Origin of the sequence: Pseudomonas sp. PDM32, from assembly GCF_019219225.1 — a bacterium.
Lineage (GTDB): Bacteria > Pseudomonadota > Gammaproteobacteria > Pseudomonadales > Pseudomonadaceae > Aquipseudomonas > Aquipseudomonas laurylsulfatiphila.
In genome coordinates this window covers 57672-288357 of sequence record NZ_JAHUWE010000006.1, presented here as the reverse complement: position 1 = coordinate 288357, position 230686 = coordinate 57672, and the positions used below count along the sequence as shown (strand labels likewise).

214 protein-coding genes, 4 tRNA genes and 2 pseudogenes (2 of these 220 only partly in view) are annotated in these 230686 nt (G+C 59.2%); 61 read left to right on the top strand and 159 right to left on the bottom strand.

Translation table 11 applies throughout. The features are described from left to right. The 3 genes in view from kdpB to kdpF are tightly spaced (at most 11 nt apart) and all read right to left on the bottom strand, a layout consistent with a single transcriptional unit that may run on beyond the window. A protein-coding gene (gene kdpB, locus KW846_RS13905) for a potassium-transporting ATPase subunit KdpB (protein WP_218482832.1) crosses the window boundary here: on the bottom strand, positions 1-607 show its start. The gene continues 1451 nt to the left of window position 1, outside the view; 607 of the gene's 2058 nt are visible here — the first part of the coding sequence; it begins with the start codon at positions 605-607; the stop codon falls past the left edge of the window. Between the two features lie 11 nt (positions 608-618). Further along, positions 619-2313, bottom strand: coding sequence for a potassium-transporting ATPase subunit KdpA (gene kdpA, locus KW846_RS13900; protein WP_218482831.1), 1695 nt, complete (start codon positions 2311-2313; stop codon positions 619-621). A gap of 8 nt (positions 2314-2321) precedes the next feature. After that, on the bottom strand, positions 2322-2411 hold the full coding sequence (kdpF, locus tag KW846_RS13895) for a K(+)-transporting ATPase subunit F (protein WP_007899818.1): 90 nt from the start codon (positions 2409-2411) through the stop codon (positions 2322-2324). A 343-nt stretch (positions 2412-2754) separates the two neighbouring features. On the opposite strand from kdpF, the gene rfbB reads away from it, so the two are divergent. The 6 genes from rfbB (at position 2755) to KW846_RS13865 (ending at position 8284) form a co-directional block, all read left to right on the top strand. Next, positions 2755-3837: a dTDP-glucose 4,6-dehydratase gene (gene rfbB / locus KW846_RS13890; protein ID WP_218482829.1), complete on the top strand. Its 1083-nt coding sequence runs from the start codon at positions 2755-2757 to the stop codon at positions 3835-3837. After that, positions 3834-4709 (top strand): glucose-1-phosphate thymidylyltransferase RfbA, encoded by an 876-nt coding sequence (rfbA, locus tag KW846_RS13885; protein WP_102700312.1) that lies wholly within the window; start codon positions 3834-3836, stop codon positions 4707-4709. The genes rfbB and rfbA overlap by 4 nt, the downstream gene beginning before the upstream one ends. Positions 4710-4755: 46 nt before the next feature. Then, on the top strand, positions 4756-5625 hold the full coding sequence (rfbD, locus tag KW846_RS13880; RefSeq protein WP_218482827.1) for a dTDP-4-dehydrorhamnose reductase: 870 nt from the start codon (positions 4756-4758) through the stop codon (positions 5623-5625). A 260-nt stretch (positions 5626-5885) separates the two neighbouring features. Next, a complete protein-coding gene (gene eat, locus KW846_RS13875) occupies positions 5886-7250 on the top strand; it encodes an ethanolamine permease (protein WP_218482825.1) in 1365 nt (454 codons plus the stop codon). A gap of 141 nt (positions 7251-7391) precedes the next feature. Beyond that, positions 7392-7559, top strand: a complete 168-nt coding sequence (locus KW846_RS13870) for a DUF2897 family protein (protein ID WP_079246726.1) — start codon at positions 7392-7394, stop codon at positions 7557-7559. A 167-nt stretch (positions 7560-7726) separates the two neighbouring features. Continuing rightward, positions 7727-8284: a TetR/AcrR family transcriptional regulator gene (locus KW846_RS13865; RefSeq protein ID WP_218482823.1), complete on the top strand. Its 558-nt coding sequence runs from the start codon at positions 7727-7729 to the stop codon at positions 8282-8284. Here the strand turns inward: KW846_RS13865 and fabF (KW846_RS13860) are convergent. From fabF (KW846_RS13860) to KW846_RS13850, 3 genes and pseudogenes are all read right to left on the bottom strand, one after another. Continuing rightward, complete coding sequence (gene fabF / locus KW846_RS13860) at positions 8281-9555, bottom strand: beta-ketoacyl-ACP synthase II (protein WP_218482821.1); 1275 nt, start codon at positions 9553-9555, stop codon at positions 8281-8283. The two genes, KW846_RS13865 and fabF (KW846_RS13860), sit on opposite strands and share 4 nt — an antisense overlap. Before the next feature lie 31 nt (positions 9556-9586). Next, a complete protein-coding gene (locus KW846_RS13855) occupies positions 9587-10381 on the bottom strand; it encodes an SDR family oxidoreductase (RefSeq protein ID WP_218482820.1) in 795 nt (264 codons plus the stop codon). 176 nt (positions 10382-10557) lie between these two features. After that, positions 10558-11401: pseudogene (locus KW846_RS13850) on the bottom strand (IS5 family transposase). A 305-nt stretch (positions 11402-11706) separates the two neighbouring features. Between KW846_RS13850 and KW846_RS13845 the strand changes: the two are divergent. Beyond that, a complete protein-coding gene (locus tag KW846_RS13845; protein ID WP_218482818.1) occupies positions 11707-12981 on the top strand; it encodes a Wzz/FepE/Etk N-terminal domain-containing protein in 1275 nt (424 codons plus the stop codon). Between the two features lie 91 nt (positions 12982-13072). Here the strand turns inward: KW846_RS13845 and KW846_RS13840 are convergent, their stop codons facing one another. The 23 genes from KW846_RS13840 to mtnA all read right to left on the bottom strand — a co-directional run bounded on the left by KW846_RS13840 (position 13073) and on the right by mtnA (position 41377). Further along, the gene (locus KW846_RS13840; protein WP_218482816.1) at positions 13073-13408 is read right to left on the bottom strand and encodes a helix-hairpin-helix domain-containing protein; all 336 of its coding nucleotides are present in this window, start codon (positions 13406-13408) and stop codon (positions 13073-13075) included. A 111-nt stretch (positions 13409-13519) separates the two neighbouring features. Beyond that, positions 13520-15514 carry a nucleoside-diphosphate sugar epimerase/dehydratase gene (locus KW846_RS13835; protein WP_218482814.1) on the bottom strand — a complete coding sequence of 665 codons (1995 nt, stop codon included), beginning with the start codon at positions 15512-15514 and terminating at the stop codon, positions 13520-13522. A gap of 111 nt (positions 15515-15625) precedes the next feature. Then, the gene (locus KW846_RS13830; RefSeq protein WP_218482812.1) at positions 15626-16669 is read right to left on the bottom strand and encodes a glycosyltransferase family 4 protein; all 1044 of its coding nucleotides are present in this window, start codon (positions 16667-16669) and stop codon (positions 15626-15628) included. 26 nt (positions 16670-16695) lie between these two features. Continuing rightward, positions 16696-17628, bottom strand: coding sequence for an NAD-dependent epimerase/dehydratase family protein (locus tag KW846_RS13825; protein ID WP_218482810.1), 933 nt, complete (start codon positions 17626-17628; stop codon positions 16696-16698). Continuing rightward, complete coding sequence (locus tag KW846_RS13820; protein ID WP_218482808.1) at positions 17625-18827, bottom strand: glycosyltransferase family 4 protein; 1203 nt, start codon at positions 18825-18827, stop codon at positions 17625-17627. The genes KW846_RS13825 and KW846_RS13820 overlap by 4 nt, the downstream gene beginning before the upstream one ends. 18 nt (positions 18828-18845) lie before the next feature. Next, positions 18846-19976 carry a non-hydrolyzing UDP-N-acetylglucosamine 2-epimerase gene (gene wecB / locus KW846_RS13815; RefSeq protein WP_218482806.1) on the bottom strand — a complete coding sequence of 377 codons (1131 nt, stop codon included), beginning with the start codon at positions 19974-19976 and terminating at the stop codon, positions 18846-18848. A 416-nt stretch (positions 19977-20392) separates the two neighbouring features. Further along, positions 20393-21511, bottom strand: coding sequence for an NAD-dependent epimerase/dehydratase family protein (locus tag KW846_RS13810; RefSeq protein WP_218482804.1), 1119 nt, complete (start codon positions 21509-21511; stop codon positions 20393-20395). A gap of 3 nt (positions 21512-21514) precedes the next feature. Then, a complete protein-coding gene (locus tag KW846_RS13805) occupies positions 21515-22552 on the bottom strand; it encodes a polysaccharide biosynthesis protein (protein ID WP_057713776.1) in 1038 nt (345 codons plus the stop codon). Between the two features lie 13 nt (positions 22553-22565). After that, on the bottom strand, positions 22566-23768 hold the full coding sequence (locus tag KW846_RS13800; RefSeq protein WP_218482802.1) for a glycosyltransferase family 4 protein: 1203 nt from the start codon (positions 23766-23768) through the stop codon (positions 22566-22568). Beyond that, positions 23768-24940 carry an EpsG family protein gene (locus KW846_RS13795; RefSeq protein ID WP_218482800.1) on the bottom strand — a complete coding sequence of 391 codons (1173 nt, stop codon included), beginning with the start codon at positions 24938-24940 and terminating at the stop codon, positions 23768-23770. The genes KW846_RS13800 and KW846_RS13795 overlap by 1 nt, the downstream gene beginning before the upstream one ends. Further along, positions 24927-26186 (bottom strand): oligosaccharide flippase family protein, encoded by a 1260-nt coding sequence (locus KW846_RS13790; RefSeq protein WP_218482798.1) that lies wholly within the window; start codon positions 26184-26186, stop codon positions 24927-24929. The genes KW846_RS13795 and KW846_RS13790 overlap by 14 nt, the downstream gene beginning before the upstream one ends. Positions 26187-26632: 446 nt before the next feature. Then, complete coding sequence (locus tag KW846_RS13785; protein ID WP_218482796.1) at positions 26633-27682, bottom strand: LPS O-antigen chain length determinant protein WzzB; 1050 nt, start codon at positions 27680-27682, stop codon at positions 26633-26635. A gap of 126 nt (positions 27683-27808) precedes the next feature. Next, complete coding sequence (locus KW846_RS13780; protein WP_371321750.1) at positions 27809-27973, bottom strand: lipopolysaccharide assembly protein LapA domain-containing protein; 165 nt, start codon at positions 27971-27973, stop codon at positions 27809-27811. Positions 27974-28050: 77 nt separating this feature from the next. Beyond that, on the bottom strand, positions 28051-28344 hold the full coding sequence (gene ihfB, locus KW846_RS13775; RefSeq protein WP_218482795.1) for an integration host factor subunit beta: 294 nt from the start codon (positions 28342-28344) through the stop codon (positions 28051-28053). Between the two features lie 151 nt (positions 28345-28495). Continuing rightward, positions 28496-28777: a hypothetical protein gene (locus tag KW846_RS13770; RefSeq protein ID WP_218482793.1), complete on the bottom strand. Its 282-nt coding sequence runs from the start codon at positions 28775-28777 to the stop codon at positions 28496-28498. 210 nt (positions 28778-28987) lie between these two features. After that, positions 28988-30679, bottom strand: coding sequence for a 30S ribosomal protein S1 (gene rpsA, locus KW846_RS13765; protein ID WP_007973639.1), 1692 nt, complete (start codon positions 30677-30679; stop codon positions 28988-28990). A gap of 120 nt (positions 30680-30799) precedes the next feature. After that, positions 30800-31489: a (d)CMP kinase gene (gene cmk / locus KW846_RS13760; RefSeq protein WP_007973641.1), complete on the bottom strand. Its 690-nt coding sequence runs from the start codon at positions 31487-31489 to the stop codon at positions 30800-30802. Next, a complete protein-coding gene (locus KW846_RS13755; protein WP_256356734.1) occupies positions 31486-33693 on the bottom strand; it encodes a bifunctional prephenate dehydrogenase/3-phosphoshikimate 1-carboxyvinyltransferase in 2208 nt (735 codons plus the stop codon). The genes cmk and KW846_RS13755 overlap by 4 nt, the downstream gene beginning before the upstream one ends. A gap of 28 nt (positions 33694-33721) precedes the next feature. Next, positions 33722-34834, bottom strand: a complete 1113-nt coding sequence (hisC, locus tag KW846_RS13750) for a histidinol-phosphate transaminase (RefSeq protein ID WP_007973644.1) — start codon at positions 34832-34834, stop codon at positions 33722-33724. 12 nt (positions 34835-34846) lie between these two features. Then, entirely contained in the window at positions 34847-35941 is a 1095-nt protein-coding gene (gene pheA / locus KW846_RS13745) for a prephenate dehydratase (protein WP_007939916.1), read from the bottom strand. Continuing rightward, positions 35941-37026: a 3-phosphoserine/phosphohydroxythreonine transaminase gene (gene serC / locus KW846_RS13740; RefSeq protein WP_007973646.1), complete on the bottom strand. Its 1086-nt coding sequence runs from the start codon at positions 37024-37026 to the stop codon at positions 35941-35943. The genes pheA and serC overlap by 1 nt, the downstream gene beginning before the upstream one ends. Positions 37027-37229: 203 nt before the next feature. Continuing rightward, complete coding sequence (gene gyrA, locus KW846_RS13735) at positions 37230-39884, bottom strand: DNA gyrase subunit A (RefSeq protein ID WP_007973648.1); 2655 nt, start codon at positions 39882-39884, stop codon at positions 37230-37232. A gap of 416 nt (positions 39885-40300) precedes the next feature. Then, on the bottom strand, positions 40301-41377 hold the full coding sequence (gene mtnA, locus KW846_RS13730; RefSeq protein WP_218482789.1) for an S-methyl-5-thioribose-1-phosphate isomerase: 1077 nt from the start codon (positions 41375-41377) through the stop codon (positions 40301-40303). A 108-nt stretch (positions 41378-41485) separates the two neighbouring features. Between mtnA and KW846_RS13725 the strand changes: the two genes are divergently transcribed. From KW846_RS13725 to KW846_RS13705, 5 genes are all read left to right on the top strand, one after another. After that, a complete protein-coding gene (locus KW846_RS13725; RefSeq protein ID WP_218482787.1) occupies positions 41486-42820 on the top strand; it encodes a TRZ/ATZ family hydrolase in 1335 nt (444 codons plus the stop codon). Positions 42821-42877: 57 nt separating this feature from the next. Then, on the top strand, positions 42878-43576 hold the full coding sequence (gene ubiG / locus KW846_RS13720) for a bifunctional 2-polyprenyl-6-hydroxyphenol methylase/3-demethylubiquinol 3-O-methyltransferase UbiG (RefSeq protein ID WP_007985381.1): 699 nt from the start codon (positions 42878-42880) through the stop codon (positions 43574-43576). Between the two features lie 4 nt (positions 43577-43580). Continuing rightward, a complete protein-coding gene (mupP, locus tag KW846_RS13715) occupies positions 43581-44252 on the top strand; it encodes an N-acetylmuramic acid 6-phosphate phosphatase MupP (RefSeq protein ID WP_116580021.1) in 672 nt (223 codons plus the stop codon). Positions 44253-44437: 185 nt separating this feature from the next. Continuing rightward, complete coding sequence (locus KW846_RS13710; protein ID WP_007999919.1) at positions 44438-45178, top strand: YciK family oxidoreductase; 741 nt, start codon at positions 44438-44440, stop codon at positions 45176-45178. 365 nt (positions 45179-45543) lie between these two features. Further along, positions 45544-46470, top strand: coding sequence for a GGDEF domain-containing protein (locus tag KW846_RS13705; RefSeq protein WP_218482786.1), 927 nt, complete (start codon positions 45544-45546; stop codon positions 46468-46470). Between the two features lie 133 nt (positions 46471-46603). Here KW846_RS13705 and KW846_RS13700 read toward each other — a convergent pair whose 3' ends face one another. The 7 genes from KW846_RS13700 to KW846_RS13670 all read right to left on the bottom strand — a co-directional run bounded on the left by KW846_RS13700 (position 46604) and on the right by KW846_RS13670 (position 54477). After that, positions 46604-47365 (bottom strand): TenA family transcriptional regulator, encoded by a 762-nt coding sequence (locus KW846_RS13700; protein WP_256356713.1) that lies wholly within the window; start codon positions 47363-47365, stop codon positions 46604-46606. Positions 47366-47441: 76 nt separating this feature from the next. Beyond that, on the bottom strand, positions 47442-49901 hold the full coding sequence (locus tag KW846_RS13695) for an EAL domain-containing protein (RefSeq protein ID WP_116580018.1): 2460 nt from the start codon (positions 49899-49901) through the stop codon (positions 47442-47444). A gap of 168 nt (positions 49902-50069) precedes the next feature. Then, on the bottom strand, positions 50070-51887 hold the full coding sequence (locus tag KW846_RS13690) for an ABC transporter ATP-binding protein (protein ID WP_218479641.1): 1818 nt from the start codon (positions 51885-51887) through the stop codon (positions 50070-50072). Further along, complete coding sequence (locus KW846_RS13685) at positions 51880-52515, bottom strand: DsbA family protein (protein WP_218482784.1); 636 nt, start codon at positions 52513-52515, stop codon at positions 51880-51882. Before KW846_RS13685 ends, KW846_RS13690 begins: the two co-directional genes overlap by 8 nt. 3 nt (positions 52516-52518) lie before the next feature. Beyond that, positions 52519-53460, bottom strand: coding sequence for a rhodanese-related sulfurtransferase (locus KW846_RS13680; protein ID WP_007973664.1), 942 nt, complete (start codon positions 53458-53460; stop codon positions 52519-52521). 180 nt (positions 53461-53640) lie between these two features. Continuing rightward, the gene (locus tag KW846_RS13675) at positions 53641-53940 is read right to left on the bottom strand and encodes a BolA family transcriptional regulator (RefSeq protein WP_007973667.1); all 300 of its coding nucleotides are present in this window, start codon (positions 53938-53940) and stop codon (positions 53641-53643) included. A gap of 12 nt (positions 53941-53952) precedes the next feature. Beyond that, complete coding sequence (locus KW846_RS13670) at positions 53953-54477, bottom strand: DUF2059 domain-containing protein (protein ID WP_007973670.1); 525 nt, start codon at positions 54475-54477, stop codon at positions 53953-53955. Between the two features lie 191 nt (positions 54478-54668). Here KW846_RS13670 and KW846_RS13665 point away from each other — a divergent pair, with 191 nt between their 5' ends. Further along, a complete protein-coding gene (locus KW846_RS13665; protein ID WP_218482782.1) occupies positions 54669-56063 on the top strand; it encodes a class II fumarate hydratase in 1395 nt (464 codons plus the stop codon). 98 nt (positions 56064-56161) lie between these two features. Here the strand turns inward: KW846_RS13665 and KW846_RS13660 are convergent, their stop codons facing one another. The 3 genes from KW846_RS13660 to pap form a co-directional block, all read right to left on the bottom strand. Continuing rightward, a complete protein-coding gene (locus tag KW846_RS13660) occupies positions 56162-57115 on the bottom strand; it encodes a DMT family transporter (RefSeq protein ID WP_218482779.1) in 954 nt (317 codons plus the stop codon). Between the two features lie 243 nt (positions 57116-57358). Next, positions 57359-58543 carry a thiolase family protein gene (locus tag KW846_RS13655; protein ID WP_218482777.1) on the bottom strand — a complete coding sequence of 395 codons (1185 nt, stop codon included), beginning with the start codon at positions 58541-58543 and terminating at the stop codon, positions 57359-57361. 102 nt (positions 58544-58645) lie between these two features. Further along, entirely contained in the window at positions 58646-60169 is a 1524-nt protein-coding gene (gene pap, locus KW846_RS13650) for a polyphosphate:AMP phosphotransferase (RefSeq protein WP_218482775.1), read from the bottom strand. A 275-nt stretch (positions 60170-60444) separates the two neighbouring features. Here pap and mnmC point away from each other — a divergent pair, with 275 nt between their 5' ends. The 5 genes from mnmC (at position 60445) to KW846_RS13625 (ending at position 67913) form a co-directional block, all read left to right on the top strand. Continuing rightward, positions 60445-62424, top strand: coding sequence for a bifunctional tRNA (5-methylaminomethyl-2-thiouridine)(34)-methyltransferase MnmD/FAD-dependent 5-carboxymethylaminomethyl-2-thiouridine(34) oxidoreductase MnmC (mnmC, locus tag KW846_RS13645; RefSeq protein WP_218482774.1), 1980 nt, complete (start codon positions 60445-60447; stop codon positions 62422-62424). A 170-nt stretch (positions 62425-62594) separates the two neighbouring features. Continuing rightward, the gene (locus KW846_RS13640; protein ID WP_218482773.1) at positions 62595-64367 is read left to right on the top strand and encodes an N-acetylglutaminylglutamine amidotransferase; all 1773 of its coding nucleotides are present in this window, start codon (positions 62595-62597) and stop codon (positions 64365-64367) included. 3 nt (positions 64368-64370) lie between these two features. After that, positions 64371-66119, top strand: coding sequence for an N-acetylglutaminylglutamine synthetase (ngg, locus tag KW846_RS13635; protein WP_218482771.1), 1749 nt, complete (start codon positions 64371-64373; stop codon positions 66117-66119). A gap of 174 nt (positions 66120-66293) precedes the next feature. Then, positions 66294-67484 carry an osmoprotectant NAGGN system M42 family peptidase gene (locus tag KW846_RS13630; RefSeq protein ID WP_150726222.1) on the top strand — a complete coding sequence of 397 codons (1191 nt, stop codon included), beginning with the start codon at positions 66294-66296 and terminating at the stop codon, positions 67482-67484. Positions 67485-67685: 201 nt separating this feature from the next. Continuing rightward, positions 67686-67913: a YheU family protein gene (locus KW846_RS13625; protein ID WP_003199186.1), complete on the top strand. Its 228-nt coding sequence runs from the start codon at positions 67686-67688 to the stop codon at positions 67911-67913. Positions 67914-67917: 4 nt separating this feature from the next. Here KW846_RS13625 and csrA read toward each other — a convergent pair whose 3' ends face one another. The 3 genes from csrA to KW846_RS13610 all read right to left on the bottom strand — a co-directional run bounded on the left by csrA (position 67918) and on the right by KW846_RS13610 (position 69470). Further along, positions 67918-68103, bottom strand: coding sequence for a carbon storage regulator CsrA (gene csrA / locus KW846_RS13620; protein WP_007973685.1), 186 nt, complete (start codon positions 68101-68103; stop codon positions 67918-67920). Positions 68104-68257: 154 nt separating this feature from the next. Beyond that, positions 68258-68590 (bottom strand): YnfA family protein, encoded by a 333-nt coding sequence (locus KW846_RS13615; RefSeq protein WP_007973686.1) that lies wholly within the window; start codon positions 68588-68590, stop codon positions 68258-68260. 64 nt (positions 68591-68654) lie between these two features. Continuing rightward, the gene (locus tag KW846_RS13610) at positions 68655-69470 is read right to left on the bottom strand and encodes an SDR family oxidoreductase (protein ID WP_218482769.1); all 816 of its coding nucleotides are present in this window, start codon (positions 69468-69470) and stop codon (positions 68655-68657) included. Between the two features lie 277 nt (positions 69471-69747). On the opposite strand from KW846_RS13610, the gene KW846_RS13605 reads away from it, so the two are divergent. Next, the gene (locus tag KW846_RS13605) at positions 69748-69906 is read left to right on the top strand and encodes a DUF3309 family protein (RefSeq protein WP_172435350.1); all 159 of its coding nucleotides are present in this window, start codon (positions 69748-69750) and stop codon (positions 69904-69906) included. Positions 69907-69964: 58 nt separating this feature from the next. Here KW846_RS13605 and KW846_RS13600 read toward each other — a convergent pair whose 3' ends face one another. The 10 genes from KW846_RS13600 to KW846_RS13555 all read right to left on the bottom strand — a co-directional run bounded on the left by KW846_RS13600 (position 69965) and on the right by KW846_RS13555 (position 79740). Continuing rightward, entirely contained in the window at positions 69965-72058 is a 2094-nt protein-coding gene (locus tag KW846_RS13600) for an LTA synthase family protein (protein WP_218482767.1), read from the bottom strand. 337 nt (positions 72059-72395) lie between these two features. Beyond that, positions 72396-73001 (bottom strand): START domain-containing protein, encoded by a 606-nt coding sequence (locus KW846_RS13595; RefSeq protein WP_218482765.1) that lies wholly within the window; start codon positions 72999-73001, stop codon positions 72396-72398. Between the two features lie 42 nt (positions 73002-73043). Further along, positions 73044-73298 (bottom strand): YkgJ family cysteine cluster protein, encoded by a 255-nt coding sequence (locus tag KW846_RS13590; protein ID WP_218482763.1) that lies wholly within the window; start codon positions 73296-73298, stop codon positions 73044-73046. Between the two features lie 166 nt (positions 73299-73464). Further along, on the bottom strand, positions 73465-73947 hold the full coding sequence (locus tag KW846_RS13585) for a translation initiation factor 2 (RefSeq protein WP_218482762.1): 483 nt from the start codon (positions 73945-73947) through the stop codon (positions 73465-73467). A gap of 80 nt (positions 73948-74027) precedes the next feature. Beyond that, positions 74028-75467: a PLP-dependent aminotransferase family protein gene (locus KW846_RS13580; RefSeq protein ID WP_007973699.1), complete on the bottom strand. Its 1440-nt coding sequence runs from the start codon at positions 75465-75467 to the stop codon at positions 74028-74030. 395 nt (positions 75468-75862) lie between these two features. Beyond that, on the bottom strand, positions 75863-76669 hold the full coding sequence (locus tag KW846_RS13575; RefSeq protein ID WP_218482760.1) for an OmpA family protein: 807 nt from the start codon (positions 76667-76669) through the stop codon (positions 75863-75865). Then, entirely contained in the window at positions 76666-77022 is a 357-nt protein-coding gene (locus KW846_RS13570; protein ID WP_165824753.1) for a DUF4398 domain-containing protein, read from the bottom strand. Before KW846_RS13570 ends, KW846_RS13575 begins: the two co-directional genes overlap by 4 nt. 9 nt (positions 77023-77031) lie before the next feature. Beyond that, positions 77032-77868: an ABC transporter substrate-binding protein gene (locus KW846_RS13565; protein ID WP_218482758.1), complete on the bottom strand. Its 837-nt coding sequence runs from the start codon at positions 77866-77868 to the stop codon at positions 77032-77034. Positions 77869-78060: 192 nt separating this feature from the next. Next, positions 78061-78990, bottom strand: coding sequence for an electron transfer flavoprotein subunit alpha/FixB family protein (locus KW846_RS13560; protein ID WP_102674458.1), 930 nt, complete (start codon positions 78988-78990; stop codon positions 78061-78063). Further along, entirely contained in the window at positions 78991-79740 is a 750-nt protein-coding gene (locus tag KW846_RS13555; protein ID WP_015093946.1) for an electron transfer flavoprotein subunit beta/FixA family protein, read from the bottom strand. It lies immediately after the preceding gene. A gap of 548 nt (positions 79741-80288) precedes the next feature. On the opposite strand from KW846_RS13555, the gene KW846_RS13550 reads away from it, so the two are divergent. Beyond that, entirely contained in the window at positions 80289-81953 is a 1665-nt protein-coding gene (locus KW846_RS13550; RefSeq protein ID WP_218482755.1) for an electron transfer flavoprotein-ubiquinone oxidoreductase, read from the top strand. Positions 81954-82136: 183 nt separating this feature from the next. Here the strand turns inward: KW846_RS13550 and KW846_RS13545 are convergent, their stop codons facing one another. From KW846_RS13545 to KW846_RS13520, 6 genes are all read right to left on the bottom strand, one after another. Beyond that, positions 82137-82940 (bottom strand): IclR family transcriptional regulator, encoded by an 804-nt coding sequence (locus KW846_RS13545; protein ID WP_218482753.1) that lies wholly within the window; start codon positions 82938-82940, stop codon positions 82137-82139. A 60-nt stretch (positions 82941-83000) separates the two neighbouring features. Next, a complete protein-coding gene (locus tag KW846_RS13540) occupies positions 83001-84311 on the bottom strand; it encodes an MFS transporter (RefSeq protein ID WP_104448996.1) in 1311 nt (436 codons plus the stop codon). Positions 84312-84502: 191 nt separating this feature from the next. Beyond that, entirely contained in the window at positions 84503-85651 is a 1149-nt protein-coding gene (gene dgoD / locus KW846_RS13535; protein WP_007977010.1) for a galactonate dehydratase, read from the bottom strand. A 44-nt stretch (positions 85652-85695) separates the two neighbouring features. Continuing rightward, the gene (locus KW846_RS13530; protein WP_218482751.1) at positions 85696-86316 is read right to left on the bottom strand and encodes a 2-dehydro-3-deoxy-6-phosphogalactonate aldolase; all 621 of its coding nucleotides are present in this window, start codon (positions 86314-86316) and stop codon (positions 85696-85698) included. Between the two features lie 18 nt (positions 86317-86334). Beyond that, the gene (locus KW846_RS13525; RefSeq protein ID WP_218482748.1) at positions 86335-87327 is read right to left on the bottom strand and encodes a 2-dehydro-3-deoxygalactonokinase; all 993 of its coding nucleotides are present in this window, start codon (positions 87325-87327) and stop codon (positions 86335-86337) included. Between the two features lie 194 nt (positions 87328-87521). Continuing rightward, entirely contained in the window at positions 87522-88004 is a 483-nt protein-coding gene (locus KW846_RS13520; RefSeq protein ID WP_085724875.1) for a GNAT family N-acetyltransferase, read from the bottom strand. Positions 88005-88340: 336 nt separating this feature from the next. On the opposite strand from KW846_RS13520, the gene KW846_RS13515 reads away from it, so the two are divergent. Continuing rightward, positions 88341-89546, top strand: coding sequence for an MFS transporter (locus KW846_RS13515; protein ID WP_218482746.1), 1206 nt, complete (start codon positions 88341-88343; stop codon positions 89544-89546). An 81-nt stretch (positions 89547-89627) separates the two neighbouring features. Further along, entirely contained in the window at positions 89628-89951 is a 324-nt protein-coding gene (locus KW846_RS13510; RefSeq protein ID WP_218482744.1) for a hypothetical protein, read from the top strand. A 131-nt stretch (positions 89952-90082) separates the two neighbouring features. Here KW846_RS13510 and araH read toward each other — a convergent pair whose 3' ends face one another. The 22 genes from araH to KW846_RS13400 all read right to left on the bottom strand — a co-directional run bounded on the left by araH (position 90083) and on the right by KW846_RS13400 (position 110276). Continuing rightward, positions 90083-91051: an L-arabinose ABC transporter permease AraH gene (araH, locus tag KW846_RS13505; RefSeq protein WP_033048066.1), complete on the bottom strand. Its 969-nt coding sequence runs from the start codon at positions 91049-91051 to the stop codon at positions 90083-90085. A 12-nt stretch (positions 91052-91063) separates the two neighbouring features. Next, entirely contained in the window at positions 91064-92602 is a 1539-nt protein-coding gene (gene araG / locus KW846_RS13500; RefSeq protein WP_218482742.1) for an L-arabinose ABC transporter ATP-binding protein AraG, read from the bottom strand. Positions 92603-92666: 64 nt separating this feature from the next. Further along, positions 92667-93671 carry a substrate-binding domain-containing protein gene (locus tag KW846_RS13495; protein ID WP_218482740.1) on the bottom strand — a complete coding sequence of 335 codons (1005 nt, stop codon included), beginning with the start codon at positions 93669-93671 and terminating at the stop codon, positions 92667-92669. Positions 93672-93809: 138 nt separating this feature from the next. Beyond that, complete coding sequence (locus KW846_RS13490; RefSeq protein WP_218482738.1) at positions 93810-94628, bottom strand: SDR family oxidoreductase; 819 nt, start codon at positions 94626-94628, stop codon at positions 93810-93812. Between the two features lie 274 nt (positions 94629-94902). Then, positions 94903-95778 (bottom strand): SMP-30/gluconolactonase/LRE family protein, encoded by an 876-nt coding sequence (locus KW846_RS13485; protein ID WP_218482737.1) that lies wholly within the window; start codon positions 95776-95778, stop codon positions 94903-94905. A gap of 124 nt (positions 95779-95902) precedes the next feature. Further along, complete coding sequence (locus tag KW846_RS13480; RefSeq protein WP_218482735.1) at positions 95903-96619, bottom strand: FadR/GntR family transcriptional regulator; 717 nt, start codon at positions 96617-96619, stop codon at positions 95903-95905. A 190-nt stretch (positions 96620-96809) separates the two neighbouring features. After that, positions 96810-97370: a DUF1285 domain-containing protein gene (locus tag KW846_RS13475; RefSeq protein WP_218482733.1), complete on the bottom strand. Its 561-nt coding sequence runs from the start codon at positions 97368-97370 to the stop codon at positions 96810-96812. 16 nt (positions 97371-97386) lie between these two features. Then, positions 97387-97995, bottom strand: a complete 609-nt coding sequence (locus KW846_RS13470) for a DUF4823 domain-containing protein (RefSeq protein WP_218482731.1) — start codon at positions 97993-97995, stop codon at positions 97387-97389. A gap of 263 nt (positions 97996-98258) precedes the next feature. Beyond that, the gene (locus KW846_RS13465; RefSeq protein ID WP_102700892.1) at positions 98259-99227 is read right to left on the bottom strand and encodes a GTP 3',8-cyclase MoaA; all 969 of its coding nucleotides are present in this window, start codon (positions 99225-99227) and stop codon (positions 98259-98261) included. 137 nt (positions 99228-99364) lie between these two features. Further along, the gene (locus tag KW846_RS13460) at positions 99365-100003 is read right to left on the bottom strand and encodes a TetR/AcrR family transcriptional regulator (RefSeq protein ID WP_007977040.1); all 639 of its coding nucleotides are present in this window, start codon (positions 100001-100003) and stop codon (positions 99365-99367) included. Positions 100004-100390: 387 nt separating this feature from the next. Continuing rightward, entirely contained in the window at positions 100391-101179 is a 789-nt protein-coding gene (locus KW846_RS13455; protein ID WP_218482729.1) for a TatD family hydrolase, read from the bottom strand. A 68-nt stretch (positions 101180-101247) separates the two neighbouring features. Next, positions 101248-102234, bottom strand: a complete 987-nt coding sequence (locus KW846_RS13450; protein WP_007977044.1) for a DNA polymerase III subunit delta' — start codon at positions 102232-102234, stop codon at positions 101248-101250. After that, positions 102227-102859 (bottom strand): dTMP kinase, encoded by a 633-nt coding sequence (gene tmk, locus KW846_RS13445; protein ID WP_104449007.1) that lies wholly within the window; start codon positions 102857-102859, stop codon positions 102227-102229. The genes KW846_RS13450 and tmk overlap by 8 nt, the downstream gene beginning before the upstream one ends. Before the next feature lie 19 nt (positions 102860-102878). Beyond that, positions 102879-104111 (bottom strand): endolytic transglycosylase MltG, encoded by a 1233-nt coding sequence (gene mltG / locus KW846_RS13440; protein ID WP_218482727.1) that lies wholly within the window; start codon positions 104109-104111, stop codon positions 102879-102881. Between the two features lie 3 nt (positions 104112-104114). After that, positions 104115-104930, bottom strand: coding sequence for an aminodeoxychorismate lyase (gene pabC, locus KW846_RS13435; protein WP_218482724.1), 816 nt, complete (start codon positions 104928-104930; stop codon positions 104115-104117). Next, entirely contained in the window at positions 104930-106174 is a 1245-nt protein-coding gene (gene fabF, locus KW846_RS13430) for a beta-ketoacyl-ACP synthase II (RefSeq protein WP_102700896.1), read from the bottom strand. Before fabF (KW846_RS13430) ends, pabC begins: the two co-directional genes overlap by 1 nt. A gap of 109 nt (positions 106175-106283) precedes the next feature. Further along, positions 106284-106520 carry an acyl carrier protein gene (gene acpP / locus KW846_RS13425; protein ID WP_003175607.1) on the bottom strand — a complete coding sequence of 79 codons (237 nt, stop codon included), beginning with the start codon at positions 106518-106520 and terminating at the stop codon, positions 106284-106286. Between the two features lie 196 nt (positions 106521-106716). Further along, positions 106717-107457: a 3-oxoacyl-ACP reductase FabG gene (gene fabG / locus KW846_RS13420; RefSeq protein ID WP_007977052.1), complete on the bottom strand. Its 741-nt coding sequence runs from the start codon at positions 107455-107457 to the stop codon at positions 106717-106719. 16 nt (positions 107458-107473) lie between these two features. Continuing rightward, the gene (gene fabD / locus KW846_RS13415; RefSeq protein WP_218482722.1) at positions 107474-108412 is read right to left on the bottom strand and encodes an ACP S-malonyltransferase; all 939 of its coding nucleotides are present in this window, start codon (positions 108410-108412) and stop codon (positions 107474-107476) included. Positions 108413-108537: 125 nt separating this feature from the next. Further along, positions 108538-109548 carry a phosphate acyltransferase PlsX gene (gene plsX / locus KW846_RS13410; RefSeq protein WP_102700898.1) on the bottom strand — a complete coding sequence of 337 codons (1011 nt, stop codon included), beginning with the start codon at positions 109546-109548 and terminating at the stop codon, positions 108538-108540. Positions 109549-109552: 4 nt separating this feature from the next. Next, entirely contained in the window at positions 109553-109735 is a 183-nt protein-coding gene (gene rpmF / locus KW846_RS13405; protein ID WP_003179396.1) for a 50S ribosomal protein L32, read from the bottom strand. A gap of 13 nt (positions 109736-109748) precedes the next feature. Continuing rightward, positions 109749-110276, bottom strand: a complete 528-nt coding sequence (locus KW846_RS13400; RefSeq protein ID WP_007942001.1) for a YceD family protein — start codon at positions 110274-110276, stop codon at positions 109749-109751. A gap of 105 nt (positions 110277-110381) precedes the next feature. Here KW846_RS13400 and KW846_RS13395 point away from each other — a divergent pair, with 105 nt between their 5' ends. After that, the gene (locus KW846_RS13395) at positions 110382-110960 is read left to right on the top strand and encodes a nucleoside triphosphate pyrophosphatase (protein WP_218482719.1); all 579 of its coding nucleotides are present in this window, start codon (positions 110382-110384) and stop codon (positions 110958-110960) included. A 90-nt stretch (positions 110961-111050) separates the two neighbouring features. Here the strand turns inward: KW846_RS13395 and KW846_RS13390 are convergent, their stop codons facing one another. Genes KW846_RS13390 through rluC form a run of 3 tightly spaced genes read right to left on the bottom strand, consistent with a single transcriptional unit; the run spans position 111051 to position 113676 of the window. Further along, positions 111051-112040: a S49 family peptidase gene (locus KW846_RS13390; RefSeq protein WP_218482717.1), complete on the bottom strand. Its 990-nt coding sequence runs from the start codon at positions 112038-112040 to the stop codon at positions 111051-111053. A 24-nt stretch (positions 112041-112064) separates the two neighbouring features. Further along, on the bottom strand, positions 112065-112727 hold the full coding sequence (locus tag KW846_RS13385) for an HAD-IA family hydrolase (RefSeq protein ID WP_218482715.1): 663 nt from the start codon (positions 112725-112727) through the stop codon (positions 112065-112067). Beyond that, positions 112714-113676, bottom strand: coding sequence for a 23S rRNA pseudouridine(955/2504/2580) synthase RluC (gene rluC, locus KW846_RS13380; RefSeq protein WP_007977058.1), 963 nt, complete (start codon positions 113674-113676; stop codon positions 112714-112716). The genes KW846_RS13385 and rluC overlap by 14 nt, the downstream gene beginning before the upstream one ends. 702 nt (positions 113677-114378) lie before the next feature. Between rluC and rne the strand changes: the two genes are divergently transcribed. Further along, positions 114379-117615: a ribonuclease E gene (gene rne / locus KW846_RS13375; protein ID WP_218482713.1), complete on the top strand. Its 3237-nt coding sequence runs from the start codon at positions 114379-114381 to the stop codon at positions 117613-117615. A 175-nt stretch (positions 117616-117790) separates the two neighbouring features. On the opposite strand, the gene KW846_RS13370 is transcribed toward rne, so the two are convergent. The 12 genes from KW846_RS13370 to KW846_RS13315 form a co-directional block, all read right to left on the bottom strand. Beyond that, complete coding sequence (locus KW846_RS13370; protein ID WP_218482711.1) at positions 117791-118387, bottom strand: NTP transferase domain-containing protein; 597 nt, start codon at positions 118385-118387, stop codon at positions 117791-117793. After that, complete coding sequence (locus tag KW846_RS13365) at positions 118384-119367, bottom strand: XdhC family protein (protein WP_218482709.1); 984 nt, start codon at positions 119365-119367, stop codon at positions 118384-118386. The genes KW846_RS13370 and KW846_RS13365 overlap by 4 nt, the downstream gene beginning before the upstream one ends. After that, positions 119367-121697: a xanthine dehydrogenase family protein molybdopterin-binding subunit gene (locus KW846_RS13360; protein WP_218482707.1), complete on the bottom strand. Its 2331-nt coding sequence runs from the start codon at positions 121695-121697 to the stop codon at positions 119367-119369. Before KW846_RS13360 ends, KW846_RS13365 begins: the two co-directional genes overlap by 1 nt. Further along, entirely contained in the window at positions 121694-122164 is a 471-nt protein-coding gene (locus KW846_RS13355) for a (2Fe-2S)-binding protein (RefSeq protein WP_015096391.1), read from the bottom strand. Before KW846_RS13355 ends, KW846_RS13360 begins: the two co-directional genes overlap by 4 nt. 241 nt (positions 122165-122405) lie before the next feature. Next, positions 122406-123425 carry a UDP-N-acetylmuramate dehydrogenase gene (gene murB / locus KW846_RS13350; protein WP_218482705.1) on the bottom strand — a complete coding sequence of 340 codons (1020 nt, stop codon included), beginning with the start codon at positions 123423-123425 and terminating at the stop codon, positions 122406-122408. After that, a complete protein-coding gene (locus KW846_RS13345) occupies positions 123422-123886 on the bottom strand; it encodes a low molecular weight protein-tyrosine-phosphatase (RefSeq protein WP_102673880.1) in 465 nt (154 codons plus the stop codon). The genes murB and KW846_RS13345 overlap by 4 nt, the downstream gene beginning before the upstream one ends. Beyond that, entirely contained in the window at positions 123886-124650 is a 765-nt protein-coding gene (kdsB, locus tag KW846_RS13340; RefSeq protein WP_218482703.1) for a 3-deoxy-manno-octulosonate cytidylyltransferase, read from the bottom strand. Before kdsB ends, KW846_RS13345 begins: the two co-directional genes overlap by 1 nt. Next, a complete protein-coding gene (locus KW846_RS13335; RefSeq protein WP_003179363.1) occupies positions 124647-124832 on the bottom strand; it encodes a Trm112 family protein in 186 nt (61 codons plus the stop codon). Before KW846_RS13335 ends, kdsB begins: the two co-directional genes overlap by 4 nt. 24 nt (positions 124833-124856) lie before the next feature. Further along, on the bottom strand, positions 124857-125867 hold the full coding sequence (gene lpxK, locus KW846_RS13330; RefSeq protein ID WP_218482701.1) for a tetraacyldisaccharide 4'-kinase: 1011 nt from the start codon (positions 125865-125867) through the stop codon (positions 124857-124859). Continuing rightward, positions 125867-126295 (bottom strand): biopolymer transporter ExbD, encoded by a 429-nt coding sequence (locus tag KW846_RS13325; RefSeq protein WP_218482699.1) that lies wholly within the window; start codon positions 126293-126295, stop codon positions 125867-125869. Before KW846_RS13325 ends, lpxK begins: the two co-directional genes overlap by 1 nt. Then, complete coding sequence (locus KW846_RS13320; RefSeq protein WP_177413780.1) at positions 126292-126927, bottom strand: MotA/TolQ/ExbB proton channel family protein; 636 nt, start codon at positions 126925-126927, stop codon at positions 126292-126294. The genes KW846_RS13325 and KW846_RS13320 overlap by 4 nt, the downstream gene beginning before the upstream one ends. A gap of 98 nt (positions 126928-127025) precedes the next feature. Beyond that, the gene (locus KW846_RS13315) at positions 127026-129260 is read right to left on the bottom strand and encodes a DNA internalization-related competence protein ComEC/Rec2 (RefSeq protein WP_218482697.1); all 2235 of its coding nucleotides are present in this window, start codon (positions 129258-129260) and stop codon (positions 127026-127028) included. 135 nt (positions 129261-129395) lie between these two features. Here KW846_RS13315 and KW846_RS13310 point away from each other — a divergent pair, with 135 nt between their 5' ends. Then, on the top strand, positions 129396-129911 hold the full coding sequence (locus tag KW846_RS13310) for a DUF2062 domain-containing protein (protein WP_218482695.1): 516 nt from the start codon (positions 129396-129398) through the stop codon (positions 129909-129911). A 147-nt stretch (positions 129912-130058) separates the two neighbouring features. Here KW846_RS13310 and KW846_RS13305 read toward each other — a convergent pair whose 3' ends face one another. The 4 genes from KW846_RS13305 to KW846_RS13290 all read right to left on the bottom strand — a co-directional run bounded on the left by KW846_RS13305 (position 130059) and on the right by KW846_RS13290 (position 133226). Continuing rightward, the gene (locus tag KW846_RS13305) at positions 130059-130838 is read right to left on the bottom strand and encodes an ABC transporter permease (RefSeq protein WP_007972352.1); all 780 of its coding nucleotides are present in this window, start codon (positions 130836-130838) and stop codon (positions 130059-130061) included. Continuing rightward, entirely contained in the window at positions 130835-131767 is a 933-nt protein-coding gene (locus tag KW846_RS13300; protein WP_104449026.1) for an ABC transporter ATP-binding protein, read from the bottom strand. Before KW846_RS13300 ends, KW846_RS13305 begins: the two co-directional genes overlap by 4 nt. 132 nt (positions 131768-131899) lie before the next feature. Beyond that, positions 131900-132523 carry a glutathione S-transferase family protein gene (locus KW846_RS13295; RefSeq protein WP_218482693.1) on the bottom strand — a complete coding sequence of 208 codons (624 nt, stop codon included), beginning with the start codon at positions 132521-132523 and terminating at the stop codon, positions 131900-131902. A gap of 43 nt (positions 132524-132566) precedes the next feature. After that, positions 132567-133226: a transglutaminase family protein gene (locus KW846_RS13290; protein WP_007972358.1), complete on the bottom strand. Its 660-nt coding sequence runs from the start codon at positions 133224-133226 to the stop codon at positions 132567-132569. 225 nt (positions 133227-133451) lie between these two features. Here KW846_RS13290 and KW846_RS13285 point away from each other — a divergent pair, with 225 nt between their 5' ends. After that, on the top strand, positions 133452-135899 hold the full coding sequence (locus KW846_RS13285; protein WP_218482690.1) for an acyl-CoA dehydrogenase: 2448 nt from the start codon (positions 133452-133454) through the stop codon (positions 135897-135899). A 74-nt stretch (positions 135900-135973) separates the two neighbouring features. Continuing rightward, positions 135974-136381, top strand: a complete 408-nt coding sequence (locus KW846_RS13280) for a PA2817 family protein (protein ID WP_007972361.1) — start codon at positions 135974-135976, stop codon at positions 136379-136381. A gap of 71 nt (positions 136382-136452) precedes the next feature. On the opposite strand, the gene KW846_RS13275 is transcribed toward KW846_RS13280, so the two are convergent. Beyond that, a complete protein-coding gene (locus tag KW846_RS13275) occupies positions 136453-137451 on the bottom strand; it encodes a LysR family transcriptional regulator (protein WP_007972362.1) in 999 nt (332 codons plus the stop codon). 89 nt (positions 137452-137540) lie between these two features. Here KW846_RS13275 and KW846_RS13270 point away from each other — a divergent pair, with 89 nt between their 5' ends. The 4 genes from KW846_RS13270 to KW846_RS13255 all read left to right on the top strand — a co-directional run bounded on the left by KW846_RS13270 (position 137541) and on the right by KW846_RS13255 (position 141161). Then, a complete protein-coding gene (locus KW846_RS13270) occupies positions 137541-138167 on the top strand; it encodes an alanyl-tRNA editing protein (RefSeq protein WP_218482688.1) in 627 nt (208 codons plus the stop codon). Between the two features lie 649 nt (positions 138168-138816). Further along, complete coding sequence (locus tag KW846_RS13265; RefSeq protein WP_218482686.1) at positions 138817-140040, top strand: type II and III secretion system protein family protein; 1224 nt, start codon at positions 138817-138819, stop codon at positions 140038-140040. Positions 140041-140159: 119 nt separating this feature from the next. Next, a complete protein-coding gene (locus tag KW846_RS13260; protein WP_218482684.1) occupies positions 140160-140873 on the top strand; it encodes a tetratricopeptide repeat protein in 714 nt (237 codons plus the stop codon). Between the two features lie 18 nt (positions 140874-140891). After that, positions 140892-141161 (top strand): DUF3613 domain-containing protein, encoded by a 270-nt coding sequence (locus KW846_RS13255; protein ID WP_218482683.1) that lies wholly within the window; start codon positions 140892-140894, stop codon positions 141159-141161. A gap of 199 nt (positions 141162-141360) precedes the next feature. Here KW846_RS13255 and KW846_RS13250 read toward each other — a convergent pair whose 3' ends face one another. The 11 genes from KW846_RS13250 to KW846_RS13200 all read right to left on the bottom strand — a co-directional run bounded on the left by KW846_RS13250 (position 141361) and on the right by KW846_RS13200 (position 151480). Next, complete coding sequence (locus KW846_RS13250; protein WP_218482682.1) at positions 141361-142326, bottom strand: type II secretion system F family protein; 966 nt, start codon at positions 142324-142326, stop codon at positions 141361-141363. Between the two features lie 29 nt (positions 142327-142355). Next, positions 142356-143342: a type II secretion system F family protein gene (locus KW846_RS13245; protein WP_218482680.1), complete on the bottom strand. Its 987-nt coding sequence runs from the start codon at positions 143340-143342 to the stop codon at positions 142356-142358. Further along, on the bottom strand, positions 143339-144781 hold the full coding sequence (locus KW846_RS13240; protein WP_218482678.1) for a CpaF family protein: 1443 nt from the start codon (positions 144779-144781) through the stop codon (positions 143339-143341). The genes KW846_RS13245 and KW846_RS13240 overlap by 4 nt, the downstream gene beginning before the upstream one ends. 3 nt (positions 144782-144784) lie before the next feature. After that, positions 144785-146005, bottom strand: a complete 1221-nt coding sequence (locus KW846_RS13235; protein WP_218482676.1) for an AAA family ATPase — start codon at positions 146003-146005, stop codon at positions 144785-144787. Next, positions 145999-146493, bottom strand: a complete 495-nt coding sequence (locus KW846_RS13230) for a TadE/TadG family type IV pilus assembly protein (RefSeq protein ID WP_218482674.1) — start codon at positions 146491-146493, stop codon at positions 145999-146001. The genes KW846_RS13235 and KW846_RS13230 overlap by 7 nt, the downstream gene beginning before the upstream one ends. Then, entirely contained in the window at positions 146493-146978 is a 486-nt protein-coding gene (locus KW846_RS13225; RefSeq protein ID WP_218482672.1) for a TadE/TadG family type IV pilus assembly protein, read from the bottom strand. Before KW846_RS13225 ends, KW846_RS13230 begins: the two co-directional genes overlap by 1 nt. Positions 146979-146986: 8 nt before the next feature. Next, positions 146987-148318, bottom strand: a complete 1332-nt coding sequence (locus KW846_RS13220; protein WP_218482670.1) for a TadE/TadG family type IV pilus assembly protein — start codon at positions 148316-148318, stop codon at positions 146987-146989. Between the two features lie 75 nt (positions 148319-148393). Further along, complete coding sequence (cpaB, locus tag KW846_RS13215; protein WP_218482668.1) at positions 148394-149218, bottom strand: Flp pilus assembly protein CpaB; 825 nt, start codon at positions 149216-149218, stop codon at positions 148394-148396. A gap of 15 nt (positions 149219-149233) precedes the next feature. Then, positions 149234-150562 (bottom strand): AAA family ATPase, encoded by a 1329-nt coding sequence (locus KW846_RS13210; RefSeq protein ID WP_218482666.1) that lies wholly within the window; start codon positions 150560-150562, stop codon positions 149234-149236. 2 nt (positions 150563-150564) lie between these two features. Next, positions 150565-151089: a prepilin peptidase gene (locus KW846_RS13205; protein WP_218482664.1), complete on the bottom strand. Its 525-nt coding sequence runs from the start codon at positions 151087-151089 to the stop codon at positions 150565-150567. A gap of 196 nt (positions 151090-151285) precedes the next feature. Then, positions 151286-151480: a Flp family type IVb pilin gene (locus tag KW846_RS13200; RefSeq protein WP_218482662.1), complete on the bottom strand. Its 195-nt coding sequence runs from the start codon at positions 151478-151480 to the stop codon at positions 151286-151288. A 406-nt stretch (positions 151481-151886) separates the two neighbouring features. On the opposite strand from KW846_RS13200, the gene KW846_RS13195 reads away from it, so the two are divergent. Beyond that, positions 151887-152756 carry a DNA-binding response regulator gene (locus KW846_RS13195; RefSeq protein WP_218482660.1) on the top strand — a complete coding sequence of 290 codons (870 nt, stop codon included), beginning with the start codon at positions 151887-151889 and terminating at the stop codon, positions 152754-152756. Positions 152757-152814: 58 nt separating this feature from the next. On the opposite strand, the gene KW846_RS13190 is transcribed toward KW846_RS13195, so the two are convergent. The 4 genes from KW846_RS13190 to KW846_RS13175 all read right to left on the bottom strand — a co-directional run bounded on the left by KW846_RS13190 (position 152815) and on the right by KW846_RS13175 (position 153227). Then, positions 152815-152890, bottom strand: a tRNA-Gly gene (locus KW846_RS13190). 3 nt (positions 152891-152893) lie between these two features. After that, positions 152894-152969: transfer RNA gene (locus KW846_RS13185), tRNA-Glu, on the bottom strand. A 104-nt stretch (positions 152970-153073) separates the two neighbouring features. Beyond that, positions 153074-153149: transfer RNA gene (locus tag KW846_RS13180), tRNA-Gly, on the bottom strand. Between the two features lie 2 nt (positions 153150-153151). Beyond that, positions 153152-153227 (bottom strand) — tRNA-Glu (locus KW846_RS13175). A 383-nt stretch (positions 153228-153610) separates the two neighbouring features. On the opposite strand from KW846_RS13175, the gene KW846_RS13170 reads away from it, so the two are divergent. Beyond that, positions 153611-154369, top strand: a complete 759-nt coding sequence (locus KW846_RS13170) for a hypothetical protein (protein ID WP_218482658.1) — start codon at positions 153611-153613, stop codon at positions 154367-154369. A gap of 154 nt (positions 154370-154523) precedes the next feature. Here KW846_RS13170 and KW846_RS30450 read toward each other — a convergent pair whose 3' ends face one another. From KW846_RS30450 to KW846_RS13155, 4 genes and pseudogenes are all read right to left on the bottom strand, one after another. Next, positions 154524-155387 (bottom strand): methyl-accepting chemotaxis protein, encoded by an 864-nt coding sequence (locus KW846_RS30450; protein ID WP_371321749.1) that lies wholly within the window; start codon positions 155385-155387, stop codon positions 154524-154526. Then, positions 155385-155582: pseudogene (locus tag KW846_RS30445) on the bottom strand (HAMP domain-containing protein); the annotation flags it as partial. The pseudogene KW846_RS30445 and the gene KW846_RS30450, both read right to left, overlap by 3 nt. A gap of 1014 nt (positions 155583-156596) precedes the next feature. Then, positions 156597-157976 (bottom strand): PLP-dependent aminotransferase family protein, encoded by a 1380-nt coding sequence (locus KW846_RS13160; protein WP_218482654.1) that lies wholly within the window; start codon positions 157974-157976, stop codon positions 156597-156599. Between the two features lie 256 nt (positions 157977-158232). Next, complete coding sequence (locus tag KW846_RS13155) at positions 158233-158994, bottom strand: SDR family oxidoreductase (protein ID WP_218482652.1); 762 nt, start codon at positions 158992-158994, stop codon at positions 158233-158235. Positions 158995-159230: 236 nt separating this feature from the next. Here KW846_RS13155 and KW846_RS13150 point away from each other — a divergent pair, with 236 nt between their 5' ends. Continuing rightward, complete coding sequence (locus KW846_RS13150; RefSeq protein WP_218482649.1) at positions 159231-160235, top strand: NADP-dependent oxidoreductase; 1005 nt, start codon at positions 159231-159233, stop codon at positions 160233-160235. Positions 160236-160321: 86 nt separating this feature from the next. Here KW846_RS13150 and pyrF read toward each other — a convergent pair whose 3' ends face one another. Further along, positions 160322-161020: an orotidine-5'-phosphate decarboxylase gene (gene pyrF, locus KW846_RS13145; protein ID WP_218482647.1), complete on the bottom strand. Its 699-nt coding sequence runs from the start codon at positions 161018-161020 to the stop codon at positions 160322-160324. Between the two features lie 296 nt (positions 161021-161316). Here pyrF and KW846_RS13140 point away from each other — a divergent pair, with 296 nt between their 5' ends. Continuing rightward, positions 161317-162075, top strand: a complete 759-nt coding sequence (locus KW846_RS13140; protein WP_218482645.1) for a response regulator — start codon at positions 161317-161319, stop codon at positions 162073-162075. Further along, positions 162075-163124 carry a HAMP domain-containing sensor histidine kinase gene (locus KW846_RS13135; protein WP_218482643.1) on the top strand — a complete coding sequence of 350 codons (1050 nt, stop codon included), beginning with the start codon at positions 162075-162077 and terminating at the stop codon, positions 163122-163124. The genes KW846_RS13140 and KW846_RS13135 overlap by 1 nt, the downstream gene beginning before the upstream one ends. 129 nt (positions 163125-163253) lie before the next feature. Here KW846_RS13135 and KW846_RS13130 read toward each other — a convergent pair whose 3' ends face one another. The 10 genes from KW846_RS13130 to KW846_RS13085 form a co-directional block, all read right to left on the bottom strand. Next, on the bottom strand, positions 163254-164309 hold the full coding sequence (locus tag KW846_RS13130; RefSeq protein WP_218482641.1) for an AI-2E family transporter: 1056 nt from the start codon (positions 164307-164309) through the stop codon (positions 163254-163256). Positions 164310-164378: 69 nt separating this feature from the next. Next, positions 164379-165185, bottom strand: a complete 807-nt coding sequence (locus KW846_RS13125) for a DUF4892 domain-containing protein (RefSeq protein ID WP_218482638.1) — start codon at positions 165183-165185, stop codon at positions 164379-164381. Between the two features lie 8 nt (positions 165186-165193). Beyond that, positions 165194-165853: a glutathione S-transferase family protein gene (locus tag KW846_RS13120; protein ID WP_218482636.1), complete on the bottom strand. Its 660-nt coding sequence runs from the start codon at positions 165851-165853 to the stop codon at positions 165194-165196. A gap of 50 nt (positions 165854-165903) precedes the next feature. Then, positions 165904-166758: an alpha/beta hydrolase gene (locus tag KW846_RS13115; RefSeq protein ID WP_102699772.1), complete on the bottom strand. Its 855-nt coding sequence runs from the start codon at positions 166756-166758 to the stop codon at positions 165904-165906. Next, positions 166755-167561, bottom strand: coding sequence for an alpha/beta fold hydrolase (locus KW846_RS13110; RefSeq protein WP_218482635.1), 807 nt, complete (start codon positions 167559-167561; stop codon positions 166755-166757). Before KW846_RS13110 ends, KW846_RS13115 begins: the two co-directional genes overlap by 4 nt. Positions 167562-167687: 126 nt before the next feature. Further along, positions 167688-168131 carry a hotdog fold thioesterase gene (locus KW846_RS13105; protein WP_218482633.1) on the bottom strand — a complete coding sequence of 148 codons (444 nt, stop codon included), beginning with the start codon at positions 168129-168131 and terminating at the stop codon, positions 167688-167690. A 32-nt stretch (positions 168132-168163) separates the two neighbouring features. Next, a complete protein-coding gene (locus tag KW846_RS13100) occupies positions 168164-169831 on the bottom strand; it encodes an AMP-binding protein (protein ID WP_218482632.1) in 1668 nt (555 codons plus the stop codon). Positions 169832-169974: 143 nt separating this feature from the next. Further along, positions 169975-170430: a phosphohistidine phosphatase SixA gene (gene sixA, locus KW846_RS13095; RefSeq protein ID WP_102699776.1), complete on the bottom strand. Its 456-nt coding sequence runs from the start codon at positions 170428-170430 to the stop codon at positions 169975-169977. Continuing rightward, positions 170427-170774 carry a DUF4389 domain-containing protein gene (locus tag KW846_RS13090; protein ID WP_007974561.1) on the bottom strand — a complete coding sequence of 116 codons (348 nt, stop codon included), beginning with the start codon at positions 170772-170774 and terminating at the stop codon, positions 170427-170429. The genes sixA and KW846_RS13090 overlap by 4 nt, the downstream gene beginning before the upstream one ends. 31 nt (positions 170775-170805) lie before the next feature. Beyond that, positions 170806-171831, bottom strand: a complete 1026-nt coding sequence (locus tag KW846_RS13085) for an NAD(P)H-dependent glycerol-3-phosphate dehydrogenase (protein WP_218482630.1) — start codon at positions 171829-171831, stop codon at positions 170806-170808. A gap of 195 nt (positions 171832-172026) precedes the next feature. Between KW846_RS13085 and KW846_RS13080 the strand changes: the two genes are divergently transcribed. From KW846_RS13080 to KW846_RS13055, 6 genes are all read left to right on the top strand, one after another. Next, positions 172027-174150, top strand: a complete 2124-nt coding sequence (locus KW846_RS13080; RefSeq protein WP_218482629.1) for a TonB-dependent receptor domain-containing protein — start codon at positions 172027-172029, stop codon at positions 174148-174150. A 1-nt stretch (position 174151) separates the two neighbouring features. Then, on the top strand, positions 174152-175084 hold the full coding sequence (locus KW846_RS13075) for an ABC transporter substrate-binding protein (RefSeq protein ID WP_218479551.1): 933 nt from the start codon (positions 174152-174154) through the stop codon (positions 175082-175084). Continuing rightward, positions 175081-176982: an ATP-binding protein gene (locus KW846_RS13070; protein ID WP_218482627.1), complete on the top strand. Its 1902-nt coding sequence runs from the start codon at positions 175081-175083 to the stop codon at positions 176980-176982. Before KW846_RS13075 ends, KW846_RS13070 begins: the two co-directional genes overlap by 4 nt. 247 nt (positions 176983-177229) lie before the next feature. Beyond that, complete coding sequence (fabA, locus tag KW846_RS13065; protein ID WP_003227150.1) at positions 177230-177745, top strand: 3-hydroxyacyl-[acyl-carrier-protein] dehydratase FabA; 516 nt, start codon at positions 177230-177232, stop codon at positions 177743-177745. Between the two features lie 11 nt (positions 177746-177756). Beyond that, entirely contained in the window at positions 177757-178977 is a 1221-nt protein-coding gene (gene fabB / locus KW846_RS13060; RefSeq protein WP_015096439.1) for a beta-ketoacyl-ACP synthase I, read from the top strand. A gap of 330 nt (positions 178978-179307) precedes the next feature. Then, positions 179308-179496: a hypothetical protein gene (locus KW846_RS13055; RefSeq protein WP_007974549.1), complete on the top strand. Its 189-nt coding sequence runs from the start codon at positions 179308-179310 to the stop codon at positions 179494-179496. Positions 179497-179553: 57 nt separating this feature from the next. Here the strand turns inward: KW846_RS13055 and KW846_RS13050 are convergent, their stop codons facing one another. The 8 genes from KW846_RS13050 to KW846_RS13015 form a co-directional block, all read right to left on the bottom strand. Continuing rightward, entirely contained in the window at positions 179554-180501 is a 948-nt protein-coding gene (locus tag KW846_RS13050; protein WP_218482626.1) for a hypothetical protein, read from the bottom strand. Positions 180502-180688: 187 nt separating this feature from the next. Continuing rightward, complete coding sequence (locus KW846_RS13045) at positions 180689-181207, bottom strand: DUF2058 domain-containing protein (protein ID WP_256356723.1); 519 nt, start codon at positions 181205-181207, stop codon at positions 180689-180691. Further along, complete coding sequence (gene mazG / locus KW846_RS13040; RefSeq protein ID WP_256356712.1) at positions 181104-182093, bottom strand: nucleoside triphosphate pyrophosphohydrolase; 990 nt, start codon at positions 182091-182093, stop codon at positions 181104-181106. The genes KW846_RS13045 and mazG overlap by 104 nt, the downstream gene beginning before the upstream one ends. Before the next feature lie 81 nt (positions 182094-182174). Beyond that, complete coding sequence (gene relA / locus KW846_RS13035) at positions 182175-184418, bottom strand: GTP diphosphokinase (RefSeq protein WP_007974540.1); 2244 nt, start codon at positions 184416-184418, stop codon at positions 182175-182177. Positions 184419-184540: 122 nt separating this feature from the next. After that, a complete protein-coding gene (rlmD, locus tag KW846_RS13030; protein WP_218482624.1) occupies positions 184541-185893 on the bottom strand; it encodes a 23S rRNA (uracil(1939)-C(5))-methyltransferase RlmD in 1353 nt (450 codons plus the stop codon). Further along, the gene (cysM, locus tag KW846_RS13025) at positions 185893-186795 is read right to left on the bottom strand and encodes a cysteine synthase CysM (protein ID WP_015096444.1); all 903 of its coding nucleotides are present in this window, start codon (positions 186793-186795) and stop codon (positions 185893-185895) included. The genes rlmD and cysM overlap by 1 nt, the downstream gene beginning before the upstream one ends. Before the next feature lie 225 nt (positions 186796-187020). Next, positions 187021-188442, bottom strand: a complete 1422-nt coding sequence (locus KW846_RS13020; protein WP_218482623.1) for a sensor histidine kinase — start codon at positions 188440-188442, stop codon at positions 187021-187023. Then, the gene (locus KW846_RS13015) at positions 188432-189151 is read right to left on the bottom strand and encodes a response regulator transcription factor (RefSeq protein ID WP_218482622.1); all 720 of its coding nucleotides are present in this window, start codon (positions 189149-189151) and stop codon (positions 188432-188434) included. The genes KW846_RS13020 and KW846_RS13015 overlap by 11 nt, the downstream gene beginning before the upstream one ends. A 215-nt stretch (positions 189152-189366) precedes the next feature. Between KW846_RS13015 and KW846_RS13010 the strand changes: the two genes are divergently transcribed. The 4 genes from KW846_RS13010 to KW846_RS12995 all read left to right on the top strand — a co-directional run bounded on the left by KW846_RS13010 (position 189367) and on the right by KW846_RS12995 (position 194129). Continuing rightward, a complete protein-coding gene (locus tag KW846_RS13010) occupies positions 189367-192120 on the top strand; it encodes a response regulator (protein WP_218479533.1) in 2754 nt (917 codons plus the stop codon). A gap of 100 nt (positions 192121-192220) precedes the next feature. Further along, a complete protein-coding gene (locus tag KW846_RS13005; RefSeq protein WP_218482621.1) occupies positions 192221-193213 on the top strand; it encodes a 2-hydroxyacid dehydrogenase in 993 nt (330 codons plus the stop codon). Between the two features lie 77 nt (positions 193214-193290). Further along, entirely contained in the window at positions 193291-193725 is a 435-nt protein-coding gene (locus tag KW846_RS13000; RefSeq protein WP_015096451.1) for a hypothetical protein, read from the top strand. Beyond that, complete coding sequence (locus KW846_RS12995; protein ID WP_095963697.1) at positions 193725-194129, top strand: META domain-containing protein; 405 nt, start codon at positions 193725-193727, stop codon at positions 194127-194129. Before KW846_RS13000 ends, KW846_RS12995 begins: the two co-directional genes overlap by 1 nt. Positions 194130-194342: 213 nt before the next feature. Here KW846_RS12995 and KW846_RS12990 read toward each other — a convergent pair whose 3' ends face one another. Continuing rightward, a complete protein-coding gene (locus tag KW846_RS12990) occupies positions 194343-194810 on the bottom strand; it encodes a TlpA disulfide reductase family protein (RefSeq protein ID WP_218482619.1) in 468 nt (155 codons plus the stop codon). 114 nt (positions 194811-194924) lie between these two features. On the opposite strand from KW846_RS12990, the gene arsC reads away from it, so the two are divergent. The 3 genes from arsC to KW846_RS12975 are packed head-to-tail and all read left to right on the top strand — an operon-like array spanning position 194925 to position 196298. Then, positions 194925-195278, top strand: a complete 354-nt coding sequence (arsC, locus tag KW846_RS12985; RefSeq protein WP_218482617.1) for an arsenate reductase (glutaredoxin) — start codon at positions 194925-194927, stop codon at positions 195276-195278. After that, entirely contained in the window at positions 195275-195871 is a 597-nt protein-coding gene (wrbA, locus tag KW846_RS12980; protein ID WP_015096455.1) for an NAD(P)H:quinone oxidoreductase, read from the top strand. The genes arsC and wrbA overlap by 4 nt, the downstream gene beginning before the upstream one ends. Position 195872: 1 nt before the next feature. Continuing rightward, complete coding sequence (locus KW846_RS12975) at positions 195873-196298, top strand: DUF2069 domain-containing protein (protein ID WP_218482615.1); 426 nt, start codon at positions 195873-195875, stop codon at positions 196296-196298. A 96-nt stretch (positions 196299-196394) separates the two neighbouring features. Here KW846_RS12975 and KW846_RS12970 read toward each other — a convergent pair whose 3' ends face one another. Both KW846_RS12970 and ttcA read right to left on the bottom strand, forming a co-directional pair. Beyond that, positions 196395-197069, bottom strand: coding sequence for a DNA-3-methyladenine glycosylase I (locus tag KW846_RS12970; protein WP_218482613.1), 675 nt, complete (start codon positions 197067-197069; stop codon positions 196395-196397). A gap of 193 nt (positions 197070-197262) precedes the next feature. Beyond that, positions 197263-198087 (bottom strand): tRNA 2-thiocytidine(32) synthetase TtcA, encoded by an 825-nt coding sequence (gene ttcA / locus KW846_RS12965; protein WP_015096458.1) that lies wholly within the window; start codon positions 198085-198087, stop codon positions 197263-197265. A 344-nt stretch (positions 198088-198431) separates the two neighbouring features. Between ttcA and KW846_RS12960 the strand changes: the two genes are divergently transcribed. Both KW846_RS12960 and KW846_RS12955 read left to right on the top strand, forming a co-directional pair. Next, positions 198432-199034 carry a Yip1 family protein gene (locus KW846_RS12960; protein WP_015096459.1) on the top strand — a complete coding sequence of 201 codons (603 nt, stop codon included), beginning with the start codon at positions 198432-198434 and terminating at the stop codon, positions 199032-199034. Positions 199035-199191: 157 nt separating this feature from the next. Then, a complete protein-coding gene (locus tag KW846_RS12955; protein ID WP_007980095.1) occupies positions 199192-199686 on the top strand; it encodes a SprT family zinc-dependent metalloprotease in 495 nt (164 codons plus the stop codon). A 120-nt stretch (positions 199687-199806) separates the two neighbouring features. Here KW846_RS12955 and KW846_RS12950 read toward each other — a convergent pair whose 3' ends face one another. Next, positions 199807-200988, bottom strand: coding sequence for a CaiB/BaiF CoA-transferase family protein (locus KW846_RS12950; protein WP_218482611.1), 1182 nt, complete (start codon positions 200986-200988; stop codon positions 199807-199809). 144 nt (positions 200989-201132) lie between these two features. Next, positions 201133-202467, bottom strand: coding sequence for a dicarboxylate/amino acid:cation symporter (locus tag KW846_RS12945; RefSeq protein ID WP_007980098.1), 1335 nt, complete (start codon positions 202465-202467; stop codon positions 201133-201135). A 338-nt stretch (positions 202468-202805) separates the two neighbouring features. On the opposite strand from KW846_RS12945, the gene KW846_RS12940 reads away from it, so the two are divergent. Next, on the top strand, positions 202806-203804 hold the full coding sequence (locus tag KW846_RS12940; protein ID WP_218482609.1) for an AraC family transcriptional regulator: 999 nt from the start codon (positions 202806-202808) through the stop codon (positions 203802-203804). Positions 203805-203951: 147 nt separating this feature from the next. Here KW846_RS12940 and KW846_RS12935 read toward each other — a convergent pair whose 3' ends face one another. The 3 genes from KW846_RS12935 to KW846_RS12925 form a co-directional block, all read right to left on the bottom strand. After that, positions 203952-205298, bottom strand: a complete 1347-nt coding sequence (locus KW846_RS12935) for an ATP-binding protein (protein WP_218482607.1) — start codon at positions 205296-205298, stop codon at positions 203952-203954. Then, complete coding sequence (locus KW846_RS12930; RefSeq protein ID WP_007980106.1) at positions 205295-205972, bottom strand: response regulator transcription factor; 678 nt, start codon at positions 205970-205972, stop codon at positions 205295-205297. The genes KW846_RS12935 and KW846_RS12930 overlap by 4 nt, the downstream gene beginning before the upstream one ends. 120 nt (positions 205973-206092) lie before the next feature. Further along, entirely contained in the window at positions 206093-206695 is a 603-nt protein-coding gene (locus KW846_RS12925; protein WP_218482605.1) for a porin family protein, read from the bottom strand. Between the two features lie 146 nt (positions 206696-206841). Here KW846_RS12925 and KW846_RS12920 point away from each other — a divergent pair, with 146 nt between their 5' ends. Together KW846_RS12920 and KW846_RS12915 are read left to right on the top strand one after the other, a co-directional pair. Further along, the gene (locus KW846_RS12920; protein ID WP_218482603.1) at positions 206842-207633 is read left to right on the top strand and encodes a dienelactone hydrolase family protein; all 792 of its coding nucleotides are present in this window, start codon (positions 206842-206844) and stop codon (positions 207631-207633) included. Positions 207634-207844: 211 nt separating this feature from the next. Then, positions 207845-208564: a 4'-phosphopantetheinyl transferase gene (locus tag KW846_RS12915; RefSeq protein WP_218482601.1), complete on the top strand. Its 720-nt coding sequence runs from the start codon at positions 207845-207847 to the stop codon at positions 208562-208564. Between the two features lie 124 nt (positions 208565-208688). Here the strand turns inward: KW846_RS12915 and KW846_RS12910 are convergent, their stop codons facing one another. Together KW846_RS12910 and KW846_RS12905 are read right to left on the bottom strand one after the other, a co-directional pair. Beyond that, a complete protein-coding gene (locus KW846_RS12910; protein ID WP_218482600.1) occupies positions 208689-210299 on the bottom strand; it encodes an ATP-binding protein in 1611 nt (536 codons plus the stop codon). After that, the gene (locus KW846_RS12905) at positions 210296-211018 is read right to left on the bottom strand and encodes a response regulator (protein WP_218482598.1); all 723 of its coding nucleotides are present in this window, start codon (positions 211016-211018) and stop codon (positions 210296-210298) included. Before KW846_RS12905 ends, KW846_RS12910 begins: the two co-directional genes overlap by 4 nt. 740 nt (positions 211019-211758) lie before the next feature. On the opposite strand from KW846_RS12905, the gene KW846_RS12900 reads away from it, so the two are divergent. Beyond that, a complete protein-coding gene (locus KW846_RS12900) occupies positions 211759-214650 on the top strand; it encodes a ribonucleoside-diphosphate reductase subunit alpha (RefSeq protein WP_015096468.1) in 2892 nt (963 codons plus the stop codon). A 248-nt stretch (positions 214651-214898) separates the two neighbouring features. On the opposite strand, the gene flgE is transcribed toward KW846_RS12900, so the two are convergent. From flgE to KW846_RS12870, 6 genes are all read right to left on the bottom strand, one after another. Beyond that, positions 214899-216230, bottom strand: coding sequence for a flagellar hook protein FlgE (flgE, locus tag KW846_RS12895; RefSeq protein WP_218482596.1), 1332 nt, complete (start codon positions 216228-216230; stop codon positions 214899-214901). A gap of 31 nt (positions 216231-216261) precedes the next feature. Further along, complete coding sequence (gene flgD / locus KW846_RS12890) at positions 216262-216984, bottom strand: flagellar hook assembly protein FlgD (RefSeq protein ID WP_218482593.1); 723 nt, start codon at positions 216982-216984, stop codon at positions 216262-216264. Positions 216985-216999: 15 nt separating this feature from the next. Further along, positions 217000-217443, bottom strand: a complete 444-nt coding sequence (flgC, locus tag KW846_RS12885) for a flagellar basal body rod protein FlgC (protein WP_007980123.1) — start codon at positions 217441-217443, stop codon at positions 217000-217002. A gap of 3 nt (positions 217444-217446) precedes the next feature. After that, positions 217447-217854 (bottom strand): flagellar basal body rod protein FlgB, encoded by a 408-nt coding sequence (gene flgB, locus KW846_RS12880; RefSeq protein ID WP_008051530.1) that lies wholly within the window; start codon positions 217852-217854, stop codon positions 217447-217449. A 378-nt stretch (positions 217855-218232) separates the two neighbouring features. Beyond that, complete coding sequence (gene cheR, locus KW846_RS12875; protein ID WP_102699808.1) at positions 218233-219060, bottom strand: protein-glutamate O-methyltransferase CheR; 828 nt, start codon at positions 219058-219060, stop codon at positions 218233-218235. A 45-nt stretch (positions 219061-219105) separates the two neighbouring features. Next, a complete protein-coding gene (locus tag KW846_RS12870; protein ID WP_015096472.1) occupies positions 219106-220038 on the bottom strand; it encodes a chemotaxis protein CheV in 933 nt (310 codons plus the stop codon). Positions 220039-220121: 83 nt separating this feature from the next. Here KW846_RS12870 and flgA point away from each other — a divergent pair, with 83 nt between their 5' ends. The 4 genes from flgA (at position 220122) to KW846_RS12850 (ending at position 222732) form a co-directional block, all read left to right on the top strand. Then, positions 220122-220880, top strand: coding sequence for a flagellar basal body P-ring formation chaperone FlgA (flgA, locus tag KW846_RS12865; RefSeq protein WP_218482591.1), 759 nt, complete (start codon positions 220122-220124; stop codon positions 220878-220880). 169 nt (positions 220881-221049) lie between these two features. After that, positions 221050-221376: a flagellar biosynthesis anti-sigma factor FlgM gene (gene flgM, locus KW846_RS12860; protein WP_218482590.1), complete on the top strand. Its 327-nt coding sequence runs from the start codon at positions 221050-221052 to the stop codon at positions 221374-221376. A gap of 48 nt (positions 221377-221424) precedes the next feature. Further along, positions 221425-221892 carry a flagella synthesis protein FlgN gene (locus tag KW846_RS12855; protein WP_218482588.1) on the top strand — a complete coding sequence of 156 codons (468 nt, stop codon included), beginning with the start codon at positions 221425-221427 and terminating at the stop codon, positions 221890-221892. Positions 221893-221985: 93 nt separating this feature from the next. After that, positions 221986-222732, top strand: a complete 747-nt coding sequence (locus KW846_RS12850; RefSeq protein ID WP_218482586.1) for a flagellar brake protein — start codon at positions 221986-221988, stop codon at positions 222730-222732. Positions 222733-222795: 63 nt separating this feature from the next. Here KW846_RS12850 and KW846_RS12845 read toward each other — a convergent pair whose 3' ends face one another. The 4 genes from KW846_RS12845 to KW846_RS12830 form a co-directional block, all read right to left on the bottom strand. Further along, the gene (locus tag KW846_RS12845; protein ID WP_218482583.1) at positions 222796-224196 is read right to left on the bottom strand and encodes an MFS transporter; all 1401 of its coding nucleotides are present in this window, start codon (positions 224194-224196) and stop codon (positions 222796-222798) included. 70 nt (positions 224197-224266) lie between these two features. Next, positions 224267-225511 carry a glutamine synthetase family protein gene (locus KW846_RS12840; RefSeq protein ID WP_218482971.1) on the bottom strand — a complete coding sequence of 415 codons (1245 nt, stop codon included), beginning with the start codon at positions 225509-225511 and terminating at the stop codon, positions 224267-224269. A gap of 201 nt (positions 225512-225712) precedes the next feature. Then, the gene (locus tag KW846_RS12835) at positions 225713-226405 is read right to left on the bottom strand and encodes a sensor histidine kinase KdpD (protein ID WP_007991984.1); all 693 of its coding nucleotides are present in this window, start codon (positions 226403-226405) and stop codon (positions 225713-225715) included. After that, the gene (locus KW846_RS12830) at positions 226402-228006 is read right to left on the bottom strand and encodes a tetratricopeptide repeat-containing response regulator (protein WP_218482581.1); all 1605 of its coding nucleotides are present in this window, start codon (positions 228004-228006) and stop codon (positions 226402-226404) included. Before KW846_RS12830 ends, KW846_RS12835 begins: the two co-directional genes overlap by 4 nt. A gap of 614 nt (positions 228007-228620) precedes the next feature. Here KW846_RS12830 and KW846_RS30030 point away from each other — a divergent pair. Together KW846_RS30030 and KW846_RS12825 are read left to right on the top strand one after the other, a co-directional pair. Continuing rightward, positions 228621-228749 carry a hypothetical protein gene (locus KW846_RS30030; protein ID WP_256356710.1) on the top strand — a complete coding sequence of 43 codons (129 nt, stop codon included), beginning with the start codon at positions 228621-228623 and terminating at the stop codon, positions 228747-228749. Beyond that, the gene (locus KW846_RS12825; RefSeq protein WP_218482579.1) at positions 228746-229459 is read left to right on the top strand and encodes a response regulator transcription factor; all 714 of its coding nucleotides are present in this window, start codon (positions 228746-228748) and stop codon (positions 229457-229459) included. The genes KW846_RS30030 and KW846_RS12825 overlap by 4 nt, the downstream gene beginning before the upstream one ends. Before the next feature lie 285 nt (positions 229460-229744). Here KW846_RS12825 and KW846_RS12820 read toward each other — a convergent pair whose 3' ends face one another. Next, a protein-coding gene (locus KW846_RS12820) for a DUF5801 repeats-in-toxin domain-containing protein (protein WP_256356717.1) crosses the window boundary here: on the bottom strand, positions 229745-230686 show its 3' portion. The gene runs 5496 nt beyond the window's last position; the window shows 942 of its 6438 coding nt (coding positions 5497-6438); its start codon lies off the right edge, out of view; it ends in the stop codon at positions 229745-229747.

The window sequence follows — 230686 nt, the reverse complement described above, 5'->3', positions numbered from 1 at the left end:
ATTCGCCAGGGTTGGCGGTGATCTTTACCAACAGCCAGTCGGACACCAGCCGTGTATTGCCGGTGACGGCCGAGCGGTCGCCGCCGGACTCACGAATCACCGGGGCCGATTCACCGGTAATCGCCGCTTCGTTGACCGCTGCGATGCCTTCGAGCACTTCGCCGTCACCGGGGATCATCTCCCCGGCTTCGACACGCACCACATCGCCCTTGCGCAGACTGGTGGCCGGCACGACCTGAAAGGTGCCATTGCTGGTTTTGCGCCGGGCGCTGAGGCCTTCGCTACCGGCCTTGAGGCTGTCGGCACGGGCCTTGCCACGACCTTCGGCCAAGGCTTCGGCGAAGTTGGCGAACAACACGGTGAACCACAGCCACACGGCAATTTGCGCGGCGACGAAGGTCGGTACGGCCGTATCGGGAATGAAGCACAGCACGGTGGTCAGGACCGCGGTCAGTTCGACCACCAGCATCACCGGCGCACGCTGCAATTGCCGTGGGTCGAGCTTGACGAAGGCTTGTACCAGCGCCGGGCGCCACAGGGCCGAGATCGCGGTTTTCGGTTGTTCCGGCGCCTTGACGGCGACGGTTTTGGATACGGGCATATTCATCTTCAACTTCCTCAGAAGGCCATGCTCAGATGTTCAGCAATCGGGCCCAGCGCCAAGGTCGGCAGGAATGTCAGGCCGCCCACCAGCAAAATGGTCACGGTCAGCAAGGTCACGAACAGCGGGCCATGGGTCGGGAAGCTGTTCTGGCCGATCGGTGCGGTTTTCTTCATCGCCAGGCTGCCGGCCAGGGCCAGAACCGGGAGGATGTAACCGAAGCGACCGATCAACATACCCAGGCCCAGCATCAGGTTGTGAAACAGCGTGTTGGCACCGAAGCCACCGAACGCCGAACCGTTGTTGGCACTGGCCGAGGTGTAGGCGTAGAGCAACTGACTGAAACCGTGGGCGCCGGGATTGCTCACCGAGGCCACCGGGCCTGGCAGGCTGGCGGCAATCGCGCCGAGCACCAATACGCCAATCGGCATGACCATCAGGGTCAGCACCAGCAATTGCACTTCCCTGGCTTGCAGCTTCTTGCCGAGGTACTCCGGCGTACGACCGATCATCAGGCCAGCGAGGAACACCGCGATCAGCACGTTGAGCAACATGCCGTAGAGCCCGGCACCAACGCCGCCGAAGATCACCTCGCCGACCATCATGTTGACCAGCGCGACCATCCCGCTCAGCGGGTTGAGGCTGTCGTGCATGCCGTTGACCGAACCGTTGGACGCGGCCGTGGTGGTCACCGACCAGAGCACCGTGGCGGTAGTGCCGAAACGCGCTTCCTTGCCTTCCAGCGGCGCAGTCTGCTCGACGGCGACGTTGTTCAGGATGGGGTTCGGCTGGTATTCAGCCCATAGTGAGGTCGCGCCGCCGATCAGGAACAGCGCCAGCATGCAGGCAATGATTGCGCGACTCTGACGCAGGTCCTTTACGTAGTGGCCGAAGGTGAACACCAGTGCCACCGGGATCAGGATGATCGAGGCCACTTCGAACAGGTTGCTCCAGGCCGTCGGGTTCTCGAACGGATGCGCCGAGTTGACGCCGAAGAAGCCGCCACCGTTGGTACCCAATTGCTTGATCGCAATCTGGCTGGCAGCCGGGCCCAGTGGAATGACCTGGTCGACGCCTTGCACCGTCACCGCATTCACGTACTGCGCGAAGGTTTGCGGCACGCCCTGCCAGACCAGATACAGCGCCAGCAACAGGCACAGCGGCAACAGGCCGTAGAGGGTGGCGCGGGTCATGTCGACCCAGAAGTTGCCCAGCGATGCAGTGGATTTGCGCCCGATGCCGCGGCACAGCGCAACCAGTACGGCCAGGCCGGTGGCGGCGCTGACGAAGTTCTGCACGGTGAGGCCGGCCATCTGGCTCAGGTAGCTCAGGGACGCTTCGCCGCTGTAAGCCTGCCAGTTGGTGTTGGTCATGAAACTGACGGCGGTGTTGAACGCCAGCGTCCACTCCTGGCCCGGCAGGTTTTGCGGGTTCAGCGGCAAATGGTCCTGGAACAACAGGATCGCGAACAGCAGCACGAAACCCGCAAGGTTGAAGGCGAGCAAGGCCAGCGCGTACTTCTGCCAGCTCTGTTCGGCGTGCGGATCGACGCCGGCCAGGCGATAGCAACCGCGTTCGACGGGGCCCAGGACCGGCGAAAGCCAGGTGCGCTGCCCCTCCATGACCTTGTAGTAGAAGCGCCCGAGAAACGGCGCCGGGACCAATACCAGGGCGAAAAACCCGAGGATCAGCCAATAGTCATAACTGTGCATAGCCGCTCCTAGTTCCGGTCCGCGCGCAACAGCGCAACCAACAGATAAATGAACAGCCCCACTGCCAACAGCAGTGACACCCCGTCCAGAACGCTCATGGAAGTTCTCCGTGTTACGGCGTATTGCCGCGTGTGGAGTCATTGTCGGAAAAGAGGCTGTAAAGGAACGAGACCGAGGGTGCGGGCCGGGCATAAAGAATGCGTAAAGAGTGGGTTTACGCTGGGGTTACGGGGTGCGCGATGGCGTTCCGGTACGCAAAAAACCGCGAGGGTCGTACCTGGAACTCCAAATTGTGCGCAAGAGTAGTGAGTGACGGCGGCAACTCATGGATAATCGAACCTGATCGGCGCGACGCAACCAAATGGGTCAAGAGCTCTTGCACCTCCCCGCTCGCGCCTGCAAGCTACCGCCATTCGCATTACTGAAAAAGGCTGGCCCAACGTGCGTATCCTCATTACCGGCGGAGCCGGCTTCATCGGCTCGGCCCTTGTTCGCGAGCTGATCCAACACACCGGGCATGAAGTGCTCAACCTGGACAAACTGACGTATGCCGGCAATCTCGAATCACTGACCAGCATCGCCAACGACACGCGCTACGAGTTCGTTCAGGCCGATATTGTCGACCAGGCCACCGTCAGTGCTGTGCTGGCCCGCTTCCAGCCTCACGCGATCATGCACCTGGCAGCGGAGTCCCACGTCGATCGTTCCATCGACGGGCCATCGGAATTCATCCAGACGAACATCGTCGGCACCTACAGCCTGCTCGAAGCTGCCCGTGCCTATTGGCAAGCCCTCCCGGAGCCCGAGAAAAGCGCATTCCGCTTTCATCACATCTCCACTGACGAGGTTTACGGCGACCTGCACGGTGTCGACGACCTGTTTACGGAAACGACGCCCTACGCCCCCAGCTCGCCCTACTCCGCCAGCAAGGCTGCGTCCGACCATCTGGTCCGCGCCTGGCAGCGAACCTATGGCTTGCCGGTGCTGCTGACCAATTGCTCGAACAATTACGGGCCTTTCCACTTCCCCGAGAAACTGATTCCGCTGGTCATCCTCAATGCCCTGGCCGGCAAGCCGCTGCCGGTGTATGGCAATGGCCTGCAAGTGCGCGACTGGCTGTTCGTCGAAGATCACGCCCGGGCACTGCTCAAGGTGGTAACCACCGGCACCGTCGGCGAGACCTACAACATCGGCGGGCACAACGAACAAAAGAACATCGACGTGGTGCGCGGCATCTGCGCCCTGCTCGAAGAACTGGCACCGCATAAACCGGAAGGCGTTGAGCATTACGCCGACCTGATCACGTTCGTCCAGGACCGCCCTGGTCATGACTTACGTTACGCAATCGACGCCGGCAAGATTGAACGCGAACTGGGCTGGGTGCCCGAAGAGACCTTCGAAACCGGCCTGCGCAAAACCGTTCAATGGTACCTGGACAACCTGGAGTGGTGCCGCCGTGTCCAGGACGGCAGCTATCAAGGTGAACGCCTTGGCGCCATCAATCCCAAGGAGCTGCTCGCATGATGAAAGGCATCGTTTTGGCGGGTGGCTCGGGCACGCGCCTGCACCCGATTACGCTCGGCGTGTCGAAGCAGCTGTTGCCGGTCTACGACAAGCCCATGATCTACTATCCGATCTCGGTGCTGATGCTGGCCGGCATCAAGGATATCCTGCTGATCTCCACCCCGCAGGATCTGCCGCAGTATCGCAATCTGCTGGGTGACGGCAGCCAGTTCGGGGTGAACTTCAGCTTTGCCGAGCAGCCTTCACCGGACGGTCTGGCCCAGGCTTTCCTGATTGGCGAGGAGTTCATCGGCGATGACCCTGTGTGCCTGATCCTGGGCGACAACATCTTCCACGGTCAGCACTTTGGCGAACAGTTGCAGAACGCGGCACAACGCTGCTCCGGCGCCACCGTGTTCGGTTACTGGGTCAAGGACCCCGAGCGCTTCGGTGTCATCGACTTCGACAGCGACGGCCGTGCGCTGTCGATCGAGGAAAAACCGAAAAAGCCGAAATCCAGCTATGCCGTTACCGGCCTGTATTTCTACGACAATGACGTGATCGAGATCGCCAAGGCGGTGAAACCTTCGCCTCGCGGCGAGCTGGAAATCACCGACGTCAACAACGCCTATCTGCAACGCGGCGACCTGCAGGTCGAGCGTTTTGGCCGAGGTTTCGCCTGGCTCGACACCGGCACCCACGACAGCTTGCTCGAAGCCTCTCAATACGTGCAGACCATCGAACACCGCCAAGGCCTCAAAGTCGCCTGTCTCGAAGAAATAGCCTATGAAAATGGCTGGATCGACCGCGAACAGCTGCTGGAGCGCGCCCGGTACTTCGGCAAGACGGGTTATGGCCAGTACCTGGCCAAACTGGCAGGGGATGAGCAATGAACCTGTGTGAGCCCGATTTGCCTCGTGAGGAGACTGGGCTGCAGCCATGAAAGTACTCATCAATGGCCGCAACGGCCAGGTCTCGCATGAGCTGCAACGGCGGCTGGGGGCTGTCGGCGAACTGATCGTATTGGGTCGCGATCAGCTCGATCTCGCGCAACCCGATCAGATTCGCCGCCAGGTGCAAAACGTCAGGCCCGACCTGATCATCAACGCGGCGGCCCATACCGCGGTTGACCTGGCAGAAAGCGAGCCGCAAGCAGCCTTTGCCATCAACGCAATCGCTCCCGGCATCCTCGCCGAAGAGGCGCTGGCTCTGGACATTCCGTTGATACATTACTCCACGGACTATGTTTTCGACGGGTTGAAAGCCGGCCCCTACAACGAGGACGACACACCCAATCCGCTCGGGGTATACGGCAAGAGCAAGCTGGCCGGTGAACAGGCCATCAAGGACGTGCAAGGTAAACACCTGATCCTGCGTACCAGTTGGGTCTATTCAACCCATGGCCGCAACTTTCTGCTGACGATGCAGCGCTTGCTGCAAGAGAAACCGGAGTTGCGTGTAGTCGCCGATCAAATCGGAGCCCCTACCTGGGCCGGCACAATCGCCAACAGCACCCTTGCCCTGATTGAACACTGGCAGGCGAACGAAGTGGCCAACTGGGGCACTTATCACCTGAGCGCACAAGGTGAGACTTCCTGGTTCGGCTTCGCCCAGGCAATCGGTGAAGCATTGCGACAGCAGGGCAAACCCTGCGCCGCCCTGTTACCTATCCCGTCCAGCGACTATCCGACGCCTGCCGCCCGGCCGCTCAACTCGCGCCTGGACTGCAGTCGCTTGCAACGGGATTGGGGCGTCAGCCAACCTGACTGGCAGACGGCGCTGCGCGAGTGCCTTACCGAACAAACCTGAACATCAACGGCAGCCCGCACCTGCTTTGAAACACAACGTATCCGCATCGCAGCGGCGTCGTGTAGCAGACAGGCGGGCTTGCTCGCGAAAGCGGCATTTGCAGCAACGACGCCCCCGACTGATGCACAAAGTTCGCACAACCAGTCGCGAACATCCCCGATACGACGCCTTTCAGCCCATTACGACGCACACTCGCGAAATGGCACGCCCACTGCACTGGCCTCCCCCCGAGCGTTCCAAACCACTCAGGGAGCAAGTGCATGAACACACAACTCAAACCCACGCTGGGCACGTTGCATCTGTGGGGCATCGCGGTCGGGCTGGTGATTTCCGGGGAGTATTTCGGCTGGAGTTATGGCTGGGGCGTGGCCGGAACCTTGGGCTTTCTGGTGACCTCGTTCATGGTCGCCACCCTGTACACCTGTTTCATCTTCAGTTTCACCGAGCTGACCACCGCCATTCCTCACGCAGGAGGTCCCTTTGCCTACAGTCGTCGCGCGTTCGGGGAAAAAGGCGGATTGATCGCCGGCCTGGCGACATTGATCGAATTCGTCTTCGCCCCGCCGGCGATTGCGCTGGCCATCGGCGCCTATCTCAATGTCCAGTTTCCAGCCCTGGACCCGAAACACGCGGCAGTCGGTGCCTACATCCTGTTCATGGGTCTCAACATTCTCGGCGTGAAACTGGCGGCGACCTTCGAGCTGGTGGTCTGCGTGTTGGCGGTCGCTGAACTGCTGGTGTTCATGGGCGTGGTCGCGCCGGCGTTCAGTTTCAGCAACTTCGCCCTCAATGGCTGGGCCGGCACCGACGTGTTCGGCGCTCCGGCGATTGCCGGGATGTTCGCGGCGATCCCCTTTGCCATCTGGTTCTTCCTGGCCATCGAAGGCGCCGCCATGGCCGCCGAAGAAGCCAAGGACCCGAAACGCACCATTCCCAAAGCCTACATCAGCGGTATCTTGACCCTGGTGCTGCTGGCGATGGGCGTGATGTTCTTCGCCGGTGGCGTCGGCGACTGGCGCACCCTCTCAAACATCAACGACCCGCTGCCCCAGGCGATGAAAACCGTGGTCGGCGAAAGCTCGGGCTGGCTGCACATGCTGGTGTGGATCGGCCTGTTCGGCCTGGTGGCGAGTTTTCACGGGATCATCCTTGGCTACTCGCGCCAGTTCTTCGCCCTCGCCCGCGCTGGCTACCTGCCGGCGTCCCTGGCCAGATTGTCGCGCTTCCAGACGCCGCACCGGGCGATCATCGCCGGCGGCGTGATCGGCATCGCGGCGATCTACAGCGACGGTCTGATCAACCTCGGCGGAATGACGCTGACGGCGGCGATGATCACCATGGCGGTGTTCGGCGCCATCGTCATGTACATCATGAGCATGCTCAGCCTGTTCAAGCTGCGCAAAACCGAGCCGAACCTGGAACGTACCTTCCGCGCCCCGTGCTACCCGCTGGTGCCGTTCATTGCGCTGATGCTGGCAGTGGTGTGCCTGGTGGCGATGGCCTGGTTCAACACCTTGATCGGCCTGATCTTCCTGGGCTTCATGGCCGCAGGTTTCGTGTACTTCACGCTCACCGCGCAATTGCGCGCCGACGCACCGGCGGATGCGATGCTGACCGGACATTGAATGCGTTCGGGTGAAGCTTGAACAACAGGCATAGAATGGGGGTGATAGCGATGGAACTGCGATGAAACCCCGTCACTCAAAGAGCTATACGCGATTGGTTGGCGAATCCTCGTCGACCCGCCTGCTTTCAAGGAGAGTCCTATGCCCTGGTATGCCTGGTTGATTCTGGTCGTTGCCATCGGCTCGATCGTTGGTGGTCTGATGATGCTGCGCGACACCGCCAACAAAGTCGAACTGACCGAAGAGCAACGTAAGCGCGTCGCCGAACGCAATGCGGAAATGGACGCCAAGGAAGCGCAGGACCGCTGAATGAAAACCCCGCCTTGAACGGCGGGGTTTGTTTTTGCGTGGCTAGCCCTGAAATCATGCCGCTTTGTACCCATATCGAAGCATCTGCATGCTTTTTAGACGTAGAAGTACAGTCACCATGCAATTTTCATTGGTTAATATGGGCCGCATTGATGCGGAGATATCAGATGCGTTACTCGCAGGACCATAAAGCCCATACCCACCAACGCATAATCAAGGAAGCTTCAGCACGATTTCGACGCGACGGTATCGGCGCGACCGGGCTGCAACCCCTGATGAAAGCACTGGGCCTGACTCACGGCGGCTTTTACTCGCACTTCAAGTCCAAAGACGAACTGGTGGAAAAAGCCTTGCAAGAGGCTGGTGCACAAGTCGACGAACTGTGCGCGCAAATCTTCGCCGAGGAGCATCCACTCGAAGCCTTCATTGACGCTTACCTATCCGAATGGCATCAAACCTCACCCCACGAAGGCTGCCCGCTGTTGACCATTTCTTCGGAACTGGGGCTGCGTGGCCAACCGAGCCCGACCAGCGACGTCGTGCTCCAGGCCCGACTCGACCAGATCCGGCACACCCTTGACGGAGAGCACACCGCTGAGCGAAGCATCGTCATCATGTCTACGCTGGTCGGCGCCTTGCTGTTATCGCGCAGCGTGGCCGACGCCGGGTTTGCCCAACGGATTCTCGACGTCGCACGCGAACACCTCAAACACCCGCAGGACTAACCCTGCCAACGCTTGAACAACACGCTGGCATTGACCCCGCCAAATCCGAAGCCGTTGGACAACGCATATTCGATGGCCATCGGCCGTGCGCTGCCATGAACAATGTCCACGCCCTCAGTGGCAGGGTCCGGGTTTTCGAAATTGAGGGTCGCCGGCACGACCTGGTCGCGGATCGCCAGCAGCGTAAAGATCGCTTCGAGTCCACCCGCAGCACCGAGCAAATGCCCGGTCGCCGACTTGGTTGATGTCACGGCAATGCCGTTTTGCGCACCGAACAATGCCTTGATCGCCGCCAGCTCACCCAGATCCCCCACCGGAGTCGAGGTTGCATGAGCATTCAGATGCTGGACCTGAGCCGGTGAAACACCAGCCTGTACCAATGCCAACGACATCGCTCGCCGCGCACCGCTGCCGTCCTCGGGACCGGCGGTCAGGTGATAGGCATCGGCGCTGGTGCCGTAGCCGACCAGTTCCGCCAGTGGCTTGGCGCCCCGGGCCAGCGCATGGTCCAGAGACTCGATGACCAGCAGCCCGGCCCCTTCACCCATGACAAAGCCATCGCGACCACTGTCGAAAGGTCGTGAAGCGCGCTCAGGCGTGTCGTTGTACGCACTGGACAGGGCGCGAGCAGCCGCGAACCCGGCAAGGCTGACCCGATCGATCGCCGCCTCCGCACCGCCGCACACCGCGATATCCGCCTCACCCGCGCGAATTATTCGCGCCGCGTCGCCAATCGCCTGTACCCCGGCGGCGCATGCCGTGACCGGCGCACCCAATGGCCCCTTGAAGCCATGCTGGATCGACACATGACCGGCCGCGAGGTTGACCAGAAATGAAGGAATGGTGAATGGAGACAAACGCCTCGGACCACGGCTATCGGTAGTACGCACCGCGTCGGCAATCGCGCCGAAACCACCCACGCCGGAACCGATGATGGTGGCCGTGCGCTCCTGGGCATTGGCATCCAGCGCTTGCCACCCGGCTTGCTCCAGCGCCTGACGCGCGGCTTCCATGGCGAACAGAATGAAGCGGTCCATTTTCTTCTGCTCCTTGGGTGGGGTCGCCCGGTCCGGATCGAAACCCGCCTGGGGATCATCAGCCAGCGTCGGCACCGCACCGCCGACCTTGGCCGGCAGATCGGCAACCACCTCATCCGGCAGATTGCGCAGCCCGGAACGCCCGGCCAACAGCCGCTCCCAGACCACTTCGACACCGCTCCCCAGCGGCGACACCAGGCCCATGCCTGTTACAACCACACGACGATCACTCATACCGCTCACACCTCGATCTGGTTGATGCCACTTACCGATAACGGGCAGCAGCCTTGCTTTTCGACAGGTTAGGCGCCATCACAAGACGCGCCGCCACGAACGCATTCCAATCCGCCGCATCGGGCAATGAAGGAATAGTGATCAATTCACCCTGATCCAGACCCGACAATGCAGCATCGACCATCTCACCCGCCTCCATCACCATGTCCGCAGGAATTTGTGACGCATCGATGCCGGAGCGCTCCCAGATTTCAGTACGTGTCACGCCGGGCAGCACTGCCTGGATCTTCACTCCGGTGCCATTCAGTTCGGCGCTCAACGATTGAGTCAAACTCAATACGTAAGCCTTGCTGGCACTATACGTCGCGTTGAAGCGCTCAGGAAACAAGGCCACCACCGATGCAATATTGATAATCGTGCCGTGCCCGGCCTTGGTAAAACTGGCTGCCGCGGCTGCGGCCAATCGCGTGACAGCGGTGATATTCAACTGAATCATTCGTTCCAGTTGATCAGTATCGGCATTAGCCAATAGCCCGTCCGCCGCTACACCGGCGTTATTGAGCAACAGGCTGATACTCGAATCGCTGCGTAACCGCTGTTCGATTTGCAGCACGCCTTCCTTTTGAGTGAGATCCGCCTTCAGCACTTCAACCTTGATCCCGTGCTCCGAGCGTAGCTTGCTCGCCGCCATCTCCAGTCGCTGCTCGTCACGAGCCACCAACAACAAATCAAAACCGCGGGCTGCCAACCGCTCAGCGTAAACCGCCCCGATACCGGAGGAAGCGCCGGTGACGAGGGCCGTACCTTGGGACAGGACTGAATTCATGAGTGTGCTCCTGAAGAAATGCGAGGAATGGGACGACGATTTATTATAGGCATAATTTAAGAAATATATGACACGCATAATTTCAGCCTCGGGCCAGCGGACAGATGCCTTGCAATACAGCCTGCTTCTATCCCTAACCAACAATCGAGCGATAATCGATTAGCTGCGGATGCACACTAGGCTCTGTACGAAAAGTAATGTCGTAAATACCGCATGGCGCAGGCCAGCGAGACCATCGCCGCATAACTTTTCGCGAGTTTGTCGAAGGTCGTACCAATGCGGCGGTTTTCTTTCAGCCAGACGAACATACGCTCGATGATGTTGCGCTGCCGGTAATTGGGACGATCAAACAGTCTCGGCAAACCCGGTTTGGGTTTGCGCTTCATGCTGCGCAGAGGAGTCACCGGCTGCATCCGATAGCGGTCGCAGTAACGACGCAAAGCTTCGGCGTCATAGCCTTTATCAGCCAACAAGCATCGGCAGCGTTTGCGAGGGCGGCCGCGCAAGTTTGGTATGTACGCCTAATCCAGCAACGGTTGGGCATAAGCGATGTCCGCCCGACAATAGAAATGTCAGGGGTACACCGCTGGCATCACACAGCATGTAAATCTTGGTGGTCAGGCCGCCCCGGCTGCGGCCGAGCGCATGATCTTGCGGTTCTTCAGGCCCCCTTTTCCCCAGCACCAGAAGAGGCCCGGGTTGCGCGTACTGCCGTGGAGTCAATCATCCAAGTTTGCAGATCAATTAACCCTTGCTCGTTAAGTTTGATGTGAAGCCTCTTGAGCATCGGGTCAAACGTTCCGCGATTGCGCCAGTCACGAAAACGTTGATAAACCGTTGACCAAGGGCCGATACGCTCAGGCATGTCACGCCAACCAGCGTCAGAACAGAGCACCCAAAAAGGACGCCGTTAAGCATCAAACGGTCATCTGTTCGTGGCGCCCGCTACGAGGAGGCTCATCGAATACATCCGCAACCAAATCCCAGACTGCGTCGGGGGAGTTCATACCTTTTGGCCATCATGGGCTCCTGCCTTTGATGGACGCGGGCTTTACTGAATCTCGACGCCTGTGGAATTCAAATTGGTTTCAACTGACTTCGTACAGAACCTGGGCAACCAACCTGCTGCATTCCGCATGCGCTATCGATTCAGCAAAACGAACCAGAACAGACTATAAAAATTGACAGTTTCAATTATCAACTGCTTGCCGTGAGAATTTAGATACGGGAGAATGCGAAACATTTCTAAACATTTTTTCAGACTCGTCAGCTAAACCTATTGAGCACTCCTCAACGGCAGCTGACTTTTATAACTTGAGGGTTTCATGAACTTCCCTGCAAAAATAAGCCCCGACATTGAGCATCATGAAATTGATGTTGCAGAATTAATACGCAACCTATGGAAACAAAGAGGGATAATTCTACTTTTTACCGGTCTTTCCACAGCGCTCGCAATTACTTATGCATTAACGGCAGAACCCCAATATAAAGTACAAAACTATATCAGGCCGGTCGCCTCAACTGACCTGGACATGTTAAATGGAACCGGTCTTTACACAATCAAACCAGAAGAGTCATTAAGACGTATCGGTTCTTCCATGGAGTCGTATTCCGTACGCTTGAGTTTTTTTCAGGCCAACCCGGAATTGCTCGCGCCAATTCAAGTCAATGGTAAATCACTCGAAGAAACGCTTGAGCGTTTCAACACCAATGGCTTTACAGTCGATCAGATCGACCCTAAAAAAACCGCCAATCTTTCGGAAGCCATTCAGTTTGGTATTGAGTACCCATCGGGAATGGATGGTGTCGCTATTGTTAACAACTTTACCGACTTTGTCGTCAAACGCGAAAAAGAGAAAGTCGAATCGGACTTGAAAACTCTTATTGACAACCGAATTGCACAAACCGAAAGAAAGTTGCTCTCGAGGAAAGCAGCATACGAAGCCGATAAGGACTCAAAAATTGCCGAGCTCCTTGAAAAGGATCAGCTAAAAAAAGAGATACTTCAAGACGAACTCAAGGCTTTGCGTCAGCAGCTTCAAACTCGCCGACAAAATCGCATCAAACAACTGGATGAGGCAATAACAATTGCCAAGAAGCTGGGTATTGTTGCCCCTACTACGCCATCTGCCCTTGGAGACTCCGGGCAAACACGGCAGGGCAATATGATTCGAACAGAAGTAAGCAACCAACAAATCCCTCTATATTTTATGGGTCAGTCAGCGCTGGAAGCAGAGCGTGCGACATTGGTCTCGCGAAACTCTGATGATTTTACCGAGCCTCGTATTGATGAGATTCAAAAAGAACTCACCCTCCTTGCCAACAACCGCCAGGTCGCTTTGCTGCGGCAACGCAATAACGAAGAGCTTTTCTTGAAAGGCTTGAGTGAAATCCGCGAAGAACTGGCTCACTTGAAAAACATACATATCGAGTCTGACCAGTTCAACTTGGTAAATATCGACAGAACTGCTTCGCCTCCACCATTTCCTATCAAACCGAAAAAAGCATTGATCGTCGGCGCAGGGCTGATATTCGGATTGCTGCTCGGCACCCTGCTTGCTTTCGCTCGGACGACCTTGCTACCGAAAAAACCCGATTAACAAACACACCGCAGTAGAAACTTTCGGGACTAATCTCTCGCACAAATAAAAAGGCCGATCAACGATCGGCCTTTGTCATTCAATCACACTCTTAGTTCACCTCGATCTTCTCGCGATTGCTATCCAGAATCGCTTTCCCGATCCCCTTCACTTCCAGTAACTCGTCAACTGAAGCAAACGCACCATTACTTTCACGATAAGCAACAATCGCCTTGGCTTTCGCCTCGCCCACCCCAACCAACTCACGTTGCAGCGTAGGTGCATCAGCACTATTGAGATCGACTTTGCCGGACTGTGCCTTGGCGGCTACATCCTGCACCAGAGGAGCACTCTTCACCTCGGGTGGGTTGACAGGCGCGGCGATTGCCGCAAGAGAGGCGCTTGCAAGAAGGGCGAAAACCAGGGAGTAGAAACTGCTTGTACGCATTAGTGAAGCTCCTGCCATCGTTTGAGAAAGCAGCTTTTCCGAAGCTGCTCTCCAAACTTAGGCGATCTCATGGAACTGTCAAAAATGTGTACGTTACAGGATATGAAACAATCAGGGTTCGAGGCGGCGCTGCTGGAAAATCCAGTCGACGATTTCCCCGTCGGGGGTATAGCCACTCACCGTTTCACGTAAGATTTGACGCACTTGAGTGTAATCATCGCGCTCAACAGCAGACAGTAACTCACTCAGCCTGACTTTAAGGACATCCCAAGTGAGATAGTCTTCGCTGGCTGTCATGATCATCGGGTGCGACGTAGCCGCAACGTTATCCCCAATAAGCAATTCTTCATAAAGCTTCTCACCAGGCCTCAGGCCGGTGAACAGAATGGAAATATCGCCATGTTGATTTTTTTCCGAACGTACGCTCAAGCCGGAGAGATGAATCATTTTCTCCGCAAGCTCGACAATTTTTACCGGTTCACCCATATCCAGAACAAAAACATCCCCCCCCTGCCCCATCGAGCCAGCTTGAATCACAAGTTGGGCCGCTTCCGGGATGGTCATAAAGTAACGGGTTATTTTCGGATGAGTAACCGTTAAAGGACCGCCGGACATGATCTGTTTGTGAAACAGCGGAATTACCGAGCCGGACGACCCTAGTACATTGCCGAATCGCACCATGGTAAACCTGGTTTTATTGACTCGAGAGACGTTGGTCTTATCGCCAAACATCACCGGCGCCACCTCGCGGCTCAATGCCTGCAGCGTCAACTCCGCCAACCGCTTCGTACTGCCCATGACGTTCGTAGGTCGCACGGCCTTATCCGTAGAGATCAGTACGAAATTCGAAACTCCGGCCTGAAGAGCCGCTTGTGCGGTATTCAACGTACCAACTACATTATTCCAAACCCCTTCGGCAATATTGTGCTCAACCATCGGGACATGTTTATAAGCGGCAGCGTGATACACCGTATCGACATGCCAGGTTTTCATTACATCTAGAAGTTTGTCCTGATTACGCACAGAACCAAGTATTGGTAACAGACGTACAGACAGCGACTCTCGTGATATACGCTGTTCCAACTCCGAGAGAATACTGTAAAGATTGAACTCACTGTGTTCGAACAACAAAAGCGTCGTCGGTTGCAGGAGCAGGATCTGACGACAAAGCTCGGAGCCGATAGAGCCGCCGGCACCCGTGACGAGTACCGATTGATCCTTGATGCAATGCTCCAGTAAATCACCCTGTGCTGGCACAGCATCCCGACCGAGCAGGTCCGCGATATCAACCTCTTGGATATCGTCGACCTTGACTCGCCCGCTGGCGAGGTCCATGAACCCCGGTATACTTCTTACGTGCAGTGGGAATCGCTCCAGAAAGCCAAGAATCTCACGGCGGCGAGCACGATTCACTGATGGAACCGCAAGTAGAATTTCCTGCGCCCCGGTAACATCAATCATGCGTTGAATATGCTTGGGCTTATACACCTGCAAGCCAGAGATCACGCGATCAGCGATGCTTTTATCATCATCAATGAATGCAACCGGGCGCATCGCGCGCCCCATCCGAAGAGCTGCAACCAATTGGTTCCCAGCCGCGCCGGCTCCATAAATAGCTACGCGTGGCAGCCCATCGTCACGATTGGTAAACGGCACATGTTGTACCGCTGCAAACCAGTCACCTAGAAAATACTGGCGCATAGCGAGACGAAGCCCTCCCACCATGATCAGGCTAAGCCACCAGTAGTTAAAAATAATTGACCGTGGGACAACGTTCTGATGATTGCTGTACCAGAACACCACCACTCCGAGAATCAGGGCAGAAAGGCTGACAGCCTTGATAATCGCAATCAGGGCATCGTTACCGAAGTAACGCATCACCGCCCGGTACATTCCGAAGCGGATGAAAAGAGGAATCGCGATGACCGGGGCAGCCAGGAACAACCAAAAATGCTGGGTAAACGGATTGATCATCTCGTCAATACCCAAGCGAACGATGAATGACATCCACAACGCTACCCAGACGAGCGAGCAGTCAGTGATGACTTGCAAGATACGTTTGCGACTACGTGGAAGCCTTAACAAATATGCCCGAAGATTATCCATAAAACCCCTTTCGCACTCCTGAAAGCTTCAAGCGCTGGATACTTAAAATCAGAGATCAATTATTTAACATGACAGCTTTTTTGTAACCTTACCAATCGAGCGAAATTCACCTCAATTCACTTTTTCCAGCTCGCCCGCATGGTACCTGACGGCGAGTAAAACCAAGGGAACGTATGCTATCAGCAGGCCGAGAAGGCCATTTAAGACCCCTACCCCAACACACAGAGCTATCGGAAGCAGCCAAAACAGGTTAATCATCAAGACACCGACCGTTACCGGTAGATGACGACCGACACTTCTAGAGGCAAACTGATAGGCATGACTGCGATGCGCCTCATAAACTTTATCGCCCCGCATTAAACGCCGCAACAAGGTGAACGTGGCATCGACAATGAATACGCCAAGTAGAATCAACCAGACCCACAATAGTTGTGGTGCGCTAGCGGATGCCTGAAGGGAAAAAATGCCCAGTATGATGCCCAGAAACCCACTACCCGCATCACCCATGAAAATTCGCGCAGGTGGAAAATTCCAGCAAAGAAACCCCAGTACCGCAGCGGCGAGCAGTAAAGGTGCCCAAACCAGAGCATCAAAACCGGTAACCCAATAAATCAGACAAGCACCGATACACGCAGTTACGGCCTCAACCCCGGCGATTCCATCAATTCCATCCATAAAGTTGTAAAGATTAAGCATCCAGACCAGATAGAAAGCGGCAACAACATGACCTAACCAACCGAGGTCGATCGTTAGGCCAAAAGCATCTATCGGAGCCAGACCACCAAGCCAAAACAATGCCCAGATCGCGCCAGCGAAATGAGCCAATAGACGCCAGCGAGCCGCAATATGACCGTGATCGTCAAGAAATCCAATCACAGCAACCCAGGCTCCAGCACCAATCAATGCCATTGCATTTGACCAGGTTACAAGTCCTGTCGTAGCGAGTAATGGCATGACCAACAGAAAACAAACGACAATGGCAACCCCTCCACCGCGAGGAGTGGGGATCGAGTGTGAACTCCGGACATTTGGCACATCAATGAGACTGTTCTTCAACGCGTAAATACGCAGTGCCCCAGTCAAACCGAGCGACAAAAGAATTACCGCAGGAAAGGCGAGCCAATAATACTCGGTTGAAAAATGTGCATTTATCATTATAGAAACACCACACACAAAAAATGTTAGAGCGCTTTGAAACCCCGACCGGACTCTGTCAACGCTTGTTGAGGAGAGACGACAGGGACCCAACCCAAATTTGATCGTGCTTTCGAAGAGTCAATTACCAAAGAACAACAAAGCTGTGTATAAATAGCACGCCGTCTCAATAGCGTACTCCCAGCCAACAAGAGAAACTGGGGGACTGCAATAAGCCGAGCTTTTCTATTCATACCACTGGCCAGAAACCTGACTATCTCAGCGGTGGACAGATCCACACCATCAGAAACAAGAAACAAGTTATTGGCAGCTTTTGGATGAGTCACACAGACACGGATAAAGTCCACCAGGTTTTCCAACGCGATCATGCTGCGTCGGTTATTGATAGTTGCAAAAGGTAAAGGTATCCCTAATGAAACTAATTTAAGCAATCGTTTAAAGTTGCCGGGGGCTTGCGCCGCATATACCAAAGGAGGTCTTATAATAACCAGCTCCATGGAAGACCTCCGACTTAACTCCTCGAGTTTCCGCTCAGCAGCCCATTTTGATTCAGCGTAATCCGCGTGAGGTGCCGCCGGAGAAGACTCGTCAAACGCACCTTCCGTTGACGATCCGTTCACACCTATGGAACTGATAAAAATGAACCTTTTGACATTAGACGAAATTGCCTGCTCTGCGAGACGAACCGTGCCATCGACATTCGCCTGTTTGAACCCCTGCAAAGCTACTTCTCTTGGCTCACCTAGATTATGAGCCTTGCCAGCCAAGTGGACTACGACATCAACCCCCGTTAAGAGCTGGCTCCAATCTGCATCGGCGCTTAAGGGAGGGGAAATAATAAATTCATGGTCGGACACAGCGATTCGCGAGCAACAAACGAGTTGATGGCATTCAGAGTGAAGAACGCTAACCAAACCTCGCCCGACAAACCCATTGGCGCCAGTAATTAAAACTTTCATACTTTGTTCGGTCCAATGAGATTAGCAACATGTCCATAGAACTTATCCAATGCGAGATGCTCAGCATAATTCTCGCGAAAAACAGCGAGCGAGCAGCCGTTTAGCGCTTCAAGATCAGAATTGCATATTGTTGCTATTACGTCGGCCAAAGCACGCGGATCAGACGGCTTACACTGCCATCCGACTCCTTTTTCGCGAATAACTCGCGATATCTCGGCATTGTCATCCATTACTGCTAAAAGAGGTTTATCTGCAGCAAGAGAAAAATATGCTTTGCTGGGAACTCCCAGTCCAAGCATTCCTTTCTCCAAGGTAATTAACGCCACATCACAAGCAGCAAGCCCCTGATTTTTTTCCCTCAATGGAACAGTGCCCGCATAGGCAACATTTTTTGCAGGGTTACTTTTTACGAACTCCTTGACCTTGGCGACGAGCGCGCCATCTCCAATAAATAAGAACGCAGCCCGATCATCTTCGACAAGAGAAATAGCGTCGAGAATATTCTCAATTCCCTGTACCCGCCCAATATTGCCAAAAAACTGGAACACAACTTTTTCCTGCCACCCCAATTCATTTAAAAATGGCGCAGTGTGACGAGGTAAAGGAAAAACCTCTTTCTCATCTGCCCAGTTTGGCACGAATACGACCTTAGCCGTATTCGTAACCTTCAGACTGACTAGCTCCTGCATGTCCCGTCCGATAACAACCAGTAACTCTGCAGAATTATAAATACTGGAGAATAAACGGTTGATTATCGGATAGACACGACTGGTAGACTTTATTATGCCGGCAGGCACTAAGTTCTCCGGAAAAACATCATGAACCAGAACCCCCCACTTAAAACTTTTGATCAGCTTCAAGAAAGGGATAACCATCAACAGTAATGCCGGATTAGTCCCAGTCAGCACAACATCATTTTTTTTTACATCCCGGAGAATGTGCCAACAGAAACCAGCCACCTGATAAAACTGCCCGAAGAACCTGAAAATCAGCTTGTTTTTGTTAAATTTCAGCGTTGTGAATGCCACTTCTTTAACATCGTGACTCTCAAATAAGCGTGAGGATTTACTTGCGCTTGGATAAATTACTGTTACCCGCCCACGTTCTACCCCAATCTTATTAACGATTTTCGACCAAAAAAAACCGGTCGAATTTTGTTCCGCATTCACATACTCTGAAACAACAAAAACCTTCGCCATTAATACTTTTCGTCCTGATCAGTACTTTTTCCAAACGACACGCATAACATAGTCGCGGTAGCTGTGAATGATCCTGACCACTTTTTCTGAAACGTTCGGCATGCTGTAGTCTGCCACCAGGCGCAGACTGCGAACCTCACCTCGGCTTTGACCCTCAAGCACCTGCAAGGCCTGCATCACTCGCTCGGACTCAAGGCCAACCATCATCACAGCGGCTTCTTCCATACCCTCTGGACGCTCGTGCGCCTCACGGATATTCAACGCTGGGAAGTTGAGAATAGAGGACTCTTCATTGATCGTACCACTATCGGAAAGTACTGCTTTGGACTCAAGTTGTAGCTTGTTGTAGTCCTTGAAACCGAGCGGTTTTAGCAGACGAACATTCTCGTGAAACTTCACCCCCATGGCATCGACACGCTTCTGCGTCCGCGGGTGGGTGGAGACGATTACCGGATAGTCATAGTGCGCTGCGACTGCGTTGAGTACTTCAACAAGCTTTCCGAAGTTAGTATCAGAATCAATATTTTCTTCACGGTGTGCACTTACTACAAAAAATTTGCCCTGTTCAAGACCAAGCCGCTCCAGCACGTCCGAAGAATCGATACCTTCACGATAATAATTAAGCACCTCAAACATCGGGCTACCAGTTTTGATAACCCTGTCTGGTGGCAAGCCTTCACTTAGCAGATAGTCGCGCGCAATGGTGCTGTAAGTTAAATTGATATCAGCGGTGTGATCTACAATACGTCGGTTGATTTCTTCAGGCACACGCATGTCGAAGCAACGGTTACCAGCTTCCATGTGGAAAGCTGGAATTTTACGACGTTTGGCGGGAATGACCGCCATGCAGCTATTCGTGTCGCCGAGGACGAGAACAGCCTCAGGCTGAACCTCAGCCAGCACACGATCAACGGAAATAATGACGTTACCGATGGTCTCTGCGCCTGTTGCGCCAGCGGCGTTCAGAAAGTGGTCTGGTTTACGGATACCGAGATCCTGAAAGAAAATCTCGTTCAGTTCATAGTCATAATTCTGCCCGGTGTGCACTAGAACATGGTCACAGTCCCTGTCCAGGGCGGCCATGACGCGCGACAGACGAATAATTTCCGGGCGAGTACCCACTACGGTAACGATTTTCAATTTTTTCATTTTTAAACGTCACATTTTAATAAGTGATAAAAACGATTAACAATTCTAATCTTCAACTGCCACTAACGCTATCCATTAGCATGCTTGAAGCCCAAAGAGGGCCATCAATGGACGAGTGGACGCTGCGCCACCTAGCCTCAACATCCCGGGTAAGGCAGCCGTCGATCACACCTTACCTCCACCGCGTTCGATCTCGGTGACCACACACGGTCACTCCGTGGTGCCCAATTCGAAGAAAAACGCCAATGGAAAAGCTAATACAACAGACTTTCCGGCCTGCTTTTGAGCCTGTGATGGGGGGTGACAAACTGTCAAAAATCGGATTTACAAGACTACCACTTCAAGGGATCGCAAGCCCCACAAAAGCACAGCGCCGCCCACTCCTTATCTAAGGAATAAAGCGGCGCGCACGATAATTAAGCTTCAGTACCAACAGGAAAGGTAAACGTATCAGGTGCTTCACGATCAAAAATCTCGTTAGCCCAAAGCATAACGATCATTTCTTCACTGCCTGTATTGGTAATGTCGTGACTCCAGCCCGGAACTGTTTCGACAATTTCCGGCTTTTCTCCGGAAGTGAACAATTCGTAAAACTCACCCGAAACAATGTGACGGAAGCGGAAACATGCCGTGCCTTTGATGACAAGGAACTTTTCGGTCTTTGAGTGGTGGTAATGCCCGCCGCGTGTTATCCCTGGATGTGCAGTAAAGTATGAAAACTGTCCAGCCTCCTTGGTTTTAAGCATTTCCACAAAAACCCCGCGCGGATCGCCGTGCTTGGGAACTTCGTAAGTAAAACGCTCAGGCGGTAGATAACTCAAATAAGTGGAATAAAGCGCCCTTACAAGCCCCGTTCCGACCGACTCGGTAATCATCGTCTTGCGACTATCACGGAAAGCCGCCAATTGCTCGGAAAGTTCACCCACCGTAATATTGTATTGTGGTTCCACACTAACAAACGGCGAGCCTGACTTCTTTCCATCCATTACAGCAATGAAACATGCAACTACGTCATCTATATAAACCAGATTAATTTGCGCATGCGGATCATTGACATTGATTGGTAGACCGCGAGCGATATTATTACAAAAAGTCGCAACCGCCGAATTATAGTTAGGACGAGCCCACTTACCAAATACGTTAGGCAAACGAAACAAGTGCACTTCCGAACCATTCTCCGAGCTCAGATCAAGTAATACTTGTTCGGCGCCGAGTTTACTACTGCCGTATGGATTATCCAACTCCGCTTGACTGGACGACGTATACAGCACTGGAACTTTCCGGCCACTGAGACGAATAGCATCACAGAGTGCACGAGTCAAATCGGTATTGCCGATATGAAACTCCTGCGGGTCCAACGGACGATTGACACCGGCCAGATGGAAAATAAAGTCAACCTGGGCAACCAGACTCGGCAAGTTTTCCAGCGAATCTTCGCGAGTAAAACGCACCACTTCGATATCGGACTTCTCGCTCAGATGCGAAATAAGATTCTGGCCGACAAAACCATTGGCACCTGTAATCAGAACCTTCATTGCTTATTCCTCAGGTGTAGCGTGCTCACCACGCTGGATAGCGCGCATAAAGTTCAACTTGAGGAGCAGCTTCTGCATACCTTCTACATCAAGGCGCTCGGTATTATGCGAGTTGTAGTCTTCAGTACGAGAGATTTTGGTCTCACCCTGCTCCACAAACTTGGAGTAATTCAGATCTCGCAGATCTGGTGGTACGCGGAAGTAGTCACCACGATCTTCTGCGCAGGCCATTTCTTCACGGCTAAGCAGTGCTTCAAAAAGCTTTTCGCCGTGACGGGTGCCAATGACCTGAACGGGATGATCTGGCACATTAAGCATATTGATCAACGCTTTTGCCAAAACTTCCACAGTCGCTGCGGGAGCTTTCTGGACAAACATGTCACCATTTGTGCCATGCTCAAAAGCATACAAAACCAGATCGACCGCATCTGCCAAAGTCATCATGAATCGCGTCATGTTTGGATCAGTCAAGCTTAGCGGAATGCCCGAACGGATCTGATCAACAAACAAAGGAATAACGGAACCACGGGACGCCATCACGTTACCGTAACGGGTACCGCAGATAACCGTATTGTTATCGTTACGGGATTTGGCAACCATTACTTTTTCCATCATTGCTTTGGATATACCCATTGCATTGATTGGATAAACAGCTTTATCAGTACTCAGGCAGACTACGCGCTTAACGTTATTTTGGATCGCCGCTTCCAGTACATTATCAGTACCAAGCACGTTTGTTTTCACAGCTTCCATTGGGTGGAATTCGCACGATGGAACCTGCTTCAAGGCAGCGGCGTGAAAAATATAATCTACCCCACGAGTAGCATTGAGTACACTCTGGAAATCTCTGACGTCGCCAATATAGAACTTCAGCTTGGTGTTTGCGTATTTTTTACGCATGTCATCTTGTTTTTTCTCGTCTCGGCTGAACACACGAATTTCTTTGATATCAGTATCGAGGAATCGTTTCAGCACAGCATTACCAAACGACCCGGTGCCACCGGTGATCAAAAGCGTTGAGTTACTGAAAGAAATAGCCATGAGAAGACCCCACTTATAGTGATGAAATGATAATACTTCTTGCGTTCTCGACGCTCAAGTACTTTTCGTAATAGCGCCGACCATTGGCCCCTAGCGCTTTACAGAGCTCAGCATCCTTAATCAACAAATCCAATTTGTTTTTTAGATTAGTTACATCCCCCGCCACTACGGCTAAACCAGCACATATTTTGTTTTCAAGGATATCTCCAAAATCCGTAACTGAATCCAAAGATGCAAGCACCGGAAGAGAAACTTTAAAATAATCTAATGATTTAGAGGGAAAACTCGGCACAGTTAACTTCCTGGACAGGGAAATCAGACCCACATCGCAGGCTTGAACTACATGCTGATACTCATCACGAGGCACGTAGTTGATAAACTTTACGTTCTTTAAACCACGAGTAAATACCGATTCCTCCAACCGTTCCTTCTCAGTCCCCTTACCAATGAAAAGGAAGGTCACATCATCACCAGTGTAAAGCTCAGCCAAATCGAGAATATTGTCCAATTCCTGGACAATAGACATTGCGCCACCATAAACAGCAATAAATCCTGTAGATGGCAAATCGTACTTCAACCTTATTTCAGACTTGTCTATCGGATCAACCTGCTTGATCTTCGCCCAAAGAGGCAAAATTTCTACACGCTGCTTATCCACCGTCGGGAAATTATCAAACAAGAACCTGGCATTACCCTCAGTCATACATCCGATGCGATCAAAACTTTTGTACATTATTTGTTCAAGATAACGAAAAAAACCAAAAAATAGCTTATTTCTGATAGCACCGAGATCTTTCAAATAATATGGAAAGAAATCCCATAGCACCAGAAAAGACTTGGAGTCAAATTTTTTTCTAAAATAGCGAGACATCCCCAAAATGGTCACACAAGGCGTATTGGCAATTAACAGGTCACACTTGCTCACTTGCTTTCGCACTTCATGACGAGCGAGGAACGGAAACAAGAATATCTTCAGGGAAGTACCGATGACCCCTGTGTTATAGAATATAGCCGGAAGCTTGACCCTGATAACCTTAATTCCATCAATCACCTTAGTGAATGACACAGGCTCATTCTTAAGCCAAGAGAAAACAACCACCGAGACATCGTGCCCTTCCTCATTCAATGAGTAAGCCAACTCATTAGTCAACCAGGCATCTTTTTTGTCATCCGCATATTTGGTAGTAAGCAGAACGATATGTTTACTTGATTTCATTATTTGGACCACAGCACGTCTAATTGGTTGAGCAAATCATTGGTTCGATCTTGCCCAGTCGAGTTTTTATGATCATAAAAAAGCTGACTTTGATAGGGTATATAAACAATAGAAAGCGGGCTTGATATAAACCTAAAGAATGGCAAGTATGCAATTATCGCAATCACAAAGACAACAATAATACGGCTTGCGTATGTCACATACTGTAAAGCCCCGAGTGTACACCCCACAAGGAATATGGCGAAAAAAAACTGATATCGGGTAGATAGAGTTGGGAAGCCAAATATTATCAAAGGAATGAGCAACCCCAACAAAGCCAGCCGATAGGTTTGTAATCCCCACCTATCACCAAGAACCTCAACACTAGAAGACTCACGCCTTACCCAAGCCCCGTATATGCATACGAAAAACACTAGTGAAACAACTGCAAATGCAGCCCGATATGCAAACGATGCGTTAAAAACATCACGATCCAAATAAACCATGTATTTTGGATTGACGTAAACAATCAAAACCTCAACAACACTTCGAATGATATCAAAAGAAGATACATACAGCGCTACCGAAGCAGCAAAAATCAATGAAAACGTCCTTCGACCCAAAGGAAAAACATAGACCAATGCAAGCAGCAAAACTCCACCAACTACCGAATAGTGCAACGAACAAGCCATCGCAAAGAAGATGAAGCCCGAGATTTTTTTATTTGAAAAAACCTTATACACACCTAGCAAAAATATGCTAACTGCAAGACCTTGCCTAAGCAGAGAAAACGCAGGTATCAAATAAAAATCTGGAACCGAATACATTATCGCCATGACAACCAGGCAATACCTCGGAAAAAAGCGTCTCACTGCGAAAGCTATAAAAGCAATTTCCAATATACTTATTACCGCAGAAAACTGCTCGAACGCCAACCCCATACTTACTGAAAGCTGGACAAGCCACTCATAACCAAATTCAAAATCAAGATAAAAGCCTTCCCCGCTTTGTACTGCTGTGTAATGCGCCTCATAGATTGGCCAATCATATCCGGTTTGAAACTTCAAACCTACGAACAAGGCAAGCAACGCCACCTGTAAAAAAAACAACCATGCCGACGGATGATTATTTTTTCTCAATGAAAGAATAGCCAGCAACCAAACTACAACATATACAATATTATACTGCGTCATACTTATTATTCTGTTCTAAGGGCATTGAATTGTAGCGAGTTACCAAAAACCATAGCAATACCATTGCCAGAGAAACAGCTCCCTGCAGCGGATATCCATAAGCCATATTATTGAAGCCATAAAGCTGATAACACAAGATACAGAGAAGGAGATACAACAACGCACTAATCATCTCATAGGCGAGATAGAATCGAACATGCTGCTTAGCTATCATTACGTAAAGAAACACCCAACTCAGACACTTGAGAGCATCGCCAATCACATAAATTTTCATGATCCCAGCGGCGGCGGCAAAAGCATCACCATAAATCAACCAAATAGCGAAGCTCGCCAATACGTTTACAGAGACCACCATTACAACAACAAAACCGAGTGCCATTACCCCGACTCGCCATACAAAACTCGCCAAGACCCTGCCTTCTTGTGAGCTGTACTTAGGTAACAACAAAGTAGAAAAGAGGACACTGCATATACCCATGTATATATCGGATAAACGGGTCACTGCATACCACGTGCCTGCCTCAGCCATTGACCCGTTAGTAGATATATAGTCTCGCAGGACGATCTGCACGCCGTAGACTACGATTACCGACCCCAAGGCCATAAGCGAGTAAGACAACAGTATCTTTATGACTTCAGCATCCAGTCTAACCATACTCAGTCTTGGAAGTCGAAATCTCGCCGGCAGAAGCAACACACACACACCCGCAATAGCAGGTGCCAGTGCTATTGAATAAACAGCTCCTGGCTTGCCAAAAACAATGGAAAAAGCACACGTAGATAAAGCTGTAAAAAATGCCGTTATCACGGAATACCAAAAATACTCACTGTACTTCTGACCACCATTAAAGTAAGAAATAAATAAATTATTCAAACCTATAAAAAAAGCACCTAGAGGCAGAAGCAATAACACCTCTACCCACTCACCCTGCAAGAAAAAATCGGAAATAAGCGTACTCGAAAAAAGCAAAACCAAAACAAAAGAAAAACTAAAAGCCAATAGCAGCATCAATGACGACTGCAGAACTCGCTCTTTTGGATATTTATCTTCAGCTATCAGTTTTACCACACCGGAAGTTGTTACCGAGGATGCACCAGCACTTAAAATCTGAAGAAAGGCTTGTATTTGCCCAACTACGGCCATACCGCTCGGCCCAACATAAAACGCCACTACTTTCAGAGATGCGACAGCGAACACTAGTTTAAAAACTGCCTGACAACCAATGTTGATGATTGGCCTAATCATTCTTTCCCGCATCCCTGTCCAACAACCATAACCAGCCCGCCTACCATATGCCAGCACAAAATACAACAACCTTTAACGGAACTTTAAAGTGTATACACCTTTCCGCCATTCGGTAAAAGTCTTCTAATTGCCCCGCCCGCCATTATCTCCTAGATGACACAATAGCGTTACCAGATTTTGATAGGTAGACACATTTCTACGCATCGGTATGCGCTTTATGGCTTGATACAGCCATCGAACCGTGAACGCTTGGCGCACCACCAGGAGCATCCACCGTCTCCCCCCTCCGACCAAGCAAAAAAGGGAGGGATTTTGACGCATCTGAAACCGATTATTCAGCGTGGCGAGCGCTATCTTCCCGGCTACGCAAGCATCCAAGGGAACGCCCCCAGACGCCCGTGCCCCCAATGCGGCGGTTTACCTAACTGAGGGGTACGAGGAGGAAATCAAAATTTAGTGCGCAACAAAGGTGCGAAATGCCGGAACAGCGCCAACAACAGCCCCAGGAAGAACCCAAAGCACGTCCCCAGTATCAGAATTAATAATTTATTCGGCTTGATCGGACTATCGGGATCGCCAACGGCTCCGTCTTGCCGATATACCGAAACACTGGAGGAATCGATCGTCAAATTTTTAAGAAATGAGTACTTAACTTGCAAAACTCGCAGACTCTGAATGAACGGATCATCAGACTCACGACTTTCCAAACCTTCAATTTCGGCCTGGAGCGTATCACTTCCACGCATATATAAAGCCTGGCTATCTACGCCTAAAGATAATTCCCCAGGAGTTTTTCCACTGATAATGACCGGTTTGTTCAAACCAATGGCCTTAGCAATCACCAAAGCTTCACTTAGGACCTTTATTTTATCCTCTCGCTCTCGGCGAGCGCTTTCGCGGAGACCATTAATCTGTTGTTCCAAGTTTCGCGCTCTAACCTGAGCCTCTCTAACTACGTTTTTGATCATTTCGCTTTTTGCTGCAACCCCGGCTTTTTGCACATAAGTGCGCACCCATTCACCAGCTTCCGAAGGATTGTAGCTCTGCACAGCAACAGAATAACGGTCAGGGCTTTCCTTGCCTCCCGCAGAAATGACCAACTGCTTTGAGAAATTTTGGTACAGACGGTCGCGCGAACCCTTGCGTGCATTCTCAGTCAACGACGGCAAATAAACCTCCTCGAAAAAAGAGTGTCGCAAGGACTCACTAAAGAGATTGCGAGTAAATACATCGTAAACATCTTTGACAGAGAAAGGTGGCAGGTCAGAATTCAATGTTCTGCCATAGTTGAAGTCCGCTATATCATTCTGAGTGGGAGGCAATACATAAATCCTGGCTTCGTACAAGGACTTAGCTGTAAATGCATACACAGCAGAAGCTATCAACATGACTATTGTTACACTGATAACAACCAACTTCTGCGCCCAAAGTGCTTTGATCAAGACAAAAAAATCTATCTCATCACTGCTCGCTAAGGCGGTCGAGGGCTTGAGCATGAAGATGTGCATCCTTAAACGTTAAAAAATAAACTTACCTACAAAAAATACAAATCCACAAATTTTCGTGAGCCAAGTAATGCAAAAACCTCTCACTTGACCCAATAGCTCAAAGTGAAAACCTTTCTAACCTCGAGAGCTTCGGAGACTAGAATACCAACCGAATAACGGCCCCACAGCCAAACCGATCAACAACGACAACAGTATATAAAGTGATATTGGAAGCTCAGGCATCGACCAACCCAGAAATTGCACACTAACCCTTTGCTGGTTTTCCAGAATAAACCCCACAATTAAAAAAACCGCCAGAGCCCCCAGGATGAACTTAACGTAACGCAGCGGAGCGGCGCTACGAATCTTGCCACTCACTATTGCTCCTCCTCGTCTTCATTCACCCGATCCCTCAGCTCCTTCCCTGGCTTGAAATGCGGAACGAACTTACCGTCGAGACTGACAGACTGGCCGGTTTTCGGGTTACGGCCGACCCGTGGCGCGCGGTAGTGCAGAGAGAAGCTGCCAAACCCCCGGATCTCGATACGATCCCCAGTAGCGAGACATTGGGACATTTGCTCAAGCATGGTCTTGATGGCCAGCTCCACATCCTTGGATGAGAGCAGCCCTTGATGGGTGACAATTCGTTCGATCAACTCCGACTTCGTCATATTTTTCCCTTCTTTTTCAAGCAGCTAGGTAAGCGCTTCAAAGGTTTTAGCACGCCCGCACGATTTTGAACAGCCCGAGTTTTGCCATCTATCCCACCACCTCAAAATCCTCGACTCCCGAAAAGTCGAAGACTTCTGAGCAATCACGGTCTCATCGGCAAATCACCAACATGGTGCGCGTCAGGAAGCCTGCCGGGTTGAATCCAAAGGGGAAGCCCTCCTCCTCTTCCTTGAGATCATCAGACCTCGTCAAAACTTTGTAACCCACCCCCTTACACTCCTTAGCCGCGCGCTTGTAACACTTGTCCCACTTCGAACCGAGCCCCGAACAATCGACCTCAATGCCGCTAACCCCATGCACTACGTGTGTTTTGGCGCTGGTAGTACAGCCCGCGAGTGCCAGAACTGCTACTGCAACAATGAGCTTGTTCATTCACTTCCTTTTGCCAGACAGCCTACCGGGCGATCATTTGTGTCAGGCTAAAGACTAGCTGCTAATAAGCGTTTGATCCGACTAAACAATCAGACAATTTTTCAGCATTTTTGGTTCACGACTCAAGCTGGTAAAGCCGGCCGCAGCTCACCAAATCCCAGGCACAAAAAAGGGCGACCGAAGTCGCCCTTTTTTACAGAAAATCAGAACTTAGTTCTGTTTTTCCATTTGTGCACGCAGCAGGTCACCCAGAGTGGTGGCCACAGGAGCATCAGTAGCTACTGGCTTGTCGCGCAGGCTCTGGATTGCTTCTTTCTCGTCTTCAACGTCTTTCGACTTGATCGAGAGCTGGATTACACGGCTCTTGCGGTCAACGCTGATGATCTTGGCTTCTACTTCTTCGCCTTCTTTCAGAACGTTGCGCGCGTCTTCAACGCGGTCACGGCTGATTTCGGAGGCTTTCAGAGTCGCTTCGATATCGTCGGCCAGAGTGATGATGGCGCCTTTAGCGTCAACTTCCTTCACGATGCCTTTAACGATGGCGCCTTTGTCGTTCTCTTGAACGTACTCGGAGAACGGATCGCTTTCCAGTTGCTTGATACCCAGGGAGATGCGCTCGCGCTCTGGGTCAACCGACAGGATAACGGTGTCCAGCTCGTCGCCCTTCTTGAAGCGGCGAACGGCTTCTTCGCCCACTTCGTTCCAGGAGATGTCGGACAGGTGAACCAGACCGTCGATGCCGCCGTCCAGACCAATGAAGATACCGAAATCGGTGATCGACTTGATGGTGCCGGAGATTTTATCGCCCTTGTTGAACTGGCCAGAGAAATCTTCCCATGGGTTAGATTTGCACTGCTTGATGCCCAGGGAGATACGACGACGCTCTTCGTCGATGTCCAGAACCATGACTTCCACTTCGTCGCCGACTTGTACGACTTTCGAAGGGTGGATGTTCTTGTTGGTCCAGTCCATTTCGGAAACGTGTACCAGACCTTCAACGCCTTCTTCCAGCTCAGCGAAGCAGCCGTAGTCGGTCAGGTTGGTTACACGCGCGGTAACGCGAGTGCTTTCCGGGTAACGGGCTTTGATAGCAACCCATGGATCTTCGCCCAGCTGCTTCAGGCCCAGGGAAACACGATTGCGCTCGCGATCGTACTTCAGAACCTTGACATCGATCTCGTCGCCAACGTTGACGATTTCGGAAGGATGCTTGATACGCTTCCAAGCCATGTCGGTAATGTGCAGCAGGCCATCGACGCCACCCAGATCGACGAATGCGCCGTAATCGGTGAGGTTCTTGACGATACCTTTGACTTGTTGGCCTTCCTGCAGGGATTCCAGCAGAGCTTCGCGCTCGGCGGAGTTCTCGGCTTCCAGGACGCTGCGACGGGAAACGACAACGTTGTTGCGCTTCTGGTCCAGCTTGATGACCTTGAATTCCAGCTCTTTGCCTTCCAGGTGCGTGGTGTCGCGCACTGGACGGACGTCAACCAGAGAACCTGGCAGGAACGCACGGATGCCGTTAACGTCGACAGTGAAGCCGCCTTTAACCTTACCGTTGATAACGCCCTTGACCACTTCTTCGGCTGCGAAGGCTGCTTCCAGAACAATCCAGCATTCAGCGCGCTTGGCTTTTTCACGGGACAGCTTGGTTTCGCCAAAGCCGTCTTCAACCGAGTCCAGAGCAACGTGAACTTCGTCACCGACGTTGATGTTCAATTCGCCAGCGTCGTTGTAGAACTGCTCAAGCGGGATGAGTGCTTCAGACTTCAGGCCAGCGTGAACGGTTACCCAGCGAGCCTGGTAATCGATATCAACGATAACACCGGTGATGATGGAGCCTGCCTGAAGGTTCAGGGTTTTTAGGCTTTCTTCAAAGAGTTCCGCAAAGCTTTCGCTCATTTTAATTCCTGTTGATGAGGGCGAAGAAAACGCCCATCTCCACACCCCAGACGGTGTGGGTTAGTTTCATTTAAAAGAAGCCACCGCAGGACTATGACTGGTCCCCTGCGGCCCTCTTGGTCACCCGGCGATATCGCGTATGGCGATCTCGCTCATGATGCGTTCCAGCACCTGATCGATGGACAATTCCGTGGAATCCAGCTGTATGGCGTCAGCCGCCGGTTTGAGCGGGGCTACCGCTCGCTGGGTGTCACGCTCATCGCGCGCACGTATCTCATCTAGCAGACTCGACAGACTAACACCCTCGACTTTGCCCTTCAACTGCAAATATCGGCGGCGCGCCCTCTCCTCGGCACTGGCGGTCAGAAAAATCTTCAGCGGCGCATCAGGAAAAACCACCGTTCCCATGTCGCGCCCATCCGCCACCAAGCCCGGCGCTTCCTGAAAAGCACGCTGGCGCTGCAGCAGCGCCTCGCGTACAGCGGGCAACGCAGCGACCTGGGAAGCGCCGGAACCGACGCTTTCGGTGCGAATGACATCGCTGACTTCATCACCTTCCAGAATGATGCGTTGCAACTGACCGTCCGTCGCCGCGATGAACTGCACGTCCAGATGAGCGGCAAGTTTCTTCAGCAGCTCTTCGTTGGTCAGGTCGACACCATGGTTGTGCGCGGCGAAAGCCAGCAGGCGGTACAGCGCACCGGAGTCCAGCAGGTTCCAGCCCAGGCGCTTGGCCAGAATCCCGGCTACCGTGCCCTTGCCCGAACCGCTTGGCCCGTCGATGGTGATGACCGGTGCAATGTTGTTCACGACTGCGCCTCTTGTGCCACACGAATGCCGACCTGCGCGCACAGCGCCAGGAAGTTCGGGAACGACGTCGCGACGTTGGCGCAATCATGAATGCGGATCGGTGCACTGGCGCGCAGCGAAGCAACGCTGAACGCCATGGCGATACGGTGATCACCATGACCGTGCACTTCACCGCCGCCGATCTGGCCGCCGTCGATGATGATGCCGTCCGGGGTCGGTTCGCATTTGACGCCCAGTGCCAGCAGACCATCCGCCATGACCTGGATGCGATCCGATTCCTTGACCCGCAGCTCTTCGGCGCCGGTCAGCACCGTGCGCCCTTCGGCACAGGCAGCGGCCACGAACAGCACCGGGAATTCGTCGATGGCCAACGGGACCAACTCTTCGGGAATCTCGATACCTTTGAGTTTAGCTGCCCGCACACGCAGGTCAGCCACAGGTTCGCCGCCGACTTCACGCTGGTTTTCCAGAGTGATGTCCGCGCCCATCAGGCGCAGGATGTCGATCACACCGGTACGGGTCGGATTGATGCCGACATGCTCGAGCACCAGGTCCGAACCTTCGGCGATCGATGCAGCCACCAGGAAAAACGCCGACGACGAAATGTCGCCCGGCACTTCGATGTGGGTCGCGGCCAGCTTGCCGCCGGACTCAACCGATGCCGTGGCCCCGTCAACGCTCACCGGGTAGCCGAAACCGCGCAGCATGCGCTCGGTATGGTCGCGGGTCGGAGCCGGCTCGGTCACGGTGGTCTTGCCTTCGGCATACAGACCGGCCAGCAACAGGCAGGACTTAACCTGGGCGCTGGCCATCGGCATGGTGTAGGTCAGGCCCTTGAGCTTGTTGCCACCACGGATGGTCATCGGTGGACGACCTTCGGCGGCGGTCTCGATCACCGCGCCCATTTCACGCAGCGGGTTGGCCACGCGATTCATCGGGCGCTTGGACAGCGAGGCGTCGCCGGTCAGGGTGCTGTCGAAGTCCTGCGCGGCCAGCAGGCCGGACAGCAGGCGCATCGACGTACCGGAATTGCCCAGGTAGATCGGGCCCGGCGCCGGCTTCAGGCCGTGCAGGCCAACGCCGTGAATGGTCACGCGCCCGTGGTGCGGACCTTCGATGACCACGCCCATGTCACGGAACGCCTGCAAGGTCGCCAGGGCATCTTCACCCTCGAGGAAGCCTTCGACTTCGGTGACGCCCTCAGCGAGGGAACCGAGCATGATCGAACGGTGGGAAATCGATTTGTCACCTGGTACGCGAATCCGACCGGACAGGCGGCCACCAGGTTGAGCCAGGAAAATCAGATCGTTGGAATTCATAGCGTCCACATAGGCCCTGCGGGCCAGGATTTTACTGAAATGCTCGCGGGCAACCCGGGCGCGAGTGAAAACGCCCAACAATTGGTGCCCATCCCCTGCATCGACCGCGTCGCGCAAGGCGTCGAGATCGCTGCGAAATGTATCGAGTGTGCGCAGGACAGCTTCGCGGTTGGCGAGGAAGATGTCGTGCCACATGACCGGGTCGCTACCGGCGATTCTTGTGAAATCGCGGAAACCGCCCGCAGCGTAACGGAAGATCTCAAGATTTTCATTGCGCTTGGCCAACGAATCGACCAGACCGAACGCCAGCAAGTGCGGCAGATGACTGGTCGCGGCCAATACTTCGTCGTGACGCTCGACCTGCATGTGCTCGACATCGGCACCCAGCGCGCGCCACAAACGGTCGACCACTGCCAAGGCAGCCGGATCGGTCTGATCCAGCGGCGTCAGGATCACCTTGTGCCGACGGAACAGTTCGGCGTTGGAGGCCTCGACCCCACTCTGCTCGGAACCGGCAATCGGATGCCCCGGCACGAAGCATGGCGGCATCGTGCCGAATGCTTCAGTGGCAGCGCGCACCACATTGCCCTTGGCACTACCGACATCGGTCAGGATCGCCTGCCCCAGGTCCATGCCAGCCAGACGCGCAAGCACTTTCTCCATGGCCAGGATCGGCACCGCCAGCTGAATGACGTCGGCGCCCTGACAAGCAACGCCCAGGTCTTCTTCGCAGCGATCCACCACCCCCAACTCGACCGCGAGCTTGCGCGATTGTGGATCGAGATCGACCCCGACCACTTCGCGACACATCCCGCTTTCGCGCAACCCCTTGGCAAACGAACCGCCGATCAACCCCAGACCAACCACCACCAGGCGACCGATCATAGGTTCGGCAGATTGCAGTGCAGTGACATCAACCACGAGCCAGAACCTTGGTCAGCGCATCCAGGAAGCGGCTGTTCTCTGCCGGCAGACCAATGGTGACGCGCAGGTGATTCGGCATGCCGTAGTTGGCCACCGGGCGCACGATCACACCTTCACGCAGCAAGCCCTGGAACACCGGAGCCGCGACTTGACCGAGATCGACGCAGATGAAATTGCCCTTGGATGGAATCCAGCTCAGCCCCAATTCACGGAAACCGGCTTCCAGCTGCTGCATGCCGGACTCGTTCAACTGACGGCTTTGCGCCAGATACTCGTCGTCCTTCAACGCCGCACAGGCCGCGGCCAGAGCCAGGCTGTTGACGTTGAATGGCTGGCGCACACGGTTCAACACGTCTGCGACTACCGCCGTGGACAAGCCATAACCCACGCGCAGCGCTGCCAGGCCATAGGCCTTGGAGAAGGTGCGGGACACCAGCAGGTTCGGATAAGCCGCGAGGAAGTCCAGGCCATCCGGCAGATCGCTGCCTTCGGCGTACTCGATATAGGCCTCGTCCAGCACGACCAGCACATGCTCCGGGACATCCTGCAGGAATTCATCCAGCGCCTCGGCGTCGAACCAGGTCCCGGTCGGGTTGTTCGGGTTGGCGATGAAGACCACACGGGTATTGGCATCGATGGCTGCCAGCATTGCAGGCAGGTCATGCCCCCAATCCCTGGCCGGAACCACCTTGGCCTGCGCACCGACCGCCTGAGTGGCAATCGGATAGACAGCGAACGCATGCTCACTGAACACGGCATTCAGGCCCGGTGCCAGATAGGCACGCGCGACCAGTTCCAGAATGTCGTTGGATCCATTGCCCAGCGTAACCTGATCAAGCTCGACTCGGCACTGCTCGGCCAACAGGCTCTTGAGGGCAAAGCCGTTGCCGTCCGGATAACGGGTCAGCTCGGCCAGCGCATCACGGATGGCCGCCAGCGCCTTGGGGCCGGGGCCCAGCGGGTTTTCGTTGCTCGCCAGTTTGATGATGCTGGCTGGATCGAGGTCCAGCTCGCGAGCCAGTTCGTCCACGGGCTTACCCGGAACGTAAGGCGAAAGTTGTTGCACGCCCGGCTGTGCCAGAGCGAGGAAATTGCCACTCATTTGCTACCGCCTTTAGAGAACTGCTTTCGGGTAGGAACCCAGCACTTTGAGTGCCACTGCTTCCTGACTGATTTTTTCCAGCACACCTTTTACCAGCGGATCGCGGTGGTGGCCGACAAAATCGATGAAGAACACGTAGGTCCATTTGCCGCTGCGCGACGGACGGGTCTCGATACGCGTCAGGTCGATGCCGTTGTCGTGGAACGGCACCAGCAACTCATGAAGTGCACCCGGCTTGTTGCTCATCGAGACGATGATCGAGGTCTTGTCGTCACCGGTCGGCGGCACTTCCTGGTTACCGATCATGAGGAAGCGCGTGGAGTTATCCGGGCGGTCCTCGATTTTTTCGGCCAGACGGGTCAAGCCGTACAGGCCGGCCGCCATGTCACCGGCAATCGCCGCCGAGTTCCACTCGCCCTTGACCCGTTTGGCCGCTTCGGCGTTGCTGGACACCGCCACGCGCTCGACATTCGGGTAATGGGCGTCCAGCCACTTGCGGCACTGGGCCAGGGACTGGGCGTGGGAGTAGATGCGACTGATGCTGTCGGTCTTGGTGTTTTCACCAACCAGCAAGTGATGGTGGATACGCAGCTCGACTTCGCCGCAGATCACCATGTCATGTTCGAGGAAGCTGTCGAGGGTGTGGTTGACCGCGCCTTCGGTGGAGTTTTCCACTGGCACCACGCCAAAGTTCACCGCCCCGGCCGCCACTTCACGGAAGACTTCGTCGATCGCCGCCATCGGCTTGCTAATCACCGCATGACCGAAGTGCTTCATGGCCGCCGCCTGGGTGAAGGTACCCTCAGGGCCAAGATAAGCCACCTTCAACGGCTGCTCGAGTGCCAGACAGGAAGACATGATTTCGCGGAACAGCCGCGCCATCTCTTCGTTGCCCAGTGGCCCCTGGTTACGCTCCATGACACGCTTGAGCACCTGAGCCTCACGCTCAGGACGATAGAACACCGGCACTTCGCCTTCGGCCAGCGAGGCCATCTTTACTCGCGCGACTTCCTGGGCGCAGCGCGCACGTTCACTGATCAGCTCCAGGACCTTTTCGTCCAGGGCATCAATGCGCAGGCGCAGTGCCTTGAGTTCTTGCTCAGACATTAGCCGTGTTCCTTCTCGAACTCTGCCATGTACGAAACCAGCGCGTTGACGGCGTTGATGTCGACGGCGTTATAGATGGAGGCGCGCATGCCGCCCACGGAACGGTGGCCCTTGAGGTTCAACAGGCCGCGCTCGTCGGCACCGGCCAGGAACGGTTTGTCCAGACGATCGTCAGCCAGGCGGAACGGCACGTTCATCCACGAGCGATCCGACTTGTTGATCGGGTTGCTGTACAGGCCGCTGGCATCGATGAAGCTGTACAGCGTGCGCTGCTTGACTTCGTTCAGCTTGCCGATGGCCTCGACGCCGCCCTGCTCTTTCAGCCACTCGAACACCAGGCCGGACAAGTACCAGGCCAGGGTCGGCGGGGTGTTGTACATCGAGCCGTTGTCGGCCGCGACCTTGTAGTTGAGCATGGTCGGGCACAGGGAGCGGGCCTTGCCGAGCAGGTCTTCGCGAACGATGTTGACGACGATACCGCTCGGGCCGATGTTTTTCTGGGCACCGGCGTAGATCATGCCGAAACGCGACACATCCACCGGGCGCGACAGGATGTCCGAAGACATGTCGGCCACCAGCGGAACGTCACCGGTTTCCGGAATCCACTGAAACTCCAGGCCACCGATGGTTTCGTTCGGCGCGTAGTGAACGTAGGCCGCGTCTTTCGACAGTTTCCACTCGTTCTGACCGGGAATGGCGAAATAGTCGTAGGGCTTGGCGGTGCCGGCAACGTTGACGTGGCCGTAGCGCGAAGCTTCTTCGATGGCTTTCTGCGACCAGATACCGGTGTCGATATAGTCGGCCGAGCCGTTTTCCGGCAGCAGGTTCAGAGGAATCTGCGCGAATTGCTGGCTCGCGCCACCTTGCAGGAACAGCACTTTATAGTTCGAGGGGATATTCAGCAGATCACGCAGATCCTGCTCGGCCTTGGTGGCGATGGACACGAACTCATCACTGCGATGGCTCATTTCCATGACCGACAGACCCTTGCCGTGCCAGTCGAGGAGTTCACCCTGGGCGCGCTGCAGGACAGCTTCGGGAAGCGCCGCAGGACCGGCACAGAAGTTATAGGCTCTCTTGCTCACATCCAATCTCGCTCTGATTTCAATCAATCTATTTGATCTGTAGGAGCTGTCGAGCGAAGCGAGGCTGCGATCTTTTGATCTTTATTCCTGAAGGCAAGATCAAAAGATCGCAGCCTCGCTTCGCTCGACAGCTCCTACATGAGAACAATTCGACAATTCAAACAACAAGGGGGCGAATTTTCATCCGCCCCCTGCTTACCCGCTTATTCCTGTGGCTCTTCGTCAGCAGCGGCGTCGAGTTGCTGGTCTTCAACGGCATCGTCGATCACGACTTCACCATCGAACACCGCACCCTCTTCACCCTCCAGTTCTTCACCTTCGATTTCCGAAGGTTCCTGAACCCGCTCCAGTCCGACCAGGGTTTCATCCTTGGCCAGCTTGATCAGGGTCACGCCCTGGGTGTTACGACCCAGGCTGGACACTTCGTCGACACGGGTACGAACCAGGGTGCCCTGGTCGGAAATCAGCATGATTTCCTCGCCGTCGAGCACCTGGACGGCGCCAACCAGGCGGCCGTTACGCTCGTTGCTGACCATGGCGATAACGCCCTGACCGCCACGCTTGTACTCAGGGAACTCGGTGATCGCCGTGCGCTTGCCGAAACCACGCTCGGAAGCGGTGAGGATCTGGCTGCCTTCTTCCGGGATCAGCATGGAAATCAGCTTCTGGCCTTCCGGCAGACGCATGCCGCGCACACCGCGGGCGGTACGGCCCATGGCGCGAACGTCGGATTCCTTGAAGCGAGTGACCTTGCCGCCGTCGGAGAACAGCATCACTTCACGCTCGCCATCGGTAATGGCGGCAGAAATCAGCACGTCACCTTCATCCAGTTCCAGTGCGATCAAGCCGACGCTGCGCTGACGGCTGAAGGATTCCAGCGGGGTCTTCTTCACGGTGCCGTTGGCGGTGGCCATGAAGATATAGTGACCTTCGGTGTATTCCTCGACCGGCAGCATGGTGGTGATGTATTCACCGTCATCCAGCGGCAGTAGGTTGACCAGCGGACGACCACGGGCCGCGCGGGATGCTTCAGGGATTTCGTAGGTCTTTAGCCAGTACACCTTGCCCTTGCTGGAGAACAGCAGCAGCGTGGTGTGGCTGTTGGCAACCAGCAGGTGAGCGATGTAGTCCTCATCCTTGACGCCGGTCGCCGACTTGCCTTTACCGCCACGACGCTGGGCCTGATACGCAGCCAATGGCTGGGTCTTGGCATAGCCGCCGTGGGAGATGGTCACGACGCGCTCTTCTTCCGGGATCATGTCGCCCAGGGTCAGGTCAAGACGGGCATCAAGGATCTCGGTGCGACGCACGTCGCCGTACTCGGCGCGAATCACTTCCAGCTCTTCGCGGATCACTTCCATCAGGCGCGTGGCGCTGTTGAGGATGCGGATCAGCTCGCCGATCTGGTTGAGGATCTCTTGATACTCGGCCAGCAGTTTTTCGTGTTCCAGACCGGTCAGGCGGTGCAGACGCAGTTCCAGAATGGCTTGCGCCTGTTCCGGCGACAGGAAGTACTTGCCGTCGCGCAGACCGTATTGCGGATCGAGGTTTTCCGGACGGCAGGAATCGGCACCGGCACGCTCGACCATCGCCACCACGGCCGAGGATTCCCAAGGGGTGCTGACCAGCGCTTCCTTGGCTTCCGACGGCGTTGGCGAGGCCTTGATCAGGGCGATGACCGGATCGATGTTCGACAGGGCAACCGCTTGACCTTCAAGGATGTGACCACGCTCGCGCGCCTTGCGCAGTTCGAACACGGTACGGCGAGTGACGACTTCGCGACGGTGACGAACGAAGGCTTCCAGCAGGTCCTTGAGGTTCAGGATCCGCGGACGGCCGTCGATCAGCGCGACGATGTTGATGCCGAACACCGCTTGCAGCTGGGTCTGGGCGTAGAGGTTGTTGAGGATCACCTCAGGCACTTCGCCACGGCGCAGCTCGATCACGACGCGCATACCGTCCTTGTCGGACTCGTCGCGCAGTTCGGTGATGCCTTCGAGCTTCTTCTCTTTTACCAGCTCGGCGATCTTCTCGATCAGACGCGCCTTGTTCAACTGGTAAGGGAGTTCGGTGATGACGATCTGCTGGCGGCCACCGACCTTGTCGATGTCTTCGATCATCGAGCGGGCGCGCATGTAAATGCGGCCACGGCCAGTGCGGTAGGCTTCGATAATGCCGGCGCGGCCGTTGATGATCGCAGCGGTCGGGAAGTCCGGACCCGGGATGTACTGCATCAGCTCGTCGACAGTCAGCTCGGGATTGTCGATGAGCGCCAGGCAACCGTCGATGACTTCACCGAGGTTGTGAGGCGGAATGTTGGTCGCCATGCCCACGGCGATACCGCTGGAGCCGTTGACCAGCAGGTTGGGAATACGGGTCGGCATGACCGCCGGGATCATTTCGGTGCCGTCGTAGTTCGGCACCCAGTCCACGGTTTCCTTATGCAGGTCGGCCAGCAGCTCGTGCGCCAGCTTGGTCATGCGCACTTCGGTGTATCGCATGGCCGCGGCGTTGTCGCCGTCCACCGAACCGAAGTTGCCCTGGCCGTCTACCAGCAGGTAGCGCAGGGAGAATGGCTGCGCCATCCGAACGATGGTGTCGTACACCGCGGTATCACCGTGCGGGTGATACTTACCGATCACGTCACCGACAACACGGGCAGATTTCTTGTACGGCTTGTTGAAGTCGTTGCCCAGCTCGCTCATCGCGAACAGCACGCGCCGGTGCACGGGCTTCAAGCCATCGCGCGCATCCGGCAGTGCCCGCCCGACAATTACGCTCATCGCGTAGTCGAGGTAGGACTGCTTCAGCTCGTCTTCGATATTGACCGGGAGGATTTCTTTGGCCAGTTCGCCCATGAGAAGCCTGATTCCTTTTTCTGGTGAAACTTCGTCAGGACCAACGAAGCTCGCCGCTGCAGGCTCGGTGCCATGCATTGGCTTACGACAAATCAACGAGTTATGCCATGGATCTGCGCAGTAAAGATCACCCCGCAGGGCAACCTTGGAAACCGCCGGATGTTATCACAAGAGCCGCCACGCACCTATCCCCCAGACGCGCATGGAGAGTAGTTAGTTGACCGGTGACAGGCTTGAAGGGGACGAGAGGGGCTTAGAGCCGTGTTGAATGGAGAATTTATGGCCGATTCGGGTTGATTTGTTGGCTTTCAGGGCCTCTTCGCGGGCAAGCCCGCTCCCACAGGTTTTGTGAACACCCTAAGACACTGTGGGAGCGGGCTTGCCCGCGAAAGCGATTGTGCAGACGCCAACGATAATCAATGCAGACGCTTGCGGCACATCAACTGCGCCATCTTCGCCGTATCCGGGCGTTCGACAATGCCTTTTTCGGTGACGATCGCATCGATCAAGTCCGCCGGCGTCACGTCGAACACCGGGTTGAAGGCATGGACATCGGCCCCGACGCGCTTGCCACCGACCTCGAGCAACTCGCGGCCATCACGCTCCTCAATCGGAATGTCGTCGCCACTGGCCAGGTTCATGTCGATGGTCGAACTCGGCGCCACCACCATGAAGCGCACGCCGTGGTGCATGGCGTTGACGGCCAACTGATAGGTGCCGATCTTGTTGGCCACATCGCCATTGGCGGTGATCCGGTCAGCGCCGACGATGACCCAGGTGGGGCCTTTGGTCTTCATGATATGCGCGGCGGCGGAGTCGACATTGAGGGTCACGGGAATGCCTTCATTGGCCAGTTCCCATGCAGTCAGCCGCGAGCCCTGCAGCCATGGGCGGGTTTCGTCGACATAGACCTGCTCGACCATCCCCTCGATGAATGCAGCGCGAATCACCCCCAGCGCCGTGCCAAAGCCGCCCGTGGCCAGTGCGCCAGTGTTGCAGTGGGTCAGGATCGCCTGGGCATTGCCCTGATGCTTGCGGATCAGGTCGACACCCAGTTGCGCCATGGTCAAGTTGGCTTCTCGATCACTTTCATGAATGGCAATGGCCTCGGCCTCCAGCACCTCCAGTGGATCGGCATTGTCTTTCAGGCGATCAAGCCGGTCATGCATGCGGCCCAGCGCCCAGAACAGGTTGACCGCCGTAGGACGGGAATCGGCCAGCAGCATGAAATCCTCTTCCAGCGCCGCATACCAGTCGCCACCTTCGGCAATCCGGGCACGGGCCGCGAGCACGATGCCATAAGCGGCGCTAATGCCGATGGCCGGCGCGCCACGCACCACCATCGAGCGAATGGCCTCGGCCACACCGGCTGCACTGGTGTAGGCGATCCAGCTTTCCTCGAACGGCAAAATACGCTGATCCAGCAGATGAAGAGCGCCATCACGCCAATCGATGGCCTTTACCTTTTCCGCAGCCAACAGTCGATCGCGCATCCCTCACCCCGCACTCATGAACAAAAGCCGCCGATTATAGCGATCCCCCCGCGAAGACGCTCGGGTATACTTCGCCATCCTTTACAAAAGCACTGGAACCGACCCTCGATGCCGAACACTGCCGCTGCGCTCGACCTGTTATTGCTGCCGACCTGGCTGGTACCCGTCGAACCCGCTGGTGTCGTCCTCAAGGAACATGGCGTGGGCATCCGTGATGGACGCATCGTGTTTATCGGCCCACGTTCCGCCGCACTGAAGCTTAACGCAACCGAAATCCGCGAATTGCCCGACATGCTGCTCAGCCCCGGCCTGATCAATGCCCACGGGCACGCGGCGATGACCCTGTTCCGCGGCCTGGCCGATGACCTGCCATTGATGACCTGGCTGGAAAACCACATCTGGCCCGCCGAAGCCAAGTGGGTCGACGAGGACTTCGTTCGCGACGGCACCGACCTTGCCATCGCCGAGCAAATCAAAGGCGGCATCACCTGCTTCTCTGACATGTACTTCTTCCCGAAGGTTGCCAGCGAGCGCGTGCACAACAGCGGCATTCGCGCGCAGATCGCGATTCCGATCCTCGATTTCCCTATTCCGGGCGCCGCTACGGCGGACGAAGCCATTCGTCAGGGCGTTGAACTGTTTGGCGATCTCAAGCACCACGAGCGCATCAAAATCACCTTCGGCCCCCACGCCCCCTACACCGTGGGCGACGAAAACCTGGAAAAAATCCGGGTGATCGCCGAGGAACTGGACGCCTCGATCCACATGCACGTGCATGAAACCGCGTTCGAAGTGCAGCAATCGGTCGAGCAGCGCGGTGAGCGCCCGCTGGCCCGCCTGGCGCGCCTGGGCTTGCTCGGGCCGCGCTTCCAGGCAGTCCACATGACCCAGATCAGCGAAGAAGACCTGGCGCTGCTGGTAGAAAGCAACAGCAGCGTGGTTCATTGCCCCGAGTCGAACCTGAAGCTGGCCAGCGGCTTCTGCCCGGTCGAGCGTTTGTGGGAGGCCGGGGTCAATGTCGCGGTCGGCACCGATGGCGCCGCAAGCAACAATGACCTGGACCTGCTCGGCGAAACCCGCACCGCGGCCCTGCTGGCCAAGGCTGTCGCCGGCTCGGCCACCGCGCTGGATGCCCATCGCGCCTTGCGCATGGCCACCCTCAATGGCGCCCGTGCGCTGGGCATCGAAGCCGAAACCGGCTCGCTGGAAATCGGCAAGGCCGCGGACATGGTGGCTTTCGACCTCTCCGGCCTGGCCCAGCAACCGGTCTACGACCCGGTTTCGCAGCTTATATACGCCACCGGCCGGGACTGCGTGAAACACCTTTGGGTGGCCGGCAAGCAACTGCTCGACGACCGTCGCCTGACACGCCTGGATGAACAACAGCTTGGCGCTGTCGCGAAGGCCTGGGGCCAGCGCATCAGCGGCCGTACCGAATCGTAAGCACCCCGGAACACATCCGGGGCAACAGGATTTTTCAAGTTTCAGAGGACTTAAACCATGAGCAACGTCGACTACGCCGAAATCGCCAAATTCGAGGCCCTGGCCCATCGCTGGTGGGACCGCGAAAGCGAATTCAAACCGCTGCACGACATCAACCCGCTGCGGGTCAACTGGATTGACGAGCGGGTCAATCTGGCCGGCAAGAAAGTCCTCGACGTAGGTTGCGGCGGCGGCATCCTCAGCGAAGCCATGGCCCAGCGCGGCGCAACCGTGATGGGTATCGACATGGGCGAAGCGCCGCTGGCGGTTGCCCAGTTGCATCAGCTGGAGTCGGGCGTCAACGTCGAATACCGGCAGATCACCGCCGAAGCCCTGGCCGAGGAAATGCCCGAGCAGTTCGACGTGGTCACCTGTCTGGAAATGCTTGAGCACGTGCCAGACCCGTCGTCGGTCATCCGCGCCTGCTTCCGAATGGTCAAGCCCGGCGGCCAGGTGTTCTTCTCCACCATCAACCGCAACCCGAAGGCGTACCTGTTCGCCATCGTCGGTGCCGAATACATCATGAAGCTGCTGCCGCGCGGCACCCACGACTTCAAGAAGTTCATCCGCCCTTCCGAACTCGGTGCCTGGAGCCGCATGGCCGGCCTGACCGTCAAGGACATCATCGGCCTGACCTACAACCCGCTGACCAAGCACTACAAGCTGGCCGCCGATGTGGACGTCAACTACATGATCCAGACCCTGCGCGAGGAGTAAGCCGATGCGAATCAGAGCAGTTCTTTTCGACATGGACGGCACTCTGCTCGACACCGCGCCAGACTTCATTGCGATCTGTCAGGCGATGCGTGCCGACCGCGGCTTGCCCCCGATGAACGACAAGCACATCCGCGACGAGATTTCCGGCGGCGCCAGGGCAATGGTCGCCGTGACCTTCGCCATGGATCCGGAATCGCCGGGTTTCGAAGCCTTGCGCCTGGAGTTCCTGGAGCGCTACCTCGTCGGTTGTGCGGTACACAGCAAGCTGTTCGACGGCATGGCCGAGTTGCTCGCCGATATCGAGAAAGCCAACCTGATCTGGGGCGTGGTCACCAACAAGCCATTGCGCTTCGCCGAGCCGATCATGCAACAACTGGGGCTGTCCGAGCGTTCGGCGCTACTGATCTGCCCGGATCACGTGAAGAACAGCAAGCCGGATCCGGAGCCGCTGATCCTGGCCTGCAAGATGCTCGACCTGGACCCGGCCAGCGTGCTGTTCGTTGGCGATGACCTGCGCGACATCGAGTCGGGCCGTGATGCCGGCACCAGGACGGCCGCGGTGACCTTCGGCTACATCCACCCTGACGATAACCCGCGTCACTGGGGTGCGGACGTGGTGGTCGATCATCCGCTGGAGTTGCGCAAGGTTTTGGATAGCGCCCTCTGTGGCTGCTGAGTCGAATCAGATTTTGTGGCGAGGGAGCTTGCTCCCGCTGGGTCGCGGAGCGGCCCCTTTATCTGCAACCGCATTTTTGTCAGACACACCGCATCGAATGGTTTTACGACTGCTTCGCAGCCGAGCGGGAGCAAGCTCCCTCGCCACAGGTTTCGGTGTCCGCATTAATTGTGTTGAGGTTTTTTATGTTTGATTATTCCGCCCGCCCCGAACTGCTCAAGGATCGGGTCATTCTGGTCACCGGCGCAGGACGCGGCATCGGCGCCGCAGCGGCAAAGACCTACGCAGCCCACGGCGCAACCGTGCTGCTGCTGGGCAAGACCGAAGCCAACCTGACCCAGGTCTACGACGAAATCGAAGCCGCCGGGCATCCACAACCGGCAGTGATCCCGTTCAACCTCGAAACCGCCCTGCCCCATCAGTACGATGAGCTGGCGGCGATGATCGAAAGCGAATTCGGGCATCTCGACGGCCTGCTGCACAATGCCTCGATCATCGGCCCGCGCACGCCGATCGAGCAGCTTTCCGGCGAAAACTTCATGCGGGTCATGCAAGTCAACGTCAATGCCATGTTCATGCTCACCAGCACATTGCTGCCGTTGCTCAAGCTGTCACAGGACGCCTCGGTGGTGTTCACTTCCAGCAGCGTCGGCCGCAAAGGGCGTGCGTACTGGGGCGCTTACGGCGTCTCCAAATTCGCGACCGAAGGCCTGATGCAAACTCTGGCTGACGAAGTCGATACCGTGGCCCCGGTACGCTCCAACAGTATCAACCCGGGCGCTACCCGCACCAGCATGCGCGCCCAGGCCTACCCGGGGGAAAACCCGCTGAACAACCCGACGCCCGAGGAGATCATGCCGGTCTACCTGTACCTGATGGGCCCGGACAGCACCGGTATCAATGGTCAGGCCTTCAACGCCCAATAACTACCATACGTCGCTTATCGGTGCCGCGCCGGCTTCCCGCCGCGGCACTCGAAGACACCCCGGCACCTGTCAAACAACCGTCACACGCTGCGCCATGCCGGTAGCAGTCGAAGCACAACCATTTGATTTAATACGAATTTTATTTTGATGAACCGAATGGCACGACTTTCGCTCTAAGTTTGCTCAGACACGCAACGTGAAAGCAGACGGGGTGAAGCGTGAGTGCAGTCGTTACTCATCTTCCAGAAAGCAGATTAAACTTGTACGAAATGTCCTACGGGACTGATGGACCAGTACGACGCGCAGCCCTAAGCCGCTCTCACCCTGCTTGTAAGACAGCCTTACTGCTCAGGGGCGCACGCCTAATGAAACCACCTTCCCAGACCAACGCAATTGACTTCGATAGCGCCAAATTGCAGCGCCTGGGCTTTGGTCAGCAGCCGCCTCTTCTGGAACGGCCCGTCAGCCTTGCGCAAATGCGCCAGCAACTGGGCCTGCAACTGCAAACCAGTCTGGAACCGCAACGCATTCTTGGGACTTTCTATCGCGAGATTCAGCGATTGGTGCCGTTGGACGCCTTGTGTTACCTGCACAAAAGCAGTGATCTGCGCCTGGAATTCGGCCAGCGTGGCCACCATTCCATCAGTTACAACCTCAGCCACGATGGCGAACACCTGGGTGAACTGATTTTCCGCCGCAATCAACGTTTCAGCGAACAGGAACAGGGCAATCTCGAATCGCTGCTGGCCGCGCTGCTGTTTCCGATGCGCAACGCGCTGCTTTACCGTACTGCCACCCAGAGCGCACTGCGCGACCCGCTGACGGGCACCGGTAACCGCATCGCCATGGACCAGACGCTGCAGAGGGAAATCGAGCTGTCCCGGCGCCATCTGCAACCGTTATCGGTGTTGATGCTGGACATCGATCATTTCAAGCTGGTCAATGACACCCATGGCCACAGCACTGGCGATCACGTGCTCAAGGCCGTTGCCGCCTCGATCAAAAACCAGCTGCGCAACGTCGACATGGTGTTCCGCTATGGCGGTGAAGAGTTCCTGATACTGCTCTCCAATACCAGCCGCGAAGCCGCGGCCATGGTAGGGGAAAGGCTGCGGTTTGCGGTGCAGTCCGAAGAGTACCCAGCCGAAGGGCAGACGATCTTGCTGACAGTCAGCCTCGGCTGTTCGACCCTGTTGCCCGGCGAATCTGCCAACAGCCTGTTGCGACGGGCAGACAGCGCGCTATATGTGGCCAAACGCGAAGGGCGTAACCGGCTGGAGATGGCGGGCTGATATTCAGCCACGACACAAACCAATGTGTGCGGGCTTGCTCGCGAATGCGGAATATCAGCGACATCCATGCCGCCTGACACTCCGCTTTCGCGAGCAAGCCCGCTCCCACAGTTTTTATTGCGTTATAGCTGAATCAGCCTTCGGCCAATGCCATCCGCTCACGCACGACCGGCGCCCGCTCTGCGTGCTCCAATTGCATGCAACGCTCGAGAAACAGGTACATATAGTCGTAACTCTTGCAAACGGCCTGGCGCAACTCCACCTGCAGTGCTTTGCTCGGGTTGGTGCCCGCCAATGTACAGATGATTTCCAGGGCTTCCCACGGATGGGCATCGTCGTACTGGGCATGCATCTTCAGCCACTTCATCGCCCGCTTGCGATCCTCCTCGGGGAACGAGGCGGCATAGATACCGTTGGAACAAACGACCGCCGACCATTCACCGGTGGCTCCTTCGATGGCGTAGTTGGTGGCGGCAATCGCAACGATCAGCGAGTCGGCCGAACTGGTGTGCCAGCACCAATGGCTCAACGCGTGAAGCTCCGGTGCAACCTGCTGTGCCTGCAGGTCCTCCAGGCTGACACCGTGCGCGCGACTCCAGTGCACCCAGTAATCGGCGTGGTTCAATTCGACGCGAATGTTGCGCATCAGCCAGCGACGGGCCATGTCTTCACCGGGATGACGGGCGAAGCGGGTCTTGGTCAGGTTTTGTGCCATATACAACGCGAACTGTTCGACCACCGGCCAGCCACCGATCAGGTATTGGCGCATGGTCTTCGCACTGAGTTTGTTGTCTCGCATGCGTTGGTACAGTTCGTGTTCGACAACCCGGCGCTTGCTCTCGCTGCAATCCTGGATCAGGCGCTGGGCCCAGGCAGGGTAACTTGCAGCTTCCATGAGCGGTCCGGTTCGGTTGAATGTGTCGATCACTGTCGAGCTCCTTTTGATTGTGATTGTAAGACCGGCAGGAATTTCAACGGAACGTGCCCGGGGCCTTGAACAACATCGGCTGGGGCCTGGCAGGACGACTCAACAAGCTATCGCTGGTAAACAGATGCGGGCGCTCAATCACATACCCTTGAGCGTAATCCACCCCGATCTCCAGCAATGCCTGCTCGATCTGGGGCGTTTCGACAAACTCGGCAATCGTGCGTTTACCCATGACATGGCCGATGTGATTGATCACCTCGACCATGGCGCGGTTAATCGGGTCGTCCAGCATATCCTTTACGAAACTCCCGTCGATCTTCAAGAAGTCTACAGGCAAATGTTTCAGGTACGCGAATGAGGACATTCCGGCACAAAAGTCGTCCAGTGAAAAATGGCATCCTAAGCCTTTGAGTTCATTAATGAATCTAATGGCACTGCCAAGATTTGAAATAGCACTGGTTTCAGTAATTTCAAAACAAATCATTTCAGGCGGAATCGAATGCGTCACAAACTGTTCCCGCAGGAAATCCAGGAACGCTTCATCCCCGATCGTCGTGCCTGACAGATTGATCGCACACATGGCCAGCGGGCCTTGGCCTTGCTCGGCCCGACATTGGGCAATGATCTTGAACACGTTCTGCACCACCCAACGATCAAGCGAGCTCATCAGGCCATAACGCTCGGCAGCCGGAATGAAGCTATCGGGCAAGATCATCCGCCCGGCTTCATCATGCAAACGCAGCAGAATTTCAATATGCCCTCCGTCCCGCTCGACATGACCCAAGGGGACGATTTCCTGGGCGTACAGGCAGAAGCGGTCTTCCTCCAGCGCCATGTGCAAACGTTGTACCCAGGCCATTTCGCCGAAACGCAGGGACAGCTCCGAGTCATCCGGATGATAGACCTGGACCCGGTTGCGGCCCTTTTCCTTGGCCATGTAGCACGCCATGTCAGCAGCACGCAGAGAGACTTCGAGCGTCGTCGGATTCTGCGCGACATGAACCAGCCCGATACTGACAGTGGTGACGAAGGGTCGGCCCTTCCAGACAAAATGCAGATTCTGCACAGTCTGGCGCAGGCTCTCGGCAATTTTCTCCGCCGCTTCCGGCGCGCAGTTTTCCAGCAGGATGCCGAACTCGTCGCCGCCAAGGCGCGCCAGGGTATCGCCTTCGCGCAGCCCCGATTGCAGCAAGGCGCAGATATGCCGCAACAGTTCGTCGCCCGCCGCATGGCCGCAGGTATCGTTGACCAGTTTGAACTGATCCAGATCGAGGAACATCAGGGCATGGCGTCCCGAGTAGCGGGTCAGGTTGTGCAGCGCCTGTTCCAGGCGATATTCGAATTCACGACGGTTGGCGAGCCCGGTCAAGGCATCGTGGGTCGCCTGCCATGACAGATTGGCGATGTATTGCCGCTCCTGGGTCATGTCATGCAGCACCAGCACCGTCCCGCTGACTTTGCCGGCATTGCGGATGGGCGCGCCCACCAGCGTGACCGACACCGTGCTGCCGTCCAGGCGTTGAATCAGCCTGGAGTGCTCGCTGCCGCCACTGAGCTGGCCGCTGAGAATATGCTCGATAAGGGTGAAGCCATCGGTCTGGGCCTCTTCGTCCAACAGGTTGAACAGCGCCGCCAGCGGCAAGCCTGTCGCCTGCTCGGCCTTCCAGTGGGTCAATGCCTCGGCCGCCGGATTCATGTAGGCAATCGCACCGGAAACATCCGTGGTGATCACGCCGTCGCCAATCGATTGCAGGGTGATCTGCGCCCGTTCTTTCTCAAGCTGCAGCGCATCGGCGAAGGCATGGCGCTGCTTGAGCAGCTTGTGGGTGCGCATCAGCGCCAGTGCAATCAATCCAAGCGCAGTGGCGAGGTTAGTCAGCAGCAGCAGACGAAGAATGACCCGCGACCCTTCCCCCAGCGCATCACTGAAGGCTTTCGCAGCCGGAGTCACTTCATCATTGATCGCGAAAATCTGCTCCTTCCAGCGCTGGATATCCGCAACAGAGGCAGGCCTGGCATTGATGTGCTGATGCATGTCCCTGGCAACGTCGTCGAGCTTGGCCAGATAGGCATCCCCAACGGTCCACAGGTCGATGGCTTTTTCGAGGTAACTGAAGTGACGAAAGTTGAGGTACAGCCAGATCAGGCTGGAAACGTCGTCCGGGTGGTTGCCCCCCTTGAGAATCGCCAGGCGCGCCGCTTCGATGTTCGGCGGATGCTGATCCAGCGCCACACGCAATTCATGCCCGCCTTGGGGCACGGAAATGGCGTTCTGGTACTTATGAAATGTCCCTTCGTCGCCGCTGTCGGCGTAAAGGTTGAGGTAATAGATGGCATCTTTCTGGCCCTTGGACCAAAGGCTTTCGCCGGCAACATAGCCGCGAACAGCCGACAGCACATATAGGCTAACGCCGCCCAGCAAGGCTTGAAACAACACAACGGCGATAAATGGCCAGACAATGCCCAACAACCGTGGCGTTCCGAGAGTCCGCGTTTGATTCATGAGGTCCCTTGCATTAGCACTGCTTGCTCGTCTTCCGGACGAAATCGCTAACGCTAGACTAGGTTGCGATTCCGATCCCGGCAAGCGACAAGCTATGCCCGGAGGGTGTATCGCGGCCACTGAATTCGGCCGCGACGATGTTTTTTTTATAATATTGATGACATCCGGCTACAACCGCTGCAAGTGACCGTATAGCTTGGCGTACAAACCACCGTCGGCAATCAGTTGCTGATGATCGCCATCTTCTGCGATCTGCCCGCCGTCGAACACCAGCACACGATCAGCCTGTTTCACCGCCGAAAGGCGGTGGGCAATGATCAACGTGGTGCGGTTGCTCAGAAACCGCGCCAGGGCCTGGTGCAGGTTGTATTCGGTGGCGGCATCCAGCGCAGAGGTGGCTTCGTCGAGGATCACCACCTTGGGCTCGGCCAGCACCATCCGGGCGATGGCCAGGCGTTGACGCTGTCCGCCGGACAAACGCACGCCGGAGCGCCCGACGACGCTGTCCAGGCCATTGGGCAAATCCCGCACCGTGCCGTGCAATTGGGCGATCTCCAGTGCATGCCAGCAAGCCTCGTCACTGCGCTCACGGCCCATGGTCAGGTTGGCCCGGATAGTGTCGTTGAACAGCGCCGGATGTTGCAGGACCACGGCAACATTTTCCCGCACGGTTTCCAGGCCGATCTCCTGCTGGGTCGAACCGCCAAAGCGAATGGTTCCGGCCGACGGCGTGTACAAGCCCAACAGCAGTTGCACCAGCGTGCTCTTGCCCCCGCCACTGGCGCCGACGATCGCGACCTTTTCGCCGGGGGCGATGGACAGGTTCATCTGGTTCAGGACCAGTTCATCGCCATAACCAAAGCTCAACCCTTGTACTTCCAGCCCGACCGTCTCGCGCCCGATGAATGGGTCGACGCCGCCCGGGTATTCAGGCTCATCATCACGCGACAGCAGCTCATTGATCCGCGACAGTGCACCGCCGGCAGCGTAGTAGGCATATTGCAGGTTCAGCAACTGTTCGACCGGACCGATCATGAACCACAGGTAGCTGAACACCGCGAGCATCTGGCCGATGGACAGGTCGGAGAACAACACCGTGAGCATGGCCGCTGCGCGGAAAATATCGATGCCGAACTGGAACAACAAACCGCTGGCCCGGTTCGACGCATCGGTTTTCCATTGCGAATTCACCGCATAGTCGCGCACGTCACGGGCGCGTTGCCCCAAGCGACCGAGGAAAAAACCCTGACGGTTACCGGCGCGAACTTCCTGGATGGCATCCAGGGTTTCGGTCAGCGCCTGGGTAAAGCGCGAAGTGCTGTCGTTCTCGAGTTTCTTCAGGTGCTTGACCCGTTTGCCCAACTGCACCGTGGCGTAGATCACCAGCGGGTTGAACAGCAGGATCAGCAATGCCAGCTTCCAGTGCATCCACATCAGAATGCCCGCCGTACCGACCAGGGTCAGCATGGCCACGAGGAAACGGCTGAGGGTTTCACCAACGAATTTGTCCAGCGTGTCCAGATCGGTGACCAGATGCGTGGTCACCGTGCCGCTGCCCAGGCTTTCGTATTCACCCAGCGAGATACGCTTGAGCCGTTCGATCAGGCGTATGCGAATGCGGTAGACGATGTCCTTGGCCAACCCGGCGAACAATTTCGCCTGCACCACGTTGAACAGCAACGCCGTGCAGCGCAGGGTCAAGGTCACCAGCAACATCAGGCCGATGTAGCCCGCCGCTTTTTGCCAGCCTTCGGGCAGCGCATGGTTCATGATTTTCAGCGCGGCGTCACCGTGCCCCAGCAACACCTCGTCCACCAGCAATGGCAGGAGCAAGGGAATCGGCACGCTGCACAAGGTCGCCAGCACGGCCACGCCGTTGGCGATCCACAGGGACTTCTTGTGATGCAGGGCCAGACGACGGATTTCCGCCCAACTCAGACGGTCGACACGTTTAGCGGTAGCGACGTCATCGGGCAGGTCATGCACAGGCAGCGCGCTCCAGCCAGCGGCCGAGCAGCGGGGACAGCACACTCAGAGGCTGATAGCCGTTGGTCAGCAATGCCAATTGACCCTTGCGCTCAGCGAGCAATGTAGGAAATCCGGCGATGCCCAGGTCCTGGACCCAGGTGAAGTCAGCGGCGGTGGCTGCGTGCATATCAGCCCGATCGAAAGCACCTGCAAACTCGATGCGCGGCAAACCGGCCTGTTCTGCCAACTCGACCAACACACCGGCCTGGGTGACATCACGGCCTTCGGCATAAAATGCGTGCTGAATCAGCCCGAGCAGTTTCAACGCGCAATCCGGCGCCAGGCTGCGCGCCGTCACCAAGGCCCGACAGGCAGGCTCGGTATCGTAGACAAAACCGTCGGGCAGCGCGCCGTCGAGCTTGAACGGCTGGCCAGTGGCCTCGTTGACCGCCTGCCAATGCTCAAAAATATAGCGTCGGGTGGTCGGTTCCAGCGCCGCACCGCTACCGGTGCGCAAACCACCCACGATCAGATGCACATCCACACCCGCGGCTTGCGCCTGCTCGACCAGCGCGTTGGCCACCGGGGCGAACCCCCAGCACCAGGAACACATCGGATCCATCACATAGAGCAGGCGCGCAGACATGGTTCAGGCCTCGGTGGATGCTTGCTTGTAGTTGTAGCCGATCGGGTGAGGCTGGTTACGAGCCTTGGCCAGCTCGATCTGCTTCTGCCGGTCGATGGCACTGCGACGGGTCTTCTCACTCAGCTTATCCCAGCAATGCGGGCAACTGATGCCGGCCACGTAATGCTCGGACGCGCGGTCTTCGATGCTGACCGGTGTGCGACAGGCATGACATTGATCGTAGTCACCTTCGCTCAGGTCGTGACGCACGGTCACGCGGTTGTCGAACACGAAGCAGTCGCCCTGCCACTTGGTTTCTTCCTGCGGCACCTCTTCGAGGTACTTCAGGATACCGCCCTTGAGGTGGTAGACCTCACCGAAGCCCTCGCTGAGCATGTAGCTCGACGCCTTCTCGCAACGGATGCCGCCGGTGCAGAACATCGCGACCTTCTTGTGCACGGCCGGATCGAAGTTGGCTTTGATGTAGTCGGGAAATTCGCGAAAACTGGTGGTTTTCGGGTCGATGGCGCCTTCGAAGGTGCCTATCGAGACTTCGTAATCGTTACGGGTGTCGATCAACAGCACTTCCGGGTCGCTGATCAGCGCGTTCCAGTCTTGCGGGTCGACGTAAGTACCGACCTTTTTGTTCGGGTCCACGCCTTCCACGCCAAGGGTGACGATTTCTTTCTTGAGTTTGACTTTGGTGCGGTAGAACGGCTGCTCGTCGCAGTACGACTCTTTATGGTCGATGTCGTCCATGCGCGGATCGTTCTTGAGCCAGGCCATCAGCCCGTCGATGCCTTCACGGCTGCCGGACACGGTGCCGTTGATGCCTTCTTCGGCAATCAGCAGGGTGCCTTTGATGCCGTTGTCGATCATCGCTTGCAGCAGGGGCTCGCGCAGGGCGACGTAATCTTCCAGGGTGACGAACTTATACAGTGCCGCCACGACAATCTGTTGTGTCATGGGTAAATCTCCAGGTGGCTACCCTCGTAAGGGGTGAACCGGATGCGAAAAAAAACGCGCCGGGTGAGCGGCGCGTTGGGCATTCTAACAAAAAAGATCGCAGCCTGCGGCAGCTCCTACATGGGAATACAATTTCCTGTAGGGGCTGCCGCAGGCTGCGATCTTTTGATCTTGATGATCTTAATGTTTGCTGCCACCGGCACAGGTCGGCGAGGCCGGAGCCGCGTCGATCTGTGCCCATTCCTCTGGCGTGTAGGTATGCAGCGCCAACGCATGGAACTCGCCCATCAGCTCGCCGAGCGTGCCGTAGACTTTCTGGTGACGCTTGACCCGATTCAGGCCATCGAACTGCGCGCTGACCACCACGGCCTTGAAATGGGTTTGCAGCCCACGGCTGTGCATGTGGCTCTCATCCAGCACTTGCAGATGCTCGGGCTGAAGCAGCGCCAGCGTCGATTCGATGCGTTGTTGCATAGTCATACCGAACTCCGCTTAAGGCTTTTTCTTGGCGGGTGCAGCCGCGTCTTTCGGGGTCAGCTCGGCCGTCATGTCGGCCAGCAGCTTGTTGACCACCGGCACCGCGCTTTCCAGCTTGGACTGGGTCATCTGGGCCGATTGCTGGGTCAGCTGGGGCATTTTTTCCATGACTTTCTTGCCCAATGGCGACTGGTAGAACGCAACAAGGTCCTTGAGTTCGGATTCGCTGAAGTTGCTGGTGTACAGCTTGACCATGTCCGGCTTCAGCTTGTTCCAGCCAATGGCCTGGTCCAGAGCGGCGTTAGCCTTGGCCTGGTAGGTTTCCAGTACGGCTTTTTTCGATTCAGGGGCTTTGGTCTGTTCGAAACGCTGGGCAAACATCTGCTGTACTTGCATGTACACCGGGGTGCCCAGTTTGTCAGCGTGCGCCATGGTCAGGAAAGCCTCGGCACTGGCGTTATGGCTGGCGGTGTCGGCGAGAACCTGGCCGCTGGCGCAGACCAAAGCAACGGCGGTACAGATGGCACGAAGACGAGTCATCGAGTTTCCTTTTCTAGCTGGCGAGGTAAGACCCCAAGGGCCTCCATTCTGCGCCTAAAAAAGTGTGTCGCTCAACCCCAAGCCTTGTCGCACCTGATTTAGAGGGGTTGAATGGTCAAATTCAGACTGATGGAACCACGGCCGTCGATCACGGCCTAAACTGCGCAATCGGACCTACAGGAGTGAGCAAGATGAGCCGTATCGAAACCGACAGCCTCGGCCAGGTTGAAGTCCCGGATGAAGCCTATTGGGGTGCTCAGACGCAACGCTCGCTGATCAACTTCGCCATCGGCAACGAACGCATGCCGCTGGCGGTGTTGCATGCCCTGGCGCTGATCAAGAAAGCCGCGGCGCGGGTCAATGATCGCAACGGCGACCTGCCCGCCGATATCGCCCGTCTGATCGAACAGGCCGCCGACGAGGTGCTCGCCGGCGAGCACGACGAGCAGTTTCCGCTGGTGGTCTGGCAGACCGGCAGCGGCACCCAGAGCAACATGAACGTCAACGAAGTGATCGCCGGTCGTGCCAACGAGCTGGCTGGCAACCCCCGTGGCGGCAAGTCCCCGGTGCACCCCAACGATCACGTCAATCGCTCCCAGAGCTCCAACGACTGCTTCCCCACCGCCATGCACATCGCCGCCGTCCAGGCGGTGCAACAGCACTTGCTGCCAGCGATCAGCGAGCTGTCCGGCGGTCTAGCCGAGCTGGCTGCTCGTCATATGAAGCTGGTCAAGACCGGTCGCACCCACATGATGGATGCGACACCGATCAGCTTCGGTCAGGAAATCTCGGCCTTCATCGCGCAACTCGATTACGCCGAACGGGCGATCCGCAGCGCACTGCCCGCGGTCTGCGAGCTGGCCCAGGGCGGCACTGCAGTCGGTACCGGGCTGAATTCGCCCCACGGTTTCGGTGAAGCCATCGCCGCCGAACTGGCCGCCCTCTCCGGCTTGCCGTTTATCACCGCGCCAAACAAATTCGCCGCACTGGCCGGCCATGAGCCGCTGACCACGCTGTCCGGCGCACTGAAAACCCTCGCCGTGACCCTGATGAAAATCGCCAACGACCTGCGCCTGCTGGGCTCCGGTCCACGTGCCGGCTTCGCCGAAGTCCGGCTGCCGGCCAATGAACCGGGCAGTTCGATCATGCCGGGCAAGGTCAACCCGACCCAGTGCGAAGCGTTATCGATGCTGGCCTGCCAGGTGCTGGGCAACGACGTCGCCATCGGCTTTGCGGCCAGTCAGGGCCACTTGCAGTTGAACGTGTTCAAACCGGTGATCATCCATAACCTGCTGCAATCGATCCGATTGCTCGGTGATGGCTGCAGCAACTTCCAGCAGCATTGCGTGGCCGGCCTGGAGCCGGATGCGGAAAAAATGGCTGAACACCTGGAGCGTGGCTTGATGCTGGTGACGGCGCTGAACCCGCACATTGGTTACGACAAATCGGCGGAGATCGCCAAGAAGGCCTACAGCGAAGGGTTGACCTTGCGTGAGGCGGCGTTGCAGTTGGGGTATCTGACCGATGAGGAATTCGATGCCTGGGTAAGGCCGGAGAATATGCTGGAGGCCGGGGCCAAGGGCTAGAAATTGCAGTGAAGCGAAAAGATCGCAGCCTGCGGCAGCGCCTACAGAGGAATGAGATCCCGATGTAGGAGCTGCCGCAGGCTGCGATCTTTCGCTCTTCAGGCCATACGCATCCGCCGCGCCCTGAGCCCCGCAATCAACGACGGCCCCAACGCCACCAATGCCGACCCCAGCACCACCAGCACCGCACCGCCATAACCCAACCCATTGATCGTCTCGGCATGCACATACTCGGGCCACAGCCATGCCGCCATGGCAACCGCCGCAAAAGTCACCAGCGGCGTGATGGCCAGCGTCGCGCTGACCCGGGAAGCTTCCCAGTGGGCCAGGGCCTCGGCAAACGCGCCATAGGCAATCAGGGTGTTGAGGCAGCACGCCAGCAGCAACCACCCCTGCAAGGGGTTCAATTGCAGCGCTTCGAGCGGATGCACCCAGGGCGTCAGCAGCGCCGCGCAAAACAGGTAGATCACCATCATCACCTGCAGCGAGTTCCACACCGTCAGCAATTGCTTCTGCCCCAGGGCATAGAAGGTCCAGACCGTGGACGCCAGCAGCACCAGCAGCACGCCGGCGGTGTAGTCGGTCAGCGACGTGAGCAATTCACTCAAGCGCTGGTTGAAGAACAGCGCAAAGCCGATCAGCAGCACCAGCAAGCCAATCCCCTGCCCCAGGCTGAAGCGTTCCTTGAACACAAACAGACTGGCGATCAGCAGCATGATCGGCCCCATCTGCACCACCAGTTGCGCGGTGCCGGGGCTGAGCAGGTTCAGGCCCATCAAATACAGGACATAGTTGCCCACCAGGCCGAGAACGGCCATCAGCACCAGCCAGCCACCGCGAGGACCGAGCACTTTGCGGCTGGGCAGGCGCCCGGTGGCCGCCAAATAAATGAACAGACAACCGCCAGACACCAGCAGGCGAAACCAGGTCACCGTCACCGGGTCCATCACCAGCAACACTTGCTTGAGCTTGATCGGCAGGATTCCCCACAACAACGCAGTCAGCAAGGCCAGGAACAGACCGTAAACCCAGCGACCCGATGAAATGTGCATGTGAACCCCGAAGCCAACTGACAGAAGCCGTCATTCTAGGCGCAGAGCCGTGGCGTACACAGGGACAGTTTCGGTCTGGCCGCGAATGAAACTGTGCGGGTCGTAATCTTCGGGGGATGTTTTTTGACCGAGGTGCGCCTATCGCGAGCAAGCTCGCTCCCACAGGTTCTTTGGTCACCACAAAACCTGTGGGAGCGAGCTTGCTCGCGATGACTATCTAACTGACAACGAGAAATACGAGGCCTAGCGCACCGCTTCAAACAACCCCGTAGCCCCCATCCCCCCACCCACACACATGGTGACGATGCCATACCGCAAATTGCGCCGCTGCAACTCACGCACAAGATGCCCGACCTGACGCGAACCGGTCATGCCGAACGGGTGGCCGATGGAAATCGAGCCGCCGTTGACGTTGTACCGGGCGTTGTCGATTTCCAGGCGATTACGGCTATAGAGGCACTGCGAAGCGAACGCCTCGTTGAGTTCCCACAGATCGATGTCGGCAACTTGCAAGCCTTTGGCCTTGAGCAGTTTCGGCACCGAAAATACCGGGCCGATGCCCATCTCGTCCGGCGCGCAACCGGCCACGGTAAAACCGCGGAAGAACGCTTTCGGCTTGAGCCCCAGTTCCAGTGCCTTTTCCAGGCTCATCACCAGGGTCATGGACGCGCCATCCGACAGTTGCGAAGAGTTGCCGGCCGTGACCGAGCCATCTTCGGCGAACACCGGTTTCAAGCCGGCCAGGCTTTCCAGGGTGGTGTCGGGGCGGTTGCAGTCGTCGCGGTCGACGATGTCGTCGAGGATCTGTGTCTGGCCGGTCGCCTTGTCTTCGACGCGGTACTTCACCGCCATCGGCACGATTTCATCAGTGAACAGCCCGGCAGCCTGAGCCTCGGCGGTACGCTGCTGGCTTTGCAGCGCGTACAGGTCCTGCTCTTCGCGGCTGACCTTGTACCGACGCGCGACGATTTCAGCCGTCTGGCCCATCGGGAAGTAGATGCCCGGCACCTGTTCCTTGAGCAACGGGTTGATCAGGTTATCGGTGTTGACGCTTTTCATGGTCAGGCTGATGGACTCGACGCCACCGGCAACGATGATGTCGCTGCAACCCGAAGCGATCTGGTTGGCGGCGATGGCGATCGCTTGCAAGCCCGAGGAACAGAAGCGGTTGAGGGTCATGCCGGCCGTACCGATGCCCAGGCGCGACAGCACCGCGACATTGCGCCCGATATTGAAACCCTGGGCGCCTTCGTTGGAACCGGCGCCAACGATGCAGTCCTCGACACTGGCCGGATCGATACCGGTGCGCGCCAACAGGGCATCGACGCAGTGTGCCGCCATGTCGTCCGGGCGGGTCATGTTGAATTTGCCGCGAAAGGATTTGGCCAGGCCGGTCCGCACGCTGTCGACGATCACCACTTCACGCATGGCATACCTCATTGTTGTTGTCGGTTGAGAGTGGACCGAGCATAAGTCCAGCCCTTCACCGACCGCGACAATCATTCACCCCGCGTATGCGCAACCATCGCCTCAATCCTTGTCCTTCTGCTTCTTGCGCTCATGCCGGTCGGATTTTTCAAAAGCCTCCTCCAGTGCCCGATTGATGGTGCGCAAGACTTTGACTCGCGCCCAGCGCTTGTCGTTGGCTTCCACCAGGGTCCATGGCGCAATCTCGGTGCTGGTACGGTCAACCATGTCGCCGACCGCTGCGCGATAGTCATCCCATTTTTCACGGTTGCGCCAGTCATCTTCAGTGATCTTGAAGCGCTTGAAGGAAATCTTTTCGCGCTCCTCAAAGCGCTCCAGTTGCGTCTGTTTGTCGATGGACAGCCAGAACTTGACCACGATCACACCGGCGTCGACGAGTTGTTCCTCGAAATCGTTGATTTCACCGTAGGCACGCAGCCAGTCTGCCGGACTGCAAAACCCTTCGATGCGCTCCACCAATACTCGGCCATACCAAGAGCGGTCGAACACGGTGAACTTGCCCCGGGCCGGGAGGTGCCGCCAGAAGCGCCACAGATAGGGTTGCGCCCGCTCCTCTTCAGTGGGGGCGGCAATCGGCACGATGCTGTATTGGCGCGGATCAAGCGCCGCCGCCACCCGGCGGATCGCCCCGCCCTTGCCTGCCGCGTCGTTGCCCTCGAACACCGCCACCAGCGCATGGCGACGCATGCGTTTGTCACGCATCAACCCGGAAAAGCGCGCCTGCTCGGTGATCAGCTGTTCTTCGTAATCCTCCTTCTCCAGGTGCAGGCTCAGGTCCAGGCTGTCGAGCAGGTTCACTTGATCAACACTGGGGAACACTGGCGCCGCACTGACCTTTTCCGGATGGATCGTTGGCCGTTGCAATGCGCCCTGCAGGCCCGCCAGCAGAATCCGCCCCACGGCCAGACTGCGATAATGGGCATCCGCCCCGGCGATCACATGCCAGGGTGCATAGTCGCGGCTGGTACGGCGCAGCACCCGCTCGCCATACTTCACGAACCTGTCGTAGGTTTCCGATTGCTGCCAGTCCAGCGGGCTGATGCGCCAGCTGTGCAGCGGGTCGTCGGCCAACGCCTTGAGGCGTGCCTTCATTTGTTTCTTGGAAAGGTGAAACCAGAACTTGAAGATCAGCGCACCTTCATCGCAGAGCATCTTTTCCAGGCGCTCGGCGCTATTGATTGCCTGGTCGAGGCGCGGATCCTTGAACTCGCCATGGACCCGCCCCTGCAGCATCTGGCTGTACCAGTTGCCGAAGAAAATCCCCATGCGCCCCTTGGCCGGGAGCATCCGCCAGTAGCGCCAGGCCGGTGGCCGCGCCAGTTCTTCGTCGGTTTGCTGATCGAAGGTACGGACCTCGATCAGGCGCGGGTCCATCCACTCGTTGAGCAACTTGATCGTCTCGCCCTTGCCGGCACCTTCGATGCCATTGATCAAAATGATCACCGGAAAGCGGCGTTGCTGCTGCAATTCGAACTGCGCTTCGAGCAACGCCTCGCGCAGGGCCGGCTCTTCGGCGTCATAGGTTTCTTTGTCGATGGCGTGATCGATTTCGGCGGATTCGAACATGGATGGCTCCCTTCCAGATGTGAGCAAGACTAGCGGATTGAACTGAAGGCCAGCAGAGTTTTTACCTAACGCCACCAACACCTGTGGCGAGGGGGCTTGCCCCCGTTCGGCTGCGAAGCAGTCGTAAAACCAGCCAACCGGATTTACCTGACAGACCCGGTTGGCTGATTTCAGGGCCGCTTCGCGACCCAACGGGGGCAAGCCCCCTCGCCACAAAGAGCTTGGCCACGCGGTCAATCGGCTAGAATGGCGACCTTGCCGTTGCCGAGCCTGCCATGAAACCTGTATTGCCCCACGCCCAACTCGACTGGGACGACCAAGGTCGTCCGTATTCGCGAGTGTTCGACGATGTGTATTTCTCCGACAAATCGGGGCTGGACGAAACCCGCTACGTGTTCATCGAGCAGAACCGTTTGGCGGAGCGCTTTGCGGCCTTGCCCGACGGCGGGCGGCTGGTCATCGGTGAAACGGGGTTTGGCACCGGGCTGAATTTCCTGTGCGCCTGGCAGGTGTTCGAGCAACACGCCGCGACCGGTGCGCGGTTGCATTTTGTCAGCGTCGAAAAGTACCCGTTGAGCCCGGCCGACTTGCAACGTGCCCTGGCACTGTGGCCGGAACTCAAGGTGTTTGCCGATCAACTGCTTGAGCAATACGTAGCCATCCATCATGGCTTTCAGCGCCTGACGCTGGACCACGGCCGCATCACCCTGACCCTGCTGATCGGCGACGCGCTGGAGCAACTGCCCCAACTCGACGCCCGGGTCGACGCCTGGTTCCTCGACGGTTTCGCACCGGCGAAAAACCCTGACATGTGGACCGCCGAACTGTTTGCCGAACTGGCGCGCCTGGCCGCTCCCGGTGCCTCCATCAGCACCTTCACCAGCACCGGTTGGGTGCGGCGCCTGCTCAACGCCGCCGGTTTCAAGATGAAACGCACCCCGGGCATCGGCCACAAATGGGAAATCCTGCGCGGCGAGTTCCTCGGCTGGCCCCACGACGTACCCGCTCCGGCGCCCGACAAACCCTGGTTTGCCCGACCGGCACCGCCGAGCGGCGAACGCCGGGCACTGGTGATCGGCGCAGGGCTGGCCGGTTGTGCCAGCGCCGCCAGCCTGGCCGCACGGGGCTGGCACGTGACGTTGCTGGAGCGTCACGACGACATCGCCCGGGAAGCTTCGGGCAATCCGCAGGGCGTGCTCTACCTGAAGTTATCGGCGCATGGCACGGCGCTGTCGCAAATGATCGTCAGCGGATTCGGCTACACCCGGCGACTGCTTGAACACTTGCAACGGGGTCGCGACTGGGACGATTGCGGCGTGTTGCAACTGGCCTTCAATGCCAAGGAAGCCGAACGCCAGGCGCAATTGGCCGCGGCGTTTGCGCCGGATCTGTTGCACCTGCTGGATCAATCCGGGGCCCAGGCCGTGGCCGGGATCGGGCTGGAACACGGGGGCCTGTTCTATCCGCAAGGCGGCTGGGTCCATCCACCGGCGCTGTGCCAGTGGCAGGTCGGACATTCGCAGGTCCAACTGCTCACGCATTGCGATGCGCTGGAACTGCGCAAGGTCGAGGATCAGTGGCAAGCCTGGAACGGCGAGCAATTGCTTGCCAGCGCCCCCGTGGTGGTACTTGCCGGCGCTGCGGAAATCCAGCGTTTCCCCGAGAGTGCCGGGTTACCGCTCAAACGCATTCGCGGGCAAATCACTCGCCTGGTGCAAACGCCGCAAAGCCAGGTCCTGAGCACTGTGGTGTGCGCCGAAGGTTATGTCGCGCCTGCACGCTTGGGCGAACACACCCTGGGGGCCAGTTTCGATTTCAACAGCGATGACCTGACGCCGACCACGGCTGAACACCTGGGCAACCTGGCCATGCTCGAGGAGATTTCTCACGAACTGGTCGAGCGCCTGGAGATCGACCGCCTCGACCCCGAGAGCCTTCAGGGGCGCGCCGCGTTTCGCTGTACCAGCCCCGACTACCTGCCAATCGTCGGCCCGTTGGCCGACACCCAGGCCTTCGCTCAGGCCTATGCCGCGCTGGGCAAGGATGCCCGGCAGGTGCCGGACGTTGAATGCCCGTGGCTCGACGGTTTGTACGTCAACAGCGGCCACGGCTCGCGCGGCCTGATCACCGCGCCGATGTCCGGAGAACTGCTGGCAGCCTGGCTGGACAACGAACCCCTGCCGTTGCCCAGAAGCGTGGCCGAAGCCTGTCATCCCAACCGGTTTGCGTTACGGCGCCTAATCCGGGGCAAATAGCCGATACCGCCGTCGAGAGCGCCCGCACAGCCGCTCTCGGCCCCGGCTTCGCCCACTTATAACTCATCGATATAAAACTCCCCTTGCCGAGGCGGGTCAGTTTCTGAGTACCCGCCATTTTGGCGCGGTATCGATTGACCCTCCCCAACGGAAAAACCGGTAAGGAATTTATGTGCGGATTAGCTGGCGAGTTACGTTTTGATCATCAACCTGCAGACCTTGCAGCCGTTGAACGAATCACCCATCACCTGGCCCCTCGCGGCCCCGACGCCTGGGGGTTTCATAGCCAGGGGCCGGTTGTCCTGGGCCATCGGCGCCTGAAAATCATGGACCTGTCGGACGGCTCGGCGCAGCCGATGATCGACCCGCAATTGGGCCTGTCCCTGACCTTCAACGGCGCTATCTACAATTTCCCGGAACTGCGCGCCGAACTTGAAAGCCTGGGTTACACCTTCTATTCCGGTGGCGACACTGAAGTCTTGCTCAAGGGCTATCACGCCTGGGGCGAAGCCTTGCTGCCGAAACTCAACGGCATGTTTGCCTTTGCCATCTGGGAGCGTGATGCCCAACGCCTGTTCATCGCCCGCGACCGTCTTGGCGTAAAACCCTTGTACCTGTCGCGCACCGGCCAGCGTTTGCGCTTTGCCTCCGCACTGCCGGCATTGCTCAAGGGCGGCGACATCAGTCCGGTCCTCGATCCGGTGGCGCTCAATCACTACCTGAATTTCCACGCCGTGGTCCCGGCTCCGCGCACGTTGCTGGCGGGCATCGAAAAACTGCCGCCTGCCACCTGGATGCGCATCGAAGCCGATGGTCGCACCGAGCAGAAAACCTGGTGGACCCTGGCCTACGGCCCCCACGACGACGAGAAAAACCTGACCCTCGAAGACTGGCGCGACCGGGTGCTCGACAGCACCCGCGAAGCCGTCGCGATTCGTCAACGTGCGGCGGTCGATGTTGGCGTGCTGCTGTCCGGCGGTGTCGACTCGAGTCTGCTGGTGGGCCTGTTGCGGGAAGTCGGCGTGGACAATCTGTCGACCTTCTCCATCGGTTTCCAGGATGCCGGCGGCGAGCGCGGTGACGAGTTCCAGTACTCCAACCTGATCGCTCGGCACTACGGCACGCAGCATCACCAATTGCGCATCGATGAAAAAGAGATCATCGAACAACTGCCCGCCGCGTTCCGCGCCATGAGCGAACCGATGGTCAGTCATGACTGCATCGCGTTCTACCTGTTGTCCCGCGAAGTGGCCAAACACTGCAAGGTCGTCCAGAGCGGCCAGGGTGCCGACGAACTGTTCGCCGGCTACCACTGGTATCCGCAAGTGGACGGTGCGAGCGATCCCTATGCCGCGTACCGCGACGCATTTTTCGACCGCAGTTACGACGACTACGCGGCGACCGTGCAGCCAAAATGGCTGACCGCCAATGACGCCGCCGGTGACTTCGTCAAAGCCCATTTCGCCCAGCCCGGTGCCGATGCGGCGGTGGACAAGGCCTTGCGTCTGGACAGTACGGTGATGCTGGTGGACGACCCGGTCAAACGCGTCGACAACATGACCATGGCCTGGGGTCTGGAAGCGCGCACGCCGTTTCTCGACTACCGCCTGGTGGAACTGTCGGCCCGGATTCCGGGGCGTTTCAAACTGCCGGACGGTGGCAAGCAAGTCTTGAAAGAGGCCGCGCGCCTAGTGATTCCCAGTGAAGTGATCGACCGCAAGAAAGGTTACTTCCCGGTGCCGGGCCTCAAGCATTTGCAGGGCGATACGCTGGAGTGGGTGCGTGAGTTGCTGCTCGATCCGAGCCAGGATCGCGGCCTGTTCAACCCGGCAATGCTCGACCGTCTGCTGACCGATCCGCAGGGACAATTGACGCCGTTGCGCGGCTCCAAGCTGTGGCAACTGGCGGCCCTCAACCTGTGGCTCAGTGAACAAGGAATCTGACCGATGAAACCTCACGCCACGGCTTTCAGCCAACGCCTGTTGCGCGGCCAGTCGCCTTCCTACGAACGTTTGCAGGCACGTCTGGCCGAGGATGGCAGTGAACTCGGCGCCGCGCCGATTGCCGTGCATTGCGGCTGGGGCCGCTTGTTGATCGGCCACACCTTTGCCGATGCGGCGAGCCTGGCCGCGGAGTTGCTCAACGAGCAGCCCGGCGAACGGGACATCGCGCTGTACGTCGCCGCGCCCCAGCAGGTGCTGGGGCTGGAGCCGACGCAGCTGTTTCTCGACCCGTCCGATACCTTGCGCCTGTGGTTCAGCGACTACCGCCAGGCGACCCGGGTGTTTCGTGGATTTCGCATTCGACGCGCGCAAAGCGACGCCGACTGGCACGCCATCAATCAGCTGTATCAGGCGCGCGGCATGCTGCCGATCGACGCCACCCTGCTCACTGCGCGTCACTTGGGCGGCCCGGTGTACTGGCTGGCGGAAGACGATGACAGCGGCGCGGTCATCGGCAGCGTCATGGGCCTCAATCATGCAAAGGCCTTCAACGATCCGGAACACGGCAGCAGTCTCTGGTGCCTGGCGGTCGACCCGCATTGTGCGCGGCCGGGCGTCGGCGAGGTGCTGGTGCGGCATTTGATCGAACACTTCATGAGTCGCGGTCTCGCTTACCTCGACCTGTCCGTGCTGCACGATAACCGCCAGGCGAAGAACCTGTACGCCAAGCTCGGTTTTCGCAACCTGTCGACCTTCGCCATCAAGTGCAAGAACGGCATCAACCAGTCGCTGTTTCTCGGGCCGGGCCCCGAAGCCGCCTTTAATCCGTACGCCCGGATCATCGTCGAAGAAGCACACCGTCGCGGCATCGATGTACAAGTCGATGACGCCGATGCCGGAATGTTCACCCTCAGCCATGGCGGGCGCCGGGTACGCTGCCGCGAATCCCTGAGTGACCTGACCAGCGCCATCAGCATGACCCTGTGCCAGGACAAGAGCCTGACCCACAAGGTGCTCAAGTCTGCCGGGTTGAACCTGCCCGTGCAGCAACTGGCCGGCAACGCCGATGACAATCTGGCGTTCCTTGATGAGCACCGGCGCGTGGTGGTCAAACCGCTAGACGGCGAACAGGGCCAAGGCGTGGCGGTCGACCTGCAGACCATCGAAGAGGTACAGCACGCCATCGAGGCGGCCCGCCGGTTTGATAGTCGCGTGCTGCTGGAAAGCTTCCACCAAGGCCTCGACCTGCGAATCCTGGTGATCGGTTTTGAAGTGGTCGCGGCCGCGATTCGCCGGCCGGCCGAAGTGGTCGGTGATGGTCAGCACTCCATCGGCGCGTTGATCGAAGCCCAGAGCCGGCGCCGTCAAGCGGCCACGGGTGGCGAAAGCAAGATCCCGATGGACGCGGAAACCCTTCGCACCTTGCAGGCGGCCGGGTACGACTACGGCAGCATTCTGCCGGCCGGCGAGCATCTGTTCGTACGACGTACGGCGAATCTGCATACCGGCGGCATTCTCGAGGACGTCACGGCAATCCTGCATCCGACGCTGCAGGATGCGGCTGTACGGGCCGCTCGGGCGCTGGACATTCCCGTGGTCGGTCTCGACCTGATGGTGTCCGCCGCTGACCAGCCGGACTACGTGTTTATCGAAGCCAACGAACGGGCCGGGCTGGCCAACCACGAACCGCAGCCGACGGCGGAGCGGTTTGTCGATTTGTTGTTTCCGCACAGCCAGCCGGCGGTCTCTTAGCTATGCGTTGTCTGGACCGGCCCCTTCGCGAGCAAGCCCGCTCCCACATTCGACCGCATTTGCATGGAGTAACTCGGTCAACTGTGGGAACGGGCTTGCTCGCGAAGACGGACTGGCAAACAACACAAACCCCTCATCGAAACCATCGATGCGCTCAACTCATCAGGAGTTTCCATGACCAGCAAAATCCCCGAACCGGACCTCGGTTACCTGCAAAAAGTCCTGCTGGAAATGCTCGCCATTCCCAGCCCCACCGGGTTCACCGACACCATCGTGCGTTACGTCGCCGAACGCCTTGAAGAACTGGGCATTCCCTTCGAGCTGACCCGGCGCGGCACCATCCGCGCCACGCTCAAGGGCAAGAAGAACAGCCCCGACCGTGCCGTTTCCGCCCACCTGGACACCATCGGCGCGGCAGTGCGTGCGGTGAAAGACAACGGCCGCCTGACCCTCGCGCCGGTCGGCTGCTGGTCCAGCCGCTTTGCCGAAGGCAGCCGGGTCAGCCTGTTTACCGACAACGGCGTGATCCGTGGCAGCGTCTTGCCGTTGATGGCGTCCGGGCACGCGTTCAATACCGCCGTGGATGAAATGCCGATCAGTTGGGATCACATCGAGTTGCGCCTGGATGCCTACTGCGCCACCCGCGCCGACTGCGAGTCGCTGGGCATCAGCGTCGGCGATTTCGTCGCCTTCGACCCGCTGCCGGAGTTCACCGAAAGCGGCCATATCAGCGCCCGCCACCTCGATGACAAGGCCGGAGTGGCCGCGCTGCTGGCGGCCCTCAAAGCCATCGTCGACAGTGGCGAAGAACTGATGATCGACTGCCATCCGCTGTTCACCATCACCGAGGAAACCGGCAGCGGTGCCGCGGCGGCGTTGCCCTGGGACGTCAGTGAATTCGTCGGCATCGACATCGCACCGGTCGCGCCCGGCCAACACTCCAGCGAACATGCGGTAAGCATCGCGATGCAGGATTCCGGCGGGCCGTATGACTATCACCTTTCGCGCCACCTCTTGCGCCTGGCCAGCGACAACGAGCTGCCGGCACGCCGCGACCTGTTCCGCTACTACTTCAGCGACGCGCATTCGGCGGTCACCGCCGGCCACGACATTCGCACGGCCCTGCTCGCCTTCGGCTGCGACGCCACCCACGGTTACGAACGCACCCACATCGACAGCCTCGCCGCCCTGAGCCGCCTGCTCGGTGCGTACATCCTCAGCCCGCCGGTGTTTGCCAGCGATGCGCAACCGGCCAAGGGCTCACTGGACCGGTTCAGCCATCAGCTCGAACATGACACACAGATGGAAAGCGATACGCGGGTGCCGTCGGTGGACAGCCTGGTGGGGCAGCGGTCGGAGAACTGAGTCAGACTCTTCATTGCCTGACAGATCGCCTTCGCGAGCAAGCCCGCTCCCACAGTTGACAGAGTTACTCCAGGAGAATGCGGTCGAATGTGGGAGCGGGCTTGCTCGCGAAGACGCCGGACCAGACAACACATCAGCCCAAGGCTAGCCGCAACAGCCCAATCGCCGTAGCATCGCGCCATTGATCCAACCGAGGTGCCTATGCTGATCCCCCACGACCAACTTGAAGTCGACACCCTCACCCGCCTGATCGAGGATTTCGTGACCCGCGACGGCACCGACAATGGTGACGACACGCCGCTGGAAACCCGCGTACTGCGCGTGCGCCAGGCGCTGACCAAGGGCCAGGCACTGATTGTCTTCGACCCGGAAAGCGAGCAATGCCAACTGATGCTCAAGCATGACGTGCCCAAGCACCTGTTTGACTGAAGCTTCAGCGCTCCTTGGTTTTCGCCAGTTTGTTCTGGATGCGTTCATAGATTTCGGAGCGGTGCACATTGACGTCCTGGGGCGCCTCGACGCCAAAGCGAACGTGGTTTCCGTTGACCGCGAGAACGCGCACGCAAATGTTGTCACCGATGGAAATGGTTTCGCCCACAACGCGACTGAGTACGAGCATAGGGAGTGTCCTTCAGGGGTTATTGGCCCCTGAAGATGCCCGGCCCGCCGTGCGCCTACAATGCTCCGACAGCAAACCGGACCGGACTGACAGCCCCTGAACCACCCCGCTGACGGAAAAGTCCGACAAGCCGGGTGATTGTAGGGACGAGCTGTCAGGACGCGGAGAATCGCGGACCGAACAGGATGATACTCGCGCCCATCACACACAGCGCCACGCCGAGCCAGTCCGAACCCAGCGGACGAATCCGCTCGACCACGGCCAGCCAGCCAATCGAGGCAATGATGTAGATGCCACCGTAGGCAGCGTAGGCGCGGCCGGCGTAGGTGGCCTCGATACGGGTCAGCAGCAGGGCGAACAGGGTCAGGCTGAGGAGCGCCGGCACCACCCACCACATGCTTTTACCCTGGCGCAGCCACATCCAGAAGGCGAAGCAACCGGCAATTTCGAACAGCGCGGCGAGGAAAAACCACAGGTAATTGAGCATGCAAGCGTCTCGCAAGGATGGCCGATGGCGGCCACCCTAACCACAGCGTTGCCTGCGGGCAAGATCAGCTTGCGGATTGCCTGGCCTTGGCGCGCATTTTGTCGGCCATGGCGGTCATTTCGTTGTAGAGCAATTGCGGGTTCTTCTGCTTGATCGCCCAGGCCATGCGGCCCTGTTCGTGGGGCAGGATCATGAACTCGCCGGCTGCGACCTGTTGGTAGATGTAGTCGGCAATGTCGGCGGCGCTGATCGGTGAGCTTTCCAGCAGCTTGCCGACCTGGGCTTTCATGGCCGGGGTCGGGCCGCGGAAAGAGTCCAGCAGGTTGGTCTGGAAAAACGACGGGCACACCACATGTACGCCGACCTCCTGATGCGCCAGCTCGATCAGCAGGCTTTCGGACAACGCCACCACACCCGCCTTGGCCACGTTGTAGTTGCTCATCGCCGGGCCTTGCATCAGCGCGGCCATGGAGGCGATGTTGATGATCTTGCCTTTGCTTTGTTCCAGCAGCGGCAGGAAAGCCTTGCAGCCCTTGACCACGCCCATCAGGTTGATCGCGATCTGCCAGTCCCAGTCCTCCAGGGACAACTCACTGAAGAAGCCGCCAGAGGCTACACCGGCGTTATTGACGATCACATCGATGCCTCCGAGCTTGACTTCACAGGCCTGGGCGAACGCCGTCAGTTGGCTGTAGTCGCGCACGTCGCAGCGCTGGATAAAACCATCGCCACCGGCTTCACGGACCAACTTCAGGGTTTCCTGCAAACCGGGCTCGCTGACGTCCGACAAGGCCAGTTGCCAACCTTCACGCGCCCAGCGCAGCGCGATTTCGCGACCCAGGCCAGAGCCTGCACCAGTGATCATCATGCGATTTTGCATAGCAAACAGCCTTGTTGTTCTCGGAAGATGCATCGAGTGTAGCGAAGGAAATTGCCCGACCCACGCTCCATCAGATTGCTGAATGGCCCGAGCAAACCGCGGGCGCGTGACAAGCAACTAAGGCAATCACAAAAGAAATAAGAACCTGTCCGAAATACTTCAAAAAAACTTGGAATTTTCCTGCAGGCGCGAGAGTCGGATTTTTTAAGCAGCTCGAATTTACTTCATTCCCGCTGACCTGATTGGCATGGTCATTCCACTGCATTTCGACAAGGAAATAGACATGGGCACAATACTGATCATCATTCTGATCCTGTTACTGATCGGTGGTTTACCGGTCTTCCCGCACTCCAGAAGTTGGGGTTACGGCCCGTCCGGAATCATCGGCGTCGTGTTGGTGGTGCTGTTGATCCTGCTCTTGCTCGGCCGAATATAAAAACCGCCAGGCAAAAAAAAGAGGCCCTCAAAGGGCCTCTTTTCTATTGCGTCACAGCTTAGTCCGGCTTGCCGTCAACGACACCTGCGGTGTTGTCCAGCAGGCTCTTGGTCGCGGTTTGCAGGAACGCTTCGAGCTTGAGCTTCAACTCGGCGGTACGCTGCGCGTCAGCAATGATTTCGGCGCGAGGCTTGGCCCCCAATTCATACTGATACAACTTCGGCGCCATGTCCTTGTCCTTCGGCAGGACCAGAATCTGGTCGGCGGTGAGGATGGCCGTGGTCTGCTCGCTGCCCGACGGCTTGATCACACCAATGCCGAGGTCGCCTTGCGGCAGGTTGAGCAGGTCGCGTCCCCAGCACTGATGACGCACTTCGCCACCGATGCGGCCCATGATGGTCGGCACGATGTCGATCTGGGTGCCCACGGTGTGGTCACGCTGGCCGAATTTTTCCTGGATGCCCGGTGCAATCATCAGCATCGGCACGTTGAAGCGGCCCAGGTCCATCTCGGTGATCTGTTGTTCGTTACCAAAACCGTGGTCACCGACGATGACAAACAGGGTTTCCTTGAAGTACGGCTCCTTGCGGGCCTTTTCAAAGAACTGGCCCAGTGCCCAGTCCGAGTAACGCATGGCGGTCAGGTGTTCGTTCAGGCTGCCACGATCGGTTACGCGCTCGACCGGCAATGGCGTCGGCAAGGCATAAGGCGTGTGGTTGGACAGGGTTTGCAGCAAGGCATAGAACGGCTTGCCGTTTTCCCGTGCCTTAAGCTCGACCAGGCCACGGTCGAACATGTCCTGGTCGGACACGCCCCAGGTAGGATCGGAGAACACCGGATTGACGAAATCGTTACGACCGATGAAGTTGGTCATGCCCTGGTTGCTGAAGAAACCCGACTGGTTGTCCCAGGCGAAATCGCCGTTGTAGACATACACGTCGTCGAAGTCACGGGCACTGAGCAACTGCGGCAGACCAGACAGCTTATGGCTGCCTTCCGGGGTCTGCATCAGGTATTCGAAGCCCGGCAGGTTCGGGAAGCACGCCATTGTGGCGAACATGCCCTGGTGGGTATGGGTGCCGTTGGAGAAGAAACGGTCGAACAGCAAGCCTTCCTTTGACAGTTTGTCGAGGTACGGCGTGATGTTGCCCGGCCCGCCCAGCGCGCCCACCGAATGACCGGCCATGCTTTCCATCAGGATCACAACGACGTTCTTGATCGGCAGGGTCTTGTCGGCCGGCGGGGTGTAATCGCGACGTACCGCTGCGATGTCGGCATCCACCAGTTTGTCGGCCGGTACCACCAGCATGTCACGCACCACTTGCTGGGCTTGTGGCTGAGGCAGGGTCGCCTTCCAGATATTGTCGCGATCCTCGGACATCCGGCTCTTGGCTGCGGCGACCAGCGACAGCGTGCCGTTGAGGCCCAACTGGTTGGCAAAATTCGAGTCGGTGGTATAGACGTCACCCCACCGTAGCGGTGGACCCTGGCGTAGCGTGCCGCGCGCGGCGACCACACAGATCAGCAGGCACACCACGAATACCGCAATACGTGCGTACCACGGCGCAACCTGGCGAGTGCCGATGCTGCCGCCACTGAACGGACCACGAGGGCGGGTCGCACGGTCCGCGCCCTTGAACGCCAGGCTCAGGATCCAGGTGCCCACGGCCCATGCCAGCAGGTAGCGGACCACGGGGAAACCGTACCAGAGCATGCTCATTACGGTTTTCGGATCTTCCTTGACGTACTGGAAGACCAGGCCGTTGAGGCGCTGGTGGAACTCACGATAGAAGTCCATCTCCATCAGGCCCAGGAACAGCGCAATGCTGGAGACGACTGTCAGCCAGAGACGGAACAGCCCGCGTGCGGCCATGGCCCGGACACTGAACAATGCCAGCAGTAACGGAATACTGAGATAGACCACCAGACGCAGGTCGAAACGCAGACCGTTGGCGAAAGCCTCGAGGAAGGTCGAAGCCGGTGTATCGAGGATCATCGAGCGGTTGTAGACCAGCAGCGCGACGCGCAGCAGGCTGAACATGACCATCATGACCAGGGCACACAACAGCGTGTAGGCCAGATGCGATTTGACGGTCGGTTGCAGCAGGCGACTAGAAGCTCGCTGCCGATTCAGGGCGTCCGGGATTGCCATGTCGTTTTAGGACCCATTGGAAGTTGAAGTTTCAAAAATACAGCTGCGCCTGGCCCTCTTTTCGGCCCGTAACAAGCCCGGGGGTTTGCGCGGTGCGCAAATGTTGCACGATCAACGGCTGTATTGCCATTGATTACTACCCTCATCCCGACTGTTTCATCCTGCACTCAGGAATACGTTGCGTGTGGCGGGAGAGCCGGCGAATTGTCTTGGAGACTTGGTGAAAATTTCGTGCAACGCATATCCGGAAACAAATTAAAGCGCCCTGCCCGGCCAAAAACGCAAACGCCCCGAACCGGTCGGGGCGCTGCGAAGTCGCCTTTAACGCAACACGCCGTTACTTCTCGGCGCGCTCCTTGAGGGCTTTCAAGGTATTGAACGGGGCATCCACCACGAACTTGTTGGCCACCATCGACGGCACGCTGCCACCCGGTTCGGTGTGCACCTGATAGGTCACTTCGATCTGGTCGCCCTTGGGTACGAACTTCCAGAAACCGTCGACCTTGGCGACCCGGACGAAGCCTTTTTCTTCAGGAATGTATTTCGGTACGCCTTCGAGCTTGCGGGTCAGGCTGCCATCGGCACCTTCGGTAGTGGTGATGTGCAGCACCGAATCACGCGGAGTCACCGGCCATGGGGTGTTGAACTGAGTGTAGGTCCAGCTCTGGTCACCTTCGTGCTTGAGCAGCTTCTGGGTTTTGCATTCGTGAATCCAGGCGCAGGCTCCGGACACGTCATCCTGCAACGCACGCAGCTTGGCGATGGTGGTTTTCATCAGCGTAACGCCCTGGTAGGCCTTGTAGTCAGACCCGGCCACTTCACTCAGGGAGATCTTGATGCCGTCTTCGTCTTTCTTGACTTTCCAGTCTTCGGCCTGGGCCGTCGAGGTAGCCAGCACAACCGTCAAACCACACAGCACAGTCATACGATGCAGCGAACCCATAGTCTTATTCCTTATTGTTGAAGTTCCGTTCGTTGGGACACATCACGCCGCCGTCATTTGCTCCCACCAGCCAATCAGCCGGATGGCCTCTTCGCTGCTGCTTCCGCACACCTCGGGGTCGGCCTCGAAGGCAGAACACACCGTTGGCCGTTCCGGCTGGCCGAAAATATTGCACAGGTTATCGGCGGAAAGTTGCAGGCAACGCTGCCCCGCGGGCTTGCCGTTAGGCATACCGGGGATCGGTGAACTGATGGACGGGGCAATGCAACAAGCGCCACAGCCCTCACGGCATTTCATGACGACAAGCTCCTCGCGACGAGCAATGTGTAAAAGGACGGGGCACAGAGTACCCGCTAAAACAGTTGTTTTAAAATACCTGCGAGCGGGTTTTTCCGCGCAAACGGGCATGACCGACCAGTCTCCGACAAAGCGTCTGTTCTGCGGCTTGCCAATCTTGTTGGTGTTACTGCTTGAATTCGAAATCCAGTGCCGCGCCTTCAACCTCGCGGCGCTCTTCATTGCGCAGTTGCAGCTGCATTTCATTGCTGAGCAGGCGGCCGTTGAGCTGGAACGGGCTGCTGCCGCTTTTGTCACCGAACATCTGGGGCAGCAGCGGTTCGCGCTTGGACAACGGCACCGTTCCGACCGGCTTGAGCTCCTGAACCATATCCTTGGGCAAGCTCAGGTCCAGCTTGGCGGATGGCAGCTCGGTCTTTACCACTTCGCTGGCCGGTTTCGATTTGGAAGCAATGGGTGGGCGTTTTTTCGCGGGCGCCGCCGGTTTACTGGCCGGCGAGGCTTTTTTTGCGGGTGCGGTTTCAATCGGTGCGACGTGGAAACTGCCGGTGGCCTGCTGATCCTGCTCGGCGGCCGCAACGAAGGATACCGGCTGAATACTCGCAATCAGGCAGAGCAAAAGCCAGGCGGCAGGAAAAATCGGTTTCATGTATCCAACGGTGGGTGCAATCGGCAGAGGTGCCTATGCTCGCCTGTTGCAGCCCACAAGACAAGCGCAGTAGCAGACTGTTACAAACCGCCAGCCATCTCCTGGCAGAGTTGGGTGGCCAGCATGCCCAGGGTCATCAACGCGCGCTCGGCCTCACGATTCCAGGGCGTGCCGCAATTGAGGCGAATGCAGTGATTGAATTGCTCGGTATTACTGAAGATCAGCCCGGGCGCAATACTGATGCCCTGCTGCAATGCCCGCACGTGCAACTCCTGGGTATTGACCCGCCCCGGCAAACTCACCCACAGAATGAAGCCACCGGTAGGCCGGGTCATCTGCGTGCCTTCCGGGAAATACTGCTGCACGGCCAGCTGGAAGGCACTGAGGTTCTTGCGGTACTCCTGACGAATGAAGCGCAAATGCCGGTCGTACCCGCCATTTTCCAGGTAAGCGGCAATGCCCATCTGGGTCACGCTGCACGCTGAATGCGTGCTGAAGGTCTGCAAGCGCTGGATTTCCTGCTGATACTTGCCGGCAATCATCCAGCCGATCCGCACCCCGGGCGACAGGGTTTTCGAGAAGCTCGAGCAATAGATCACCCGGTCCAGCCGATCATAGGCCTTGAGGGATTTGGTGCGCCCCTGCTCGAACATCAGCTCACCGTAGATATCGTCTTCGACAATCTGGATATCGAAGTCCGACGCCAGGCGCAGCAGTTGTTTCTGCCGTTCTTCAGGCATGGTGCCACCCAACGGATTACTCAGCCGGGTGGTCAACACCAAGGCCTTGATCGACCATTGATTGGCTGCCAGTTGCAGGGCTTCCAGGCTCATGCCCGTGGCCGGATCGCTGGGGATCTCGATGACCTTGAGGCCCAACAGATCGGCCAGTTGCAGCAACCCGTAATAGGTCGGCGACTCGGCTGCGATCAGATCGCCCGGACGGGTCAGCACACGCAAGGACATCTGCAGCGCATCGACGCAGCCGTGGGTGATCACCACTTCCGACGGGTCGACCACCACGCCGGCATCACGCATGCGAATCGCCACCTGCCGGCGCAACGGCTCGAAACCGGGGCTGAACATATAACTGAAGGCGCGCGGACTATGGAAACGAGTGACTTTGGCCAATTGCTGATGCAGCGCCCGCACCGGTAAATAGTCGACACTCGGCACCGCCGCGCCCAGCGGAAAGACACCTTCACGACGGGATTCGACCAGCACTTGTTGAATGATGCTGCTACGGGTGACCAGGCCGGGGCGCTCGACCCGGGCGATATCCGGCGTCGGCGCCGTGAGTGCCGGCGTCTGGTGCACGTAGTAACCCGACTGCGGCCGGGCGCGGATCAGCCCCTGATCTTCGAGATTGGCATACGCCTGCAACACCGTCGCATGACTGACATTGAGCTGCGAGCTCATCTTGCGCACCGAAGGCACGCGCTCTCCCGGCTGATAGACCCCACGGCGGATGTCTTCGGCCAGTTGTTGAGCAATACGTTGATAGAGCAAAAGATTGGTCATGACGCAGCACTCGATTTCACGGGCATTTTATTCTTGTATGAAACAATACCGGAACAGTTTAGAAGTGTACGGGGACAGTTACCACAATAGTCGACCGTACAGTGCAGTGTCAGCAAAATCTGTACTGTTTTGTGCGGTAATCGGCAGGCTTTCCAGGCCGACTTGAGTATCAAGAGCAAGATCAAAAGATCGCAGGCTCCGCCAGCTCCTACCAGGAGCGTAAAAAAACCCGGCGCTGCATGGCAGGCCGGGTTGTAGGACTGTAGGAGCTGTCGAGTGAAACGAGGCTGCGATCTTTTCGAGTTCACTCAAGTATCAAGAGCAAGATCAACAGATCGCAGCCTCGTTTCACTCGACAGCTCCTACAGGGTGCATAGCGTCACCCTGGAGCAGCTTTAGCGGGCGGCGCCGAGCTGGCCATTTTCGTCGGAAAACACGATTTCCACCCGACGGTTCTGCGCACGGCCCCGTTCCGACGCATTCGCGTCCACGGGATACTCGTCGCCATAACCTTCAACCTGGATGCGCTTGTCGTCGATGCCCAGGTCCATCAGCACGTCAGCCACCGATTGTGCGCGGTCGCGAGACAGCTTGAGGTTTTCCTGCTTGCCCCCGGTACTGTCCGTGTAACCTTCGATCCGCACCACACGCTTGGGGTTGAGTTGCAGGAACTGCACGATCTTCAACACCACGCGGTTGGCCGAAGGTTTCAATTCCGCTTCGCCGGTGTCGAACAGCATGTCGCCCAACGTCATCACCAGACCGCGGTCGGTCTGGGAGGTGGTCAATGCCAGGATCTGCTCTTCGAGCCATTTGCCTTGCTGCTGCACACTGAACAGTTTGGACTCACGCAATGCCAGTTGCAGGCGCTGGCGTTCCAGTTCGAGTTTTGCCGCTTGCTCTTCATTGAGCGCCTGATTGGTGTGTTCCCGGGCAATGGCGCTATAGCGCTGGCTCAGGTAGGCGTAGTGCACAACGTCCGAACCACTGCCCCAATAGCTGGACAGGCGATCGGCACGGGCCAGGGACTCACCGGCGCGGATCACGTCCTTGGGGGCGATTCGCAGCACATTGGAGTCTTCCTTGACCTTCTGAAAGTCGGTTCCAGCCTGCTGCAACGCGTTCTCGCTGTGCTGGCTGACGCAACCGGTCAGGCTGGCGACCAGGATAAAACCGCCAAGGGTTTTGCGCTTGAGGCTCATTGAGCATCTCCCAGTTGCTTGTGCAGACGGGCGATGCGGGTGTTAAGCACGTTCAACTGTTCTTCGCTCTTGGCCGTCAGCACCTTGGCCTCAGCCAGGCGCGCATCCAGTTCGGCCTGCTCGGCGCGCATGCGCGCGTTCTTGAACGATTGGTCAGTCATGTTGCCCTTGGCGCGGTTGTACTTGTCCTCGGCCAGTTTCATTTCCGGCACATCGTCGGCGGTGGCACCCACGGCCTTGGCCTGTTCGAGTGCCTGTTCGGTCAGACGCATTTGTTCATTCGGCGCCGGATCGGTTGCACAACCGGCCAGGGCGACAATGGCCACGGCAGCGAAAAGAGGTCGAATACTCACTAAATATCCCTACTGTTTTGGGGTACTGACGGGTTGTTGCGAGGGTTGCTGCGGTTGTGAGCGTTGTGCCTTCCAACGTTCGATATTGCGCAGCAGCACGGCCTCCGTCAGTCCGGACGCGGGCAATTCTGTCATCTTTTTGGCCAACTGTCCGCGCAACCACGGATCGTTGCAGGCCGAGTTGTGGGAAATCGCCAGGAACAGGCCAGGCTTGTCGACCGGTTGCGAACGCGCGCTCAGATCACCAGCCATGCCCAGTGTCTGTGCAGTCGCCATGCCCGAGTAACGTCCGGCCAGGACAAATTCGACTTCACCCAACAATAGTTTCTGAAAGGCCAGGGTCAGGTTGGACGTGCGCGCGAGGGTTAATTGCTGTGCGGCAAAGGTGCTGAATTGCGGGGTCAATCGAGCCTTTTCCGACACGGCACCCGGATGGCCGTGCAGATCGGATGCTTCGTTGTAGACCAGTGTCGAATCCTTGCGCGTCCAGACCAGGTAGTCGTTTTCCAGCAAGGGTGGATGGATGAAATCCAGGGTTTCCAGCTCACTGACGGTCAACGTCGCGTCCGCCAGCATGTCCATGCGTCCGCTGCGTACTTCATCCAGCGCCTGGGCGCGTTTGCCGGCATACAGCAGTTCGACCTTGAGCCCCAACTCCCCCGCCACTTGCTGCAACAAATCGGCACTGGCACCGATCAGGTGTTTGGGATTCTGCGGGTCTTGCCACAGGTACGGCGGCGCGTCGGGGCTGCCGGTGACCACCAGGCGTTCACATTTGCCTGCAGCGAAAGACAGCACCGGCAACAGCGTCAATCCCAGCAAGCTCCACACACAGCGCAGATCCATGGCTTCACACTCCACTCATACCCGGTTGTGCCTCCTGTAGGAGCGAGCTTGCTCGCGATGGACGTTAACGATGACGCGTTCATTCTGGAAAAACGCGGCGCATTGAAGTCCATCGCGAGCAGGCTCGCTCCTACAGAGAGCAAAAAAAAGCCCGACCAAAAGGCCGGGCTCTTTATAAGTGAAGCAGCCGGTTTAGACCAGCTTCTCCAGCTCAGGGATGGCTTCGAACAGGTCCGCCACCAGGCCGTAATCGGCCACCTGGAAGATCGGCGCTTCTTCGTCCTTGTTGATCGCAACGATCACTTTGGAGTCTTTCATGCCGGCCAGGTGCTGGATCGCGCCGGAGATACCGACGGCGATGTACAGCTGTGGCGCAACGATCTTGCCGGTCTGACCGACCTGCATGTCGTTCGGAACAAAACCTGCGTCGACCGCGGCGCGCGAAGCACCCACGGCAGCGCCCAGCTTGTCGGCCAGGGCGTACAGATGTTTGAAGTTGTCGCCGTTCTGCATGCCGCGCCCGCCCGAAACGACGATCTTGGCAGCGGTCAGTTCCGGACGATCGGACTTGGCCAGTTCTTCGCCGACGAAGCTGGAGATGCCAGCGTCGTGGGCAGCAGCAACCGCTTCAACAGCAGCCGAACCACCGTCAGCGGCAACCGGGTCGAAACCGGTGGCACGCACGGTGATCACTTTGACCGCAGCGTTCGATTGAACGGTGGCGATGGCGTTACCGGCGTAGATCGGACGCTTGAAAGTGTCGGCGCTTTCTACCGAGATGATCTCGGAGATCTGGTCAACGTCCAGTGCAGCGGCAACGCGCGGCAGGATGTTTTTGCCGTTGGAAGTGGCGGCAGCCAGGATGTGGCTGTAGCCCTTGCCCAGTTCGGCAACCAGCGGTGCAACGTTTTCCGGCAGTTGGTGAGCGTAGGCAGCGTTATCGGCTACCAGCACTTTAGCCACGCCAGCGACTTTCGCAGCGGCTTCAGCCACGGCGCCAGCGCCCTGGCCTGCAACCAGAACGTGGATATCACCACCGATTTTGGCGGCAGCAGCAACGGTGTTCAGCGTGGCCGGGGCCAGCACTTTGTTGTCGTGTTCAGCAATAACCAAGATAGTCATTTAGATTACCTTCGCTTCGTTTTTCAGTTTCTCGACCAGTTCAGCCACCGACTTGACCTTGATACCCGCGCTGCGTGCAGCCGGCGCTTCGACTTTCAGGGTCTTGTTGGTGGAGGCGGTGGAAACGCCCAAAGCGTCCGGAGTCAGCACTTCGAGAGGCTTCTTCTTGGCTTTCATGATGTTTGGCAGAGACGCGTAGCGCGGCTCGTTCAAACGCAGGTCGGTGGTGACGATGGCCGGCAGTTTCAGGGAAACTGTCTGCGCGCCGCCGTCGATTTCTCGAGTCACGGCAACGCTGTCGCCGCTGATTTCGACTTTCGAAGCGAACGTGCCCTGACCGTAGCCGCTCAGTGCAGCGAGCATCTGGCCAGTCTGGTTGTTGTCGCTGTCGATGGCTTGTTTGCCAAGGATCACCAACTGAGGCTGTTCCTTGTCGACAACAGCCTTCAGCAGCTTGGCAACAGCCAGGGAGGTCAGGTCTTCGGCGGACTCGACGAGGATGGCGCGGTCGGCACCCAGAGCCAGCGCGGTGCGCAGTTGCTCTTGAGCGGTTGACGGGCCGACGGAGACGACGACGATTTCAGTCGCAACACCTTTTTCTTTCAGGCGTACGGCTTCTTCCACGGCGATCTCGCAGAACGGGTTCATCGACATCTTGACGTTGGCAAGATCGACGCCGGAATTGTCCGCCTTGACGCGAACCTTGACGTTGTAATCCACAACGCGTTTGACAGCTACAAGAACCTTCATGGATTCCTCGTTACTCTCCGGTGAAAAGAAAGTCGCCTAGGCGAACCTGGCGGTTGATGCTCATCGGGCGCAAGGGCACCTCCAAAAACGCCGGCAAAGGTGTCAAGTGACCAGCGCTCATGATCTGCATGACCGTTCGTCAGTGGTGACTGACGAGTCATTCAACATCGCGGCGTGTAAACTGCGCATCAAACCCGCGCAGCGCATCACTCTCTACTGCCATCGCCCTGTCTTTAGAGGTGCTCTTGAAACCAACTGCCAGCCTACGGCGAGCGCAAAACCGCCCGTATCTTGACCGGAACGCCTATTCCGGTCAATACGCCAAAATGGCCGTTCATAAGCCGCGTGACTTTGATTTCTCTGGCTTTGAGCCAATTCAAACAAACGTTTGTATTGGACGCTGAGAGTGGTGTAGATATAATGCGCCACCCAAAGAGAAAGGTGGTCAATCGATTGTCCGCTTTCGGCGTTGCGCCGGAATTCATGGATGCGACACCCAACCTCCAAATTAGAAAAAAAACTGTTGAGCCTTGAGTAGGAGATAACCTGTGGAACGCGAATACATGGAATTCGACGTCGTCATCGTCGGTGCCGGCCCCGCTGGTCTTTCCGCCGCCTGCCGCTTGAAGCAGAAGGCCGCCGAAGCCGGTAAGGAAATCAGCGTCTGCGTGGTCGAAAAAGGCTCCGAAGTCGGTGCTCACATTCTGTCCGGTGCCGTGTTTGAACCACGCGCCCTGAACGAACTGTTCCCGGACTGGAAAGCACTCGGCGCGCCGCTGAACACCCCCGTCACCCGTGACGACATCTTCGTGCTGAAGAACGCTGAAAGCGCGCAGAAAGTTCCAGACTTCTTTGTGCCCAAGACCATGCACAACGAAGGCAACTACATCATCTCCCTGGGCAACCTGTGCCGCTGGCTGGCCCAGCAGGCCGAGAACCTGGGCGTGGAAATCTACCCGGGCTTCGCCGCTCAGGAAGCGCTGATCGACGAGAACGGCGTGGTGCGCGGGATCATCACCGGCGACCTGGGCGTCGATCGCGAAGGCCATCCGAAAGAAGGCCTGTACACCCCGGGCATGGAACTGCGTGGCAAATACACGCTGTTCGCCGAAGGTTGCCGTGGCCACATCGGCAAGCAGCTGATCAAGCGCTTCAACCTCGACAGCGATGCCGATGCCCAGCACTACGGCATCGGCCTGAAGGAAATCTGGGAAGTCGACCCGGCCAAACACCAGCCAGGCCTGGTGGTGCACACCGCCGGTTGGCCGATGGACATCATGGGCACCGAGAACACCGGTGGCTCGTTCCTCTATCACCTGGAAAACAACCAGGTCGTCGTCGGCCTGATCGTCGACCTGTCCTACAGCAACACCTACCTGTCGCCGTTCGACGAGTTCCAGCGCCTCAAGCATCACCCGGTGCTCAAGCAGTACCTGGAAGGCGGCAAGCGCATCAGCTACGGCGCTCGCGCCATCTGCAAAGGCGGCCTGAACTCGCTGCCGAAGATGGTTTTCAAAGGCGGCGCGCTGATCGGTTGCGACCTCGGCACCCTGAACTTCGCCAAGATCAAGGGCAGCCACACCGCGATGAAGTCCGGCATGCTCGCCGCTGAATCCGTGGCCGAAGCACTGTTCGCAGAGAAGGACGGCAGCGAAGAGCTGACCACCTACGTCGACGCGTTCAAGAAGAGCTGGCTCTACGACGAACTGTTCGCCAGCCGCAACTTCGGCCCGGCGATCCACAAGTTCGGCGCCATCGTCGGTGGCGGCTTCAACTGGCTGGACCAGAACATCTTCGGCGGCAAACTGCCGTTCACTCTGCACGACACCAAGCCGGATTACGCTTGCCTGAAACTGGCGGCCGACTGCAAGAAGATCGACTACCCGAAACCGGACGGCAAGATCAGCTTCGACAAACTGAGTTCGGTGTTCATCTCCGGTACCAACCACGAAGAAGAGCAGCCGTGCCACCTGAAGCTGGCCGATCCGAGCATCCCGATCAGCAAGAACCTGCCGCTGTATGATGAGCCGGCACAGCGTTACTGCCCGGCCGGCGTGTATGAAGTGATCACCAAGGAAGATGGCGAGAAGCGCTTCCAGATCAACGCCCAGAACTGCGTTCACTGCAAGACCTGCGACATCAAGGACCCTGCACAGAACATCACCTGGGTAACGCCGGAAGGCGCTGGCGGCCCGACTTACCCGAACATGTAAGCCGACCGCTGAACATCAAGGCTCCCGAATGGGGGCCTTTTTGTTGCCTGGCATTTATGCAACAACACAAACCCCTTGTGGGAGCGGGCTTGCTCGCGAAAGCGTCCCGTCAGTCGACACTGGCATTAACTGACAGATTGCTTTCGCGAGCAGGCTCGCTCCCACAAGGGTTGCTGCGTGAAGTCAGATTTTGGCGCCCAGCTCCGCCGAGAGCCGCGCCGTAACACCCTTGATCAACGGAATCAGCTCGGCCATTTTTTCCAGCGGCATGTACGGCACGGTACTGGCGATGCTGATGCCGGCAACGATGCGCTTGCTGGCATCGCGCACCGGCGCCGCCACGCAACGGATCGACGGCTCGTTATCTTCCAGATCGAAGGCATAACCGCCGGCCACGTACTCGACCATGCGCTGCTCGAACTGCTCCCAGGATTGCTCCGGGTGCTGCGGCCAGAACTGGTTTTTTCCACCCACCGGCAGGCTGACTTGGTACAGGCGCTGCCACTCTTGCGGCGAATCATCGAGCATCAGCGCCTTGCCGATCCCGGTGCGCGCCAGCGGCATGCGATGGCCGACCCGCGAACGCATTTCCGGGCCATTGCGCCCCGGGTTCTTGTGCAGGTACAGCACTTCGTCGCCCTCACGAATCGCCAGATGAATGGTGTCGCCGGTCAACGCCGATAACTCATCCAGATACGGCCCGGCCAGGGTCACCAACGGCAACTCTTCACGGGCCTGAAACCCCAACTCGATCAACTTCGGCCCCAGCAGATAACCGACTTGCGGCACCACCCGCAGGTAACGCTCGTCCACCAGGCAACTGGCCAGGCGATGGGTGGTGCTGCGCGTGGTACCGATCAGCCGGGCGATTTCCTTGAGGTCGCGGGCGCCGCTGGCCACGGCATGAACCACACCCAAACCGCGGAGCAGGGTCTGGGTGCCGGTCGGCGCGGCGTCCTTGGCGATTTTTGGGGCATCTTCCTGCATATCCAGCCTTTACCGTTGAGCGAGTGAACGGGCGGCATTATGGTCGCCCGGAGACCACGACTACAACTTGATACGCTCGACCTTGCCCACCAGCAAGATGTAGGACAGTGCACCAATCAATGCCAGCACCGAGATGTAGGTGATCGCCGGGGCAAAGGAATCACCCGTGGCGAGAAAGCCGATCACGATCGGCGTGGCAATGGCCGACAGGTTGCCGATGAAGTTGAACACGCCACCGGTCAGCCCGAGCAAACGCGCCGGGGCGAGCGTCGACACCAGTGACCAGGTGATCGACGCCAGGCCGTTGCCGAAAAATGCCAGCGCGAGGAAGGCAATCACCAACGGCGTCGACTCAACGAAATTGGCACCGATGATCGAGGTGGAAATCAGCAAGCCGCTGATGATCGGCAACTTGCGGGCGAAACCTACTGTGTAACCGCGACGGATCAAAAAGTCCGAGAAGAAACCGGAACACAGCACACCGATAAACGCGGCGAGAAACGGCAACGACGCCAGCAGGCCGGACTTGATGAAATCCATGCCGCGGTATTTCACCAGGTAGGTCGGGAACCAGGTGAGGAAGAACCACAGGGTCGAGTTGAGGCAGAACTGCCCGAGGTAGATGCCCCAGAGTTTACGTTTGGTCAGGACAATGCCAAGGTCAGTCCAGCTGAATTTGGCTTTGACCTTGGCCTGTTCGGCCTGGATATCCACCAGCCCGCCGCCCTCGCGGATCAAGTCGATCTCCGCCTGATTGGCGCCTTTGAAGTCCCGCGGCTCGCGATACACCGCGTACCAGATCACTGCCCACAGAATGCCTACCGCGCCGGTGGTGACGAACACCATGTGCCAGCCGAATTCGTGCTGTAGCCAGGCCAGCACCGGCGTCAGGAAGGCCAGGCCGACGAATTGCCCGGAGGTGTAGAAACCGATGGCAGTGGCACGCTCGCGCTCGGGGAACCAGGTGGTGACCACGCGGCTGTTGATCGGATAGGCCGGCGCTTCCAGGGCGCCGACCGCCATGCGCAACACGAACAGCGCTATGAAGCTGCCGGCGAAGCCGAGCATCACGGTGGCAATCGACCACAGCAACAGCGCTGCCGTGTAAAGGATGCGTGGCGGGACCCGGTCTACCAGCCAGCCGCCGGGGATCTGCATGGCGGCGTAAGTCCAGCCGAAGGCAGAGAAGATCAGGCCGACGTGGATCGGGTCGATGCCCAGGTCACTGGTCAATGCCGGGGCGGCAATCGACAGGTTGCTGCGGTCCAGGTAGTTGATCACCACGGTGATGAACAACAGCACCATGATGAAAAAACGCTTGCGGCTGGGCGTCACCAACGACGCCTGCCCGGTGAGGGTTTGCGGTTGCATGGGGGGGGTGCCTCTTCTTATGTTTATTGAGGTCGAAAACCGGGATTACGCAGATCTCACTGTGCATGGAGATCAAACTGTGGGAACGAGCCTGCTCGCGAATGCGGTGTGTCAGGCAACATCAATGTTGAATGCACCATCGTCTTCGCGAGCAGGCTCGCTCCCACAGGGTTCAGGGGTGTGTCAGTCACTCACCACTCGGCAAAACTGCCATCGGCATGGCGCCAGATCGGGTTGCGCCAGCGGTGGCCGATGGCGGCGCGTTCGATCACGTATTCCTCGTTGATCTCGATGCCCAGGCCCGGGCCGTTCGGGATCTTCACGAAGCCCTGGTCGTAGTCGAACACCCGTGGGTCTTTTACGTAGTCGAGCAGGTCGTTGCTCTCGTTGTAGTGGATGCCCAGGCTCTGCTCCTGGATGAATGCGTTGTAGCAAGCCGCGTCCAGTTGCAGGCAAGCCGCCAGGGCAATCGGCCCCAGCGGGCAATGCAGCGCCAGCGCCACGTCGTAGGCTTCGGCCATGTTGGCGATCTTGCGAGTTTCGGTGATACCACCGGCGTGAGACGCATCCGGCTGGATGATGTCGACGTAGCCTTCGCTGAGCACGCGCTTGAAGTCCCAGCGCGAGAACAGGCGCTCACCGAGGGCAATCGGAGTGCTGGTCAGTGGCGCCAGCTCTTTCAGCGCTTCGTAGTTTTCGCTGAGCACCGGCTCTTCGATGAACATCAGCTTGTACGGATCAAGCTCCTTCATCAGCACCTTGGCCATGGGCTTGTGCACCCGGCCATGGAAGTCCACGCCGATGCCGACGTTCGGGCCGACCGCATCGCGCACGGCAGCGACGTTGGCCAGGGCCTGGTCGACTTTGTCGAAGGTGTCGAGGAATTGCAGTTCTTCGGTGCCGTTCATTTTCACCGCGGTGAAACCGCGCTCGACCGCTTCCTTGGCTGCACGCGCCGTGTCCGCCGGGCGGTCGCCGCCGATCCACGAATACACGCGAATCTTGTCCCGCACCTGACCACCCAGCAGGTCGCTGACCGACACCCCCAGCGCCTTGCCCTTGATGTCCCACAAGGCCTGGTCGATACCGGCCAGGGCGCTCATGTGGATCGCGCCGCCACGGTAGAAGCCACCGCGATAGAGCACGGTCCAGATGTCTTCGATGTTGCGTGGGTCTTTGCCGATCAGGTAGTCGGACAATTCCTCAACGGCAGCGGCGACGGTATGGGCGCGGCCTTCGACCACGGGCTCGCCCCAACCGGTAACGCCCTCGTCGGTTTCGACCTTGAGGAAGCACCAGCGTGGCGGAACGATGAAGGTGGTCAGTTTGGTGATTTTCATCTGTTGTCTCTCTTATGGATGCAGCGCTCGCAGCGCAAAAAGTCTTAGCGAAGGGCTTTCCAGGCAGCGACATAGGCCTTGGCATTGGCCGCCACTTGCGCAGGCGTCATGCCCGGTTTGAACAGACCGGAGCCGAGGCCGAAACCTTTGACGCCCGCGTCGATAAACTCCTGCATGTTGTCCGGGGTGATGCCACCGACCGGCGCCAGGATCGTCCCGGCCGGCAGTACCGCCAGCCAGGCCTTGACGACTGCCGGCCCCATTTGCTCGGCCGGGAACAGCTTGAGGATGTCCGCGCCTTCGGCCAGCGCCGCGAAGGCTTCGGTCGGCGTGGCGACACCGGGCGACAGAGACAACCCCGCCGCTTTCGCCGCTCGCAGGACCTTCGGATCGCTATGGGGCATGACGATCACCTGGCCCCCCGCCGCTTTCACCTGCTCGACCTGTTCCGGCGTCAGCACCGTGCCGGCACCGATCAGGCAATCGGCAGGCAAGGTACTGCGCAGGATGCGGATGCTGTCGTACGGGTCAGGGGAATTGAGCGGCACTTCGATGACGCGAAATCCGGCGGCGTACAGCACTTCGCCGATAGCGGCAGCTTCCTGTGGACGCAAGCCGCGCAGGATCGCGATCAGGCCGTTTTGCGCCAGCGCTTGTTTGAGCATGTCAGACCTCCAGCAGGTTTAAGGGGATGCGGTGGATGTGACCAGACCGGCGGCGAGCGCCAGTTGCCACAAGCCGCGTTCGGTGGCCTGTTCGGCCAGGGTCACCCGGGCAAAACCGCAGGCGTCAAGCGCACGGCGGTAGCGGGCACAGAGTTGGGTGTTGCCGATAAGGATGATCGACGGCAGGTGCACGCTGTTGCGCCGACGCCGCTGGACATTGGCCAGGGCCGACAACTCGTGGCCGATCAGCAGGCCGGACAGATAGTCCGCCTGAGCGGTGGCGCTCAATTCGCCGGTCAGGCCCAGGCTGCGGGCGCTGAACAGAGTGGACAGCGGACCGGTTTCACCGTCCGCCGACAACGCGACCTGCACGCCGCGATCAAACGCGTCGCCATCGAAAGACCCGCCACGTTGCTGGGTGCGTCCGAGAATGCTGTGCTCGCTGAGCACGGCGAAGACTTCGCCGGTCATGAAGGTATCGAAATGCACGATACAGCCGTCGGCCACTTCCACCCATTTCGAATGACTGCCCGGCAGACCAATCAGCAGGTCCGCGCTAGCCTCGCCCGGCAGGTTCTGCAGCACACCGAGCACCTGGGTTTCTTCGCCGCGCATCACGTTCGGCAAACGTGAACGCTCGATGACGCCGGGCACGATGTGCACATCGACGCCACGCAGGCTGCGCACGGTTTGCAAGGAAGTGCCGAGCGTGGCGACGTTCGCCGGCGTGTCGCGGTACGCCGCTTCGCACCAGCCCTGGGCGCTGCCGACCATGCCACAGGCAATCACCGGCAATCGCGGCTGGGCATCGAGCCAGTCACCGCATGCCTCATCGAAGGCCAGTTCAAAACCATCGGTGCATTCCCGGCCGCCGATGATTCGCGGCGCCTTGGGCAACTGCATGATTCCCGACGCCAGCGAACGCTGTTCGAGCACCTGCCCGCCTTCAGCCAGTTTGTAAGCACGTAATGAGGTTGTCCCCCAGTCGAGCGCGATCAATTGCGCCTGCATCGCTTCACCTGTTTTGGTTTTTGGCAGTGAGTGAGCGGGACTATAAACCCGGATGACTGAAAATCTCAATATATAAATATTTATCCCACATTGTGAGACGCAGACAAAAAAATCGCAGCCTTCGACAGCTCCTACAAGGTGAACGTTCGTCCCGGTGTAGGAGCTGCCGAAGGCTGCGATCTTTTAAGGTTCGATCAATTACCCGCAGCAAAATCCCTCAAAACGGCCCCGTCCATCCGATACCGAACCCACTCCTCCTGCGGCTGCGCGCCCAGGGATTTGTAGAAGTCGATGGCCGGCGTATTCCACTCCAGCACGCTCCACTCGAAACGACCGCAGTCGTTGGCGCAGGCGATTTTCGCCAGATGCCGCAGCAGGGTCTTGCCCGCGCCACCGCCGCGCTGCTCCGGCGTGATGTAAAGGTCCTCGAGGTACAGGCAATTGCTGCCCAACCAGGTGGAATAGCTGAAAAAGAACACCGCAAAACCGATGGCTGCGCCGTCGCGCAGGCAGATCAGGCCATGGGCGGTGGCGCCTTCGCTGAACAGGCTGCGCTCGATATCGGCAACGCTGGCGATGACTTCATGGCGGGCACGTTCGTAGTCGGCCAGTTCAGTGATGAACGCGAGGATTTGCGGTGCATCACTGGGGGTCGCCGGGCGGATTTCGATCGTCATGGACGTGCCTTGTCTAAAGTTGAAAACGCCATACTAAGGCGACACGATATTTGTGGCGAGGGGGCTTGCCCCCGTTGGCCTGCGAAGCAGGCCCTTTCTCAGCGATCGCATTACACCAGAAAGATTCCAGTGTTCTTTTTGGGGTTGCTGCGCAACCCAACGGGGGCAAGCCCCCTCACCACAAGCAAGCCCCCTCGCCACAAAAGCCCCTTGCCAAAAAATGGATCTTCACTCCGGTCGCCACTAACCCTGGCATCGATAACCTTGGACCTGACATTCGGGCACTGCGTGGTTAGATAGCGGCGCTGCTCACTTATCCGGTCAAGGAACCGCGTCATGCCTACCGCAACACCCCCAGTCTCAAGCAAGTTGTTCGGCCTGTTTTGCCTTGCCAGTTACCTGTTGTCATTGTCCTATGGCTCGACCTTCCTGCTGTCGCTGTTGATCGGCTCGCGTGGCGGCAACGAACACGACGCCGGCAATGTGATTTCGGCGGCGATGCTCAGCACCTTTGCGGCGGTGATTGTTTCCGGCCATCTGTCCGACCTGCTCGGTGCCGCCCGGTCAGTGGCACTGTTCGGTGTGTTGCTGGTAGCGGCCAGCCTGGGCTTCGCCCTGACCCCGGGCTTCGGCCCTCTGCTGTTGTTTTTCGGCCTGCTGCTGGGCCTGGGTTGGGGCGTGTTCTACACCCTCGGGCCGATCATCGTGGCAAGCCTGGTAACCCCCGCACAGCGCGCCAGATACTTCGCCCTGCTGTCGGGCAGCATGATGACCGGGATCGGCAGTGGTCCACTGCTCGGCCGCGCGGCGAGTGCCCTCGGGTATCCGGTGAGCGCTGCGTTTTATCTGGCGGCACTGGCCAGCCTGATCGGTGTGCTGCTGTTCTGGCGACTGCAGCAAAAATTGAATCAGGCCCACCTGCCATCGGGCAGCGTGTCGCGCATTTCCTGGCGAGCAGCAGGTCAGGTGCTGTCGTCCAGAGCTGTCTTCCCGATCATCATGGTCGGTCTTGGCGGCTGCGTGTTCGGCGGGCTGTCGAGCTTTCAAACCAGTTATGCCGCAGCGCACTCGCTCGACTACTCGCTGTTCTTCCTCGGCTTCATGAGCGCGGCGATCAGTGGCCGGATGCTGATTGCCGGGTTCGTGGTCAAGCGCGATCCATTGCGTGCCTCGTGCCTGCTTTCGGGGCTGATGCTGGCATCGATCGTCATGTTCGGTTTTGTCGTCGACAGCAGCTTCAGCTACGTGCTCGCGGCGGTGATGCTCGGGATCGGTTACGGCCTGACATACTCGGTGATCAACGGCCTGGCCGCCAATGAAGCGCCGACTGGCACCACCGCGCAATCCCTGCTGCTGTTCAGCCTGTCGTACTTCATCGGAGTGTTCGGCTTCCCCTTGCTGGCCGGGAAAATCATCGTCGAGCAAGGCATGGCCACCCTGCTGCTCACCGTTTTGGCGGTTGCTGCGCTCAACTGGTTGATCACCGCAGGCCGATTGATCTGGCGAAGGACTGCAGCGGCCAGGGCATTGACGCAGACCTGAGCCGTCCGTCGCTAACAACGCACCTATCCCGGTCGAGGACGGACTAATCAGGTAAGGACTCTACCCGTTGGAGACAACACCATGATCCTATCCAGGTTGACCGCCCTCGCCCTCACCACCCTGCTGTCTTGTGCCTCGTTCGCCGGGACCCTCGGCTCGGGCACCGGCCCGACCAATCCGGTGGAAAAACCCAGGGCGCCAGCCATCCAGAGTGCCCCCGGCATGAACACCGATGGCACCACGATCGACCACAACCTGCCTCCGTCCACCGGCACCGACCCACGCATCCAGGGCAATGACATGGGGCGTCAGGGCGGGGCGGACTTGCCGGACAAAAAAACGCCCGGCAGCGGTGGCCTCGGCTCCAGCACCACCGAGGACGAGGACAGCAACATCAGCCAATAGTGAAGCCAGGATAAATGTACTGAAGCTGATGGCCCCTTCGCGAGCAAGCCCGCGAAGGCGTCGTCATATCCAACATTTACATTTCAGACAGACCTTCGCGGGCAAGCCCGCGCCTACAGAGGAAATGTATGTCAGCGCTGCTTCAGTCGGTCAATAACCACCGCCAGCAGCAGAATCGAACCGCGAATCACATACTGATAAAACGTATCGATGTTCTTCAGGTTCATCGCATTCTCGATGATCGCCAGAATCAACACCCCGGCAATCACGTGCCGGATCATGCCGATACCGCCACTCAACGATACCCCGCCCAGTACGCAGGCCGAGATCACAGTCAGTTCAAAACCCTGGCCGATCATCGGTTGGCCGGAGGTCATGCGCGACGCCAGGATCACCCCGGCCAACGCGCCGATCACGCCATGCACGGCAAAGATGATGATCTTGGTCCGGTCGACATTGACCCCGGCCAGCAACGCCGCCTCCTGATTGCCTCCAATGGCCATGGTGTTGCGCCCATAGGTCGTGTAGTTCAGCAGCCAGCCGAAGAACAGGAAGCAGACAATGGTGATCAGGATCGGTACCGGCACGCCGAACATCTGGCCGTTACCGAACACGAAGAACGACTCCTGGGACACCCCCACCGCTTTGCCGTTGGCGAAGATGTAGGCCAGGCCGCGTACAATCTGCATGGTCGCCAGCGTGGTGATCAGCGCGTTGACCCGCAGCTTGGCGATGACGATGCCGTTGATCAGCCCGACGATCAGGCCCATTACAAGCGCCGCACAGACACCGAGAAACACGCTGTTGGTGTCACGCATCACCACCGCCGCAACCACCCCGGCACAGGCAATCACCGAGCCCACCGACAAGTCGAAATGCCCGGACGCCAGGCAATACAGCATGGTGCACGCCGCAATGCCGGTGGTGGAAATCGCCAGGCCCAGGCCACGCATGTTCAGCGGCGACAGGAAGTTGTCGATCATCAGGGTACAGAGCACGAAGATTCCGACGGCCGCCAGCAGCATTACCCAGTCATCTAGAAAACGCCGCATATCCAGCGGTTTGCGTGTAGTCGGCAGGGTGTTGTTTTGGGTTGTCATCATAGTCACCTCTCAGTTCGCCACGCCGTCGGCGCGTTGGCGCGGCAAAGCCAGTTGCAGCAGGTTGGATTCGTTGGCCTGGTCGCGGCTCAGTTCGCCACGCAGCGCGCCTTCGCACAGCACCAGGATGCGGTCGGAAATGCCCATGACTTCCATCAAGTCGCTGGACACCACAATCACCGCGATCCCTTCGGCCGCCAGGTTATGGATGATCTGGTAGATCTCGGCCTTGGCACCGATGTCGATGCCGCGGGTCGGTTCGTCGAGCAGCAGCACTTTCATTGGCATCGACAGCCAGCGGCCGAGAATGGCCTTCTGTTGATTGCCGCCGGATAGAAACTTGATCGGCTGCCCGGCGTGTGGGGTTTTCACCTTGAGCGCCTTGATCTGCTGGTCGGCGTTGCCTTTCTCCCACAAGCCACGCAACAGGCAGCCGAAGGTGGAATGGGCGCCGCGGGCGCTGATGTTGATGTTCTCGGCGACACTGGCCAGCGGCAGGATGCCTTCCTTCTTGCGGTCCTCTGGGCACAACAGGATCCCGGCGGCAATCGCGTCCCGGGGTGAGCGCAGCTTCAGTTCATGGCCACGCAGTTTCAGCTGTCCGGCGCGGCTTCGCGCCAGGCCACTGAGCAGGCGCAGCAGCTCGGTGCGACCGGCGCCCACCAACCCGAACAACCCGAGGATCTCGCCTTTGTGCACCTCGAAACTCACGGGCTCGCGTAACCCCGGCCCGAGCAGACCGTCGACCTTGAGTGCCACCGCGCCGCGCTGGCGCGGGCGGTAATCGTAGATGTCCTGGATGTCGCGCCCGACCATGCAGGTGACCAATTGATCATGGGTCAGCTCGCTCATGTCATCGAACGTGCGCACGTATCGCCCGTCCTTGAACACCGTCACCGCATTGCAGATGCGGAACACTTCTTCCATGCGGTGGGAGACGTAGAGCACCACTTTGCCCTCGTCCCGCAGGCGGCCGATGATCGCCATCAGGCGGTCGATCTCCCGCGCCGAAAGGCTGCTGGTGGGTTCGTCGAAGGCAATCACATGGGCGCCACGGGACAGCGCCTTGGCGATTTCCACCAGTTGCCGTTGCCCCAGGGACAGGCGCCCGACTTTCTCCTGCGGGTCGATTTCATCGGCCAGGCCTTTGAGACAGGCCAGCGCCTGCTGGCGCAAGGCGACGCGATTGATCAGGCCGAAACTGGCCGGCAGATGCCCGAGAAACAGGTTCTCGGCCACGGTCATTTCCGGCACCAGATGCAGCTCCTGGTGGATCACTGCGACGCCACTGCCGATGCTGTCGGCGGTGGACTTGAAGTCCATTGTCCGTTCGCCGATCTGCAAGGCTCCGCTGCTGGGTATGTAGGCCCCGCCGAGGATTTTCAGCAGCGTCGATTTACCGGCGCCGTTCTCGCCCATCAAGGCATGAACCTGCCCCGGATAGGCGACGAAGCTGATGTTGTCCAGCGCCTTCACCCCGGGAAAGGTCTTGCCGATCCCGTTGAAGCGCAAGCTGCCGCTGTGTTGTTGTGTATGTGTTTGCGCGTGCATAACCCACCTCTTCAAACCGGACAGGCAACCTCGTCACCGAGGCCGCCGCTGAAATCAATGGCTGTCAGTTCCACAGGCCGATCTTTTCCAGTTCCTGCTTGAAGTTGTCGCGGGTGATCAGCGTCACGTCATCCATGGCGGTGTACTTCGCCGGTTCTTTGCCGGTGGTGACCCACTCGTACATCATGCTTGCGGTGTTGTAGCCCTCGATGTGCGGGCTCGGCAGCATCGAACCATAGAAGCCGCTGTCGGGCTTCTTCAGCTCGCCGATGGCGTCGGTACCATTGATGCCGATGCCGATCACGTTGGCCGCAGCGAACCCGGCGCTCTCGGTGGCGCGCACACCGCCGAGCACGGTGTTGTCGTTCATGCCGCCGATGATCAGGTTCTTCGCTGCACTCGGCAGTTTCACCAACGCCGAGTTGGTGGCGTCCATGCTGCCCGGCACGTCGAGGGTCTTCAGAGCCGAGAACAGGATGTGGTCCTTTGGCATGCCGGCGTCTTCCAGGGCTTTGACCGAACCGTCAGTGCGCTTCTTGCCGGTGTCGAGTTCGTTGTAGGTATTGATCACCGCGTACGTGTCTTTCCAGTCCCAGCCGCGTTTCTTCGCCTCGGTGGCCATGGCATGGCCTTGCTTCTGGCCGACTTCGAACGCGGCCATGCCGAGGTACGGCACGTCTTCCATGAATTTGCCGCTGGCATCGACGAAACGGTCATCGACGGCGATCACCTTCAACCCGTTGAGCTTGGCCTTGGCCATGATTGCCGGGCCGAGGGACACGTCCGGCGGGCAGATCACGAAGCCTTTGGCGCCATTGGCCGCGAGGCTGTCGATGGCCGACAGGGTTTTCTCACCGTCCGGCACGGCGATCTTGATCAGGGTGAAGCCCTTCTCTTTCCCGGCCTTTTCGGCAAACGCCCACTCTGTCTGGAACCAGGGCTCTTCCGCCTGCTTGACCAGGAAACCGATTTTCACTTCCTCGGCCGCCAGCAGCGTGCTGCTCAGACTGACCGCCGAGACCGCCAACGCGGCACAGCATAGGGAACGGATAGCACGACGACGATTCATAAGCTGACTCCTTGTTATTTTTCTTGAGCGTTCTTTGAAAGCGTTCTGTAAAGCCTGGGCGGTAAACCGTACTGCCAATAGTCATATCGTATGATGATTGACTTTCAGGCGTACCAAGACGCCTGAAAGCTCGACCACTCAGTCGTGGTACATCACCGAACGCCCACCATCGATGGTGATGCACGAGGCATTGATGAACGGTGCTTCATCACTGGCCAGGAACACCGCGGTCATCGCCACTTCAATCGGCTGGCCGATGCGTTTGGGTGGATGCAGGTCAAACGCACGCTGGCGCTCAGCGTGAGGGTCGGCGAAACCGTTCCAGTAATCGATATTGATCTGGGTTTCGATATAGCCCGGTGCGATGGCGTTGACGCGGATGCCACTGGACGCATATTCGATGCCCAGCGCGCGGGTCAGGCCTAGCAAGCCGTGCTTGGCCACCGGGTAGGGAAAGCAGCCCGGAATGATGTGGGAGGAATGGGTCGAGGCAATATTGATGATGCTGCCGATGCCCTGCTCGATCATCTGCGGCAGCACCGCCTTGCAGCCATACCACGCGCCATCGAGGTCAATGGCAAAGCAGCGACGCCAGTCTTCCTCGGTCATTTCCAGCGGATCACGGAACACGTTGACCCCTGCGCAGTTGACCAGCACATCGATTCGGCCGTGTCGCTCGACCGCCAGCCTGGCCATCGCCTGCAAATCCTGCGGCTGTGAAACGTCAGCCTTGATCGCCACCACGTCGGCGCCCTGTCCGCGCCAGTGCGCCGCGACCTTCTCGACCTTCTCGGCCTGAATGTCGCTGATGATCAGCCTGGCCTGCTGGGACGCAAAGGTCGCCACAATGGCCTCGCCAATGCCCTGGGCGGCACCGGTCAGCAGCACGACTTTGTCTTTGAGGCGCTCACCCTTGGGGGGGGCGGGCACCGGGGGCAATGACAGCGGTTCAGCCATGGTTGAAGACTCCTGTTCGAAAACACGACGAAAACCGGACATCAGTCGATGGCCGGTCAAAAGGCGTTGTGGAAGAAAACAGGTAAGCGCGAAAACGTTTCAGCTTGAAAACGCTTTGCGGCACTGTCTCCGCAAGGGAGCACGGGGGAGTTTCGCTGCATCACTTCACCTGTTTTGTTTTTTTGAGTGTGAGTGCATGTAACTGGTGAGGCCGACTATAAACCTGGCCCGCGATGAATCTCAATATATATATTTGTATCCCATATTATGAGACTTAACCCGCAAAACGCGTGCAACGCTTCCCGGGCACATCCACTGGAATCGACAGCACCGCCCCATCCAGCGGATGGCCCAGCGGACTCGCCGCACTGGTGATGTACAGGGTTTTCAGGTCTGCACCACCGAACACGCAACTGGTGGGACGACTGATCGGCAGTTCGATGGTCCGGTCGATTTTGCCGTCAGGGCTCAACCTGAGCAGACAGTGGCCATCCCAACGGGCATTCCAGATAAAACCTTCGGCATCCATCGCCGAACCGTCCGGGCCGCCGCGCCCATGCGGGCCAAACCAGACCTGCGGCGCATCGAGGGCTCCGTCGCTGCGGATGAAGTGTCGATACAAGGTGCCATCGAGGCTGTCGCCGAAATAAACGCTGGTGCCGTCATCGCTCCACAACAGCGTGTTGGGAATGCCCAGGTTGCGCAGCAACGGCACAACCCGCCCGGTACGATCGATGCGAAACAGTCCACCCGAACGGCGCACGATGGGCAGGTCTTCACCCTGTTCTCCGATATTGTTTTGCATGGTTCCGAGCCAGAGCCGGCCCTGGGCGTCGCAGCGGGCTTCGTTGGGGCGGTTGCCCGGTTGCGGATCGGCCACGCAGAACAATGTCAGGCGCGGTGCCAGGCCCGGTGAATCGAGATCGAGCCGATACACGCCACTGCTCAATGTCACCAGCGCGTCGCCGCTTTCACAGGGGATTAAGGCGGACACATGCTCCGGCATCTGCCAGATCTGCACGTTGGCGCCGATCAACCGCAACGCCTGTTTACCCGCGATATCCACCCAATACAGGGCCTGGGTCGGCGCATCCCAGAACGGACCTTCGCCCAGTTTCGCCCGATGCCCGGTAACCGTCGTCAACGTCATGAAACCTCCTGCACGGTTGTTGTTTTTATGATGGAGCCAGCTTGCTGGCGATGGTGCGTCAGTCGGTCTCGTGGTAGCTGATAAAGCATCGCGAGCAAACTCGCTCCTACAGGGGTTCGAGTTCTCAGCAGGCCTTTTTGTCGGCCATGACTTGCGGGTAGTAACGCTTGATCGCCAGGGCGGCGTTATCGATCAGTGTCATGCAGGCCCAGACACCCCGAGCGGTATCACGGGCCGCGATAGCCTCGGCCAGGTCCCGGTGAATCGGCAAGGTGCGACGCAGTTCATCCGGATCGGCAGCGGACACTTCAAAGGCCACCGCCAGCAACGCGCCGAGGGCGGGAACCATTTGTTCGATGAATTGATTGTGGCTGGCGGCGAGGATGCACTCGTGGAAGAGCTGGTCGGCATGGTTGTAATCGATGCCGCTGTCCACTGCCCGTTCCAGTGCGTTGCAGGCCAACAGGATCGCGTCCACCTGTTCGCCGGTCGCGCGCTCACAAGCCCAGCGCACGGCCATCGGTTCGATGGTGCGACGCAGATCGAGCAGATCGTCGACGAAGTTTTCCGGCAAACCGCTGCGCGACAGCCAGCCGACGACTTGTGGATCGAAGAGGTTCCAGCGCCGCACCGGCAACACCCGCGTGCCGACTTTCGGGCCGACCTCGAGCATGCCTTTGGCAACCAGGGTTTTGATCGCTTCGCGGATGACCGTGCGGCTCACGCCAAGTTGCTCGCCGAGGTCGGCTTCGACCTTGAGTGACTCACCCGGCCTGACCTGCCCCGTGGCCAGCCAGCATCCCAGCCAGTCGACCGTCGTAGCATGAAAGCTGTTGGACATGGGCACCTCGAAGCCGTATGCGATGGAGGACCACGCTAATCATCATACGATTGGGTGTCAATTGGATTTTTTGAAGAAATCAGAAACCTAATGTGGGAGCGGGCTTGCTCGCGAAGACGGAGTCACATCCGACAAAGATGTCGGATGACCCAGCGCTTTCGCGAGCAAACCCGCTCCCACAGGGTTTGCGTCAGGGTTCGAGACCGATAGGGAAAAACTCGCCGCCACTCCAGACACCGAGCCAGCGCTGGCCGTCGATCTCTCGGCTTACTGCCAGCTCTACCAGTTGGTAGAACACATTGCGGTGAATCAACGCCTCTAGATTGCTGCGCACATGGACGTAAGGGGCTGGCTCCTGCGTGTCGGGATCGATCACTACACGCAGCGGATGCTCCGCACCGGCCTCGGTGGTCTCATCGACATTGGTGGTAAAGCGCAACACCTGCGCCTCGCCCTCGCCTTCCACGTCCACCGCAATCGCCACGAACGGCGCATCGTCGACTTTGATGCCGACCTTTTCCACCGGGGTAATCAGGAAATAATCATCGCCGTCGCGGCGAATGATGGTGGAGAACAGCTTGACCATCGGCTTGCGTCCGATCGGCGTGCCCAGGTAATACCAGGTGCCGTCCCGGGCGATGCGCATGTCGATGTCTCCGCAGAAATCGGGGTTCCACAGGTGCACCGGCGGCAAGCCTTTGGTCTTGGGGATCTGCCCCAGCAAATCGTTGGCTTTTTGCGGGCCACTCATGGCGTTCTCCTTGAAGTTACTGGTCGCTGAGCCCCAGCAGGCCGCGCGCATATTGCTCCAGCGGCGGGCCCATCAGGTCTTCGGGTTTTTTATCGTGGAACGTCAGTAAACCGCCACGACTCTTGATGGTCGCAGTATCAATCAAATACTGGGTGCTGGTCTCGATCAACATGATCTGAATCATACCGCTGTCGATGCCGAGGCGATCCAGGGCTTCCTGATCCAGCCATTCGTCCGAGTTGCCGATACGGTCGTCTGACTTGGCAAATCGGGTGTAGAGCAGGTAGTGCGCACCGGCGGCACGGGCTTCGATCATGGCCTGGTCGAGGCCTTCCGGCGTGCGGGCACGGCGGACCATCGGGAAGTATTCGACGAAGCCATCGAACGCGACTTCGGCAATCACGTTGGGCCGTGGGTAAACGGCGCTGCCCGGCGGCATGAAAGCGCCCTGGGCAATGTAGACGAACGAATCCGGTTGAATGCGCAGGTTGTTTACGCGGCGGCTGTCGCTGTGATCGAGCAACCCCGCATCGCTCATATGGTAACGAGTCCCTTCGGCCATATCGCTGACGTTCATGCAGCCACCAAGTGCCAAAACGGCCAGCAGCAAAACCAGGCTACGCATCCTATCCTCCAGAGGCCGGTGTCGGAAAACCGGCGAATGGCCGTAGGATGCAGCTTTTGCGCCAGTCCTGAACCTGCGCTACACCTCAAACTTGAGAATGAACACATGTGGCGAGGGGGCTTGCCCCCGTTCAGCTGCGCAGCAGTCGTAGTACCGACGCATGCGGTTAACCAGAATTAATGCGGAGGATGGGTTTGGGACCGCTTCGCGATCCAACGGGGCGGTGCGGCGTTCCGACAAGCCCCATCGCCACAAAGGCCGGATCAGCCGCCGATAATCTTCATGACAGTCGCGCCGCCAGAGAACGCCACTTCCTGCTTGTCCCCCAAGGCTTTAACCAGGAGTCTCTGCAAGGCCGGCAGCGCCTGGTGGCGCGGTTTGTCCAGCAGGTCGCCGACGTAATGGCGATTGCTCGACGACAGGCAGCCATGCAGCCACCCGGTGGAAGACAAGCGCAGTCGCGAGCAGGTCCGGCAGAACGGCACACTTTCGTTGGCGATCACGCCGAAGTAACCCTGGCCGGGAATTTCATAACGAACCGCCGTTGCATCGACCGGGGCATCGGCCTGCAGATATTCATAGCGCTCGCCGATCAGGCTCAGCAATTGCTGGAGGCTGACGAACTGTTGCAAAAAGGCATTGGAATCGTTGGCCAGGTGGCCCATGCGCATCAGCTCGATGAAGCGCAGTTCATAACCGCGCTCCAGGCAGTAGTCGAGCAGCGGCATCACCTGATCAAGATTCTGCCCACGCAGCGGCACCATGTTGACCTTGATCTTCATGCCGGCTGCACTGGCCTCGTTCATGCCGTTTAGCACGGTGGCCAGGTCGCCGCCCCGGGCAATGCCGCGGAACGCACTGGCGTCGAGGGTGTCGAGGGAGACATTGAGGCGCCGAATGCCAGCGTTCACCAGCAGCGGCAGTTTCTTCGCCAGCAGCTGGCCATTGGTGGTCAGGCTGATGTCTTCCAGGCCCATCTGCCCGACCGCCGTCATGAACGCTTCGAGTTTCGGGCTGACCAGCGGCTCGCCGCCAGTAATGCGCAGACGCTCGATCCCTGCCGCCTCAATCAGATAAGCCACACCGCGAGCCATCGCTTCGGCCGACAATTCATCCTGCGCAGCCACCAGCCGCTTGCCGTTGGGCACGCAGTAGGTACAGGCGTAATTGCAGGCAGAGGTCAGACTGATTCGCAAGTTGCGAAAACGCCTGCCTTGACGGTCAACGATCATGGTCACTCCGGCGGAAGAATATCGGGCCGCTAAAACTTGACTCAGAAATCAAGTTTTAGCAAGTCCTCTACCTGAGTATATTCCTGCGCTACTGCGCCAAGTAGCGAAATCATGGCGCAATAAGGCAACTGAATGAATCAGCTGCCGGAAGTGTCGGTGTCGCGCTTGCGTTTGTTGCCCATGCGCACGCCGATGTCCATCAGGAACTGGAAGAAACCTTCCTGATCTTCCAGCACATTGCTCCAGAACGGCGAGTGATACAGCGCGACGGCGCCGTGCACCAGCGCCCAGGACGCGCAGTAGTGGAAGTAAGGTGGCACGTCTTCCAGCTTGCCTTCGCTGATCCGGCCCTTGATCAGCAGGGTCAGGCGTTCGAAGTTCGAGGCACGGATCTTGTGCAGCTCCTCGATCATCTCCGGTACCTGGTTGCCCTTGACCACTTTCTCTTCGAGGCGGTCGAAAAGGCGATAGCGTTGTGGATCGCGCATGCGGAATTCGAAGTAGGCCCGGGACAGGGCCTCCTTGTCCTTGTCGACATCGGCCGAATGCAGCAGTGCGTTCAAATCGCGCTCGTAGTCGAGCATCAGGCGCAGATAGATTTCCGCCTTGGATTTGAAGTGCTTGTAGATCGTGCCTTTGCCGATACCGACGGCATCAGCAATCATCTCGACGGTGACACTGTCTTCACCTTGTTCGAGGAACAGCTTTAGCGCGGTATCGAGAATTTCCTGCTCGCGGCGACGAAACTCACGGACCTTACGAGGTTCTTTATGCATAAGAAAAGGTCTGTCGGGGTCAAAATTCGAAGCCGCGTATTATGCCTAACTTACGCAAAAATGCACGGATCATCCGACCATATCTGCGCTTTCCGGTCATTCCGCGCACGATTGCCGGTTGATGAGAACTCTTCCGAAGCGCAGGTATTCCAAATTTGTTTAAAAACCCGGGCCGACAAACTGGACGAGGCGCAATCCTGATCAATACTTGAACTGTCGGCGGGGCATCTCCCCCAAGTGTCACGCCGATATTGGTACCAACGGACCGCGTGCCATTGTTTTACTCCTAATGGTCTTAACCCGGATTCACCCCCCAGAACCCGGGTTTTTTTTGCCTGCGATTTGACCTTGTGGGAGCGAGCCTGCTCGCGAAAGCGGCTTCGAATCCTAAACTGATTTCACATGCGCCAGCGGGAACAGCCGCTTGAAATTGGCCGTGGTCTGCTCGGCAAACCGCTCGTAGGGTTCACCACGCAACATTGCCAGAAATTCCGCTACTTCACGCACGTACTGCGGCAGATTTGGCTTGCCGCGATGGGGAATCGGCGCCAAGTAGGGCGAGTCGGTTTCCACCAGCAACCGGTCGGCCGGCACCTTGCTGGCCACGTCGCGCAACGCATCGGCATTGCGAAAAGTGACAATCCCGGACAAGGAAATGTAATAGCCCATGTCCAGCGCGGCCTTCGCCATTTCCCAGTCTTCGGTAAAGCAGTGCAATACGCCCGCCTGGGGCAGTGCCGCTTCGCGCAGCAAGTCCAGGGTATCGGTGCGAGCCCCGCGGGTATGGATGATCACCGGTTTGCCGGTCTGCTGCGCCGCTTGCAGGTGCAGGCGAAAGGATTCCTGCTGCAACTGCGCCGCTTCCGGCTCGTAGTGGTAATCGAGGCCGGTTTCGCCGATGGCGACCACACGCGGGTGATTGAGCTCCTGCAACAGCCAGTCCAGCGCCGGCGCGGCACCGGGCTGTACATCCAGAGGGTGCACGCCCACCGAGCAGTCGACGTCGTCATAACGCTCGGCCAGGGCTTTGACGTCGGCCGCGTTGTCCGCGCTGACACCGATACACAGAAAGTGCCCGACCCCGCGCTGTCGGGCGGCATCCAGGGCAGCATCCAGGGAGCCGTCGTGGGCGGCCAGGTCGAGGCGATCGAGGTGACAATGGGAATCTACGAGCATAAAGGGCTGCAACTTACATCGAATGGGTGGGACGGTCGGGTGTACTGATGAATTCTAGGCGCAGACAGTCATCTTTGGGCAGGCAACGACGCCCATTGCACCAGCAAGGCCTCCAGCAGCAAGGCCGGATTGAGGTTGGCCTTGCTCAAGACTTTCTGTCGCTGGGCGAGAATCCAGTCCTGGATATCGAGGACTTTGCCCTGGGCGGTTTTCTGCGCCAGGTATTGCACGACCTTGCGCATGTCGGCCAGGCCGAGGCCGGCTTCGTCCTGAGTCAACTGATAGCGCAGGATCAGGCTCGACCAGTCGCAGAACCAATCGAACAGGCGCAACATCGGAATGTTTTTCCATTCTTCGGCCAGTTGCGTCGGCGACTGCTGTTGCTTGAGGAGTTTCTTCACCCCTTCCACGACTTGCATGCGCTGCTCACGCACGCCCTGGGCCTGGAGATTGACCGCCGCCAGTGGCGAACCTGCGGCCAGCGTCAGCAACTCGACGCGCTCCTCTTCGGAACATTCCGGCAACGCCTGGGCCAGCCACTTCAAGCTCATGGCCTCGCCCGGCAGCGGACAGGCCTGCTGCACGCAGCGACTCTTGATGGTGGGCAGCAAACGGCTCGGCTGATGGCTGACCAGCAACAAAACCGTATCGCCGGACGGCTCTTCGAGGCTCTTGAGCAAGGCGTTGGCGGCGTTGATGTTCATCGACTCGACCGGCTCGATCAGCACCACTTTGCGCCCGCCCAACTGCGCAGTCTGCACCACGAAACCGACCAGATCACGAACCTGATCGACCTTGATCGCCTTGTCGGCTTCCTCCGGTTCAAGGATGTAGTTATCCGGGTGGCTGCCAGCCTTGAGCAACAGGCAGGATTTGCATTCGCCGCAGGCCTCCAGCGCCGTCGGGCGCTGGCACAGCAAGCTGGCCATCAGGCGTTCGGCCAGTGCCCGCTTGCCGATCCCGGCCGGGCCATGCAGCAGGTAGGCGTGCGCATGCTGCGCGCGACCCGCCAAGTGCTGCCAGAGGTTTTCCTGCCACGGATAGGCCTCAGCCACGGTTCAACTCCAGCAGGCGCGGCAACAAGGCATCCAGCGATTGCTGAACCTGTGCCAACGGTTGGGCCGCATCGACCAGCACATAACGCGCCGGATCCGCCTTGGCCCGCGTGAGGAACGCATGGCGTACGGCATCGAAAAAGGTCCGGCCTTCGAGTTCGAAGCGATCCAGGCGGCCGCGTGCGCTGGCGCGGGCCAGGCCGACCTCGACAGGCAGATCGAAAATCAGTGTCAGGTCCGGGCGCAGATCGCCTTGAACGAAGGTTTCCAGAGCCGCGATGCGCTCAAGCGACAAGCCACGGCCGCCGCCCTGGTAGGCATAAGTCGAATCGGTAAAACGATCACACAAGACCACGGCACCGCGGGCCAGTGCCGGGCGAATCACTTCAGCCAGGTGCTGGGCACGCGCCGCGAACACCAACAGCAACTCGGTATCCGGGTTCATGACTTCGTCGACGGGAGCCAACAACACCTCACGGATGCGCTCGGCCAACGGCGTGCCCCCAGGCTCGCGAGTCAGCACCACCTCGATGCCGGCGGCGCGCAAGCGCTCGGCCAGGTATTCGCGATTGGTGCTCTTGCCGGCGCCTTCCGGGCCTTCCAGAGTAATAAACAAGCCAGTCACAGGCAGTCCTTAGTCAGAGTCATTGCGGGCTTTTCGGTGCGCTTGCATCGGGTTCCGGTGTTTCCGGAGCTGGCGCAGGATCTTGCGCCGGCACTTGCGGCAGTGCCTCGGGAGCCGTGTTCGGTGAAGCGGCCGGGATCGGAGCCAGCTCCTGCGAAGCCTTGGCTTCCTGCGTGCCGTTCTGCTCAGTCTGGGTCGGCGCCGTCTCTGGCGTGGCAGTAGGCGCCGGGCTGGAGCGGTAATCGGCGCGACGCTTGAGCTGGAACTCCTTCACGGCATTGTTGTGGGCATCCAGGTCATCGGAGAACACGTGGGTGCCATCACCGCGCGCCACGAAGTAGAGGCTGTTGCCCTCCACCGGATTGAGTGCCGCATGAATGGCTTCGCGACCGACCATCGAAATCGGCGTTGGTGGCAGGCCCGCATTCATGTAGGTGTTGTAGGGCGTCGATTCCCTTAGGTGAGCCCGGGTCAGTTTACCGCTGTAGCGGTCGCCGAGGCCGTAGATCACCGTCGGATCGGTCTGCAGCAGCATGCCCATCGCCATGCGTCGCACAAACACACCGGCAATCTGCCCGCGCTCCTGCGGCACGCCGGTTTCCTTTTCCACCAGCGAAGCCATGATCAGCGCCTGATAGGGCTCGGTGTACGGCACATCGGAAGAGCGCTGCTGCCACTCCTTGGCGAGCACTTCGTCGAGGCGGTCGTAGGCGGTTTTCAGCAGCTCGATATCGGACATGCCGCGCACGTAACGATAGGTGTCAGGGAAGAAGCGCCCTTCCGGAAAAATCCCGGTGTGGCCGAGCTTGTCCATGACCTGGCTATCGCTCAAACCGTCGAGGCTATGATCGAGCTTCTCTTCCTTGGCCAGTGCTGCGCGCACCTGGCGGAAATTCCAGCCTTCGACCAGGGTGAGGCTGTACTGTACCATTTCCCCGCGTTTCCACAGGTCGATCAGGCCCTCGACGGTCATCCCCGGCTTCATGCGGTATTCACCGCTGTGCAGGGGTTGCTTGGCGAGATTGAAGCGCCAATACACGCGCAGCCAGAAGGCGTCCTTGATGACACCATTGGCTTCGAGTCGGTAGAAGGTGCGGGTCGGCGTGGTGCCCTTGGGCACATCCAGCAATTGTTCCTGGGCAATGTTCAGCGGTTGTACCAGCGCCGAATGAATTTTCCAGGCTGAAGCACCCATCAGCAGCCCTGCCAGAACCACTCCGGTTTCCAGCAGCAGCAAGAGTTTACGTCTCACGTATCAAGCATCCAGTAGCGCACGGGCAATGGTTTGGAGTTTACGGGTGAGCGGCCCAACCGGCCAGTGAAGAGCTGCATAGGCACGCACAGGCCAGATACCATACACGCTGTTGCAGACAAAGACTTCGTCAGCCCATTGCAGCTGCTCGAGGGGAATGTCGGTGATTTGCGTGGGGATTCCCAGCAACCCGGCCTGGAACAATAATTCGGCACGCATCACCCCGGCCACGCCGCAGCGCTTGAGATCAGCCGTGATGAGCACACCGTCACGCACCAGGAACAGATTGCTGAACACGCCCTCGATCACGCACCCGACCTGATCGAGCATCAAGCCTTCGGCATGCTCGGTGTCCTGCCATTCGGCACGGGCCAGGACTTGTTCAAGTCGATTGAGGTGCTTGAGGCCGGCCAGTAATGGCTGCCTGGACAATCGCGTGGTGCAGGGAAACAGACGAACACCCTGCTCGCCATGCGCGGCAGCATAGGCTGCAGGTGGATTGCCTTGCAGAATGCGTCGGGCCCGGGCCGAAGGATCGGGAGCGTAACCGCGCAGACCGTCGCCGCGGGTGAGAATGAGCTTGAGCACCCCGTCACCCAATGCGGCGGCGTAGGCCAGCAGTTCGCTGCGGATCAATTCCTGATCGGCAGCAAGCGCCAGACGCGAACAACCATGCGCCAGACGCGACAGATGCCGCTCCAGCAACACGGGCTGCCCGTTGCGCACGGCGATGGTCTCGAACAGACCATCGCCATAAGCCAGGCCGCGATCCTTCAGCGACAGAGCGTCAGCCGGCTGACCGTCGACCCAGCTGTCCATCAGCCTGCGAACCGGCGGAACACCAGCGAGCCGTTGGTACCGCCAAAACCGAAGGAGTTGGACACGACCACATCGATATCCATGTTGCGCGCGGTGTGCGGCACGAAATCGAGGTCGCAGCCTTCATCCGGCTCATCGAGGTTGATGGTCGGCGGCGCCACCTGGCTGTTGATCGCCAGCACACTGAAGATCGCCTCGACCGCGCCCGCCGCACCCAACAGGTGGCCGGTCATGGACTTGGTGGAACTGACGGCCAGCTTGTAGGCATGCTCGCCGAACACCGACTTGATCGCATTGACTTCAGCAAGATCGCCTGCGGGAGTCGACGTGCCGTGGGCGTTGATGTACTGCACTTGATCGCCATTGATCTTCGCATCGCGCAGCGCATTGGTGATGCAACGGGCAGCACCCGCGCCATCGGCAGGTGGCGAAGTCATATGGTAGGCATCGCCGCTGGTGCCGAAGCCAATGAGTTCGGCGTAGATGGTCGCACCACGGGCCCTGGCGTGTTCCAGCTCTTCCAGAACCAGAGCACCGGCACCATTGGACAGCACGAAGCCGTCACGGCCCTTGTCCCATGGACGGCTGGCGCGGGTCGGCTCATCGTTGCGGGTCGACAGCGCGCGGGAGGCACCGAAGCCGCCCATGCCCAGACCGCAGGCCGCCATCTCGGCGCCGCCGGCAATCATCACGTCGGCTTCGTCGTACATGATGTTGCGGGCTGCCATGCCAATGCAGTGGGTACCGGTGGTACAGGCCGTGGCGATGGCGTAGTTAGGCCCCTGTGCCCCCAGATGGATGGACAGGAAACCGGAAATCATATTGATGATCGAGCCTGGCACGAAGAACGGGGAAATCCGTCGTGGGCCGGTCTCGTGCAGCGTGCGGGCGGTTTCTTCGATATTGGTCAGACCGCCAATACCCGAGCCCATGGCCACGCCGATACGCTCACGGTTGGCGTCGGTGACTTCCAGACCGGCGTTGCGCACCGCCTGAAAACCTGCGGCCAGACCGTATTGAATGAACAGGTCGAGCTTGCGGGCTTCCTTGACCGACAGGTATTCCTCGACATTGAAGTCCTTTACCGAGCCGCCAAAACGGGTGGAATAGGCAGAAAGGTCGGCGTGTTCGATCAGACCAATGCCACTGCGGCCAGCCAGAATGCCCTGCCAGCTGCTCGGCACATCCGTGCCCAGTGGCGACAACATACCCATACCGGTGACTACGACGCGTCTACGCGACACAGCACTCTCCTTTTTTCAAATGACGACTTTGCATCAGGCCTAAAGAAAAAACCGCACGCCATGATGGCAGTGCGGTTTTTCCATGACAGCGAGCAACGATTACAAACTATTACGCCTGGTGGCTGGTAACGTAGTCGATTGCAGCTTGTACAGTAGTGATCTTCTCGGCTTCTTCGTCAGGGATTTCGGTCTCGAATTCCTCTTCCAGAGCCATCACCAGCTCAACGGTGTCAAGGGAGTCGGCACCCAGGTCTTCAACGAAGGAAGCAGTGTTGACCACTTCTTCTTCTTTAACGCCCAGTTGCTCAGCAACGATTTTCTTGACGCGCTCTTCGATGGTGCTCATACCTTGTTTTCACTCCTAATGGACAAATTCAGGCAGCTGGCCAGTGGGTAAGTGTATAGAAAGGCTTTTCAGCTTTTCAACTGAAAGCTTCACTCCTCGAACCCGGTGACCCTCTGCCTATAAATAGATTGCAGCTTTATAACGGATTTTAGACAGCTCGTATGACATTTTTTTGAAGCAATCCGTCACATTTGAATTACATGTACATCCCGCCGTTCACCGGGATTGTAGCTCCGGTAACGTAAGCCGCACCGTCCGACGCAAGAAAAGCGACCACGGACGCGATCTCTTGAGCTTGCCCCAGACGACCCAGCGGAATCTGCGTCTGCAAGGCTTCACGCTGCGCCTCGGGCAGTTCACGGGTCATATCGGTATCGATGAACCCTGGGGCCACCGAGTTTACCGTAATCGCACGCGAACCGACTTCACGCGCCAATGCACGGCTGAAACCTTCCAGACCGGCCTTGGCGGCAGCGTAGTTTACTTGGCCTGCGTTGCCCATGGCACCCACAACCGAACCAATACTGATAATTCGGCCCCAACGGGCTTTGGTCATGCCACGCAAAACGCCCTTGGACAGGCGGAACAGACTGTTCAGATTGGTATCGACAACGTCGTGCCACTCGTCGTCTTTCATGCGCATCATCAGGTTATCGCGGGTGATACCGGCATTGTTGACCAGGATCGCCGGCGCACCGAACTGCTCCTGGATGCTCGCCAGGACCGCCGCCACGGACTCGTCACTGGTGACATTGAGTTCCAGGCCGGTGCCTTGAATACCGTTTTCCTTCAGGGTCGCGGCAATACGTTCGGCACCCGACGCGGAAGTCGCGGTACCGACAACGATGGCGCCCTGACGACCCAGTTCCAGGGCGATAGCCTGGCCGATGCCACGGCTTGCACCGGTGACCAGTGCAACTTTACCTTGCAGACTCATGCAAGCTTCTCCTGATTCAGGCCAACGCTGCACGGGCGGCAGCGAAAGCGTCTGGGGTATTGAGGTTGGATGTCGATACGCCTTCGGCGCAACGCTTGTTCAGACCGGCCAGCACTTTACCCGGGCCGCACTCGACCAGATTGGTCGCGCCCCTGGCAGCCAGCGCCTGTACGGATTCGACCCAGCGTACGGGCTTGTACAGCTGCTCGAGCAGATCACGCTTGAGGGTTTCCAGATCGGCCGGCACTTCGACGCTGACGTTCTGGACCACAGGAATCTGTGGCGCCTGCCAGTTGATCGCGGCGATCGATTCGGCGAAACGCTCGGCAGCCGGACGCATCAGCTCGCAGTGGGACGGCACGCTGACCGGCAGCGGCATGGCGCGCTTGGCACCACGCGCCTTGCAGCCTTCGATGGCGCGCTCGACCGCAGCCTTGGCACCGGCGATGACCACCTGGCCCGGGGAGTTGAAGTTCACCGCGCTGACCACTTCGCCTTGCGCCGCTTCGGCACAGGCGGCCAGTACGTCGGCATCATCCAGGCCGAGGATGGCGGCCATGCCGCCCTGCCCGGCCGGGACGGCTTCCTGCATCAGCTGGCCACGACGCTCGACGAGTTTCACCGCGTCGCCCAGGCTCAGGCTGCCCGCTGCCACCAGCGCGCTGTATTCACCCAGGCTGTGCCCGGCGACGTAGGCCGGACGCGCACCACCTTCGGCCAGCCACAGACGCCACAGGGCGATCGAGGCGGTCAGAATGGCCGGTTGGGTTTTATCGGTTTGATTGAGTTGCTCTTCCGGCCCTTGCTGGGTCAGTGCCCACAGGTCGTAACCCAGTGCATCGGAAGCTTCGTTGAATGTTTCAAGGACAACCGGATGTTGTGCGCCCAGCTCGGCGAGCATGCCGAGGGACTGCGAACCCTGTCCCGGGAAGACGAATGCGAGGGAAGCAGACATGTAACAAGCCCCTAATGATCTTGTCGTCGGAGAATTGGCGCCCCGCTTTGGGGGCGCAAGAAACTGACAGTTGGATGGCCCATCGAACCAAGCGGTCACATTTAAGCATTGTCCGACGAAAACGCCTAAAGCAACAAATCCTCCAGACGACCGTGCAGGCGCTCGGGAAGATTCTCTTGAATCTCGATCATGGCGCGCGAAATGGCGCTCTGGAAACCCTGGACCCCGGCAGAACCGTGGCTCTTCACCACAATCCCCTGCAAGCCGAGAAAGCTCGCACCGTTATGCCGGGCAGGCGCCAGGTCGGCCTGCAGACGCTTCATCAACGGCAGCGCCAGCGCACCGACCGCTCGTGAGGCCAGGCTCTTCTTGAACAACGCCTCGATGCGCCCGGCAATCATGGTCGCCAGGCCTTCGCTGGATTTGAGCAGGATGTTGCCGACAAAACCGTCACACACCACCACATCCGCTTCGCCACGGTACAAACCGTCACCCTCGATAAAGCCGATGTAATTGATGCCCCGGGCGCCTTGCAACAAAGTCGCCGCCAGCTTGACCTGCTGATTGCCCTTGATGTCTTCGGTGCCGATGTTCAGCAACGCCACCCGTGGGCGGCTGATGCCCAGCGTTTCCGCCGCCACCGAGCCCATCACCGCAAACTGCAACAGATGCTCGGCACTGCAATCGACGTTGGCACCCAGGTCGAGCAATTGGCAGTAACCCTTTTGTGTCGGGATCGCCGCCACCATGGCCGGACGGTCAATGCCCGGCAGGGTCTTGAGCACGAAGCGCGACAACGCCATCAGCGCCCCGGTATTGCCGGCACTGACACAGGCCTGGACTTTACCATCGCGCAGCAACTCAAGGGCCACGCGCATCGATGAGTCGGGCTTGCCTCGCAAGGCCTGGGCGGGTTTTTCGTCCATGCCGATGACTTCGCTCGCCGGAGCAATCGACAGGCGCGCGCGATCCACAGCCGAATGGCCAGCGATCAATTCTTCAAGTAGGGAGGGTTGACCGACGAGGGTCAGGTGCAGCGAGGGTGTAGCGGACAGGCAAGCAAGACTGGCCTGGACAATGCTGCGGGGACCGAAGTCCCCGCCCATTGCGTCAATCGCGATGACTTGAGCGGACAAGTGATTACTCGTCAGCGCCCTTGTCGATCACTTTACGGCCACGGTATACGCCTTCTGGCGATACGTGGTGACGCAGGTGAACTTCACCGGTGGTTTTTTCTACAGACAGGGTGCTAGCCTCGAGAGCGTCGTGCGAACGGCGCATGTCACGGGCAGAGCGGGATTTTTTGTTCTGCTGAACAGCCATAATTGATTAACTCCTAAACGTTTGGGTCACGCTTTAACTGCGCCAATACACTGAACGGGTTGGACCGCGTTACCTCGTCCTCGCTCGGTTCGGGCTCATCTGCTCCCGCCGGCTGCTGGCATTCTTCCGGATGATGAGCAGGCACAATGGGCAAGGCGAGCAGAAGCTCCTCCTCGATCAGTGACTGCAGATCCAATGGATCTTCGCCCAGTTCCAGCACGTCATAACCTTTCGGCAACGACTGGGTATTCGCACCCTCCTTCACCACAGCGTAACTGCATTCGCTATGGATCGGCAGGGTGACCAGCTCAAGACAACGCTGGCAAACCATTTTGACTTCAGTGTCGATAAAGCTGTGGATAACCACAGATTTACGTTCATCTCGTTCAAAAACGAATTTAGCCTGCACCGTACCGACATTGTCGGAAAGCGGGTCGCAGAGTCTCTCCAAATCGGCCAGCAGCATTTCACCTTGAAGGGTGGTGCCACGATCAGCCAATTTGCGCGGGTCAACGTGAGGTGGAATCGGGTCATTCAACATAGGCGCAGCATTATAGGGATGCACCCGCCCATGTCAAAGGAAATTCAGCCCTGTCCGTCACTTGGAAGCCTCGCTAGAATTCGCACCTGCCTTATGGAGATGCGCATGCTGCCTTTATTACTCGCTTCCGGCTCGGTCTATCGCCGGGAATTGCTGGCCCGCCTGCAACTGCCATTCACCTGCAGTTCGCCGGATATCGACGAAAGCCATCGCCCCGGCGAATCCGCCATCGCGCTGGTCAAGCGCCTTGCCGAAGAGAAAGCGCGCGCCCTGGCCGCCAGCCATACCGCTCATCTGATAATCGGCTCCGACCAGGTTGCCGTGCTGGGAGAGCAGATAATCGGCAAGCCCCACACCTTCGAAAAAGCCCGCGAACAACTGCTGGCCGCCAGCGGCGCCAGCGTGACATTCCTGACCGGCCTGGCCTTGCTCAACAGCCGGACAGGGCACTGCCAGGTCGATTGCGTGCCGTTCACCGTACACATGCGCACACTCGACGCGACCCGCATCGAGCGCTACCTGCACGCCGAGCAGCCCTACGACTGCGCAGGCAGCTTCAAGGCCGAAGGCCTGGGTGTCAGCCTGTTTCGCAATACCGAGGGGGCTGATGCGACCAGCCTGATTGGTCTGCCGCTGATTCGTTTGATCGACATGTTGCTGGTCGAAGGCGTGCAAATACCCTGAAAGCAAAAGATCGCAGCCTTCGGCAGCTCCTACATGTGATCTGTGTGTAGGAGCTGCCGCAGGCTGCGATCTTTTGATCTTTGAAGCGGTCTAGCGCAACGACGGACCGTTAAACCCCATCCACATCGCCAAATGCTCAGCCACGCTGGCGCCGAGCTTCTTCGAGAAGCGATCGAATGGCGACTCCTGAACGGTAAAGTCCACCAGCTCCTTCTCACCGATCACATCCCGCGCGACCGAACTGGCATTGCCCAGCCCATCGACCAATCCCAGCGGCAGCGCCTGCTCACCGGACCAGACCAGACCGGAGAACAGCTCCGGATGTTCCTTGTCCTTCAGGCGATCTCCGCGCCCTTGCTTGACGCTGTTGATGAACTGCTTGTGGGTCGTATCGAGCACACCCTGCCAGAAAGCGGTTTCTTCCGGCTTTTGTGGCTGGAATGGATCGAGGAACGACTTGTGTTCGCCCGAGGTGTAGGTGCGACGCTCGACGCCCAGCTTCTCCATGGTGCCGACAAAGCCGTAACCGGCCGCCGTCACACCGATGGAGCCGACCAGGCTCGCCTTGTCGGCGTAGATCTGATCCGCCGCGCTGGCGATGTAGTAAGCACCGGAAGCCCCCAGGTCGGAAATGACCGCATACAGCTTGGTGTCCGGATGCAGGCCGCGCAGGCGACGGATCTCGTCATAGACATAACCCGACTGCACCGGACTGCCGCCCGGACTGTTGATGCGCAGGATGACGCCCTTGACCTTCTTGTCCTCGAAAGCCGCGCGCAGGCTGCCAACGATATTGTCTGCGCTGGCCGGCTCCTTGTCGGCAATCATGCCTGTCACATCGATCAACGCCGTGTAATTGGCGCTGAGGGTAGCGGCCTTTTCCATATCCATCAGCGGCGAAAACAGAGCAATCGCGCCGAAAAGATACACAAACGTCAGCAACTTGAAGAATATTCCCCAGCGACGGGACCGGCGCTGCTCCTGCACACTGGCCAGCAGGGTCTTCTCCAGCAGCTTCCAGCTCTTATCGTCACCGCTCTCTGCGCTCGCCTTGGCGGGCGCCTTCCATTCGTCGGTCATGCCGTCCACCCCAAAAACAACTGGTTAAGCCTGCTGACTCAGCCAGGCGTGCAATTCTGAAAAACGGTCGATGGCCAGTCGCGGCTCATACAACTTCAGCGCATCGATCGATTGAGCGCCATAGCTTACGGCCACCGACCCCATGCCGGCGTTGCGTGCCATCTGCAAATCAAAGGACGAATCACCGACCATCAATGCCTGATCCGGGCGAACCTCGCAATGCGCGAGAATTTGCTCGAGCATCAGCGGATGGGGCTTGCTGGCCGTCTCGTCGGCGGCACGGGTGATATCGAAGTAATCCTCCCAGCCATGGGCCTTCAGCACCCGATCCAGCCCGCGACGGGCCTTGCCGGTCGCCACGGCCAGATGATAACCCTCGGCACGAAATGCCTCGAGCGACTCGACCACGCCCTCGAACAGCGGCGAAGGCTCAGCCTCCGACGCTATGTAGTGTTCGGCATAGTGCTCGCGGAACGCGATCAATTCGGCGTCACCAATCTCGGGATACAGGGTGCGGATCGCTTCCGGCAAGCCCAGCCCGATGATGCCCTTGACGGCAAAATCGTCGCGCAGATCAAACCCGGAGCGCCGGGAGGCAACGTGCATCGCCTCGACAATCCGGCCAATGGAATCGGCCAGCGTGCCGTCCCAATCGAAGATCAGCAGCTTGTAATCAGATGGGCGCACTCAATCGCTCCACAGTCTTGGCCCACATCTCGTCGACCGGCGCCTGCAACTTCAGCTCGCCGCCATCAGGCAACGGCACGGTCAGCATATAGGCATGCAGGAACAGGCGCTTGCCGCCCAGATCGCGGATTTCCTTGCTGAAACCTTCGTCACCGTACTTGGTGTCGCCAGCGATGCAATGCCCGGCGTGCAAGGTATGCACGCGGATCTGGTGAGTCCGGCCGGTAATCGGCTTGGCTTCGATCAGGGTGGCAAAGTCGCCGAAACGGCGCAGGACCTTGAACACGGTCACCGACTCCTTGCCCTCCTCCTCGTCGACCTCGACCATGCGCTCGCCGGAGCGCAGATTGCTCTTGCCCAGCGACGCACGGACCTGCTTGATCGAACTCGCCCAGTTACCGCGAACCAGCGCCATGTAGCGCTTGTCGACGCCATCACCGCGCAACGCAGTGTGCAAGTGTCGCAACATGCTGCGCTTCTTGGCGATCATCAACAGGCCGGACGTGTCACGGTCGAGACGGTGAACCAGTTCGAGCTCCTTGCAATCGGGGCGCAACTGACGAAAGGCTTCGATCACCCCGAACGTCAGGCCGCTACCGCCGTGAACCGCAATGCCGGCGGGCTTGTTGATCACGATCAAAGCCTTGTCTTCGAAGACAATCGAGGCTTCGAGCCGCTGCAGCAGGCCTTGTGCCAGTGGCACCGGCTCGTCGCGCTCAGGCACGCGAACCGGCGGCACGCGCACGATATCGCCCGCCTGCAGCTTGTACTCGGGCTTGATCCGACCTTTGTTCACGCGCACTTCGCCCTTGCGCAAAATGCGGTAAATCAAGGTCTTGGGCACGCCTTTGAGCCGGGCGAGAAGGAAATTATCAATACGTTGGCCGGCATATTCCGGCGAGACCTCAAGCAGTTGTACGCCTGGAGTCGGGGGGGTAGTCGTCGTCATGCCGCGGATGATAACAATTTTTTATGGAATTGAAGCACTTAATCATTGCTGCTATAGTCGCGAACGCCGCCAAAAGCGGCCTGGACAGCGGACCAACGGTCAAAAACCGGCCCTGACCAACGCAATTCACCAGGACGCGAGGCCGTCCTACGGGGCTTTCGCTACGTAACGGTGGAGTTTGCAGCTGTAACGAGCGCAGGTGACATGAGGCCTGAATCACGCCACAAAGCAGAGTTTCCCACTCGTTTTGCGAGCCATATTCACGGCCAGTTCACAAAGTGCAGTCAGCTGCGAATGACCCCGAGCGAAGGCATCGGAAACAACGCCTAAATTAGCCATGATGCGTGACCTCCCCTTTCGGAGCTCACGGTAAATGCCAACCCGCTGCGGATTCTGCGCGCGGCAGCACCCGAATTATCAGGGATACGTGTAGGGTGGAGATGCACAACCGCCGGACTGTGTAGCAACAGGCTTTCTCCAGACGCTTCATCTCGTCCACAGCCGCTGGTTGATTCCTCCTCCTGACTGAGTGCTTAAGTAGCCACAGCAAGCAGGACGCGTACGTCGCGATGAAGGCCCACATTGGCCGGACTTCGCTGGACACGGGAAATGGCCAACCACTCCCGACGCACCTGACACCGACCGTGAGAAGTCGTGTGTGCCGAACGCCGTTTCCGGCAGCCCGGAAACCGACGGTACTACATGAAAAGAATGCTGATTAACGCAACTCAACCCGAAGAGTTGCGTGTTGCACTGGTAGATGGCCAGCGCCTCTACGACCTGGACATCGAATCCGGTGCACGCGAGCAGAAGAAGGCCAACATCTATAAAGGCCGGATTACTCGCATCGAACCAAGCCTCGAGGCTGCCTTTGTCGATTTCGGCTCTGAGCGCCACGGCTTCCTGCCCCTCAAAGAAATCTCCCGCGAATACTTCAAGAAAGCCCCGGAAGGTCGCGTCAACATCAAGGACGTCCTGAGCGAAGGCCAGGAAGTCATCGTTCAGGTCGAAAAAGAAGAACGTGGCAACAAGGGCGCTGCCCTGACCACCTTCATCAGCCTGGCCGGTCGTTACCTGGTGCTGATGCCGAACAACCCGCGTGCCGGCGGTATCTCCCGTCGCATCGAAGGCGAAGAGCGCAACGAACTGCGTGAAGCCCTGAACGGCCTGGTTGCCCCGGCCGACATGGGCCTGATCGTGCGCACTGCCGGCCTGGGCCGCAGCAGCGAAGAAATGCAGTGGGACCTCGACTACCTGCTGCAACTGTGGACCGCCATCAAGGAAGCCTCGCTGGACCGCGCCGCGCCGTTCCTGATCTACCAGGAAAGCAACGTGATCATCCGCGCGATCCGCGACTACCTGCGCCAGGACATCGGCGAAGTGCTGATCGACAGCGTTGAAGCCCAGGACGAAGCCCTGACCTTCATCCGCCAGGTGATGCCGCAGTACGCCAGCAAGATCAAGCTCTACGAAGACAGCGTTCCGCTGTTCAACCGTTTCCAGATCGAAAGCCAGATCGAAACCGCTTTCCAGCGCGTCGTCGAACTGCCTTCCGGCGGCTCCATCGTGATCGATCCGACCGAAGCCCTGGTGTCCATCGACATCAACTCGGCGCGCGCCACCAAAGGCAGCGACATCGAAGAAACCGCGCTGCAGACCAACCTTGAAGCGGCCGAGGAAATCGCCCGTCAGTTGCGCCTGCGCGACATCGGCGGCCTGATCGTCATCGACTTCATCGACATGACCCCTGCCAAGAACCAGCGCGCCGTGGAAGAGAAAGTCCGCGAATGCCTGGAAGCCGACCGCGCTCGCGTGCAAGTCGGTCGCATCTCGCGCTTCGGCCTGCTGGAAATGTCCCGTCAGCGCCTGCGTCCGTCCCTGGGCGAAAGCAGCGGCATCGTCTGCCCGCGTTGCAACGGCACCGGCATCATCCGTGACGTTGAATCGCTGTCTCTGGCGATCCTGCGCCTGATCGAAGAAGAAGCCCTGAAAGACCGCACCGCTGAAGTTCGTGCACAAGTGCCGATCCCGGTGGCTGCGTTCCTGCTCAACGAAAAACGCAACTCGATCACCAAGATCGAACTGCGCACCCGCGCCCGCATCGTCATCCTGCCGAACGATCACCTCGAGACGCCGCACTTCGAAGTGCAACGCCTGCGTGATGACAGCCCGGAAGCAGCGACCAACCAGTCCAGCTACGAAATCGCCGCTGCCGCTGCCGAAGTCGAAGAAGTCCAGCCAGCCGCTGCGACCCGCACCCTGGTTCGCCAGGAAGCCGCGGTCAAGACCGCTCCGGCCCGCGCCAACGCTCCGGTTCCGACCGAAGTTGCCGCTCCGGCCCCGGCTCCGGCCGTCGTGCCTGAGCCAAGCCTGTTCAAAGGCCTGGTGAAGTCGCTGGTGAGCCTGTTCGCCACCAAGGAAGAGCCTGTCGCGCCGGTTGTGGTTGAAAAGCCAGCCGCCGAGCGTCCGGCCCGCAACGAAGAGCGTCGCAACGGTCGCCAGCAGAGCCGCAACCGTAACGGTCGCCGCGATGAAGAGCGCAAGCCTCGCGAAGAACGTGCACCGCGTGAAGAGCGCGCTCCGCGTGAAGAGCGTCAGCCACGCGAAGTGCGCGAGCCTCGCGAGACCCGTGAAGAAACACCGGCAGTAGCCCGCGAAGAACGCGCACCACGCGCGCCTCGTGAAGAACGTGCGCCGCGCGCTCCGCGTGAAGATCGCAAGCCACGTGGCGAGCGTGAAGAACGCGTGCGTGAACTGCGCGAGCCTCTGGATGCCGCTCCAGCTGCTCCAGTTGCTCCGGCCGCCGCTGCTACCGCAGAAGAGCGTCCGGCTCGCCCGCCACGTGAAGAGCGTGCTCCACGCCCACCGCGTGAAGAGCGTCAGCCTCGTGCCGAACAAGCTGCCGCCGCTGCCGAAGAAGAACTGACCACCAACGAAGAGCAACTGCAGGAAGAGGGTCAGGAAAACGCCGAAGGCGATCGTCCACGCCGCCGTTCCCGTGGCCAGCGTCGTCGCAGCAACCGTCGCGAACGTCAGCGCGACGCCAACGGCAACGTGATCGAAGGTTCGGAAGAGTCCGAGTCCGGCGAAAACGCTGAAGCGCCAAGCACTGCCGATCTGGCCGCCGGTCTGGCTGTCACCGCAGCCGTTGCCAGCAGCGTGATCAGCGCTCCAGCCGAAGCTGAAGCCAATGTGCAAGCCGAACGCGCCACTGCCGCGACCCTGGAAGCAGCTCCGGTTGAAGCGCCAGTCGTTGAAGCGACCACGCCGGTCGAAGTCACCGCCTCGCCGGAAATCGAAGTGGCGCCAGCGCCGGAAGCTCAGTCTGCCGTTGAAGCGGCTGCCGAGTCGGCTCCAGTGGTTGAAGCACCTGCCGTAGCTGCAGAAGCTGTCGTCGAGACCGTGACTGAAACCGTTCGCGAAGTGCGTGAAGAGCAAACGGCGTTCAACTGGGTAGCCGAGCCAGCCGTCGCTGAAACACCAGCGCCTGCTGCCGAGACCCAAGTGGCCGAAGCCATGGTTTCCGAGCTGGTGGTTGCCGCCGCGGAACCGGCTCCAGCGCCGGAGGTTGAAGCTCCTGTCGTTGAAGCTCCCGCTGCTGAAGCTGCGGTCGTCGCCCAAGCGCCTGCGCCGGTCGTCGAAGCCGCTCCTGTCAGCGCCCTGACGCCAAGTGGCCGTGCGCCTAACGACCCGCGTGAAGTGCGTCGTCGCAAGCGTGAAGCCGAGCGCCTGCAGAAGGAAGCCGAACTGGCTGCCGCTGCGGCTCCGGTTGAAGCAGTTGTTGCTGAAGTGGTTGAGGCAGCGCCTGCCCCGGCCGCCGAAGTGGTTGCCGAGCCGGCCGAGTCGGTGATCCACGAAGCGCCGCGTTCCGTTCAGGAAGCGGTTGAGCAACACGAGCAAGCCCTGGAAAAAGAGCACGAGACCAAACCTCTCGCCTGATTCCATCGGCCACTAAAAAGCCCCGCCTGGTGAACCCAGGCGGGGCTTTTTTTATATCCGGACTTCACCGCAATCCTTGTAGGAGCTGGCGCAGCCTGCGATCTTTTGGCGGTTTCGGAATCGTTCAGGAAACAAGATCAAAAGATCGCAGCCTTCGGCAGCTCCTACAGAGGATCTAGGCTGGCTTGAAGTTCAACGCTTGCGGCACATCCACATCCCACAACACACCGGGATCATCCACGGCCACTTCAACCACCCGCCCTTGGGCAAACAGCGGTTTCGCGCCACGATCCCCCGATAGCGCCATCAATCCCGCTGCGAAGTCCCGTCCAAATCCGACCGGATGCCCATACTTACCGCCCTGTACGGGCACACTGATACTGTCATCGCCGATACCCGCCACCACTTGCTCGATACTGGAAGGCAGGATGAACGGCATATCCCCCAGCACCATCAGCCAGCCATCGAGTTGTTTGCAGGCAGCGACCCCGGCGGCAATGCTGTCGCCCATACCGGTCGATTCGATCAGCACAATCTCGCAGCCATAGGCCTGAGCCATGCGGATCACTTGCGGGCGGTCAGCAGTGGTCACCAATACGCGTTTGCCCAGCGTCACTGGCAGGTTGACCAATGTTTGCTCGATGACGGACCGCACCACGCCGTCACGCCCGGTGCAATCGGCCACCAACTTATCCCTTTCGGCGCCCGCTTCCTGACGAAACCGACTGCCCTGCCCCGCCGCCAGTACGACGACGCCAATGGACTCGCTCATACCTTCTCCCGCAAGACTTTCTTCTGTTTCAGTTCGACGCCATTTTTGACCGCCACGATCTCCGCCATGAGCGACAAGGCTATTTCCGCTGGATTATGACTGCCGATGTGCAAGCCGATCGGACCATGCAAACGGTCAATCGCCGGTTGCGACAGTCCCAGTTGAGCCAGGTTTTCCCGGCGCTTCTGGCTGTTGACCCGCGACCCCAGCGCTCCAACGTAAAAGGCTTTGGAATCCAGGGCCGTGAGCAGCGCCATGTCGTCCAGGCGCGGATCATGGGTCAAGGCCACGATGGCCGTGCGCTCATCGGTCTGGATATTCAATACCGCCTCATCCGGCATGCCCGAGACGAATCGTCCGTGCTGCTCTTCCCAACCGTAGACGAACTCGCTGCGCGGATCGCAAATCAGCACCTCGAAATCCAGCAGACGAGCCATTTCCGCGACATAGCGCGACAGCTGCCCCGCGCCGATCAGCAACAAGCGCCAGCGCGGCCCATAGATCGCCCGCAAGGTCTGACCGTCGAACGTCAAGACGTCAGCTTTACTGGCCGGCTGCAAAAGCACTTCGCCGGTGGCCAGGTTCAGTTCACGGGCAACGATTTCATGGGCCTCGCATCGGGCCAGCAGTTGCTCGACCCAATCCCCATCGTCGATGCGCTCCTCGGTCAAGCGCAAGGTGCCGCCGCAGGGCAAGCCGAAACGTGCGGCTTCCTCGCGGGTCACGCCGTACGTGATCAGTTGCACCGGAGGCCCGTCCAGTGCGAGACGGCCGTCGTGCAGCCGGGCGATCAAGTCATCCTCGACACAGCCGCCCGAGACCGAGCCAATCACCACACCGTCCTCGCGCAGGGCCAGCATGGCGCCGGGTGCCCGGGGCGCCGTGCCCCAGGTTTCGACCACGCTGTACAACACCACCCGCTGACCGGCGCGCTGCCATTGCAACACGGTGCGCAGGACGTTCAGGTCGGCGCTGTCCATCAGGCTCCGACCTGCTGCCAGCCTGACAACTGATAACGAACCGGCAGGTTGCGGATGCGCTTGCCGGTGGCAGCAAAGATCGCGTTGCACAGGGCCGGCGCAATCGGTGGCACACCCGGTTCACCGACACCGCCCAATGGCACGTCACCCGGCGGCGTCACCAGATGCACGGCCACCTCTTTCGGCGCCAGGGACATCCGCGCCACTTCGTACATGTGGAAGTTATCCTGCTGGACCTTGCCGTCCTTGAAGCTGATTTCCCCAAGCACCGCATTACCCAGGCCCATGACGCAGGCACCCTCGAATTGCGCGCGAATCCGCTCGGGATTGATCTGCGGTCCGCAATCGACGGCGATGTCGGCCTTGTGCACCACCAGCGTACCGTCATCTTTGACCTCTACCTCGATCACCGCCGCCACATAGGTCACGAAGCTGTAATGCACCGCCAGGCCCAGGCCGCGGCCCTTGGGCAGCTCACGCCCCCAACCCGCGGCTTTAGCGGCGGTCTCCAGTACCGTGCGCAGGCGCGCGGTGTCGATCGGATACCGCTCGGGGGATTCACCGTAGTTCCACTCTTCGCTCAAGGTGCGCGGATCGATCCGACGGTCCGGGCCGAGCAATCTGATCTGGTACTTCAGCGGATCTTCCCCGGCCTTGTGCGCCAACTCATCGATAAAACTCTGGATCGCGAAGCCATGGGGAATGTTCGACACCGAGCGATACCAGCCAACACGGGTATGCACCGTGGCCTCGGGGTTTTCCAGGCGAATGTTGGGGATCGCATACGCCATGTTGGTGAAGCCCATGCCCAGTTCGAACGCCGCCTCGTGGTTCATGCCCGGCGCAAACAACGCCGTGATGCTCGGCGCCACTGTACGGTGCAACCAGCCGGACGGCAGACCGTCCTTGTTCAGGCCGGCCTTGAGGTATTCGGTCGATACGGTGTGGAAGTAGGAACAATGAATGTCGTCTTCGCGGGTCCATTGCACGCGCACCGCTTTGCCGGGGAATTCCTTGGCGAGGATTGCGGCTTCGAGGATGAAGTCAGGCTTGGACTTGCGCCCGAACCCACCGCCCAGCAAGGTCACATTGAACGTGACCTTATCGAACGGCAGCCCCAGGCGTTCACCGATCCGTTCCCGGGTGACCTGCGGCGCCTGGCTTGGCCCCCAGGCCTCGCACGCACCGTCCTTGAACCGCGCAATGGCGACCATCGGCTCCATCGGTGATTGTGACAAATGCGGCAAGTAGTAGGAGGCTTCCAGCGTACTGTCGGCGCTGCTCATGGCTTCGTCTATGTTGCCGGTATTGCGCACCACCTTGCCAGGCTTGAGCGAGGCCGCTTCGAGCTCCTTGCGATAGGCGATCGAGTCGTAGCTGGCATTGGGGCCGTCATCCCACTCGATTTTCAGCGCCTCGCGGCCCTTGATCGCCGCCCAGGTGTTGCTCGCCACCACGGCGATACCACCCAGGGGCTGGAACTCCGAAGGCAACGGACGGCTTTCGATCTGCAGCACCTTGACCACGCCGGGGACTTTCATCGCCGCGCTGCCATCGAAACTTTTGACTTTGCCACCATACACCGTGGGCCGGGCAATGGTCGCGTAGAGCATGCCGTCGAAATGCACGTCGGCTCCGTATACCGCACGGCCATTGACGATGTCCTCCCCATCGATGGCCTTGGTGCCTTCCTTGCCGATGTAACGGAATTCCGAAGGCTGCTTGAGCCTAAGGCTGTCACGCGCCGGTACGGCCAAAGCGCTGGCAGCGGCGGCGAGCGCACCATAATCCAGTTCGCGGCCCGAGGGTTTATGGATGACTTTATGCAGTTGCGCATGGCACTCGCCGACCGACACTTTCCACTGGTCAGCGGCGGCCTGCTCCAGCATGGCGCGTGCAGCAGCCCCGCAACGGCGCATCGGCTCATACCAGTGGCGCATGCTGCGCGAACCATCGGTGTCCTGGTTGCCGAAGCGTGCTTCGTCGCCCGGGGCCTGCTGTACCTTGACCCGCGCCCAATCGGCTTCCAGTTCATCAGCCACCACCATGGTCAGGCTGGTACGCACGCCCTGCCCCATTTCCGAACGGTTGCAGGTCACGGTTACCGTGCCATCGGCGGTGATGCTCACATAGACTTTCGGATCGTCGACCCAGCCGTGGGGCATGCCGTCGGCGCCGAACTTCTTGTCCTTTTCTTCGGCAAAAGCGTCTTGCCAGCCCCAGCTTGCCGCCAATACCAGCGCACTGGTGGCGCCCACGCCTTTGAGAAAACCACGGCGACTGAGCTGGCTCAGATTGCTCAGGGTGAAATCATGCGGTAACCGGCTCATGCCTTGGCCTCCTTCAGGTGAGTGGAGGCCTGGCGGATGGCGGTCTTGATTCGGTTGTAGGTGCCGCAGCGGCAGATGTTGCCGACCATCGCTTCTTCAATCTGCTCGTCGCTGGGGTTCGGGTGGGTCTTGAGCAGCGCTGTCGCCGACATGATTTGCCCGCCCTGGCAGAAACCGCACTGGGCGACCGCCGTGTCGAGCCAGGCTTGCTGGACGACTTTGCCGATCGGGTCGGCGTGCAGGTTGTCGATGGTGCTGACATTCTGACCGACGACGGAACCGATGGGCGTGATGCAACTGCGAGCCGGTGCCCCCTCGATATGAATGGTGCAGGCCCCACACAGGCCCATGCCGCAGCCGAATTTGGTGCCGTTGTAACCGGCCACGTCGCGGATCGCCCAGAGCAGCGGCATGTCCTCGGTGACGTCGAGTTGATGGTCTTGACCATTGAGCTTCAGGGTAATCATGGGCACGCCCGCATGGATCTTGAGTGATGGGGTCGAGCAATCTGCCGCTGGATCTCGGTGGGTCGCACGCAGATCGACTCAGGCTAATCGGCTCTCTTGTGCGGACGCAAACGGTCTGCACCGGGCCTTTGGTGGAGCAAGAGTGTGCATCGTTAGCTGACTAAGTTAACCGAGCATTAACAAAAAAGCCCTGCACAATAAACATCGTGCAGGGCTTTTTGATCTGTCCTGAAAGCTTAGCTCAATACCGGTTCGGTTCCATTTCCAGGTCGACATGGAAGCGTTCTGCAATGTCTTTCTGGATGCGCTGCGCCAGGTTCAGCAATTGCAGGCCCGTTGCGCCGCCATAGTTGACCAGCACCAGTGCCTGCAACTTGTGAACACCTGCGTCGGCATCGCGAAAACCTTTCCAGCCTGCCCGCTCGATCAACCAGCCAGCGGCCAGTTTCATCTGCCCGTCGGGTTGCGCATAGGCCACCAGATCCGGGTATTCGCCCTTGAGCCGTGCAGCCAGCGCCGCTGATACCAAGGGGTTCTTGAAGAAACTGCCAGCATTGCCGAGTACGGCCGGGTCCGGGAGTTTTTCGTTGCGGATGCTGCAAATGGCCCGGCTGACATCGCTGGCGGTCGGATGGTCGATACCTTGTTCGGTCAAGCGCTGACGCACCGGGCCGTACTCCAGGTGCAAATGCGCGGCACGGTCGAGGGCGAAGCGCACACGCAGGATCAACCAGCGCCCCGGTTCCTGCTTGAACAGGCTGTCGCGGTAAGCGAAGTTGCACTGCGCCAGGCTGAAGTCGCGCAGTTCGCCGGTCTGGCGATCGAGGGCGGTCAGGCCGGCGAACACGTCCTTGATCTCGACCCCGTAGGCGCCGATGTTCTGCATCGGTGCAGCACCCACGGTGCCGGGAATCAGGCTGAGGTTTTCCAGGCCGGACAACCCAAGCGCCAGGGTGTGTTGCACAAAGGGATGCCAGGGCTCGCCCGCCTCGGCCTCGATCACCACTTTGCCGTCATCATCGCTCAGCACGCGAATCCCGCGAGTGGCCATGCGCAGCACCAGTGAATCGATATCCGCCGTCAGCAGCAGGTTGCTGCCACCACCGATCACCAGTACCGGGACCTTGTGCTCCAGCCCGTAGGCCAGGGCTTCGCGCACATCGTCGTCGCTATGGGCCTCGGCAAACAGCCGGGCCTGGACATCCACGCCAAAGCTGTTGAAAGGCTTGAGCGATACCTGCGATCGAACTTGCAAACTCATAACCGTCCCTTCAATTCAATCACCAGCAAATCACTGGCGCGCTCGATCAGGTCCAACACCTGCTCGAAGCCTTGCTCGCCGTCGTAGTACGGGTCCGGCACTTCATCGATCGGCGACTGGTAACGGCGCAGGAACAAGTCCAGCTCGGCCTTGCCCTTGGCGGGCTGCAAGGCCTTGAGGTTGCGCAGGTTGCTGTTGTCCATCGCGAGGATCAGGTCGTAGGTGGCAAAATCGGCGCGGCTGACTTGCCGGGCGCGCTGGGCCGACAAGTCGTAACCACGCAGCTTCGCCGCGGCCTGGCTGCGTTTATCCGGCGCCTTGCCGACATGCCAGTCACCGGTGCCGGCGGAGGCAACCTCAACCTGATCGGCCAGCCCCGCTTCGCGCAGTTTGTGCCGCAGCACGCCTTCGGCCGTGGGAGAACGGCAGATGTTGCCCAGACACACGAACAAAACGCGCATCACGCCTCCAGAAGGCGACGAACGCGCTCGAGGTCTTCAACGGTATCGACGCCGGCTGGCGGCGCGATCAATGCGTCGGCCACGTGGATCCGCACGCCGTGCCACAGGGCACGCAGCTGTTCCAGGCACTCGGTGTTTTCCAGCCAGCATGGACCCCAGTTGACGAAATCCTGCAGGAAACCGGCACGGTAGGCATAGATGCCGATATGGCGGCGATACGGCACACCTTCCGGCAACTGCTCAGGGTTCACGGCAAATGCATCACGCGCCCAGGGCAAGGTGGAGCGACTGAACGTCAGCGCCAAGCCATTGAGGTCGCTGACGACCTTGACCACGTTGGGATTGAACAGGGTGTCCGCGTCTTCGATCGGCTCGGCCAGGGTGGCCATGCGTGCTTCAGCGTGGGCGGCCAGATTGGCGGCAACCTGATCGATCACGCTCGGCGGGATCAGCGGCTCGTCGCCCTGGACGTTGACGACGATGGCATCGGGCGCCAGGCCCAGCTTCATCGCGACTTCGGCCAGGCGATCGGTGCCGGAATTGTGATCCTCACGGGTCAGCACCACTTCGGCACCGAAGCCATTGCAGGCCTCGACGATGCGCGCGTCGTCAGTGGCAACCACCACCCGCCCGGCGCTGCTTTTGCACGCCTGTTCCCAGACGTGCTGGATCATCGGTTTGCCGGCGATCAGCAGCAGCGGCTTGCCTGGCAGGCGGGTGGAGGCATAACGCGATGGAATGACAACGGTAAAGGCTGTGGTCATTTATCCAGACGCTCATCGGTGGTCAGGGTGCGCGCTTCCGACTCCAGCATCACCGGGATGCCATCGCGAATCGGGTAGGCCAGGCCGGCGCCCTTGCTGATCAGCTCGGTCTTGTCGGCGCTGAGCTTGAGCGGGCCTTTGCAGACCGGGCAAGCGAGGATGTCGAGCAATTTGGTGTCCATGAGCATTCCCTGGAAAAAACGGAGTTAAGGCAACAAACGATCCGGCAGCAAGCGCATCAACTGTGTGTCGAACCAGGCCACGAAGGCCGGCGACGGCACGGCATCGACCGCCAGGTACCACCAGTCGGCGGCGGCAAAGGCACGGCATTTCACCGCGTCTTTTTCCGTCATCACCAACGGCAATGACGGCGTGAAATTCAACGCCTGCACGCTGTATTCGGCGTGGTCGGCAAACGCATGTGGAACAGGCTGCCAGTGTAGCGTTTCGAGGGTCTTGAAGAAACGTTGCGGATTGCCGATACCGGCCACCGCGTGCAGGGCCTGGCCGGCGGGAAAAAGATCGAGGGGACGGCGTTCGCCACTGCGCAGATTGACCAGCGCGGTGGGTTGCAATTGAAAGGCAAAGCCATCGTCGCGGTCGGATGCGGCACCGTTGTAGAGCACCGCGTCGACGCTTTGCAGGCGCTCGACCGGCTCACGCAATGGCCCGGCTGGCAGGCAACGGCGGTTGCCCAGGCCGCGGGCGGCGTCGATCAGCACCAGCTCCAGGTCGCGAGCCATGCGGTAATGCTGCATGCCGTCGTCGGACAGGATCAGGTCCAGTGGCTCGCTGGCCAGCAAGGCTTTGACGGCGTTGCTGCGATTGGGGTCGATCATCAGCGGCACGCCCGTGCGCTGGACAATCAGCAGCGGCTCGTCACCGGCGACGTCGGCGCTCTGCCCGGCCTCGACCCGCCACGGCAACTGCGGCGGTTTGGCGCCATAGCCGCGGCTGACCACGCCGACCCGCAGGCCGCTGCGCTGGCAGTGCTCGATCATCCATAGAATCAGCGGCGTCTTGCCGGTGCCTCCCACGGTGATGTTGCCGACCACGATCAGCGGCACCGGCGGCTGGTAGATCTCGCCCTCACCCGCCAGAAAACGCTTGCGCTTGTTCATGACCACGCGCCGGTACAGCCATTCCAGTGGCTGTAACAGCTTCAGGGCCGGATGACCTGCGTACCACGCGGCGAGCAATCGATCGGACATGGCCATCAGGGCGCGGGAGGCGCCGCCTCGATGGTGGTCATGCGCAAGTGACTGAAGCCGAGTTTGCCGGCGGCATCCATGGCCGTCACCACGGACTGATGCGCAGTCTTGCCGTCAGCACTGATGGACAGCGGCCGGTTGGTGTCGCCGTTGGCTTCTTTTTGCAGCGCGTCCATCAGCGAGGCCAGGTCGCTTTTCGGCAGGATCTGGTTGTTCACCGAGAACACGCCGTCGGCGCTGATGGCGATGTCCAGCGGCTTGCTCTGATCGTCGGCCGGCGTACCGCTGACGGCTTCCGGCAGCTCGACGCGCAGTTGGGTCTCACGGGTAAAGGTGGTGGTCACGACGAAAAACAGCAGCAGGACAAACACCACGTCGATCAACGACACGAGGTTGATGTCCACGTTCTCCCGTTGCTTGCGGCGGAATTTCACGCTTTGCCCTCGGCCAGATCAACGTCACGGTCGCCCTGCACCACTTCAACCAGTTTGATCGCCTCCTGCTCCATACCCACGACGAGTTCATCAATGCGCCGTTGCAGAAACCGGTGGAAGAACACCGCCGGGATACCGACGATCAGCCCCGAAGCCGTGGTAATCAAGGCTTTGGAAATACCGCCGGCCAGCACGGCGGCATTGGCCATCATGCCCGTGCCCATGAACGAACTGAAGATATCGATCATGCCCAACACGGTACCCAGCAGCCCCAGCAACGGCGCCATGGCGGCGATGGTGCCCAGTGCGTTGATGTAGCGCTCCAGCTCGTGGATCACCCGGGCTGCGGCCTCTTCGATGCACTCTTTCATGATCTCGCGACCATGTTTTGAGTTGGCCAGGCCGGCCGCCAGGATCTCGCCCAACGGGGAGTTGGCGCGCAGTTCCTTGAGTTTTTCCTTATTGAGCTGTTTGTCCTTGATCCAGACCCAGACCTGCCCGAGCAAGTGCTCCGGGGTCACGCGGCTGGCGCGCAGTGTCCAGAGACGTTCGGCGACGATGGCCATGGCCACGATGGAGCTCAGAATGATCGGCAGCATCATCCAGCCGCCGGATTTGACCAATTCCCACACAGTGACAGTCCCCTCGAAAAAGTGCGCCACTCTAACATAGGGGGTGGACGCACCGAAGACCGTGATGTCGCAACCGGTCGGGCTTTGATAACGCTCGGTCATGGGTTCAAAGGCGGCGGATCGCGCCAGAAACGCCGTTCCTGGCGCATCGACCACGGCGGCTCGAAGCGCCCGAGTTGCAGACGAATGGCACCCTGTTCGACACTGTCGTAGATCGCCATTCCGCGTTTTTGATAACGCGCGATGACCGTGGGATGCGGGTGGCCAAATGAATTGCCCTGGCCGCGGGAGATCAGTGCCCCTTTAGGTTGCAGGACATCCAGCAGGGCGTTAGACGACGAACTGCGACTGCCATGGTGTGGCGCCTGCAGCCAGTCGGTGGGCAGGGCCAGCGGACTGTCCAGCAGGGCTTTTTCGGCGGCGGCATCGATGTCGCCACTCAACAGCAACCGTTCGCCATTGGCCTCGATCAGCAAGACACAGGAGTTCTGGTTGCTGTCACCGGCCGATGGCCAGTGCCAAAGCTGGAAATCGACTTCATCCCAGGTCCATTGCCGGCCGCTCTCACAACGCCCGGCCTGCAGCTCCACAGGCAAGTCAGCGGGCTCACCACTGACCACCTGTTTCACCGGCAAGCCCTTGGCAATCGCCGGGGCACCGCCGGCATGATCGGCATGGGCGTGGCTGATCAGCATCAGATCGAGGCCCTTCACCCCGAGTTTGCGCAACGCCGGCAGCACCACCCGCTCCCCCTGGTCGAGTTCACCGAATCGCGGTCCGGCGTCATACAGCAAGGTGTGATGTCGGGTTCGCACCAGAACAGCCAACCCCTGCCCCACGTCCAACTGCCAGACTTCAGCGATGCCTTCCGGCAGCATTGACCGGGGTGGGAACACCAGCAACAGCAGCAGAGGCCAACCCAACGGGCGCAGCGGAACGCCACGCGGCAACAGCAGCAGAAAAGCGCCCAGCGCGCCGAGGCTCCATATCCCCAGAGGAATCGCTTCCGGCACCCACGCGGGTAGCACCTCGGCCAACAACGCCAAGACCCTGAACAACCCACCGATCAAACCGCCTGCCAGCCACAACAGGCCCTCGCCCACGTAGGGCACCGGCAACAGCAATGTCCCGAGCAACGCCGGTGGCAACACCAGCAGACTGATCCACGGCACCGCCAGCAAATTGGCTGCCGGACCGCTAAGGCTGATCGGCAATCCCAGTATCAACAGTAACGGACACAATCCGATTGCAATCAGCCACTGGGCACGGGTCCAGGTTTGCCACCATCGCCAGGGGCCCAATCGGCCGCCGAAGGTCAATATCAAGACGGCCACGGCCGCGAAAGACAGCCAAAAACCAGGCTGAAGACTCGCCAGCGGCTCCAGCAGCAAAATGCCGCAGAGGGCCAGCAAAAGCGGCCACCATGCACCGAGATGACGAAACCGCAGACGCCACAACAACACCAGGCCCAGCATCAGGCAGGCTCGTCGCACCGGCACCCCGAATCCGGCGAGCATCCCGTAACCGAGCGCCGCGGCGAATGCCAGGCCACACGCCCAAGGCAACCATGGCAGGCGGTTCGGCCACAACCCAAGGCGGGCCAGGCCGGCAATCAGCAGATACACGACGCCCGCCAGCAAGCCGATGTGCTGCCCGGAAATCACCAACAGATGCACCGTGCCGGTGTCCTGCAATACCTGCCAGTCTTCGCGGCTCAGCCCGGCACCGTCCCCGAGCACCAACGCCGTCAACGCGCCGCCTCGCCCCTGCGCATCCACCGCTTGCAAACGCTGGCGGATGCCATCGCGCCAGGCCCATTGGGCTGGCGCAAGGCGTTCGCCCTGCTTGACCGTCCCGGTCGCCCCGATGTGTTGTGCCAGCAACCAGGCCTGATAATCGAACGCCTGCGGATTGAGGAGCCCGACCGGGCGCTTCAATTTGACTGCCAGACGCCAGCGCTCGCCGCTGTTCACCGGCGGCCCGCCGTACCAGGACAGGCGCATTTGCCGCGGCAGCCGGGTACGCCGGGACTGGATGTCGGTCAATTCGAAACGCACGACTCCGTCGTCATGCCGGGGCAAGCCGGTGACCCGTCCTTCGACCCAGCGGGTTTCTCCGTCCAGCGCCGGCGGCAACCGGTCATCCAGCGCCCACTGCGCATTCGCGCAGGCCCAACTCAGACCGAACAGGTAAAACGCCACCGGATACGCCCTGAACGGCAACAACATCAAACCCGCCACCGGCATCGCCAGCCACAACCAGACCGGCGGCAACGCCGGTAAAAAACGCAAAGTCAGCAGACCCAGCGCCAACGCCATCATCCCTGTGCGCATAAGCCTGTCCTTGAGAGTCCCCTCCAAGGCTTAGCCCGCCCGTCGCGCGGACGCCGTTATCAATTGTCACAAAGTCTGAATGGGCAGTTCATAGAATCCAGACATACTTGCCACCCTGACCGACCGAGAAGCCTTATGCCCCGGCGCTTATTCAAACGTTACATGCCAGACCCGATGAGCATCAGGGAACACAAGTCCTTACGCTTTCTCGGCACGCTGCTGCATGACCCGAACCTGTGGCACCTCAACCGCCATTCCGTGGCTCGTGCCATGGCGGTGGGTTTGTTCGCGGCGTTCCTGCCAATCCCGTTGCAGATGCTGCTGGCGGCAACCCTCGCCATCATCGTGCGCGGCAACATGCCGATCGCCGTGAGCCTGGTCTGGCTGACCAACCCGATCACCATGCCTGCCGTGTTCTTTTGCACCTACCAGACCGGCGCCTGGCTGATGGACGTCCCCGCCCGGCAGTTGCCGGACGCACTGACCTGGGAATGGATCAGGGGTGAAATCTCGACCTTGTGGCAACCATTCCTGTTGGGTTCGGTGGTGACGGGGCTGGCACTCGGCGCGCTGTCCTACTTCATGGTGATGGCGTATTGGCGCTGGTGGGTGGCCAGGCAATGGAAGCGGCGCAAGAAGAGCCGGATGTGAAAATGCAAAACGGCGCCCCAAGGCGCCGTTTTTTAAATCTGCCATACACCCCCTGTAGGAGCTGCCGCAGGCTGCGATCTTTTGATCTTGATTCGGGCCCGTCAAAAGCCAAAAGATCGCAGCCTGCGGCAGCTCCTACAAGGAAGGTCAGGTACGCATCCCGCGACCGCTGACCAGCAACCGTGCACAACCGATGTACAGCACTACGGTCGCCACCAGCATGAAAGCGATGGCCACACTGATGCGGATATCCGATACGCCAAGAATGCCGTAACGGAATGCGTTGACCATGTGCAGCACCGGGTTGGCCAGTGATACGGTCTGCCAGAACGGCGGCAGCAAGGTGATCGAATAGAAGACCCCGCCCAGGTAGGTCAGTGGCGTCAGCACGAAAGTCGGAATGATCGAAATATCATCGAAGTTGCGCGCAAACACGGCGTTGATGAAGCCCAGCAGCGAGAAGATGGTCGCCGTCAGCACCACCACCAGAATGGTCACGCCCAGGTGATGCACCTGCAAGTGGGTGAAGAATAGCGACAGCAGGGTCACGATGATCCCCACCATCAAGCCGCGCAGCACGCCACCCAGGGTGTAGCCGATCAGGATGGTGTGCGGCGATAGCGGCGAGACCATCAGTTCTTCGATGGAACGCTGGAATTTGCTGCCGAAGAAACTCGACACCACGTTGCCGTAGGAGTTGGTGATCACCGACATCATGATCAGCCCCGGCACGATGTACTCCATATAGGTGAAGCCACCCATGTCGCCGATTTGCCGACCGATCAAGTTACCGAAGATCACGAAGTACAGGACCATGGTGATGGCCGGCGGCAGCAGGGTCTGCGGCCAGATCCGGGTGAAACGCCGGACTTCACGGTAAACGATGGTGTTGAGTGCAATGAGGTTGGGGCGCAACTCGGAACTCATACCGCCACCTTCGACAGATTTTTCTCCACCAGGGACACGAACAACTCCTCGAGGCGATTGGTTTTGTTACGCAGGCTCAGCACTTCGATGTTCTGCTGCGCCAGTTGGGTGAACAGCGCGGTGATGCCCATGGACTTTTCAACCTGAACTTCCAGGGTGTGGCTGTCGATCAGCCGGGACGGGTAGCCGAGCAACTGAGGCGCGGCGGGCAGGTCGCCCTTGAGGTCCAGCAGAAAGGTTTCGACATGCAGTTGGCTAAGCAGCTGACGCATGCTGGTGTTCTCGACGATGGTGCCATGGTCGATGATGCCGATGTTGCGGCACAACTGCTCAGCCTCTTCCAGGTAATGGGTGGTGAGGATGATGGTGATGCCTTTCTGGTTCAGCTCGGTGAGGAAGCTCCACATCGAGCGACGCAGCTCGATGTCCACCCCGGCAGTCGGTTCGTCGAGGATCAGCAGGCGCGGTTCATGAACCAGGGCGCGGGCGATCATCAGGCGACGCTTCATGCCGCCGGACAGTGAACGCGACGGCACGTCCTTCTTGTCCCACAGCCCCAGTTGGGTCAGGTACTGTTCGGCGCGTTCCTTGGCGATTTTCGCCGGGATGCCGTAGTAGCCGGCCTGGGTCACGACGATGTCGAAGGTCTTTTCGAACTGGTTGAAGTTGAATTCCTGAGGCACCACGCCGATGGAGCGCTTGAGTTGCGCAGGATTTTTGTCCAGGTCGTGACCGAAGATATTCACCGTGCCGCTGGTCTTGTTCACCAGGGTCGAGAGAATGCCGATGGTCGTGGATTTGCCGGCGCCGTTGGGGCCGAGCAAGGCGAAAAAGTCACCTTCGGCGACTTCCAGATCGATACCACTCAGGGCCTGGAAACCGTTGCCGTAGGTTTTGGTTAGCTGCCGGATGGACAGAGCGGAACTCATATCTGATTTACGCACCAAGAAGGGAAGAAAGGGATAAGTATGGACGGCGGCGAACAATACAACCGCAACAACCTGGCACAATGGTGCTTGTCGCCGCCACACAAGTACAGTCAAGCGTGTCGATAGTGAGTATTAAGTCAACGCGGTCATGACCGCCTTTTGATACGCCGGGCGCTGTTTCAACCGCGCGTACCAGGCCTGCAGATGCGGTAGTGGCGCACGCTCGATCGGCATCTCGAACCAGGCATAAATGAAACTGCCCAGGGGAATATCACCCATGCCGATCTCGCTTCCGGACAGGTAGGGCGTGTTCGCCAACGCCTGGTCGGCCATCGCCAGCAGCGTGTCGCATTCCTTGATCGCCGCCTTGATGGCGGGCCAGTCCTGCTGGTCTGCCGGGGTACGCAGCACACCCCAGAATACGGTACGGAACGGGCCGGCAAAGCTTGAGGTGGTCCAGTCCATCCATTTGTCGGCGCTGGCACGGGCTTGCAGATCCGCGGGGTACCAGGCCGTGTCGGCTGCGTGGCGGGCCATCAGGTATCGCACGATGGCGTTGGACTCCCACAACACGAAACCATCGTCCTCGATAACCGGCACTCGACCGTTGGGGTTCATCGCACGGTACTCGGGTGTATCGACGACACCAAAGGCGCCACCGGCATCGATCGCCTCGTAGGCCAGGCCCAGTTCTTCGGCGGCCCACAATGGCTTTCTCACATTCGACGAGTTTTTCCGACCCCAGATCTTCAGCATGACCGCCTCTTTTTCGCTAAGTGGGCAGGCAGCATACGCCGGATCAGGGGCGACTCAAATCGCTCTGCATGTCACCCAACAGCGGTTGCAGTTGCTCACCGAACAGATGCGGATAGCATTTTTCCAGGTGTTCGAAAAAGAACGCTTCAGGGACGTCGGCGAACTGGCCGTGATCGACGAGGTACTCCATCAGCTTCGCACCATCACGGTTGAAGGGATGAAAAACACTGTCGTTGATCCCGTCGAATTCCAGCGGCGCCACATTGAACAGCTCGCAAAGTTTGCGGTTGAACGCCGGCGTCGCCTTGATCCAGCGACCCTGCAAGTAAAACTCGGTGTAGCCGTGCATGGCGAACATGTCGCTCTTGAGCAATTCAAGCAGGCGAGGCGTCGACAAATGATTGCGCACATCCGCCAGGCCGATCCGCGCGGGAATCCCGCAATGCCGCGCTGCACCTGCCAGCAACGTGGCCTTGGGCACGCAGTAACTCTCCCCGGTCGCCAATGCATGACTGCCGCGCAGGGTCTGCGGATCGCGACTGAAGGTGTACGGGTTGTAGCGCACCGCTTCGCGCACGGCGTAATAAAGACTGATCGCCTGTTCAAGCGGATCGCGACTGGCACCGCGGTGTTTTTCGGCGAACTCCACCACAGACGGATGGTCACTATCGATGAAGCGGCCGGGACTCAAGTACTCGTGCATGAGAATAATCTCCAGGGGAAGCCCCGAGTCTAGCGATAGCTTCAGCACAGAGATAACGACGTTTCGGCCAAATATGGGCGCTTTGCCGCTCGTTCAATGAAGGTTTTTCCCACGTGTGCGGCCCATCTGGCCCACGAAAATCATCCTGGGTCACCACCCGCCTGTTTTGCGGATGCCGTCTAAGCTCTGAGGGCTGGTCCGCCCTGGTTTCACGGAGGAATAAATATGCTGCTGTTGTGGATACTGGTTCTGCTGGTCGGTATTGCTTATCTGGCCCACCGCCGCATTGCCCCGCTGCCCGCCCTGGTCATCGTGGCCGCCTATGTCGTGGCCATGGGCGCTTTCAGCCGCGCACCAGGCTGGTTGCTGCTGGTTTTCTGGGTATTGATCGCTGCCGTCGCCGCACCCTTGCTGCTGCCCGACCTGCGTCGCAAATTGTTCAGTGCACCGATGTTCAACTGGTTCCAGAAAACCCTGCCGCCGATGTCGCAAACAGAACGCGATGCCATCGACGCTGGTACGGTGTGGTGGGACGGAGAGCTGTTCAGTGGCCGTCCGGACTGGAGCAAACTGCTGTCCTATCCCAAAGCGCAATTGAACGAAGAAGAACAGGCTTTCATCGACGGGCCGACCGAAACGCTCTGCACCATGGTCAATGAGTGGCAGCTCGGTCAAACCATGGACCTGCCGCCCGAAGCCTGGGCTTTCATCAAGGACAACGGCTTTTTCGCCCTGATCATCCCCAAAGAGTTTGGCGGCAAAGGCTTCTCTGCCTATGCCCACTCGCAAGTGGCGATGAAGCTGGCAAGCCACAGCGGCGACCTCGCCTCCACCGTGATGGTCCCCAACTCCCTCGGCCCGGCCGAATTGTTGCTGCACTACGGCACCGACGAACAACGCAATCATTACCTGCCACGCCTGGCACGCGGCGACGACATCCCGTGCTTTGCCCTGACCGGTCCGCTGGCCGGCTCCGACGCGGGCGGCATGCCGGACTCCGGGGTGATCTGCAAAGGTGAATGGGAAGGCCAGGAGGTTCTCGGCCTGCGCCTGAACTGGGAAAAGCGCTACATCACCCTCGGCCCGGTGGCTACCCTCCTCGGCCTGGCCTTCAAGGCCTATGACCCCGATCACCTGCTGGGCGACAAGGAAGACCTGGGCATCAGCCTGGCGCTGATTCCGACCGACACCGTCGGTGTCGAGATCGGCCGACGGCATCTGCCGCTGGGCGCCGCGTTCATGAATGGCCCGAACTCGGGCAAGGACGTGTTCGTCCCGCTGGAGTTCCTCATTGGCGGCCAGGAAATGCTCGGCAAGGGCTGGATGATGCTGATGAATTGCCTGTCGGTGGGGCGTTCGATTTCCCTGCCGGCGGTGGGCACCGGCATGGCCAAGTTCACCAGCCTGGTGACGGGCCAATACGCGCAGGTTCGCGAGCAGTTCAATGTGCCGATTGCTTCGTTCGAAGGCATCCAGGAAGCCATGGCCCGCATTGGCGGCAATGCCTGGATGATGGACGCCGCCCGCATGCTGACCGCCAATGCAGTCGACCTGGGCGAGAAACCGTCGGTGCTGTCGGCGATTCTCAAGTACCACCTGACCGAGCGCGGCCGCGACTGCATCAGCGATGCCATGGATGTGCACGGCGGCAAGGCGATCATCATGGGGCCGAACAATTACCTGGGCCGTAAATGGAACGGCGCGCCGATTTTTATCACGGTGGAAGGCGCGAACATTCTCTCGCGCAACCTGATGATTTTCGGCCAGGGCGCGATCCGCTGCCATCCCTTCGTGCTCAAGGAAATGGCTCTTGCCGGCCGTGAAGACAAGGATCAGGCGCTCAGAGAGTTCGATGGCCTGCTGCTCAAGCACATCGGTTTTGCCGTGGGCAACGCCGCCAGTACGCTGGTGCTGAATCTCGGTTTCGGGCACCTCGAACACATCCCGGGCGACAAACTCAGCCAGGGTTACTTCCGCGCCCTCAATCGTCAGGCTGCGGCATTCGCCCTGCTCGCTGACCTCAGCATGATGTTGCTGGGCGGCGCACTGAAACGCCGGGAACGCCTGTCCGCACGACTGGGTGACGTACTGAGCAACCTTTACCTGGCCTCTGCCGCACTCAAGCGCTATCACGATCTCGACACACCGGAGTACATGACGCCACTGGTGAGCTGGGCCATGGAAGAAAGCCTGGGGCAGGCGGAACGGGCCATGGATGAGCTGCTGAACAACTTCCCGAACAAAGTCGTGGGCTGCCTGTTGCGGGTGATCGTGTTCCCGTTCGGTCGCCGGCACAAAGGCCCCTCGGACAAACTCGCTGCCGAAGTCGCTGCCTTGATTGGTCGCGCCAAGGGCGACCCAGCCCTGGAGGAATTGCTCCTGGGTTGCTATCGCCCGCAGGCGAGCGACGATCCGGTCGGCGCCTTGCAATACGCCTGCAACCTGTTGAGCGCCGCTCAGCCGCTGCAGAAAAAGCTGCATGTGGCACTCAAGAGCGGCCAGGTCAAACCGCTGGCCGGCGAGTCACTGATCGATGCCGCGCTCGAGGCTGGTGTGTTGCAGCCGGTGGAAGCGCAAACCCTTCGTGAAGCCGAAGCGGCCCGGCGCAAGGTGATCGATGTCGATGACTTTGACCAACAGGCGTTGGCACTGGCCGAGGGAAAAGTCCGCTGATCCCTTCAAACATGTAAAAACGGGCGCGGGCGCTTTATACTCCCGCGCCCGTTTTGCTCTTGAGGACTTATCTCGTGTCCAACATCGTTGCCGATCATCTCGTTTTACTCGACCACCTGCGCAGCATCCTGGTCGCCGTAGGTGAGGCCGAGCAGGTTCCCGACGAAAGCCATGCCTTGTTCCTTGAGCGCTTCGACGAGCTGCTGGCGTTACTGCCTGTCGACCCGATTGAAAGCCAGTACCTGGGCCAGGACATTCTGTGCCAGGTCATCACTCGCTATCCGCAAATCGCGCACCTGGTGCCGCGCGACCTGCTGTGGTATTTCGCCGGTGACTGCCTGCATTACATGCCCGATGATGAAATCGACCTGTACCAGGCCCTGGAAGAGCGTCGCTTCGAAGCCGAACAGAACGACGAACCTTTCGACTGGAACCAGGAAAAGCAGCTGCTGGCGTTGTCGAACCAGGACAGCAAGCACTGATCTGCAAAAGATCGCAGCCTCCGGCAGCTCCTACAGGAACTGCCGAAGGCTGCGATCTTTTTTTTCTACCTTCAAAACAAGCCGTCACTCTCCGGCAGTTCATACTCCGATGGCGACCAGCCCGGACCATTCGACCGACCCGGCTTGCCCAGCGTCGGCTCCTTCGCCAGACATTCCACCAGGTAATCGATCAACACCCGTAGCTTGGGCGGCAGGTATCGGGTTGGCGAATGCAGCAACCAGGCGCCGCCGTGGTAGGACGCCAGAAAGGTCCAGTCCGGCAGCACTTGCACCATCAAACCCTTCTCCAAGGCATGGCGCGCTGTGAAATACGGCAGGCTGCCAATGCCGATGTGCTGCAACACCGCGCCATAACGTACGCCAGTGTGATTGGCGGCATATCGCCCGCGCACACCCACGGTTACCGTCTTGCTGCCTTTCTTGAATTTCCAGCGTGCGTCGCTGGGTGTTTCGCCCAGGTAAATGCAGCTGTGATTGAGCAAGTCATGGGGATGAGTCGGCGTTCCGTGCTCGGCCAGATACTGCGGAGTGGCGCAGAGCATATGATCGATGGTCAGCAACTGCCGCCCCACCAGACCCGCAGGCGGCCGATCGGTGATGCGAATCGCCAGGTCGACATGATCGTCGATCAAATCGACCTGGCGGTCCTCAAGCAACAGCTCCACATCCACCTTGGGATAACGCCGCAAGAACTCCGGCATGTGCGGGTGAATCACGATCCGGCCCACCGCTTTCGGCACGCTGATACGCACCAGCCCCTCGGGTTCATCGGTGAACTGACCACTGACTTCCATCACTGACCGCGCGGCATTGACCATTTCCTGGCACCGCTTGAACACCTCCTCGCCACCGTCGCTCAGACGCAACTTGCGCGTGGTTCGTTGCAGCAACCGGGTGGCGAGCGCCTTCTCCAGGCGCGAAATGCTGCGACTGACCGCCGAGGGCGAGGAGCCCAACTGACGAGCGGCCTCGGAGAAACTGCCCGTCTCGACAACCTTGACGAAAATCGCCATTTCACCCAGCAGCGGCAGAGGAAGATTTATGCTCACAACGCAACAGTCCTTTGATGTTTGCCCGGATTATCACGTATTTACCGACTTTCTATAATAGAAACCGATTACCAATACGAGCCCGGAATATGACGCTGCGCCTTTTTTTCCATAGTGATGAGCTCAAGGCCAACGTGGAAGTCCTGGAATGCACCCCCCACGAAAACGAGTTTGCCGTGGTCTTGCGCGCGACCCTGTTCCACCCCCAGGGCGGTGGACAGCCTTGCGACACTGGTTGGATCGGCGAAAGCCAGGTGCTGCGTGTGGTCCAGGATCCCGAGCGGATCATTCATTTTGTCGATCAGCCGGTAAAAACCGGGATGACGCCAATCCGCGTCGACGAACAACGCCGGCGGTTCAACACGCGCATGCATTCGGCTGGCCATTTGATCGGCCACTTTGTCCAGGCCATGGGTTGGATGCCGATCAAGGCGCATCACTGGCCAGGTGAAGGCCGTGTGCAATTCCAACCGGGCAAATCAGCGCAGGACGTCGAGGCCCAGGTCATCGAGCATGGCATCGGGCAGTGGATCGACCACGACCTGCCGCGCCTGACCTCACTGCGCGAAGGCGCCCGGGAAATCGGCTTCGGTGAACTGCCCGCCTACGGTTGTGGTGGTACCCATGTACGCAGCTTGAAGGATTTGGGCGCGGTCACCATCGCCTCCGTTTCGCAGAAAAAAGGCACGCTGTCCGTCCACTATCTCGTGGACTGAACACTGGGTGTTCGTGGTGGGGTCGGGAAAGACGCCTGATTTTATCGATGCAAAAACATTGCCCTGAACGCAAAAGGCCCGCCAGTCATACTGGCGGGCCTTTTTTTGCTTCAGTACACCTCATCAACATCCGGCAAGCGCGCTGCGCTACGCCCTGCCCGTCCACCTGCCTCCAATTTTTGCACCAATAGTTTTCCTTTCACTCATGGCACTTTGGTTTGATTGAACTAACGTCAAACCATAAGAAGTCATAACGGCTCGAATTTCCACGTTAGCTTCAGTGATCAGATAGCGGATTGGCAAAAGGAGTTACCTCACTATGATCCTGGCAGGCGTTTTCCGGCTCTGTAGCTGCATTGCCGATAACTTTCAGGGAAAACCAGGACAGCGGACAGCGCCGTCCATGGCCGCGAGTATCGCTCTTGCCGGCAGCCCGGGTCACCGGATCATTGAAAACCGTTTCAGCAAAGGTCGCTCGCTATCCAGCCAGATCAGCGAATTGCGCCCGCTCGTGTGTAGCACGCAAGGAATAACGCCTGGGCCATGGATGAGTGGCCTGGCGCATTGGGGGGGATAGTCCGATCCCCGTGAAGTGATCCGAGACAACTCAGTCCGCCTAAAGACGGTCTATCCAGTGAGGATGTACTTAATGAGCCTTCGTACCGCGCCCACTTTCAAGCGATTTTTCCATGGCCTGCTCTGGATGGGCCTCAGCGTAGAAGCCGCTCAGGCCGCGCCGGCCAATTGTCCGCAACTGGACAATTGGCCGACAACGTACGAGGTCGGTCAGGGACTGCAGAATGAACTGCGCAGCCCCGTTCCGGTAACGCAACTGGCGGTGGGTGACCCGAAAATTGCCGACGTGCAACCCAGCGGCAGCAACGCGTTCATACTCACGGGCATTGCGCCGGGGACCACCAGCCTGATGGTCTGGACCGCCTGTTCGAAAACACCGCGCCAAGCCATGGTGTTCGTCAAGGGCAGGGCCACGTCGGCGCTGACCAGCGTACCGTCGGTGCCTTCCGACGACCCGTTGCTGCCGAGCCAGGTGCAGACCGATGTCCGCTTCGTTGAAGTCAGCCGGACCAAACTCAAGGAAGCCTCCGCCTCGATTTTCGGCGTCCGGGGCAACTGGCTGTTCGGCTCGCCGAGAACCTTGCCCACCATCGGCGGCATAGTCACGCCGGCGATACCGGTGAGAAACGACCAGTTCAACCTCACGTTTGCTACCGGCAGTACCCTGGTGGCGATCAACGCGCTGGAAGGCAGCGGTTTCGCCTACACCCTGGCGCGACCAAGCCTGGTTGCGCTCAGCGGGCAAAGTGCGAGCTTCCTGGCCGGCGGTGAAGTACCGATTCCAGTGCCCAGTTCAGGCAGCGATAACGTGTCCATCGAGTACAAGGAATTCGGTATACGCCTGACCCTGACGCCAACCATCGTCGGGAAAAACCGTATTGCACTGAAGGTCGCGCCGGAAGTCAGTGAACTGGATTTCAGCAACGCAGTGAGCATCGCCGGCACGGTTGTCCCGGCCCTGACCGTTCGCCGTACCGATACCAGCATCTCCCTGGCCGACGGCGAAAGCTTCGTCATCAGCGGCCTGATCAGCACCCACAACGACTCCCAGGTGAACAAGTTTCCGGGGTTGGGCGATATTCCGATTCTGGGCGCGTTTTTCCGCGACAACACCATCAACCGTGAAGAGCGCGAACTGCTGATGATCGTCACCCCGCATCTGGTCCAGCCATTGGCTGCCAATGCACAACTACCGACACTGCCTGGCGAACAGCTGCGCAATTACGACCCGAACTTCTACCGCATGTTCTTCCTGGAAAATGGTGACTTCGACAGTCTCAGCGGACTCTCGCAATGAAACGAAGACTGAACCAGACTCGCCTCGCCCTGACTCGTAACGGTGACTTTGAGCGTTTGCCGGGCCAGCCTTATTGCCATTGGCCAGGCGTTCAACCTGTTGTCGCCAGAGGACCTTCGATGAAAGCAGTCATTGCAATAGCGGCGACATTAATGCTCGCAGGTTGTGCCAGCAATGGCATGCCTTCGCGACCGGGTAGCTGTGCCAAGCCCGGTTCGGAGCAAGAACTGGCCCTGAACCTGGCCGACAACATGGCCGAAGAAGGCCGTTTGTATGCCAGCCTGGCGAATCTGGAAGGATTGCCCGATAACCTGGTCCAGGTTCGCCTGCGCAAGGCTCGGGTGCTGCGCTTGATGGGGCGTAGCGGCGACGCGCAGCCGTTGTACGAAAGCTTGCTCGGCACCTGTCTGGCGGCTGAAGGGGAACATGGCCTGGGCCAGTTGGCCGCCGCCAGAAATGATAACGCCACCGCTGCCATTCACCTTGAGCGTGCGGTGAAGATGGCCCCCACCGACGACAAGATGCGAAATGACCTGGGGGTCGTCTACCTCAATCAGCGACGGATCCCTGAAGCACGCTTTGAGTTCATGACGGCCATGGAGCTCAAGCAGGCAAACACACTGGCGGCACTCAATTTGGTGACGTTGCTGATCTATCAGGATAACTGGAAGGCGGCAGCCGAACTCGTGACTCGCGCCGACTTGAGCCCCAAGCAAGTCGTAGAAGCCCAAACCCGCGCGGAAAAACTCAAGGCTTCCGCCCGAAAAGTGGTGGCTACCGATGGCAATCGCAAGACTGAGGTAGCCGATGCCTCTACCAGTGCGAACAAGTAGAACATACGAGGAGTCGAGATGAAGACCAAAAGGCTGTTGATCGGGTGCATGGCTTGCCTGTCCACCACTGCCTGGGCCATTGAGCCGGGCCCTTCTTCGCCGTATCAACAAGGCACCGAACAGTGGTTGCAGCTGCAGATTCGCGGCGTGGTTGCCTCCCCTCACCTGCAAACCGCTTCGGCCACCGAACGTGACCTAGCCATGCAGCGCTGGCTGAACAGCTTCAACTACCCGATTCCGGAATTTTATGACCAAGATACAGCGGGACAGATGACCATCGGCAACTGAGGCATATCGATGGGTGATCAGCTTCTGGCGTAGTTCAGAGTGGCCTGGCTAGAAAGCCAGGCTCAATCACGTGTGCAGGAAAATACAGTCCAGGTATTAAAAGGTGGAGCAGGCGATGGGAGTGAATACACTCCGCTCACCTGCTCCACCCCGTTCTTATGCAGTACAGCCAACTTGTTCGACAGCAAACCACTCCTGCTCACATACCGAATGCTCTGATCACCCCGATCAGGGCAGGGCCAATAGCGACCAGAAAGAAGCTCGGCCATAGACAGAAAATCAGTGGAAATATCAACTTGGTACCTATTTTTGCCCCCATCTCTTCGGCAACCTGCGTACGCCGGTCGCGGAACTCATCGGCATAGATACGCAAGGTGTCAGCCACACTAGTACCAAAGCGGATACTCTGCGCCAACAGACTGACCAGCCCTTGTACGTCATCCAGGCCAGTGCGTACGGCCAGTTGTTTGAGTGCCTCGGTACTGGAAATGCCCGCGCGGATTTGCGCATTGACCAGGGCCAGTTCTTCAGCCAGCTCGACCTGACTGACAGACATCTCTTCAGCCACCCGTTCGATGGTCGTGGGCAGGGCCAGGCCTGACTCCACGCACACCACCATCAGATCCAGTGCATCCGGAAACCCGGCACGCAGCCGACCTTGTCGCAGCTGCTTGCGCTTTCCGACATACAGCGCCGGCACCAACCATCCGATAGCGGCTACCATGACCACCAACAGCAGCCCCATGTTCAGGGAAACCTTGGGAATCAACGGCAACAACAGCAACGCAATACCGATCAATAACAATGGCAACATCAAGCGTACCGCCCAGTAGATTTGCACCGCAGACGAGGAACGGTATCCCGCATGCATCAACAGGGTCTGGGTGGCGGACGTCTGAGCCGATTCGGCCGAGCCAAAACGCTCGCCAACCCGCTCCAGCAACAGTTGCAGATTACTCGGGGCGTCTTGCCCGGCGGTGTTGCCTAAATGACCACGCTTGATCAGCGCCAGACGACGCTGCACGGGATCCTGAAGCCCCATCATCAGCAAGATCACGGCGCCAACCGCAAATACCGTACTCACCCCGATCGCACCAAGGAACAACAGGCGCGCTATCTCCTCGTTCCCGGTGACCCGACTGAACAACCCGAGCAAAAAGTCCATGACCTGTACCTCCCGGTAGCGAATACAGCTTAAACCTGAATCCGAACGATTTTGCGTATCCAGAAAATCCCGATCAACATGGCGCTGAACGCCCCGATAATCATCCGGCGGCCGATGGGATCATTGATCAGCATAGGCATGTACTTCGGGGTGGTGATAAAGATCACGATCGCCAGCACAAAGGGAACCGCCACCAGCACCCAGGCCGACATACGCCCTTCCGCTGATAGGGTTTTGACTTTGCGCTGAAAGCGGAAGCGCCCGCGAATCAGCCGACTCAGACGCTCCAGCACCTCGGTCAGATTGCCGCCGGTCTCGCGATGGATAAGGATCGAGGTCACCAGCATCATCACCGTCATGCTTGGCATCCTCTCCAGCAGGCCGAGCATGGCCCGGCGCACATCGTTGCCATAGTTGATATCGGCGAAGGTCAGGCCGAACTCATGAGCCACCGGTCCCTTATGCTCCTCGGCCACCAGGCGCAGGGTTTCGTTGAAGGGGTGCCCGGCGCGCAAAGCGCGGCACATGGAATCCAGCGCATCCGGCAGGCCTTCCTCGAACGCAGCGAAACGCTTGGCTCGGTCGCGAAATATTTTCAGTATGGGTAACCAGAAAATCGCGAACCCCGCCACCATCGCTATCCACCAGACTGACGAAACCATCCAGATCAAGATACCCGTCAAGCCCCCCAGCACCAGCCCGAGCAGCAATACCCGATAGGCCCGGTATTCGTGCCCGGACTGCTCAATCATTTGCGTCAATGCCTCCATCAAGGGCAGCTGTTCAAGCCTGGCCTCCAAGGGCGACAAACGCGTCAGGTATTTCTGTCGCAACACAGTCTGCATGCTGGACTGATTGTTGGCTTTCTCCAGTACATGCAAGCGGCCACGAATGCGCTTGCGCATCTTGCCGGCCTCGCCGAACACCGGCACCGCCACGCCCTGGGACAAGAGGAAGACGGCAATAAACACCATGCCGAGGAACATCAGAATGAATTCACCAGGAACCTGGTTCATGACTGCCGCGCCTCCATCCACTCAGGCCTGAACATCGCAAGCGGCAACTCGATACCGCGCTTGGCCAGCACATCGCGGAAGGCGGGGATCATGCCGCTGGGCCGAAAATCACCGAGTACCTCGCCGTTTTCGCTCACGCCGTGGCGCACGAAGGAGAAGATTTCGGTCATGGTAATGATCTCGCCCTCCATGCCGTTGATCTCCTGCACACTAACCAGGCGGCGCTTGCCGTCCTCCTGACGTTCCAGCTGGATGACCACTCCGATGGCCGAAGCGATCTGTTGGCGCATGGCCTTGATCGGAAAGGTCGCCCCGGTCATCGACACCATGTTCTCGATTCGCCCCAATGCATCGCGTGCGGTGTTGGCGTGGATCGTGGTCAGCGAACCGTCGTGACCGGTGTTCATCGCTGTCAACATGTCCAGCGCCTCGGCGCCGCGCACTTCGCCGATCACAATGCGGTCAGGACGCATCCGCAGGCTGTTGCGCACCAACTCCCGCTGGCTCACCTCGCCGCGCCCCTCGATATTCGAAGGCCGGGTTTCCAGGCGTACCACGTGGGGCTGTTGCAACTGCAGTTCGGCTGAGTCTTCGATGGTAACGATCCGCTCGTTGTGCGGGATGAAACTGGACAGCACATTGAGCATGGTGGTCTTGCCGCTACCGGTACCGCCGGAAATCAACACGTTCAAGCGCCCGCGCACTATCGCCTTGAGCAGCAGGGCAATGGCCGGGGTCAACGCCCCCACCTGGATCAGGCTGTCGGTATTGAGCAGGTCCACCGCAAAGCGCCGGATCGACATGCTCGGGCCGTCGATGGCCAGCGGGGGGATAATCGCGTTGACCCGCGAACCGTCCTTGAGCCGGGCGTCCACCAAGGGTGAAGACTCGTCGATACGCCGACCCAGGCTGGAGACGATGCGGTCAATAATGTTCAGCAAATGCCGATCATCGCGAAAACGCACATCGGTGCGTTGCAGCTTGCCGAAGCGCTCGACATACACTGAGTCATGCCGGTTGACCAAAATGTCGGACACAGTGTGATCGGCCAGCAGCGGTTCCAGAGGCCCCAGACCGAGCACCTCGTCGGTGATCTGCTTGATGATCAACTGGCGGCTGGAAGTACTCACCGGTGCCGAGTATTCATCGAGCAGGCGCTGGCAAATATCGCGAATCTGCCGCGCGGCCTCAGCCTGTTCAAGGGAGTCCAGCAAGGACAGGTCCATGACCTTGAGCAATTGCTGGTAGATCTTTTCTCGCCACTCGGCCTCCACCGGGGTGACCTGACTTTTGGTTTCGTAAAGAACGTCCGGCGTTGCACGTTCCCACGCCATTATTTCCTCGGCCGGATCCGGCAGATCGTCACCCGGCTGGTTAGCCGACGATGAGGAGGGTTTACCGGACTGTTTACGCAAGCGGTTACGAAAGTCGCTGATCATGGGTCACCCCCCGAAAAAACGGTTGAAGGCGCGTTTGAGCACGCCTTTTTTTCCAGCCATCTGATTGCCGACCAGGTCATCGGCCACGTTGCGCAGGGCAGCGGTGATCGCCGCCTTCGGCGCATGCAGCTCCAGCGGCACGCCAGTGTTCTGGCTCTGGCTGACCAGGTTGAAGTCGTTGGGTAATTTCGACAGATTCGTGCAGCGCAGCGCCTCGCCGATATCCTTGAGGCTGACCGCTGCCGTCTTGTCATAGCGGTTGACCACGATCTGCAATTGATCCCCTCGCACGCCCAGATCTTCGCGAAGAATCCGCACAAGGGAGCTGGCATCGCGCAGATGGCTGACACTCTGCTGCACCACCACGTACACCCGATCCACCTGTTCCAGTACGGAGCCGGTGAGGTGGTCGATTTGCCGTGGCAGATCGATCACTACCCAGTCATAGCTGGCGCGGGCCAACTGCATCAAAGTATCAAGTTGCTCGGGCTGGGCATCCTGCGGCAGGCACAGCTCACCGGCCCGTCCACCCAGTACATGCAAAGTCGGGCTGAAGTGGCTGCAAAAACCCCGTAGCGCGACACTGTCCATACCGTCGATCTGATGCAACACCTCAAGATGGCTGTGGGTTTGCGCCACATCCAGGTAATGCGTCACGCTGCCAAATTGCAGGTCCATGTCCAGCAACAGGGTACTGCCACCCTTCATGCTGAGCTGCTGAGCCAGGTTGCAGGCCAGCATGGTGCCGCCGGATCCGCCCTTGGCGCTGATCACGGCGAGCAATTTCCCTTCTGTCCCGCTGCCGGTCCGAACCTCCATGACCAGGCGATTCAAGGCGGCGACCAGTTCCGTCTCGGCGACGGGCTCCGGCAGCACGTCACGGGCGCCAGCCTGCATCGCCAGGCGCATGCCTTCCTGTTCGCTCAGCAGTCCGCACACCAGCATCGGCGGACGCTCATGGGCCGGGCGCTGCAACAGTGCCGCCAGCTCCTCGCGCCACAGATGGCTGACGCGCAACAGCAACAGATCGGGCATCCGGTCCAGACCGTAGAGCGGGTCGACATGCCCGTTGCTCACCAGCCGAGTACTCACCTCCAGGCTGGGCATGCGTTGGCAGACGCCTTGCAAGTCGCGCAACGACGTGGCATCACGGCTGCTGATCAGCAACCGTAGCCCGGCTTTGCCGGTCGAGGTAGAGGCTGGAGTTTCCTTGGTATTCAGCATGGCGTGATCTCCCCGGAATCGGAATGACGCCCGAGGCTTTCACGCGGCAACGTTGCCTGGAATGTAGGCAGGGTAATGGACACGCCGAACCCGGGAATGAACAGTTTGTATACGAAGTCTGGCAGACTCATCCGGACATAGCGGATTGCACGAAAACCGTTGGCGCTGACAGTGTCAGCGGGGTTGGTCACCAGAGCACCGTTTACGTCCAGATAGGTCAACTCCAGTTTGGCGGTGGCCAGATCGCCGATCAGCTTGCTATTACCTGTATCGCCCGCCGCGTTGAAGATCGCCCGCTGCAACACCACCGCATCGTTGATATTGCACACCGCCGCTAGGCGCGTACCACGGCGCACGACTTCGTCCAGCGCATTGACCGTGAAATACAGGCGGCCCATTTCCAATACGCCGAACAATAGCGTGAACACCAGCAGACCAACGATGGCGAACTCCACCGTATAGGTGCCGCGCATATGTTTTCTATTCATCACAGAGCCCTCATCACGGTAGTGGCAACCAGCGGAATGCCCAGTGCAATCTGATTACCAAAAAAACCGGGAAGCGCTCCGGCGCACTTGCCAGCGCCAATCACCGGGCAGAACGTATAAGTGATGGTGACCCGCACATGGTCAGTGCCCTCTGGGGCGACGACCACGTTGTCAGTTGTCAACGTTGACAACACCTTAGTCTCAGGGCCGGTGTCGACAGGCACGCCAAACACCGCAACGTTTTTCGTCTGGATCTGCAGCGTATCGCTCAGAGCGACCTTGCCAAGCGTTGAGTCCCAGGCCTGGCTGGCGACAAAACGGTCAGCATCGCGACTGGCCTGCAGCAGCAGGTTGTACTGATAGAGCATGCGGCCGAACTCACCGAAGGCCAGCATCAGCAACAGCAACACCGGCAGGACGAGAGTAAATTCCACTATGGCCAAGCCTTGCTGGCGCAGGGGATCTTTAAACGAGTGAAGTCTCATGACGCCTCCTACGAGTCAGTGCTCGGAGTGCCGCTGCCGAGATATGTTTTGTAGAGCTGAATGATCTGCGGGCCGGCATCGGTTGACGGCGAGGGGCCGGCCACGTTGTCACCTTCACAATCTTTCACGAACTGGCCAAAGATCTGCGAGTTCGTGCCACCTTTATCCATGGGCTGCACCACGAAATAGCAGCCAAAACCGAGAACGGGGATCGAGGTTGAACCGTTCTGTTTCCCGGTGCAGTCGCCCACCACGACTTTCAGCATGCGGCGCTCGAACACCCCGTTACCCTCACAGTCACTGCCGGACCCAGCCACACACGCGGCAACGCTCGCACGCCAGTCGTTGTAGTCCAGTATCGCGTTACCGCCTGCTGTGAGATTGCCGTTACTCGAGGTGACGGGTTGCCCGTTGTACCTCGCAGGCGGCTTGACTGAGTCGTCGTAAGTCATCTCGGGGGTGCTGGACGCTGTCACCAGATCCGGTGGATAGACCGAGGCACTGACCGAGCCTTTGTAGATGCCGAAGCGCGTATTCAGGCCTTGAGAGGCAGGTCCGACCTTGTTGCCAGGGTCAGTCAGGACATCGTCCCCCACATTACGACATTCCTTGTGACCTCCGGCCATGCCCTCGAGAATTTTCCCAAGATTGAGCAGTTGATAGTTACCTGGACCAATGTCGTCGGTCGATTTTCCGGCACCCGTCTTCAATACCTGCAAATCACCAAATTGAAAGCCCCAGAACATGCCAGCGGCCGGGTTGTTTTTAGACTTATCGCCACAGATCATCAAGGGCGCGAGATCGCAGGGGCTGGTAGGGCTGGGTCCAGCGGTGGCAATCGCCGCCACCGCTTTGGTTCCCAAGCCTCCAGAGCCGAATACCTGAGCGAAGTTCCAGAAGAATCCCGTCAGGTTAAAACTCGGTACCGATACCCGTACGTATTTGGCATCCGCCGGCCCAGGAAAGGTGAAAGGTCCATAAACGCTACTTGATAGTTCCACCACAGCAAATCCATCCACGTTGCCAGCTATGGCCGCTGCCAACTCTTGGTTACCCGTGGCCTTTTTATTTTCCATCAGCGTATTGAGAGCGGCAGTCTTTGTCGCGTTGGCAATATTGCCCCCCCCTCCCACCTGACTCAGAGTTTTGGCGCCACTCAGAGCGGCGGCATCCACCGCATTCTGTAGGCGCGTTTTGTTCAGCATCATATGCCCGCCGTCCAAAGCCAACGCCGCCATCATGGCCATCGCCGCCAATGCGAACACCATCAATACACTGACCGATCCTTCCTGGCGCCTTGGCGTCGAAGTGAACGGCCTTTGAATACGAAGATTCATCATCAAGCCCTCGATTGCCGATACTGATCCGGATCGGCTCCGCCAATACCCTGATGCCCGGATACCGATTGCGCCCTGTCAGCGAATGTTGACTACTTTGGCTTCGATCCCGCGGATAATGGTGATACCCCTGCCCTCACCACTGCTGCGCTGTACCACACGTTTTGGTGCCTCGGCGGTGGCCACAGCCATGGCCGGGGTAGCAGGTGCAAAAGGCGTAGCTGGCGCCACAGTCGCGATTTTTTTCTCGGCGTTCAGCGGGTTTCGCAAGGTCAATTGCAATTTCCCTTCCGATTGCGCCGTGACCAGGGTTTCAGCCTCTGCGGTCGTCATCTCCAGCGTCACTGCACGCACCACCACAGGCTGGGTTTTGTCGGTACCTGCAGTCTGGTCCACCGCCAACACCCGCAAATTCTCGAGAATGGTCCTGGACACAGCGTTACTGCCGGCACTCTCCATGCGTTTGGTCGCCAGTACATCGACCCGGTTACCCGGCAACAGGAATCCGCCCACGCCAACCACATCGTCCACACGTACCGATATCGCGCGTTTGTCAGGAGCAATCAAAGAGGCCAGGGTGCTGCCCCCCAGGTGCTCACTCAGACGCGCGCCTCGCAAAATGTCGCCCCTGAGAATGTCGAAGGTTGCAATCTTGCCCACTGCTTTTTCGCTGGCATCGAAGGCATCGCTCGGGATCGTATCCATGGGCATGCGTACGGTCGTGACCTGCTGGGGCTCGACCTTCTGCCCGAAAGGAATCTCTACTGTGGCGACCACCACGCTTCGAAGGTGGTCATCCGGGCTGGCATTGAGCCGCGCGCTCAGCCAGGAGTCGGCCATCCATGCAGCCCCAAGGCCCATGACCAGGGAAACGCCTATCAAGGTAAGAGTACGAGAGCTCATGTCAGTATCTCCGCATCAAAGAAAGTCGAGCTGGACGAAGTAGTTGTGCCAGGCCCATTCCAACTCTTTCGGTGACAGTGGTCCGGAACCGCCCATGTAACGCTGGCGATCGAGTGCCATGTTCAGGAGATCGCGGGGATGGCAAGGCACCAGGGGCATGCCTTCACTTGCATAAAGCCTTTGCAGCACATAACGCACCAGCAGCGGGTCATAGGAAATGCCCAGTCGCTCGCTTTCCTGACGCCAGATCTTTTCGTACTGCTCGGGCTTCAGGTAACCGAACTGCAGCTTGTAGCCAATCCGGCGAAGGAAGGCCTCATCGGCCAGCTCCAGGGGATTGAGGTTGGTGGAAAACACCAGAATCAGATCGAATGGCAGCTCGCAATGCCGACCGCCGCCCAGGTTGAGAAAGTCACGCTTTTCCTCCATCGGGACGATCCAGCGATTCAACAGTTCGGCGGGGGCCATGCGCTGACGCCCCATGTCGTCGATGATGAACAGGCCATTGCTGGCCTTGAGCTGCAAGGCGGCCTGGTATTGACGGGTGAAGGGGTCATAGCGAACGTCCAGCTGTTCCATGCTCAACTCACCGCCCGTGATGACGATCGGGCGTTTGCAGCACAGCAGTCGACGGTCGATGCCTTCGTTGAGCATCAGACTGTTCTGTTGAGCGTTATCATCGAGCCGCTGATGCACCTGCGGGTCATAGATCTCGATCACCGACTCGTTGATGACAATGGCATGGGGGACCCAGATGGCCTCGGCAAACAGACGGATCAGCCGACTGCTGATATAAGTCTTGCCAGTACCCGCGGGGCCATAAATCATGATTGCGCGCCCGGAGTTCATCGCCACACCCAACTGATCAAGCATCTCTTCCGTGAGCACAACGCCAGCAAGGGCATTGCGCATATCGTTGGCGTTGATGCGACCATGGTGAATGGTCTGTAGCTTGATCAGGGACCGGTAGGTACTCACCGGGAACGGTGCTGCGCCTATATAACCGCTACGCAACAAGGCATCGCGGGCGGCACTGCGTCCGCGTTCGGTCAGGCCATAACGCAGCGACTGCCCTCCCGTTTGACTCACCTGGCCCAGCACTTCGACACGGCCATCCTTGCGCAGAAACGCTAGGACCTCTTCAAGTACCGCGCCGGTCAGTGCCAGGCGCTCCACCAGCCGCGTCATGTCCAGTACGCCAGCATCAAACAAATGCTTGCACACCAACTCGCCGAGAAAACTGTCGGTCAGACCGGTTTCGCGGATTGTGCACGGCTGAGGAGCCAACCGTTGCACTGCAGCCCGATCGCTGGGGTAGGCATCACTATCGACGATGACGTGCATGTCTAACCTCCCAATCCACCGGCAACTTGCCCGTAGACGCTGCTCAAAGTGCCGATCAGTATTGCAATCGAATATGGGAAAGGCTTGCCGGCTACTTCGTCCGAAGTTGGTGCCAGATAAGCCTGCGCCCTTAGAATCAGCCAATAGCGTCCCAGGGTCTGACACAATTGACCGCGAACCAGCACGATCAATAAACCGCATACGCCGCCGGCTATCAGGCTAAACATTACAGCCCACAATGCGTATTGGAACGGTAGAAAACTGCCGACCATTGCCATCAACTTGACGTCACCGGCAGCCATGCCACCTAAGGCGTACATCGGCAGAAACAGCGCAAAACAGATCAGGATGCCTAGCAGGCTGTCACCCAATCCGCTGACACCACCTGAATACATTTGGCTGATTAATCCTAAAGCGAGACCCAACAGGACAAGCATGTTGGGGATACGGTGGCGAAGCAGATCGCTCACCACCGCCACGCCCAAAAGTCCTATCAGTAAAACCATCGATACCAGCTCCGTGGACATGGCATATCTCCCTTCAGGTATTAATCGTTAGCACGCAACGTTGCAATTGGCGGTTTTGAACAGCGCAGTGATTTGCGCGTTCTACGCAAATTTTTAGGGACATCGAGAAGCTCATGAGGAAAGTTGCCGGCGCCCTATCAAAAATAGCGACAGCCGGCTGCCCCATGGAAATCTACGTGTCACGCAGTGGGAACTATTAACATTTGGTTTTGTCATTAAGCGCGGTGCAGAGCGTCTGCATTTTGGTCTCAACTGCTGTTCCAAGGGTCGAGAAAATTCCGACTACAAGCGCTGTTACCAACCCACCAGCCACCGCATACTCCACAATGGTCAGGCCATCTTCGTCTTTGACGAACTTCACTACCGAAGCCTTGATTGTTTGCATGATCATTTTGCCCACCTCACTCGAATGTTGTTTTTTCTGAGGCAGTACTTTCTGCGCTGCCTGAGTGCAACCCTAGTCAGGAGCAAGGCATGGGCGTTAGGAAGATTTTGCACATCGCTAGGACTTTTTTGCGGGGCGGCCAATACGGAGCATTGGCCGTTGCAGCAGTCACGGGAGGGGTAATCAAGGCATTGAAACGCAAAGGCAATTGCCATTGATTCACAAGCGACAGGCGGTTAAACCCGGTTTTTTCGACGACACACGAGCAAATAATCGCCCGGAGCTGCCTTCCAGTTAACCCATAGAGCGAATAGAACTAAAAAACACATTTTCTATCGAGATTAAATCTGCAAATTGATGGCACATTGGCAATACTGGCGATGAGAGTCACTAGAACCACCAGAGTAGAGACATGACGTCCAATTTGACCAGAAGGCCATCGCTCCTATGGTTCGATCTGACTCATGATCGGTCCACGAAAGAACTCGTCACGCAGTTCGAGGATGCCTGCGACTGCAAACTGGCAAAAAATTCCGTGTTGCCCATCAGGGAACAGGCAGACATGATCTGCATCCATTTTGATCGCCCCGACACTCCAGGTTTGAAGCTATTGCTGGAGATCAAACGCACCACCCCTACCATCCCGATCACCATGTTCACCGTGCAGCACTCGGAGGAACTGGCGGTATGGGCCATGCGCTCCAGCGTCTGGGAATACATGGTGCTCCCGTTCTCGACCACCGAGAAGAAGCGTTACCTGACGGCGGTGGTTCAGCTCTGCGAGCTGCGCCGAAATGCAAACGGCCAGGACAAGTCATCGCAGATCGAACACTCCCCGACCCTGCCAGACAGCATCCGGCTGACTTCAGGCCACCAAAAACACCAGGCACTGAACAGCGTCATGCTGTACATCGAACAGCACTTTCGAGACAGCATCGATCAGAGGGACCTGGCGCAGCGCTGCGGCATGACGACATTTCGCTTCAGCCGCCTGTTCAAGGAAGCCAATGGACTTGGCTTCACGGATTACATCCTGGACAAGCGCATGAACTTCGCCAAAGAACTGCTCGACAACAGCCAGATGCCGATTACCAGCATCGGCTATGAGGCCGGCTTCAAGGATCCTTCCTACTTCGCTCGCGCCTTCAAGCAGTTCGCAAACTGCACCCCCAGCGAATACCGCCTGGCACGCCAACTCAGAGCGACTGCAACTGTGCAACGGGTACAGGATGAAGCAACCACTGACGCGCTCGAAAGCCTGGTACAGAGCCTCAGCAGTTGATCCGGTTTTTTACGCGCAAACAAAAACGCCGCTCATTGAGCGGCGTTTTCGTTAAATATGGAGCGGGAAACGAGACTCGAACTCGCGACCCCGACCTTGGCAAGGTCGTGCTCTACCAACTGAGCTATTCCCGCAAATGGCGTCCCCTAGGGGACTCGAACCCCTGTTACCGCCGTGAAAGGGCGGTGTCCTAGGCCACTAGACGAAGGGGACACGCTGCCCGGAACACATGGTGTGTGTTTCGGTGCCCAGATCCGCATCCGAAGACTTGGTTCTGGTTTCACTCAGCCCTGCCCGAAAGCAACGCTGTTTAAAATTGGAGCGGGAAACGAGACTCGAACTCGCGACCCCGACCTTGGCAAGGTCGTGCTCTACCAACTGAGCTATTCCCGCATTGGCGTCCCCTAGGGGACTCGAACCCCTGTTACCGCCGTGAAAGGGCGGTGTCCTAGGCCACTAGACGAAGGGGACACACTACAACATTCACTCCCTGCTTCGTTTCGCTGTGTGCTTTACGCTGCAAGTGGCGCGCATTCTATGGATGGATTGAGAGGTCGTCAACCCCCTGATATAAATTTATTTAAATCAATGACTTCGCCCTGCTTTTGGACGCCTTTGCGGTTTTTCCGCTGCCCGGTGTTTGACGCCTATATTCTGGCACCCGCCAAGACGTTATAGTCCTCCAGTGATGGCAATCTGTATATCGCGTGCCACCATTTATAGAAGCGAGGCTGCGGCCGATATAGGCGCAGGCATGTCCGATCCAACCCGTCATACGGGTCTAGGCGCTCAAATGCCAAGCCACTAGACTCGCATGCGTACCCTAAAAAGAGGTCTTACCGGTGACGCCACTCATGATCACCCTGCTAGTTGTAGCCGGGATCGCCCTGTTGATCGCCATTGGCTACATGAACCATGTGGTGGAAAACAACAAGCTGGAAAAGGCCCGTACCAAGATTGAACTCAATGATCGCCTGCGTCGCTGCGGAGAAATCACCGAGACTTTCCCCGGCCAGTTGATGACCCCGGCACTCAAGCTGTTGTTGACCCGCCTGGAACTGAACGTCTGCCAGCGCCTGCTCAACCTGGAAAAATCCAGTGCCAACCTCAAGGCACGGATCGCCGAACTGGAGGCCCTTGTCGGCCAGGGTGAATCGATCCCGGTCAACAATCCGCCGGCACCGATCCAGACCGAAGCCAAGGCCAAGGATGTACGTTTCCTGCTCGAAGCCCTGCACGGGCAAATCACCCGCGCGGCACAGGACGGCTTCCTGCCCCCCAGCGAAGCCAAGCGCTGGATTCGTGAAGTGCGCCACATCCTGGTGCTGCTGCACATCGAGTTCTTCAACAACCTCGGTCAGCACTCCCTGCAACAGAACCAGCCCGGGCAGGCTCGCCTGGCATTCGAGCGCGGCGTGCAATACCTGCGCAAGCAACAGGAACCACAGGTCTACGCCGAGCAACTGGAATACCTGGAAAAACTCCTGGCCCGCGCCAATGACCAGGTCATGGATCGCATTGCGCCGGTCGAAGGCGAGGTCAACCAATTGACCGAAGGCCTCAAGGACGTCGAAGCTGACGCGGACTGGAAAAAGAAAGTGATCTACGACTGATCGGCGAAAACAGAAAAGCCACCGCAAGGTGGCTTTTTTTGTTCTTCTGTAGGAGCAGCCGGTCGACGCTCGATTGCTCGCGATGGACTCCAGAACACCGCGCTCACCCAGTCAACGCGCGTTGTCTTTGCGGCCATCGCGAGCAAGCTCGCTCCTACAGCCTGAAATGCCCCACCATCCCCTTCAGCTCAACCCCCAGTTGCGCCAACTCGATGCTGGAGGCGGCATTGCCCTGCATCGCCAGCGATGATTGATCGGCACTGGCGCGAATACTGGTGACACTGCGGTTGATCTCTTCAGCCACCGAGCTCTGTTCCTCGGCCGCCGCTGCGATCTGCTGGTTCATCTGCTGGATCAGCGATACCGCTGCCGCAATACTTCCCAGTGCGCTCTCGGTCTGCAAGGCATCGCTGACCGCCAGCTTCACCAACTCGCCACTGCTCTGGATCTGCTGCACCGACGACTGCGCCGCCGAGCGCAAAGCGCTGACCAGGCGTTCGATTTCCTCGGTCGATTGCTGGGTTCGCCTTGCCAGCGCACGCACTTCATCGGCCACCACCGCAAAGCCCCTGCCCTGCTCACCCGCCCGGGCCGCCTCGATCGCCGCGTTCAATGCCAGCAGGTTAGTCTGCTCGGCCACGCTTTTGATCACACTCAAGACCGTGCCGATGTTCTGGATTTCCGCACTCAGGCTTTCAATGCTCGAACTGGCCGAGTTGGCCGAATCCGCCAACTGCTCGATCCGCGCCATGCTCTGGCGCACCACTTGCTGACCACTTTCAACCTTGCCGTCAGCCGTTTGCGCCGCCAGGGCTGCTTCCTCTGCGTTGCGCGCGACATCATGCACCGTGGCCGTCATCTGATTCATCGCAGTGGCGACCTGCTCGGTTTCCTCTTTCTGCGTACTGACTTCGAGATTGGTCTGTTCAGTCACTGCCGACAGCGATTGGGCGGAAGTGGCCAACTGTTCGATACCCGACTGCAAGCCGCTGACGATATGGCTGAGCCCCGCGCCCATTTGTTGCATGGCCTGCATCAACTGGCCAATTTCGTCACGGCGGGTCACGTCTATGGTCGCACTCAAATCCCCTGAAGCAATCTGCTGCGCCACCTGGATCACACTGCGCAGCGGCGCCACGATCAACCGGGTGATGAACCAAGCAGCAACCAGCCCGACCAGCAACGCCAGAGCGGAGGAGCCAAGGATCAGCATCGAGTTCTTTTTCAGTTCGGCCTGCATCGCCTGGTCTTCAGCGACATAAGCCTGATCCACCCGTTCAACCACTTGGGCTGCGCGTTGGTGCAACTGTTGATAAACGGTTTTTTCCTGTTCCAGCAGGCCGGTGTACTCGGCGAGCTTGTCACTGAAACCGGCGATATGACCCGTCACCTCATTGAGGACAGTCTGGTAACCCTCGTCCTTGACCGTGGTCTTGAGCTGCTCGGCCTGGACCAATGCCTGGCTGGCCTGTTCGATCTTGCCCTGCCCGGCGCTATCGTCGCCTTTGCGGCTTTGATCCAGGCGCATGCGCGCTTCATTCATGGCTTGCAGCATCAAGCGTGAAACCTGACTGACCTGACCGGCCTGCTCGATGAACTGCGCACCGTCCTTGCCTTCGGAATCTTTCAGCGTATAAGCGCCGTCATCGGCGAGCCCGGATTGCAATACATCAAGATTATTGGCCACGCTGGACACCGACCAACTGGCCATTTCCAGCGCCAGGTCCTTGGCCTGGGTGAGCGAGACAAACTCGTCGAAGGCCTTGCGATAGGCACCCAAAGACTGTTCGACATCATTCATCACCGGTACATTGGCCGCAGACTCGGCCTTGAGCTGGCCGGCCAGAGCGATCAAGCCATTGACGCCCTCGTGCAAGGCATCGACGGTTTTCGGATTGCCGTGCAAGGCATATTCCTGCTCCAGCAGCCGTACTTTGAGCAAACCGCTGTTGAGCGATGACATTTGCTTGAGCCCGTCGAAGCGCTGGCTGATGGTTTGCAAGGACCACACGCCAATGCCCGCCACCAGCGCAGTCAACAACAGCACCAGGACAAACCCGATACCCAGTTTTTTCGCCATACCGAGGTTGGCAAAACGTCCTTGCACGGCCGAATTCATTGCACTTAGTCCCCTGCCAAAGTCTGTAGACGCAGATTCGCAACGGGCCAGTGGCAACACAAGGCTCTGGCGCCGGAATAATGGCCAAAAGCTACGCCAACGTCGCTTTCAGAACGCTTGAGGTCGATCCCGAGCAGTGGCTTGAAAGAACGCACGGGCACGCGGGTCGCAGGCATAGGCCACATTGATACGCTGCCAGTCACTGGCCCCACCCGAGGAATTGAAGGCCGTCTTCGATGACAACACCACACCCAGACGCCGTGCCCGGGCCAGCACCTGATCGTAGTCGGACATTCGTGATCGCGCCCAGATAAACAGGCCTCCCGCCGGTTTGCCGAAGACTTCCCATTCGGCATCCTCGAGCATTTGCAACACCGCCAGCCGGTCGTTGTTCAAGCGTTGGCGCTGACGTTGCACCAGTTTGCCGTAGGCACCGTTCGCCAACAGGCACGTCAGCACCGACTCGCAAAATCGTGAGGCGCCTATGCCAGAGATCATTTTGACCTCGGCCAGACGCGTAATGAGTGCGCAATCGGCCACCACGAAACCGACCCGCAAGGAACTGCTGAGGGTCTTGGAATAGCTGCCCACGTAGATCACGTTGTTGTCCAGCGCAGCCAGTCGCGTACCGCAACCGCTGCGCAAATCCGCATAGACGTCGTCCTCGATCACCTGCACGCCAAAGGCCCTGGTCAGTTGCAGCACGCGACGCGCCACCCCGGGTGAAAGGTTGCTGCCGGTCGGGTTGTGAAAGAAGCTATTGATGAGCAATCCTTGAGGCCGGTGCTTGGCCAGCACCGACTCGAGCACGTCCACGTCCGGCCCGCGCGGTGTTCGCGGCACCTCGACCATGTGGATGCCGTGCAGCCTGAGCAGATCGAACAGCAGCGGATAACCGGGACTCTCCACGACCACACAATCACCGGCCTTGAACAGTGCCCGCACAATCAGGTCGAGCCCCTGGCTGGCACCCGCCGTGGTCATGATCCGGTTGTCCTGTACCGGGATGTCCAGTTGCCTGAGGCGCTTGAGTATCTGTTGCCGCAAGGCTGGCAAACCCAGCGGCGTGCTGTAGTTGAACAGACTGGCCGTATCGGTACGACTGACTTGCCGGATCGCGTAGATCAGATCGTCGGTCTCGCGCCAGCTTTCAGGCAACCCGCCACAGCCCAGCCTCAACTCACCCGACCACGGCCCGTATTCGGGTTCGGCCCCCTCAAACCACGCAGGCTCGTGCCTTGCGTTCGTGACCGTGTCGGCAACTGTATAGCCGGACCCATGACCTGACACCAGCATCCCCTGCGTCACCAGGCGTTCACAGGCCTGAGTGACACTTGACTGACTGAGCAAATTGATCCGCGCAATCTGTCGCACCGAAGGCAGGCGCGTACCGGGCGATACCCCACTGGAATAAAGCCAGCCGGTCAGTGCGTCAACAATTTGCTGTACGACGGGCACCAGCGCCTGTCGGTCGATTCTCAACTCCATGAGCAAGCAAACTCCTGTTGATTTTGCGGGAAGCAGTTAATCACAGGAGGGTTCGAAGGCATGTGCGACAACGCCGCCAAAACCATTCGATCTAATTATTTGAAACACATTGCCCGGCCCGAAACCAAAAAACTGTGGGAGCGAGCCTGCTCGCGAAAGCGGTGTGTCAGCCGATATTAATTTCGACTGATACGCCCTCTTCGCGAGCAGGCTCGCTCCCACAGGTTCCGCATGTATTCAGTATCGGTGCGTCGTTTTAAAACGCGGTAACGCCACCGTCCACGGCCAATGAGTGCCCTGTGGTGAAGGCCGCGCCATCGCTGCACAGATACAGTACCGCGCTGGCGATTTCCTCGACCTTGCCGATGCGACCGACCGGATGCATGGCGTTGGCGAACTCGGCTTTTTTCGGATCGGCTTCATAAGCGCGACGGAACATATCCGTGTCGATCACCGCAGGGCACACGGCGTTGACCCGGATCTTTTTCTTGGCGTACTCAATGGCCGCCGATTTGGTCAGGCCGATCACTGCATGCTTGGAGGCTGCGTAGATGCTCATTTTCGGAGCAGCCCCCAGGCCCGCCACCGAAGCCGTATTGACGATCGCGCCGCCCCCTTGCGCCAGCAGCAATGGCAACTGGTACTTCATGCACAGCCAGACGCCTTTGACGTTGACGCCCATGATCGCGTCGAACTCGTCGAGCGAACCGTCGGCCAGCTTGCCTTTCTCGATTTCGATACCGGCATTGTTGAAGGCATAGTCGAGGCGGCCGTAAGTATTGATCACCTCCTCCATCAGATTTTTCACATCGTTTTCCAGGGTGACGTTGCAGCGCACGAAGGTCGCCTCGCCACCGGCCGCACGAATCAGCGCCACCGTGCCCTCGCCGCCCGCCGTGTCCATATCGGCGACTACGACCTTTAGACCCTCGGCGGCAAATGCCTGGGCGGTCGAGCGGCCAATACCGGCCGCCCCGCCTGTCACCACAACCACCTGGCCGGAAAACGTCATGCTCATTGTTATGTCCTCGAAGAGAAGTAAGCGGGGAATCGCGCAGGACCAGTCTAGCCATGGAGGTGCTGAACGCGGCAGCACTATCAGGACTCCGGTTGGGCGCCCATGAGTTGCAGTGATGGAACTGCCGTACCAACTATCACTGCACTGGATCAACCTGCATTCGCCACATCAGCCGAACTTGCGGCATCGGCGCTGACCGGCTATCAACAAAGCTTCATTCATCTTGAGTGCCTGTCATGACCTCCCAGACCAATCGCCAATTCCTGCTCGCCAAACGTCCGGTTGGCGCGGCGACCCGCGAGACATTCACCTACCAGGAAGTACCGGTCGGCGAGCCGGCGGCGGGCCAGATCCTGGTCGAAAACCTATACCTGTCCCTGGACCCGGCCATGCGTGGCTGGATGAACGAGGGCAAGTCCTACATCCCGCCGGTCGGGCTCGGCGAAGTCATGCGCGCCTTGGGTGTGGGCAAAGTCATCGCGTCGAACAATCCGGGATTCGCGGTTGGGGAGTACGTTAACGGCGCCCTCGGGGTGCAGGACTTTTTCCTCGGCGAGCCGCGAGGTTTCTACAAGGTTGACCCGAAACTGGCACCGCTGCCACGTTACCTGTCAGCACTGGGCATGACCGGGATGACGGCGTACTTCGCCCTGCTCGACGTCGGCGCGCCGAAGGCCGGTGACACCGTGGTGCTGTCGGGCGCGGCGGGCGCCGTGGGCAGCATTGCCGGGCAGATCGCCAAGATCAAAGGCTGCCGGGTAGTTGGTATCGCCGGCGGCGCGGACAAGTGCAAGTTCCTGATCGATGAACTGGGTTTCGACGGTGCTATCGACTACAAGAGCGAAGACGTCCTCGCCGGCCTCAAGCGCGAGTGCCCGAAAGGTGTCGACGTGTATTTCGATAATGTGGGTGGCGACATTCTCGACGCGGTGTTGAGCCGCCTGAACATGAAGGCGCGAGTGGTGATTTGCGGCGCCATCAGCCAGTACAACAACAAGGAAGCGGTCAAGGGGCCGGCCAATTACCTGTCGCTACTGGTCAACCGCGCACGCATGGAAGGTTTTGTGGTGATGGACTACGCCGCCCAATACGCCAGCGCCGCCCAGGAAATGGCCGGCTGGATGGCCAAGGGGCAGCTCAAGAGCAAGGAAGACATCGTCGAAGGACTGGAGACGTTTCCGGAGACGCTGATGAAATTGTTCAACGGCGAGAATTTCGGGAAGCTGGTGCTGAAAGTTTAAAAGCGATAGATCAAAAGATCGCAGGCTGCGCCAGCTCCTACAGGAAAACGCGATCCCATGCAGGAGCTGCCAAAGGCTGCGATCTTTTAAGCGAGTTCAGCCACTACGTCGGCCAACGCCTTCGCCGGATCCGCCGCTTGGCTGATCGGACGGCCGATCACCAGATAGTCGGAACCGGCATCCAGTGCCTGACGAGGCGTCAGGATGCGACGCTGATCATCCTGGGCACTGCCCGCCGGACGAATCCCCGGGGTCACCAGTTGCAGCGACGGATGCGCCGATTTCAGCGCCTGGGCTTCCAGGGCCGAGCACACCAGCCCGTCCATACCGGCTTTTTCCGCTAGGGCGGCAAGGCGCAGAACCTGCTCTTGCGGCTCGATGTCCAGACCGATACCTGCCAGATCCTCACGCTCCATGCTGGTCAACACGGTCACGCCGATCAGCAGTGGTTTGTGGCCGCTACGCTGATCCAGCACTTCACGGCACGCGGCCATCATGCGCAGGCCGCCGGAGCAATGCACGTTGACCATCCACACGCCCATTTCCGCAGCGGCCTTGACGGCCATCGCGGTGGTGTTCGGGATGTCGTGGAACTTGAGGTCCAGGAACACTTCGAAACCCTTGTCGCGCAGGGTGCCGACGATTTCCGAAGCGCAGCTGGTGAAGAGTTCCTTACCGACTTTGACCCGGCACAGCTTCGGGTCCAACTGATCGGCCAGCTTCAGTGCGGCGTCACGGGTAGGGAAATCCAGGGCGACGATGATAGGAGTCTGGCAGGCGGACATGAGTGGGCTCTCAGGCAAGTCGAAATCGGCGCGCATTGTAGCGGAACCAGCGCCGCTGCGGGACCCGATGATCGGTAAATCGTCGAGACGGCTCAAGCAAGACTAGCCCCCGAGGCCATTGTGTCGAGTCAGATACACACACGACACGCCCGCAACACCCGGGCCGGCTACCCTCGGCAACCGCAACAGGTCCCTGCAACAGCACTTCCCGCCTCAGGGCCGGACGCCTATGCTGGAACCACAACCTCGCAGCCTATCTTTGTGGTTGGCAGCCTACCTGGCAGATGAATGCACGCATGCACAACACTCAAGCACCCGTGAACGACGACCAAAAGACGCCCGGTGACGACAAACGCTGGAGCATTCGCGCCCTGATCGTCGACGATGACGTGCCGATCCGCGAATTGATGATCGACTACCTGGCCCGGTTCAACATCCACGCCAGCGGCGTCACCGATGGTGCCGCGATGCGCCAGGCGATGCAGGCGGAGCATTTCGACGTGGTGGTACTCGACCTGATGCTGCCAGGCGAAGACGGCCTGTCGCTGTGCCGCTGGCTGCGCGCCGAGTCGGACATCCCGATCCTGATGCTCACCGCCCGCTGCGAACCCACCGACCGGATCATCGGCCTCGAACTCGGCGCCGACGACTACATGGCCAAGCCGTTCGAGCCCCGCGAGCTGGTGGCGCGGATCCAGACCATCCTGCGTCGGGTGCGCGATGACCGCAGTGAACAGCGGGCGAACATTCGTTTCGACAATTGGCGCCTGAACAGCGTGCTGCGGCAACTGATTGCCAACGATGGCCTGGTGGTGCCGCTGTCCAACGCCGAATTCCGCCTGCTCTGGGTGTTTATCGAACGTCCGCGCCGGGTGCTCAGCCGTGAACAACTGCTGGATGCCGCCCGCGGTCGTTCGATTGAAGCCTTTGACCGCAGCATCGACCTGCTGGTGTCGCGCCTGCGCCAGAAACTCGGCGACGATCCCAAGGCACCGCAGTTGATCAAGACCGTTCGTGGCGAGGGTTACCTGTTCGACGCCCGAGACATCGGCTGATGCGCGGGCGCTTCGATACCCTGTTCGGCCGCCTCTTTGGCGTGTTGTTGCTGGCAATTATCCTCGCGCACCTGCTGGCCTTTGCCTGGTTTCACCATTACGGCCCGCCACCGCCGCCGCCTCCACCAGAGTTTTCCGAGGGCCTGGACGGGCCACGCCCGCTACTGGACCCAAACCTCGAGAAGCGGCCACCACGGCCGTGGTTCGGCGGCCCCCTGGTGCCACTGACCTTTCAATTGATATCCCTGATCATTGCCGCCTGGTATGGCGCCAAACTGCTGAGCCGGCCAATCCAGCGCCTGAGCGACGCAGCCGAGCGCTTGAGCGAGAACCTCGACAGCCCGCCGCTGGAAGAGTCGGGGCCACGGGAAGCGCGGCAAGCGGCGCACACCTTCAACAAAATGCAGCGGCGCATCCTTGAACAGGTCAAGCAGCGCTCGCGCATGCTCGGTGCCGTGTCCCACGACCTGCGCACGCCGCTGTCACGGCTCAAGCTGCGGCTGGAAAAAATCGACGACGACAAGCTGCAAGGCCAGATGCGCCAGGACCTCGACGACATGATCAGCATGCTCGACGCCACCCTCACCTATCTGCATGAACAGCGCACCAGCGAAGCCCCACAGTGGATGGACGTGCAGGCGCTGGTGGAGTCCCTGAGTGAAAATGCCCAGGACCAGGGCGCAGACGTGCAGGCCAGCGGTCACTGTGCCCCGCTGCAAGTGCAGCCGATGGCCCTGCGCTCCTGCATCAACAACCTGATGGACAATGCCCTGCGCTATGCCGGGCAGGCGCTGATCACCCTGGAAGACCATCGTGAACACCTGGTGATCCGGGTCATCGACCATGGACCGGGTATCGCCACTGAACAACGTGAAGCCGTGTTCGAACCCTTCTTTCGCCTTGAAGGCTCGCGCAATCGCAACTCCGGCGGCGTTGGCCTGGGCATGACCATTGCCCGCGAGGCGGCGCAACGAATGGGCGGCCAGTTAACCTTGGAAGAGACGCCTGGTGGCGGCCTGACGGCCGTGATTCGCCTGCCGCGTACCTGATACCCCTACAGAGCCCGCCGCGATCGGCCTCGTTGTTTGGTGGTGCACGTGTTCCCCCAGGATTCCGTGAAGAACCCAAAAAAAGCCCACTACCCCTCAGCGGTTCAATGGACTACGGCCCCTGGAACTTCAGGGCAGGCGATCCTCAGCCCGTGCCTGAGTCTTGCTCCAGTCGATCAACAGGCTATAAGCCACCGCCAGCAATGTCGGGCCGATGAACAGGCCGATAAAGCCAAAGGCAATCAACCCGCCAAACACCCCAAGCAGAACAATGACCAGCGGCAGGTTACCGCCACGGCTGATCAGGTACGGCTTAAGCACGTTGTCGACACCGCTGATGACGAATGTGCCCCAGATGCCGAGAAATATGGCCATCCCGTACTCGCCTTTCCAGGCCAGCCATGCGGTCGCCGGAATCCACACCAGCGGCGGCCCCATCGGGATCAGGCTGAGCATGAAAGTCACAATGCCAAGCACCAGCGCACCCGGTACGCCGGCAACCAGGAACCCGATCAGCGCCAGGATCGCCTGGGCCGCGGCTGTGCCGATCACACCGTTCACCACCCGCTGTACCGTGCCTGCCACCAGTTCAATATAGTAGCCGGCCCTTTGACCGATCAGCCGTTCCAGCAATGTGTGCACAAACGCCGCCAGGCGCGGTCCGTCACGATAGAAAAAGAACACGAAGACGATGCTCAGGGTCAGTTCGAGAATACCGCCGCCGATCTGCGCGCTGCGCGCCAGCAACCAGTTACCCATCTGCCCCAGATAAGGCTTGAGCGACACCATCATCGCCGCGCCCTGCTCATCGATGCTGTTCCAGAGTCCGACCAGCCGCTCGCCCACCAGGGGAATCGAACCCAGCCAAACCGGTGCTTCGGGCAACCCCTCGACCTGTGCATCCTTGATGAACGCGGTGGCATCACGCACGTGATCGGCGAGGTTGAAACCCAGCCACACCAGCGGTGCCGCGACCAGCACCATCCAGCCCAGCGTCAGCAATGCCGCCGCCAGAGACTCGCGGCCATTGAGCCAACGGGTCAGCAGGCGCATGAGCGGCCAACTGGCGAATGCCAGGACGGCGCCCCAGAACATCGCCGACCAGAACGGTGCCATCACCCAGAAGCTCGCGCCGAACAGCACGACGAGCAGGATCTGCACCAACAGGCGATCGTTATTGATCATTGAAAATTCCGAAAATATCAGTCAGCAAAAGAGTAGACGAACGCTACGTGCACGCTCGCCCGGTACAGCCTACCGCAACAGCTCGATGTGCAGGCCAGAGCCTTCGGCACTGCCGGCTTCCATCCGCGCGGCACGCACGCCCTGGGTAATCAGTGCCTGACGCCAGGCTTCGGCGTTCGCTCCGGAAATGCTGACCCGCAAGGTGGTGTCCAGATTAAGTCCGCGGGAAATCAGGCGCAGCCAAGTCTCGTCTGGTGCACTGTTCAACGTGGAAAAATCAAGCTCGCCCGTGCTCTTGAGTTCACGCAGCAAAGTCGCGGAGGTCGGCAACAACTCACCCAGCGGTGCCGAAGCGTCGAACTGCTCGACATGCAGGTAGGCCTTGCGATTACCGCGAGTGATGCTGTACAGCGCGACGAGTGTGTTATCCCGCGGCGCGGCAAGTCGCAGCAGCAAATAGGCTTGTTGATCGTCGGCACCGTACAGCTTGGCGTTGCCGAAGACTTCATTGGCCCAGAGGCTGCTTTCGCCGCAATCGCGCGCCTGACACCAAAAGAGCAACCCGGCGTCCTGCTTTTGCAAAGCCTCGCGGGCAGCGGTGAACGCCTCGATGGATGAATGCTCCGCTGGCAACTCGTAGGTCACCGAAGTGACGTTGCCGCGGGCACTGACCTGGCCGTCGAAACGTAACTGGCCACTGATCTTGCGGATCGAGCCCAAGGGGTAGATCCGCTCCAGTTCGACGGTGGGGCGATAGTCGACAATCTGGGCGTCGGCCATGCGCGGCACTATCGGCAGGTCCTGACTGCCCGGAACATCGGCGGCGAACAACAAGGGACTGAAACTGCACAGCACCAGCAAACTGAATGAACGCATGGATAGACTCATCGGATCAGCATGGCCTGGGCGCCCTTGATGACACTGGCTTCATCGGCGCGTTGCGGTACCTGCAGACCACGTTGCACCGCCGGCCGGGCCTCCAGGGTTGCCATCCAGCGTTGCAACGCCGTCAAGCCCTCCACCGGGACGCCCGACCACTCGTAACCACGCACCCACGGAAAGGTGGCGATGTCGGCAATGCTGTATTCGCCGGCAAGGAACTCCACGCCTTGCAAACGCGTGTCGAGCACTTCGTAGAGGCGACGGGTCTCGTGCTGATAGCGGTCGATGGCGCCCTGGAGTTTTTCCGGAAAGTAGCGGAAGAACACGTTGGCCTGCCCCTGCATCGGGCCGATGCCACCCATCTGGAACATCAGCCACTGCAACACCAGCGAACGCCCCTTCGGGTCGCTCGGCATCAGTTTGCCGGTCTGTTCTGCGAGGTAAATCAGGATGGCGCCGGACTCGAACACGGCGAAATCGCCGTTGGCGCGGTCGACAATCGCCGGAATCCGGCCATTGGGGTTGATCTTGAGGAAGTCCGCGGACTTCTGCTCCTTCTTGTCGAAACTCAAGGCATGCACCCTGTAGGGCAGGCCGAGTTCCTCGAGCACGATAGAGACCTTGTGGCCATTCGGGGTCGCAGCGGTGTAGAGATCTATCATGGTTGTCTCCCTTTTCAACCCACCAAGCCTCGACAGTTGACCGGCGCAAGTCAAGGAATGGCGAAGAACCGATTGAAACAGTCTGCGACAAGATCGGCACCGGACTCGTCATTCAGGTGCAAATGGTGGCCGCCTGGCAGCTGTTCCCGGCTAAAGGGTAGACGCTCCAGCAACTCGGGGTGTTTGGCGAGCATGCCGTCGGCAGCGACCACCAGCGTTGCAGGACATTTGATCCGCTGGACGAAGGCCATGGCCTGCTCGGTGGTCAGGCGCAGTGGCGATGGCAGCGTCAGGCGATTGTCGGTGCGCCAGGTATAACCACCCGATACCGGCATCAGTCCACGCTGCGCCAGCAGTTCCGCGGCCTCACGGCTGACCGCCACCAGGCCCTTCATGCGCGCTTCGATGGCACGGTCGAGGGTGTCGTAGACCGGTTTGCGCTTCTCCCGCAGATCGAGTTGCGCCTGCAGGGCCATGCCCATGCGCTCGGCAGCGTTTTCACCCTTGTCCGTAGGAGGAATGATGCCGTCGATCAATGCCAGGTGGGTGACCCGCTCAGGCATCGACCCGGCGATGATCAGCGAAGCGATGGCGCCCATCGAATGCCCCATCAGCGCAAATTTCTTCAATCCAAGCTGTTCGGCGACCTGCAGCACATCGTGGGCATAGTCCCACATGGCGTAACCGGCGCCCGGCGGGCGATGCCCGGAATGACCATGACCGGCCATGTCCAGCGCGATGATGCGCAGGCCTTTGAGTTTGGGCGCCAGACGGGCAAAGCTGTTGGCGTTGTCCAGCCAGCCATGCAGGGCAATGACCGGCAAACCGTCTTCAGGACCGAACAGGTGTGCCGCCAGTTCGATGTGCGGCAGGCTCAGGCGGACCTCTTCGACGGCATGGCTCATGCGCAATCCTGTTGTCGACGGCCATCCCAGCGATGGAACAGGCCTTTGAGCATTTCAGCGGTATCAAGGGGACGCTCGAGCGGAAACATGTGGCCGCCGGGCATGGTCAACGACTCGCCTAACGGCAGGCGGTCGACCGAACTGGCGTGATGGCGCATCACCACGCGGCTGTTGTGCCCGCGAACCACCGCCAGTGGCACTTGCAACTTGCGGGTACTGCCCGGGCTGGTGTGCGGCACGCCGCGATAGATGCTGATTTCCGTGGCCGGATCGAACCGCAGGCGCAGTTTGTCGCCGACCTGGTGCAAGCCATGTTGCAGGTAGGCATCGAAGCATTCGGGGTCGAAACCGCGAAACAGGGTCTTACCGGCGAAGTATTTCCGGGCGCTTTCCAGGTCGGCGAACTCCTCACGGCGGCCCAGGGTACGTCCGGCCGGCGTCAGGCGGTCGATGAAACCGAAGCGTTTGGCCGCTCGTATGACCCATTGATCGGCTCGGGTCAGCACGGGCGAGTCGAGCATCACCACCCCTCGATACAATTCGGGGCAGCGCAAGGCCGCATGCAGGTGCAACACCCCGCCGAAGGAGTGACCGACGCCCCACACGGGCTCAGCCTGTTGTTGCAGGTGATGGATCAGCTCATCCACCAGGTTGTACCAGTTATCGTCCGCCGGGTAACGCGGGTCGTGGGCGTGCTGCTCCAGATGCGTCACCTGAAACTCGGGTGCCAGCGCCGCAAACAACTTGCCGTAGGTCCCCGAAGGAAAACCATTGGCGTGGGCGAAAAAGATCTGTTGCGACATACCTGCAAATCCATGAGCGAGAACAGACGTTGATTGTCCGTAAGACCGCTTCCTACAGCAATGACCATAACTACCAGGAATGGTGGCAGGAGCTGCCGCAAGCTGCGATCCTTTGATTTCAAACCGTCAACGTAACGGAGGTTTCTCACCCAACGGCACCACCGCCATGGTCAACCGCGACACACAACTGGCCTTGCCCTCATCGCTGGTCAGCCGAATGTCCCAGACATGGGTCGTGCGGCCAATGTGGATCGGCTTGGCCACCGCCGTCACCCGCCCGCTGCGCAGGCCGCGCAAATGGTTGGCGTTGATTTCCAGGCCCACGCAATAGAACTTGCTGGCATCGATGCACAGGTAGCTGGCCATCGAGCCGACCGATTCGGCCAGCACCACCGACGCGCCGCCATGCAGTAAGCCGTAAGGCTGATGGGTGCGGTGATCGACGACCATGCTGGCGGTCAGGGACTCATCGTCAAAAGCTTCGAAACGGATGTCCAGCAATTCGCCGATGGTATTTTTCTGGATTGCGTTCAACTGCTCGATGTTGGGAGTGGTGCGCCACAGACTCATCGCAGGGTTTCCTTGTTGGTTTTGTTGGTGGATCAATCCTGCCACAGCACCGCTTCGCTGCGCTCGCTCCATTCTTCAAAACGCTCACCGTACGCCGCTTCGATCACGTTGCGCTTGATCTTCAACGTCGGGGTGAGAAAGCCGTTTTCCACGGCCCAACTGTCCTTGACCACCACCAGGCGCCGCAGCCGCTCATGTTTGTCGAGGTCGCCGTTGACCTCTTCCAGCAGCTTTTCCAGGCTGGAATGCAAACCGGCGCGTGCGGCCCCGCCGGCATCCTGTTGGCCGACCGCCGACAACACGCACAAACCCAGCGGTGCACTCAAGCCATCGCCCACCACGCACACCTGTTCGATACGAGAATGCACGGCCAGGCGATTTTCGATCGGTGCCGGCGCCACGTATTTGCCTTTGCTGGTCTTGAAGATTTCCTTCAGGCGCCCGGTCAGGCGCAGATTGCCTTCGGCATCCTCCTCGCCCTTGTCGCCGGTGCGCAGGAAGCCGTCCTCGGTAATGGTGTCAGCGGTTTTTTCCGGTTCCTTGAAATAGCCGAGCATGGTCGCGCCGCTGCGCACCATGACCTCCCCCGTCTCGGCGATCCGCACTTCGACTTCCGGGCATGGCTTGCCGATCCAGCCCGGTTTGTTCTGGCCCGGCATGCCGATGTGGGAGTAACCGCAACTCTCGGTCATGCCGTAGACCTCCAACACGTCCAGTCCCAGTTTGCGGTACCACTGCAACAAGGTCTGCGGCACCGGAGCCGCGCCGGACAACGCGATGCGCAACGCATCCAGACCCAGCCCGGCAAGGACTTTATGCCCGACCCGTTTGCCGATGATCGGCAGGCCAAGCAGGAAATCGAGGCGTTTTGCCGGGATCTTGCTGTACACGCCCATCTGGAATTTGGTCCAGATGCGTGGCACGCCAAACAGTGCGGTCGGGCGCGCACGCTGCAGGTCGGTGAGGAAGGTGTCCAGGCTTTCGGCAAAAAACACCGTCTGGCCGGTATAGATCGACGCCAGTTCGACGAACATCCGTTCGGCAACGTGGCACAGCGGCAAGTAGGACAACAACCGGTCCGACTCGTTGAGGCCAAACAACGCAGTGCCGCGTGTGGTGGCGAAGCCCAGAATGCCGAAGCTGTGCATCACGCCTTTGGGCATGCCCGTGGTGCCGGAAGTGTAAATGATGGTCGCCAGTTGATCGGCGGCAGGTTTCGGGTCGTCCTGGATCGGCGAGCTGCCTTGCAGGTCGGCCCAGCTGAAATCGAACGTACCCGGCGGATGCAGGGGCAGGCTGATGGTCGGCAAGTCGGGGCTGACGCCACGGGACATGCCTGGCCAATCATCGAGCTTGCCGATGAACGCCAGCGCCGCTTCCGAGTGTTCGAGCACCTGGGCAACCGACTCGGCGGTGAGGTTGGGGTACAGCGGCACCGACACATGCCCGGCCATCCAGATCGCCAGGTCGGCGATGATCCAGTGCGCACAGTTCTTCGAGATCAGGGCGATATGGCTGCCCTGCCGCAACTCCCGTGCTCGCAACCAATGGGCCGCGCAACGGGCCTGATGACCGACGTCCGCCCAGGTCAAGGTCTCGACCTGGCCGCCTCCGACAGGCTGGACCAGGAAGCGCTGGCGGGGATGACGGGCCTCACGCTCGTAGAAAACGTCCAGCGGCAAACGAAAAGCAGCAGACATGACTCGCTCCTGTGTTTTTGTTCTGGAGCAAGCGTAGTCAACCAAGCAAGTGCTTGGTTAATTTTTTACAGGTAAAAAGCAAGATCAAAAGATCGCAGCCTGCGGCAGCTCCTACAGGAGACCGCAGGCTGCGATCTTTGCTTTTATGGGTGCTTGATGTCGTTGAGCCTCATCGACCCGACCAACAACTCATTGCTCTCGAGCTCGGCCAGGCCGGCGGTGCTGACCCGCTCCGGTGGATGTCCCGCGCCATGTTGCAGGTAGCTCAACAAATTCCCCACCAGAGGGTTGTGACTGACCAGCAGGACATCGCTCACCGCCACCATTTGCTCGGCGACCTTGTCCGGCTCGGTGTCCGGTGTCAGCCACTCGACAGTGCGGATTTCCGGCTCGAACCCCAGTGTTTCGCGCACCAGTTGCGCCGTCTGCTGCGCTCGCAGGTACGGACTTGCGTATATCGCCGTCAGCGGTTGCCCAATCAGTTGCGCGGCGCTGCGCAGCACCTCCTCACGACCGTGGTCCGTCAGTTCCCGCTCCGAATCGTGGGGGCGGGAGCCGTGCGGTACAGCTTCACCATGACGCAATACCCAGAGTTTCATAGCTTGGGTTCCTCATCTCGAGCCGGATGCGGTGCCGGTGCCACAACATGCGGCGCTTCACCTTCCGGTGTACGCGGCGTAGGCCAATCGGCGAACGGCCAAGGCTTCTGGTCGCTGTGAAAGCTGCCGAAACGACCGATCTGCGCCAGAAACTGGCTCAGACTGTCGCCAAAGTTCATCAGGCTGGCGCTCGGGGCGCCATAGAACAAACGATAGATCAACTGCACCAGCACGACGGCGCCGAGGATGAACTGCGCGACTTGCCACACCAGCACGAAGACGATCATCCACAACACGCGCAGCAGGATGGATTCATACTTGGCTTCTACTTTTGGATCGTTCATGCGCAACTCCCTGCTTTTCTGGCAAGTGTGATTAATTGAAACCACTGGTGGAAATAAAGTCGACGTCGGTTTTCGGCTCGCCACGCATTAACAGACCGATGACCTGCTCCAGCGTGCGGCCTTCGAACAGGATCGCGTGCAGCCCGGCGACCAGCGGCATGTACACGCCAACTTCCTGGGACTTGGCCTTGAGTACTTTAAGGGTGTTGACCCCTTCGGCGACTTCGCCCAGGCGCGTGACGGCCTCGTCCAGACTCAGGCCCTGGCCGAGGGCGAAGCCGACCTGATAGTTGCGGCTCTTTGGCGAAGAACAGGTCACGATCAAGTCGCCCACGCCGGCCAGGCCCAGGAAGGTCATCGGGTTGGCGCCCTGATTCACCGCGAAGCGGGTCATTTCCGCCAGTGCCCGGGTGATCAGCATGCTCTTGGTGTTTTCCCCCATGCCCAGCGCCACCGCCATGCCGGCGATGATCGCGTAGACGTTTTTCAACGCCCCGCCCAGTTCCACACCGAAACGGTCGGCGCTGGCATAAACCCGAAAGGTGCGGCCGTGCAACGCGGCCTGAACCTGCTGGCACAGCTCTTCGTCTTCACTGGCGACCACCGTGGCCGTCAGCGCATGTTCGGCGATTTCGCGGGCCAGGTTGGGGCCGGACAGGACGCCGATGCGCGCCTGCGGGGCGATCTCTTCGAGGATCTCGCTCATCAACTTGAACGTGTGGGCTTCGATGCCTTTGGTCAGGCTCACCAGCATTTTGCCGCTCAAGCGTTCGGCGTGCGGCACCAGCACCGAGCGCAGCGCGCTGGAGGGCAGTGCGACGAAGCACAGCTCGCAGGCGTCCAGAGTGGCTTGCAAGTCGGTGACCGGGGTAACACCGGGCAGAATCTTGATGCCTTTGAGGTAACGCGGGTTTTCGCGATTGACCCGAATGGCCTCGGCCTGTTCGGGGTCACGCATCCACTGAAGGACCTGATGCCCGTTCTCGGCCAGCAGATTAGCCACGGCGGTTCCAAAACTTCCGCCTCCCAGGACCGCAATCGGGCGCTGTTCAGTCATATGCAATCCGTTAATCCATACCAGTGGCGATGTCGGCATTATACGGGGCAGCCCATCGGCGGCCAGCCCTGACATCAAATACCTGCACCCGTAGGAAGAAGACCAATAAAACCGAGGAAAATGCAGACATCGTGAATGGAAAAGTCATTCGGCTCGGTTAACATGCGCGCCATCAATCACTGACAGGGATGTGTTGTGTCTCCGGGTGCTCCTTCACCGCGTTCGCCTCTGGTACTGGCGCTGATTTTCAGCTCGCCGGTGCTGGCCGACGACCTGTTCCTGGACAGCGAACCGCTGCCGCAAGTGCTCACCGCCACGCGCCTGAAGCAGTCACCCGCTGCCGTGCCGGGCAGCATGACGGTGATCGACAGCGCCCTGATCCACGCCACCGGTGCCCGCGACATCAGCGAACTGCTGCGCCTGGTGCCGGGGATGATGGTCGGCAACATCAGTGGCAACCAGGCCGCGGTGAACTACCACGGCACCAATGCGACGCAAGCGCGGCGCATGCAAGTGCTGATCGACGGGCGCTCGGTGTATCGCGCCGGCCTGGCCACCGTCGACTGGAGCGACATTCCGGTGGCCATGGAAGACATCGAGCGCATCGAAGTCTTTCGCGGGCCCAATACCGTCAGCTACGGCGCCAATGCCCTGATGGCGGTGGTCAACATCATTACCCGGCGGCCGGCCGACAGCCACGGTACCCGCATGAAAGTCACCCGGGGCCAGCGCGGCATCAACGACTTTTATGCCAGCCAGGGCCTGGGCTGGGAGGATGGTGACATGCGCCTGTCCCTGTCCGGCCAGCAAGACGACGGCTTCGACACCGACCGCACCGGCGCTGATTACCATGACAGTCGTCGCCTCGATCGCTTCAACCTCGCCGTCAGCCAGAGCCTCGACGAACGGCAAAGCCTCGATTGGCAAGTGAATGCCAAGGACGGCACCAACCAGCGGCCCTATACCTACCAGCCGGTGTTCCCGGGAATTACCCGCGCCGGCAACGACTCCGACGTCACCGCCAAGGACTACGCCGGGTCATTGCGCTGGAACCTGGACATCAATCCCGATCACAGCCTTTATATCCAGGGTTCGGCCCAACACTGGGATCGCCAGCAAACCTGGCGCGCCTGCGACGCAGAAATTTCGTTCAGTCCGCAACTGACCGAGCTCTGGCAACTGAACCCGAACTACACCGAACGCCTGGCCCGCAACATCACACGCTTCACCGACCGTGGTGCCCCGGCTGGCACACCCGCCGAGCAGGCGCTGGCCAACCAGGTACTCGATCAATGGCGCAACGGTGCGAACCAGACTGTTTGCGGCGACATCGACCAGAGCACCCGGGAAACGCGTTACGACCTTGAACTGCAAGACACCCTGAGCCTTGCCGATAACCTGCGGCTGGTCAGCGGGATGAACTATCGTTACGACCGGGCGGATTCCGAGACTTACTTCAATGGCACTCTCGATGACAGGATCTGGCGGGTGTTCGGCCAGGTCGAGTGGCGTGCCAGCGAACACTGGCTGCTGCAAGGCGGCGCCATGTTCGAGGACACCCGGTTGATCGGCAGCTCGCTGACACCTCGCATGGCGGTCAACTACCTGATCAACCCGCGCCACGGCTTGCGTGCGGTGTATTCCGAGGCTATCCGTTCGCCGGACATGTTCGAGAACAACGTCAACTGGAGTTATCAGGTAACCAACCTCAAGCCCGGAGCCTTTGGCCAGTCCAGTGCCCGTTACTTCGTCAAAACCCGTGGCCCCGGTGACCTCGATCAAGAGCACATGCGCTCCCGGGAGCTGGGCTACAACGGCTATTTCCCCGAAGCGGGGCTGGCACTCGACGTGAAGCTTTTCCACGACGAAATCACCGGCATGATCAGTGAACCGCTGCGCAACAATCAGTACATCGCCAGCAACGCCAACAAGGAGCGTTTTTCGGGCGCCGAAACCCAGCTCGACTGGCGTGTCGGCAGCTTCGATCGCCTGCGATTGACCTATGCCTATGTCGATGCCGACGCCAGCAACCCGCTGGATGCCAGGCAGACGGCAAGCAACAGTGGTTCGGCCGGATGGCTGCGCGATTGGGGCCAGGGCTGGAACAGTGCGCTTTTCTATTATGGCGACGACGCCCTCAACGGCTACCGCTTCGAACGGGCCGATGTGCGCATCGCCAAACGTATCGCCCTGGGCAAGGCCAGCCTGGAGCTGGCCGGGGTGCTCCAGCAACGCCTGGACAATCAGCCGACCACCTTCGTCGACAACCATTATGACCAGCGCCACGTGATGTATTTCAGTGCCGAGCTGGAACTTTAAGATGCCGTATCGCCCGGCCTGGAGAACACCGACCTTGGGCCGGTTGCTGGCGGTGCTTTGCCTGCTGTTCACCGGCATGCTGGGCAGCCTTGCGAGCAATGCGGCCGACATTTTGCTCACGGGGGCCGAAGACAGCCCCGGTGTGCGGGCGTTTACCCGGGCCCTGAGCGAGTTGCGACCGAACGACAAGGTGCGATTCCAGACGCTGGCCAATTTGCCGATACCGGGAAAACTGCCGGAAAACATCCGTTTGATTCTCCTCGACCTGCCCAGCCTCGACTGGCGCCTGCAGGACGCCCAGGGTCCGGCGACACTGGTGCTGCGCATCAGCCGCCTGCAAGCCCGGCAACGCTTGAGCAGCTCGTTGCCGGCGCGCCTTTGCCTGCTGTGGAGCGATCCACCGCCGGACCGCCAATTACGCCTGACCCGCACCCTGTTGCCCCAAGCCAAACGCATCGGCGTGCTCTACGACAACCACAGTGAATTCCTCTTGGATGAACTGCGTCAGGCCGCCCTCCCCCTGGGCCTTGAGGTGGTCACCCAACGCTGGAACAACATTCACGACAGCCGCCCTTTACAGACCTTGCTCAAGAACAGCGACGTGTTGCTGGGACTGGACGACGCCGACCTGTACAACCCGCAAACCGCAAAGAACCTGCTGCTGAGCAGCTACTCACGGCAAATGGCCCTGATCGGCCCCAACGCGGGCTTCGTCAAGGCCGGGAGCCTGGCCAGCACCTACAGCGATCAGAGCGACTGGCTGGCGGTCCTCGACGAATTGCTCGACCGGCCACCGGCCACCTGGCCACGCTCGCACTACCCCCACCGATTCAAGGTCGCGAGCAATCCCCAGGTGGCGCGTTCACTGGGTATCGAACAGATAAACGAAGCGTCAGTCGCCACATTGCTGGCTGAAGGAGAACGCCGTCCATGAACCTGCGTCGTCGCTGGGACATCAACACCCGCACCCAACTCATCAGCCTTGGCCCCGCCCTGCTGCTGACCTTATTGCTGATCAGCTTCTTCACCTTCGTGCGTATCCAGGATCTGCGTCAGGAAATCTCCCACACCGGCCAGTTGATCGCCAACCAACTGGCCCCCGCCACCGAGTACGGGGTGATTTCGGGCAACAGCGAAGTGCTTGAAACCTTGCTCAAGGCAACGCTGAGCACGCCCAACGTGAGTTTTCTGGAAATCCAGGACAGCGCCAACCGGGTTCTGGTGTACGTCGAACAACCGAACGAACACCACAATCGCGCGCAACAGCTCGAAGTGTTCCAGGCCCCCATACGGCTCCAGCGAATCGCTTTGCACAATGACTTTTTCCAGAGCAGCAAAACCGCCACTGCCGCCCCCACCGAGGACTACCTCGGCCGAGTGATCGTCGGGCTGTCCAACGATGCATTCAGCCGGCGCCAGCAGGAAATCGTGCTCAAGGCTGCCATTCTGGCGCTGTTTGCCTTGTTGTTTACCTTCCTTGTAGCCCGACGCCTGGCAGGCAGCCTGTCACAACCGATCCGTGATATCGGCAATGCCGTCAAGGCGATCCAGGCCGGCGATTACAAAACACCGCTGCCGATTGTCGATGACACCGAGCTGGGGGCGTTGTCGCAACACATCAACAATCTCGCCAGCGGTCTCGAGCAGGCGAGCCGCGAACAGCACCAAGCCATGGCGCAGTTGATCCAGACCCGCGAAGAGGCGGAAAAGGCCAACAACGCCAAATCCGACTTCCTCGCCATGATGAGCCATGAACTGCGCACGCCGATGAATGGCGTACTGGGCATGCTGCAATTGCTGGAAACCACCGACATGACCGAGGAACAGGTGGAGTACGCGGCGCTGGCCTCGGAGTCCACCGAGCACTTGCTCAAGGTCATCAACGACATCCTGGATTTCTCGCGGATCGAACGTTCGGAGCTGGAACTGGAGCACATTCCCTTCAACCTCGCCGACCTGATCGGCAGTTGCGCCCAGTCGTTCCAGCACAGCGCCGCGCAACGCGGTCTCGACCTGCAATTGATGATCCCCGACGACATGCGCGGATTGCAGGTCAAGGGCGACCCGACCCGTATCCGGCAGATACTGGTCAACCTGGTCGGCAACGCGCTGAAGTTCACCGAGCAGGGCCGCGTCACCCTCGAGGCGCAATGGCAGTCGCTGGATCACGAACTGCTGTGGTTCACCTGCACGGTGCGCGACAGCGGCATCGGCATCCCGGCCGAAAGCCTGGAATTGATGTTCAACGCATTCCAGCAGGCCGACAGTTCCATTTCAAGGCGCTACGGCGGCACCGGACTGGGCCTGCCGATTGCCCGCACCCTCGCCGAGCGCATGGGCGGCACCTTGCGCGCGCAAAGCGAGGAAGGCCGCGGTTCGGTGTTCACCCTGGAAATTCCCCTGGCCCTGCACCAGCAGACGCAGCCACTGCTGCCCCCCCGCGCGCAAACCGGCGACAGCGACGGCGAAGGGCGCAATGTGCTGCTGGTCGAAGACAACCCGGTCAACCAGACGGTTATCGAAGCCATGTTGCGCAGCCTGGGCTTCAAGGTCAGTGTCGCCGCCGACGGCGCACAGGCGGTACGCAGTGCCGAGAGCCTGATTTTCGAAGCGATCCTGATGGACTGCCGCTTGCCGATCATCGATGGCTACGAAGCCACCCGGCAAATCCGCCAGTTACCCGGGTGCACCGACCTGCCGATCATCGCCCTGACCGCCAACGCCTTGCAGGGCGATCGCGAGGCCTGTCTGTCGGCAGGGATGAACGATTACCTGGCCAAGCCATTCAAACGGACTGATCTGCAACAAATTCTGCAACGGTGGGTGCAGTAGTACAGGCCTTTCGACCATCTGCGACTGGCGTGAAAGGCGAAAGTGCGGCAGTCTTAGGCACCTCGACAGGCCCGAAAAGGGGCTTGAATAATAATTTCAGTGCACAAGTGTACATTCATGTCCTTGGTGCTGTGACTTTCACCACAACGCAATAGTCTATGAGTAGGCTACCGGTTCGAGGCATGAACGCTTCGATCGGCCGGGAAGATTTGCCCCACCTGCCGCATGGGACTATTGAGGAGCTCGCATGACCAAACAAAACGCCTTTACCCGGGAAGACCTGCTGCGCTGCAGTCGCGGTGAGCTGTTCGGCCCAGGTAACGCGCAACTGCCCGCCCCGAACATGCTGATGGTTGATCGCATCACCCTGATCAGCGAAGAAGGTGGCAAGTACGGCAAAGGTGAATTGGTCGCCGAGCTGGATATCAATCCGGACCTGTGGTTCTTCGCCTGCCACTTCGAAGGCGATCCGGTGATGCCGGGCTGCCTGGGCCTCGACGCCATGTGGCAACTGGTCGGCTTCTTCCTGGGCTGGCAAGGCCTACCGGGCCGTGGCCGTGCGCTGGGTTCGGGCGAAGTGAAATTCTTCGGCCAGGTCCTGCCGACCGCCAAGAAAGTCACCTATAACATTCATATCAAGCGCGTCCTCAAGGGCAAGCTGAACCTGGCCATTGCCGACGGTTCGGTCACTGTCGACGGTCGCGAAATCTACACCGCCGAAGGCCTCCGGGTCGGCGTGTTCACCTCCACTGACAACTTCTAAGGGTTATCCGCATGCGCCGCGTCGTTATCACTGGTCTGGGCATCGTATCTTGCCTGGGCAATGACAAAGAGACCGTCTCCGCTAACCTGCGTGCAAGCCGCCCTGGCATCCGGTTCAACCCGGAATATGCCGAAATGGGTCTGCGTAGCCAGGTTTCCGGCTCCATCGACCTCAACCTTGAAGAACTGATCGATCGCAAGATCTATCGCTTCGTCGGCCACGCGGCAGCTTATGCCTACCTGGCCATGAAAGACGCCATCACCGACTCGGGCCTGACCGAAGAGCAGGTTTCCAACCCGCGTACCGGCCTGATCGCCGGCTCCGGTGGCGCATCGACCCTGAACCAGATGGAAGCGCTGGACATCCTGCGTGAGAAAGGCGTCAAGCGCGTCGGCCCATACCGCGTCACGCGGACCATGAGCAGCACCGTTTCCGCTTGCCTGGCCACTCCGTTCAAGATCAAGGGCCTGAACTACTCCATCGCTTCTGCCTGCGCCACCAGTGCTCACTGCATCGGTACCGCCATGGAACAGATCCAGATGGGCAAGCAGGACATCGTCTTCGCCGGTGGCGGTGAAGAAGAGCACTGGAGCCAGTCGTTCCTGTTCGACGCCATGGGCGCCCTGTCCAGCAAGCGCAACGACACCCCGGAACAAGCCTCCCGTGCCTACGACGCTGACCGTGACGGTTTCGTCATCGCCGGCGGTGGCGGCATGGTCGTGGTCGAAGAGCTGGAACACGCCCTGGCCCGCGGCGCGAAGATCTACGCGGAAATCGTCGGCTACGGCGCGACTTCCGACGGCTACGACATGGTTGCCCCGAGCGGCGAAGGCGCGATCCGCTGCATGCAGCAGGCGCTATCCACCGTCGACACCCCGATCGACTACCTGAACACCCACGGCACTTCGACCCCGGTCGGCGACGTCGCGGAAATGAAAGGCGTGCGTGAAGTGTTCGGCGACAAGGCTCCGGCCATCAGCTCCACCAAGAGCCTGTCGGGTCACTCCCTGGGCGCCGCCGGCGTTCACGAAGCGATCTACTGCATGCTGATGATGGAAGGCAACTTCATTGCCGGCTCCGCCAACATTGACGAGCTGGACCCTGAAGTGGCCGACCTGCCGGTGCTGACCAAGACCCGCGAAAATGCCACCATCAACACCGTGATGAGCAACAGTTTCGGTTTCGGTGGCACCAACGCCACGCTGGTACTGAAGCGCTGGGAAGGCAAGTAATTTCCCGCTGCTGAGCCGCACAAAAAAAACGCCCCGACTGGTTCGGGGCGTTTTTTTTGCTACTGCTTTTTGTAGGAGCTGCCGCAGGCTGCGATCTTTTGATCTTCATAAACAAAGATCGCAGCCTGCAGCAGCTCCTGCAAGATGAAACCTTTGTCATGAAACTCAATGACCTGCGACCGAATGTCGCGTATTTAGCGGGCTGCAGGACTGTTTCCGTTTTTGCAAAAAACCGTTACCAAACTCAGCCATTTACTTAGCAAGCTATCAAACTCTATAACAGAGGCCTGCACACGCCTTGCTGCAGATAACAGAGATTGGAGCTAGCAGATGACTGTAAAAGTAACTGAACGCGACGATTCACATAAATCCCACGAGGGTGTAGCCGCCGGTATCCGGATCTGGGACGTGCACCAACAAGACCTGCTGGTCGGTATGTTCCATTCCGAGGCCGACGCGCAAAACTACAGGGCCGAACTGGAAATGCTCGAGCGTAAACGCGAGCTCGCAACCGGTTGAAAACAGACTCGACCACGGTGCAGCCTGCCCTTTCCTGCCAGGCAGGCTGCATCCACATCAGACAACCTCGATCAGCGTCAAATGAAGGTCATCTTCGATCTTCACCGAAGGAACACTTTCAACAATCCAGCCCGCTTGAAGCCTGACCACCTCGACCTCGCCATCGCCCATTCCGTCATTGCGGATCGAAAACTGCAGCGATGCCGGATGACGCTTGGCATAGTCGAAACTCATGCCGCAGGCGATCAGGAAATCGATTTTTGCCTCGGTCAGCTCAACCTGAATGTCACGCTCGCCTTCTTTCAGACTGTAGTAATCCAGGCACAAGTTGATTGCAAAAGGGCAGCCATTGACGAGGCTATTGATGAACTTCCCTTCATAACCACCGAAATAACTGTGTTCAGCCCGCACGCTACTGAGTTTCTTCACCCTGACTTCGACTTCCTCGGAAATCTTGAACAGCCAAAAATCTCCCTCCGAAGCCAGGTGCTTGCCAAAGTCGATACCTGATACATGGCGCTTCGGCCACATCGACATCAAAGGAATATCGACTTCATATTCTTTATTGGTGATCGCCAGCAAGTAATTAATAACATCGTAATAACCCGACTCACTTTCTCCAACTTTGATGAGTGTCGCACAGCTTCCCGCCAGCAATACGATCTTGCCATAGCGCTCCACGGGCAGTTCGGTCATCAACAAAGCTATACACGCTGGCACTTTCTCCAGATAGGCAGAGTTCAGCTCATGGAGTTCCTCCTCATTGCGAACCTCGCGCCAAGGAATGTTCCAGAAGAACTCAGGCAGGGTAAAGAAAACACAAGCGCTCGCGCCATGATCCTCGCGAGCGGCTTTTGCAGCGATCTTGATTTTTCGGCGTACAAGCTCGGCACGAGCGACAAGTTCATCGTCCAGATAATCGCGAATGGATTGCCCGAGCGGTCGTGCCTGTGAGAGCTGCGATTTGAAAGTGGGTTGGCGTAACGAAGCGATACTGACAAACATTTATTCCATCCTTAGATACGAAAGTTCATTCCATTTGTTTTTTCCAGACACAAATATCTTTATAAAAAGATATTATTTCCCGGCAAAAGAAAACCCGAAAGATCGTAAAGATACAATCTTTCGGGTTCAATGTATTAATCATGCAAAGTACTAGCAAACATGTAAGCCCGCTAGAACATTGAATCTGTTACCACATCAGGTCATCGGGAATCTGATAGGCCGCGTACGGATCGTCCTCGGCGATGACCTCTTCAGTCTGCACATTGAGCTGCACGATGCGCTGCGGATCGCGCTCCTGAATCTTCAGCGCCGCCTCGCGCGGAATCACTTCGTAGCCGCCAGCGTGATGCACGATGGCCAACGATCCGCTGCTGAGCTTGTTGCGCATCAGGGTGTTGACGCAGATGCGCTTGACCTTCTTGTCGTCGACGAAATTGTAGTAATCCTCGGTCGTCAGTTTCGGCAGGCGCGAGACTTCAATCAGTTGCTTGACCTGTGCGGCACGGGCCTTGGCCTCGGCTTTCTCCTGCTGCTGGCGGTTGAGCTCCTGATCGCGCTTGACCTTCTCGGCCATGGCTTCCTGTGCCGCGCGCTGCTGGGAGTCATCCAGCTCGATCTGGCCTTTGTGGGCCAGGCGCTGTTGTTTCTGCTTGTCTTTGCTGACCTGCTTGGCCTGCTTCTGGTTGACCAGCCCTGCTTTGAGCAACTGGTCGCGAAGGGAAATGCTCATGGTGCTTATTTCTCACTTGGGCCACGGCTGAACCGCAGCTGGGCAAATTCTTTTCCTGACGTTTGGCTTCGCCCCACAAGGCGTCCAACTCTTCGAGGGTGCAATCTTCTATGGGACGACGGGTATCGCGCAATGCCTGTTCGATAAAACGAAAGCGTCTTTCAAACTTGCCGTTGGCGCCCCGCAGTGCGGTTTCCGGATCAACCTTGAGATGCCGCGCCAGATTGACCACGGAAAACAGCAGGTCGCCGATCTCGTCGGCCACGGCTTCGGGATCGTTTTCCGACATGGCTTCGAGCACTTCATCGAGCTCTTCACGCACTTTGTCGAGCACCGGCAAGGCGTCCGGCCAGTCGAAGCCGACCTGCCCCGCGCGCTTCTGCAATTTTGCCGAGCGCGACAGCGCTGGCAATGCAGCGGGGACGTCATCGAGCAACGACAACTGCTCGGGTGCCAAAGAGTTCTCCGCACGCTCTTCGGCCTTGATTTCTTCCCAGCGCTGCTTGACCTGCTCTTCACTCAGGCGTGGGACATCCAGAGGCGCATACAGGTCACCGGTGGGGAACACGTGGGGATGACGGCGGATCAGTTTGCGGGTGATGCTGTCGACTACGCCGGCGAATTCGAAGCGCCCTTCTTCGCGAGCCAACTGGCTGTAATACACCACCTGGAACAGCAGATCGCCCAGCTCACCCTGCAAGTGATCGAAGTCACCGCGCTCGATGGCGTCGGCGACTTCGTAGGCTTCCTCAAGGGTGTGCGGGACGATGGTGGCGTAAGTTTGCTTGATGTCCCATGGGCAACCGTACTGCGGGTCGCGCAGGCGGTTCATCAGGTGCAGCAGGTCTTCAAGGCTGTACATCAGATTCTCTCGTTAAAACCGGTCTCTGTAGGAGCTGCCGAACGCGGCCCGAGCCTTCGGCAGCTCCTACATAAGCGCGCATCAAGGTGTGCGGTTACGCCGGGTTTCGATGATGTTCGGCAACTGGGAAATCCGCCCCAGCAACCGCCCCAATGCATCCAGCCCCGGAATCTCGATGGTCAGGGACATCAGCGCGGTGTTGTCCTCCTTGTTCGAGCGGGTATTGACCGCCAGCACGTTGATCCGCTCGTTGAGCAGCACTTGCGACACGTCACGCAGCAAACCGGAACGGTCGTAGGCGCGGATGACGATGTCCACCGGATAGGTGAGCACCGGCACCGGCCCCCAACTGACCTGGATGATCCGCTCGGGCTCGCGCCCGGCCAGCTGCAGCACCGAGGCGCAGTCCTGGCGGTGAATGCTCACGCCACGACCCTGGGTGATGTAGCCGACGATCGCATCGCCCGGCAATGGCTGGCAGCAGCCAGCCATCTGGGTCATCAGGTTACCGACGCCCTGGATCTGGATATCACCGCGCTTGCCCGGTTTGTAGCCGGTGGCCTTGCGTGGAATCAGTTCCAGCTGTTCGTTGCCGCGCTCCGGCTCGACCAGTTGCTGCGCCAGGTTGACCAGTTGCGCCAGACGCAAGTCGCCGGCACCGAGGGCGGCGAACAGGTCTTCGGCGGTTTTCATGTTGGCCTTGTCGGCCAGCTTGTCGAAATCCACCGCTGGCAAGCCGAGGCGATTGAGCTCGCGCTCAAGCAGGGTTTTACCGGCCGCGACGTTCTGGTCGCGAGCCTGCAGCTTGAACCAGTGAACAATCTTCGCCCGTGCCCGCGACGTCGTGACGTAACCCAGGTTCGGGTTCAGCCAGTCACGGCTTGGGGTGCCGTGCTTGCTGGTGATGATCTCGACCTGTTCACCGGTTTGCAGGCTGTAGTTGAGCGGCACGATACGCCCGTTGATTTTGGCGCCACGGCAGTTATGGCCAATTTCGGTGTGTACGCGGTAGGCGAAGTCCAGCGGTGTCGCGCCCTTCGGCAAGTCGATGGCGTGACCGTCCGGAGTAAAGATATAGACCCGGTCGGGCTCAATATCGACCCGCAGCTGTTCGGCCAGGCCACCGATATCGCCCAGCTCTTCGTGCCACTCCAGCACCTGACGCAGCCAGGAGATTTTCTCCTCGTAGTGATTGGAACCGGACTTGACGTCGGTGCCCTTGTAGCGCCAGTGCGCGCACACGCCGAGCTCGGCTTCCTCATGCATCGCGTGGGTGCGGATCTGCACTTCCAGCACTTTGCCCTCGGGCCCGATCACCGCCGTGTGCAGCGAGCGATAGCCGTTTTCCTTGGGGTTGGCGATGTAGTCGTCGAACTCTTTCGGGATGTGCCGCCACAGGGTGTGGACGATGCCGAGCGCGGTGTAGCAGTCGCGCATTTCCGGCACGAGCACGCGAACGGCACGCACGTCGTAGATCTGGCTGAACTCCAGACCCTTGCGCTGCATTTTGCGCCAGATCGAATAGATGTGTTTGGCCCGGCCGCTGATGTCGGCATCGACGCCGGTGGCCTGCAACTCGTTTTTCAGCTGGCTCATCACGTCGCTGATGAAGCGCTCGCGATCCAGTCGCCGCTCATGAAGCAACTTGGCGATCTGCTTGTACTGGTCCGGCTCCAGGTAACGGAAGGACAGGTCTTCCAGTTCCCACTTGATGTGGCCGATACCCAGGCGGTGGGCCAGTGGTGCATAAATGTCGAAGACTTCACGGGCCACGCGGTTGCGCTTTTCGTCATCGGCGGTTTTCACCGCACGGATGGCGCACGTGCGTTCGGCCAGCTTGATCAGGGCGACGCGAACGTCATCGACCATGGCCACCAGCATCTTGCGCAGGTTTTCAACCTGGCCCTGGGTGCCCAGTACCAGGGATTTGCGCGGGCTCAGGCTGTCGCTGATCGCGGCCATGCGCTGCACGCCATCGATGAGTTTGGCCACCACCGGACCGAAGCGCTGGCTGACCGCCGGCAACTTGATCTGGCCTTCGCGTACGCCTCGATAAAGGATCGCGGCGACCAAAGAGTCCTGGTCGAGTTTGAGGTCGGCGAGGATCTCGGCGATCTCAAGTCCGGTACGGAAAGTCGAGTTACCTTCCGACCACAGATTCTGTGCCGCATTGGCTTGTTGTTCAGCCTCGCGAGCGTACTCGCAGGCTTCCTTCAAGGCTTCGCGATCCAGTGCCAGATCGACACTCACCGCGTGATCGAGCCAAGCCTCGAGATTGATACTGCCGTCGGTGTTGATCGGCTGGTGTGCTCTCACCTGTACCATCTTGCTTACCTTCCCTACGACGCAGATTCAATGCGTCAAATCGCTGACCTTCGTTGCCGGTGCGCCCACGTCGGGCTCGGTGCGCGGCTGCACGGGCGGGCCAGTCGGACCAGACGAGCATCCTAGCTCGCTTCAAATAACGCCATGGCCTCGACATGTGCCGTTTGAGGAAACATATCGAGAATCCCGGCACGTTTTAACCGGTAGCCCTGCTTGATCAATTCGACCGTGTCGCGCGCCAGCGTTGCCGGGTTGCATGACACATACACCAATCGCTCGGCGCCCAGGGTCTTGAGCTTGCGCACAACCTCGAAAGCGCCGTCACGCGGTGGGTCCAAGAGTACCGCACAAAAGCCTTCGGCGGCCCATTCGGCGTCCGTCAAAGGCTGGGATAAATCGGCCTGAAAAAACTTCGCGTTATGCAGATTATTGCTAGCGGCATTCGCCGCCGCCCGGTCGACCATCACCTGCACACCTTCCACGGCCACCACTTCGCGAGCAACCTTGGCCAGCGGCAAGGCAAAGTTGCCCAGGCCGCAGAACAGATCGAGTACGCGCTCATCCGCCGTCGGCTTCAACCAGTCCAGCGCCTGGGCGACCATCGCTTCGTTGACGCCGGCGTTGACCTGGATGAAATCCCCAGGTCGGTAAGCCAGTTCCAGATTCCACTGTTCAAGACGATAGCCCAACGACTGGTCAGCCTCGACCGGTTGCGGTTCACCGTCGCCATGCACCCACAACTGGGCCTCATGGAACGCGCAGAAATCCTTGAGGATGGTCATGTCACTTGCAGACAACGGCGCCATGTGCCGCAGCAAAACCGCCAGCGTCGAACCGCTGAACAACTCCACGTGCCCCAGTGCCTGAGGTTTGCTCAAGCGCCGCAGCATTTCCGGCAAGCGGGTCATGATCGGTTGCAAGGGCTGTACCAGCACCGGGCAGTCATCGATGCCAACGATGTCCTGGCTGCCGGCGGCACGGAAACCGACTTCGAGTTTTTTCGCCTTCATGTCCCAGCGCACCGCCACGCGGGCGCGACGCCGGTAGGCGAACTCCGCGCCGCTCAAAGGCGGCGCCCACTCTTCGGGTTCGACGCCCGCGACCTTCGACAACTGCTCGGCGAGCATGCGCTGTTTCAGGGCAAGCTGTTCGTTATGAGGCAGATGCTGCACGCTGCAACCGCCGCAACGGCCGGCATGGGCGCACGGTGCGGGGCGGCGCAATTCGCTGGCCTTGAACACCCGTTCGGTGCGCGCCTCGACCACTTTGCCGTGGGCGCCGAGCACACGCGCTTCAATCTCTTCGCCGACCAATGCGCCGATGACGAACCAGGTGCGACCTTCGAAAAACGCGATGCCGCGACCGTCATTGGCCAGGCGCTCGATGGTCAGGCGCTGCTTTTTGCCGGTCGGGATTTGCGGGGCCTTGCTGCCACCGGTGGGCTGGAAGCGCAGGCCTCTTTCATGCTTGGCCATCAGTTGGGCGCGTCGAAAATGCCGGTCGACAGGTAACGGTCGCCACGGTCGCAGATGATCGCGACGATCACCGCGTTTTCAACTTCTTTGGACAGGCGCAGCATTGCCGCCACGGCACCGCCCGAGGACACGCCACAGAAAATGCCTTCTTCGCGGGCCAGTCGACGGGTCACGTCTTCGGCTTCGCTTTGGGCCATGTCGACGATCCGGTCCACGCGGTCAGCCTGGTAGATCTTCGGCAGGTATTCCTGGGGCCAGCGGCGAATGCCCGGGATCGCCGAGCCTTCCATCGGTTGCAGGCCGATGATCTGCACGTTGTCGTTCTGCTCTTTCAAGTAGCGCGACACGCCCATGATGGTCCCGGTGGTGCCCATGGAACTGACGAAATGGGTGATGGTGCCCTCGGTCTGGCGCCAGATTTCCGGGCCGGTCGTGGTGTAGTGCGCCTCGGGATTGTCACCGTTGGCGAACTGATCCAGAACCTTGCCGCGGCCTTCGGCTTCCATCTTCTGCGCGAGGTCACGGGCGCCTTCCATGCCCTGTTCCTGGCTGACCAGGATCAGCTCGGCGCCATAGGCGGTCATGGCCGCCTTGCGTTCGGCGCTGGAGTTGTCCGGCATGATCAGGATCATCTTGTAACCCTTGATCGCGGCGGCCATGGCCAGGGCGATCCCGGTGTTGCCCGAGGTCGCTTCGATCAGCGTATCGCCGGCATGGATCTGCCCGCGCAGTTCGGCGCGGGTGATCATCGACAGCGCCGGACGGTCCTTGACCGAACCCGCCGGGTTGTTCCCTTCGAGCTTGAGCAAAAGGGTATTGCTGGTGGCGCCGGGCAGGCGCTGCAAACGGACCAGCGGAGTGTTGCCGACGCAATCGGCGATGGTTGGGTACTGCAAGGTCATGGCGTATTCGCAATCCAGACTGCGGGGGCGCCTATCATACCGGCAAACCTCGGAAGGCCATATCACGCAAAGTGTGGTGCTTATGGTTTATGGGAATAAGCGGCAAGCTTTGAGCTGCAAGCGGCAAGTGGCGGTGCCACTCGGAGCATGAAACCAGGGGTTATTGTGGTGGGAGTGAGGGCCTCTTCGCGAGCAGGCTCGCTCCCACAGGTATCGGGGGGGTGATCACAATTTTTGTGGTGGAAACACAGTCAATGTGGGAGCGAGCCTGCTCGCGATGACGTCGTCACGGGTATCGCCATCATCCGCCAGAAGACGCATGTTCAAGCGCAGCCCGGCTCGCGCGTTCTGCGCCCAAAGCTGTCCGCCCTGACGCTGCACTGCATTACGAGCGATGCTCAAGCCCAGGCCGAATCCACCATTGCCTGGTCGCGAACCGTCGAGTCGGGTAAACGGCAGGAAGATCCGCTCCAGATCTGCTTCCGCCACCCCGCCGCCCTGATCCTCCAGCCAGAGAAGCCAGTAGTTACCATCACGCTGCCCCCCCAATACGACAGTGCCACCGCTGGGCGAATGCCGAATCGCATTGCGCAGAATGTTTTCCAGGGCCTGGGCCAGGGTGTTGAGATGACCGCGCACCCAGCAGGATGCATCCACCGTGCATTGCAGCCGAGTATCAGGCCAACCGCTTTCATAGCAGGCATTCTCCGTGAGCATCTCCCACAGCGCCTGGATCTGGATCGCTTCGTCGGGCAAGCGGGTGCGCTCGGTGTCCAGCCAGGCCAACTGCAGCGTGTCCTCCACCAGGCGCTGCATGCCATCGACCTCCCGGCCGATGCGTTCGCGCAATAGCTCCAGCCCCTGCTCACTTTCACTGGCCACCCGCAAGCGGCTCAAAGGCGTGCGCAATTCGTGGGACAGGTCGCGCAGCAGTTGCTGCTGCAAGGCCACGGTACTTTGCAGGCGTTCAGACATGTGATCGAACGCCCTGCCCAACTCGCCCAGTTCATCCGAACGAATGGTGGTCCGGCTCGAAAGCCGTACGTTCAGTTGATCGGCACGCCAGGCATTGGCCTGCTCACGCAAGTGGTTGAGTGGCACCACCAGCAAACGGTAGAGCCCGACGCACAGCAGCAAAGTGAACAGCCCCGGAATCACGCCGTTGGTGATCACCCGCCAGAACACCCGGTATTGCCCAGGCAGAAAGCGTTCGGGCAACTCGATCACCAGGCTGCCGGCGGACGAGTCACCGGGAAACGGTATGCGCATCCATGGCCGGCCTTTCTTGTGGATGGGCCAATCGAGGCCGCGTAAAAAAGTCAGGCGTTCGACTTCCTTGTCCGTCAGCGACTGATTGCTCAAGGACTGCAAATCACCGTCGATGACACCGACCCAACCTTTTTCCCGCTGATGCATGCTCTGCAGCCAGTCATCGACACCGGCGCTCTGGCGCTGCTGCCATGCCTGCTCGGCCTCGGCAGCGTAGCGCGTCAGGGTGCCGCGGGCCTCATCGGAGAGGAACTGGTTGCGCTGTTCCATGTAACGGCCCCAGGACCAACTCAACCAGATCATCAGCAGACAGAATGCGACCAATAGGCAAGCAAGCTTCCAGAACAGCGAATGCCTGCCCGGCAAGTTACATTTCATCGGCGGCGCTCAGGATGTAACCCTTGCCCCAGACCGTGCGCACTTCGCGCTCGGTGTAGCCAATGGCCTTGAGCTTGCGGCGGATCTGGCTGATGTGCATGTCCAGGCTGCGGTCATGGGCCGCGTAACCCCGCTGCAGCACCTGCTGATAAAGGAAGGCTTTGCTCAAGACTTCGTCGGCGCTGCGGTGCAGTGTCTCCAGCAATCGATACTCGCTGCGGGTCAGGCCGCCGGCCCGTTCGCCATAAAACACCTCGAAGCTGTCATCGTCGAAACGCAGGCTGTCCATCGAAGGGGCTGGCACTGCGGGAACGGGACGGCGGTCGAGGGCCACCCGCCGCAGGATGGCTTCGATGCGCACCCGCAATTCCATCATGCTGAAAGGCTTTGGCAGGTAATCGTCGGCCCCCAGGCGAAAGCCGCTGATGCGGTCGGCCTCGGCACCGAGGGCCGACATCAGCAACACCGGGGTGGAATGGCTCTGGCGCAATTGGGTCAGCACCGCCAGACCGTCCAGGCCCGGCAGCAGAATATCCATCAGCACCACGTCGAAAGGTTGCCGTCGGGCCATGTCCAGGCCTTCCTGGCCGTTCTGGCACCAGGTCACCTGGAAGCCACTGCGGTCCAGATGCTCATGCACGTAGGCGCCCAGCACGAGGTCGTCTTCAATGGACAGGATTCGGGGGAGGCTGGCAGTGATGGGAGTCATGACTATCTGCAAACAATTCTCAGTTCAACGATTATTCAAGATTGCCTCGCCAGGGGCAACCCATCGCTTGGCTGTAGCACCAATGAACTGAGCAGGCCGACGAATGGCAGCACCATTTTTACGAAGATTGCCCGCGAGCAAATCGCTACACTGCGCAAGTGCTGCATGACGGATATATGTGCAGGTCTATGAATAGCGGGATGCAGGAGAGATGCGTGCTCAAGAAACTGGGAATCAAAGGCCGCGTGCTGTTGCTGACCCTGTTGCCAACCAGCCTGATGGCGTTGGTGCTGGGGGGATATTTTACCTGGATGCAACAGGCTGACCTGCAAACCCAACTCATGCAGCGCGGCGAAATGATCGCCGAGCAGTTGGCCCCCCTGGCGGCGCCAGCCATGGGCCATCAGGACAACGAACTGCTCGAACGCATTGCCACCCAGGCCCTGGAACAAACCGACGTACGGGCCGTGACCTTCCTGTCTCCCGACCGCACGCTGCTGGCCCACGCCGGCCCGACCATGCTCAACCAGACGCCTTCCGGCAGCGGCACGCAGATGCTGCGCCGCAGTGGCAACGATGCGACCCGCTATTTGCTGCCGGTGTTCGGCAAACACCGCAACCTGGCCGGGGACGTGATTCCCGAAGAAGCCGACCGCCTGCTGGGCTGGGTCGAACTGGAGCTGTCCCATAACAGCATGCTGCTGCGCGGTTATCGCAGCCTGTTCGCCAGCCTGATGCTGATCGCAGCCGGACTGATCGGTGCGGCACTGCTGGCCCTGCGCATGGGTCGCACGATCAACCGGCCACTGAGCCAGATCAAGCAGGCCGTGGCCCAACTCAAGGACGGCCATCTGGAAACCCGCTTGCCGCCCCTTGGCAGCCAGGAGCTGGACGAACTGGCCTCCGGCATCAATCGCATGGCCGGCACCCTGCAAAATGCCCAGGAAGAATTGCAGCACAGCATCGACCAGGCCACCGAAGACGTACGCCAGAACCTGGAAACCATCGAGATCCAGAACATCGAGCTGGACCTGGCGCGCAAGGAGGCCCTGGAAGCAAGCCGGATCAAGTCCGAGTTCCTGGCCAACATGAGCCATGAAATCCGCACGCCGCTCAACGGCATTCTCGGCTTCACCCACCTGTTGCAAAAAAGCGAGCTCACCCCACGCCAGCTCGACTACCTGGGCACCATCGAAAAGTCCGCCGACAGCCTGCTGGGCATCATCAACGAGATTCTCGACTTCTCGAAAATCGAGGCCGGCAAGCTGGTGCTCGACCATATTCCGTTCAACCTGCGCGACCTGCTGCAGGACACCCTGACCATCCTCGCCCCCGCCGCCCACGCCAAGCAGCTGGAACTGGTGAGCCTGGTGTACCGGGACACGCCGCTGTCCCTGGTCGGCGACCCGCTGCGGCTCAAGCAGATCCTGACGAACCTGGTGAGCAACGCAATCAAGTTCACTCGCGAAGGCACCATCGTCGCCCGCGCCATGCTCGAAGAAGAGCACGAAGACACCGTGCAACTGCGCATCAGCATCCAGGACACCGGCATCGGTCTGTCCAACCAGGACGTGCGCGCCCTGTTCCAGGCCTTCAGCCAGGCCGACAACTCGCTGTCGCGGCAACCCGGCGGCACGGGCCTGGGCCTGGTGATTTCCAAGCGCCTGATCGAACAGATGGGCGGCGAGATCGGCGTCGACAGCACACCCGGGGAAGGCTCGGAATTCTGGATCAGCCTGAGCCTGCCGAAAGCCCGCGACGATGCCGAAGACCTGCCCGCCGCGCCCTTGCTCGGGCGTCGGGTGGCGGTCCTGGAAAACCACGAACTGGCCCGACAGGCCTTGCAGCATCAACTGGAAGACTGCGGCCTGAGTACCACGCCGTTCAATACCCTGGAAAGCCTGACCAATGGCGTCACCGCCGCCCACCAGACCGATCAGGCGATCGACCTCGCCGTGCTCGGCATCACCAGCAACGACATGCCGCCGGAACGCCTCAACCAGTACATCTGGGACCTCGAACACCTTGGCTGCAAAGTGCTGGTGCTGTGCCCGACCACGGAACAGACGCTGTTCCACCTTTCCGTGCCTAACCCCCACAGCCAGCTCCAGGCGAAACCGGCCTGTACCCGCAAGCTGCGACGCTCCCTGTCTGACCTGGTCAGCCCGCGCCCGATGCGCAGCGAGCCGGGCGAACCGGTGTCCAGCCGTGCACCGAAGGTGCTGTGCGTCGATGACAACCCGGCCAACCTGATGTTGGTGCAGACCCTGCTCGAAGACATGGGCGCCAAGGTGCTCGCGGTGGAAAGCGGTTATGCCGCGGTCAAGGCGGTACAGAACGAGACATTCGATCTGGTATTGATGGACGTGCAGATGCCCGGCATGGATGGCCGCCAGAGCACCGAGGCGATTCGCCAGTGGGAAAGCGAGCGGCATTGCACGCCGTTGCCGATCGTGGCCCTCACCGCCCACGCCATGGCCAACGAAAAACGCGCACTGCTGCAAAGCGGCATGGACGACTACCTGACCAAACCGATCAGCGAACGACAATTGGCCCAGGTGGTGCTGAAGTGGAGCGGCCTGGCACTGCGCAATCACAGCCCGGAGCGCTCCGGCGATGGGCACGGTGGCGCCCATGACTTGTTGGTGCTCGACCACGAGGAAGGTTTGCGCCTGGCCGCCGGCAAGGCTGATCTGGCCGCAGACATGCTGGCGATGCTGTTGGCATCCCTGGAGGCTGACCGCGAAGCCATCCGTCTGGCTCAGCAGAGCAATGACCACAACGCCTTGATCGAACGGGTCCATCGCCTGCATGGCGCGACACGCTACTGCGGCGTACCGCAATTGCGTGCGGCCTGCCAACGCAGCGAAACCCTGCTCAAGCAACAGGATCCGAAAGCCAGCGTGGCACTGGACGAGCTCGACCGGGCGATCAATCGCCTGGCAGCCCACGCGCGAATGAACGCTTGATGCAGCGCAATCGCGGGAATCAAATATCAGCGTAAGCTCACCACCTGCTCTGTGGGAGCTGGCTTGCCAGCGCTTACAGGAACGAGGCAAAGAGGACATCATGCGCACGATTCTTTTCAGCAGCCAGAACTACGACATCGACAGCTTTCTCGCGGCCGGCCGACCGGCCGGCATCGAGCTGCAATTTCAGCCTGCGCGCCTGAGCCTCGACACGGTCGCGCTCGCCCAAGGGTATGAAGCGGTCTGCGCGTTCATCAATGATGACCTCGGCGCGGCAGTACTCGAGCGCCTGGCCGCTGGAGGCACCCGCCTGATCGCCCTGCGCTCGGCGGGTTACAACCACGTCGACTTGCCAACGGCAAAACGCCTGGAACTGACCATAGTACGCGTCCCCGCCTATTCGCCCCACGCCGTGGCCGAACACGCGGTGGCGCTGATCCTCGCACTCAACCGCCGCTTGCCCCGCGCCTACAACCGCACCCGCGATGGGGATTTCAGGCTGCAAGGGCTGACCGGTTTCGACCTGGTGGGCAAGACGGTCGGCGTGGTCGGCACCGGGCAGATCGGCGCCACCTTCGCCAAAATCATGAACGGTTTTGGCTGCCGGTTACTGGCCTATGACCCCTACCCCAACCCGCAGGTCGAAGCCTTGGGCGCGCGCTACCTGAGCCTGCCGCAACTACTGGCCGAATCGCAGATCATCAGCCTGCACTGCCCGCTCAACGAACAGAGCAAGCACTTGATCAACCGTGAATCACTGGCGCACATGCAGCCGGGTGCGATGCTGATCAATACCGGACGTGGCGGTCTGGTGGACACCCCGGCGCTGATCGACGCGTTGAAAGACGGTCGCCTCGGCTATCTGGGGCTGGACGTATATGAGGAGGAGGCACAACTGTTCTTCGAGGACCGCTCCGACCTGCCGCTGCAAGACGATGTGCTGGCCAGGTTGCTGACCTTTCCTAACGTGATCGTCACCGCGCACCAGGCCTTTCTGACCCACGAAGCGCTGGACGCGATTGCCGCCACCACGTTGCGCAACATCGCCGCCTGGGTGGCGGGCAAACCGGAAAACCTGGTCACGGGCGACTGAAACGGATCGAAGGTCATCGGCCTGCGCGATGCAGCATGCAAGCCCGTGCTAGCATATCGCGCATATTTGGAGGACCCATGGTCGAACACGATTTCCGCTACAGCCTGATGAACCCGCAACACACCCTCACCGAATGCCGCGCCCTGGTGCCGGGGCGCTATCAGGTCACCGGCAACGGTGGCTCGATTCGCAACAACGACGTGCTGGTCGTGACCCTCAAGGGCGCCAAGGACTTGTCCATGCGCCTGACCGTCGAAACGGTTCGCCACCTGATCAATCCGCCCGGCCAATGGGTCGCGGTGGCCAGCGGTCCGGTGTTCGGCGAACTGGCGATCCATACCTGGCAAGTGAACTGCGACAGCTGCGCCAAAGCGCTGAGCTTCGAGTTCGCCGTCGACGCCAAACTGGGCAACAAGGCGGAAAAACCTGCCGCCACCGCAAGAATTGCCGAGCTGGGCTGGACTACCGTCGGCGAGAAACACCTGTGCCCGAAATGCCAGGAGCCTGCGTGATGAAACGCCTCGCCCTGAGCGCGATGGCCGGTGCCAGCCTGCTGGGCTGCGCCGCCGAGCCGGTGCAGCTTGAACACAATCGCAGCTACATCCTGGAGTGGATCGGCGAGCGGCCGCTGATGGACTACAGCCACCTGACCATCACGCTCGGTGAAGATGGCCGGGCCTACGGCAATGGCGGCTGCAACCACTGGTTCGCGCCGTACACCCTGGAGGGCGACAAACTGACCTTCGGCAAAATCGGCAGCACCCGCAAACTGTGCGCGCCGGCGCTGATGGAGCAGGAAAAACGTTTCCTGCAGGCCCTGGAAAACGTCCAGCGCTGGGACGTCTCCCCGATCGAGCAGATCCGCTTCTGGCCAGCCGAAGGCAAGCCGCTGCGTTGGTGGCTTGAGGAAGGTTGACCGCCCCGTTCCAATCCAGGTGATACCTGTGGTGAGGGGCTTGTTGTGGCGAGGGGGCTTGCCCCCGCTGGGCTGCGAAGCAGCCCTAAACTCAGCCACCGCGCTTAATCAGATTCACCGTGTACACAGGTTTACGACTGCTACGCAGTCGAACGGGGGCAAGCCCCCTCGCCACAAAAAGCCCGCTCGCCAGCGGTAAATACAATCCTCTGATCAATTCTTCGCCTGCAACGCCTCAAGCTTCGCCATCACCCCCGCCGCCGTCTGTTCACCCATCAACTGCTCACGCACCTTGCCCTTATCATCGATGATGTACGTCACCGGCAATGCCTCGCTGCGTGGCAATTCGAACAATTCGGCAGGGTCCTGGGCCAACACCGTGAACTTGATCCCCAGTTTCTCGCTCGCGTCCTTCAGTTCCTGACCCTGGACGTTATCGAAGTTAACCCCGAACACACCGATTTTCTTGCCCTTGAGTTGCTCGGCCAGGGTGTTCAACTCCGGGATTTCGGTACGGCAGGGTCCGCACCATTCTGCCCAGTAGTTGAGTACCAGCCATTTGCCGTCCAGTCGGTCGGCGGCGATCTTGTGGCCGTCCTGGTCGATGCCATAGTCATTCCCGCAGCCCCCCAGCATCAACGCTCCGATGATCGCCAATGCTGCCGCCAGTCGCCTTGTCATGTCGTGTTCCTTGTCAAAAATAGAATGCGCCTGCGACCCATCGCCTCTCACGGTTCTGGATTGCGCGCCGCACAGTTAGAATAGCCGCCACCTTACGCAAGATGCGACCCGCTCATGACCGACCTGACGCTTTATCACAACCCGCGCTGCTCGAAATCCCGCGGTGCGCTCGAACTGCTTGAAGCCCGTGGCCTGGCCCCGACCGTGGTGCGTTACCTGGACACTCCGCTGGACGCCCCACAAATCCAGCGCCTGCTGGGCAAGCTGGGGATCAGCGCGCGGCAACTGCTGCGCACCGGCGAGGACGAGTACAAGACCCTCAATCTGGCCGACGGCAGCCTGAGCGAAGCGCACTTGATCGCCGCCATCGCCGCCCACCCGAAACTGATGGAGCGACCGATTCTCGAAGTCGGTGACAAGGCCGTCATCGGTCGCCCACCGGAGCAGATCCTGGAACTGTTGCCATGAGTGCACCTTACATTCTGGTTCTGTACTACAGCCGCAGCGGCTCGACCAACGAAATGGCCCGGCAGATAGCTCGAGGCGTCGAACAGGCCGGGCTAGAGGCCCGCCTGCGCACGGTGCCGGCGATTTCCACCGAGTGCGAAGCCGTTGCGCCGCAGATTCCCGACGAAGGCGCGCTGTATGCCAGCCTCGACGACCTGAAGAACTGCGCCGGCCTGGCACTCGGCAGCCCAACCCGCTTCGGCAATATGGCCGCGCCGCTCAAGTACTTCCTCGACGGCACCAGCAACCTGTGGCTGACCGGCGCCCTGGTGGGTAAACCGGCCGGTGTGTTCACCTCCACCGCGAGCCTGCACGGCGGCCAGGAGACGACCCTGCTGTCGATGATGCTGCCATTGCTGCACCACGGCATGCTGATCACCGGCCTGCCGTACAGCGAATCGGCACTCCTGGAAACCCAGGGCGGCGGTACGCCATACGGCGCCAGCCACCACGCCGGTGCCGACGGCAAAAGCGGCCTGGATAGCCATGAAGTGGCACTGTGCCGCGCGTTGGGCATGCGCCTGGCTAAGACTGCACAGAAACTGGAGAGCTGAAGTGGCCAGGAAGCCGAAGATTCTCCCCGCCATTGACTGGCTCGAGCCGCGGGTGCGGGCGATGCGTGTCATCAGCCTGCTGTGCTTTTTGGGGCTGGTGGGCCTGCTGTGCGTCTACTACCTGCTGATCGCCGACCTGCATGGCGCCCGGCCATGGGTGATTCTGCTGATCGAACTGGTGCCACTGCTGATACTGGCGCCGGGCATGATCGTCGGCAGTCCTCGCGGGCATTCATGGATGTGCTTTGTGGTGAACCTGTATTTCATCAAGGGCGCATTGGCCGCTTATGACCCGAACCGGCAAATCTTCGGTTTGCTGGAGATGGGCGCGAGCCTGGCGGTGTTTTGCTCGGCACTGTTGTATGTGCGCTGGCGTTATCAGTTGAACCGCAAGCTGGCTGGCGAGGGCGAGATTTCCGTCGTCTGACAGAAAAGATCGCAGCCTCCGGCAGCTCCTACAGGGGAATGTGTATAAACCTGTAGGAGCTGCCGAAGGCTGCGATCTTTTCAGCCGCCCAACCCCTCAATGATTGACGGTGTACGCCAGCATCATCGAAATCTGGCTCATCGGCCGCCCGCCACTTTCCGCATGCCACTGGTTGAACACATCCTGCACCAGCGCCAGGTCGCGCAGACTGCTCGGCACCTTGTCGATGATGTCTTGCGCATTCAGCGCCGCGACCACGTCGTAGCTCGGCACAAAGGTATCCTTGCCGATCATCCGCAGGAAGCGCGGGGCTGACAGACCACCCAACTGATGACCGCGTTTTTTCAGGAAGCTCCAGAGCCCGACGATATCGGTCACCGGCCAGTCGGCGATCAGCTCGCCGAAGCTGCCCTTTTCATGGGCCACGTCCAGTACGAACTGTGCATTGCGCGGCACACTCTTGAGCTTGCCCAGGTGCCGGATGATCCGCGTGTCCTGCATCAGCCGCTCAAGGTGCTCAGCACTCATCAGCACGACTTTTTCCGGGGCGAACCCGAAGAACACTTCTTCGAAGGCTGGCCACTTGGCGTCCACCAGACTGTGCTTGAGCCCGGCGCGGAATACCCGGAGCGCCATCATCGAAAGATAGCGATCGTCGCTGATCTTGCGCAATTGCGCCGGGGTTTTGGGAACGGGCAGATGGGCTTCCAGTTCAGCCGCCGAACCGAAGCGGTTCAGACAGTATTCATTGAGCCACTTGTAATCGCGCATGCCCTCTCCTGAGGATTGAAACGAAAACCAAATGTGGGAGCGGGCTTGTGGCGAGGGGGCTTGTCGGAACGCCGCACCGCCCCGTTGGGCTGCGAAGCGGCCCCAAGATCTCCGATGTACCAAAGATCTTGTGAGTGCTACGCACTCAAACGGGGGCAAGCCCCCTCGCCACAGGTCGCTCCCACAGTTTTAATCAGAGGTTGACCACGTTGACGAAGCGCGAAGCCGCGGACTCGTCGATCTTGAGGCTTGTGAAGTCAAACAGGTTGCGGTCCGCCAGTTGCGACGGGATCACGTTCTGCAGGCTGCGGAAAATGCTCTCGGTACGGCCCGGGGTCTTGCGTTCCCAGTCCTGCAGCATTTCCTTGACCACCTGACGCTGCAGGTTTTCCTGGGAACCACAGAGGTTGCACGGAATGATCGGGAATTGCTTGAAGTCCGAGTAGGCCTGGATGTCTTTTTCGTTGCAGTAAGCCAGCGGGCGGATCACCACGTTTCGACCATCGTCGGCGCGCAGCTTCGGCGGCATGGCCTTGAGCGAACCGTTGAAGAACATGTTCAGGAAGAACGTTTCGACGATGTCGTCGCGATGGTGACCCAGGGCCATCTTGGTCGCGCCAATTTCATCGGCGAAGGTGTAGAGCGTGCCGCGACGCAGGCGCGAGCACAGCGAGCACGTGGTCTTGCCTTCCGGAATCAGCTCCTTGACCACCGAATACGTGTCTTTCTCGACGATGTGGTATTCGATACCCAGCTCTTTCAGGTAGGCCGGCAGCACGTGCTCCGGGAAGCCCGGCTGCTTCTGGTCCATGTTCACGGCCACGATCTCGAACTTGATCGGCGCGACCTTCTGCAAGTGCATCAGCACATCGAGCATGGTGTAGCTGTCCTTGCCACCGGACAGACAGACCATGACCTTGTCGCCGTCTTCAATCATGTTGAAATCGGCAACCGCCTCACCGGCCTGTCGGCGAAGGCGCTTTTGCAGTTTGTTCTGGTTGACCGTGAGAGTGCCCATGACGCGAAATCCGTGAGGTGTGACGAAAGGCGGGCATTTTACGCAAAAAATCGACCCGTAGGAGCTGCCGAAGGCTGCGATCTTTTGATTTTGATCTTCGGTGGCGCTGAAATCACCAAAGATCAAAAGATCGCAGCCTTCGGCAGCCCGTACAGACGCAACCGCGATTAGCCCTAGTGTTTACAGCGCGATTTGCTCTAAAGCCCCTGCTCCACCCAGGGAAACTCCTCCCTATACTGCGACATAAGGTCGCTTACATATTTCAGACCTGTGACTTGCTTGGCCGCATTGGCCCGTAGGCGCTCCACTGGGGGGCGACGGTAAAGACAAGAGGAGTGACTGGCATGATCCATCACGTAGTGGGGCTCTTCACCCACCCTGACCAAGAATGGAAAGAAATCCGTGGCGACCAGGAGGAAAGCATCAGCCACATGTACCTGACCCATACGCTGATCCTGGCGGCCATCCCCGCCGTGTCTGCCTTCATTGGCACCACACAGGTCGGCTGGGTCATCGGCAATCGGCCTCCCGTGATGTTGACCGTAGAAAGCGCGATATGGATGACGGTCATGTCGTATCTGGCGATGCTCGGGGGTGTAGCGGTAATGGGCGCATTCATTCACTGGATGGCCCGCACCTATGACGCCAACCCAAGCCTGGCCCGCTGCATTGCGTTTGCAACCTACACCGCGACCCCCTTGTTCATCGGCGGCCTCGCGGCCTTGTACCCGCACCTGTGGCTGGGGATGATCGTCGGCACCGCAGCCATCTGCTACACGGTGTACTTGCTGTATGTGGGTTTACCGACGTTCATGAACATTCCATCTGACGAGGGCTTCCTGTTTTCAAGTTCGGTGCTCGCCGTAGGCCTGGTGGTGCTGGTCGCCATCATGGCGTTCACTGTGATTGTCTGGGGACTCGGCGTGGGGCCGGTCTACACCAACTAGCCGCTCATCACTGAAAATCAGAAATGCCGATAAAGGCCGCCGCGAGGCGGCCTTTTCATTCTTCAGCAACGAGAAAGCCCATGACCATTCGGCAACCTGGTGATTCGCAAGGCCCGAGGGTTGCGGCATACTCGACCGCTCTGGAGATCCATCAAGCATGCCCGAGCAACTCAATTCCCGCGTCGAAGACTGTTTCCAACTAGCCGAATCCTTTTTCAAACGACCTTTCAAACGCCCCGTGGTGAGCCTCAAGCTGCGCGGACAAAAAGCCGGTGTCGCGCATTTGCACGAGAACCTGCTGCGCTTCAACCCGCAGTTGTACCGGGAGAATACCGAGGATTTCCTCAAGCAGACCGTGGCCCATGAAGTCGCGCACCTGATCGCCCATCAGCTGTTCGGCGACCGCATCCAGCCCCATGGCGAAGAGTGGCAATTGATCATGCGCGGCGTGTACGAACTGCCGCCCAACCGCTGCCACACCTATGACGTCAAACGCCGCAGTGTGACCCGTTACATCTACAAATGCCCGTGCGCCGACAGCGACTTCCCGTTCTCGGCCCAGCGCCACAGCCTGGTGCGGCAAGGACGGCGGTATCTGTGCCGGCGGTGTCGCAACACCTTGGTGTTCAGTGGGGAGATGCGGGTCGAGTAGTTGGATTTTCGGTGTTTGTGCGGCCGCCATCGCGAGCAGGCTCGCTCCCACAGGGGATCGGCGGCGTGACACAAACCCAGTGTGGGAGCGAGCCTGCTCGCGAAGGCGGCCTGACAGGCCCTAGAGAATCACTTTGGCTCGCCGCAATTCAGCAATCCGCTCAGCACCAAACCCCAACTCCCCCAACACCTGATCGGTATGCTGCCCCAGCGCCGCGCCGATATGCTTCGGCTCAGGCAAGCCCTCTGAAAACTTCAGCGGACAAGCCATCTGCGCCTGAGCCGAACCATCGCCCCGCGGCACATCGGTCACCAACTCCCGCGCCAGCAACTGCGGATGGCACAGCGCCTCTCCCAGGCTCAACACCGGTTCGACGCACGCATCCAGCTCAGCGAACAGCGCACGCAACTCGGCAAAATCATGCTTTTCGAATTCGACCCTCAGCGCGTCTTTCAGCTGTTTCTGATGCGCCGGTTGCGGTGACAGACCGAGGCCAGCCAGTTCCTCCAACCCCAACGCCGCGCACAACTGCTTCATGAACACCGGCTCCAGACTGCCCACCGACAGCCAGCGCCCATCCCGAGAGCGGTAGTAATCGTAAAAGCTGCCGCCATTGAGCACCTGGTTTTCCGACCCCGGCTCGACGCCACAGGCCAGATATCCCGCACCCGCCAGCGCATTCAGGCTGAACGCGCAGTCGGTCATGCTGACATCCAGATGCTGGCCCTGACCGGTTTGCTGCCGGGCGATGACCGCCGCCAGCAGGCCAATCACCCCGTGCAGCGAACCACCGGCGACATCCGCCACCTGCATGCCCAACGGCAGTGGCCCACTGTCGGCTCGGCCGGTGTAACTGGCCAGCCCGGACAAGGCCAGATAGTTGATGTCATGGCCGGCGCGGTCCTTGTAGGGGCCGGTCTGGCCGTAGCCGGTGATCGACACATAAATCAGTTTTGGGTTGATCGCCTTCAGGGCCTCATACCCCAGCCCCAGTCGCTCCATGACACCGGGGCGAAATTGTTCCAGCACGATGTCGTAGTCCTGCAACAGCTGCTTGATGACATCCAGCGCCTCAGGCTGCTTGAGGTCCAGGGCGAGGCTGCGTTTGTTGCGATTGAGGTAGGCATGACTGGCCGACACCCCTTGATCGTGGGGCGGCAACACCCGCAGCAGATCCAGGCGGGTGGGTGATTCGATGCGCAGCACTTCGGCGCCCATGTCCGCCAGCAGCAACGAGGCGAACGGCCCCGGCAGCAGCGTCGAGAAATCCAGAACCTTGAGTGATACCAATGGACCGAGCATGAACGTTCTCCGTTAACAATGCCTCCAGCCTAGGCAGCCAACGACATTGCAGCAATTACCTTATGTGCCACTTGCAGTGACCGTTACGCTCAAACGCCGGGCATGAAAAAACCCGCCGAAGCGGGTTTTTCATTACAACGAGGCTTACTTGGCGTTCGTCGGGGTTGCTCCTTCGACGTGGCCCAACACATCGTCTTTAGGCTCGTCGGCGATGCCGCGACCGCCCGAGGCCAGTTCCGCTTGCAGCACATCGGTGTCCAGTTCCTTGACCCACTTGGCCACAACGATGGTCGCCACGGCGTTACCGATCAGGTTGGTCAGGGCACGGGCTTCGGACATGAAGCGGTCGATACCGAGGATCAGCGCCAGGCCGGCAACCGGCAGGTGGCCAACAGCGGACAGGGTGGCTGCCAGTACGATGAAGCCCGAACCCGTCACACCGGCGGCGCCTTTGGAGGACAGCAACAACACCACCAGCAGGGTGATCTGGTGCGTAATGTCCATGTGCGTATCGGTGGCCTGGGCAATGAACACCGCGGCCATGGTCAGGTAGATGGCGGTACCGTCGAGGTTGAACGAGTAACCGGTCGGGATCACCAGACCCACGACGGATTTCTGCGCGCCCAAACGCTCCATCTTGATCAGCATGCGTGGCAGTACCGATTCCGAAGAAGAAGTACCGAGCACGATCAGCAGTTCCTCACGGATGTAGCGGATCATCTTCAGCACGCTGAAGCCGTGCATGCGAGCGATGGAGCCCAGCACGATCAGGATGAACAGCAGGCAAGTGATGTAGAAGCACGCCATCAACTGACCCAACTGCACCAGCGAGCCGACACCGTAGGCACCGATGGTAAACGCCATGGCACCGAAGGCACCGATCGGCGCGAGCTTCATGATCATATTGATGATGTTGAACATCACGTGGGCGAAGCGATCGATGAAGTCCAGCAGCGGCTTGCCGTAGGCACCCAGGCGATGCAGGGCGAAACCGAAGATCACCGAGAACATCAGTACTTGCAGGATGTCGCCGGTGGCGAAAGCGCCGACGATGGTGGCCGGGATCACGTTCAGCAAGAAGCCGACGACGCTTTGGTCAGCACCGGCTGCAACGTAAGTGGCAATCTTGGAGGCATCGAGGGTGGCGACGTCGATGTGCATGCCATTGCCCGGCTGCACGATGTTGACCACGACCAGACCGACCAGCAGGGCGATGGTCGATACGATCTCGAAGTACAGCAGCGCATAGCCCCCGGTCTTGCCGACCGACTTCATGTCCTGCATGCCGGCGATACCGCTGACAACGGTACAGAAGATGATCGGGGCGATGATCATTTTGATCAGCTTGATGAACCCGTCACCCAGTGGCTTCACGGCCACACCGAGCTGTGGGTAGAAGTGACCGAGGGCGATACCGATGACAATTGCAACGATCACCTGGAAATACAGGGATTTGTACAGTGGCTGACGAGTCGTCATTGCAAAGTTCCTCAAGGGTGCCCGGTGACAACATCCATCTGTTGCCCGCAACACCGCAATTGCGAACCCTCCTGCACTGGAGGGATTTGTTTTTTCGAGCTGCGCAACGGCAGGCATCTGCTCGTTGTATCGCAAGGCCCGTGCCACCTTCCGTAAAAACCCTGCAAGCCTTTTGATATCAGGGGGCGCAGCAAATTCCCTGTCACCAGACAGTTACATGCATGTGGCGGATTTCCGCCCTTCCACTAAAAGACGTCCTGCAATTTGGCGGATATCCGCCCTGTTCATGCCCGCAGTGCGCAGCTACCATCCGTCGTTCAACGGTCAGGCCTGCTGCCATGCGCGAACGCACCATTGCCAGTCATTTCGCCCGCGCCGTTCTCGGCGGGGCACGTCGACACGGCTACGACTATTCGAGACTGCTGCAACAACTGGGAATCAGCCCCGAACTGCTGGACGAACCGCGGGCGCGCATCGCTCCGGAGCAGTTCACCCAATTGATCAAGGCCTTATGGCTGGCACTGGACGACGAGTACCTGGGGTTCGGGCAAGCTCCGAGCAGACCGGGCAGCTTCGCGATGATGTGCCATGCCGTGATCCACTGCCGCAGCCTGGATAAGGCACTCAATCGCGGCTTATTGTTTTATAGCCTATTCCCCGGGACTCCGCGTTTGACCCTGACTCACGAGGACGAATGGGTCCGCCTGAGCCTGGACGACTCGCAGCTTTGGGACCCGGACCACTTTCTGACCGAGGCTCTGCTGGTGATCTGGCACCGTTTCGGCAGCTGGCTGATCGGCCAGCGCATTCGTCTGGAACAGGCCACGTTCAGCTACCAGCGTCCGGAACACGGCGCCGAGTACGACCTGCTGTTTTCCTGCCCGCTTGAGTTTTCACGCCCCCAGAGCAGCCTGTTGTTTCACAGCCGCTACCTGACCATGCCGTTGTTGCAGGACGAGCGCACCCTCAAGCATTTTCTTGAGCACTCCCCGGCCAACCTGCTTTCGCGTCCGGATGACGGCGACAGCCTGAGCAGCCGCTTACGCCGCTTGCTGAGTCGAGACAGTTCTCGCTGGCCCGACCTGGAAGCCGTAGCCGCGCACTTGCACATCAGCCCGCAAACCTTGCGCCGGCACTTGCGGGAAGAGGGTTCGAGTTTTCAGGAATTGAAGGACCAGTTGCGCCGGGACATCGCGATTTACCACTTGGGCCGTGCTGACCTGTCGTTGCAACAGATCGCCGAGCAACTGGGGTTTTCCGAACCGTCGGCGTTTCACCGGGCATTCAAGAAGTGGACCGGGCTGACACCGGGGGCTTATCGGGCGCAGGAGCACTGAGTTTCCAGAGCGATTTTTTGCTGGCTTCACTGGCATCTTCGCGAGCAGGCTCGCTCCCACAATTGATCAGTGTCGTTCACAAAAAAGTGCTCGCCGCTAATCCCTGTGGGAGCGAGCCTGCTCGCGATGGCGTCCGATAAAACACAGCTAAACCACCGGAAAATGAATCCGGAACGCCGCCCCGCCCATCGGTGAATCCCCCAGGGTCAGCTGGGCGCTGTAGCTCTCGATGATGTCCTTGACCACCGCCAGGCCGATGCCCTGCCCCGGATGCTGACGGTCCAGGCGCTCACCGCGCTCGAGAATCCGTGCGCGCTGATCCGCCGGTACACCGGGCCCGTCGTCCTCGACACACAACTCGGTGCCGCTGAGGGTTTCACGCACGCTGATACGTATTTCGCCGAGACACAGGCGATAGGCGTTTTCCAGTAGATTACCCATCATTTCCAACAAAGCGCCCTGCTCGATCGGTACATAGCACGGGTCGGGTAGGTCGAACGCGACATGCACGCGCTTGTCGCGATAGACCTTGTCCAGCGTGTCGCACAGACTTTTCAGCACCGGGTGCAAGTGCACCTGATGACGTACCAGACCGCTCTTGCGCAGGCTGGCGCGCTGCAATTGGTAGCTGATCTGCTGGCTCATACGCTCGATCTGGGTTTGCAGCACCCAGGCCTGATCGCGATCCTCGGGACGCTGGGCCATGTCTTCACTGACGCCCTGCAACACCGCCAGCGGCGTTTTCAGGCTATGGGCCAGGTCATCGAGGGAATCACGGTAGCGACTGCGCTGCTCACGTTCACTGTGCAGCAAACGGTTGAGGGAGCCGGTGAGGCGCAGCAATTCCCGGGGATGTTCCTCGCTGAGGCTTTCACGCGTACCACCTTCAATCTGGTCCAGCTCCTGGCTCAAGCGCCGCAATGCCTGCAAGCCCCAGGTCAGGCCGATCCACAGCAACGCCAGCAGTACCAGCAGTGCCGCCCCAAAACCCAGATAGAGATTTTCCCGCAGGCCTTCGAGAGTCAGTTCGTACTCACGAACCGGTTGCAGGGCCACAATGCTGAAGGCTGCACTTTTGCCGCCGAGCAACTTGACCTCGACGTCGTAGACGAAAAATTCCTGGCCATTGGCTTCGCGGATCCGCGCAAACTCGTTACCACGTCCGTCATAACGTGGCTTGTAATTGATGCGTTCTTCCCGGGTCGCCTTTGAGCGCCAGACCAAATGCCCTTCGCGGTCATAGATATAGCCGAGCAGTCGGCTGTCGGTGAGATTGAAGCGCTCGTCGGGCAATTGCGCCGGCATCTGCAGGCTGTTGTTCTCGACCCGCGCGGCGGAGATCAACGTGGTCACGTCCGATGCCAGACGCTGCTCGATGGAGTCCTGCAACGCCAGGCTGAAGGCGCCCTGCATCGCCGGCAGCAACGCCAGCATGAACAACACCGCCAACAGCGTGGCGGCGAGCATCAAGCGAATGCGCAGCGAACGGATCAAGTGCAACGCTCATTGAACAGGTAGCCCAGGCCGCGCACGGTGTCGATCGGCTTGAAGCCGCCAGGCCCCTCCAATTTGCGGCGCAGACGGCCGACCAGCACCTCGATCACATTCGGATCACGCTCGTCGTCATCCGGGTAGAGCTGTTCCATCAAACGGTCCTTGGGCACCACTTGCTGATGGTGGCGCATCAGGTATTCGAGAATGCGGTACTCATACGCGGTCAGTGCCAGCGGCTGTTCGTCGAGGGACGCCTGCTTGCGATTGAGATCCAGCAAAAGCGGGCCAGCGACGATGGTGGACTGGGTGAAACCGCTGGAGCGGCGCAGCAAGGCATTCAGGCGAGCTTCCAGTTCTTCGAACTGAAACGGCTTGACCACGTAATCGTCGGCGCCGGCGGCCAGGCCTTCGACCTTGTCCTGCCAGTTGCCGCGCGCGGTGAGGATCAGGATCGGGAAGGTCTTACCACCTGAACGCAACTGGCGAATCAGGTCGAGCCCGCTCATACCCGGCAGACCGAGGTCGATCACCGCCAGGTCAAAGTTGAATTGCGCGGTCTGGTACAGCGCTTCTTCGGCGTTGGCCACGGACTCGACCACGTGGCCGCTCTCCGTCAGGCGGGTTTTCAGGTGATGACGCAGCAACGCTTCATCTTCGACGACCAGCAGTTTCATAACACTCTCCCGGGCAAATCAACATCTCCAGAGGCGCAACCTCGCACCTCAATAGCTAACGTGGCTATGCCGGATCAGTCACTCGGACCGATCCGGCGCAGGCCGCTCACGAAACGCTTGTCAGAAAGCGTAGTTGGCGGACAGGTAGGTCTGGGCGCTGCTGGTCAGGTCCAGCGAACCCTGCTTGCTGCCACCGCGCTCGCTCATCTCGGTGCTGGCATTAGTACGTAGGTAACGGTAACCCAGTTCAATCGAGGTGTTCTGCGAAACCTGTTGCAGCACACCCGCCTGGCCACCGATGGCATAGCCGATATTGCTGTCGCGACTGAAGCCTGGCGACTCCTGGGTCATTTTGGTCAGGCCCGCCGTGGCGCCGCCGAACAATTTGGTGCTGCCACCCACCGGGTAGAACAGATCGTAGCTGCCCAGAAGGTTTTCCTGACGCAGTTTAATACCGTTGTGCGAGCCCGACACGTTGTCGTAAGTGGCGTAGTAACGGCCCTGGCTATTCTGCTGGCCCAGACGAACACCCCAGGTGGTGTCCTTGCCGATCACACCATCGGCGTTCGGGTGATTGAGGTTGTCGTTCAGGGCGTGGGATTTTTTGATCTTGTCGCTGGTCTGTCCAAGAGTAAGGCTGGCGAAGTTGTCGTCGGACGCGAAGGCTGCGGTGCTTGCGCCCAGAACCGTGAATGCCAGAAGCAATTTTTTGAATGCAGTCATTGGGGAGTTTCCTCATGTGCCGTTTGTTTTTTGGGTACGGGGCAAGGTTACGCACCGCGCCCTGAACTCCCCCTGAACGCACTCTGAACCTGGGCTGAACCGCCCTTTCCCGAATGTTTCGACACGTTTCAACAGGAGTTCCGACCATGCGCATGTTCTTCGCTGTCCTCCTGCTGGCCTTGAGCGGGCTCAGCCAGGCTGCCATCCAGACCCGGGAAATCCCCTACCAAAGCGCCGATGGCACAAAAATGATTGGCTACTTCGCCTACGATGACGCCCTCAAGGGTCCGCGCCCCGGGGTCGTGGTGGTGCATGAATTCTGGGGCCTGAACGACTACGCCAAGCGCCGCGCCCGGGATCTCGCCGGCCTGGGCTACAGCGCCCTGGCCATCGACATGTACGGTGACGGCAAAAATACCGAGCACCCCAAGGACGCCATGGCCTTCATGCAGGCCGTGGCAAAAGACAGTACCGTGTCGAGCGCGAGGTTTCAGGCCGGGCTCGACCTGTTGAAAAAACAACCGCAGACCGATCCGCATAAAATCGCCGCCATCGGCTACTGCTTCGGCGGTGGCGTGGTGCTCAATGCCGCCAGACAGGGCGTGCCATTGGCAGGCGTGGTGAGTTTCCATGGTGCCTTGGCGACCAATACGCCGGCAACGCCAGGCAGCGTCAAGGCGAAAATTCTGGTGGAACACGGGGCGCTGGACAGCATCGTCACCCCGGAAAACATCACGGCTTTCAAGATAGAGATGGACAAGGCCGGCGCCGACTACACATTCGTCAGCCTCGACGGCGCAAAGCATGGGTTCACCAACCCGGATGCCGATCGACTGGGCCATGGCGAGCATGGCGGACCGGACATTGGTTACAACAAGGCCGCCGATGATAAGTCCTGGGCGGACATGCAGGCTTTCTTCAAAAAGATCTTTGGTTGAGACTGCCCTCTGTGGCGAGGGGGCTTGCCCCCGTTGGGTGGCGAAGCCACCCCAAAACCTGCAATCGCATTGGGCCAGATAGGGCGCGGTTGCAGGATTTACGACTGCTTCGCAGCCGAACGGGGGCAAGCCCCCTCGCCACAGCAAGCTCCCTCGCCACAAAAGCTATCGGCCACTACCCAGTCTTGCTGCTTAACTGCAAAATGCCGACATGAATCCAGCCCTGCCCATCTGCTGCACCCCTCTCGATGACCACTGGCCGCTGCCGTTCGTGCTGCCCGATACGGTCCTGTTGAGCACTCACTTCGATAGCGCCCGACTGGCCAGCGATGACTTTCAGCGCAGCGCAGTGGAGGTGCCGGCGAGCATTCAGCGCTCTGTCGCCAAACGGCAGGCGGAGTTTCTCGCCGGGCGGGTGTGTGCCCGGGCCGCGTTGCAGCGCCTGGAAGGTTTGAGCGTCATCCCGGCCATTGGTGAAGACCGGGCACCGGTCTGGCCGGCTCATATCACAGGCTCGATCACCCATAGCACGGGCCGGGCCGCGGCGATTGTCGCGAACAAAAGCCATTGGCGCGGCCTGGGCATGGACCTGGAAAACCTGCTCAATGTCGAACGCGCCGAACGCCTGGCCGGGGAAATCCTCAACCCGCCGGAGCTACAGCGCATGGCGGCCGGTCCTCGCGATAAACAGGCGTTGCTGGTGACCCTGACGTTCTCGGTCAAGGAAAGCCTGTTCAAGGCACTCTATCCGATCGTTCAGCAACGGTTTTATTTCGAACACGCCGAAGTGCTGGAGTGGCGTGAGTCGGGTGAGGTGCGGCTGCGACTGCTCACGGATTTGTCCCGCGAATGGCGCAACGGCACCGAACTGGATGCACAGTTCGGGGTCAAGGATGGGCAGTTGTTGAGTCTGGTCAGTATCAAGGCCTGACGATTTTCGGTGCTTGGTATGGCCCCTTCGCGAGCAAGCCCGCTCCCACAGTTGACTTGTGTACGACACAAAACCTGTGGGAGCGGGCTTGCTCGCGAAAGCGGTTGAACATTCACCGAAAATCTCAACGCTTCTCCTGATTACGCGGCCAGCTCAGGCTGAAACACGCCCCACCCAGGCTCTTGCTCTTGCCGATCAACGCACGCCCGTCGTGCCAATGGATGATGCGCCGCACGATCGACAACCCCAGCCCATGCCCGCCCGACGCACGGGTGCGACTGTCGTCCAGACGCAGGAACGGCGTAAAGATCTTCTCCCACGCCGACTCCGGCACCCCCGGACCGTCATCCTCGATATCCACCCGGCAGCGCTGTTGCCCCACCTGATAGCTGATGGTCACCCGTGATTGCGCATGGCGCATGGCATTGCTCACCAGGTTCTGGATCGCCCGGTGCAGATAACGCGGTTCGGCCTCGACCCAGGCATCGTCGTTATCGGCGGCCGACAGGCACAAACCCCGCTGTACCGTGACGTCGGCACGCAATGGCGCCAGTTCCTCAATCACCTGGTTGACCAAGGCATCCAGATCGATCCGCTGGAAATTCAGTGCCGGAGAACCCTGTTCGAGCCGCGCGTAGGTCAGCATCTCGTCCACCAGCCGGTCGAGATCCTCGATGTCGTTGTCCATGCCCTGGCAGTATTTTTCCAGGGCTTGCGGCGTGGTGGCCGATCCGATCATCTCCAGGCCAAAGCGCAGGCGCGCCACCGGTGTGCGCAATTCGTGGGACACCGCGCGCACCAGTTCGCGCTGGATCGCCAACAACTGCTGCAAGTGCTCGGCCATGCCGTTGAACGCCGAAGCCAGCCGTCCCACCGAGTCCGCGCCGCGCGCCGGCACACGGGTTTCCAGGCTGCCCTGGGCAATGCGCGTGGCGGCGGCCTCCAGACCACGCAAACGCCGCTCGAGCTGGCGCACCAACAGATAAACGATCAAACCGATCAGCGTCAGGCCCAGCGCGGCGATCATCACCAGCCATTGCGGGGGATAAGGATTCATCTGATACAACGGGCCGATTTCCAGGACCCACGGCGTGCCGACCATGCCGGCAAACACCCGGATCGAATCGCCTTCCTTGCCCAGCGCCATCACGGTGTCGCCCTCGGACACCCGGCGGCTCTGGTCTTCGTCCATGTCCGCCTCGTCAACCGTGACCAGCCGCAGGTCGAAGCCAAAGCCCTTGTCTTGCTTCAATTGCGCCAGACGCATGGGCTGATCGGCTACGGGGGTGCGTACCAGCTCATCGGTCAACAGGTAGATGGTCGCCCGGGCCAGTTGCTCGCTGATCTGCTGCACTTCCCCGGTCAGCATCAACTGCTCCTTGTCGCTGACCAGCTTGTAGACCTTCGCCGCGTGCGGGCCGGTCTGTTCCACCAATGCCTGGCCGCGCAACACACGAGTGCGCTGGGTAAGGTCCAGGTCAGTCTCGGCAAAAGTTTTCAGCGCCAGCGGAATGCCCAGCAACCGCTCCCACACCAGCAAGGCCCGATGGCGCTCGGTCCGGTTCATCGGTTGCAGGTTGTCGGCCATCAGCGAAAACGTGCCGTGGGCCAGGCGCTCGCGGTATTGCTCGCTGCGCACCTGATTGAGCAGGTGCAAGGCCAGCACACCGAGCACCGCCACCAGAATCAGCGCGGCACACATGCCGCCATAGATACGCAGGAAGATCGAGTTCACAAGATTTGGTCTACGCAAGCCTCGGGAACGAACAGATAGCCTTTGCTGCGCACGGTCTTGATCAGCCGTGGATGCTCCGGGTCATCGCCGATCTTGGGGCGGATGCGCGAGATGCGCACATCGATGGAACGGTCCTGACCGTCATAACCGATGCCCCGCAGTGCTGTGAAGATCTCTTCCCGGGAGAGGATACGCCCGGCATTGGCCACTAACAGCCAGAGCAAGTCGAATTCGGCGCTGGTCAGCTCGATGCCGTTGCCCTGCAACCAGGCTTCGCGCAAGGCGTTGTCGACGATCAGCGGACCGAACTGCAGACGCCGCTGTTTTTCCGGGGCGATTTCGGGTGTTTCGCTACGGCGCAGCAGAGCCTGAATGCGCGCCAGCAGCAGGCGCGGGCGTACCGGTTTGCAGACGTAGTCGTCAGCCCCCAGGTCCAGGCCGAGGATCTGGTCGGTATCATCGGTGCGGGCGGTGAGCATCAGGATCGGGCCGTCATAACGGGCGCGGACCTTGCGGCAGATGCTCAGGCCATCTTCGCCGGGGAGCATCAGGTCGAGGATCACCAGGTCCGGTTGTTCCTTGATAATGCGGTTCGCAGCGAGGGCACCATCCCCTTCGATCGACACACGCAGGCCATTGGCTTCCAGGTAATCGCGGGTCAGTTCGGCCAGTCGCTGGTCGTCCTCCACAATCAATACCTGCCAGGCTTCTTGCTCCACGGGTGACCTCTACTTGCCAAAAACACTAATAAGGAAGGATCCGCCCGTTTTTTTGTAATGATTCGGGGGGACAAATATGTATACACGCTGGGCCGAATGTATAAACGCCGCTCGTCGAGAACACAAGCGGGTAAATGCGTTCGGACAACGCGGTTTTTTGTGATAGGGTTCGCGCCCTTAAAAATCCGAGCGAGCGTTTTCGAACGCAAAAATTCGCTGAAAAAAGGTCCGATCCAGCAGCGTCGCGGCCTACACGCCGATTCCCTCTTTCACACACAATTTACGCACAGGTTTATCCACAGGTAGTACGTTGCAATCCCCCCCTAAAACGCATTATCTTGTAGCCCGGCGCTAAAAAAACCCTAGATATAGGGGTTTGCGCAAAAAACCAAACACAAACCAGACACCAATTTCAAGCGCTTTTATTGCCTCTGTCCGGTTGAACCAAACGTATTTTCGAAAGACCAAACCGCGCATGCGGATGGCTACTGTGTTTCGGCCCCGAGTGGTGAAAACGGTACGGGTGTTGCAGTCCCAACTGTCACCTGCAAAGGACCAAGGTTTCAGGCCCAAGGCGTGAAACCAAAGACTTCGGCATGGAAGCGGCGCCCCATAAAGCCCCCTTCCTACTGTCCCGAAGTTGTTATGCCCGGCGCTCGCCGGTTGTAGTGCTTCAGGACGGAACGGTGGGCACCGTGATGGTGCCCAAACAAACATAGAGAATGTGGAGACACTCCCCCATGCAAACCGACACAACTCGCGAGAACCCGCAGGGCACCTTGCCGCAGGCCGCTGATTCGAATTCGGATCTGTCCGCCACCGCGCCTGGCCAACTGCGCGTGATCAAGCGTAACGGCACTGTCGTTCCCTACACCGATGACAAAATCACCGTCGCCATCACCAAAGCGTTTCTCGCAGTTGAAGGCGGCACCGCTGCCGCCTCGTCGCGAATCCACGACACCGTTGCCCGTCTGACCGAACAGGTCACCGCGACCTTCAAGCGTCGCATGCCATCGGGCGGCACCATCCACATCGAAGAAATCCAGGACCAGGTCGAACTGGCCCTGATGCGTGCCGGCGAGCAGAAAGTCGCTCGCGACTACGTGATCTACCGTGATGCCCGTTCCAAGGAACGTGCCGTTCGTACCACAGAAGAACCGGTACAAGCGCACCCTTCGATCCGCATCACCCGTGCCGACGGCAGCCTGGCGCCGCTGGACATGGGCCGCCTGAACACCATCGTCACCGAAGCGTGCGAAGGCCTGGAAGAAGTCGACGGCGACCTGATCCAGCGCGAAACCCTGAAGAACCTGTACGACGGCGTGGCCCTGACCGACGTCAACACCGCCCTGGTGATGACGGCCCGTACCCTGGTCGAGCGTGAGCCGAACTACTCGTTCGTGACCGCGCGCCTGCTGATGGACACCCTGCGTGCCGAAGGCCTGGGCTTCCTCGGCGTCGCCGAAAGCGCCACCCACCACGAGATGGTCGACCTGTACGCCAAGGCGCTGCCGGCCTACATCGCCAAGGGTATCGAATACGAGCTGCTGAACCCTGAGCTGGCCTCCTTCGACCTGGAAAAACTGGGCAAGGCGATCAACCACGAGCGCGACCAGCAATTCACCTACCTGGGCCTGCAAACCCTGTACGACCGTTACTTCATCCACAAGGATGGCGTGCGTTTCGAACTGCCGCAGATCTTCTTCATGCGCGTGGCCATGGGCCTGGCGATCGAAGAGAAAGACCGCGAAGCCCGTGCCATCGAGTTCTACAACCTGTTGTCGTCCTTCGACTACATGGCTTCGACCCCGACCCTGTTCAACGCCGGTACCCTGCGCCCACAGCTGTCGAGCTGCTATCTGACCACCGTGCCGGATGACCTGTCGGGCATCTACCACGCGATCCACGACAACGCCATGCTGTCGAAATTCGCTGGCGGCCTGGGCAACGACTGGACGCCGGTTCGTGCGCTGGGTTCGTACATCAAGGGCACCAACGGCAAATCCCAGGGCGTGGTTCCGTTCCTCAAAGTCGTCAACGACACCGCCGTTGCCGTTAACCAGGGTGGCAAGCGCAAAGGCGCTGTCTGTGCCTACCTGGAAACCTGGCACATGGACATCGAAGAGTTCATCGAACTCCGTAAGAACACCGGTGACGACCGTCGTCGTACCCACGACATGAACACCGCCAACTGGATCCCTGACCTGTTCATGAAGCGTGTCTTCGATGACGGCAAGTGGACCCTGTTCTCGCCATCCGAAGTGCCGGACCTGCACGACCTGACCGGCAAGGCCTTCGAAGAGCGCTACGAGTACTACGAAGCCCTGACCGAGTACCCGGGCAAGGTCAAGCTGTTCAAGACCATCCAGGCCAAAGACCTGTGGCGCAAAATGCTGTCCATGCTGTTCGAAACCGGCCACCCGTGGCTGACCTTCAAGGACCCGTGCAACCTGCGCAGCCCGCAACAGCACGTCGGCGTGGTCCACAGCTCGAACCTGTGCACCGAGATCACCTTGAACACCAACAAGGACGAGATCGCCGTTTGCAACCTGGGCTCGATCAACCTGCCGAACCACATCGTCGACGGCAAGCTGGACACCGCCAAGCTGCAACGCACAGTGAACACCGCCGTGCGCATGCTCGATAACGTGATCGACATCAACTACTACTCGGTGCCGCAAGCGAAGAACTCCAACTTCAAGCACCGTCCGGTCGGCCTGGGCATCATGGGCTTCCAGGACGCCTTGTACTTGCAGCACATCCCTTACGGCTCCGACGCTGCCGTCGATTTCGCCGACAAGTCGATGGAAGCGGTCAGCTACTACGCGATCCAGGCGTCCTGCGACCTGGCCGACGAGCGCGGCTCGTACGAGACGTTCCAGGGTTCGCTGTGGTCCAAAGGCATCCTGCCGCTGGATTCGCAACAGATCCTGATCGAGGCCCGTGGCCAGAAGTACATCGATGTCGACCTGAACGAAACCCTGGACTGGGCACCGGTTCGCGCCCGTGTACAGAAAGGCATTCGTAACTCCAACATCATGGCCATCGCACCGACCGCGACCATCGCCAACATCACCGGCGTATCGCAGTCGATCGAACCGACCTACCAGAACCTGTATGTGAAATCGAACCTGTCGGGCGAATTCACCGTGATCAACCCGTACCTGGTTCGCGACCTCAAGGCTCGCGGTCTGTGGGACTCGGTCATGATCAACGACCTGAAGTACTACGACGGTTCGGTGCAGCAGATCGAGCGCATCCCGCAGGAACTCAAAGAGCTCTACGCGACCGCCTTCGAAGTGGACACCAAGTGGATCGTCGACGCCGCCAGCCGTCGTCAGAAGTGGATCGACCAGGCTCAGTCGCTGAACCTGTACATCGCCGGCGCCTCGGGCAAGAAGCTGGACGTTACCTACCGCATGGCCTGGTACCGTGGCCTGAAAACCACTTACTACCTCCGTGCCCTGGCCGCGACCAGCACCGAGAAGTCGACCATCAACACCGGCAAGCTGAACGCTGTTTCCAGCGGCGGCAACCACGGTGAAGATTCGGTCCTGGCAGCGCCTGCCGGCCCTGCTCCAGTGCCGAAGGCTTGCGCCATCGACGAGCCGGATTGCGAAGCTTGCCAATAAGCTGAGCTGGTAAGCACTGAAAGGTGCTGACTAAAAACCCCCGATGAGCCTCTGGTTTATCGGGGGTTTTTCTTTTGCCCATCTGTAGGAGCGAGCTTGCTCGCGATGGTCGTTAACGATAACGGGGTCATGCTGAATACACGCGTCGCTCTCAAGACCATCGCGAGCAAGCTCGCTCCTACAGGTCTTTCTTTCGAGCACTAAAAAGCCCCTCTCTCGAGGGGCTTTTTATGCAGCACGATCCAGTATCAAGTCATCTGAATGATGGTCTGCATGATGGTGCTCTGGGTCGAGATGGTCTTGGCGTTCGCCTGGTAGTTGCTCTGCGCCTTGATCAGGTCGACCAGTTCGTTGGTCAGGTTGACGTTGGACTCTTCCAGCGAGTTGGAAACGATCGAACCCAGGGTGCCGGTCTCCGGTGCATCGTAGCCCGGGATGCCCGACGCGTAGGTTTCTTTCCAGCTGGTGCCGCCTACCGGCTGCAGGCCTTGCTCGTTGGTGAAGCTGGCAAGGGAAATTTGGCCGATGGGCTTGGTCTGGTTGTTGCTGAAGTTAGCCAGCAGCACACCGCTGCCGTCGATGGTCAGGTTGGTGATCTGACCAGTGGCATAACCGTTCTGCGATGGAATCGAACGCGCGGTGTCGGCGTTGAACTGTGTGGTGTTGGCCATCGCGATGGTCAAACCAGCCGGATCGGCTGCGGCGCCGTTGGCCGTCCAGACGCCACCGGTCACGGAGCCCGGAGTCCAGTTGGTAATCTTCAGGTCACTGCTGATCACCGAAGTCGGTGGCGTGGTTGGCGGTGTCACGGGTGTGCTGACCGAAGTCAGTTTGCCAGTGGCATCGAACGACATGGTCGACGCAATCGGAGCGGTAACCTTGGGATCACTGCCATCGGGGTTGCGACCATCGATCAGGGTGTAGGTATCCCAGGTGTTCGCGCCTGTCTTGACCATGTATTGATCCATGGTGTGCTGGTTACCCTGAGTATCGAAAATCGGGGTACTGAACGACTTGGTAAAGGTCTCGGTCTTGGACGGGTCGAACTTGTTGGCCGCAATCGACTGGTCGATCACTGGCGAGGTGGAGTTCAGGTTGATCGTCGACGACACGGTGCTGGTCGATTTCGGCGCCAGGTTGGAAGTGTCGATCCGCAGGTCGGTCAGCACGCCGTTGACGATCTTGCCGTTGGAATCCACTCCGTAACCTTGCAGGCGGGCGGTACCGTCGCTATTGGTGACATAGCCGTCCTTGTCGGTCTTGAACGTACCGGCACGGGTGTAGGTCAGCGAACCGTTGTTGCTCAGGACGAAGAAGCCGTTACCCTGGATACCCATGTCGAGCACGTTGCCGGTGTTGCTCACGTCACCCTGGCCGAACTGCTGGGAAACGTTGGCCAGGCGCACGCCGTTGCCGACGGTCTTGCTGCCGGTACCCAGGCGGGTCGCCGAGTACACGTCTTCGAATTCTGCACGGGACGATTTGAAACCGGTGGTCGCGACGTTGGCGATGTTGTTGCCGGTCACGTCCAGTTGCTTGTTGGCTGCATAGAGACCGCTAAGGCCGATATTGAAAGACATCATCCACTCCTTTGTGCCGTGTTAGTCGGCTCTACATACCAATGGTTTGTACTTTGGACAGAGCAACACTGCCCAGCCCGGCCAGATTGAGCATCAACTCACCGCCGGTCTGGCTGATGGTTACGCTGTTTACGGTCGCTGGCAGGTTGGTGATCAACGCGACGGCCTTGCCATCGATCGTGGTCGTGGCGCCGAAGGTGTAGGTGCCCGCAGGTACCGTCTCACCCGCATCGTTCTTGCCGTCCCAGATAAAGCTGGCATTGCCGGCCTTCTGCGAACCGAGGTCGATGGTGCGCACAGTCTTGCCAGCTGAGTCGGTGATCTTCAGGGTGGCGGAAGCCACCGCAGACGGAACCACCACCGTGCCGCTGAGGCTCTTGGTGGTATCGACCACAGCCTTGTCGCCCGGGGCGATGACCGAACGGCCGACCAGCGACGACGCCTGCAAGGCCTGGGACGAGTTGTAGTTGCTGGCCAGACCGCTCACGGTGTCATTGAGCGTGGTGATGCCTTCCAGGCTGCTAAACTGCGCCAACTGGGCCACGAACGCACCGTTGTCCTGAGGCTCCAGCGGGTTCTGGTTTTTCAGCTGGGTCACCAGCAACTGCAGGAACGCGTCCTTGCCCAAGGCCTTGTTGCCGGTGGCACTGCCGGTTGCCGAGGCGAGGCCGTCCGTCGTGGTGTTGGTCTTGACCGAGGAATTGGCCAGGATGTCGTTGAGGCTCAAACCGCTGGTGGAATCGGTAACACTCATCTGAGTCGCCCCTTATCACTGACCGAGGGTCAGGACCTTCTGCATCATGGTTTTGGCGGTGTTCATCATTTCGGCGTTGGTCTGGAACGAACGGCTCGCGGAAATCATGTCAGCCATTTCTTCAACCACGTTGACGTTCGGGTAGTAGACATAGCCCTTGGCATCAGCGGCCGGATGGTTCGGCTCGTAGCGCGCTTCGAGATTGCTCTGGTCTTCGACCACACCCAGCACCTGCACGCCTTGGCCGGCGGCGTCCTGGCTCTGGAACAGCGAGTCGCTGCCGCCGCTCTGGCCGCCCTGGAACATGGTGGCGAATACCGGGTGACGCGCGCGGTAGGTCTGGTCGATGCTCGACGAGACGGTCTCGGCGTTGGCGATGTTCGAAGCGACGGTGTTCAGGCGCGTGGTCTGCGCGCTCATGCCGCTACCGGCAATGTTGAAAACACTGGATAGAGACATGGCTTACTCTCCGCGCAGGGCTGACACCAGCCCTTTGAATTTGCTGTTGAGCAGGGTGAAGCTGGCCTGGAAGCCGATCGCGTTTTCCGCGTAGTTCGACTGTTCCAGCTGAGCGTCCACGGTGTTCTGGTCGATCGACGGTTGCATCGGCGTGCGATACAGCAACGACTCGTCGCCATTGCCCAGGCCTTCGGCTTCGATATGACGGCTGTTGGTCATGTTCAAGGCGAATGTGCCGCTTTTGGTTTTCTCGTTCTGCTCGGCGAGCACTTTCGAGAAGTCCAGGTCCCGAGCCTTGTAGTTCGGGGTATCGGCGTTGGCGATGTTATTGGCCAGGACTTCGGCACGCTGGGCGCGGAAGCCCAGGGCCTGTTCGTGGATACCGAGCGCTTTATCGAAGCTGATGCTCATGTCGGGAAACCTTCGGGTGACCTGATTTTTCGTAGGATCAACTTAGCAAGCCCCATGCCAATTCAAAAAACCCTGAAAACCGGGGGCTTTGTCGGACATGGCAACGCGGCAATGCCAGAAAAGCGGCAACGGTTTTCCGCCGCCTGCCGCTTTTCTGCCGCTTTCCCGAGTTCCGCACTACCCTCTCCTGAATCGGGCACCGTCCCTTACTGAATCGAACGCCGCCCACTGTAGGAGCTGCCGCAGGCTGCGATCTTTTGATCTTAAAAAACAAGATAAAAAGATCGCAGCCTGCGGCAGCTCCTACGTGATGCAAAAGCGGGCGTATAAAAAAAGGAGTCCCTGAGGACTCCCGTTTTTATGCGCGCCGCTTTTGCATCATTTCGCCTGGTAAATGATCCCCGGGCTGCACTGGACCATCTGGTAATGATCCGGCAATCCGTTCAACGCTTCGGAAGCACCGAGGAACAGGTATCCACCCGGCTTCAACGTGCTGTGGATGCGCAACAGGATGTCCTTCTTCACCTCGGCGGAGAAGTAGATCAGCACGTTACGGCAGAACACGATGTCGAACTTGCCGAGGCCCGCGTAACTGTCCAGCAGGTTGAACGAACGGAACTCCACCCGGCTCTTGATCGGCGCCTTGATCGCCCAGCGCCCCGGCCCTTTCGGGTCGAAATAACGCTGCAGGCGCTCGGGCGACAGACCGCGGCCAATGGCCAGGCTGTCGTACTCGCCGGTCTTGCAGTTGTTCAACATGGTGCCGGACAGGTCGGTGGCAACGATCTGCACGCCCATCCTCAACTGGCCCATATTGACCCGCTCGAACTCGTCGATGGACATCGACAGCGAGTACGGTTCCTGGCCCGACGAGCACGCCGCCGACCAGATGCGCAGGCGCTGGCCGGGACTGGCCTTGATCGCTTCGGGCAGTACCTTGTTCTTCAAGACTTCAAACGGGTAGGTGTCACGAAACCACAGAGTTTCGTTGGTGGTCATGGCATCCACCACCTGCTCGCGCAAACCGCTGCGCGGCTGGGTCTGCATGCGCTGAACCAACTCTCCCAAAGACTTGATGCCTTGCTGTTCCATCAGTTTGTTGAGACGGCTGGAGACCAGGTACTGCTTGTTTTCACCGAGCAAAATGCCACAGGCTTTTTCCAGGAATACCCGGAACTGTTCGAAATCCAAATTACCCGTAGACAATGATGCCGCCTCTTAAATCGTGTTGACTGCCAGGGGCGCGGGCCCCTAGCTGATATCTGCTGCTTTGATCCGGTCGACTACCCGGGATGCCAGGTCATCAGGACGGAATTTGGCCAGGAAGTCATCGGCACCGACCTTCTTGACCATCGCCTGATTGAAAACCCCCGACAACGAAGTATGCAGGATGATATGAAGCTTTTGCATGCGCGGGTCGTTGCGGATTTCCGCCGTCAGGGTGTACCCGTCCATCTCCGGCATCTCGATGTCGGAGATCATCATCAGGAACTCTTCTTCCGGCTTCTTGCCCTCGTCGACCAGTTTGCGCAGGTAGTCCAGCGCTTGCCGACCGTCGTTCAACGCCACCACTTCGACGCCGACCGTTTGCAGGCAACGCGTGACCTGCTTGCGCGCCACCGACGAGTCGTCGACCGTCAGCACGCGCAACGAAAGTGCCTTGTGCTGGGTTTCGACATCCACCACACCCACGGAAATCGCTTCCGGCGTCGGTGCCACTTCCGCCAGCACTTTCTCGACGTCGATGATTTCGACCAACTGATTGTCAACCCGCGTCACCGCCGTCAGGTAGTGATCGCGTCCGGTGCCCTTGGGTGGCGGATGGATCTCCTCCCAGTTCATGTTGACGATGCGCTCCACCGAGCGAACCAGGAAACCCTGGGTCTTGGTGTTGTACTCCGTGATGATCACGAACGGATTGTTCTTGTCCTTCAACGCACCGGAGCCGGTCGCCATTGCCAGATCAAGGATCGGAATGGTCGCCCCCCGGATGTTCGCCACACCGCACACAACAGGACTGGACTTGGGCATCAGCGTCAGCTGGGGGCATTGCAGCACCTCCCGAACCTTGAAAACGTTGATCCCGTACAGCTGCTGGCCGTCGAGACGGAACAACAACAGCTCAAGGCGATTCTGCCCCACCAGTTGCGTGCGCTGGTTTACCGAATCCATTACACCAGCCATGCCCAGACTCCTACACCAACGCCAAGTGTTGTTGCGACGCGCCTTCATCACTAAACGGCACGGCGCTTGCTTTTTTAATCGTTATGAACACAGAACCGACATTTTTCCGCCGCCTGACCACCCCTTACCGCAAATTGCTCGGCGTGCTGGCGGCTGTTTGCCTGTTCAACACTGGCAGCCCTGCCCTTGCTGACGCGGTTACCTTGCCTGACATGCTTATCGGCGTCACTCAGGGCTTTCTTGAATTCACCGTAGAAGACTATCTGGCGACCAGTCAAACCGAAGGTCGCTACGAGATCCAGGTCAACCCGCTCGATCCGCGCATGCACATGCCCATGTGCGACAAGGAATTGACAGCAACGCTTGAGAGTCCAAAGCCGCTGGGACGGGTCACGGTCAAGGTCCGCTGCGAGGGCGCATCCCCCTGGACGGTCTTCGTACCCGCTCAAGTTCGCCTGTTTCGCGATGTCGTGACCACCGCCCGGCCACTGCGCCGCGCAGCCATTGTCGAGCCTGGGGATGTGGTGCTGCGCGAGCGCGATATCAGTCTGATCAGCCAGGGCTACCTGACGTCCCTCGACCAGGCGATCGGGCAGCGATTGACCCGACCAATGGTCACGGACCAGGTGATTACCCTGGTGCATATCGAACAGGCCGAGGTAATCCGCAAGGGTGATCAGGTGGTGATTACCGCCCGCAGCGGTACGCTCAGCGTGCGCATGCCTGGCGAAGCCCTGTCGAACGGCAGCCTGAGCGAACAGATCCGGGTGAAAAACCTCAACTCCCAACGGGTCATCAAGGCGCAGGTCATGGCGCCGGGGCAGGTGGAAGTGTCCATGTAAGGCGCTCTGTTCATCCGAATGTGGCGCTTGCCGCGGCGGTTCCCTAGACTGTGCTCCATGCAGGGCAAGCGCTGACGCGCGCGAGGTTCATTGATAAATGAGCCTAAAGTTTTCCAGGGAATGGCCGAAACCATGGCAAGCGTCCAAATTCCCAGAGGTTTTTTTTATCATGGTCATCGATTTCAGCCGTTTGAACAGCTCCTCGTCCCTTACGGGCAGTACACGTACCAGCGCCAGCAAGGAAAGCGCCGAAGCCGGTAAAACCGCGCCGCTGGAATCCGCGGCCGAACAGGCCGGTACCGTCAAAAGCGGGGAATCGGTACATCTCAGCAATGAGGCTCAACAGTTGCAGAAGGTCACTGACAAGCTGCGCGATCAGCCTGCCGTCGACAAAGCCCGGGTGGCCGAGTTGAAAGCAGCGATTGCCGATGGCAGCTATAAAGTCGACAGCAACCGTGTAGCCAGCAAACTGCTCAACTTCGAAGCCCAGCGCTAGGCCACCGCCGGCGCCAGGCTTTTGGACGCTTAAAACCCAAGGCCAGCCATGCACGACACTCATTTACTGCAACTGATCACCGACGACTTTGCTCCAGCGCAACACCTGCTGGAATTACTGCAGACCGAATCCCTCGCCTTGCATGGCCGTGACATGCCATTGCTCGAGGCCATCCTGGCGCAGAAACAGGCATTGGTCGTCTTGCTCGAACAGCATGGCCGCAAGCGCAGTGAAATCCTCGCCAGCCTCAACCTGCCGACCAACCGCGGAGGGCTGGAGCAACTGGCCAGCCAGTCGAGCATTGGCGACCAGTTGCTGGCGCAAAGTGACGTGCTGACCGACCTTCTGGCCCAGTGCCAGGCCATCAACGCCAACAACGGCCAGTCGATCCTCACTCAGCAGGCCGCTACGGCCACCCAGCTGAAAATCCTCACCGGCGGTGAAACTCCGGCGCTTTACGATGCCAGCGGAACATTCTCCAAGCTTGCTAAGCCGCGCCCGCTCAGTCAGGCTTAGGCCGCTTGATGCGCCCGCTCTATCCAAGACGCGAAAGATGCTGGCAGAATGCTGGCCAGTCGTAGTCAAATTTTGTCTGGAGATTGATTAACCGTGTCCAATGCCTTATCCGTGGATGATGCTCCGCAGCCACCCAAGGTGCTCTCCACGCCCTTGGAAATCTCCAGCAATCTGCGCCAGCTGCTCGAAAGCCATGACCCGCTGATCATCACGTTCCACGAGCGCAGCCAGCGCTTCCAGAGCTATCTGGTGGACCTGGACCGTGAAAGCAACATGATTGCCCTTGACGAAATGATCCCTCGCGATGGCGAGCGCTATCTGATGGCGGGCGAACCCTTCAGGGTCGAAGGCTTCCACGAAGGTGTGCGCATTGCCTGGGAAAGCAACGGCCAATTGAAGATCGACGAATCCGGTGGCAGCCGCTGCTATCGCGGCACCCTGCCCGATGAAGTGGTGTACCACCAGCGCCGCAATGCGTTCCGCGCGGCATTGAAGCTGGCACAACTGGTCGACGTCAATCTCGACGGCGAAAAGCTCAAGGCCCCCATCAGCGGCAAGCTGCTGGATATTTCCGCTACCGGCTGCAAACTGCGTTTCGACGGCGACATCACGGGCAGCCTGCAACTGGGTCAGGTGTACGACCGCTTCAACGCCAACCTGCCCTTTGGCAAGATGACGGCGCCGGTCGAGTTGCGTTATCTGCACTTCGAAGAAAAGATTTCCACCACCTTCGCCGGCGTTCGTTTCCACAACATGAGCGGACTGGTGCAGCGCCAGGTCGAACGCTTCGTCTACCAGTTGCAGCGTGAAGCACGCCGCTTCGACAAAGACGACATCTGATAGAGCCTCCACAAAAAACGGGCAGTCCCTTGCGGTGACTGCCCGTTTTTTTGTGCCCCGGCTTTAAGGCCTGGCCTCGCTGAAGTTAGGGTCCCGCCCTGTATCAGGGTCTTGCGGCGGCTGATCGGCTTCAGTTTCGGTGACAGGTTCTGGCTCAGGCTCAGGCTCAGGCTCAGGCTCAGGCTCTGGCCCGGTACTCACCGGAGTGTGCATCTGATCCTGCACCACCTGTTCATCAACACGCGGGTCCAGGCAGGCCACCAGTGGCGAACTCGTCATATTGTCCGGCATGGCTACGTGATGCAGCGGTGCGTCGTCGACCTGATGCAGGTTGGTCACCGCTTTCGGGCGAATCCGCCACACCAGCACCAACGCAAAGAAACTGAAGAACGCATAGAGCATCTGGCTGCCAAACAGCTTCATCAGCACACCGGCCACCAGTGGTCCGATACTCGCACCCACGCCATAGGTGACCAGCAACATCGCCGTCAGAGACACCCGGCGATCGCCTTCGACGTGGTCATTGGAGAACGCCACCGCCAACGGATACAGGCAGAACTGCACCAGCGAACAGAGGAACCCGGCGATGAACAATACCTCCAGCGGCACCTGCGGCATGATCGCCAGCGGCAGGGCAGCCAGTGCCAGGCTGAACGCGAAACTGCGGATCAGCACGGCCCGGTCGTAGCGGTCGGACAACCAGCCCAACGGCCACTGCACCAGCAGCCCGGCAAAAATGCAGCTACCCATGAACAGACCGACCTGCTCCGTGGACAACCCTTGCTGCGAGGCATACAGCGGCGCCAGACCGTAGAACGAACCGACAATCAGGCCCGCCCCGAGCACCGTACTCAATGATTGCGGGACACGCTTGATAAAGAACCGTGGCTCCATCGGCGCAGGATGCAAGGGTGCAGGGTGAATCCGTCGGGTCAGGGCCACAGGCACCAGACACAGGGCAAAACACAGGGCGACCAGCATCAGCAGCTCCAGCCCCAGCGCCGGGTGCATGACCAGAATCAGCTGCCCCAGCACCAGGCCCAGGTACGAAGCGATCATGTAACCGCTGAATACCATGCCGCGCTGATTGGCATCGGCCTGCTCATTGAGCCAGCTCTCGATCACCATGTACTGGCACATCATGCCCAGACCCACTATGACCCGCAGGAACAACCAGGCCGGCAGCCAATCGACCAGGCCATGGCCGAGCACCGCCGCGCCGACGATCCCGGCACAAGCCGAGTAGGCCCGGATATGCCCGACCCGGGCAATCAAGCGGTGACCGATCTTGCCCCCCAGCACCAGGCCGAAATAGTTGGCGGCCATCAACGCACCGACCCACAGGCTGTCGACATGGTCGGCCGCCAGGCGCAAGCCCAGGTAAGTACTCAACAGGCCCGAGCCGATCAACATCATCAGCGAGGCGAAATACAGTGCTCGAAAGGATTTCCAGATTTGGCGCATCGGCGTTCCGAGCGGCTCCTTGCAGTGAGAATCGGCTATCGCTAAACGATAGCCGGATGTCGACAGATCGTCAGGCCTGGGCGGCTAAAACACGTCGTTCCCAGGGCGTAATTTCATCATGGAAACTGCTCAGCTCCAGGGTCTTCGAAGCGATGTAGCCTTCGATGAATTCCGTGCCGAACAGTTCCTTGGCCAACTGGCTACGTTTCAGACGCTCAAGAGCCGCATGCAAGGTACACGGCAATGAAAGATTGTCCGGTACTTCGAATTCACCCTGGATCGGTGCGCTCGGCTCCAATGCGTTCTCGATGCCATGCAACCCTGCCGCCAGGCTTGCGGCAATCGCCAGATACGGGTTGGCATCGGCCCCGGGCAAACGATTTTCGACCCGACGGGCCACCGGCAAACTGGCCGGGATGCGCAGGCCGGCCGCCCGGTTGTCGTGGGACCAGCAGGCATTGTTCGGCGAGGCGTAAGGGTGGCACAAGCGCTGATAGGAGTTCACGTTCGGCGCAAACAACGCGGTGAAGTCGGCCATGCACATTTGCTGACCGGCAATGAAATGGCGGAAGGTGGCCGTTTCCTGCCCCGCCTCGTCACTGAACACGTTACGCCCCGAATCGATCTCGACCACGCTCTGGTGAATATGCATCGAACTGCCCGGCGTATGCGCCAAGGGCTTGGCCATGCAGACCACGCTCAGGCCATGCTTGAGAGCCACTTCCTTGAGCAAGTGCTTGAACAGGAACGTCTGGTCGGCCAGCAGCAATGGATCGCCATGCAGCAGGTTGATCTCGAACTGGCTGACGCCCATCTCGTGCATGAAGGTATCGCGAGGCAATCCCAGCGCCGCCATGCACGCGTAGACTTCGTTGAAGAACGGCCGCAAGCCGTTATTGGAACTGACGCTGAACGCCGACTGACCGTCCTCGCGGCGACCGTCCTGCCCCACCGGTGGCTGGAACGGCTGAGTCGGGTCGGTGTTAGGCGCAAAAACGAAGAACTCAAGCTCGGTCGCCACCACGGGCGCCAGGCCGCGGGCTGCGTAACGGGCAATCACGTTCTTGAGCAGACCACGGGTCGACAGGCCGCAGCTGGTGGTGGTGCCCAGTTCATTCGCGTCGCAAATGGCGAAGGCCCGCGGTGGATTGCTCCAGGGTAAGCGGTGGATTTGCGCAGGGTCCGGGATCAGCGCCAGGTCGCCATCGTCGCTGCCGTAAAACCGCGCTGGCGGGTATCCGCCCATGATGCATTGCAGCAGCACACCCCGCGCCATCTGCAAACGTCGACCGTCGAGAAAACCCTCGGAGGTCATCACTTTGCCCCGTGGAACGCCATTCAAATCCGGCGTGACACATTCAACTTCATCAATGCCCGTCAATCGCTGCGCGAGTGAACTCAGGCCAACGGTCGTCATGACGCAATCCTTGTTATTGTGCGGGCCGCGAACGGCGACCGTACAAAATAGGCTCCGCGTGTTCGGAATTTCAAGCAGCGTCGATAAATATGCTGGCTGTCAGGGCAGGAAAAGACGGAACACTCCACCGCCCAACGGTCCGCCATTGCTGATTTCGGTACGCCCACCGACACCGTTGCGTTGATGCAACGCGGCAATGCGTCCGGCAAAGTACAGGCCCAGACCGGTACTGCCGCTGCTTTGGTTGATGCCCTGCACGTAATCGGCCTGACGCTCGAGCATCTGCGCCGGGTACCCCTCGCCATCGTCATTGATGGTCAAGACCAGTTGCCCGGCCTCGTCGCTGACACTGATCAATACCGCATGGCGCGCAAAGCGAATGGCGTTGTTGATGCAGTTGGCCAATACCGAAGCGATCAATTCACGATCGAAGAAACCCAAAGGGCTCAGCGGGTCCACTTCATAGGTGACCATGATGCCGCGGCTGGCGAACACTTCCTGATGGCAAGCCAGTTGCGCTTCGATGAAGTCGTCCAGTTCATGGTAGGCCGGCTGCAACGGCATCTGGTTGACGCCGAGCTTGTACAGCCCCAGCAACTGCACCAGCATGCCATTGAGGTGGGCGAACTCGAAGTCGATCACGCCCTGCTCTGGCGTCTGCTGCGCCGACTCCGGCAATCGCGCCAGCCACTGGCTGTGGGCTTGCATCAGCATCGCCAGCGAGTTCTTCATGTCGTGCACGGTAGAGGCGATCACCGTGGAGAAATCCAGTGCCTGTTCGTTGTCGTTCATTGGCCAAACGCCTTGCTTTTCAGCTTCTGGTAACGCGGATAACGCGCGTCGGTATCGGGCATCAGGCCGACCATTTTCAGGCAGACCCGGCATTCTTCCAGCTCCGCCGAAGGCACGCCGGTATCGGTGCCATGCAACAACGACTGCGCCATGTTCAGGGCGATACTGATGTTCTTCGGTTGCATCGCCAGGGCTTTGCGAAAGACCTGCCGGGCCTCCACCAGATTGCCGGTCTTGTACACGCGCACGCCCTGACGGTTGAGCTCCGCGGCGGCGTTGCCGGAGTTGAGGATGGTCGGGTCATCGGTCTGCTTGGCGATGTCTTTCATGACCGCCGGATCGTCGCCGTAGATTTCCACGCAGTTTTTCAGCATCGCGGTGCCGGCCTCAGTCTGCCCGAGCATTTTCAGTTGCTTGGCTACCAGCAAGGCCGCTTCGGCGCTCATGAATTGCTCCATGCCGTCCAGACGCAACAACGCTTGCTCGGTGAGCTTGTCTGCCGTCTCGGCATCGTTAAGCAACAGGCTGGTGGCCTTCATCAGGCGCGCCCGAATTTGCAGGCCCGGATCGGAGGGGTTTTCCTTGGCCACGGCGCTCAATGTGGTGTTGATTTCCAGTCGGGTCCGCGTGTCCAGGCCCCTTTCGCTGCCCTTACTGATTAACGCATGGGCCAGGCCGAGATTGCTCTCGGCATCCTTGAACCGTGACTGCGCGCCCTGGCTCACTGCCTGGCGATAGGCCTTGGCCGCCGTGTCGAAGTCCTCGTTGGTCATCGCCAGCTTTCCGAGCAATGCTTGTCGGCGCACCGCCAGCGGCGACAGGCGAATCGCCTCTTCCAGAACGCGCTGTGCACCTTTGGTGTCCCCTTCGGCGACCAGTACATCCGCCATGCCGTCATACAGCGACGGCATCATCGGGAAGACTTTCAGGGCTTTTTCATAAATGCCTTTGGCCTGCCCGACCTGACCGCGCTTGAACAGCAACTTGCCCAGCCCGGCAAACGCCCATGGCAACGGACGGTCGGCAATGATGCCGTCGTAGAGGCGCTCCAGCGCTTCGTTCTGATTGAGGTCACGCAGGGCATCGGCGCGATAACGCAGGCACAGCGGCGAATAGCGAATGTCTTGTTTGCACAGGGCGATGCAGGCGTTGAGCACCTCCATCGGTTTGCCGCGGTCAAGGGCCTGCAGGATCGGCTTGAGCAGGGTCTTGCGCTGCTCCAGGCGCTCCAGGCGCTGGGCCAGGCTGGAACGGTTGAACGGCTTGGTGAGATAGGCATCGGGCTCGTGCTCCAATGCACTGAGCACCATGGCCTGGCTGGTTTCGGCGGTGACCATGACGAACACCGCTTCATGGCTGATCAGCTTTTCCTCCATCAGGTCTTCGAGCACCTGCTGGCCATTCTTCTTGCCGTCGCCCAGGTGAAAGTCCTGCAGGATGAAGTCGTACTGCTTCTGCGAACACATTTTCAGCGCCTGTTCGCCGGTATCGGCAGTGTCCACTTCCTTGACGCCCAGTTCGCGCAGCATCGACCTGACCGAACTGCGGAAGTCCGAGAAATCATCGACGATCAAAAAACGCTTTTGGTGATACGACAGCATCGAAGATTTCCAGGCAATTTAAGAAGAAGAACCCAAAGGCAAATACACGGACGGACTCAGCTTCGCAGCCCTTGATTTGGCGCGCAGATGATAACTGGTAGCCCTTAGCCATCAAACAGCTTCTCATCGCCAGTCAGCACATGCACCGACCGCCACAGATGAAGAAGCTTGTAACTGTCCGGGTTATCGGCCAGCCATGGCATTCCCTTGAGAACTACCCCCAATGCTCACTCTGAATAGGTAAAGGCGTTTCTGGAAACGAGACATCGCGCACAAAAACGTGCTGATTCATGAACACCGGCAATACATGAACACCCGCAATTGCCAGCGGCTGGCCAGGCAGATTTCGCCGATAAATTGACTGGACTGATATTAGCGCTCCTAAGTTAACGCCACTCGTCGATTAATTGACGACCATGATATGGATCCGATCTTGGCCATTGGCCATCTATGGCAGGCCTAATACCTTGATTTTCTAGGGTTACTCCCCCTTCTCGAGAGCATCGGACTGGCCTGTCCACACCGGATCTGGATCGAGGACTGATGGGCGTGCGGGCAGGTAGCGCTCCGGGTTGACCTAGAATCAGTTCAGAGGCGGGAGGGAGCAGATCATCATGCGCAAACCACTGATAATTATTCGTATTTATCTGCTCTCCCGGGCTTTGGCTGCCTTCTGGAAACGTTCGCGCCGCCTGCCGGTGGAGGCCATCATTGGTTTTTCAAGGAGGTCAGGAAGATCATGACTGACCCAAAAAAGCCAATTAGCGTGATGCTGATCGATTGTCGCCCCCTCGTACTCATGGGTCTTCACGACTTGATCAATGCCAGAAAGCCCCGGATGGAAGTGACAGGACAAGCCACCACCTATACCCAGGCGCTGGATCTTGCCGATCAGTTGCGGCCCGATGTCATTTTTTTCAGTTTCTTTCCGGATGCGCTGAATCCCCTGGATGTCGTCGCCGAGCTCACCCGTAGCGCCGAAATGAAGGTGCTGCTGCTCAAGGGCCTTTACGAAGTCGTCCCCGCTGCCCAGGCGATAGAGGCTGGCGCCCGCGGCATCGTGTTGGCGGAAGACTCGACGGAATCGATTATCCAGGCCATTCTCAAGGTCCACCATAGCGACTGCGCAATGGATAGAGCCTGGGCCGGCGGCCTTTCCGGCTATGCCGCGAACGGGCATATACCCATGAAGTGCAATCTGGAGCGGGCAAAACAGGCGCGGCTGACGCTGCGCGAGAGAGAGCTGATTCGCGCCATCGTGGGTGAGCCGTCCGCCAAATATGTAAGCATCGCCGGGCGCCTGGGGATCAGCGAGCACACCGTGCACAACCACCTCAGCAACATCTATCAAAAGCTTAATCTGATCAACCGCATCGACTTGCTGATGTATGCGCTGAAACACGGGCTCACCAACGAAGCACCGACCGAGTCCGCCTGGGTGGAACTGGATTGAGTTTCAAGTCGATAGAAGGCGGTCTGCCCTTCACTTTCAGGGGCCAGGCCGTCACTGCTCCCCCATCCTTGTCGCTGGTCCGGGACAGAGTGCCCCCGCAAGACTGATGTCGTTCTCGGTAAATCCTGCCTCGCCCACCTGCACCTACCCGCTGCGCTCTTCAAGCCTTGTGCTGTTCGCCAGTCCACAGCGCATGGGAACATGGGGATCTCGCATCAGAACTGCAAAAAGAATGCGAGGGCGGTTTCCTGCGCCACCCTCGCCTCCGTTCATGCGCGCAAAGCCTCAGGCGCTGCCAAAAAAGATGTCGGTACTCTGAACATGAGCCCCGACCAAGGTGATGGTCGTTGTTTGTCCGCCAGTCTCGGCAACCGTCACGACACTGTCTGCGCCGGCGTTGTTGATCGATTGAACAACGGCGTTCGGATCACCGTTGAGCACCAGCTTGTCTTGCGTACCTGAGCCCACATCGAAGCCGCTGACCTGGTACAGGTTCTCATTGACTGACAGATCGATGTTGAACGCATCCTGCTTACCGATCGTGCCCACCAGCGAGAAGTCGAAGGTGGCGTTGGCCGGGTCGTTGGCGAACAGGTTGGCGGCAAACGTACTCGTCGCCGAGTCCCCATCCTTGTCCGTCAGCGTCGCGCTGAACGCCAGCTGAACATCGCTGGCCAGACTCTCGCTCTGCTGAATGAACTGGATCACCGGAATCTTGACATCGCCCCGGCCCATCGTCAGCTGGACAGCGTCGATCAGTGTCGAGCCCTCCTTCTGCACAAGGAAGGACACCTGCCCGCCAGCCTCCGGCGTCAGGGTGTTCACCTCGACGAGGCTCGAATTCGAGCCATCGGCATAGTAGATCCTGTAATACAGGTCCTCGGTCGCCGTGTTGTAGCCCGCCACGGAGTTGTCGATGAAGACCTTCATTCCCGTCAGCAGGCTCTCCGGATTGATGACGAAACTTTCATCGGCGGCGCTGATTGCCGCCAGGTTATCGCCCTGGAAAACGTTGTTGGCGACGCCGATGCCGGACGTGCTGACGTTCATCGCCGCCGGGTCTATGTACGACGGCAGGGGGTTGGTCTGTAGCGCGGCTTCGGTGGGGTCGGGTGCTCCGAGCCCGATGCCGGTCAGGATGTCCGCCGTCGACGCAAGCGCCTTCGCGGAAAAGAACACGATCTCCTCAGATGTCGAAGGAATAGCCGGGTTACTCGTCTGCGGAAT

Excerpts from the sequence above, each read along its gene's own strand:
- kdpA (WP_218482831.1), bottom strand. The coding sequence starts at position 2,313 with ATGCACAGTTATGACTATTGGCTGATCCTCGGGTTTTTCGCCCTGGTA.
- kdpF (WP_007899818.1), bottom strand. The coding sequence starts at position 2,411 with ATGAGCGTTCTGGACGGGGTGTCACTGCTGTTGGCAGTGGGGCTGTTC.
- rfbA (WP_102700312.1), top strand. The coding sequence starts at position 3,834 with ATGATGAAAGGCATCGTTTTGGCGGGTGGCTCGGGCACGCGCCTGCAC.
- rfbD (WP_218482827.1), top strand. The coding sequence starts at position 4,756 with ATGAAAGTACTCATCAATGGCCGCAACGGCCAGGTCTCGCATGAGCTG.
- eat (WP_218482825.1), top strand. The coding sequence starts at position 5,886 with ATGAACACACAACTCAAACCCACGCTGGGCACGTTGCATCTGTGGGGC.
- KW846_RS13870 (WP_079246726.1), top strand. The coding sequence starts at position 7,392 with ATGCCCTGGTATGCCTGGTTGATTCTGGTCGTTGCCATCGGCTCGATC.
- KW846_RS13865 (WP_218482823.1), top strand. The coding sequence starts at position 7,727 with ATGCGTTACTCGCAGGACCATAAAGCCCATACCCACCAACGCATAATC.
- fabF (WP_218482821.1), bottom strand. The coding sequence starts at position 9,555 with ATGAGTGATCGTCGTGTGGTTGTAACAGGCATGGGCCTGGTGTCGCCG.
- KW846_RS13855 (WP_218482820.1), bottom strand. The coding sequence starts at position 10,381 with ATGAATTCAGTCCTGTCCCAAGGTACGGCCCTCGTCACCGGCGCTTCC.
- KW846_RS13845 (WP_218482818.1), top strand. The coding sequence starts at position 11,707 with ATGAACTTCCCTGCAAAAATAAGCCCCGACATTGAGCATCATGAAATT.
- KW846_RS13840 (WP_218482816.1), bottom strand. The coding sequence starts at position 13,408 with ATGCGTACAAGCAGTTTCTACTCCCTGGTTTTCGCCCTTCTTGCAAGC.
- KW846_RS13835 (WP_218482814.1), bottom strand. The coding sequence starts at position 15,514 with ATGGATAATCTTCGGGCATATTTGTTAAGGCTTCCACGTAGTCGCAAA.
- KW846_RS13830 (WP_218482812.1), bottom strand. The coding sequence starts at position 16,669 with ATGATAAATGCACATTTTTCAACCGAGTATTATTGGCTCGCCTTTCCT.
- KW846_RS13825 (WP_218482810.1), bottom strand. The coding sequence starts at position 17,628 with ATGAAAGTTTTAATTACTGGCGCCAATGGGTTTGTCGGGCGAGGTTTG.
- KW846_RS13820 (WP_218482808.1), bottom strand. The coding sequence starts at position 18,827 with ATGGCGAAGGTTTTTGTTGTTTCAGAGTATGTGAATGCGGAACAAAAT.
- wecB (WP_218482806.1), bottom strand. The coding sequence starts at position 19,976 with ATGAAAAAATTGAAAATCGTTACCGTAGTGGGTACTCGCCCGGAAATT.
- KW846_RS13810 (WP_218482804.1), bottom strand. The coding sequence starts at position 21,511 with ATGAAGGTTCTGATTACAGGTGCCAATGGTTTTGTCGGCCAGAATCTT.
- KW846_RS13805 (WP_057713776.1), bottom strand. The coding sequence starts at position 22,552 with ATGGCTATTTCTTTCAGTAACTCAACGCTTTTGATCACCGGTGGCACC.
- KW846_RS13800 (WP_218482802.1), bottom strand. The coding sequence starts at position 23,768 with ATGAAATCAAGTAAACATATCGTTCTGCTTACTACCAAATATGCGGAT.
- KW846_RS13795 (WP_218482800.1), bottom strand. The coding sequence starts at position 24,940 with ATGACGCAGTATAATATTGTATATGTTGTAGTTTGGTTGCTGGCTATT.
- KW846_RS13790 (WP_218482798.1), bottom strand. The coding sequence starts at position 26,186 with ATGATTAGGCCAATCATCAACATTGGTTGTCAGGCAGTTTTTAAACTA.
- KW846_RS13785 (WP_218482796.1), bottom strand. The coding sequence starts at position 27,682 with ATGCTCAAGCCCTCGACCGCCTTAGCGAGCAGTGATGAGATAGATTTT.
- ihfB (WP_218482795.1), bottom strand. The coding sequence starts at position 28,344 with ATGACGAAGTCGGAGTTGATCGAACGAATTGTCACCCATCAAGGGCTG.
- KW846_RS13770 (WP_218482793.1), bottom strand. The coding sequence starts at position 28,777 with ATGAACAAGCTCATTGTTGCAGTAGCAGTTCTGGCACTCGCGGGCTGT.
- rpsA (WP_007973639.1), bottom strand. The coding sequence starts at position 30,679 with ATGAGCGAAAGCTTTGCGGAACTCTTTGAAGAAAGCCTAAAAACCCTG.
- KW846_RS13755 (WP_256356734.1), bottom strand. The coding sequence starts at position 33,693 with ATGATCGGTCGCCTGGTGGTGGTTGGTCTGGGGTTGATCGGCGGTTCG.
- hisC (WP_007973644.1), bottom strand. The coding sequence starts at position 34,834 with ATGAGTGGCAATTTCCTCGCTCTGGCACAGCCGGGCGTGCAACAACTT.
- pheA (WP_007939916.1), bottom strand. The coding sequence starts at position 35,941 with ATGTCTGAGCAAGAACTCAAGGCACTGCGCCTGCGCATTGATGCCCTG.
- gyrA (WP_007973648.1), bottom strand. The coding sequence starts at position 39,884 with ATGGGCGAACTGGCCAAAGAAATCCTCCCGGTCAATATCGAAGACGAG.
- mtnA (WP_218482789.1), bottom strand. The coding sequence starts at position 41,377 with ATGCGCGATCGACTGTTGGCTGCGGAAAAGGTAAAGGCCATCGATTGG.
- KW846_RS13725 (WP_218482787.1), top strand. The coding sequence starts at position 41,486 with ATGCCGAACACTGCCGCTGCGCTCGACCTGTTATTGCTGCCGACCTGG.
- ubiG (WP_007985381.1), top strand. The coding sequence starts at position 42,878 with ATGAGCAACGTCGACTACGCCGAAATCGCCAAATTCGAGGCCCTGGCC.
- mupP (WP_116580021.1), top strand. The coding sequence starts at position 43,581 with ATGCGAATCAGAGCAGTTCTTTTCGACATGGACGGCACTCTGCTCGAC.
- KW846_RS13710 (WP_007999919.1), top strand. The coding sequence starts at position 44,438 with ATGTTTGATTATTCCGCCCGCCCCGAACTGCTCAAGGATCGGGTCATT.
- KW846_RS13705 (WP_218482786.1), top strand. The coding sequence starts at position 45,544 with ATGAAACCACCTTCCCAGACCAACGCAATTGACTTCGATAGCGCCAAA.
- KW846_RS13700 (WP_256356713.1), bottom strand. The coding sequence starts at position 47,365 with ATGGAAGCTGCAAGTTACCCTGCCTGGGCCCAGCGCCTGATCCAGGAT.
- KW846_RS13695 (WP_116580018.1), bottom strand. The coding sequence starts at position 49,901 with ATGAATCAAACGCGGACTCTCGGAACGCCACGGTTGTTGGGCATTGTC.
- KW846_RS13685 (WP_218482784.1), bottom strand. The coding sequence starts at position 52,515 with ATGTCTGCGCGCCTGCTCTATGTGATGGATCCGATGTGTTCCTGGTGC.
- KW846_RS13680 (WP_007973664.1), bottom strand. The coding sequence starts at position 53,460 with ATGACACAACAGATTGTCGTGGCGGCACTGTATAAGTTCGTCACCCTG.
- KW846_RS13675 (WP_007973667.1), bottom strand. The coding sequence starts at position 53,940 with ATGACTATGCAACAACGCATCGAATCGACGCTGGCGCTGCTTCAGCCC.
- KW846_RS13670 (WP_007973670.1), bottom strand. The coding sequence starts at position 54,477 with ATGACTCGTCTTCGTGCCATCTGTACCGCCGTTGCTTTGGTCTGCGCC.
- KW846_RS13665 (WP_218482782.1), top strand. The coding sequence starts at position 54,669 with ATGAGCCGTATCGAAACCGACAGCCTCGGCCAGGTTGAAGTCCCGGAT.
- KW846_RS13660 (WP_218482779.1), bottom strand. The coding sequence starts at position 57,115 with ATGCACATTTCATCGGGTCGCTGGGTTTACGGTCTGTTCCTGGCCTTG.
- KW846_RS13655 (WP_218482777.1), bottom strand. The coding sequence starts at position 58,543 with ATGCGTGAAGTGGTGATCGTCGACAGCGTGCGGACCGGCCTGGCCAAA.
- pap (WP_218482775.1), bottom strand. The coding sequence starts at position 60,169 with ATGTTCGAATCCGCCGAAATCGATCACGCCATCGACAAAGAAACCTAT.
- mnmC (WP_218482774.1), top strand. The coding sequence starts at position 60,445 with ATGAAACCTGTATTGCCCCACGCCCAACTCGACTGGGACGACCAAGGT.
- KW846_RS13640 (WP_218482773.1), top strand. The coding sequence starts at position 62,595 with ATGTGCGGATTAGCTGGCGAGTTACGTTTTGATCATCAACCTGCAGAC.
- ngg (WP_218482771.1), top strand. The coding sequence starts at position 64,371 with ATGAAACCTCACGCCACGGCTTTCAGCCAACGCCTGTTGCGCGGCCAG.
- KW846_RS13630 (WP_150726222.1), top strand. The coding sequence starts at position 66,294 with ATGACCAGCAAAATCCCCGAACCGGACCTCGGTTACCTGCAAAAAGTC.
- KW846_RS13625 (WP_003199186.1), top strand. The coding sequence starts at position 67,686 with ATGCTGATCCCCCACGACCAACTTGAAGTCGACACCCTCACCCGCCTG.
- csrA (WP_007973685.1), bottom strand. The coding sequence starts at position 68,103 with ATGCTCGTACTCAGTCGCGTTGTGGGCGAAACCATTTCCATCGGTGAC.
- KW846_RS13615 (WP_007973686.1), bottom strand. The coding sequence starts at position 68,590 with ATGCTCAATTACCTGTGGTTTTTCCTCGCCGCGCTGTTCGAAATTGCC.
- KW846_RS13610 (WP_218482769.1), bottom strand. The coding sequence starts at position 69,470 with ATGCAAAATCGCATGATGATCACTGGTGCAGGCTCTGGCCTGGGTCGC.
- KW846_RS13600 (WP_218482767.1), bottom strand. The coding sequence starts at position 72,058 with ATGGCAATCCCGGACGCCCTGAATCGGCAGCGAGCTTCTAGTCGCCTG.
- KW846_RS13595 (WP_218482765.1), bottom strand. The coding sequence starts at position 73,001 with ATGGGTTCGCTGCATCGTATGACTGTGCTGTGTGGTTTGACGGTTGTG.
- KW846_RS13590 (WP_218482763.1), bottom strand. The coding sequence starts at position 73,298 with ATGAAATGCCGTGAGGGCTGTGGCGCTTGTTGCATTGCCCCGTCCATC.
- KW846_RS13585 (WP_218482762.1), bottom strand. The coding sequence starts at position 73,947 with ATGAAACCGATTTTTCCTGCCGCCTGGCTTTTGCTCTGCCTGATTGCG.
- KW846_RS13580 (WP_007973699.1), bottom strand. The coding sequence starts at position 75,467 with ATGACCAATCTTTTGCTCTATCAACGTATTGCTCAACAACTGGCCGAA.
- KW846_RS13575 (WP_218482760.1), bottom strand. The coding sequence starts at position 76,669 with ATGAGCCTCAAGCGCAAAACCCTTGGCGGTTTTATCCTGGTCGCCAGC.
- KW846_RS13565 (WP_218482758.1), bottom strand. The coding sequence starts at position 77,868 with ATGGATCTGCGCTGTGTGTGGAGCTTGCTGGGATTGACGCTGTTGCCG.
- KW846_RS13560 (WP_102674458.1), bottom strand. The coding sequence starts at position 78,990 with ATGACTATCTTGGTTATTGCTGAACACGACAACAAAGTGCTGGCCCCG.
- KW846_RS13555 (WP_015093946.1), bottom strand. The coding sequence starts at position 79,740 with ATGAAGGTTCTTGTAGCTGTCAAACGCGTTGTGGATTACAACGTCAAG.
- KW846_RS13545 (WP_218482753.1), bottom strand. The coding sequence starts at position 82,940 with ATGCAGGAAGATGCCCCAAAAATCGCCAAGGACGCCGCGCCGACCGGC.
- KW846_RS13540 (WP_104448996.1), bottom strand. The coding sequence starts at position 84,311 with ATGCAACCGCAAACCCTCACCGGGCAGGCGTCGTTGGTGACGCCCAGC.
- dgoD (WP_007977010.1), bottom strand. The coding sequence starts at position 85,651 with ATGAAAATCACCAAACTGACCACCTTCATCGTTCCGCCACGCTGGTGC.
- KW846_RS13530 (WP_218482751.1), bottom strand. The coding sequence starts at position 86,316 with ATGCTCAAACAAGCGCTGGCGCAAAACGGCCTGATCGCGATCCTGCGC.
- KW846_RS13525 (WP_218482748.1), bottom strand. The coding sequence starts at position 87,327 with ATGCAGGCGCAATTGATCGCGCTCGACTGGGGGACAACCTCATTACGT.
- KW846_RS13520 (WP_085724875.1), bottom strand. The coding sequence starts at position 88,004 with ATGACGATCGAAATCCGCCCGGCGACCCCCAGTGATGCACCGCAAATC.
- KW846_RS13515 (WP_218482746.1), top strand. The coding sequence starts at position 88,341 with ATGCCTACCGCAACACCCCCAGTCTCAAGCAAGTTGTTCGGCCTGTTT.
- KW846_RS13510 (WP_218482744.1), top strand. The coding sequence starts at position 89,628 with ATGATCCTATCCAGGTTGACCGCCCTCGCCCTCACCACCCTGCTGTCT.
- araH (WP_033048066.1), bottom strand. The coding sequence starts at position 91,051 with ATGACAACCCAAAACAACACCCTGCCGACTACACGCAAACCGCTGGAT.
- araG (WP_218482742.1), bottom strand. The coding sequence starts at position 92,602 with ATGCACGCGCAAACACATACACAACAACACAGCGGCAGCTTGCGCTTC.
- KW846_RS13495 (WP_218482740.1), bottom strand. The coding sequence starts at position 93,671 with ATGAATCGTCGTCGTGCTATCCGTTCCCTATGCTGTGCCGCGTTGGCG.
- KW846_RS13490 (WP_218482738.1), bottom strand. The coding sequence starts at position 94,628 with ATGGCTGAACCGCTGTCATTGCCCCCGGTGCCCGCCCCCCCCAAGGGT.
- KW846_RS13485 (WP_218482737.1), bottom strand. The coding sequence starts at position 95,778 with ATGACGTTGACGACGGTTACCGGGCATCGGGCGAAACTGGGCGAAGGT.
- KW846_RS13480 (WP_218482735.1), bottom strand. The coding sequence starts at position 96,619 with ATGTCCAACAGCTTTCATGCTACGACGGTCGACTGGCTGGGATGCTGG.
- KW846_RS13475 (WP_218482733.1), bottom strand. The coding sequence starts at position 97,370 with ATGAGTGGCCCGCAAAAAGCCAACGATTTGCTGGGGCAGATCCCCAAG.
- KW846_RS13470 (WP_218482731.1), bottom strand. The coding sequence starts at position 97,995 with ATGCGTAGCCTGGTTTTGCTGCTGGCCGTTTTGGCACTTGGTGGCTGC.
- KW846_RS13465 (WP_102700892.1), bottom strand. The coding sequence starts at position 99,227 with ATGATCGTTGACCGTCAAGGCAGGCGTTTTCGCAACTTGCGAATCAGT.
- KW846_RS13460 (WP_007977040.1), bottom strand. The coding sequence starts at position 100,003 with ATGCATAAAGAACCTCGTAAGGTCCGTGAGTTTCGTCGCCGCGAGCAG.
- KW846_RS13455 (WP_218482729.1), bottom strand. The coding sequence starts at position 101,179 with ATGCTCGTAGATTCCCATTGTCACCTCGATCGCCTCGACCTGGCCGCC.
- pabC (WP_218482724.1), bottom strand. The coding sequence starts at position 104,930 with ATGGACAGCTGGGTCGACGGTCAGCCGGCTGACGCTCTGTCGCTGAAG.
- acpP (WP_003175607.1), bottom strand. The coding sequence starts at position 106,520 with ATGAGCACCATCGAAGAGCGCGTCAAGAAAATCGTTGCTGAGCAACTG.
- fabG (WP_007977052.1), bottom strand. The coding sequence starts at position 107,457 with ATGAGTCTGCAAGGTAAAGTTGCACTGGTCACCGGTGCAAGCCGTGGC.
- fabD (WP_218482722.1), bottom strand. The coding sequence starts at position 108,412 with ATGTCTGCTTCCCTCGCATTCGTCTTCCCGGGACAGGGTTCGCAGTCC.
- rpmF (WP_003179396.1), bottom strand. The coding sequence starts at position 109,735 with ATGGCTGTTCAGCAGAACAAAAAATCCCGCTCTGCCCGTGACATGCGC.
- KW846_RS13400 (WP_007942001.1), bottom strand. The coding sequence starts at position 110,276 with ATGTTGAATGACCCGATTCCACCTCACGTTGACCCGCGCAAATTGGCT.
- KW846_RS13395 (WP_218482719.1), top strand. The coding sequence starts at position 110,382 with ATGCTGCCTTTATTACTCGCTTCCGGCTCGGTCTATCGCCGGGAATTG.
- KW846_RS13390 (WP_218482717.1), bottom strand. The coding sequence starts at position 112,040 with ATGACCGACGAATGGAAGGCGCCCGCCAAGGCGAGCGCAGAGAGCGGT.
- rluC (WP_007977058.1), bottom strand. The coding sequence starts at position 113,676 with ATGACGACGACTACCCCCCCGACTCCAGGCGTACAACTGCTTGAGGTC.
- rne (WP_218482713.1), top strand. The coding sequence starts at position 114,379 with ATGAAAAGAATGCTGATTAACGCAACTCAACCCGAAGAGTTGCGTGTT.
- KW846_RS13370 (WP_218482711.1), bottom strand. The coding sequence starts at position 118,387 with ATGAGCGAGTCCATTGGCGTCGTCGTACTGGCGGCGGGGCAGGGCAGT.
- KW846_RS13365 (WP_218482709.1), bottom strand. The coding sequence starts at position 119,367 with ATGGACAGCGCCGACCTGAACGTCCTGCGCACCGTGTTGCAATGGCAG.
- KW846_RS13360 (WP_218482707.1), bottom strand. The coding sequence starts at position 121,697 with ATGAGCCGGTTACCGCATGATTTCACCCTGAGCAATCTGAGCCAGCTC.
- KW846_RS13355 (WP_015096391.1), bottom strand. The coding sequence starts at position 122,164 with ATGATTACCCTGAAGCTCAATGGTCAAGACCATCAACTCGACGTCACC.
- murB (WP_218482705.1), bottom strand. The coding sequence starts at position 123,425 with ATGAGTTTGCAAGTTCGATCGCAGGTATCGCTCAAGCCTTTCAACAGC.
- KW846_RS13345 (WP_102673880.1), bottom strand. The coding sequence starts at position 123,886 with ATGCGCGTTTTGTTCGTGTGTCTGGGCAACATCTGCCGTTCTCCCACG.
- kdsB (WP_218482703.1), bottom strand. The coding sequence starts at position 124,650 with ATGACCACAGCCTTTACCGTTGTCATTCCATCGCGTTATGCCTCCACC.
- KW846_RS13335 (WP_003179363.1), bottom strand. The coding sequence starts at position 124,832 with ATGGACACCAAATTGCTCGACATCCTCGCTTGCCCGGTCTGCAAAGGC.
- lpxK (WP_218482701.1), bottom strand. The coding sequence starts at position 125,867 with ATGGCCATGTCCGATCGATTGCTCGCCGCGTGGTACGCAGGTCATCCG.
- KW846_RS13315 (WP_218482697.1), bottom strand. The coding sequence starts at position 129,260 with ATGCGCACAGGGATGATGGCGTTGGCGCTGGGTCTGCTGACTTTGCGT.
- KW846_RS13310 (WP_218482695.1), top strand. The coding sequence starts at position 129,396 with ATGCCCCGGCGCTTATTCAAACGTTACATGCCAGACCCGATGAGCATC.
- KW846_RS13305 (WP_007972352.1), bottom strand. The coding sequence starts at position 130,838 with ATGAGTTCCGAGTTGCGCCCCAACCTCATTGCACTCAACACCATCGTT.
- KW846_RS13300 (WP_104449026.1), bottom strand. The coding sequence starts at position 131,767 with ATGAGTTCCGCTCTGTCCATCCGGCAGCTAACCAAAACCTACGGCAAC.
- KW846_RS13295 (WP_218482693.1), bottom strand. The coding sequence starts at position 132,523 with ATGCTGAAGATCTGGGGTCGGAAAAACTCGTCGAATGTGAGAAAGCCA.
- KW846_RS13290 (WP_007972358.1), bottom strand. The coding sequence starts at position 133,226 with ATGCACGAGTACTTGAGTCCCGGCCGCTTCATCGATAGTGACCATCCG.
- KW846_RS13285 (WP_218482690.1), top strand. The coding sequence starts at position 133,452 with ATGCTGCTGTTGTGGATACTGGTTCTGCTGGTCGGTATTGCTTATCTG.
- KW846_RS13270 (WP_218482688.1), top strand. The coding sequence starts at position 137,541 with ATGACGCTGCGCCTTTTTTTCCATAGTGATGAGCTCAAGGCCAACGTG.
- KW846_RS13265 (WP_218482686.1), top strand. The coding sequence starts at position 138,817 with ATGAGCCTTCGTACCGCGCCCACTTTCAAGCGATTTTTCCATGGCCTG.
- KW846_RS13260 (WP_218482684.1), top strand. The coding sequence starts at position 140,160 with ATGAAAGCAGTCATTGCAATAGCGGCGACATTAATGCTCGCAGGTTGT.
- KW846_RS13255 (WP_218482683.1), top strand. The coding sequence starts at position 140,892 with ATGAAGACCAAAAGGCTGTTGATCGGGTGCATGGCTTGCCTGTCCACC.
- KW846_RS13250 (WP_218482682.1), bottom strand. The coding sequence starts at position 142,326 with ATGGACTTTTTGCTCGGGTTGTTCAGTCGGGTCACCGGGAACGAGGAG.
- KW846_RS13245 (WP_218482680.1), bottom strand. The coding sequence starts at position 143,342 with ATGAACCAGGTTCCTGGTGAATTCATTCTGATGTTCCTCGGCATGGTG.
- KW846_RS13240 (WP_218482678.1), bottom strand. The coding sequence starts at position 144,781 with ATGATCAGCGACTTTCGTAACCGCTTGCGTAAACAGTCCGGTAAACCC.
- KW846_RS13235 (WP_218482676.1), bottom strand. The coding sequence starts at position 146,005 with ATGCTGAATACCAAGGAAACTCCAGCCTCTACCTCGACCGGCAAAGCC.
- KW846_RS13230 (WP_218482674.1), bottom strand. The coding sequence starts at position 146,493 with ATGAATAGAAAACATATGCGCGGCACCTATACGGTGGAGTTCGCCATC.
- KW846_RS13225 (WP_218482672.1), bottom strand. The coding sequence starts at position 146,978 with ATGAGACTTCACTCGTTTAAAGATCCCCTGCGCCAGCAAGGCTTGGCC.
- KW846_RS13220 (WP_218482670.1), bottom strand. The coding sequence starts at position 148,318 with ATGATGAATCTTCGTATTCAAAGGCCGTTCACTTCGACGCCAAGGCGC.
- cpaB (WP_218482668.1), bottom strand. The coding sequence starts at position 149,218 with ATGAGCTCTCGTACTCTTACCTTGATAGGCGTTTCCCTGGTCATGGGC.
- KW846_RS13210 (WP_218482666.1), bottom strand. The coding sequence starts at position 150,562 with ATGCACGTCATCGTCGATAGTGATGCCTACCCCAGCGATCGGGCTGCA.
- KW846_RS13205 (WP_218482664.1), bottom strand. The coding sequence starts at position 151,089 with ATGTCCACGGAGCTGGTATCGATGGTTTTACTGATAGGACTTTTGGGC.
- KW846_RS13200 (WP_218482662.1), bottom strand. The coding sequence starts at position 151,480 with ATGATCATGCAAACAATCAAGGCTTCGGTAGTGAAGTTCGTCAAAGAC.
- KW846_RS13195 (WP_218482660.1), top strand. The coding sequence starts at position 151,887 with ATGACGTCCAATTTGACCAGAAGGCCATCGCTCCTATGGTTCGATCTG.
- KW846_RS13170 (WP_218482658.1), top strand. The coding sequence starts at position 153,611 with ATGATCACCCTGCTAGTTGTAGCCGGGATCGCCCTGTTGATCGCCATT.
- KW846_RS30450 (WP_371321749.1), bottom strand. The coding sequence starts at position 155,387 with ATGGGCGCGGGGCTCAGCCATATCGTCAGCGGCTTGCAGTCGGGTATC.
- KW846_RS13160 (WP_218482654.1), bottom strand. The coding sequence starts at position 157,976 with ATGGAGTTGAGAATCGACCGACAGGCGCTGGTGCCCGTCGTACAGCAA.
- KW846_RS13155 (WP_218482652.1), bottom strand. The coding sequence starts at position 158,994 with ATGAGCATGACGTTTTCCGGCCAGGTGGTTGTGGTGACAGGCGGGGCG.
- KW846_RS13150 (WP_218482649.1), top strand. The coding sequence starts at position 159,231 with ATGACCTCCCAGACCAATCGCCAATTCCTGCTCGCCAAACGTCCGGTT.
- pyrF (WP_218482647.1), bottom strand. The coding sequence starts at position 161,020 with ATGTCCGCCTGCCAGACTCCTATCATCGTCGCCCTGGATTTCCCTACC.
- KW846_RS13140 (WP_218482645.1), top strand. The coding sequence starts at position 161,317 with ATGCACAACACTCAAGCACCCGTGAACGACGACCAAAAGACGCCCGGT.
- KW846_RS13135 (WP_218482643.1), top strand. The coding sequence starts at position 162,075 with ATGCGCGGGCGCTTCGATACCCTGTTCGGCCGCCTCTTTGGCGTGTTG.
- KW846_RS13130 (WP_218482641.1), bottom strand. The coding sequence starts at position 164,309 with ATGATCAATAACGATCGCCTGTTGGTGCAGATCCTGCTCGTCGTGCTG.
- KW846_RS13125 (WP_218482638.1), bottom strand. The coding sequence starts at position 165,185 with ATGCGTTCATTCAGTTTGCTGGTGCTGTGCAGTTTCAGTCCCTTGTTG.
- KW846_RS13120 (WP_218482636.1), bottom strand. The coding sequence starts at position 165,853 with ATGATAGATCTCTACACCGCTGCGACCCCGAATGGCCACAAGGTCTCT.
- KW846_RS13115 (WP_102699772.1), bottom strand. The coding sequence starts at position 166,758 with ATGAGCCATGCCGTCGAAGAGGTCCGCCTGAGCCTGCCGCACATCGAA.
- KW846_RS13110 (WP_218482635.1), bottom strand. The coding sequence starts at position 167,561 with ATGTCGCAACAGATCTTTTTCGCCCACGCCAATGGTTTTCCTTCGGGG.
- KW846_RS13105 (WP_218482633.1), bottom strand. The coding sequence starts at position 168,131 with ATGAGTCTGTGGCGCACCACTCCCAACATCGAGCAGTTGAACGCAATC.
- KW846_RS13100 (WP_218482632.1), bottom strand. The coding sequence starts at position 169,831 with ATGTCTGCTGCTTTTCGTTTGCCGCTGGACGTTTTCTACGAGCGTGAG.
- sixA (WP_102699776.1), bottom strand. The coding sequence starts at position 170,430 with ATGAAACTCTGGGTATTGCGTCATGGTGAAGCTGTACCGCACGGCTCC.
- KW846_RS13090 (WP_007974561.1), bottom strand. The coding sequence starts at position 170,774 with ATGAACGATCCAAAAGTAGAAGCCAAGTATGAATCCATCCTGCTGCGC.
- KW846_RS13085 (WP_218482630.1), bottom strand. The coding sequence starts at position 171,831 with ATGACTGAACAGCGCCCGATTGCGGTCCTGGGAGGCGGAAGTTTTGGA.
- KW846_RS13075 (WP_218479551.1), top strand. The coding sequence starts at position 174,152 with ATGCCGTATCGCCCGGCCTGGAGAACACCGACCTTGGGCCGGTTGCTG.
- KW846_RS13070 (WP_218482627.1), top strand. The coding sequence starts at position 175,081 with ATGAACCTGCGTCGTCGCTGGGACATCAACACCCGCACCCAACTCATC.
- fabA (WP_003227150.1), top strand. The coding sequence starts at position 177,230 with ATGACCAAACAAAACGCCTTTACCCGGGAAGACCTGCTGCGCTGCAGT.
- fabB (WP_015096439.1), top strand. The coding sequence starts at position 177,757 with ATGCGCCGCGTCGTTATCACTGGTCTGGGCATCGTATCTTGCCTGGGC.
- KW846_RS13055 (WP_007974549.1), top strand. The coding sequence starts at position 179,308 with ATGACTGTAAAAGTAACTGAACGCGACGATTCACATAAATCCCACGAG.
- KW846_RS13050 (WP_218482626.1), bottom strand. The coding sequence starts at position 180,501 with ATGTTTGTCAGTATCGCTTCGTTACGCCAACCCACTTTCAAATCGCAG.
- mazG (WP_256356712.1), bottom strand. The coding sequence starts at position 182,093 with ATGTACAGCCTTGAAGACCTGCTGCACCTGATGAACCGCCTGCGCGAC.
- relA (WP_007974540.1), bottom strand. The coding sequence starts at position 184,418 with ATGGTACAGGTGAGAGCACACCAGCCGATCAACACCGACGGCAGTATC.
- rlmD (WP_218482624.1), bottom strand. The coding sequence starts at position 185,893 with ATGGCCAAGCATGAAAGAGGCCTGCGCTTCCAGCCCACCGGTGGCAGC.
- cysM (WP_015096444.1), bottom strand. The coding sequence starts at position 186,795 with ATGACCTTGCAGTACCCAACCATCGCCGATTGCGTCGGCAACACTCCG.
- KW846_RS13020 (WP_218482623.1), bottom strand. The coding sequence starts at position 188,442 with ATGAAATGTAACTTGCCGGGCAGGCATTCGCTGTTCTGGAAGCTTGCT.
- KW846_RS13015 (WP_218482622.1), bottom strand. The coding sequence starts at position 189,151 with ATGACTCCCATCACTGCCAGCCTCCCCCGAATCCTGTCCATTGAAGAC.
- KW846_RS13005 (WP_218482621.1), top strand. The coding sequence starts at position 192,221 with ATGCGCACGATTCTTTTCAGCAGCCAGAACTACGACATCGACAGCTTT.
- KW846_RS13000 (WP_015096451.1), top strand. The coding sequence starts at position 193,291 with ATGGTCGAACACGATTTCCGCTACAGCCTGATGAACCCGCAACACACC.
- KW846_RS12995 (WP_095963697.1), top strand. The coding sequence starts at position 193,725 with ATGAAACGCCTCGCCCTGAGCGCGATGGCCGGTGCCAGCCTGCTGGGC.
- KW846_RS12990 (WP_218482619.1), bottom strand. The coding sequence starts at position 194,810 with ATGACAAGGCGACTGGCGGCAGCATTGGCGATCATCGGAGCGTTGATG.
- arsC (WP_218482617.1), top strand. The coding sequence starts at position 194,925 with ATGACCGACCTGACGCTTTATCACAACCCGCGCTGCTCGAAATCCCGC.
- wrbA (WP_015096455.1), top strand. The coding sequence starts at position 195,275 with ATGAGTGCACCTTACATTCTGGTTCTGTACTACAGCCGCAGCGGCTCG.
- KW846_RS12970 (WP_218482613.1), bottom strand. The coding sequence starts at position 197,069 with ATGCGCGATTACAAGTGGCTCAATGAATACTGTCTGAACCGCTTCGGT.
- ttcA (WP_015096458.1), bottom strand. The coding sequence starts at position 198,087 with ATGGGCACTCTCACGGTCAACCAGAACAAACTGCAAAAGCGCCTTCGC.
- KW846_RS12960 (WP_015096459.1), top strand. The coding sequence starts at position 198,432 with ATGATCCATCACGTAGTGGGGCTCTTCACCCACCCTGACCAAGAATGG.
- KW846_RS12955 (WP_007980095.1), top strand. The coding sequence starts at position 199,192 with ATGCCCGAGCAACTCAATTCCCGCGTCGAAGACTGTTTCCAACTAGCC.
- KW846_RS12950 (WP_218482611.1), bottom strand. The coding sequence starts at position 200,988 with ATGCTCGGTCCATTGGTATCACTCAAGGTTCTGGATTTCTCGACGCTG.
- KW846_RS12945 (WP_007980098.1), bottom strand. The coding sequence starts at position 202,467 with ATGACGACTCGTCAGCCACTGTACAAATCCCTGTATTTCCAGGTGATC.
- KW846_RS12940 (WP_218482609.1), top strand. The coding sequence starts at position 202,806 with ATGCGCGAACGCACCATTGCCAGTCATTTCGCCCGCGCCGTTCTCGGC.
- KW846_RS12930 (WP_007980106.1), bottom strand. The coding sequence starts at position 205,972 with ATGAAACTGCTGGTCGTCGAAGATGAAGCGTTGCTGCGTCATCACCTG.
- KW846_RS12925 (WP_218482605.1), bottom strand. The coding sequence starts at position 206,695 with ATGACTGCATTCAAAAAATTGCTTCTGGCATTCACGGTTCTGGGCGCA.
- KW846_RS12920 (WP_218482603.1), top strand. The coding sequence starts at position 206,842 with ATGCGCATGTTCTTCGCTGTCCTCCTGCTGGCCTTGAGCGGGCTCAGC.
- KW846_RS12915 (WP_218482601.1), top strand. The coding sequence starts at position 207,845 with ATGAATCCAGCCCTGCCCATCTGCTGCACCCCTCTCGATGACCACTGG.
- KW846_RS12900 (WP_015096468.1), top strand. The coding sequence starts at position 211,759 with ATGCAAACCGACACAACTCGCGAGAACCCGCAGGGCACCTTGCCGCAG.
- flgE (WP_218482596.1), bottom strand. The coding sequence starts at position 216,230 with ATGTCTTTCAATATCGGCCTTAGCGGTCTCTATGCAGCCAACAAGCAA.
- flgD (WP_218482593.1), bottom strand. The coding sequence starts at position 216,984 with ATGAGTGTTACCGATTCCACCAGCGGTTTGAGCCTCAACGACATCCTG.
- flgC (WP_007980123.1), bottom strand. The coding sequence starts at position 217,443 with ATGTCTCTATCCAGTGTTTTCAACATTGCCGGTAGCGGCATGAGCGCG.
- flgB (WP_008051530.1), bottom strand. The coding sequence starts at position 217,854 with ATGAGCATCAGCTTCGATAAAGCGCTCGGTATCCACGAACAGGCCCTG.
- KW846_RS12870 (WP_015096472.1), bottom strand. The coding sequence starts at position 220,038 with ATGGCTGGTGTAATGGATTCGGTAAACCAGCGCACGCAACTGGTGGGG.
- flgA (WP_218482591.1), top strand. The coding sequence starts at position 220,122 with ATGAACACAGAACCGACATTTTTCCGCCGCCTGACCACCCCTTACCGC.
- flgM (WP_218482590.1), top strand. The coding sequence starts at position 221,050 with ATGGTCATCGATTTCAGCCGTTTGAACAGCTCCTCGTCCCTTACGGGC.
- KW846_RS12855 (WP_218482588.1), top strand. The coding sequence starts at position 221,425 with ATGCACGACACTCATTTACTGCAACTGATCACCGACGACTTTGCTCCA.
- KW846_RS12845 (WP_218482583.1), bottom strand. The coding sequence starts at position 224,196 with ATGCGCCAAATCTGGAAATCCTTTCGAGCACTGTATTTCGCCTCGCTG.
- KW846_RS12840 (WP_218482971.1), bottom strand. The coding sequence starts at position 225,511 with ATGACCTCCGAGGGTTTTCTCGACGGTCGACGTTTGCAGATGGCGCGG.
- KW846_RS12835 (WP_007991984.1), bottom strand. The coding sequence starts at position 226,405 with ATGAACGACAACGAACAGGCACTGGATTTCTCCACGGTGATCGCCTCT.
- KW846_RS12830 (WP_218482581.1), bottom strand. The coding sequence starts at position 228,006 with ATGCTGTCGTATCACCAAAAGCGTTTTTTGATCGTCGATGATTTCTCG.
- KW846_RS30030 (WP_256356710.1), top strand. The coding sequence starts at position 228,621 with ATGCGCAAACCACTGATAATTATTCGTATTTATCTGCTCTCCCGGGCT.
- KW846_RS12825 (WP_218482579.1), top strand. The coding sequence starts at position 228,746 with ATGACTGACCCAAAAAAGCCAATTAGCGTGATGCTGATCGATTGTCGC.